General features: G+C 68.7%; 203 protein-coding genes and 3 tRNA genes (1 of these 206 running past the window's edge). 76 read left to right on the top strand and 130 right to left on the bottom strand.

The window, feature by feature from the left end; genetic code table 11:
• Positions 1–589, bottom strand: the beginning of a protein-coding gene (locus G6N58_RS29370) for a sulfotransferase family protein (protein WP_115280408.1). Its footprint begins 659 nt before the window's first position; 589 of the gene's 1,248 nt are visible here — the first part of the coding sequence; it begins with the start codon at positions 587–589; its stop codon lies beyond the left edge, outside the window.
• A gap of 61 nt (positions 590–650) precedes the next feature.
• On the opposite strand from G6N58_RS29370, the gene G6N58_RS29375 reads away from it, so the two are divergent.
• Entirely contained in the window at positions 651–1,760 is a 1,110-nt protein-coding gene (locus G6N58_RS29375) for a DUF1214 domain-containing protein (protein ID WP_115280407.1), read from the top strand.
• 259 nt (positions 1,761–2,019) lie between these two features.
• Here G6N58_RS29375 and G6N58_RS29380 read toward each other — a convergent pair whose 3' ends face one another.
• Genes G6N58_RS29380 through G6N58_RS29420 form a run of 9 tightly spaced genes read right to left on the bottom strand, consistent with a single transcriptional unit; the run spans position 2,020 to position 22,026 of the window.
• Positions 2,020–2,508 carry an AAA family ATPase gene (locus tag G6N58_RS29380; protein ID WP_115280406.1) on the bottom strand — a complete coding sequence of 163 codons (489 nt, stop codon included), beginning with the start codon at positions 2,506–2,508 and terminating at the stop codon, positions 2,020–2,022.
• A gap of 11 nt (positions 2,509–2,519) precedes the next feature.
• Complete coding sequence (locus G6N58_RS29385) at positions 2,520–2,732, bottom strand: MbtH family protein (protein WP_115280405.1); 213 nt, start codon at positions 2,730–2,732, stop codon at positions 2,520–2,522.
• Positions 2,710–4,014 (bottom strand): NADPH-dependent L-lysine N(6)-monooxygenase MbtG, encoded by a 1,305-nt coding sequence (mbtG, locus tag G6N58_RS29390; RefSeq protein ID WP_115280404.1) that lies wholly within the window; start codon positions 4,012–4,014, stop codon positions 2,710–2,712. The genes G6N58_RS29385 and mbtG overlap by 23 nt, the downstream gene beginning before the upstream one ends.
• On the bottom strand, positions 4,011–8,435 hold the full coding sequence (locus tag G6N58_RS29395; protein ID WP_115281959.1) for a non-ribosomal peptide synthetase: 4,425 nt from the start codon (positions 8,433–8,435) through the stop codon (positions 4,011–4,013). Before G6N58_RS29395 ends, mbtG begins: the two co-directional genes overlap by 4 nt.
• 26 nt (positions 8,436–8,461) lie before the next feature.
• The gene (locus tag G6N58_RS29400) at positions 8,462–13,645 is read right to left on the bottom strand and encodes a non-ribosomal peptide synthetase (protein ID WP_163908532.1); all 5,184 of its coding nucleotides are present in this window, start codon (positions 13,643–13,645) and stop codon (positions 8,462–8,464) included.
• Complete coding sequence (gene mbtD, locus G6N58_RS29405) at positions 13,642–16,542, bottom strand: mycobactin polyketide synthase MbtD (protein ID WP_115280402.1); 2,901 nt, start codon at positions 16,540–16,542, stop codon at positions 13,642–13,644. The genes G6N58_RS29400 and mbtD overlap by 4 nt, the downstream gene beginning before the upstream one ends.
• Positions 16,539–17,825 carry a beta-ketoacyl [acyl carrier protein] synthase domain-containing protein gene (locus G6N58_RS29410; protein ID WP_115280401.1) on the bottom strand — a complete coding sequence of 429 codons (1,287 nt, stop codon included), beginning with the start codon at positions 17,823–17,825 and terminating at the stop codon, positions 16,539–16,541. Before G6N58_RS29410 ends, mbtD begins: the two co-directional genes overlap by 4 nt.
• Complete coding sequence (locus G6N58_RS29415; RefSeq protein WP_115280400.1) at positions 17,822–18,550, bottom strand: thioesterase II family protein; 729 nt, start codon at positions 18,548–18,550, stop codon at positions 17,822–17,824. The genes G6N58_RS29410 and G6N58_RS29415 overlap by 4 nt, the downstream gene beginning before the upstream one ends.
• Positions 18,550–22,026, bottom strand: coding sequence for a non-ribosomal peptide synthetase (locus tag G6N58_RS29420; RefSeq protein WP_115280399.1), 3,477 nt, complete (start codon positions 22,024–22,026; stop codon positions 18,550–18,552). The genes G6N58_RS29415 and G6N58_RS29420 overlap by 1 nt, the downstream gene beginning before the upstream one ends.
• A 100-nt stretch (positions 22,027–22,126) precedes the next feature.
• On the opposite strand from G6N58_RS29420, the gene G6N58_RS29425 reads away from it, so the two are divergent.
• Positions 22,127–23,803 (top strand): (2,3-dihydroxybenzoyl)adenylate synthase, encoded by a 1,677-nt coding sequence (locus G6N58_RS29425; protein ID WP_115280398.1) that lies wholly within the window; start codon positions 22,127–22,129, stop codon positions 23,801–23,803.
• A 28-nt stretch (positions 23,804–23,831) separates the two neighbouring features.
• Here the strand turns inward: G6N58_RS29425 and G6N58_RS29430 are convergent, their stop codons facing one another.
• Positions 23,832–28,910 (bottom strand): type I polyketide synthase, encoded by a 5,079-nt coding sequence (locus G6N58_RS29430; RefSeq protein ID WP_115280397.1) that lies wholly within the window; start codon positions 28,908–28,910, stop codon positions 23,832–23,834.
• Positions 28,911–28,949: 39 nt separating this feature from the next.
• A complete protein-coding gene (locus G6N58_RS29435) occupies positions 28,950–29,771 on the bottom strand; it encodes a helix-turn-helix transcriptional regulator (protein ID WP_115280396.1) in 822 nt (273 codons plus the stop codon).
• 131 nt (positions 29,772–29,902) lie between these two features.
• Between G6N58_RS29435 and G6N58_RS29440 the strand changes: the two genes are divergently transcribed.
• Positions 29,903–30,616 carry an SDR family oxidoreductase gene (locus tag G6N58_RS29440; protein WP_115280395.1) on the top strand — a complete coding sequence of 238 codons (714 nt, stop codon included), beginning with the start codon at positions 29,903–29,905 and terminating at the stop codon, positions 30,614–30,616.
• Positions 30,617–30,661: 45 nt separating this feature from the next.
• On the opposite strand, the gene hemW is transcribed toward G6N58_RS29440, so the two are convergent.
• Positions 30,662–31,834: a radical SAM family heme chaperone HemW gene (gene hemW, locus G6N58_RS29445; protein ID WP_115281958.1), complete on the bottom strand. Its 1,173-nt coding sequence runs from the start codon at positions 31,832–31,834 to the stop codon at positions 30,662–30,664.
• 84 nt (positions 31,835–31,918) lie between these two features.
• On the opposite strand from hemW, the gene G6N58_RS31275 reads away from it, so the two are divergent.
• From G6N58_RS31275 to G6N58_RS29470, 6 genes are all read left to right on the top strand, one after another.
• A complete protein-coding gene (locus G6N58_RS31275; RefSeq protein ID WP_353961418.1) occupies positions 31,919–32,029 on the top strand; it encodes an Ms4527A family Cys-rich leader peptide in 111 nt (36 codons plus the stop codon).
• Positions 32,030–32,146: 117 nt separating this feature from the next.
• Complete coding sequence (locus G6N58_RS29450) at positions 32,147–33,838, top strand: nitrite/sulfite reductase (RefSeq protein ID WP_115280394.1); 1,692 nt, start codon at positions 32,147–32,149, stop codon at positions 33,836–33,838.
• A 4-nt stretch (positions 33,839–33,842) separates the two neighbouring features.
• Entirely contained in the window at positions 33,843–34,556 is a 714-nt protein-coding gene (locus tag G6N58_RS29455; RefSeq protein WP_115280393.1) for a phosphoadenylyl-sulfate reductase, read from the top strand.
• Complete coding sequence (locus tag G6N58_RS29460) at positions 34,553–35,269, top strand: sirohydrochlorin chelatase (protein WP_115280392.1); 717 nt, start codon at positions 34,553–34,555, stop codon at positions 35,267–35,269. The genes G6N58_RS29455 and G6N58_RS29460 overlap by 4 nt, the downstream gene beginning before the upstream one ends.
• Positions 35,270–35,354: 85 nt before the next feature.
• On the top strand, positions 35,355–35,987 hold the full coding sequence (locus tag G6N58_RS29465; protein WP_115280391.1) for a TetR/AcrR family transcriptional regulator: 633 nt from the start codon (positions 35,355–35,357) through the stop codon (positions 35,985–35,987).
• Positions 35,988–35,990: 3 nt separating this feature from the next.
• Positions 35,991–36,908, top strand: coding sequence for a sterol desaturase family protein (locus G6N58_RS29470; protein ID WP_115280390.1), 918 nt, complete (start codon positions 35,991–35,993; stop codon positions 36,906–36,908).
• Here G6N58_RS29470 and G6N58_RS29475 read toward each other — a convergent pair.
• The 6 genes from G6N58_RS29475 to G6N58_RS29495 form a co-directional block, all read right to left on the bottom strand.
• Positions 36,895–37,938, bottom strand: a complete 1,044-nt coding sequence (locus G6N58_RS29475) for a sulfate/molybdate ABC transporter ATP-binding protein (protein ID WP_115280389.1) — start codon at positions 37,936–37,938, stop codon at positions 36,895–36,897. The two genes, G6N58_RS29470 and G6N58_RS29475, sit on opposite strands and share 14 nt — an antisense overlap.
• An 11-nt stretch (positions 37,939–37,949) precedes the next feature.
• The gene (gene cysW / locus G6N58_RS29480; protein WP_163908534.1) at positions 37,950–38,762 is read right to left on the bottom strand and encodes a sulfate ABC transporter permease subunit CysW; all 813 of its coding nucleotides are present in this window, start codon (positions 38,760–38,762) and stop codon (positions 37,950–37,952) included.
• The gene (gene cysT, locus G6N58_RS29485) at positions 38,759–39,610 is read right to left on the bottom strand and encodes a sulfate ABC transporter permease subunit CysT (protein ID WP_115280388.1); all 852 of its coding nucleotides are present in this window, start codon (positions 39,608–39,610) and stop codon (positions 38,759–38,761) included. Before cysT ends, cysW begins: the two co-directional genes overlap by 4 nt.
• Positions 39,607–40,641 carry a sulfate ABC transporter substrate-binding protein gene (locus G6N58_RS29490; protein WP_115280387.1) on the bottom strand — a complete coding sequence of 345 codons (1,035 nt, stop codon included), beginning with the start codon at positions 40,639–40,641 and terminating at the stop codon, positions 39,607–39,609. Before G6N58_RS29490 ends, cysT begins: the two co-directional genes overlap by 4 nt.
• 133 nt (positions 40,642–40,774) lie before the next feature.
• The gene (locus tag G6N58_RS31280) at positions 40,775–40,867 is read right to left on the bottom strand and encodes an Ms4533A family Cys-rich leader peptide (protein WP_353961419.1); all 93 of its coding nucleotides are present in this window, start codon (positions 40,865–40,867) and stop codon (positions 40,775–40,777) included.
• A 125-nt stretch (positions 40,868–40,992) separates the two neighbouring features.
• Positions 40,993–41,187 carry a hypothetical protein gene (locus G6N58_RS29495; protein ID WP_115280386.1) on the bottom strand — a complete coding sequence of 65 codons (195 nt, stop codon included), beginning with the start codon at positions 41,185–41,187 and terminating at the stop codon, positions 40,993–40,995.
• A 43-nt stretch (positions 41,188–41,230) separates the two neighbouring features.
• Here G6N58_RS29495 and G6N58_RS29500 point away from each other — a divergent pair, with 43 nt between their 5' ends.
• Positions 41,231–42,472 carry an FAD-dependent oxidoreductase gene (locus tag G6N58_RS29500; protein WP_264038299.1) on the top strand — a complete coding sequence of 414 codons (1,242 nt, stop codon included), beginning with the start codon at positions 41,231–41,233 and terminating at the stop codon, positions 42,470–42,472.
• Here G6N58_RS29500 and G6N58_RS29505 read toward each other — a convergent pair.
• From G6N58_RS29505 to G6N58_RS29525, 5 genes are all read right to left on the bottom strand, one after another.
• Positions 42,469–43,062, bottom strand: a complete 594-nt coding sequence (locus tag G6N58_RS29505; protein WP_115280384.1) for a TetR/AcrR family transcriptional regulator — start codon at positions 43,060–43,062, stop codon at positions 42,469–42,471. The genes G6N58_RS29500 and G6N58_RS29505 overlap by 4 nt on opposite strands.
• Positions 43,063–43,137: 75 nt before the next feature.
• Entirely contained in the window at positions 43,138–44,301 is a 1,164-nt protein-coding gene (locus G6N58_RS29510) for an acyl-CoA dehydrogenase family protein (protein WP_163908536.1), read from the bottom strand.
• A 39-nt stretch (positions 44,302–44,340) separates the two neighbouring features.
• The gene (locus G6N58_RS29515; protein ID WP_115280383.1) at positions 44,341–45,144 is read right to left on the bottom strand and encodes an SDR family oxidoreductase; all 804 of its coding nucleotides are present in this window, start codon (positions 45,142–45,144) and stop codon (positions 44,341–44,343) included.
• The gene (locus G6N58_RS29520; protein WP_163908538.1) at positions 45,141–47,183 is read right to left on the bottom strand and encodes an acetate--CoA ligase family protein; all 2,043 of its coding nucleotides are present in this window, start codon (positions 47,181–47,183) and stop codon (positions 45,141–45,143) included. Before G6N58_RS29520 ends, G6N58_RS29515 begins: the two co-directional genes overlap by 4 nt.
• On the bottom strand, positions 47,180–48,577 hold the full coding sequence (locus G6N58_RS29525) for a flavin monoamine oxidase family protein (RefSeq protein WP_115280382.1): 1,398 nt from the start codon (positions 48,575–48,577) through the stop codon (positions 47,180–47,182). Before G6N58_RS29525 ends, G6N58_RS29520 begins: the two co-directional genes overlap by 4 nt.
• A 125-nt stretch (positions 48,578–48,702) precedes the next feature.
• Here G6N58_RS29525 and G6N58_RS29530 point away from each other — a divergent pair, with 125 nt between their 5' ends.
• The 4 genes from G6N58_RS29530 to G6N58_RS29545 are packed head-to-tail and all read left to right on the top strand — an operon-like array spanning position 48,703 to position 52,923.
• Positions 48,703–48,867, top strand: a complete 165-nt coding sequence (locus G6N58_RS29530; RefSeq protein ID WP_163908541.1) for a hypothetical protein — start codon at positions 48,703–48,705, stop codon at positions 48,865–48,867.
• Positions 48,867–50,333, top strand: coding sequence for a cytosine permease (locus G6N58_RS29535; protein WP_115281957.1), 1,467 nt, complete (start codon positions 48,867–48,869; stop codon positions 50,331–50,333). The genes G6N58_RS29530 and G6N58_RS29535 overlap by 1 nt, the downstream gene beginning before the upstream one ends.
• 34 nt (positions 50,334–50,367) lie before the next feature.
• A complete protein-coding gene (locus tag G6N58_RS29540) occupies positions 50,368–52,380 on the top strand; it encodes a glycoside hydrolase family 15 protein (RefSeq protein ID WP_232068053.1) in 2,013 nt (670 codons plus the stop codon).
• Between the two features lie 45 nt (positions 52,381–52,425).
• The gene (locus G6N58_RS29545; RefSeq protein ID WP_115280381.1) at positions 52,426–52,923 is read left to right on the top strand and encodes a GAF domain-containing protein; all 498 of its coding nucleotides are present in this window, start codon (positions 52,426–52,428) and stop codon (positions 52,921–52,923) included.
• A 2-nt stretch (positions 52,924–52,925) separates the two neighbouring features.
• On the opposite strand, the gene G6N58_RS29550 is transcribed toward G6N58_RS29545, so the two are convergent.
• The gene (locus tag G6N58_RS29550) at positions 52,926–53,600 is read right to left on the bottom strand and encodes a sensor domain-containing protein (protein WP_115280380.1); all 675 of its coding nucleotides are present in this window, start codon (positions 53,598–53,600) and stop codon (positions 52,926–52,928) included.
• Positions 53,600–55,525, bottom strand: coding sequence for a translation elongation factor 4 (lepA, locus tag G6N58_RS29555; RefSeq protein ID WP_115281956.1), 1,926 nt, complete (start codon positions 55,523–55,525; stop codon positions 53,600–53,602). The genes G6N58_RS29550 and lepA overlap by 1 nt, the downstream gene beginning before the upstream one ends.
• Before the next feature lie 57 nt (positions 55,526–55,582).
• Between lepA and G6N58_RS29560 the strand changes: the two genes are divergently transcribed.
• On the top strand, positions 55,583–56,221 hold the full coding sequence (locus G6N58_RS29560; protein WP_115280379.1) for a type II toxin-antitoxin system PemK/MazF family toxin: 639 nt from the start codon (positions 55,583–55,585) through the stop codon (positions 56,219–56,221).
• Between the two features lie 4 nt (positions 56,222–56,225).
• On the opposite strand, the gene G6N58_RS29565 is transcribed toward G6N58_RS29560, so the two are convergent.
• On the bottom strand, positions 56,226–56,891 hold the full coding sequence (locus G6N58_RS29565) for a TetR/AcrR family transcriptional regulator (protein ID WP_115280378.1): 666 nt from the start codon (positions 56,889–56,891) through the stop codon (positions 56,226–56,228).
• A gap of 71 nt (positions 56,892–56,962) precedes the next feature.
• Here G6N58_RS29565 and G6N58_RS29570 point away from each other — a divergent pair, with 71 nt between their 5' ends.
• A complete protein-coding gene (locus tag G6N58_RS29570; protein ID WP_115280377.1) occupies positions 56,963–58,114 on the top strand; it encodes an acyl-CoA dehydrogenase in 1,152 nt (383 codons plus the stop codon).
• A 22-nt stretch (positions 58,115–58,136) separates the two neighbouring features.
• Here the strand turns inward: G6N58_RS29570 and G6N58_RS29575 are convergent, their stop codons facing one another.
• Positions 58,137–58,745 carry a GNAT family N-acetyltransferase gene (locus tag G6N58_RS29575; RefSeq protein WP_232068054.1) on the bottom strand — a complete coding sequence of 203 codons (609 nt, stop codon included), beginning with the start codon at positions 58,743–58,745 and terminating at the stop codon, positions 58,137–58,139.
• A gap of 8 nt (positions 58,746–58,753) precedes the next feature.
• Positions 58,754–59,182: a CBS domain-containing protein gene (locus G6N58_RS29580; protein WP_115280376.1), complete on the bottom strand. Its 429-nt coding sequence runs from the start codon at positions 59,180–59,182 to the stop codon at positions 58,754–58,756.
• A gap of 135 nt (positions 59,183–59,317) precedes the next feature.
• Here G6N58_RS29580 and G6N58_RS29585 point away from each other — a divergent pair, with 135 nt between their 5' ends.
• The 3 genes from G6N58_RS29585 to G6N58_RS29595 all read left to right on the top strand — a co-directional run bounded on the left by G6N58_RS29585 (position 59,318) and on the right by G6N58_RS29595 (position 61,975).
• Positions 59,318–60,301: an aldo/keto reductase gene (locus G6N58_RS29585; RefSeq protein WP_115280375.1), complete on the top strand. Its 984-nt coding sequence runs from the start codon at positions 59,318–59,320 to the stop codon at positions 60,299–60,301.
• 37 nt (positions 60,302–60,338) lie between these two features.
• Positions 60,339–61,172 (top strand): ribonuclease Z, encoded by an 834-nt coding sequence (locus tag G6N58_RS29590; RefSeq protein WP_115280374.1) that lies wholly within the window; start codon positions 60,339–60,341, stop codon positions 61,170–61,172.
• Between the two features lie 326 nt (positions 61,173–61,498).
• Entirely contained in the window at positions 61,499–61,975 is a 477-nt protein-coding gene (locus G6N58_RS29595; RefSeq protein ID WP_272953901.1) for a DUF5994 family protein, read from the top strand.
• Positions 61,976–62,004: 29 nt separating this feature from the next.
• Here G6N58_RS29595 and G6N58_RS29600 read toward each other — a convergent pair whose 3' ends face one another.
• The 4 genes from G6N58_RS29600 to G6N58_RS29615 all read right to left on the bottom strand — a co-directional run bounded on the left by G6N58_RS29600 (position 62,005) and on the right by G6N58_RS29615 (position 65,839).
• The gene (locus G6N58_RS29600) at positions 62,005–62,208 is read right to left on the bottom strand and encodes a cold-shock protein (RefSeq protein ID WP_068917908.1); all 204 of its coding nucleotides are present in this window, start codon (positions 62,206–62,208) and stop codon (positions 62,005–62,007) included.
• 107 nt (positions 62,209–62,315) lie between these two features.
• Positions 62,316–63,155, bottom strand: coding sequence for a transglutaminase family protein (locus G6N58_RS29605; RefSeq protein ID WP_115280373.1), 840 nt, complete (start codon positions 63,153–63,155; stop codon positions 62,316–62,318).
• Positions 63,156–64,133 carry an alpha-E domain-containing protein gene (locus G6N58_RS29610; RefSeq protein ID WP_115280372.1) on the bottom strand — a complete coding sequence of 326 codons (978 nt, stop codon included), beginning with the start codon at positions 64,131–64,133 and terminating at the stop codon, positions 63,156–63,158. It abuts the gene before it with no gap.
• A complete protein-coding gene (locus G6N58_RS29615; RefSeq protein WP_179968236.1) occupies positions 64,133–65,839 on the bottom strand; it encodes a circularly permuted type 2 ATP-grasp protein in 1,707 nt (568 codons plus the stop codon). The genes G6N58_RS29610 and G6N58_RS29615 overlap by 1 nt, the downstream gene beginning before the upstream one ends.
• 188 nt (positions 65,840–66,027) lie before the next feature.
• Here G6N58_RS29615 and rpsT point away from each other — a divergent pair, with 188 nt between their 5' ends.
• Complete coding sequence (gene rpsT / locus G6N58_RS29620) at positions 66,028–66,288, top strand: 30S ribosomal protein S20 (protein ID WP_068917911.1); 261 nt, start codon at positions 66,028–66,030, stop codon at positions 66,286–66,288.
• Between the two features lie 73 nt (positions 66,289–66,361).
• On the opposite strand, the gene holA is transcribed toward rpsT, so the two are convergent.
• Genes holA through G6N58_RS29635 form a run of 3 tightly spaced genes read right to left on the bottom strand, consistent with a single transcriptional unit; the run spans position 66,362 to position 69,669 of the window.
• Complete coding sequence (holA, locus tag G6N58_RS29625; protein ID WP_115281954.1) at positions 66,362–67,348, bottom strand: DNA polymerase III subunit delta; 987 nt, start codon at positions 67,346–67,348, stop codon at positions 66,362–66,364.
• Positions 67,349–67,360: 12 nt separating this feature from the next.
• Positions 67,361–68,857 carry a ComEC/Rec2 family competence protein gene (locus G6N58_RS29630; protein ID WP_115281953.1) on the bottom strand — a complete coding sequence of 499 codons (1,497 nt, stop codon included), beginning with the start codon at positions 68,855–68,857 and terminating at the stop codon, positions 67,361–67,363.
• A gap of 26 nt (positions 68,858–68,883) precedes the next feature.
• The gene (locus tag G6N58_RS29635) at positions 68,884–69,669 is read right to left on the bottom strand and encodes a ComEA family DNA-binding protein (RefSeq protein ID WP_115280371.1); all 786 of its coding nucleotides are present in this window, start codon (positions 69,667–69,669) and stop codon (positions 68,884–68,886) included.
• Between the two features lie 147 nt (positions 69,670–69,816).
• On the opposite strand from G6N58_RS29635, the gene G6N58_RS29640 reads away from it, so the two are divergent.
• Positions 69,817–70,860 (top strand): NAD(P)H-dependent amine dehydrogenase family protein, encoded by a 1,044-nt coding sequence (locus G6N58_RS29640; RefSeq protein ID WP_115281952.1) that lies wholly within the window; start codon positions 69,817–69,819, stop codon positions 70,858–70,860.
• Here the strand turns inward: G6N58_RS29640 and G6N58_RS29645 are convergent.
• The 8 genes from G6N58_RS29645 to G6N58_RS29680 all read right to left on the bottom strand — a co-directional run bounded on the left by G6N58_RS29645 (position 70,850) and on the right by G6N58_RS29680 (position 77,808).
• A complete protein-coding gene (locus G6N58_RS29645; RefSeq protein ID WP_115280370.1) occupies positions 70,850–71,689 on the bottom strand; it encodes a DegV family protein in 840 nt (279 codons plus the stop codon). The two genes, G6N58_RS29640 and G6N58_RS29645, sit on opposite strands and share 11 nt — an antisense overlap.
• Positions 71,690–71,691: 2 nt before the next feature.
• A complete protein-coding gene (octT, locus tag G6N58_RS29650) occupies positions 71,692–72,414 on the bottom strand; it encodes a diglucosylglycerate octanoyltransferase (protein ID WP_115280369.1) in 723 nt (240 codons plus the stop codon).
• Complete coding sequence (gpgP, locus tag G6N58_RS29655) at positions 72,404–73,060, bottom strand: glucosyl-3-phosphoglycerate phosphatase (RefSeq protein WP_115280368.1); 657 nt, start codon at positions 73,058–73,060, stop codon at positions 72,404–72,406. The genes octT and gpgP overlap by 11 nt, the downstream gene beginning before the upstream one ends.
• Positions 73,061–73,086: 26 nt before the next feature.
• On the bottom strand, positions 73,087–73,473 hold the full coding sequence (rsfS, locus tag G6N58_RS29660) for a ribosome silencing factor (protein ID WP_115280367.1): 387 nt from the start codon (positions 73,471–73,473) through the stop codon (positions 73,087–73,089).
• Positions 73,470–74,135, bottom strand: a complete 666-nt coding sequence (nadD, locus tag G6N58_RS29665) for a nicotinate-nucleotide adenylyltransferase (RefSeq protein WP_264038283.1) — start codon at positions 74,133–74,135, stop codon at positions 73,470–73,472. Before nadD ends, rsfS begins: the two co-directional genes overlap by 4 nt.
• A gap of 95 nt (positions 74,136–74,230) precedes the next feature.
• Complete coding sequence (locus tag G6N58_RS29670) at positions 74,231–75,676, bottom strand: vWA domain-containing protein (RefSeq protein ID WP_115280365.1); 1,446 nt, start codon at positions 75,674–75,676, stop codon at positions 74,231–74,233.
• Positions 75,676–76,542, bottom strand: a complete 867-nt coding sequence (locus G6N58_RS29675) for an AAA family ATPase (RefSeq protein ID WP_115280364.1) — start codon at positions 76,540–76,542, stop codon at positions 75,676–75,678. The genes G6N58_RS29670 and G6N58_RS29675 overlap by 1 nt, the downstream gene beginning before the upstream one ends.
• A gap of 18 nt (positions 76,543–76,560) precedes the next feature.
• Positions 76,561–77,808 (bottom strand): glutamate-5-semialdehyde dehydrogenase, encoded by a 1,248-nt coding sequence (locus G6N58_RS29680; protein ID WP_115280363.1) that lies wholly within the window; start codon positions 77,806–77,808, stop codon positions 76,561–76,563.
• A gap of 77 nt (positions 77,809–77,885) precedes the next feature.
• Between G6N58_RS29680 and G6N58_RS29685 the strand changes: the two genes are divergently transcribed.
• Entirely contained in the window at positions 77,886–78,500 is a 615-nt protein-coding gene (locus G6N58_RS29685; protein ID WP_115280362.1) for a maleylpyruvate isomerase N-terminal domain-containing protein, read from the top strand.
• Complete coding sequence (locus G6N58_RS29690) at positions 78,497–79,351, top strand: ribokinase (RefSeq protein ID WP_115280361.1); 855 nt, start codon at positions 78,497–78,499, stop codon at positions 79,349–79,351. Before G6N58_RS29685 ends, G6N58_RS29690 begins: the two co-directional genes overlap by 4 nt.
• Here G6N58_RS29690 and G6N58_RS29695 read toward each other — a convergent pair.
• Both G6N58_RS29695 and G6N58_RS29700 read right to left on the bottom strand, forming a co-directional pair.
• Positions 79,348–80,688: a TrpB-like pyridoxal phosphate-dependent enzyme gene (locus tag G6N58_RS29695; RefSeq protein WP_115280360.1), complete on the bottom strand. Its 1,341-nt coding sequence runs from the start codon at positions 80,686–80,688 to the stop codon at positions 79,348–79,350. The two genes, G6N58_RS29690 and G6N58_RS29695, sit on opposite strands and share 4 nt — an antisense overlap.
• A gap of 27 nt (positions 80,689–80,715) precedes the next feature.
• Positions 80,716–82,758, bottom strand: a complete 2,043-nt coding sequence (locus G6N58_RS29700) for an NAD(+) synthase (protein ID WP_115280359.1) — start codon at positions 82,756–82,758, stop codon at positions 80,716–80,718.
• Between the two features lie 119 nt (positions 82,759–82,877).
• Between G6N58_RS29700 and G6N58_RS29705 the strand changes: the two genes are divergently transcribed.
• From G6N58_RS29705 to G6N58_RS29720, 4 genes are read left to right on the top strand one after another with little or no spacing between them, the layout of a single operon-like run.
• Positions 82,878–84,014, top strand: a complete 1,137-nt coding sequence (locus G6N58_RS29705; protein WP_115280358.1) for a BTAD domain-containing putative transcriptional regulator — start codon at positions 82,878–82,880, stop codon at positions 84,012–84,014.
• Positions 84,007–85,470 (top strand): serine/threonine-protein kinase, encoded by a 1,464-nt coding sequence (locus tag G6N58_RS29710; RefSeq protein ID WP_115280357.1) that lies wholly within the window; start codon positions 84,007–84,009, stop codon positions 85,468–85,470. Before G6N58_RS29705 ends, G6N58_RS29710 begins: the two co-directional genes overlap by 8 nt.
• 17 nt (positions 85,471–85,487) lie before the next feature.
• Positions 85,488–86,027, top strand: coding sequence for a cysteine hydrolase family protein (locus G6N58_RS29715; RefSeq protein WP_115280356.1), 540 nt, complete (start codon positions 85,488–85,490; stop codon positions 86,025–86,027).
• A gap of 26 nt (positions 86,028–86,053) precedes the next feature.
• Positions 86,054–86,890: an NAD-dependent protein deacetylase gene (locus G6N58_RS29720; RefSeq protein ID WP_115280355.1), complete on the top strand. Its 837-nt coding sequence runs from the start codon at positions 86,054–86,056 to the stop codon at positions 86,888–86,890.
• Here G6N58_RS29720 and G6N58_RS29725 read toward each other — a convergent pair.
• A complete protein-coding gene (locus G6N58_RS29725; RefSeq protein WP_115280354.1) occupies positions 86,853–88,148 on the bottom strand; it encodes a cytochrome P450 in 1,296 nt (431 codons plus the stop codon). The two genes, G6N58_RS29720 and G6N58_RS29725, sit on opposite strands and share 38 nt — an antisense overlap.
• A gap of 58 nt (positions 88,149–88,206) precedes the next feature.
• Between G6N58_RS29725 and G6N58_RS29730 the strand changes: the two genes are divergently transcribed.
• Entirely contained in the window at positions 88,207–88,836 is a 630-nt protein-coding gene (locus tag G6N58_RS29730; RefSeq protein ID WP_163908549.1) for a TetR/AcrR family transcriptional regulator, read from the top strand.
• On the opposite strand, the gene proB is transcribed toward G6N58_RS29730, so the two are convergent.
• From proB to G6N58_RS29810, 16 genes are all read right to left on the bottom strand, one after another.
• Positions 88,833–89,933 (bottom strand): glutamate 5-kinase, encoded by a 1,101-nt coding sequence (gene proB / locus G6N58_RS29735; protein ID WP_115280353.1) that lies wholly within the window; start codon positions 89,931–89,933, stop codon positions 88,833–88,835. The two genes, G6N58_RS29730 and proB, sit on opposite strands and share 4 nt — an antisense overlap.
• Complete coding sequence (gene obgE, locus G6N58_RS29740) at positions 89,930–91,375, bottom strand: GTPase ObgE (RefSeq protein ID WP_115280352.1); 1,446 nt, start codon at positions 91,373–91,375, stop codon at positions 89,930–89,932. Before obgE ends, proB begins: the two co-directional genes overlap by 4 nt.
• A 90-nt stretch (positions 91,376–91,465) precedes the next feature.
• Entirely contained in the window at positions 91,466–91,723 is a 258-nt protein-coding gene (gene rpmA, locus G6N58_RS29745; protein ID WP_115280351.1) for a 50S ribosomal protein L27, read from the bottom strand.
• A 14-nt stretch (positions 91,724–91,737) separates the two neighbouring features.
• Positions 91,738–92,049 carry a 50S ribosomal protein L21 gene (rplU, locus tag G6N58_RS29750; RefSeq protein ID WP_115280350.1) on the bottom strand — a complete coding sequence of 104 codons (312 nt, stop codon included), beginning with the start codon at positions 92,047–92,049 and terminating at the stop codon, positions 91,738–91,740.
• A 182-nt stretch (positions 92,050–92,231) separates the two neighbouring features.
• Positions 92,232–95,219: a ribonuclease E gene (rne, locus tag G6N58_RS29755; protein ID WP_163908704.1), complete on the bottom strand. Its 2,988-nt coding sequence runs from the start codon at positions 95,217–95,219 to the stop codon at positions 92,232–92,234.
• Positions 95,220–95,568: 349 nt separating this feature from the next.
• A complete protein-coding gene (ndk, locus tag G6N58_RS29760) occupies positions 95,569–95,979 on the bottom strand; it encodes a nucleoside-diphosphate kinase (RefSeq protein ID WP_068920037.1) in 411 nt (136 codons plus the stop codon).
• A 45-nt stretch (positions 95,980–96,024) separates the two neighbouring features.
• Entirely contained in the window at positions 96,025–96,360 is a 336-nt protein-coding gene (locus tag G6N58_RS29765; RefSeq protein WP_115281951.1) for a DUF4233 domain-containing protein, read from the bottom strand.
• Positions 96,361–96,413: 53 nt separating this feature from the next.
• Positions 96,414–97,901, bottom strand: coding sequence for a bifunctional tetrahydrofolate synthase/dihydrofolate synthase (folC, locus tag G6N58_RS29770; RefSeq protein ID WP_115280349.1), 1,488 nt, complete (start codon positions 97,899–97,901; stop codon positions 96,414–96,416).
• Positions 97,898–100,549: a valine--tRNA ligase gene (locus G6N58_RS29775; protein ID WP_115280348.1), complete on the bottom strand. Its 2,652-nt coding sequence runs from the start codon at positions 100,547–100,549 to the stop codon at positions 97,898–97,900. The genes folC and G6N58_RS29775 overlap by 4 nt, the downstream gene beginning before the upstream one ends.
• A 50-nt stretch (positions 100,550–100,599) precedes the next feature.
• Positions 100,600–101,160 carry a hypothetical protein gene (locus tag G6N58_RS29780; RefSeq protein ID WP_115280347.1) on the bottom strand — a complete coding sequence of 187 codons (561 nt, stop codon included), beginning with the start codon at positions 101,158–101,160 and terminating at the stop codon, positions 100,600–100,602.
• A gap of 9 nt (positions 101,161–101,169) precedes the next feature.
• Positions 101,170–102,429 (bottom strand): saccharopine dehydrogenase family protein, encoded by a 1,260-nt coding sequence (locus G6N58_RS29785; RefSeq protein WP_115280346.1) that lies wholly within the window; start codon positions 102,427–102,429, stop codon positions 101,170–101,172.
• Positions 102,430–102,449: 20 nt separating this feature from the next.
• Positions 102,450–104,420 carry a S9 family peptidase gene (locus G6N58_RS29790; protein ID WP_115281950.1) on the bottom strand — a complete coding sequence of 657 codons (1,971 nt, stop codon included), beginning with the start codon at positions 104,418–104,420 and terminating at the stop codon, positions 102,450–102,452.
• Between the two features lie 19 nt (positions 104,421–104,439).
• Positions 104,440–105,195 (bottom strand): ethanolamine ammonia-lyase subunit EutC, encoded by a 756-nt coding sequence (gene eutC / locus G6N58_RS29795; RefSeq protein ID WP_115280345.1) that lies wholly within the window; start codon positions 105,193–105,195, stop codon positions 104,440–104,442.
• Positions 105,192–106,604, bottom strand: coding sequence for an ethanolamine ammonia-lyase subunit EutB (locus G6N58_RS29800; protein WP_115280344.1), 1,413 nt, complete (start codon positions 106,602–106,604; stop codon positions 105,192–105,194). The genes eutC and G6N58_RS29800 overlap by 4 nt, the downstream gene beginning before the upstream one ends.
• A gap of 50 nt (positions 106,605–106,654) precedes the next feature.
• A complete protein-coding gene (locus tag G6N58_RS29805; RefSeq protein WP_068917942.1) occupies positions 106,655–107,302 on the bottom strand; it encodes a helix-turn-helix domain-containing protein in 648 nt (215 codons plus the stop codon).
• A gap of 37 nt (positions 107,303–107,339) precedes the next feature.
• Complete coding sequence (locus G6N58_RS29810) at positions 107,340–108,383, bottom strand: LLM class flavin-dependent oxidoreductase (protein ID WP_068917943.1); 1,044 nt, start codon at positions 108,381–108,383, stop codon at positions 107,340–107,342.
• Positions 108,384–108,459: 76 nt separating this feature from the next.
• Between G6N58_RS29810 and G6N58_RS29815 the strand changes: the two genes are divergently transcribed.
• A complete protein-coding gene (locus G6N58_RS29815; RefSeq protein ID WP_068917944.1) occupies positions 108,460–108,924 on the top strand; it encodes a MarR family winged helix-turn-helix transcriptional regulator in 465 nt (154 codons plus the stop codon).
• Here the strand turns inward: G6N58_RS29815 and G6N58_RS29820 are convergent.
• From G6N58_RS29820 to glnT, 5 genes are read right to left on the bottom strand one after another with little or no spacing between them, the layout of a single operon-like run.
• A complete protein-coding gene (locus G6N58_RS29820; protein WP_163908551.1) occupies positions 108,921–110,108 on the bottom strand; it encodes an NAD(P)/FAD-dependent oxidoreductase in 1,188 nt (395 codons plus the stop codon). The two genes, G6N58_RS29815 and G6N58_RS29820, sit on opposite strands and share 4 nt — an antisense overlap.
• A complete protein-coding gene (locus G6N58_RS29825) occupies positions 110,101–111,426 on the bottom strand; it encodes an FMN-binding glutamate synthase family protein (protein WP_163908553.1) in 1,326 nt (441 codons plus the stop codon). Before G6N58_RS29825 ends, G6N58_RS29820 begins: the two co-directional genes overlap by 8 nt.
• A gap of 18 nt (positions 111,427–111,444) precedes the next feature.
• On the bottom strand, positions 111,445–112,122 hold the full coding sequence (locus G6N58_RS29830) for a GltB/FmdC/FwdC-like GXGXG domain-containing protein (protein ID WP_115280343.1): 678 nt from the start codon (positions 112,120–112,122) through the stop codon (positions 111,445–111,447).
• Complete coding sequence (locus tag G6N58_RS29835) at positions 112,110–113,009, bottom strand: class II glutamine amidotransferase domain-containing protein (RefSeq protein WP_115280342.1); 900 nt, start codon at positions 113,007–113,009, stop codon at positions 112,110–112,112. Before G6N58_RS29835 ends, G6N58_RS29830 begins: the two co-directional genes overlap by 13 nt.
• A 16-nt stretch (positions 113,010–113,025) precedes the next feature.
• Positions 113,026–114,348, bottom strand: coding sequence for a type III glutamate--ammonia ligase (gene glnT / locus G6N58_RS29840; protein ID WP_115280341.1), 1,323 nt, complete (start codon positions 114,346–114,348; stop codon positions 113,026–113,028).
• Between the two features lie 388 nt (positions 114,349–114,736).
• On the opposite strand from glnT, the gene G6N58_RS29845 reads away from it, so the two are divergent.
• Complete coding sequence (locus G6N58_RS29845; RefSeq protein WP_115280340.1) at positions 114,737–116,074, top strand: ammonium transporter; 1,338 nt, start codon at positions 114,737–114,739, stop codon at positions 116,072–116,074.
• Complete coding sequence (locus G6N58_RS29850; protein WP_115280339.1) at positions 116,075–116,293, top strand: hypothetical protein; 219 nt, start codon at positions 116,075–116,077, stop codon at positions 116,291–116,293.
• A gap of 73 nt (positions 116,294–116,366) precedes the next feature.
• On the opposite strand, the gene G6N58_RS29855 is transcribed toward G6N58_RS29850, so the two are convergent.
• Genes G6N58_RS29855 through G6N58_RS29865 form a run of 3 tightly spaced genes read right to left on the bottom strand, consistent with a single transcriptional unit; the run spans position 116,367 to position 118,845 of the window.
• Positions 116,367–117,350, bottom strand: coding sequence for a heme-dependent oxidative N-demethylase family protein (locus G6N58_RS29855; RefSeq protein ID WP_115281949.1), 984 nt, complete (start codon positions 117,348–117,350; stop codon positions 116,367–116,369).
• Between the two features lie 23 nt (positions 117,351–117,373).
• Positions 117,374–118,309 carry a PDR/VanB family oxidoreductase gene (locus G6N58_RS29860; protein WP_115280338.1) on the bottom strand — a complete coding sequence of 312 codons (936 nt, stop codon included), beginning with the start codon at positions 118,307–118,309 and terminating at the stop codon, positions 117,374–117,376.
• Complete coding sequence (locus G6N58_RS29865; protein ID WP_115281948.1) at positions 118,306–118,845, bottom strand: dimethylamine monooxygenase subunit DmmA family protein; 540 nt, start codon at positions 118,843–118,845, stop codon at positions 118,306–118,308. The genes G6N58_RS29860 and G6N58_RS29865 overlap by 4 nt, the downstream gene beginning before the upstream one ends.
• A 98-nt stretch (positions 118,846–118,943) precedes the next feature.
• Between G6N58_RS29865 and G6N58_RS29870 the strand changes: the two genes are divergently transcribed.
• A complete protein-coding gene (locus G6N58_RS29870) occupies positions 118,944–120,092 on the top strand; it encodes an FAD-dependent monooxygenase (RefSeq protein WP_115281947.1) in 1,149 nt (382 codons plus the stop codon).
• Positions 120,093–120,153: 61 nt separating this feature from the next.
• Here the strand turns inward: G6N58_RS29870 and G6N58_RS29875 are convergent, their stop codons facing one another.
• The 5 genes from G6N58_RS29875 to G6N58_RS29895 all read right to left on the bottom strand — a co-directional run bounded on the left by G6N58_RS29875 (position 120,154) and on the right by G6N58_RS29895 (position 126,428).
• Positions 120,154–120,480, bottom strand: coding sequence for a transglycosylase family protein (locus tag G6N58_RS29875; protein ID WP_197746502.1), 327 nt, complete (start codon positions 120,478–120,480; stop codon positions 120,154–120,156).
• A 1,021-nt stretch (positions 120,481–121,501) separates the two neighbouring features.
• Positions 121,502–122,065: a molybdenum cofactor guanylyltransferase gene (gene mobA, locus G6N58_RS29880; protein ID WP_115280336.1), complete on the bottom strand. Its 564-nt coding sequence runs from the start codon at positions 122,063–122,065 to the stop codon at positions 121,502–121,504.
• Positions 122,066–122,075: 10 nt separating this feature from the next.
• Entirely contained in the window at positions 122,076–123,167 is a 1,092-nt protein-coding gene (locus tag G6N58_RS29885; protein ID WP_115280335.1) for a 2-oxoacid:ferredoxin oxidoreductase subunit beta, read from the bottom strand.
• Entirely contained in the window at positions 123,164–125,104 is a 1,941-nt protein-coding gene (locus G6N58_RS29890; RefSeq protein ID WP_115280334.1) for a 2-oxoacid:acceptor oxidoreductase subunit alpha, read from the bottom strand. Before G6N58_RS29890 ends, G6N58_RS29885 begins: the two co-directional genes overlap by 4 nt.
• 322 nt (positions 125,105–125,426) lie before the next feature.
• Positions 125,427–126,428 carry a LacI family DNA-binding transcriptional regulator gene (locus G6N58_RS29895; protein WP_115280333.1) on the bottom strand — a complete coding sequence of 334 codons (1,002 nt, stop codon included), beginning with the start codon at positions 126,426–126,428 and terminating at the stop codon, positions 125,427–125,429.
• A 74-nt stretch (positions 126,429–126,502) separates the two neighbouring features.
• Here G6N58_RS29895 and G6N58_RS29900 point away from each other — a divergent pair, with 74 nt between their 5' ends.
• From G6N58_RS29900 to G6N58_RS29920, 5 genes are read left to right on the top strand one after another with little or no spacing between them, the layout of a single operon-like run.
• Positions 126,503–127,645, top strand: coding sequence for a phytanoyl-CoA dioxygenase family protein (locus tag G6N58_RS29900; protein ID WP_115280332.1), 1,143 nt, complete (start codon positions 126,503–126,505; stop codon positions 127,643–127,645).
• A complete protein-coding gene (locus G6N58_RS29905; RefSeq protein ID WP_115280331.1) occupies positions 127,642–128,646 on the top strand; it encodes a Gfo/Idh/MocA family protein in 1,005 nt (334 codons plus the stop codon). Before G6N58_RS29900 ends, G6N58_RS29905 begins: the two co-directional genes overlap by 4 nt.
• On the top strand, positions 128,643–129,500 hold the full coding sequence (locus G6N58_RS29910) for a sugar phosphate isomerase/epimerase family protein (RefSeq protein ID WP_115280330.1): 858 nt from the start codon (positions 128,643–128,645) through the stop codon (positions 129,498–129,500). Before G6N58_RS29905 ends, G6N58_RS29910 begins: the two co-directional genes overlap by 4 nt.
• The gene (locus G6N58_RS29915) at positions 129,497–130,474 is read left to right on the top strand and encodes a Gfo/Idh/MocA family protein (protein WP_115280329.1); all 978 of its coding nucleotides are present in this window, start codon (positions 129,497–129,499) and stop codon (positions 130,472–130,474) included. The genes G6N58_RS29910 and G6N58_RS29915 overlap by 4 nt, the downstream gene beginning before the upstream one ends.
• Positions 130,471–131,247, top strand: coding sequence for a TIM barrel protein (locus G6N58_RS29920; protein ID WP_115280328.1), 777 nt, complete (start codon positions 130,471–130,473; stop codon positions 131,245–131,247). The genes G6N58_RS29915 and G6N58_RS29920 overlap by 4 nt, the downstream gene beginning before the upstream one ends.
• A gap of 7 nt (positions 131,248–131,254) precedes the next feature.
• Here G6N58_RS29920 and G6N58_RS29925 read toward each other — a convergent pair whose 3' ends face one another.
• The 5 genes from G6N58_RS29925 to G6N58_RS29945 all read right to left on the bottom strand — a co-directional run bounded on the left by G6N58_RS29925 (position 131,255) and on the right by G6N58_RS29945 (position 135,871).
• Entirely contained in the window at positions 131,255–131,782 is a 528-nt protein-coding gene (locus G6N58_RS29925; RefSeq protein WP_115280327.1) for an SRPBCC family protein, read from the bottom strand.
• Positions 131,783–131,980: 198 nt separating this feature from the next.
• Positions 131,981–132,799: an ATP-binding cassette domain-containing protein gene (locus G6N58_RS29930; protein WP_115280326.1), complete on the bottom strand. Its 819-nt coding sequence runs from the start codon at positions 132,797–132,799 to the stop codon at positions 131,981–131,983.
• 12 nt (positions 132,800–132,811) lie between these two features.
• Positions 132,812–133,870 (bottom strand): ABC transporter permease, encoded by a 1,059-nt coding sequence (locus tag G6N58_RS29935; protein ID WP_115280325.1) that lies wholly within the window; start codon positions 133,868–133,870, stop codon positions 132,812–132,814.
• A gap of 28 nt (positions 133,871–133,898) precedes the next feature.
• Positions 133,899–134,906, bottom strand: a complete 1,008-nt coding sequence (locus G6N58_RS29940) for a substrate-binding domain-containing protein (RefSeq protein ID WP_115280324.1) — start codon at positions 134,904–134,906, stop codon at positions 133,899–133,901.
• Between the two features lie 227 nt (positions 134,907–135,133).
• On the bottom strand, positions 135,134–135,871 hold the full coding sequence (locus G6N58_RS29945; RefSeq protein WP_115280323.1) for a GntR family transcriptional regulator: 738 nt from the start codon (positions 135,869–135,871) through the stop codon (positions 135,134–135,136).
• 229 nt (positions 135,872–136,100) lie between these two features.
• Here G6N58_RS29945 and iolC point away from each other — a divergent pair, with 229 nt between their 5' ends.
• The 7 genes from iolC to G6N58_RS29980 are packed head-to-tail and all read left to right on the top strand — an operon-like array spanning position 136,101 to position 143,527.
• Positions 136,101–137,072, top strand: coding sequence for a 5-dehydro-2-deoxygluconokinase (gene iolC / locus G6N58_RS29950; protein ID WP_115280322.1), 972 nt, complete (start codon positions 136,101–136,103; stop codon positions 137,070–137,072).
• A complete protein-coding gene (locus G6N58_RS29955; RefSeq protein WP_115280321.1) occupies positions 137,065–137,946 on the top strand; it encodes a Cgl0159 family (beta/alpha)8-fold protein in 882 nt (293 codons plus the stop codon). The genes iolC and G6N58_RS29955 overlap by 8 nt, the downstream gene beginning before the upstream one ends.
• Positions 137,947–138,810 carry a 5-deoxy-glucuronate isomerase gene (gene iolB / locus G6N58_RS29960; RefSeq protein WP_115280320.1) on the top strand — a complete coding sequence of 288 codons (864 nt, stop codon included), beginning with the start codon at positions 137,947–137,949 and terminating at the stop codon, positions 138,808–138,810. It abuts the gene before it with no gap.
• A gap of 3 nt (positions 138,811–138,813) precedes the next feature.
• Complete coding sequence (gene iolD / locus G6N58_RS29965) at positions 138,814–140,763, top strand: 3D-(3,5/4)-trihydroxycyclohexane-1,2-dione acylhydrolase (decyclizing) (protein ID WP_115280319.1); 1,950 nt, start codon at positions 138,814–138,816, stop codon at positions 140,761–140,763.
• 7 nt (positions 140,764–140,770) lie between these two features.
• Positions 140,771–141,676, top strand: coding sequence for a sugar phosphate isomerase/epimerase family protein (locus G6N58_RS29970; RefSeq protein WP_115280318.1), 906 nt, complete (start codon positions 140,771–140,773; stop codon positions 141,674–141,676).
• A 9-nt stretch (positions 141,677–141,685) separates the two neighbouring features.
• Entirely contained in the window at positions 141,686–142,693 is a 1,008-nt protein-coding gene (locus G6N58_RS29975; protein ID WP_115280317.1) for a Gfo/Idh/MocA family protein, read from the top strand.
• A 3-nt stretch (positions 142,694–142,696) separates the two neighbouring features.
• Positions 142,697–143,527 (top strand): sugar phosphate isomerase/epimerase family protein, encoded by an 831-nt coding sequence (locus tag G6N58_RS29980; protein WP_115280316.1) that lies wholly within the window; start codon positions 142,697–142,699, stop codon positions 143,525–143,527.
• Here the strand turns inward: G6N58_RS29980 and G6N58_RS29985 are convergent, their stop codons facing one another.
• Both G6N58_RS29985 and G6N58_RS29990 read right to left on the bottom strand, forming a co-directional pair.
• Positions 143,528–143,986, bottom strand: coding sequence for a hypothetical protein (locus G6N58_RS29985; protein WP_115280315.1), 459 nt, complete (start codon positions 143,984–143,986; stop codon positions 143,528–143,530).
• 99 nt (positions 143,987–144,085) lie between these two features.
• Entirely contained in the window at positions 144,086–146,260 is a 2,175-nt protein-coding gene (locus G6N58_RS29990) for a glutamine synthetase III family protein (RefSeq protein ID WP_115280314.1), read from the bottom strand.
• A gap of 231 nt (positions 146,261–146,491) precedes the next feature.
• Here G6N58_RS29990 and G6N58_RS29995 point away from each other — a divergent pair, with 231 nt between their 5' ends.
• The 6 genes from G6N58_RS29995 (at position 146,492) to G6N58_RS30020 (ending at position 153,315) form a co-directional block, all read left to right on the top strand.
• Positions 146,492–146,749 carry a hypothetical protein gene (locus G6N58_RS29995; RefSeq protein ID WP_115280313.1) on the top strand — a complete coding sequence of 86 codons (258 nt, stop codon included), beginning with the start codon at positions 146,492–146,494 and terminating at the stop codon, positions 146,747–146,749.
• Positions 146,750–146,829: 80 nt separating this feature from the next.
• Positions 146,830–147,906: a YncE family protein gene (locus G6N58_RS30000; RefSeq protein WP_163908555.1), complete on the top strand. Its 1,077-nt coding sequence runs from the start codon at positions 146,830–146,832 to the stop codon at positions 147,904–147,906.
• A 9-nt stretch (positions 147,907–147,915) separates the two neighbouring features.
• Positions 147,916–150,240 (top strand): FdhF/YdeP family oxidoreductase, encoded by a 2,325-nt coding sequence (locus G6N58_RS30005; RefSeq protein WP_115280312.1) that lies wholly within the window; start codon positions 147,916–147,918, stop codon positions 150,238–150,240.
• Positions 150,233–151,054: a formate dehydrogenase accessory sulfurtransferase FdhD gene (fdhD, locus tag G6N58_RS30010; protein WP_115280311.1), complete on the top strand. Its 822-nt coding sequence runs from the start codon at positions 150,233–150,235 to the stop codon at positions 151,052–151,054. The genes G6N58_RS30005 and fdhD overlap by 8 nt, the downstream gene beginning before the upstream one ends.
• A gap of 173 nt (positions 151,055–151,227) precedes the next feature.
• Positions 151,228–151,887, top strand: coding sequence for a porin MspA (gene mspA / locus G6N58_RS30015; RefSeq protein ID WP_115280310.1), 660 nt, complete (start codon positions 151,228–151,230; stop codon positions 151,885–151,887).
• Positions 151,888–152,004: 117 nt separating this feature from the next.
• Complete coding sequence (locus G6N58_RS30020; protein ID WP_115280309.1) at positions 152,005–153,315, top strand: nucleotide disphospho-sugar-binding domain-containing protein; 1,311 nt, start codon at positions 152,005–152,007, stop codon at positions 153,313–153,315.
• Between the two features lie 56 nt (positions 153,316–153,371).
• On the opposite strand, the gene clpX is transcribed toward G6N58_RS30020, so the two are convergent.
• The 5 genes from clpX to G6N58_RS30045 all read right to left on the bottom strand — a co-directional run bounded on the left by clpX (position 153,372) and on the right by G6N58_RS30045 (position 157,787).
• Positions 153,372–154,658, bottom strand: coding sequence for an ATP-dependent Clp protease ATP-binding subunit ClpX (clpX, locus tag G6N58_RS30025; RefSeq protein ID WP_115280308.1), 1,287 nt, complete (start codon positions 154,656–154,658; stop codon positions 153,372–153,374).
• A 230-nt stretch (positions 154,659–154,888) separates the two neighbouring features.
• Positions 154,889–155,527, bottom strand: coding sequence for an ATP-dependent Clp protease proteolytic subunit (locus G6N58_RS30030; RefSeq protein WP_115280307.1), 639 nt, complete (start codon positions 155,525–155,527; stop codon positions 154,889–154,891).
• On the bottom strand, positions 155,524–156,108 hold the full coding sequence (locus G6N58_RS30035) for an ATP-dependent Clp protease proteolytic subunit (RefSeq protein WP_068917986.1): 585 nt from the start codon (positions 156,106–156,108) through the stop codon (positions 155,524–155,526). Before G6N58_RS30035 ends, G6N58_RS30030 begins: the two co-directional genes overlap by 4 nt.
• A gap of 133 nt (positions 156,109–156,241) precedes the next feature.
• Complete coding sequence (tig, locus tag G6N58_RS30040; protein ID WP_115280306.1) at positions 156,242–157,642, bottom strand: trigger factor; 1,401 nt, start codon at positions 157,640–157,642, stop codon at positions 156,242–156,244.
• A gap of 68 nt (positions 157,643–157,710) precedes the next feature.
• Positions 157,711–157,787, bottom strand: a tRNA-Pro gene (locus tag G6N58_RS30045).
• Between the two features lie 132 nt (positions 157,788–157,919).
• Here G6N58_RS30045 and G6N58_RS30050 point away from each other — a divergent pair.
• The 6 genes from G6N58_RS30050 to G6N58_RS30075 all read left to right on the top strand — a co-directional run bounded on the left by G6N58_RS30050 (position 157,920) and on the right by G6N58_RS30075 (position 164,885).
• Positions 157,920–157,993 (top strand) — tRNA-Gly (locus G6N58_RS30050).
• A gap of 256 nt (positions 157,994–158,249) precedes the next feature.
• Entirely contained in the window at positions 158,250–159,659 is a 1,410-nt protein-coding gene (locus G6N58_RS31145) for a hypothetical protein (protein ID WP_163908557.1), read from the top strand.
• Between the two features lie 180 nt (positions 159,660–159,839).
• Positions 159,840–160,511 (top strand): VldE C-terminal domain-containing protein, encoded by a 672-nt coding sequence (locus G6N58_RS30060; RefSeq protein ID WP_172545024.1) that lies wholly within the window; start codon positions 159,840–159,842, stop codon positions 160,509–160,511.
• Between the two features lie 109 nt (positions 160,512–160,620).
• A complete protein-coding gene (locus tag G6N58_RS30065) occupies positions 160,621–163,083 on the top strand; it encodes a S15 peptidase family protein (protein WP_115280304.1) in 2,463 nt (820 codons plus the stop codon).
• 15 nt (positions 163,084–163,098) lie between these two features.
• Positions 163,099–164,067 carry a bile salt hydrolase gene (locus G6N58_RS30070; RefSeq protein WP_115280303.1) on the top strand — a complete coding sequence of 323 codons (969 nt, stop codon included), beginning with the start codon at positions 163,099–163,101 and terminating at the stop codon, positions 164,065–164,067.
• Positions 164,068–164,108: 41 nt separating this feature from the next.
• Positions 164,109–164,885 carry a DUF1542 domain-containing protein gene (locus G6N58_RS30075; protein ID WP_163908559.1) on the top strand — a complete coding sequence of 259 codons (777 nt, stop codon included), beginning with the start codon at positions 164,109–164,111 and terminating at the stop codon, positions 164,883–164,885.
• An 11-nt stretch (positions 164,886–164,896) separates the two neighbouring features.
• Here the strand turns inward: G6N58_RS30075 and G6N58_RS30080 are convergent, their stop codons facing one another.
• From G6N58_RS30080 to G6N58_RS30090, 3 genes are read right to left on the bottom strand one after another with little or no spacing between them, the layout of a single operon-like run.
• Entirely contained in the window at positions 164,897–166,585 is a 1,689-nt protein-coding gene (locus tag G6N58_RS30080) for a cation:proton antiporter (protein ID WP_115280302.1), read from the bottom strand.
• A gap of 44 nt (positions 166,586–166,629) precedes the next feature.
• The gene (locus G6N58_RS30085; protein ID WP_115280301.1) at positions 166,630–167,436 is read right to left on the bottom strand and encodes an Fpg/Nei family DNA glycosylase; all 807 of its coding nucleotides are present in this window, start codon (positions 167,434–167,436) and stop codon (positions 166,630–166,632) included.
• Positions 167,437–167,439: 3 nt separating this feature from the next.
• A complete protein-coding gene (locus tag G6N58_RS30090) occupies positions 167,440–167,919 on the bottom strand; it encodes a ribose-5-phosphate isomerase (RefSeq protein WP_115280300.1) in 480 nt (159 codons plus the stop codon).
• 432 nt (positions 167,920–168,351) lie between these two features.
• Here G6N58_RS30090 and G6N58_RS31150 point away from each other — a divergent pair, with 432 nt between their 5' ends.
• Positions 168,352–169,758 (top strand): hypothetical protein, encoded by a 1,407-nt coding sequence (locus tag G6N58_RS31150; RefSeq protein WP_163908561.1) that lies wholly within the window; start codon positions 168,352–168,354, stop codon positions 169,756–169,758.
• Positions 169,759–169,834: 76 nt separating this feature from the next.
• On the opposite strand, the gene G6N58_RS30100 is transcribed toward G6N58_RS31150, so the two are convergent.
• Complete coding sequence (locus G6N58_RS30100; protein ID WP_115281946.1) at positions 169,835–170,278, bottom strand: nucleoside deaminase; 444 nt, start codon at positions 170,276–170,278, stop codon at positions 169,835–169,837.
• A 76-nt stretch (positions 170,279–170,354) separates the two neighbouring features.
• Between G6N58_RS30100 and G6N58_RS30105 the strand changes: the two genes are divergently transcribed.
• Entirely contained in the window at positions 170,355–170,996 is a 642-nt protein-coding gene (locus G6N58_RS30105) for a flavodoxin family protein (RefSeq protein ID WP_115280299.1), read from the top strand.
• A 19-nt stretch (positions 170,997–171,015) separates the two neighbouring features.
• Here G6N58_RS30105 and G6N58_RS30110 read toward each other — a convergent pair whose 3' ends face one another.
• The gene (locus G6N58_RS30110; protein ID WP_115280298.1) at positions 171,016–171,624 is read right to left on the bottom strand and encodes a mycothiol-dependent nitroreductase Rv2466c family protein; all 609 of its coding nucleotides are present in this window, start codon (positions 171,622–171,624) and stop codon (positions 171,016–171,018) included.
• Positions 171,625–171,838: 214 nt separating this feature from the next.
• On the opposite strand from G6N58_RS30110, the gene G6N58_RS30115 reads away from it, so the two are divergent.
• Positions 171,839–172,255, top strand: coding sequence for a DUF732 domain-containing protein (locus tag G6N58_RS30115; RefSeq protein WP_115280297.1), 417 nt, complete (start codon positions 171,839–171,841; stop codon positions 172,253–172,255).
• Positions 172,256–172,378: 123 nt separating this feature from the next.
• Positions 172,379–174,961: an aminopeptidase N gene (pepN, locus tag G6N58_RS30120; RefSeq protein WP_115281945.1), complete on the top strand. Its 2,583-nt coding sequence runs from the start codon at positions 172,379–172,381 to the stop codon at positions 174,959–174,961.
• 4 nt (positions 174,962–174,965) lie between these two features.
• On the opposite strand, the gene G6N58_RS30125 is transcribed toward pepN, so the two are convergent.
• From G6N58_RS30125 to G6N58_RS30145, 5 genes are all read right to left on the bottom strand, one after another.
• Positions 174,966–175,892, bottom strand: coding sequence for an SDR family oxidoreductase (locus G6N58_RS30125; protein ID WP_115280296.1), 927 nt, complete (start codon positions 175,890–175,892; stop codon positions 174,966–174,968).
• A gap of 69 nt (positions 175,893–175,961) precedes the next feature.
• Complete coding sequence (locus G6N58_RS30130) at positions 175,962–176,846, bottom strand: helix-turn-helix transcriptional regulator (RefSeq protein ID WP_163908563.1); 885 nt, start codon at positions 176,844–176,846, stop codon at positions 175,962–175,964.
• A gap of 58 nt (positions 176,847–176,904) precedes the next feature.
• The gene (locus tag G6N58_RS30135; protein WP_115280295.1) at positions 176,905–177,387 is read right to left on the bottom strand and encodes a DUF5130 domain-containing protein; all 483 of its coding nucleotides are present in this window, start codon (positions 177,385–177,387) and stop codon (positions 176,905–176,907) included.
• Positions 177,374–177,580 (bottom strand): aa3-type cytochrome oxidase subunit CtaJ, encoded by a 207-nt coding sequence (gene ctaJ / locus G6N58_RS30140; RefSeq protein WP_115281944.1) that lies wholly within the window; start codon positions 177,578–177,580, stop codon positions 177,374–177,376. The genes G6N58_RS30135 and ctaJ overlap by 14 nt, the downstream gene beginning before the upstream one ends.
• Before the next feature lie 82 nt (positions 177,581–177,662).
• On the bottom strand, positions 177,663–178,313 hold the full coding sequence (locus G6N58_RS30145; RefSeq protein ID WP_115280294.1) for an HNH endonuclease: 651 nt from the start codon (positions 178,311–178,313) through the stop codon (positions 177,663–177,665).
• A 116-nt stretch (positions 178,314–178,429) separates the two neighbouring features.
• Between G6N58_RS30145 and G6N58_RS30150 the strand changes: the two genes are divergently transcribed.
• On the top strand, positions 178,430–178,825 hold the full coding sequence (locus G6N58_RS30150) for a globin (RefSeq protein ID WP_115280293.1): 396 nt from the start codon (positions 178,430–178,432) through the stop codon (positions 178,823–178,825).
• A gap of 4 nt (positions 178,826–178,829) precedes the next feature.
• Here the strand turns inward: G6N58_RS30150 and G6N58_RS30155 are convergent, their stop codons facing one another.
• The 9 genes from G6N58_RS30155 to G6N58_RS30195 form a co-directional block, all read right to left on the bottom strand.
• Entirely contained in the window at positions 178,830–179,516 is a 687-nt protein-coding gene (locus G6N58_RS30155; RefSeq protein WP_115280292.1) for a DUF8010 domain-containing protein, read from the bottom strand.
• Positions 179,504–179,929, bottom strand: coding sequence for an acyl-CoA thioesterase (locus G6N58_RS30160; protein ID WP_115280291.1), 426 nt, complete (start codon positions 179,927–179,929; stop codon positions 179,504–179,506). The genes G6N58_RS30155 and G6N58_RS30160 overlap by 13 nt, the downstream gene beginning before the upstream one ends.
• Positions 179,926–184,734, bottom strand: a complete 4,809-nt coding sequence (locus tag G6N58_RS30165; RefSeq protein WP_163908565.1) for an NAD-glutamate dehydrogenase — start codon at positions 184,732–184,734, stop codon at positions 179,926–179,928. Before G6N58_RS30165 ends, G6N58_RS30160 begins: the two co-directional genes overlap by 4 nt.
• Before the next feature lie 53 nt (positions 184,735–184,787).
• Complete coding sequence (gene ettA, locus G6N58_RS30170; RefSeq protein ID WP_115280290.1) at positions 184,788–186,461, bottom strand: energy-dependent translational throttle protein EttA; 1,674 nt, start codon at positions 186,459–186,461, stop codon at positions 184,788–184,790.
• Between the two features lie 85 nt (positions 186,462–186,546).
• Positions 186,547–187,674 carry a zinc-binding dehydrogenase gene (locus tag G6N58_RS30175; protein ID WP_232068055.1) on the bottom strand — a complete coding sequence of 376 codons (1,128 nt, stop codon included), beginning with the start codon at positions 187,672–187,674 and terminating at the stop codon, positions 186,547–186,549.
• A 29-nt stretch (positions 187,675–187,703) separates the two neighbouring features.
• Entirely contained in the window at positions 187,704–188,990 is a 1,287-nt protein-coding gene (locus G6N58_RS30180) for an MFS transporter (protein WP_115280289.1), read from the bottom strand.
• On the bottom strand, positions 188,987–189,868 hold the full coding sequence (locus G6N58_RS30185; RefSeq protein ID WP_115280288.1) for a fumarylacetoacetate hydrolase family protein: 882 nt from the start codon (positions 189,866–189,868) through the stop codon (positions 188,987–188,989). Before G6N58_RS30185 ends, G6N58_RS30180 begins: the two co-directional genes overlap by 4 nt.
• Complete coding sequence (locus G6N58_RS30190) at positions 189,859–190,602, bottom strand: DUF4286 family protein (RefSeq protein WP_115280287.1); 744 nt, start codon at positions 190,600–190,602, stop codon at positions 189,859–189,861. Before G6N58_RS30190 ends, G6N58_RS30185 begins: the two co-directional genes overlap by 10 nt.
• Positions 190,602–191,618 carry an NAD-dependent epimerase/dehydratase family protein gene (locus tag G6N58_RS30195; protein ID WP_115281942.1) on the bottom strand — a complete coding sequence of 339 codons (1,017 nt, stop codon included), beginning with the start codon at positions 191,616–191,618 and terminating at the stop codon, positions 190,602–190,604. Before G6N58_RS30195 ends, G6N58_RS30190 begins: the two co-directional genes overlap by 1 nt.
• Positions 191,619–191,726: 108 nt before the next feature.
• On the opposite strand from G6N58_RS30195, the gene G6N58_RS30200 reads away from it, so the two are divergent.
• Positions 191,727–192,938: a PucR family transcriptional regulator gene (locus tag G6N58_RS30200; RefSeq protein WP_147289408.1), complete on the top strand. Its 1,212-nt coding sequence runs from the start codon at positions 191,727–191,729 to the stop codon at positions 192,936–192,938.
• A 7-nt stretch (positions 192,939–192,945) separates the two neighbouring features.
• Here G6N58_RS30200 and G6N58_RS30205 read toward each other — a convergent pair whose 3' ends face one another.
• Positions 192,946–193,386 carry a single-stranded DNA-binding protein gene (locus G6N58_RS30205; RefSeq protein WP_115280285.1) on the bottom strand — a complete coding sequence of 147 codons (441 nt, stop codon included), beginning with the start codon at positions 193,384–193,386 and terminating at the stop codon, positions 192,946–192,948.
• 173 nt (positions 193,387–193,559) lie between these two features.
• Here G6N58_RS30205 and atzF point away from each other — a divergent pair, with 173 nt between their 5' ends.
• The gene (gene atzF / locus G6N58_RS30210) at positions 193,560–195,200 is read left to right on the top strand and encodes an allophanate hydrolase (protein WP_115280284.1); all 1,641 of its coding nucleotides are present in this window, start codon (positions 193,560–193,562) and stop codon (positions 195,198–195,200) included.
• Here atzF and G6N58_RS30215 read toward each other — a convergent pair.
• The 3 genes from G6N58_RS30215 to G6N58_RS30225 all read right to left on the bottom strand — a co-directional run bounded on the left by G6N58_RS30215 (position 195,197) and on the right by G6N58_RS30225 (position 197,756).
• Positions 195,197–195,436: a hypothetical protein gene (locus tag G6N58_RS30215; RefSeq protein ID WP_115280283.1), complete on the bottom strand. Its 240-nt coding sequence runs from the start codon at positions 195,434–195,436 to the stop codon at positions 195,197–195,199. The genes atzF and G6N58_RS30215 overlap by 4 nt on opposite strands.
• Before the next feature lie 218 nt (positions 195,437–195,654).
• Positions 195,655–196,728 (bottom strand): NAD(P)H-dependent amine dehydrogenase family protein, encoded by a 1,074-nt coding sequence (locus G6N58_RS30220; protein ID WP_115280282.1) that lies wholly within the window; start codon positions 196,726–196,728, stop codon positions 195,655–195,657.
• Entirely contained in the window at positions 196,725–197,756 is a 1,032-nt protein-coding gene (locus G6N58_RS30225) for an aromatic ring-hydroxylating dioxygenase subunit alpha (RefSeq protein WP_115280281.1), read from the bottom strand. The genes G6N58_RS30220 and G6N58_RS30225 overlap by 4 nt, the downstream gene beginning before the upstream one ends.
• 142 nt (positions 197,757–197,898) lie before the next feature.
• Between G6N58_RS30225 and G6N58_RS30230 the strand changes: the two genes are divergently transcribed.
• A complete protein-coding gene (locus tag G6N58_RS30230; protein ID WP_232068178.1) occupies positions 197,899–198,456 on the top strand; it encodes a TetR/AcrR family transcriptional regulator in 558 nt (185 codons plus the stop codon).
• Here G6N58_RS30230 and G6N58_RS30235 read toward each other — a convergent pair.
• The 5 genes from G6N58_RS30235 to G6N58_RS30255 all read right to left on the bottom strand — a co-directional run bounded on the left by G6N58_RS30235 (position 198,438) and on the right by G6N58_RS30255 (position 207,146).
• Positions 198,438–200,465, bottom strand: coding sequence for a bifunctional copper resistance protein CopD/cytochrome c oxidase assembly protein (locus G6N58_RS30235; protein WP_115280280.1), 2,028 nt, complete (start codon positions 200,463–200,465; stop codon positions 198,438–198,440). The two genes, G6N58_RS30230 and G6N58_RS30235, sit on opposite strands and share 19 nt — an antisense overlap.
• A gap of 20 nt (positions 200,466–200,485) precedes the next feature.
• A complete protein-coding gene (locus tag G6N58_RS30240; RefSeq protein WP_115280279.1) occupies positions 200,486–202,837 on the bottom strand; it encodes a glycerol-3-phosphate 1-O-acyltransferase in 2,352 nt (783 codons plus the stop codon).
• Positions 202,834–204,393 (bottom strand): HAD-IB family hydrolase/lysophospholipid acyltransferase family protein, encoded by a 1,560-nt coding sequence (locus G6N58_RS30245; RefSeq protein WP_232068056.1) that lies wholly within the window; start codon positions 204,391–204,393, stop codon positions 202,834–202,836. The genes G6N58_RS30240 and G6N58_RS30245 overlap by 4 nt, the downstream gene beginning before the upstream one ends.
• Positions 204,390–205,841 carry a wax ester/triacylglycerol synthase family O-acyltransferase gene (locus G6N58_RS30250; RefSeq protein ID WP_115280277.1) on the bottom strand — a complete coding sequence of 484 codons (1,452 nt, stop codon included), beginning with the start codon at positions 205,839–205,841 and terminating at the stop codon, positions 204,390–204,392. The genes G6N58_RS30245 and G6N58_RS30250 overlap by 4 nt, the downstream gene beginning before the upstream one ends.
• Positions 205,842–205,913: 72 nt before the next feature.
• A complete protein-coding gene (locus G6N58_RS30255) occupies positions 205,914–207,146 on the bottom strand; it encodes an alpha/beta hydrolase (protein WP_115280276.1) in 1,233 nt (410 codons plus the stop codon).
• 432 nt (positions 207,147–207,578) lie between these two features.
• On the opposite strand from G6N58_RS30255, the gene G6N58_RS30260 reads away from it, so the two are divergent.
• From G6N58_RS30260 to G6N58_RS30275, 4 genes are all read left to right on the top strand, one after another.
• Positions 207,579–207,654 (top strand) — tRNA-Arg (locus G6N58_RS30260).
• Between the two features lie 92 nt (positions 207,655–207,746).
• Positions 207,747–208,376, top strand: a complete 630-nt coding sequence (locus tag G6N58_RS30265; protein WP_163908567.1) for a C39 family peptidase — start codon at positions 207,747–207,749, stop codon at positions 208,374–208,376.
• A 44-nt stretch (positions 208,377–208,420) separates the two neighbouring features.
• Positions 208,421–208,744 (top strand): ArsR/SmtB family transcription factor, encoded by a 324-nt coding sequence (locus G6N58_RS30270; protein WP_115281940.1) that lies wholly within the window; start codon positions 208,421–208,423, stop codon positions 208,742–208,744.
• Between the two features lie 2 nt (positions 208,745–208,746).
• Positions 208,747–209,235 carry an SRPBCC family protein gene (locus G6N58_RS30275; RefSeq protein WP_115280274.1) on the top strand — a complete coding sequence of 163 codons (489 nt, stop codon included), beginning with the start codon at positions 208,747–208,749 and terminating at the stop codon, positions 209,233–209,235.
• Between the two features lies 1 nt (position 209,236).
• On the opposite strand, the gene G6N58_RS30280 is transcribed toward G6N58_RS30275, so the two are convergent.
• A complete protein-coding gene (locus G6N58_RS30280; protein WP_115280273.1) occupies positions 209,237–209,788 on the bottom strand; it encodes a TetR/AcrR family transcriptional regulator in 552 nt (183 codons plus the stop codon).
• 78 nt (positions 209,789–209,866) lie between these two features.
• On the opposite strand from G6N58_RS30280, the gene G6N58_RS30285 reads away from it, so the two are divergent.
• From G6N58_RS30285 to G6N58_RS30295, 3 genes are all read left to right on the top strand, one after another.
• On the top strand, positions 209,867–210,766 hold the full coding sequence (locus G6N58_RS30285; protein ID WP_232068058.1) for an aldo/keto reductase: 900 nt from the start codon (positions 209,867–209,869) through the stop codon (positions 210,764–210,766).
• A gap of 83 nt (positions 210,767–210,849) precedes the next feature.
• A complete protein-coding gene (locus G6N58_RS30290) occupies positions 210,850–211,200 on the top strand; it encodes a hypothetical protein (protein ID WP_115280271.1) in 351 nt (116 codons plus the stop codon).
• 56 nt (positions 211,201–211,256) lie between these two features.
• On the top strand, positions 211,257–211,463 hold the full coding sequence (locus G6N58_RS30295) for a hypothetical protein (protein ID WP_115280270.1): 207 nt from the start codon (positions 211,257–211,259) through the stop codon (positions 211,461–211,463).
• Here the strand turns inward: G6N58_RS30295 and G6N58_RS30300 are convergent, their stop codons facing one another.
• Both G6N58_RS30300 and G6N58_RS30305 read right to left on the bottom strand, forming a co-directional pair.
• Positions 211,464–211,703 (bottom strand): anti-sigma factor family protein, encoded by a 240-nt coding sequence (locus tag G6N58_RS30300; protein ID WP_172545022.1) that lies wholly within the window; start codon positions 211,701–211,703, stop codon positions 211,464–211,466.
• Positions 211,700–212,335, bottom strand: a complete 636-nt coding sequence (locus tag G6N58_RS30305; RefSeq protein WP_115281938.1) for an RNA polymerase sigma factor — start codon at positions 212,333–212,335, stop codon at positions 211,700–211,702. Before G6N58_RS30305 ends, G6N58_RS30300 begins: the two co-directional genes overlap by 4 nt.
• Positions 212,336–212,439: 104 nt before the next feature.
• Here G6N58_RS30305 and G6N58_RS30310 point away from each other — a divergent pair, with 104 nt between their 5' ends.
• A complete protein-coding gene (locus tag G6N58_RS30310; protein WP_115280269.1) occupies positions 212,440–213,198 on the top strand; it encodes an enoyl-CoA hydratase in 759 nt (252 codons plus the stop codon).
• Positions 213,199–213,427: 229 nt separating this feature from the next.
• Complete coding sequence (locus tag G6N58_RS30315; RefSeq protein WP_115280268.1) at positions 213,428–214,723, top strand: sensor domain-containing phosphodiesterase; 1,296 nt, start codon at positions 213,428–213,430, stop codon at positions 214,721–214,723.
• A gap of 4 nt (positions 214,724–214,727) precedes the next feature.
• Here G6N58_RS30315 and G6N58_RS30320 read toward each other — a convergent pair whose 3' ends face one another.
• From G6N58_RS30320 to G6N58_RS30340, 5 genes are read right to left on the bottom strand one after another with little or no spacing between them, the layout of a single operon-like run.
• Positions 214,728–215,549 carry an HpcH/HpaI aldolase/citrate lyase family protein gene (locus G6N58_RS30320; RefSeq protein WP_115280267.1) on the bottom strand — a complete coding sequence of 274 codons (822 nt, stop codon included), beginning with the start codon at positions 215,547–215,549 and terminating at the stop codon, positions 214,728–214,730.
• Positions 215,536–215,988 carry a MaoC family dehydratase gene (locus G6N58_RS30325; RefSeq protein ID WP_115280266.1) on the bottom strand — a complete coding sequence of 151 codons (453 nt, stop codon included), beginning with the start codon at positions 215,986–215,988 and terminating at the stop codon, positions 215,536–215,538. Before G6N58_RS30325 ends, G6N58_RS30320 begins: the two co-directional genes overlap by 14 nt.
• A 48-nt stretch (positions 215,989–216,036) precedes the next feature.
• Entirely contained in the window at positions 216,037–217,185 is a 1,149-nt protein-coding gene (locus G6N58_RS30330; RefSeq protein ID WP_115280265.1) for an acyl-CoA dehydrogenase family protein, read from the bottom strand.
• Positions 217,182–219,167: an acetyl-CoA carboxylase biotin carboxylase subunit gene (locus tag G6N58_RS30335; RefSeq protein WP_115280264.1), complete on the bottom strand. Its 1,986-nt coding sequence runs from the start codon at positions 219,165–219,167 to the stop codon at positions 217,182–217,184. Before G6N58_RS30335 ends, G6N58_RS30330 begins: the two co-directional genes overlap by 4 nt.
• A gap of 5 nt (positions 219,168–219,172) precedes the next feature.
• Positions 219,173–220,741, bottom strand: coding sequence for a carboxyl transferase domain-containing protein (locus tag G6N58_RS30340; RefSeq protein WP_115280263.1), 1,569 nt, complete (start codon positions 220,739–220,741; stop codon positions 219,173–219,175).
• 95 nt (positions 220,742–220,836) lie between these two features.
• Between G6N58_RS30340 and G6N58_RS30345 the strand changes: the two genes are divergently transcribed.
• Complete coding sequence (locus tag G6N58_RS30345; RefSeq protein ID WP_115280262.1) at positions 220,837–221,457, top strand: SACE_7040 family transcriptional regulator; 621 nt, start codon at positions 220,837–220,839, stop codon at positions 221,455–221,457.
• A 9-nt stretch (positions 221,458–221,466) separates the two neighbouring features.
• Here the strand turns inward: G6N58_RS30345 and G6N58_RS30350 are convergent, their stop codons facing one another.
• The 3 genes from G6N58_RS30350 to G6N58_RS30360 all read right to left on the bottom strand — a co-directional run bounded on the left by G6N58_RS30350 (position 221,467) and on the right by G6N58_RS30360 (position 223,862).
• Entirely contained in the window at positions 221,467–221,622 is a 156-nt protein-coding gene (locus G6N58_RS30350) for a zinc metallopeptidase (protein ID WP_147289407.1), read from the bottom strand.
• Between the two features lie 40 nt (positions 221,623–221,662).
• Positions 221,663–221,872: a hypothetical protein gene (locus G6N58_RS31010; protein WP_068918038.1), complete on the bottom strand. Its 210-nt coding sequence runs from the start codon at positions 221,870–221,872 to the stop codon at positions 221,663–221,665.
• A gap of 118 nt (positions 221,873–221,990) precedes the next feature.
• Complete coding sequence (locus G6N58_RS30360; RefSeq protein WP_115280261.1) at positions 221,991–223,862, bottom strand: alpha/beta hydrolase family protein; 1,872 nt, start codon at positions 223,860–223,862, stop codon at positions 221,991–221,993.
• 106 nt (positions 223,863–223,968) lie between these two features.
• On the opposite strand from G6N58_RS30360, the gene G6N58_RS30365 reads away from it, so the two are divergent.
• Complete coding sequence (locus G6N58_RS30365) at positions 223,969–224,736, top strand: MmpS family transport accessory protein (protein WP_115280260.1); 768 nt, start codon at positions 223,969–223,971, stop codon at positions 224,734–224,736.
• A 143-nt stretch (positions 224,737–224,879) separates the two neighbouring features.
• Here G6N58_RS30365 and G6N58_RS30370 read toward each other — a convergent pair whose 3' ends face one another.
• The gene (locus G6N58_RS30370; protein ID WP_115280259.1) at positions 224,880–226,166 is read right to left on the bottom strand and encodes an MFS transporter; all 1,287 of its coding nucleotides are present in this window, start codon (positions 226,164–226,166) and stop codon (positions 224,880–224,882) included.
• Positions 226,167–226,237: 71 nt separating this feature from the next.
• Here G6N58_RS30370 and cmrA point away from each other — a divergent pair, with 71 nt between their 5' ends.
• Complete coding sequence (gene cmrA, locus G6N58_RS30375; protein ID WP_115281937.1) at positions 226,238–227,044, top strand: mycolate reductase; 807 nt, start codon at positions 226,238–226,240, stop codon at positions 227,042–227,044.
• 5 nt (positions 227,045–227,049) lie between these two features.
• Here the strand turns inward: cmrA and G6N58_RS30380 are convergent, their stop codons facing one another.
• Positions 227,050–228,540, bottom strand: a complete 1,491-nt coding sequence (locus G6N58_RS30380) for a DUF7782 domain-containing protein (protein ID WP_163908569.1) — start codon at positions 228,538–228,540, stop codon at positions 227,050–227,052.
• On the bottom strand, positions 228,540–230,087 hold the full coding sequence (locus tag G6N58_RS30385; protein WP_276017126.1) for a helicase HerA-like domain-containing protein: 1,548 nt from the start codon (positions 230,085–230,087) through the stop codon (positions 228,540–228,542). Before G6N58_RS30385 ends, G6N58_RS30380 begins: the two co-directional genes overlap by 1 nt.
• Positions 230,088–230,117 lie beyond the last annotated feature (30 nt).

Genomic DNA, 230,117 nt, shown 5'->3' on the forward strand with positions numbered 1-230,117 from the left:
CGTGATCGAACGTCATCTCGTGCATCAGCGGGAAGTGCGGCATCAGCAGATCCACCACCGCCGTGGTGGCACGCATCCGGGCCTGCCGCGGATCGGGCGACAGCCCGGCTTCCGCTGCTGCCAGCACCGGCTCGTTGCTCTCCCAGTACGGCAGTGTCCGGAATGCTCCCGAGGCTGCCAGCAGGTTGTGCAGATGGGTTGTGCCCGAGCGCGGCAGGCCCGCGATCACCACCGGCGGCGCCAGGGTGATGTCGTGGATCTCCGGATGCCGCGCCAGCAGATCGGTCAGCAACAGCCGGTTCTTCAGCCACTGCACGATCTGGGTGTGGAAGTTCACGATGCCCGCGTCGTCCAGGCCGTCGATCTCACGGATAGCAGCCAGGAACACCGTCAGCCGTTCCCGGTAGCCCTCGGCGCCGAAGTCCGTCAGACCCGTCTCAGCCACCGCCCTGGCATGCAGCCGGTCGGCGTCCAGCGGGCATTCGGGCGCCAGCGCGGCCATCGCGTCCCGGATGGCCCGGGCGTCCGGCCCCCACACGGGGCGGGCCAGGTCGTCGAGACGAATCGGCGCCGGAGTGACGTCTGCCATGCCCAATTACGTTACAGTCCGACACGTAATCGGTGAGCGTTATCGCGGAAGGATTCCCGACATGACATCCGAGCACCAGTCCACCGCCGCGTGGCGCGACCTCGTGACCACACTCGGCGAGTTGGACCGCTCCTTCCTCACCGGTGACCGCGCGGTCTCCGATGACCGGCACATCGCCGACGGCTACCGGATGCTGGCCACCACCCTGGGCGTCGCCTTCGACACCTACCTGTTCGCCGATCCGAGCCGGCCGGCCTTCGCCGAGATCAACACCCCGTACCGGCGCGACCGGCGGTGGGGCGGCGACAACACCGACGCCTACTACCTGATGTGCCCGGTGGACGAGCAACGCAGGTACCGCATCACCGGCAATGCCGGTGACAGCGTGTACTTCTCACTGACTGCGTACAACGAACCGGCACCGGGGTCCTGGTCGGACCGCATCGTCGGAGCCTGGCGCGACGACGACCTGGACACCAACCCCAACGGAGACTTCACCCTCGAGATCGGCCCCCTGCCCGGGGCTGCGGTGCTGGTGACCCGCGACTACCAGGCCGACCCCGACACCGGGCGTCCGGTGACCTGGCACATCGAGGCCCTGGACGAGCCTGATCCCATCCGCCACGGTGATGTCGAGACCGCGGCCCGGCTGCGGGCGGCCACCGCGTGGATGCGCACCATGTTCGCGATCATGCCGCTGGCGGTCGGAGCCCGGGTGGACGATCAGCATGCCCTCGGTCATCAGGTCAACAACGCTGCCAACGCCTTTGCCGAGCCCTACCAGGTGTTGGACGCCAACTTCGGCTGGTCGGCACGCGACGCCTGCTACTCCTACGGCAGCTTCGTACTCGAGGACGGCGAGGCGTTGGTGATCACCCACCGGCCGCCGACGTGCCGGTTCTGGAACCTGGTGGTGTGGAACCAGTTCATGGCCACCCACAACGCCGGCGACGCGCGTAGCTCGGTGAATTGCCATGGCGCCGTCCCCAACTCAGACGGCACCGTCACCATCGTGGTGTCCCGCGGTATGACGGCGCACCCGAACTCGGTCACCACACTGGACTACCCCCGCGGCAACCTGGCATTCCGGTGGTTCCTGGTGGACGCGGTGCCGCAGCGCCCGGTGGTGGAGTTGGTTCCGGTCTCTGAGGCGCCTACCCAGGTGAGCTAGCCGCGGTGAAGCGTCACACCTGCTGCGCCACGCTGGTATGGCGTCACAACATTACGGCGTGGCTGCCGGACCTCGCCGAGGCCTTGGCATAGCGGGCGCGGTTGAGATCGACACCAGACGAGGATCTCGCGCGTTTCTGTTGTCTGATGTCATTCTCGATGATCGCCGAACACCCTGTGCCACTTGAGTATCTGCCGTCACATCACGGCGACAGCTGACGTTCCCATGCCTTGAAACTCGATCGCGAGGCGATGCTGCTTCACCACCCGGCAGTGGCGGCGATCAGGCCGACCACGTCCTGCGGAGTGTGCTCGCTGCCGATGACCCGCTCGTCGCACTCCGGCAGCGCGTCGTCGCCGCGCCACCACCGCCGAAGCTCCGGTTCACCGAAGTCGGTGCCGTCTTTGGTCCGATGACGACGAACGGTTTCGTCAAAGGACAGGTCGAAGCGGAAGAAGTGGGTGTGACCGCGGTGCTCAGCAGCCAGCGCGGCCAGCATCGGCGCGTAGATGTCACTGCGCAGGATTCCCTCGACGACCACACTGAACCCGCGGTCGAGCGCAAAGCGGGCTGTCTGGGCGATGAGGTCCACCGCGGGGCTGCCGAGGCCGTCGCTGACACCCAGCACCTCGCGCCGCAGTACATCCTGGCTGACCACCACCAGCCCGAAACGGTCCTGCAGCAGCCGGGCCACCGTCGTCTTTCCGGAACCGCTGTTGCCGCGCAGGACCACCAACGTTGCCGGCATCGACTCAGCCGCTACGAGCTCAGCGACTTCCGCAGGCTCAGCGGCCGGATGTCGGTCCAGTTCCGCTCCACGTAGTCCAGGCACTCGCTGCGGCCGGCGGCGCCGAACACCACGGTCCACCCCGCCGGCACGGCGGCGAACTCCGGCCACAGGCTGTGCTGCTCCTCGTCGTTGATCAGCACGTAGAAGGCGCCGGCTTCGTCATCGAATGGGTTGCTGCTCATCGGTTCTCCTCGTTGACGGGTAGGAATCGGCGCTCAGGTCTGCGCCCAGTATCCGATCGGACAGCAGGCCGAGGCAACTCAGATTCGGGAAGCCCGGACCCTGGGTGATGCCGGACAGGTTGGGCAGGAACAACTTCGGCTCCACATCGGCGACGGCAAGGTCATGGCCGATGGCTTCCTGCAACCGGTCCCCGGTCAGCGGGCCGCCCAACCCGAGCTCCAACAGATCCAGGGCGTCTTGACTGAACAGCTCGGTGAACCACAGCGCATCAGCACCCGAACCGTCGACCACCAGGTCGAAACCGTGCACGGTCTCGATGTGCTCACCGCCGCGATTCGTCGAGAGGGTGAGCCGGATCTGACCGTCCCGGCCGACGGCATGGGCCACCCTGCCCCGCAGGTGACGGATGCGGTCATCGGCCAGCAAGGCGTCCTGTACGCGGGCCGAGAAGACGCCGCGGTCGGTGCGGGCCATGGCATCGCGTCGTTCGGCGACGGTGAGTTGGGTCCACCCGGTGGGATCGGAGAACAGCGCGTTCTCGAAGTAGCCCTCACCTCGGGTGAACAGCGTGACCTGCGGCGAGATCACGGTTATGGACGAAACACGGTGCCGGAAGAGCTCATTGAGCATCGAGGCCGCCGTCTCACCGCCCCCGATCACGGCTACCCGTTCGGCGTTGATCCGATCGTGCTCGGCCACCCGGTGCCAGAACTGAGCGATGGACAGCACCCGCGGATTCCCGGGCAGGAGCGAGCGTTCTGCCTGGCCGGGGCCGGTCACCATCACCGCATCGGCGTGCACCGTGGTCTCCCGGGTGTGCAGTGCCCAGCGCCTGCCGGCGGGGCTGTCCTGCACGGCGAGGCTCTCCACCTGCCCGTGCACCACCGTCATCCCCACGGCATCGGCCACCCACTGCAGGTACTGCGCCCAGCGGCGGTGCGGCGGGGCCGGCCTGCCCCGATCGATCCACTCGGCGAACTGCCCGGTGCTGATCAGGTAGGACTGCCAGCTGTGCCGGGTCATCCGCTCGTCCAGTTCGGCATTGCGACCGGGGGCCACCGCCGAGCGGTACGGAAAGCCGATGTCCTTCTCCGGACTGGTACCCAGCCGGTGCTCGCCATCGGTCCAGCCCCCACTGGCCTGCCAGTTGGCCGCGACCGCGGTGCGTTCGACGGCCACCACCTCCGGTGCGGAAATGCCCATGTCGCGCAGCGCGGCGGCCTTGGCCGCGACGGCCACCGCCTTGGCGCCGGCACCGATGATCGCGAGTGTGCTGCTCACAGTGCCCCTTTCAGTGTTGTGATGGCCCCCCGCCAGAGCGCGGACAGGTGGTCGATGTCGTCCTGAGTGGACAACAGTTCGCTCCAGCGCCAGCTGGTCAGCAGTTGCGGGCCGTTGTCGGTCGGCGTCACCACGGCGATGACGTCGAAGGTATAGCGCAGGCCGAGATGGGGCTCCGAGGAGATCGGCAGCTGCTGGTTGAGCACCGGATCAGTGACCAGCGACCACGGCGCGCCCTGTACACCGGCCCCGTCGGACCCCAAGTCGAAGCGGCCCATGTAGTTGAACTCGATCTGCGGCTGCGGTGCGGCCAGCAGCTCGGGATCACGACCGCGGTAACGCAACAGTCCGTAATCCAGCCCCCGATTGGGCACGGCCGCAATCTGATCGGTGACCGACCGCACCAGCGCGCGGGCCAGGGCCGGCTCGCGGCCGGCCAGGTCGACGTCCACCGGGCAGTCCGAAGCGCCAAACCGCACCGGATACACCGACGTGAACCAGCCGAGCGTGGCGGAGGTGTCGACGCCGTCGCCCACCAGGGTGTCCTCGCGCCCGTGGCCCTCGACCGCCACCAGTGCGCCACCGCGGGCATCCTCACCGCGTGCGATCCGCCACGACGCCACCGTCACGGTGAGCGCAGCCAGGAGGAAGTCCCGCATCTCCACCCCGGCCGCGTCGAGGGCCTCCAGCAGGGACTGCGTCTGCGTGGCGTCGACGACGATGTTCTGCTGACGCAGCGATGCCCAGGTATCAGTGGCCGGGTCCGGGAGCCGCCGACCGAGCAGCGGATCTGCACCGCTGAGCACCTTCTGCCAGTACGGCCGCTGCTCGGTCACCTCGGCGGAGGCGCTGCGCTCGGCGAGCAGACGACCGAACTCCCGATAGGTGGTGTACTCGGCCTCCTGCAACGGGGTTCGGCCCGCCGCCAGCTCGTCGGCGATGTGCGCAAGGTCGGCCAGGACGGCGTACCACGACACCACGTCGGTGGCCAGGTGGTGCACGCACGCCAATAGGACCGGCCGTGGGCCGCCGAAGCGCACCAGCGCAAGCATGGCCCCGGTGGTCGGATCGATGCGCTCGAGCGCAGCAACGGCTTCGACGCCCAGCAGCGCCTCGGCCGGGCCGTTCACCACACGCAGGATGTCGCGGGCGGGCACGGCGCCCGGCGGTCTGGTCACCAGCACCGATCCGGACAGCACCGAGCGCAGCATGTCGTGGCGGTCCAGTAGCGCCTGCACCACCGCCTCGAGGCGGGCATCGGTGATGTTGGACGGCAACGCGATCAGCAGGTTCTGGGTGAAGCGGCGGAAGCCGCCGGTCTCCAGCATCCAGTCCACGATCGGGGCCGGTGCCACCTCGCCGAACCGCTCTGGCTCGACGGCTGCCGGTGCCACCGCGTGGCGGCCCTCGTCGATGGCGGCGGCGAGCTCGCGGATATTGGCGCACTCGAGCATCAGACGCGCCCGCAACACCACGCCACGCCGGCGGGCCGCCTGCACGAACGACAGTGCCGCGATGCTGTCCAGACCCAGGTCCAGGAAGTCGGTGGTGACGTCCACCCGGGCGGAGTCCAGCACCTCGCACAGCAGCGCGGCGAGCACCGATTCGGTTTCGGTGTCAGGCTCGTCGGCGGTGTCCTCGTTGGGATCAACTGTCGGTAGGGCGGATTCGTCGATCTTGCCGTTGCTGTTCAGGGGCAGTGCATCGACGGCGATGATGTGCTGCGGCACCATGTACCGGGGCAGGCGACGCAGCAGCAGGGCGCGCACGTCAGCGATGTCGTCACGACCGGCCACCACGTAGGCACTCAGCCGGTGCCCGCCGCCGTGTCGGCGCACCAAGACATGTGCCGCGCGAACGCTGTTGTGCTGCAACAGCGCCGCGACGATCTCGCCCGGTTCGACTCGGAACCCGCGGATCTTGACCTGATCATCGGAGCGGCCCAGGAACTGCAGCCCGCCGTCTGTACCCCGGCGCACGACGTCGCCGGTGCGGTACATCCGGCGGCCGGGCAGAACCGGATCGGCGACGAACCGGGCGGCGGTCTCCCCTGCCCGCCCGAGATACCCGCGGGTCAACTGGTCACCGGACAGGTACAGCTCGCCGGCCACCCCGTCCGGAACCGGACGCAACCAGGAGTCCAGGATGTGGGCGACGGTGGGCGCGGTGGGCCGGCCGATTGCCGGCGAGCGATGGTGATCGACGGCCGCCACCACGGCTTCCACCGTGGTCTCGGTGGGGCCGTAACAGTTGAAGGCTGCCATCCCGGTGCGGGCGCATTCAGCGGAGATCCGGGCCCAGTCGGTGACGCCGACGGCCTCCCCGCCCAGCGCCAGCACGGCCAGTGGGACATCGGAGAGCAGCCCAAAACCCCTCAGCTGCCCGAACATCGAGGGGGTGGTGTCGATCATGTCCAGACCGAAGCGCCGGATGACGCCCACCAGCGCTTCGGCGTCACGTTGGGCGGCGTCGTCGACGATGTGCACGCTGTGCCCGTCCAGCAGGGCGGCCAGGGGTTGCCAGGCCGCGTCGAAGGTGAACGACCAGGCATGCGCGACGCGCACGGGACGGCCCAGCCGGGTTGCCGCGGGCGCCAGGACGTGCCGTGCGTGGTCGGCGGCGTAGGCCCGGACCGCGCGGTGGGTGCCTATCACGCCTTTCGGGCGTCCGGTGGTGCCGGAGGTGAACACGACGTAGCAGGCCTGGTCGGGCGCAACGGCGGCCGGGCGGAACTGCGTGGGGTCCGTGTCGATGACATCCGGATAGGCGGCGGCGTCGAGCACCACCGAGGTCCCGGTCTGGGTGAGGATGTCGTCGATGCGGTCGGCGGGCATGCCGGGGTCCAACGGCACGATGACACCGCCGGCTTTCAGGACGCCGAACATGGCGACGACGTACTCCGGTCCGCGGGGCAGGGTGATCGCGACCGGCGTCTCGGCCGACACCCCCCGCAGCACCAGCCCGGCCGCCACCCGGTTGGCAGCGTCGTCCAGCTCGGCATAGGTGAGCGAGCCAGAGGACCAACTCACCGACGCCGAATCACGATGTAGCGCAGCAACATCGGCGAACGCGGCGTGTACGCCGCCGGACGGGCTGACGGCCGGGGTGGCGGCCATCCGGGCTGTTTCCGCGGGCAGACGTACGTCGATGGCGCGCAGCGGCCGGTCCCAGTCGGCCACGATCCTGGTGACGGTGCCCAGCAGCCGCTCCCCCAGCTGATCGGCCGGCATGGATCCCAGTGCGCCGTCGAGGGTCTCGACGAACATCACAAGTTCCCCGTCGCCCAGGTGCGCGGCGATGGTGACCGGGAAGTGGGACAGGCTCTCCAACGCCGCCGGGTGGAACACGGCATCGCCTGCGGGGAACTCGGTTTCACCCACGATGCCGCCGGGGGGAAAGTTCTCGTAGACCAGCAGCGTGTCGAACAGCTCCCCCACTCCGGCCAGGGCGCGCAGCTCGCCGTGCCCGAGGTAGCTGTGATCACGCAGCGCGGCAGCTTCGCGCTGCAAGGCCAGCGTCTGCTGCCCGACTGTGGCCGCGGGGTCCAGCCGCACCCGCAGCGGCACGGTGTTGATGAACAGGCCCACCATGGATTCCACCCCGGTGAGCTCGGCAGGGCGCCCGGACACCGTGACGCCGAAGGTCACGTCGCCGCGGTCGGTCATCGCGGACAGCATTGTGGCCCAGGCCATCTGAACGACGGTGTTGACGGTGACACCGCGACGGCGCGCGGCCTCGGTCAGCGCCGCGGTGGCGGCCCGTCCCATCCGCACCTCGGTGTGCGCGGGCCGGCCCGCGCGGGGCGGCGCCGACGTCAAGGCCGGACTGAGCAGGGTCGGGGCGTCGATGCCTTTGAGGTGGTCCCGCCACAACGCCCGGCTGGCTTCCGGGTCACGGCCGGCCAACCAGCCGATGTAGTCGCGGTACGGCCGCGGCGCATCGGGCAGCGCGGCGGTGTCACCGCCGCTGCGGTACAACGTGATCAGTTCGCCGATGAACAGCGGCAGCGACCAGCCGTCGATCACGATGTGGTGCGCGGTGACCACCAGGCGCCAGTGGGACTGCGGCACCTCGACGAGCAGGAACCGGATCAACGGCCCGTTCTCGAGCACGAACGGGCGGGCCCGCTCAGTGGCTTCCAGGGCGGCGACGTCGGCGGCCGGGGCGGTGACGTGCTGCCACGGCAGGTCCACCCGGGAGGGCACCACCTGCACCGGACGGCTCAGGTTGCCCCGGAAGAAGCCGGCCCGCAGGTTGGGGTGGCGCACCAGCATGGCGGTGAGGCACCGGCGCAGCAGCGTCACATCCAGTGTTCCGGTGATGTCGGCGGCCATCGCGATGACGTACGGGTCGTCGCCGGCTTCTCCGGCGTTGAGCGAGGCCAACGAGTAGAGCCCCTGTTGTAAGGGGCTCAGCGCCATCACGTCCTCGATGGCAGGTGTGTTGCTCACGGTCGCCCGTCGGCGTCGGCACCCACCCAGGACGCGGTGAGTTCGGCGAGTTCGTCGGTGGACAGCCCCGATGCGGTCATGGGGGCGTGGTGGACATCGGAGGCCTCCTCGGCGCCGGCCCGGTGGTCCACCGCCACCGCCAGGTCGGCCAGCACCGGGTTCTCGAAGATCATCCGGGCGGTGATCGCCAGGCCGGATTCCTTTCCGCGGGAAGCCATCTGCACCGCCAGGATGCTGTCCCCGCCCAGGGTGAAGAAATCGTCGTGCCGGTTCACCACATCCACGTCGAGCAACCCGGTCAACAGGTCGGCCAGCGCCCGTTCGGTGTCGGTGACCGGCGGCTGGGCCGGGACGGCGGCGGGCGTGCTCCGGGTGGGGCCGGGGCTGCCGAGGATCTCCAGGCGTCCGTCGGACAGCCAGCGGGCGCGGTCACCGCTGCGGTAGCACAACGAATCCGGGTTGCCGGCAGAGGGATCGGGCACCAGTCGCGACGGCCCGGGTGAGGTGGCAGCCCACTGTGCCGTGGCCAGCGGGCCGCCGGTCAGGTAGAGATCACCCACCGCACCCACGGGCACGAGGTGCAGGTCGTCGTCGAGCACGAGAGCCGTTCCCCCGCCGAACTCGTCGACGATGCGGCGCCGTTCCTCGGCGTCGGTGAGCTCCAGCTCCCCCAGCCGGGAATCCGGCTCGCCGGCGAACCAGGCCAGCACCCGGTCCAGCCAACCCGCCAGCCGCTGCACCGTCTCGCGGCGGTACAGCTCGGGGCGGAAGATGATGTGCCCGCTGTAGCCCTCGGTGGTCGACCCCGGGGTGGCGTAGAAGTTCAAGGAGAGGTCGGCCTGGGTGAGGTCGAACGGAGGTTCCAGGGCGGTGAACGTGGTGTCGCCCTCGGGCCCGGTGTCGATGACCCGGCCGGCGGGCAGCTGTTCGCGCACATGGACGACGACCTGGAACACCGGGTTGCGCGCCAGCGACCGGGACGGACGCAGAGCGTCGACCACCTGGTCGAACGGCAGATCCTGGTTCGCGTAGGCGCCGAGCGCCATGTCCCGGGCGCGCGCCAGGATCTCCCGCGCGGACGGGTTGCCGCTCAGATCGTTGCGCAGCACCACGAAATTCACGAAGAACCCGATCAGCTGGTCCAGTTCGGCTTCCGTACGCCCCGCCACCGGGGTGCCGATCGCGACGTCGCGCCCGCCGCCGGCCTTGTGCAGCACCACTGCCACCGCGGCCTGCAGCAGCATGAACTCGGTGACGCCCAGTTCACGGCACAGCTCGGCCAGTATGCCCCGGGTGGCCGCTGAAACGTGCAGCGGCACCGAGTCCCCGGCCCCGGACGGCACCGGTGGGCGCGGAAAGTCGTGCGGCAGGCCGGTTTCCTCTCCCAGGCCGGCCAACGTCCGGGTCCAGTAGTCGCGCTGCGCTGCGACGATGCCGGCGTCGTCGCCGAACAACTGCCCCTGCCAGGCGCCGAAGTCCGCGTACTGCACCGGCAGCGGCGCCCAGCTGGGCTGGTCCCCGGCCCGACGCGCGCGGTAGGCGGTCAGCAGATCACTGAACAGCACGGTGGCCGACCAGTGGTCACCGGCGATGTGGTGGATCACCAGCGACAGCACGTGCCGGTCCGGGGCCGCCAGGACCGCGGCTCGGAAGGGCAGATCCTGTTCGAGGTGGAAGACGTGGGTGCGCAGCCGGTCCAGCTCTGCTGTCAGCCAGTGTTCGTCGCCGGTGCCGGTGTGGACCTCGACGGGCGCGTGCGGGCTGATCATCTGGTAGGGCACACCGTCGATCTCGCGGTAAGTGGTCCGCAGGATCTCGTGCCGGTTCACCACGTCGTTGATCGCCGCGGCCAGCGCCGCGGTGTCCACCGGTCCGCGCAGTTCCGCCGCGAACGGGATGTTGCCGACCGCGCTGGGCCCATCCACCTGGTAGGCGAACCAGCTGCGCAGCTGCGAGGCCGACAGCGGCATCGGTGTGTCGTGCGGCAGAGGCAGGAGTTTGGGCCTACCGGGGGCGCCATTGCCCGCGGCGGCAGCATCAATGTACTCGGCGAGCGCCGAGACGGTGGCAAGTTCGAAGATCTCACGCACCCCGACTTCCACGCCGAACCTGTCCCGGATGGTGGCCACCAGCTTGGTCGCCACCAAGGAGTGCCCGCCGAGGTCGAAGAAAGAGTCGTCGGCGCCCACCTGTTCGCGGCCCAGCAGGTCCGAGAACACCTGCGCGAGCATGTGTTCGGTGTCGGTGCCGGGGGCGCGGAACTCGGTGACGGCACCGATCTCCGGGTCCGGCAGGGCGCGGCGGTCGATCTTGCCGTGCGCGGTGATCGGGATCTCGTCGAGCACGACGTAACCGGCGGGCACCATGTACTCCGGCAATGCTGCCGCGACCCGGGCCCGGATGCTCGCCACATCAACGGTTTCCGCGCTGTGGCCGCTGACCGGGGTGAGGTAGCCGACCAGGCTGCGGCCCAGCTGCGGCAGGTCGCTGACCACCACCACCGCCTGACCCACGGTGGGCTCCACCGAGATGGCGGCTGCGACGTCCCCGAGTTCGATCCGGAAACCGCGGATCTTGACCTGCTCGTCGGCGCGGCCGACGAACTCGATGTCGCCGTCGGCATTGCGCCGGGCCAGGTCCCCGGAGCGGTAGAGCCGGGCGCCCGGGGTGAACGGATCGGCGACAAAGCGCTCGGCGGTCAGGCCGGGCCTGCGGTGGTAGCCGTGGGCGACGTGGGTGCCGCCGATGTAGATCTCGCCGATCACGCCCACCGGCACGGGCTGCAGCGCGTCGTCGAGGAGGTGCAGGGAAGTGTTGATCTTCGGTGTGCCGATGGGCACGATCCGCGTGCCCTGTTTGCCCTCGACCTTGAAGCGGCTGGCGTTGATCACGGTCTCGGTGGGGCCGTAGAAGTTGTGCAGCAGCGCGTCGAAGGTGGCGTGGAACTTGTCGGCGACCTCGCCGGGCAGCGGCTCGCCGCCGATCGGGACCCGCCGCAGCGTGCGCCACTCGTTGACGCCGGGCAGCGACAGGAACAGGCCCAGCAGCGAGGGCACGAAGTGCATCGCGGTGATGCCCTCGGTGCGGAGCAAATCGGTGAGATAGCCGATGTCGCGCAAGCCGTCGGACTTGTGGATCACCAGCCGTGAGCCCATCGCCAGGGTGCCGAACACCTCCGCGATGGACACGTCGAAACTGGGTGAGGCCACCTGCAGCAGGCGGTCGCTCTCGCCGGCGTGGTACTCGTCTTTGAACCAGACGAAGTACTCCGCGACCGGGCGGTGCGGGACCGGCACGCCCTTGGGCAGACCGGTGGAACCCGAGGTGTAGATCAGGTAGGCGGTGTTGTCCGGTCCGACCGGGCGTACCCGGTCGGCATCGGTGGGATTGTCGGTGCGGTAGTCCTCGACACCGGAAACCGGCTCGCGCAGCACCAGTTCGGCGTCGCAGTCGGCCAGGATGAAGGACAGCCGGTCCTCGGGGTAGGTCGGGTCGATAGGCAGGTAGACAGCGCCGGCCTTGGCCACCCCCAGCGCGGTGACCACCAGCTCGGGCGACTTGTCGAGCAGCACGGCCACCCGGTCCTCGGCCCCGACACCCCGATCGATCAGCCAGTGTGCCACCTGGTTGGCGGCGGCGTTGAGCTCCCGGTAGCTGATGTGGCGGCCCTCGTACACCACGGCCACGGCATCCGGCGTCCGGTCGACCTGCTCTTCCACCAGGTCGGCAAGTGTCGTGGGGGTGGTGGAGAACTCTTGGCCGTAGGTGGCGTCCCGCAACCAGGCCGCCTCCCCCGCGCTCAGGTAATCCAACCGTGACAGCGGCGAATCCGGTTGCGTCAGAGCAGCTTCCAGCAGCTTGGTGAAGTGGTCGAGCAACTGGCGAGCCAGTGCGGGGTCGATGATCTCGACCAGGTGCTCGATCTCGATCATCAGGCCGCTGGTGTCGAATTCCACCATGAGGCCCAGCGGGAGTTGGGTCAGGTTGCCGCGCAGCTCGGCGCGTTCGCAGTGCACGCCGGGCGGGGTGAACCCGAACCGGTCCGGGCCGCGGAAACCGAAGCTGACCCGTGCCATCCGCTCGGCACCGTGCCTGCGGTCCGGGTTGAGTTCGCGCACCATCCGGTCCAGGCCGACGCGCTGGTGGGCGAACGCCCCCAGCGCGGTGTCGCCGGTGGTGGTCAGGAATTCGCGGAACGTCATGTCCGAGCGGAGGCGCAGCCGCATCGCGACCGTGTTGCCGTGATAGCCGATGACGCCCCCGGTGGTGGCGTCGCGGTTGAGCACCGGGGTCACGGTGAGGAAGTCGTCGGTGTGGGTGTAACGGTGCATCAACGCGCCGAACACCGACAGCAGAACAACGTAGGGCGTGGTGCCACTCTCGCGGGCCAGGGCGGTGATGCGCTCCGCGCTGTCCGCGGTGAGCCGCACAGCGCTGCGCGCGGATCGCCAGCTGGTGGGCACCGCCGAGCCGTGGGGTCCCGGGAGCTCCAGCGGCTCGGGCGGATCGGCCATCACCTCACGCCAGTACCGGGCGTCGGCCTCGACTGCGGCGGTGTCGTCACGGACCACCCGGGAGGGCTCGGGCCCCAGCTGCGTACCGCAGTACGCCGCGGTGAGGTCGGTGAAGAACACCTCCCAGGAGCCGTCGTCCCACGCGATGTGATGGGCCACCAGCAGCATCACCAACTCGTCAGGCCCGGTGCGGATGACGGTGATCCGCAGCGGGGCGTCGGCGGCGAGGTCGAACGGCGCGGCGAACTCCCGCTGCGCCAGCACCTCGAGTCGCAGTTTCCGCGACGACGCGGGCAGCGCCGACAGGTCGTGCTCGGCCCACCCGGGTCGCAGATCGGCCTGCACCGACGCGTGCGGAACCCCGAGCTCGTCGGCACGGTAGGTGGTGCGTAACACGCTGTGCCGGAACGTCACCGCATCCAGTGCGTCGTGCAGCCGGGCGGTGTCGACCTCGCCGGTGATCCGGTAGGACAGGCAGACGTTCAGTAGGGCGCCGCTGGGGTCGGCGGCATGCACGAAGTACATCCGCAACTGTCCCTCCGACAGCGCATCCGAGGGCGCCGTCGCGGCGGACTCGACCGACGCAGCCCGCAGGCCACGTTCGGCCAGTTTGCGGCGCAGCAGTTCCAGCCGCTGCGCATCGGTGGTGGTGTCGATGTCAGTCACGTGGGGGAATCGCTTTCTTCGAAGGTGGCGACGAGCTCGCGGACGGTGATGCCGCCCAGCAAGGTCGCCAGCGCCACCGAGCGGCCGGTGACCCGCGTGATGCGCTTGCGCAGATCGAGGGCCAACAGTGAGTCCATGCCGAGGTCGAACAGAGTCGCCGCGGGGTCCAGCGGACGGTCGGCGAGGTTCAACACGCTGACCAGCTCCGCGCGCACCGCGTCGGCCGCGTGTGCTGGGCTGTCGACGGCGATGGCGCCGGCCTCGGGTTCCGCGGTGTCGAGGAAGGTACGCAGCCGATCCGGGTCGGCGCTGAGTATCAGCGGGTCGCCTGCGTGGTCACGCAGCCCGGCTTCGACGGCGGGACGGGCGGCCATCTGCTGCAGGCCGGAGCGCTCCACCCGGTTGATCTCGGCGGCGTCGATGATGTTGCTGCCCTGCCACAGTCCCCACCGCACGGAGGCACAGCGGTACCCCTGGGTGCGCAGCTGCGCGGCCAGCACGTCCAGCAGGCGGTTGGCTGCGGCATACCCGGTGGCACTTTTGCCACCCCACACGCCGATCACCGAGGAGCACAACAGCATTCGGGCATCCGGGTGCAGCGGCCAGAGGTCGACCAGGTTTGTCAGCCCGGTGAGTTTGGCGGCGCACATCTGCTGCAGGTGTTCACCACTGACCAGCAGCCGCGGTGCGAAAGCCGCGGTACCGGCGGCGTGGATCACCAGCGACGCACCACCGTCGGCGTACGCCTCGGCCGCGGCGGCCACCGATTGCCGGTCGGTGATGTCGCACGCGGGCGCGTGCACCTCGACGCCGGCCGGGCAGGTGCGCAGGAACTCCCGGACCGCGGGTGCGTCGGCGCCGCGGCGGCTGAGCAGGACGACGCGCCGGGCACCCCGCTCGACCAGCCGGCGCGCGAAATGCAGGGCGATGGTGCCGGATCCACCGGTGATCACCACGTTGTCGAGCTGGTCGGCGGGCAGCGGGGGTGCGGCGTCAGGCGGGTTCTGCGTGACGTCGCGGCGCAGCAGCCCGCCGTCGCGCAGCGCCACCTCGCCGTGCGCCGAGCGTACGGCGTCCAGCAGGGTGGTGGCGTCGGTATCCCATCCCGGGAGGTCGAGATGGTGGAACGTGTGGTCGGCGGCCTCGTGACCCAGGCTGCGGTGCATGACCGCCAACGCGGCCGGCACGGGTGCGGGGGTCGGGTCCCCTTCTCTGGCGCAGACTCCGCCCGCCGTCACCAGCCACACGTCGCGGCAGCCGGCACCCAGTGCTTCGACGTAGTCCAGCAGACCGGCGTCCACTCGGGCGGCGAGGTCGGCAGCCGCGCGGGTGACGTCGGCGCCGGTGTCGCGCGGGGCGAGCACCAGCACCAGGTCGGCGTCGGCGACCGGCACCGCGTCGGCGGCAGCCGCGCGGATGCTCTCGGCGATCGTGTCGCCCCCACCCAGGTCGAGCACACCGATGCGTCGGTCGCCGGCACGCGCGGGCGGTGCGGGTGCCCAGGTCTCCGTGAGCACCGAGACCGTGGGTACCGGTGACATGGGTTGGGGTGCGGCCCAGAAGAACCCGGCCCGCATGGGGGCGGGGGGAAAGTCACGTAGCGCCGGAGAATGCGCCGGCGGCAGCAGGTCGATCCAGCGGTAGCCGGGATCGACGGTGGCCGCGGCGGCGATGTTGGCCGACAGCTCGTCGACCAGTGGGCGGTCCCGGTGGCCGGAGCCCACCAGCACCGCGGGCCCCTCGGGCAGTTCAGGGGCGCTGTCAACGAGGTCGCTGAGGGCGAACAACAGCGCCGGGTGTGCGGAGAGTTCGACGAAGGCGGTCGCCCCGCATCGCAGGGCCGTGTGCAGTGCCCGGTCGAAGCGCACCGTGTTGCGCAAGTTGGTGTACCAGTAGTCGGCGAAGTCGGTGCCGGGCAGCACCACGGCGCCCGTGGCCGAGCCGATGAACTGCACGGCGCTGTCGGTGAACTCGGCCCGCGGCAGGCGTGCCTGCAGTGTGCCGCGCAGCGGCTCCAAGGCGCTGGTGTGGGCGGGGAAGTCGACGTCGATGTGCCGGGCGAAGCGGCCGCTGCGCTCGGCGTCGCGGACCAGTTCGGCGACGGCGCTGCGCTCGCCGGAAACCACCACCGAGGAGTCCGCGTTGACCACCGAGAGCTCCAGCCACCCCGGGTTGCCGTCGATCAGTGCGCGGGCAGTGTCGGCGTCGACGCCCAGCACCGCCATCCCGTACTCGCCGGGCAGTTCGCCGACCACTGCTGCCCGCGCTGCCACCACACCCACCGCGGCGTCGGCGGTGAGGGCGCCGGCGAGGTAGGCAGCCGCCACCTCACCGAGGCTGTGGCCCACCGTCAGGTCCGGCGTCACCCCGCAGCCCCGCCACACCGCCGCCAGGGCCACAGCGTGCACGAATTGGGCTGCCTGGATCTGGATCTGGGTGAACTCCCGGGCATCGCCGCGCAGGTAGGGCCCCGGGGTGTCGTGCCCGGCCGCGGCGAACGCGGCCTCGAACACCTCGGCCGTCGCGCGGTAGTCCGACAACAACCGGTAGGCGTCGGCTCCCATACCCGGCCACTGGTTGCCCTGCCCGGGCAGCACGAAGGCCAGCCGCGGCGCGGCGGCCACACCGGAGTGCGTCACCAGCGGGTGGTCCTCCCCCGCGGCCACCGCGGTCAGTCCCGCGATCAGCTCGGCCCGGTCGGCTGCCCGGATGACGGCGCGGTACCGGCGGATTCGCCTGGTACGTAGCAGGTGTGCGGCCACCGCAGCGACGTCGACGTCGGGTCGGTCACCCAGATGACCGAGCACGGCGGCGGCGTCGGCGCGTACCAGGTCGGCGGCGTGAGCGGACAGCACCACCGGCACGCGGCCGTCCGGGAAGGACACGGCGCGGCTCACTCGGGCACCGCCACGATGAGGTGGGAGTTGGTACCGCTCATCCCGAAGGCGGTCACCGCACCCACGCGGTACCCGCCGGCGGCGACCCAGGGGGTGAGTTTGTCGGCCAGGCGCAGACCTTGTGCCTCCCAGTCGATTTCGCGGCTCGGCTCGTCGACGTGAAGGGTCGGGGGGACCGCGGCATGCTGGGCGCTCACCAGTACCTTGGCCAGGCCGAGTGCGCCCGCGGCGGCCTGGGAGTGGCCGACATTGGACTTCACCGAACCCAGCAGCGGACCCCGGCGCGGGGTGGTGGCTCCGTAGGTCCGGCTCAGCGAGTGCAGTTCGGTGCGGTCCCCGAGCACCGTGCCGGTGCCGTGTCCTTCCACCATGCCCACCTGGTCGGGGGTCAGCCCGGCCCGGTCGAGCGCCCGCCGGAACAGTCGTACCTGTGCCGTCTCACTGGGGGCGGTCAACCCGGTGGTGCGGCCGTCCTGGTTGACGGCGCCGGCGCGGATCTCGCCCAGGATGGTGCGGCCGTCCCGCAGCGCGGCGGAGCGCCGCTGCAGCAGGAACATGCCCGCGCCCTCGGCCCAGACCGTGCCGCTGGCGTGTGCGCTGTACGGGCGACACCGCCCGTCGTCGGAGAGTGCGTGCTGCTTGGCGAACTCGACGAAGAACCCGGGTGAGTTCATCACACACACCCCGCCGGCCAGCGCCAGATCGCACTCGCCCGCCACGATCGCTGTGACCGCTGTGTTGAGCGCCACCAGGGCCGACGCACAGGACGCGTCGATGGTCAGCGCCGGTCCGGCCAGGTCCAGCGTGTAGGCGATCCGTCCGGAGATCACGCCCAGCGCCGTCCCGGTGATGAGGTGGCCGGTCTGATCGGTGTAGTCGCTCAGATCGGGACCGAACCGGGTGACCGACGCCCCGACATAACACCCGACATCGTGGCCGGCCAGCTCGTCGGGATTGATGCCCGCGTTCTCCACGGCGCGCCAGGCGACCCGCAGCGCCACCCGCTGCTGAGGGTCCATGGCGACGGCCTCACGCGGAGAGATGCCGAAGAACTCGGGATCGAACGAAGCTGCGTCGGTGAGGAACCCACCGAGATCATGGACCGGCTTGAAGCCGTCACGGCGGGAGCCGTCGATGATGTCGCGGACCGGCCAGCCCCGGTCGGTGGGAAACGGGCCCAGTGCCTCGCGCTGTTCGGCCAGCAGTGACCAGAAACCCGGAGCTGAGTCCACCCCGCCGGGGGCTTCGACGGCCATGCCCACGATCACCACGGGGTCGGTCATGCGGCCACCCGTGCTGCGAGGGCGTCGAGGTGCTGGTGCAGGTAGAAGTGCTCGCCGTCGAACAGCTCGAAGGTGAACGCGCCGTCGGTGTGTGACGCCCAGGTGCGCAAGGAGTTCTCGGCCACCCGGGTGTCGGCGGTGCCGCCGACTGCGTGGATGTCGGCGGGCACTCGCACGTCGGCATCACGGGCATAGGTGTTCCAGGCCCGGTAGTCGGCGCGGATGGACGGCAGCAGCATGTCGATGAAGTCGGCGTCGGCGAGCAACCGCGGGTCCGTGCCACCGAGGGCCACCACGTCGCGCAGCAGCTCCCGGTCGGTGGTGGGCACCCGCGGCGCCGCGGCCGCGGTGGACGGTGCGTCGCTGGCCGAGGCCCACAGCTGCTGCACCGGGACCCCCTGGGAATGAGCGGTTCTGGCGAACTCGAACGCCACCAGGGCGCCCATACAGTGTCCGAACAGGCGCAATGGGGCGAGCGCGGACCAGTCCGCGGCGCCGAACAGATCGGCGGCCAGGTGTTCCAGCGTCGGCGCGGGCGGCTGTGTGAGGCGTTCTGCGCGCTGCGGATACTGCACGATGTAGGCGTCGGCCCCGGCGTGCGCCAGCGCCGTCGCAAAATCCCGGTACGTCGCGGCGGCTCCCCCGGCGTGCGGGAACACCACCACCGACACGGTGCCGCCGCCGGGGAATCGTTTGATCCACGGCTGGAATTCGAGCCGGCCCATCACGACGTCTCGAGCGCCGCAATCACGTCGGCGCCACCCATCTCGGTGACCTCGAGGTACAGCTCGGCCACCGCGTCGAGCCGCTGGTTCGTCCCTTCGTGGCCGGTCAGAACGGCCGCGAGCGCCGAGACGGTACGCGCGGCGAAGATGTCCGACACGGAGACCTGCGGGGCGTCCAGCCATTCCCGGATACGCGCCACCGCCTGGGTCGCGAGCACGGAATCACCCCCGAGAGCGAAGAAGTCGTCATTGGTGCACACGCTGTCGCGGCCCAGCAGATCGGCCACGATCCGGGCCAGCGCACGTTCCAGGGTGGTCGACGGCGCGCTGACGCGGACGCGGTCACCGACTGCCGGTTGGGCGGCCCGCTCGGCCAGCAGGGCGGCCACCGCGCGGCGGTCGATCTTGCCTCCGACGGTGAACGGGATGGCGTCCACGATCTCGATTCGGCTCGGAATCATGTGTGGCGGAAGATGTTCGGCCAGGGCCTGCGTCAACGTCTGCGCCGTCAGGGCCGGATCGCTGACCCGGGCGATGGCCGCCAGCTGCTGGCGTCCGGGCACGTCGAGCACCGTTGCAACGGCGCCGTCGACGCCGCCGACCTTGCTGAATGCGCCCTCCACCTCGCCGAGTTCGATGCGGTAGCCGCTCACCTTCACCCGGTGATCGACCCGGCCGACGAAGTCCAGCACCCCACCCGGGGTGTAGCGGACGAGGTCACCGGTGCGGTACCAGGTGCGATCGTCATACGTGACGAAGCGCTCGGCGGTGAGGTCGGGGCGGCCGCGGTACCCGTTGGCCACACCGCGTCCGGTGACCCAGAACTCCCCCGGTACCCAGTCCGGGCAGTCGGTGCCGTCGGCGGCCACCACGCGGCAGGAGTTGTTCGGAAACGGTGCTCCCAGCGGGATGGCCGACCACTGCGGCTCGAGCGGGCCAGGCTCGAAAATGGTGCAATGCGTGGCAGTTTCGGTGGCGCCGGCCAGTCCGGCCACCCGCACCGTTGGCGCCTCGGCGCGCAGGGCTCGGACCATCTCCGGGCGCACCCAGTCGCCGCCGGTGGGGACCACCCGCAGCGACTGAAGCCGGCCGTGCCCGACTTCGAGCAGCATCTCCAGCCAGCCGGGCAGGAAGTTCAGCACGGTGACACCGTGTTGGTGGATGAGCCGGGCCCACTCGTCGGGATTGCGGCGATCCTGCTCATCGACCACCACCACCGACCCGCCGGCGCGCAACATGCCGAACACGTCGAGCACGGACATGTCGCATTCCAGGGTGGACAGGAACAGCACCCGGTCGCGGGCACCGATCTCGAAGTACCCATTGAGGAACTCGATGGTGTTCATGGCGCCGTCGTGGCTCATCTCGACGCCCTTGGGTTCGCCGGTGGAACCCGAGGTGAACAGGATATAGGCGGTATCACGCGGGTCGACGCGGGCTGGTTCGGTGTCGGCGATCGAGCCGGCTCCCTGCTCGATGGCCTGGGCGACGGTCAGTGCCGGTATGGGCATGGGCTCGATGGTGCTGCCACACACCAGGATCGAGTGCGCACCGGCAGTCTCGAGGATACGGCGGGCACGGTCGGCCGGCTGGTCCACTCCGACGGGCAGGTAGGTGGCCCCGGCCGCGGAGATCCCGAGCAGTGCCGGGATCTGCTCGGCGGTCTTGGGTCCCATGACGGCCACCACGTCACCCGGGCGTACCCCCCGGTGGCGCAGCGTGGCCGTGACAGCCAGCACCTGATCGCGCAACTGCGCATAACTGAGGTCGCCGAGGCTGCTGAACACCGCCGGGGCGTCGGGAGTGGCTGCCGCGGCGTGGAAGAACCCGTCGTGCAACGCGTCACCGCTGGGCGCGGCCCGAACGCCGTTGAGCTGGTCGCGGATCTGCTGCTGGTCCGCCGGTACCGGCGATGGATCCGGGGCATCCCAGGCGGCGTCGTCGGAAGCCAGGCGGTGGAGTTCGGCCAGGTGGTAGGCGAACATCGCGTCGATCACGCCGGGGCGGAAGGCATCCTCGCGGACATCCCAGTTGAGCAGCAGGCCGCCGTCGAAGGGCGTGATCTGGGCGTCCAGCAGCACCTGCGGTCCTTGCGAGATGTGCCACACCGGGGTGCCGAACTGCTCGGTGACGTCGCCGGCGAACAGATCACCCAGGCCCAGTGCGCTGGTGAACACGAACGGCGCCAGTACCTGGGTTCCGCGGTGGCGGGTGAGGTCGCGCAGCACCGAGAGCCCGGAGTAACTGGAGTGGGCGACCGTGCTGTGCAGCGTGTCCTGCACCACCTGCGCGCGTTCGGCGGCGGTGGTGGTGTCGGTGAGGTCGATGTCGAGCATCAGCGACGACGTGAAGTCGCCGACCAGTTTGTCGACGTCGGCGTGGTAGGGCTCGCGGCCGAACATCGGCAGGTTGAGCAGGAAGCGTGAGTTGGTGGACCACCGGCGCAGCACACCGGAGTACGACGCTACGACCGCCATGGCAGGGGTGATCCCGCGGCGCTGGGCGGCGGCGAACAGCGCCTCCTTGGCGGTGGCGTCGAAGAAGTGGTGCCTGCGGGTGTTGCGGCGCGGATCGGCCTGTTCGGAGCGGGGCACCAGCGGCGGGGCCGGCGGTTCAGGCAGCTCGGGGATGCGGGCGGCCCACCAGGCTCGGTCCGCCTCGGTGGGCGCGGGGTACTGCGCGATGTACGCCGACCGGTACTGCCGGTAGGTGTAGCGCAGTGGCGGCAGGTCGTCGCCCTTGTAGAGGGCCGCGAGGTCGGCCATGAAGTTGCGGTAGCTCACCGCGTCGGCGGCCTGCATGTCGAGGTCGACGTGGACGCGGGTGGCGCCGTCGGGCAGCAGGGTCAGCGCGATCTCGAGCACTTCACCGTCGAGGATCTGATGGCTCTTGCGGTCCCGGATGATCTCCAGCTGCTCGCGGGCGGCCGCGTCGTCGAGGTGACGCAGGTCGGTGATCTTGGGCAGCAGTGTGCGGTCGCCGATGCGTTGGGTGCCGTCGGGCAGAATGTCGACCCGCAGCATCGGGTGCCGGTCTGACAGGGCCGCGGCGGCCGCCCGCAGGCGCTCGGGATCGACTCCGCGGCCGTCGAATTCGACGTAGAGATGTGCGGCGACACCACCGAGGGCCTGATCGGAGTTGCGGCCCACCCAGAGCGCGTGCTGGATGGGAGCCAGGGGGAACGGTGCTGCGGGGTCGTCGCCGTCCGTCTGCTCGGGCGGGGTGGCCGGCGTCTGCGGCGCCGCGCGACGCGAGACCAGGTCAGTCCAGGCCGAGACGGTGGGCTGCTCGGCCAGGGCGGCGAAGCCGACATCGATACCCTGCTTACGCCAGCGCCCCGACAGCGCCATCATGCGGATGGAATCCAGCCCGGCGGCGATCAGGTCGGCGTGCGGGTCGAGGTCGTGGGGGCTGACACCGAGGAGTTCGGCCACCTCGGTGTGGACGGTGTCAGCGGTGGTCGCGACGACACCCACGTGGTTTACCTCCGAATTAGTACAGGCTGCCCTAACTGAGGGGACGCTACCTTATATTCGGGTGACCTGACACTCCTACCCGAAGGGGCCACACCGAGCGATGAGCGCGGGATTCGACGGTCGGCACGCCGATGACCTGGACCATTACCCGGATCTGGCCCGCGGCTTCGTGCCGTTCGCGCCCGAGCGCGTGACCGCGTACCGCGAGAAGGGGTTCTGGACCGGCGATCCGCTGGATTCGATCCTGCGCGACGCCGCCGCGGCCTGGCCGGACCGCACCGCGGTCGTCGACACCGAGCACCGATACACCTTCGCCGAACTCGACGCGCTGGCTGACCGGGTGGCGGGCCGGATCGCAGCCCTGGGCGTGCTGCCGGGTGACCGCATGCTGCTGCAGTTCCCCAACACGTGCCAGTTCGCCGTCGCATTGTTCGGGCTGCTACGCGCCGGGGTGGTGCCCGTGCTGTGCCTGCCAGGGCACCGCGCCGCCGAGATGGGGCACTTCGCCGCGGTGAGCGGCGCCGTGGGCCTGGTTGTGCCCGAGCCCACCGCCACCTTCGACTCCCGCGCCATGGCCGCACAGCTGGCCGCTGAGCATGCCGCGCTGCGGCACATCATCATCGACGGGCCCGCCGCGGGTGCGCAGGTGTCGTGGTCGACGCTGACCGCCCCCGGCGGACCGGACGCGCCACCTCGTCTGAGCGTGGACACCACGCTGCCGGCCGTGCTCCTGGTCTCCGGCGGCACCACCGGCCTGCCCAAGCTGATCGCTCGCACCCACGACGATTACGTCTACAACGCCCGGACCTGCGCGCAGGCCTGCGGAATGACTTCTCGCGACACGTATCTGGTGGTGCTGCCTGCGGGTCACAACTTCCCGCTGGCCTGTCCGGGACTGCTGGGTTCGATGACGGTGGGCGCCACCACCGTGTTCACCACCGACCCCAGCCCGGAGGCCTGCTTCGCGCTGATCGACCAGCACCGGGTGACGGTGACCGGTCTGGTCAACGCGCTGGCCAAGGTCTGGACCCAGGCCTGCGAGTGGGAGCCGGTGCTGCCGACATCGCTGCGCTGGGTGCAGGTGGGCGGGTCGCGGATGTCGCCACAGGAGGCCGAGTACATCCTCGACGGCCTGTCCCCCGGGCTGTCTCAGATCTTCGGAATGGCCGAGGGCATGCTGAATTTCACCTACGTCGGCGACCCGCGGGAGGTGGTGGTACACACCCAGGGCCGCCCGATGTCACCCGCCGACGAGATGCGGGTGGTCGATGAGACGGGCGCCGAGGTGGCACCCGGCGCCGAAGGTGAGCTGCTGGTGCGCGGCCCCTACACGATCAACGGCTACTACCGCGCCGAGGAGGCCAACTCCCGCTCCTTCACCCCCGACGGCTTCTACCGGTCCGGCGACCGGGTTCGTCTGTTCGCCGAGGGACCCCGTGCGGGTTACGTCGAGGTGGTGGGCCGGATCAAAGACGTCATCCACCGCGGCGGTGAGACCGTCTCGGCGACCGATCTCGAAGACCACCTGCACACCCATCCGGGCATCGTGTTCGCCGCGGCGGTGCCGTTGCCCGACGAATTCCTCAGCGAGAAGATCTGTGCTGCCGTGGTTTTCGGCGGGCCACCGATCACCCTCACCGAGCTCAACGCCTATCTCGACGAGCGCGGCGCGTCCACACACGCCCGCCCCGACGTGCTGGTGCCGCTTCCTTCACTGCCCACGACGGCGGTGGGCAAGGTGGACAAGCCGGCTCTGATCGCCCAGCTCCTGGGGTGACCCCATCCGGCTGCCGCGCAACGGTGCGTCAGCAGGCCTCGACCGATTCGCGGCCCGCGGTGAGCAACTCGACGAGGTGGCTGGTGACGGCCGCCGCGGTGGGGTGTTCCCACAGCAGGGTCGGCGGTAGCGCCAAACCCGTCTGCTTCTCCAGCGCCCGCCGCACCGCCACCGTCATGATGGAATCCACCCCGATCTCCACCAGTGGCATGGCGAGGTCCACGTCGTCGGCCGCCAGTCCCAGCTCGGCGCCCACCGCGGCCAGCACCTGCTGCTGTGCCCACTCGGCCGGATCGGTGTCACCGGGCCCGGCGGGGGTGCCCTCGTGTTCTGTTGCGGCGTGGTGTGATTCGGCTTCCGGCGCCACCGCGGCCAGCATCGGCACCGCCGCGGCCGCGGGGAGCACCGGCAGCACCGCCAAGTGCGCGCGGTCGGCGCGCAGGGCGTTGTCGAGTGCGGCCAGAGCGTCGTCGGCGGCTACGGTGCCCATGCCGAGCGCCTCCAGCTGCGCGGCGATGAAGCCGGAGGTGGACCCCATGCCCAGGCCGCGCCACGCCGTCCACGCCACGCTGGTGGTCCGGTCACCGAGGTTGCGGCGGTGCTGGGCGAACACGTCCAGGAACGCGTTGGCAGCGGCGTAGGCGCCCTGCCCCGGGAATCCGGGCAGGTAGCCGCAGGACGAGAACAGCACCAGCCAGTCCAGCTCCCCCGGCGCGAAGACCTGATGCAGTGCCAGCGCACCGTCGACCTTGGGGCGCATCGTCGCGGCCAGGTGAGCGCCAGTGGTGTCCAGCAGAAGCGCTCCCGCTTCGACTCCGGCCGCGTGGATCACCCCACGCACCCGGGGCAGGTCGGCCAGCGCCGCCCGCAGTGTCTCCGCGGCGTCGGGCGCGCCGATGTCGACCGCGGCCACCTGCACGCTGACACCTCGCTCCTCGAGCGCGGCCACCACCCGCGTCGCCTCGGAATCGATGCCGCCCCACTGCGATCGCGGCGGCACACCGGACCGCGACAGCAGAACCAGCCGCCGCGCTCCCCGATCGGCGAGGTGCTGCGCCATCCGCAGCCCCAGCGCTCCGGTGCCGCCGGTGATGACATACGTTCCTGCCGGCGAACAGGTCAGCGGGGCACCGGGCCCGGGTGCGACGGGCTCCAGGTGGGCCACCCGGGCCACCCCGCCACGCACCATCACCACGCCGTTGCCCGCCAGGGAAGCCAGGGCGCCCAACGGTATCCGCGCATCGGCGAGGTCCAGCACGCCACCCCACACCCGGGGGTGCTCGGCGGCGGCCACCCGGGCCACCCCCCACAGCGGCGCGTGGGTCACGTTGTCGCCCTCGTGCACCCGCTGGGTGAGCACCCAGAGCCGGGCGCGGCCGGTGTGCATCACGGCGAGGGCGTCGAGCACCTGCCGCACCGATTCCGCAGCAGGGTCCTGCTCGCTCGGCAGCATCAGCACCACGGCACCCGGGCCCAGATCGCCCGGTAACCCTTCAGGATCGGGGCACAGCCGGAACGGGACGCCGGCCGCGGTGAGGACTGCCTGCACCACCGCCAGCGTGTCCGGATCGCCACCGACGAGCACCACCTCGTCGGGCCGGGCGTCGGCGGGGTACGGCGTCGACGACCACACCAACTCGTGCAAGATCTGTCCGGAGGGGCCCGCGTTCTCGAGTTCCTCAAAGCCCATGCCATGCAGGTACACCAGCACTGCACCCGCGGTGTCCCGGATGGTGACGTCGGTGATCGTCGTCCCGGGACGACGCACCACGTGGATGACGCCCACGGCCGGCGCGGCGCCGTACACGCGCACCCGGTCCACCCGGGCAGGCATGCGCAGCCGGGGTGGCCCGTCGAACACCGTCGAGGCGGCGGAGGTGGCGGCGTCGAGCAGGCTCGCCCAGCTGGCCGGCACCGAGCCGTCAGCCTCCGCGGACACCCGCGCGAGCAGTTGGCCGGCGCCGCGGCGCAGATCCAGGATGTCCCAGCCGAATCCCATGGCAGCCACGCCGAGTCCGGCCAGCGTGGACACGACGTGGCCCGGTGCGAGCACCTCCGGGCAGTCCGGTTGTGCGGGTGTGGGTTCCACGCTGTCGACGGCTACCGCCGCGGTGCTGTGGGTGAGCCACCCGCCCTGTTCGTCATCGATCAACCGGGTGGACAGGGTCAACGCGCCGTCGCGGCGAACCAGCTGGACATCGCGGGTGCGTCCGGGTGCCACCGGGGTCCGTAGTCGCACGTCTGACAGATCGGCGCCGGCCGCGGCGAGGAAGGTGTTCAGCAGCACGGCCGCGGGCACGATCTCGGTGCCCTGCACCGGGTGGTCCCCCGGGTAGGGGCGGGTGTCCAGGTCGAGGCGCGTCTGCCACACCACCGTCGAGGTGGTGGCGACATCCAGTCGTCCGCCGAGCAGAGTGTGCGTGGCGACGTCGTGGACGCCATGTCCACCGGGCGGCGGGGTCGGGGTGCGCCAGAAGTGCCGGTGCTGCCATTGCGTGCCGGGCAGATCACAGGCCCAGGGGCCGCGGCGAGATCGCACCACGACACCGTGGCAGTGCAGCGCCGCCACCGCCGCGTGGACCGCTCGCGTCTGCGGCTGGTCACGCCGCAGTACCGGGATCACCACCGGGTCGGGCTTCCCCAGGTGCGTCACCGTTTCGATCACGGAGTGCGCCACCACCGGATGCGCGGAGACCTCCACGAACACGCGGTGGCCGTCCTGTACGGCGGCGCTCACCGCTTCGGCGAACCGGACCCGGCCCCGCAGGTTGATCACCCAGTAGTCGGGATCGCGGGGCGCCGCCGACCTCGGGTCAGCCAGGGCCGTCGAGTACAACGGGACACATGCGGGCGCGGACGGCCCCAATTGTGCCGTGAGACGGGCCAAGTCACCGGTCAGAGCGTCCATTGCGGGGCTGTGGAACGCCACGTCGGTGGCCACCCGACGCACCGACACACCCTCATCGGCCCACTCGGCGCACACCGCCTCGACAGCGCCGATCGCACCGGAGATGACGCAGGCCACCGGCGAGGAACTGATGGCCGCCACCACGTCGGTGCGGCCCTGTAACCGGGCGTCGGCCTCGTCGTACGGCAGACCCACCAGCGCCATGGCGCCGTAGCCCTGCACGGTGCGGAACCCGCGTGCCCGGTAGCACGCGACGTGAGCGCCCTGTTGCAAGCTCAGCACACCGGAGACCACGCAGGCGGCCACCTCGCCGACCGAATGGCCGATCACCGCGGACGGTTCGACGCCGCGCTCCCGGAGCACGGCTGCCAGCCCGACCTGGATGGCGAATGTCAGCGCCTGGACCCGATCCGTGCCACCGAGTTCACCGGTCCGCAGCGCCTCCCGTGGCGAGAATCCCAGCTCGTCGGCGAACACCGGCGCCACCGCATCGATCACCTCGGCGAACCGCGTTTCAGTGTCCAGCAGCTCGGAACCCATTCCCGCCCAATGCGATCCGTGCCCGGAGAACACCCAGACCGCACCGGTGTCCGGCACAGCGGTGCCTGTCACCACCCGGGGGTCGCGCTCGCCCGCCGCAATGGCCCGCAGCGCCGCCGCGGCGTCGTCCCGGCTCTCGGCGACCACGGCGGCCCGGACGGGCTCGTGTGAGCGCCGGGTCCACAAGGTGGTGGCCACCTGCTCGAGTGGTTGCCCGTCGAGCGCGTCCGCCAGCGCTGCGGCCTGGATGGTCAGCCGGGCCTGTGATCGGGCCGAGATCGGAAGTACCACGGGGAGAGGTTCTTCGGACGTCTCGGCAGCCGACTCAGGTGCCTCTTCGAGCAGCACGTGCGCGATAGTGCCGCCGTATCCGTAGCTGCAGACCGCCGCACGCCGTGGGCCCTGCGCCTCTCGCCACGGCTCGGGCTCGGTGGGCACCCGCAGTCCGCTGGCGGGCCAGTCGAGTGCGCGGGTCATCTTCCGGATACCGGCGGTGGCCGGAATGACTTTGTGGTGCAGCGCCAATGCGGCCTTCATCAGGCCGACCACCCCGGCGGCGCCTTCGAGATGGCCGGTGTTCGGTTTCACCGAGCCGACGGCGCAGGGCGCGTCACGACCCGCTCCGTACACCTGCGCCAGCGCAGTGAGTTCGACGGGATCGCCGGTGGGCGTTCCGGTTCCGTGCGCCTCGATGAAGCCCACGGAGTCCGGTGGCACCTGCGCGACGGCGCACGCCCGGCGGAACAGCTGGGCCTGGGCGTCACCGTTGGGCGACATGATGCCGACGGTGCGGCCGTCCTGGGCCACCGCGCCGCCGCGGATCACCGCCAGTACCCGGTCGCCGTCGCGGCGGGCGTCGGACACCCGTTTGAGCACCACCACCGCAGCGCCCTCCCCGCGGCCGTAACCGTCGGCGGATGCGTCGAATGACTTGCAGCGCCCGTCGGGCGCGGTGGCCCCCGCGACGTCGAGGACGCGGGTGAGGCCGGGCCCGATCAGCGCGCTCACCCCACCGGCGAGGGCCAGCGTCGTCTCGCCGTCGCGTAGCAGCTGGCAGGCCTGGTGCACCGCGACCAGGGAGGCCGCGCAGGCGGCGTCCAGCGCGACGCTGGGCCCGCGCAGGTCGAGCAGATGCGACACCCGGTTGGCGACGCCGCACAACGAGGTTCCGATACCGGTCCACGCTTCGATGCCCGGCAGGTCTTCCATCAGCAGCTTGCCGTAGTCGTCGGAGTTCACGCCCATCAGCACCGCGGTGTCACTGCCGGCCACCGAACGCGGTGCGATGCCCGCGTGCTCGAGGGCTTCCCAGCACACCTCGACCGCCAGCCGCTGCTGCGGGTCCATCAGCTCGGCCTCGCGCGGTGACACTCCGAAGAACTCGGCATCGAAGCCGGCGAGGTCGTCGAGGAAGGAGCCAAATGGGTTGGTCTCTGTGAGCACGGCTGCGTTGCGGGGATCGCGGCGCAGGTAGGGCTCCCACCGCTCGGCGGGGATCTCGCGGACCGCGCTGCCGCCGTCGAGCAGGAACTGCCAGAACTGCGCGGGGGTGGTGACGTCGCCGGCAAGGCGGCATCCGATGCCGACGATCGCGATCGGTTCCGGGGCGGGTTGGGGCTCTACCGTGGTCTGGGTAGGCTTGCCTAACAACTCGTCCATGCGGCCAATAGTGGCACAGACCGCCCGACCGCTGGACTGCTACCCGAGGGTGATCTCGGCAGCCAGGGTGCCGAGCACCTTGAGCGCATCGGCGCTGGGTGAGTCCGGTTCGGCGTGGTAGACCACCAACTCCTGGCCGGGACTCGAGCGCACGTCGAAGGTCTGCATGGTCAGCGTCATCGCCCCCACCGCGGCGTGGCAGAACCGCTTCGACGTCCACGTCTTGCCGCGCGCATCGTGCTCGGCCCACAGCTCGGCGAACTCCGGACTGGCGTCCAGGAGGTGGGCCAGCACGGCGCGGATGCGCGGGTCGTCGGGAGCCAGCCCGTGCCCGTGGCGGAAGCCCGCCACCGAATCCCGCGCCACCACCGACCAGTCGGTATAAAAGCTACGGGCGCCCGGCTCGGTGAACACCACGTGCAACAAGTTGGTCGAGTGCGCCCAGCCGCCGAACAGTGCGTCGGCCATCGCATTGGTGGCCAGGACGTCGTAGGCACGGTTGTAGACCAGCGCCGGGTTGTCCGGCCACATATCCATCAGCTGCAGCAGGGCCGGATCCACGGCGGTGCTGCCCGCGCCGATCTCCCGCGGGCTCAGCCCGGCGAGCCGGAAGAGGTGGCCTCGGCCGTCGTCGGGCAGTTGCAACGCCTGCGCCAGCGAGTCCACGACCGCCGGTGACGGCCGGGTTTCACGGCCCTGCTCCAGGCGCGTGTAGTAGTCGACCGACAGGCCCGCCAGCGCGGCCACCTCTTCGCGGCGCAGACCGCTGACCCGGCGCTGCCCGTAACTGGTCAACCCGATGTCGGCGGGCGAGACCGCGCTGCGCCGCGCACGCAGAAAATCCCCGAGTTCTCCTGCCATGACATCGATGTTAGGTCGTGCCGACCGGTCACGACCCGTTCCTGGGTGCGCTGCACCCAGGAACACCGCATCCTTTTTCGACCGCGGGTTCCGGCGCAGAGTGACTGGTGACACCGGACCGAAGGAGAATCATGAGCAAGTCCGTAGCGCTGGTCACCGGGGCCAGCAGTGGAATCGGCCGCGCCATCGCCCGCCGGCTGGCGAACGACGGCATGACGGTGATCGCCGGCGCCCGCCGCCTCGATCTGCTGCACGAGCTGGCCGGCGAGGTCGACGGGATAGAACCCCGCGAGCTGGACGTCACCGATCGCGGCTCCGTGCAGGCGGCGGTGGACGACATCGTGGCCCGGCACGGACATCTCGATGTGCTGGTGGCCAACGCCGGGGTGATGCCGTTGTCGCGGCTGGACGCCGGCCTGGTCGACCAGTGGGACCAGATGATCGACGTCAACGTCCGTGGGCTGCTGCACGGGCTGGCGGCGGCGCTGCCGGTGTTCGGCCGTCAGGAAAGCGGCCATGTGGTGACCATCGCGTCTGTCGGCGCGCACGAGGTCGGCCCCACCTATGCGGTGTACAGCGGCACGAAGTTCGCCGCGTGGGCCATCACCGAAGGGCTGCGGCAGGAGTCGCCGCCGTGGCTGCGGGTGACCACCATCTGCCCCGGCGTGGTGACCAGCGAACTCGCCGAGACCATCACCGACCCGGTGGCCCGCGACGCGATGGCCGAGTACCGGCGCAACGCCATCTCCCCCGAGGCCATCGCCGATGCGCTGGCCTACGCCGTCGGCACCCCGCCGGAGGTCGACGTCAACGAGATCATCATCCGCCCGGCCGCCCAGCGGTGATTTCGGCGCGCGCGTGACCGCGCAGCGGTTACCAGCGCGCCGAAGTCACTCGAGCAGGGAGCGGACCACGCCGTCGGCGAGCAGTCGCCCGCGGTCGGTGAGCACCAGGCGGTCACCGTGGACGGCGGCCAGTCCCTCGGCCACCACGGCGGGCACCCGCTCCCGCTCGACGGGGCGCAGCAACTCCAGCGGCAGTCCTGCGCGCAGGCGGACGTTGAGCAGGACGTCCTCGACGTGCCGGTCGCCGTCGGAGAGTTCCTCGAAGTCGGCGATGGGCAGCTCCCCCGCTTCGAGCTGTGCGGCATAGGCATTGGGGTGCTTGGCATTCCAGAACCGGGTTGCCCCGATGAAGCCGTGGGCGCCGGGGCCTGCGCCCCACCACTGGCCGCCGCCCCAGTAGCCGAGATTGTGTCGGCACTCGCCACCGGGGCGGCTCCAGTTCGACACCTCATACCAGTCGAACCCGGCGGCGCGGACCATACCGTCGAGCAATTCGTAGCGCGCCGCCAGCACGTCGTCGTCCACCGCCGCCATCTCGCCGCGGCGGACCCGCCGGGCCAGCGCGGTGCCGTCCTCGACCACCAGGGCGTAGGCCGACAGGTGGTCGACGCCGGCACCGATGACCGCGTCCACCGAGCGGCGCAGATCGTCGTCCGTCTCACCCGGCGTGCCGTAGATGAGGTCCAGGTTGACGTGGTCGAAGCCGGCCGCCGACGCCTCGCCCGCTGCGGCGACAGCCCGGCCCGGGGAGTGGGTGCGGTCCAGCAGGCGCAGCACGTGCGCCGCCGCGGACTGCATGCCCAGCGACACCCGGGTGTAGCCGGCCCCCCGGATCTGGTCGAAGAACTCCGGTGATGTCGATTCGGGGTTGGCCTCGGTGGTCACCTCGGCGTCCGGCGCCAGCTCGAAGGCGTCCCGCACCGCGTCCAGCACGGCGGCCAGCCCGGAGCCACCCAGCAACGACGGTGTGCCGCCGCCGACGAACACGGTGTCGACCACCGGGGCGGGCAGCTGCGCGGCGCCGAGCTGCAGTTCCCGGCGGACCGCCGCGAGCCAGCCGTCGGGATTGGCGCCACCCAGCTCACCCGGGGTGTAGGTGTTGAAGTCGCAGTATCCGCAGCGGGTGGCGCAGAACGGGACGTGCACGTAGATCCCGAACGCACCACCGCGGGTCATGGCGAAGCGGGGCGCTTCGCGCGCTGCGGGTGGAGCGGTCATGCACTCCAGTCTCCCCCAACCAGCGGATCGGTCCCGGCGCGGGTTTCGCTCAGGGTGAGCCCAAGTCTGGCCTGATTGGGTGCCATGAGGGCGGCGTGGCAGAATGGCCGGGTGATCGCCGCACGTAAGCCAGCTCTCGTGTCGCGGCGGCATGTCGATTTCAAGCGTGTCTGTAGCTGTTGCTGTCTGCCTTGACGGCTTGATCTCGCCCAGCCTGCCCATAACCTCAGCTGGCCGCCGGATCTGCGTCGACCGGTCAGCCCCCGGTAGCAGCGCGCTCCGAACGCCGGCTCCTGTCCAGGAGCACATCACATGACATCTTCTGAGAAGAACCCGGCCAAGGCCCGTCCCGTCAAGCGTCCTCGGGGTGAGGGCCAGTGGGCCCTCGGCTACCGGGAACCGCTGAACCCCAACGAGCAGGCCAAGAAGGACGACAACCCACTCAACGTGCGGGCGCGCATCGAGAACATCTACGCCAAGGGCGGCTTCGAGAGCATCGACAAGGGTGACCTGCGCGGCCGGTTCCGCTGGTGGGGTCTCTACACCCAGCGCAAGCCCGGCTACGACGGCACCTGGACCGGTGACGACAACACCGACATGCTCGAGGACGAGTACTTCATGCTGCGGGTGCGCAGCGACGGTGGCGCGCTGACCACCGCGGCCCTGCGCACGCTCGGTGGAATCTCCACTGAGTTCGCCCGCGACACCGCCGACCTCTCCGATCGGGAGAACGTCCAGTACCACTGGATCCGGGTCGAGGACATGCCGGAGATCTGGCGCCGCCTCGACGAGGTCGGTCTACAGACCACCGAGGCGTGCGGCGACTGCCCACGTGTCGTCCTGGGTTCACCGCTGGCCGGGGAACACCCCGACGAGGTGCTCGACGGCACCCCGGCGGTCGACGAGATCGTCAAGCGCTACATCGGCAAGCCGGAGTACTCGAACCTGCCGCGCAAGTTCAAGACCGCGATCTCCGGCCTGCAGGACGTGGTGCACGAGGTCAACGACGTGGCCTTCGTGGGAGTCCACCACCCCGAACACGGCCCCGGGTTCGACCTGTGGGTCGGCGGCGGGCTGTCCACCAACCCGATGCTGGGCCAGCGGGTCGGCGCCTGGGTGCCGCTGGACGAGGTGCCCGACGTCTGGGAAGGCGTGGTCAGTGTCTTCCGTGACTACGGTTACCGCCGGCTGCGGGCCAAGGCCCGGCTCAAGTTCCTCATCAAGGACTGGGGCGTGGAGAAGTTCAGGGAAGTTCTCGAAACCGAGTACCTGAAGCGGCCGCTGATCGACGGCCCTGCGCCCGATCCGCTCACCCGGCCGATGGACCACGTGGGCGTGACCAAGCTCAAGAACGGGCTCAACGCCGTCGGAGTGGCGCCGATCGCGGGGCGCGTGTCGGGCACCATCCTCACCAAGGTCGCCGACCTGGCCGAGGCGGCCGGGTCCAACCGGGTGCGCTTCACGCCCTACCAGAAGCTGATCGTGCTCGACGTGCCTGATGACGAGGTGGCCAACCTCCAAGCTGCGCTCGAAGAACTGGGCCTGCCGTCACAGCCGTCGAACTGGCGGCGCAACCTGATGGCCTGCACCGGCATCGAGTTCTGCAAACTGAGCTTCGCGGAAACCCGCAAGCGGTCGCAGTCGCTGGTGCCCGAACTGGAGCAGCGGCTCGAGGACATCAATGCCCAACTGGACGTGCCGGTGACGGTCAACGTCAACGGGTGCCCCAACTCGTGCGCGCGGATCCAGATCGCCGACATCGGCTTCAAGGGCCAGATGGTCGACGACGGCGACGGCGGACAGGTCGAGGGTTTCCAGGTGCATCTGGGTGGCAGCCTGGGCCTGGACAGCGGTTTCGGCCGCAAGCTGCGCCAGCACAAGGTCACCTCCGAGGAGCTCGGACCCTACATCGACCGGGTTACTCGCAACTTCGTGAAACAACGAGAGGCCGGAGAGCGTTTCGCCCAGTGGGCTGTGCGAGCCGACGAAGCGGACCTGAGGTGAATCGATGACTGTTGAGGTGAGTGGTGTGACGGAGACCGACCTGCGGGAGATCGCTGCGCGCGGCGCGGCCGAGCTCGACGGGGCCTCTGCCGAGGAGCTGCTGCGCTGGACCGACGAGAACTTCGGCGGCGCATATGTGGTGGCCTCCAACATGCAGGACGCCGTGCTGGTGGAAATGGCGGCCAAGGTCCGGCCCGGCGTGGACATCCTGTTCCTGGACACCGGTTACCACTTCGCCGAGACCATCGGCACGCGCGACGCCGTGGAGTCCGTCTACGACGTGCACGTGGTGAACGTCGCACCGGAAAACTCCGTGCCCGAACAGGATTCGATCTACGGCAAAGACCTGTTCGCCCGGGACCCGGCGGCCTGCTGCCGGATGCGCAAGGTCGAACCGCTGTCCAAGGCGCTCAAGGGCTACACCGCGTGGGTGACCGGCATCCGGCGGGTGGAGGCGCCGACCCGCGCCAACGCGCCCCTGATCTCGTTCGACGAGGCGTTCGGGCTGGTGAAGATCAACCCGATCGCCGCCTGGTCCGACGAGGACATGCAGCGCTACATCGACACCCACGGCATCCTGGTGAACCCGCTGGTGGACGAGGGTTACCCGTCCATCGGCTGCTTCCCCTGCACCGCCAAGCCCGCCCCGGGTTCCGATCCGCGCAGCGGCCGGTGGGCCGGTCAGGCCAAGACCGAGTGCGGCCTGCACGCGTCATGACGGGGTTCGCCCCGGCGCTGGTGCTGACCGCCCACGGCAGCGCCGACCCGCGGTCCGCTGCGGTGACGCACGCCGTGGCCGGGCGGATCCGGCGCCTGCGGCCGTGGCTGGATGTACGCGCCGCCTTCCTGGAGCAGACGTCTCCCTCGCTGGCCGAGGTGCTGACCGCCACCGAGGACGCGGTGGTGACACCGTTCCTACTGGCCTCGGCGTACCACGCGCGGGTGGACATTCCGGCGGTGATCGCGGAGTCCGGACGGTGTGCGCGACGGGCCGACGCCCTGGGTGAGGATCCCGCTCTGCTCGCTGTGCTGCGGCACCGGTTGGCCGAAGCCGGGGTGTCCGCCGACGAGACCGGCCTGGGCGTGGTGGTGGTGGCCGTGGGTTCGTCGAATTCCGAGGCCAATGCCCGCACTGCCTCGGTGGCCACGACGCTGGCCACCGGAACCCGTTGGGCCGCAACACAGACGGCTTTCGCCACCGGTCCGTATGCCAATCTGGCGGAGTCCCTTGACGCCGTCCGCGCTGCCGGCGCCCGGCGTGTGGTGATCGCGCCGTGGTTCCTGGCGCCCGGCCGGATCACCGACCGCGTGGCCGCCTTCGCCGCCCAGCACAACGTCGCCATGTCCGAGCCACTGGGCTCCCACAACCTGGTGGCGGCCACGGCGCTGGACCGCTACGACGTGGTGTCGTCCGCCCGCGTGGCCGCCTGAGCTCTTCCCTCCCATACGTCCCGCGATGACGCACGTCTGAATTTCAAGTAGTGACTGTTATTCGAATAGCGGTTACTATCCAAGTATGGCTCGTGATCAATCACCCCGGCGCCTCACCCGCGCCGAGAGCAAGGAACTGACCCGGCGCAAGCTGCTCGATGCAGCAGCCCAGGTGTTCGCCCGCAAGGGCTACGCCGCCGCCTCCGTGGACCAGGTCGCCGAGGCGGCCGGATTCTCCGTCGGCGCGGTGTACTCCAACTTCGCCAACAAGGACGAACTGTTCTCGGCACTGATGAGCGACCGCGCCGTCAACCAGATCGGCGAAGTGGCACACATCGTCGACTCCTCCCGCGAACAATCGGCCGACCCGCTGCAGGCACTGGGCGAGATGCTGATCGCCATCGCCGACAAGGACACCGACGCTGCCGTCCTGCGCACCGAATTCTGGCTGCATGCCGTCCGCAACCCCGAACTCATGCAGATCGAGGCCGACTCGTCGGCGAGGACAGTCGAGGCGGTGCGCGGGATCCTCGCAGAGATGTTGGCGCGCAACAACGTCGACGACTCCGTCTCGGTCGACGAGTTCGCGATCACCACCATCGCGCTCTTCAGTGGCCTCATCCGGCAGCGGCGCATCGATCCTGATCGTGTCCACGGCGAGATGTTCGGCCGTGCCCTGCGCTGGCAGCTGGCCGGCATGCCCAAGAAGGAGAATTGACACATGGACTGGGTCGGCAACATCGCGCTGTACGCGATACCAGCATTCGTCCTGCTGCTCAGCATCGAGTTCCTGGGCGACCACCTGGAACGGCGCCGAGACCGTCGCCAGGGGCGCGCCGCGGAACCCCGCACCAAAGCCGGTTTTTCCGGCAAGGACACCTTCGCCAGCCTGGGGGTCTACGGCCTGGGCCGGGTGGGCAACCTGGTCGAGACATTCATCGAACTACCCCTCCTGCTGCTGGCGGCGGCATTCGCACCGCTGGCGCTGTCCGCCTCGGACTGGTGGGTCTGGCTGCTGGCGATCGTCGGCGCGGACCTGGCGTACTACGCCGAACACCGCATGCAGCACCGGGTCCGGCTGTTCTGGGCCGCACACAGCGTGCACCACTCCAGCCAGCACTTCAACATGTCCACTGCGCTACGGCTGCCCACCCTGATCCCCCTGCGCTTCCTGACGAACGTGGTCTACATCCCGCTGGTGCTGGTCGGAATCCCGGTCTGGATGGTCTTCCTGAGTCAGTCCGTGGTGCTGCTCTTCCAGTTCCCGTTACACACCGAACGCATCGGAAAGCTGCACCCGGCAATCGAATACGTGTTCAACACCCCGTCACACCACCGGGTGCACCACGGCGCCAACAACCCGTATCTGGACAAGAACTACGGCGGCATCTTCATCGTGTGGGACCGGATGTTCGGGAGCTACGTCGAGGAGTCGGAGCGCATCCGCTACGGGCTGACCCACAACATCGACACCTACAACCCGATCAAGGTCAACTTCGCCGAGTTCGCCATCATGATGCGCGACGTATGGCATGCCAAGACCTGGCGTGGCCGGATCGGCTACCTGCTGCGGCCGCCCGGTTGGGCGGAGACCGCGCCGTATGTCGAGACGCCCGCGCCGGAGCTCACGACACGCTGAGTTCGCGGTCGGCCGCGCCGTGCTGCCGGCCGGCTGCGATCTGCGGCACCCGGGTGGCCCGGACGTACACCGTGTCACCGGCTTTGAGGCCCAGCGCCTCGGCATCACCGCGGGTGATCTGCGCGGTGAACGAACCGCCGGTGGTGGCGCTGGTCAGTTCCACCCGGACCTCGAAGCCCAGAACGACCACCCGATCGACGACCGCCTTGGTCACCCCGGTGGACTCCGCGGTGCCGTCCCCGGCCGCGATCGCCATCTCGGGATTGCGGCCCACCCGAATGTCATGCGGCCGCACCAGGATTCCGTTGAGGGAGGACACGGTACCCAGGAACGACATCACGAACTCGTTGGCGGGCTCGTCATAGACCTGGGTGGGAGTGCCCACCTGCTCGATGCGGCCCTTGTTCAGCACGGCGATGCGGTCGGCGACGTCGAGTGCCTCGGCCTGGTCGTGGGTCACCAGCACGGTGGTGACATGCACCTCGTCGTGCAGGCGGCGCAGCCAGGTCCGCAGATCCTCGCGGACCTTGGCGTCCAAGGCGCCGAAGGGCTCGTCGAGCAGCAACACCTGCGGATCGACGGCCAGCGCGCGGGCCAGCGCCATCCGCTGCCGCTGGCCGCCGGAGAGCTGGTTGGGGTACCGGTTCTGGAAGCCGGCCAGCCCCACGACCTCGAGCAGGTTGTCGACCTTGTCCTTGATCTCCGGCTTGGGTCGTTTGCGGATCTTGAGCCCGAAAGCCACGTTGTCGCGCACGCTGAGGTGCTTGAACGCCGCATAGTGCTGAAAGACGAAACCGATGCCGCGCTTCTGCGGTGGCACCCGCGTGACGTCTCGGCCGTTGATCGAGATGGTGCCGGTGTCGGGCTGGTCCAGTCCGGCGATGGCCCGCAGCAGCGTCGACTTGCCGGATCCGCTGGGGCCCAGCAGCGCCGTCAGCGACCCGGCCGGGACCGCGAAGTCGACGTTGTCGAGCGCGGCGAAGTCGCCGTAGTGCTTGTTGGCGCCGCTGACGGTGATCGCGTCGGTCATTGTCGGTCTCCCTATTTCTCGGTCCGGGAACGCCGGGCATCGAGGACCACCTGTACGACCAGCACCAGAACCGCGACCGCCATCAACACCGTCGCGATGGCGTAGGCCCCGTACTCATTGGCGCGGTTGTACCGGTCGGCCACCAGCAGCGTCAAGGTCTGCGACTGCCCGGGCAGATTGGACGACACCATGATGACGGCGCCGAACTCCCCCAGGGTGCGGGCGATGGTCAGCACGATGCCGTAGGTCAGGCCCCAGCGGATGGACGGCAGGGTGATCCGCCAGAAGGTCTGCCACCACTGCGCCCCCAGCGTTGCCGAGGCCTCTTCCTGATCGGTGCCCAGCTCGTGCAGCACCGGCTCGACTTCGCGGATCACGAAGGGCACGGTGACGAAGATGCTCGCCAGCACGATGCCCGGGAAGCTGAAGATGATCTTGAGCCCGAAGTCGTTCTCGACGAAGCCGAACAGCCCGGCCGAGCCCCACAGCAGGATCAGCGCCACACCGACCACCACCGGGGAGACCGCGAACGGCAGGTCGATGATCGCCTGCAACGCGCTCTTGCCACGGAACTTGTTGCGCGCGAGCACCAGCGCAGTGGGCACCCCGAAGAGCACGTTGAGCGGCACCACGATGGCGACCACCAACAGCGAGAGCTGCAGGGCGGAAATGGCCGCCGGGGTGGTGATGGAACCGACGAAATCCCCGATGCCCGGTTCCAGCGTGCGCCACAGGATCAGGCCCACCGGCACGATCACCAGAATGCCGATGTAGGCGATGGCGATGAAACGCAGCAGATAGCGGACTGCCGGTGAGAGAGTCATCGCGCCTGCTCCTCCCGGCGTGCGGCCCGCGAGCCGACGGCGCGCAACACGAACAGCACCACGAACGAGATGGCCAGCAGCACAATCGAGATCGCGGCCGCGCCGGTGCGGTCGTCGTTCTCGATCAGGGTGCGGATCCACTGCGAGGACACCTCGGTCTCGCCGGGCACCGCGCCGCCGATCAAGACCACCGATCCGAATTCGCCGATGGCGCGCGAAAACGCCAGGCCCGCACCAGACAGCAGCGAGGGCAGCAGGGCAGGCAGGATCACCTTGTTCAGGATGGTGATGTTCTTCGCGCCCAGCGAGGCTGCGGCCTCTTCGACCTCCCGATCGAGTTCGAGCAGCACCGGCTGCACCGAACGCACCACGAACGGCAAGGTCACGAACAGCAGCGCGATGCCGATGCCCCACTTGGTGTGCTGCAGGTGCAGATCCACCGGGCTGTTGGGGCCGTAGAGCGCCAGCATCACCAGACTCGCGACGATGGTGGGCAGCGCGAACGGCAGATCGATCACCGCGTCGACCAGTCGTTTACCCGGGAAGTCGTCACGGGTGAGCACCCAGGCCACCAGCAGACCGAAGACCCCGTTGATGACGGTCACGCCGATGGAGACCGTCAGCGTCACCTCGAAGGACCGCAGTGCCGACGGCGAGGTGACCGCCGCCCAGAACGCCGCCGCGCCGCCCTTGGCCGACTGCCACAGGATCGCGGCCAACGGCAGCAACACGATCACCGACAGCCACAACGTCGCAGCACCCACCCGCAGTGAGGTACTGCCGTGACGACCGAACGCCCGGCCCGAATCGAGTTCGGGCCGGGCGTCGGTCGCAGCAGTCTGCGTCATCCAGTGGCCTGCTTGTAGATCTTGGTGATGGTGCCGTTGTCCTTGTCGAAGAGCGCGGGATCCACCTCACCCCATCCGCCGAGATCGGAGATGGTCCACAGCTTCTCCGGCTCCGGGAAATCGGCGGCGAACTGCTCGGCAACGGCCGGGTCGACGGGGCGGAAGCCGGCTTCGGCCCAGATCTTCTGGCCCTCGGGGGTGTAGAGGAAGTTCTTCAGGGCGGTGGCCTGCTCCAGGTGCGCGCTGGCGGAGACCACGGCCACCGGGTTCTCGATCTTGAACGTCTGCGGCGGGTTCACGTGCTCGACGGGCTTGCCCTGGCGCTCCACGTAGATGGCCTCGTTCTCGTAGCTGAGCAGCACGTCGCCGGTGCCCTGCAGGAACACGTCGGTGGCCTCGCGGCCCGAGCCCGGGCGGGTCTTGACATGCTCGGTGACCAGCTTGTTGACGAAATCGATACCCGCCTCGGGGTTTTGGCCCCCGTTGCTCTTGGCGGCATACGGCGCGAGCAGGTTCCACTTGGCCGACCCGGAACTGAGCGGGCTGGGGGTGACCACCTCGACGCCGGGCTGCAGCAGATCGTCCCAGTCGCGGATGTTCTTCGGGTTGCCCTCTCGGACCACCAGCGACACCACCGACCCGAACGGCAGACCCTTGGTGGCGTCGGCGTTCCAGTCCGCCGCCACCTTGTCCGCCTTGACCAGACGGGTGACGTCGGGCTCCACCGAGAAGTTCACGATGTCGGCGGGCTTACCGTCGACGACGGCCCGGGACTGGTCGCCCGAGGCGCCGTAGGAGGTGGTGACGGCGACGCCCTTGCCCGCGTCGGTGGCCGCGAAGGCCGGGATGATCTTGCTCCACCCCGGTTCCGGGACGGCGTAGGCCACCAGCGTCAGGGTGGTCTCGGCGTCCGAGGCGCCGCCGTCCTCACCCACCACGTCGCTGGCGCCGCCACCACCACACGCCGCCACCACGGAGGCGGTCAGGGCCAGTGCGGCGGCGGTCTGCCATGTTCGGAGAGTTCTGCGCATTTCGAGGTGCCTTTCGTGGGAACGGGAGCCGGGGATCGGAGGCCCGTCGCAACGGAAAGCGTGTGTTCAGATTCTGGCTACAGCGCACACAACGAGAGCCATCACCGACACCCAACCGCGCACGGGCGTGGGGTCAGCGACAACAACACACATCAGCGACGGCACAAAAACCCACGGCAATGAGGGCCAGGACATGGCCACCCTTGTTGCCGGACGCCGTACGCATGGGCGGAAGAGTAGCAGAGTTACGCGCCGTCACCAGAGCGGGTCAGCGTGTGACCAGCCACATGACGACCACCAGCACCACCAGCAGCACCAAAATCAAGGTCACGCGTGAGCGTGGCAGGCCGTTCACCGGTCACCTCCTTGATCGCTGCGCAGCCGGTGCAGCAACCGAACCCCGTTGCCCAGCAGCGCGTCCAGCACCACCGCGACGATGTAGGCCAACAACAACACCACCGGCATCACCACCATGGTCTGCAACACGAAGCCGAGGCCGGTCAGCCACAATTCGACGCCGTCCCACCAGCTCAGCAGTCCGTCCATCAAAGCGATCGTCCACCCACGCCCACCACCCTACGATCTAGGGGTGGGCACGACCGACAGTGCTACCGAATCCACCACCTGTCTGGTCGCCGGCGGAGGCCCGGCAGGGGTGATGCTCGGCCTGCTGCTGGCCCGCGCCGGCGTCGAGGTCACGGTGATGGAGAAACACGCCGACTTCCTGCGCGACTTCCGCGGCGACACCGTGCACGCCAGCACCCTGCGCCTGCTCGACGAACTGGGGCTGGCCTCCGCCTTCGCGACCGTGCCGCACCGCCTCATCGACGAGATCGCCCTGGATGTCCGCGGCAACGCCCTGACGATGGACCTGCGCAGGCTGCCCGGTGATCACCAGCACATCGCGCTGGTGCCCCAGTGGGATTTCCTGGAGATGCTGGCCCGCGCCGCCGAGCGGGAACCGACCTTCCGGCTGATGCGCAGCGCGGAAGTCCTCGGCCCGCTCTCCGCCGACGGCCGCGTGAGGGGGGTGCGGTTCCGGGACGCCGACGGCCGCGAGCGCCAGATGGCGGCCACGCTGACGGTGGCCTGCGACGGCCGGGCCTCGACGTTGCGCTCGGCCTGCGGCCTGCGGCCCCGCAGCTTCGGAGCACCGATGGATGTGTGGTGGTTCCGGCTGCCGCGCATCGAGGGCGACCCGCACGGGCTCAACGGCCGCTTCGAGAACGGTCAGGCGGTGGCACTGATCGATCGCGGCGACTACTTCCAGGTGGCCTACCTCATCAAGAAGGGCTCGGATGCGGCGATGCGCGCCGAGGGCATCGAGTCGCTGCGCTCGCGGGTCGGCGCCCTCGTGCCCTGGCTGGCGGACCGCACCGATCAGCTCCGGTCCTTCGACGACGTGAAATTGCTTGACGTGCAACTGAATCGCCTGCGCAGATGGTATGCCGACGGCATCCTGTTCCTCGGCGACGCGGCGCACGCGATGTCCCCGGTGGGTGGTGTCGGCATCAACCTGGCCGTGGCGGACGCGGTGGCAGCGGCGCGCATCCTGGCCGGGCCGCTGCGCGCGGGCACGGTGTCCCGCCGGCACCTGGCGCTGGTCCAGGCCCGGCGCTGGCTACCCGCCGCCCTGATCCAGCGGGTGCAGCGGTTCGTGCACGACAACGTGATCGCCCGAGCGTTCAGCGGGCCCATCACCGACGAGCCGGCAGCGCCACCACGGGCACTGCGCCTGGCCCGGCGCTTCCCGATCCTGCCCCGCATCGGCGCCTACGGCGTGGCCATCGGGCCCTTGCCCGAGCACGCACCGGACTTCGCGCGACGCTAGGCGGCGATGACCTCGCTGATGAAGGTCGTGCACGTCGTTCGCATCAACTCCAAGGACATGTTCGGCGATTCCAGGACCACCTGCACCGCCAGCCCGTCGAGCATGCCGATCAACATGTTGGCCTGCACGCGCGCATCGCCGGGCCGCGCCGTTCCAGCGGCCTGCGCGTCGCCGATCACCCCGGCGACCACGTCCCGCCACTGGCCGTAGAGGCGGTCGTTGATCTCCTGCAATACCGCATCGCGACTGCCCTCGGCCCACAGCGCCAGCCACACCTTCCACGCCCGCACCGACAACTCGTCGTTGGGCAGGTAGGACTCCACCAGGTCATGCAGGATCGCCAGGCTGTCTTTGCCCGAGGTGAGCAGCTCCTGGCGCCGCGCCAAGGAATCGGAGAGGTTGAACTCGAACGCCGCGGTGATGACTTCCTTCTTGGTCTCGAAGTAGTAGTGCACCGTGCCGGAACTGACTCCCGCTTCGCGGGCGACGTCGGAGAGGCGCAGGGCCGGGATCCCCGCCGTGGCGATGACTTCACACGCCGCGGCGAGGATCTGTGGCCGGCGCTCGGCTTCCACACTGGGGCGCGGCATCGGTTCCTCCGAGTCGGGCGGACAGCTCAAACCCTTCGATGGTACAAGTGAGATAACTGGCCGCCCGATCAAACCTCAGCCCAGATTGCGGGAGATCACCAGACGCATGATGTCGGAGGTGCCTTCCTCGATCTCCTCCAACTTGGCGTCGCGCATCCACTGCTCCACGGGATACTCCCTCGAGTAGCCCCACCCGCCGAGGGTCTGCACCGCGGCATGCGTGACGAACATGGCGGTCTCGGAGGCGGTCAGTTTGGCCATCGCGGCGATACCGCGTGCCTGCACCCCACTGTCGATCAGGCGCGCCGCGTGCAACACCAGCAGGCGGGCGGCTTCGATCCTGGTGGCCATCTCGGCCAGCCGGAAGGCCACCGCCTGATGATCGATGATCGGCACGCCGAACTGCTTGCGGGTCTTGGCGTACTCGTGGGCGTACTCGTAAGCGGCGCGGGCGGCACCCACCGCGGCCGCGCCGAGCACCACCCGGGAGATGTCGAAGGTGCCCATCAGCCCGTAGAAACCCTGCCCCTCGTCGCCCAGCCGGTCCTCCTCGGGCACGAACACGCTGTCGAGGAAGATCTCGCGGCACACGATGGCCCGCTGTCCCATCTTCTTCATGGGCTCGCCGAAGCTCAGTCCGTCGGTGTCCCTGTCCACCAGGAAGGCCGAGATACCCGCGGACCGCTTGGAGGGATCGGTCTTGGCGAAGACCACATAGGACTGGGCGGCGCCGGCATTGGAGATCCACGCCTTCTGGCCGTTGAGGCGGTAGCCACCCTCGACGCGGGTGGCGGTGGTGGCGATGGACGCGGCGTCCGAACCGGATTCGGGTTCGGTGGTGGCCAGCGAGGTCATGATGGCGCCCGGCCCGGTCAACGGGGTCAGCCACCGCTTCTTCTGCTCCTCGGTGCCCAGCACCATGATCGGGTCGGAGAAGAACCCGTTGGAGCACACCAGGTTTCCGATGCCCGGGTCCCCCCAGCACAATTCCTCCTGAACGAGGCACTGGGTGAAGACGTCGGTGAAACCGCCGCCGCCGTACTCCTCGGGGATCATGAAGTCGGTGATGCCGACCGCGGCGGCCTTGGCGAAGATGTCCACCGGGGTCACGGTGTCGGCCTCGTCCACCTCACGGCCTCGGGGGCGGATCTCCTTGGTGGCGAAGTCGCGGCACAGTTCGACGATCTGCTTCTGCTCGTCGGACAGCGGCCAGGCCGGGATGTTGGTGGTGACAGTCATCGGGATGCTCCTTCGAACGCGGTTGTGCGCCTGCTGGTTTCAGCGGCGTGAATAGACGGGTTTGCCGAGCCACTGGCCGCCGTCAGCCACCAGTACTTCGCCGGTGACGTAACCGGCGCGGTCGCCGAGCAGGTACGCCGCCGACTCCGCGATCTCTGCGGGTTCGGCGAATCGGTTGGCCGGCACACTGGCCAGCACCTCGCGGCGGGCCTCGGCATCGCCCCACAGGGCCGCGCCGGCACCGGCGGTCTCGGTGGGTCCCGGCGCCAGGCAGTTCACCCGCACACCGCGTGCGCCCCACTCGACGGCCAGGGTCCGGGTCATCGCGACCACTCCGCCCTTGGCCGCAGCGCTGTGCACGGTGCCGGGATGACCGTGCCAGGCGTAACTGGCGATGATGTTGAGGATGGTCCCGCTTCCCGCCGCGAGCATGTGTTGGGCCGCGGCGTGGGTGCAGTAGTAGGTGCCGTTGAGCACGATGTCGGTCACCGCTTTCCAACCGCCCGGCGACAGCTCCTCCGACGGCACCACGAAGTTGCCCGCGGCATTGTTGACCAGAGCATCCAGGCGCCCGTGCCGGGCGGCCAGGCCGTCCACCGCGGCGGACACAGCCTCGTGGTCGCGGACGTCGCAGACCAGCGCCTCGGCCTGTCCGCCGGCGTCGGCGATCAGTGCCACGGTCTCATCGAGGGCCTCCTGGCGCCGGCCGAGCACCGCGACCACGCCACCGGCCAGGGCCCAGCGTTGCGCGATGGCACGGCCGATGCCCGAGCCGCCGCCGGTGACCAGTGCGACGCGGCCGGCGAACTCCGCGGCGAGATCGGGCAGGGTGGGGGTCGTCATGAGAGAACCTTTCCGGTTGGGCTGCACCGGGTTACGACCAGCGCATCGACGGCGAGCGCCCCGGTGGCGGTGGCGCGGACGGGGTTGAGCTCGATCTCGTCGACGCCCGCGTGGGAGGCAACAAGACGCGACACGGTGACGATCACGTCGGCGAGGGCGGCCACGTCCACCGGAGCACGCCCGCGCCAGCCCCGCAGCAGGGGTGCGATGCGCAGGGCTTCGAGCATGGCGGTGGCGGTGGCGGCGGTGACCGGGGCGCATTCCATCCTGATGTCGCGGTGCACCTCGGTCTCGGTGCCGCCGGCGCCGACCACCACCACGGGCCCCAGGTCGGGGTCGCGCCGGGCGGCCACCAGCACTTCGACGGCATCGGGTCTGCGGTCCAGTTCCTCGAGCACGTAGTCGCCGTCGCCGAGTCGGGCGCGCATGTCGGCGAGCGCCTCGCGGGCCTGCAGACCGGTGAGGTGGGTGTGCACACCGCCGGCCTCGCTCTTGTGTTCCAGCCACCCGGCCTTGAGCACCAGCGGTTCCCGCAGGCCGGCTGCGAGGTCGGCGTCGTCGTGCACCAGGACGCCCGGGGGAAATTCGATGCCGGCCTCCCCCAGCCAGGTCCGGGCCGCCCAGTATCCGGCCCCGATGGTGGTGGTGTCGTCACACGGTGGCACCTCGGCCGGCGGGGTTGCGGTGGCGGCGGCCAGGTGGGCCAGCACCCGCATTGCCGCTTCGATACTGCCGTAGACCGGCACCCCACTGCGCCAGAGCACCTGTGCGGTGTCCGAATCCGGCGCCATGGAGTGCACGATCACAGGAATGCCTGCCACGCCCAGCTTCTCGGCGACAGCCGCTTCGGCCCCCGCCAGGGCAGGGGTGTCCTGGCCATAGCAGCCGAAGTATCCGGTGAGCACCACGGCGTCCACGCCGCCGGTGGCGCCCACCTGTTCGACCACCCGGGCGTAGTTGCGTAGATCCTGCTCGCCGGCACCGGCCAGATCCACCGGGTTGCTGCACGCCGCACCCGAGGGAAGTTGCGCGGCAAGTGTTTCCGCGAGGGCCTCGGGAAGCTGCGGCACCGTCAGCCCGGCCGCGGCGGCCACGTCGGCCGCGATCCCGCTCTGTCCACCGCTGTCACCCACGATGGCGATGCGCCGGCCGCGCGGCAGGGACGCGGCGAGCAAACCCCGCGCGACGTCGATGAGTTCGGTGGGGGTGGACACCCGTACCACTCCGGCGGCGCGGCAGGCGGCGTCAACGACATCCACTGGTGCGGTGAGTGATCCGGTGTGGGTACGGGCCAGTCGGACGCTGGCGTTGCTGGCCCCGACGGTCAGCAGTACCGTCGGCTTGCCCGATGCGCGCAGTGCGGCCAGGGTTTCGAACAGGGCCTGCCCGCCGGCGAAGCTCTCCAGGTACAGCGCGATGACGGCGGTGTCGTCACGGTCGGCCAGGTCAGCGAGCAGTTCGGTGGCGGTGACGTCGGACTGGTTGCCGATGGACAAAAATCGTGAGATGCCGATCCCGGCCCGGCGGCCGATCGCCACCAGCTCCGAACCCAGTTGACCGCTCTGGGAGACGATCGCCAGCGGCCCGGGGGTCGGGGCGCCCCACATCAGCCGCAGTTCGTGGGTGGCGTCGTAGATGCCCAGGCTGTTGCTGCCGATCAGGCGCGCACCGGCGGCGGTGATGCGGGCGGCCAGTGCGGTGTCGTCGGCAATGCCGGCGGTGATGCCCAGGAAGCCGCGGGTGCCGCGCGCCAGGGCGGCGTCCACCACGTCGTCGACGTGGTGGGCGGGTACGCACAGCGCGACCAGTTCGGGAGTCTCGGGGAGCTCGGAAATGCTTGCTGCGCAGCCCCTGCCGAGGACGGTGGCCGAGCGGCTGTTGACCAGGTGCACAGCGCGGCGATGCGCGCCGGCCAGCGCACCGGAGGCCAGCCAGTACCCCCACTTGGCAGGGTCGTCCGAGGCTCCGACCACGGCCACCGATGCCGGATCGGTGAACACGCGCAGATCGGGTCGCGACGGGCTTGCCACGGCGGTCATCGCAGGGCCGCCAGGATCTCCGCGGCAGCGCGCCGGCCCGAGGCGATGGCACCGTCGATGTAGCCGTTCCACACCGGCGAGGTCTCGGTGCCGGCCCAGTGCAGGGGTCCGCAGGCGGTCCGCCAGCCTGTTTCGGCGTGCTCCAGCCACACTCCGGGTGCGGGGTTGGCGGCGTATCCGCCGTGCGCCCACGGGTCGTCGGGCCAGTTCTTCTCCGTGTAGTGCAGCGGCGCACCGGCCTGGTCACCGAACAGGGCGGTGAGCGTGGCCAGTACATCGGCTCGGCGTTGAGCGTCCGGCAGGCGCGCCCAGCGCTGCTGGCGATCGGCGTAGACAAAGGACACCAGCACACCGAGGCGGCCGTCCTCGGGCGAATTGTCGAACACCACGCCCACCGAGTGATCGCCGTAGACCGTGGCCTCGCCGGAGAGGCCGACGGACCGCCAGAACGGGGTGTCGTACACGGTGTGGATCTTGGCCACGTCTCCCATGGGGCTGCGTTCCATCCAGCGGTTGCGGGCCTGGGGCAGCGGCGGGGTGAACTGGATGCGCACCGCTGCGCCGGGCGCCGCGGCCACGACGACACGGCGGGCCCGGACCTGTCCGCGGGCGGTGTCGACGAGCACCCCACCGTCGTCGAGCACGGTGATGCGGTGCACGGCGGCATCGGTGTGCACACGGTCACCGAGGTACGCGGCCATCGCCTGCGGTATCGCCTGGGCGCCCGCGTTGAAGCGGCGTTCCTGCGCGCAACCCTCGGTCTCCATCAGCTGGTCGAATCCGCCGGCGGAGGCAACGTAGAAGAGGAAGTGAAACAGCGAGATGTCGCGCGGCTCGACTGTCCACACGCCCTGCACCGCCAGGGCCAGCCGGGTCCGGGCGTCCCCGTCGGATACTTCGCGATCCAGGTAGGTCTGCACGGTCTGGCTGTCCCAGTCGGCGATGGACGCTGTGGCGCCGGGATGGTCGGGGTCGATCGTCGCCGCCAGCGCATCGATCTGCTCGGTGGCGGCCTCGTAGGCGGCGACACCGGGGCCGTCGGCCGGTCCGGCATTGCGGAAGGGCCGGCAGACGCCGTCGGTCCACAGCTCCAGGTGATCCCCGGTGTTGTACGTCGGGAAAGTGCTGACGCCGAATCGCTGCGCGGCGGCGAGGAGTCGGGTCTGGGTGGGCCCCACCCACTGGCCACCATGATCGATGACAAGGCCGGACACGTGGTCGAGGCGTTCGGAGAGAACCCGTCCACCCACCCGGTCCGCTGCCTCCAGCACCACCACGTCGACGCCGTCATCGTGCAGGTCGACAGCGGTCGTCAGGCCGGCGTAACCGGCGCCGACCACCACTGTCGTCGCGGTCGCCGGCAAGGGCGCGCGGCCGGCAGATTCGTCTGTCATGGGCCCAGTCTGTAGTTAATTGGCCCGCCAGTCAAGAATAAACGTGAAGCGGATCCAGGGCTTGACACGCTGTGGCGTCAGCCACACACTTTCTAAACTGGCCCGCCAATCAGAAATGAGCCGCTGTGGAGAACCCGTCGTACGAGCAGCAATTGAAGGACCGACTGACGCTGATCGAGAGCGCCGACGCAGGCGCCGTGACCGTCGCCGACCTGCCCCTCCGCGACCTCATCTTGACCGTCGCGACCCTGGCCGTGACCATCGTCGCGCTCCTGTGGTGGGCGTACTGATGACCGAGAGCATCCGCGAAAGCACCCCGACCACCGCCCGCGACGGCAGCCCGGACGCCACCCTCACCGATCTGCCCCTGCTCCCCCACGAACGCATCTGGGGCTTCTGGCAGCACTCCTCGGTGAACATCGGCCTCGCCATCGCCACCTGGGCGTTCCTGCAGGGAGCGGCCGTCGCCTACTACGTGGGCTTCGTGCAGGCGATCGCCACCATCGTCATCGGCTACGGCCTCAGCGTGCTGGCGGTGGCGCTGGCCCCCTGCATGCCGTCGGTGAAGTACGGCATCGAACAGTTCGTCGGCCTGCGGTGCACCTTCGGTGAGACCGGGGCCCGGCTGGTCATGATCGTCATGTCGACGCTGCTGGCGGCGGCGTGGTCGGCCATCCTGGCGATCATGTTCGGCCACGGCCTGGTGGTGGTGGCCAATCAGCTCTTCGGGCTCGAACTCTCGCAGGCCGGAGCTGCGGCCAGCCTGTTGGCGCTGACCGCCATCACGGTGTCAGCGCTGATCCTGGCCCGCGGGCCGGTCTCGGTGGAGGCGGTGTGCCGGGTGCTGGCACCGATGCTGCTGGTGATCCTCGTCGGCATCATCATCATCGTCTTCACCCAGCACAGCTGGTCCGAACTGGCCGCGCTTGCCCCGCTGGGCGGCGTCACCGACGACCCCCACCTCAGCTTCGTCCTGGCCGTCGAACTGAGCATTGCCGGCGGCTTCGCCTGGTGGCCCAACCTCGGGAACCTCGCGCGGCTGACCCGCAGCTCGCGCGCCGCGTTCTGGCCGAACTGGCTGGGCGTGTTCGGCGCCTCGGTGGTGGCCGCCGCGGTGGGCGCCATGGCGGCGCTGTCGCTGCAGGTGGAAGAACCCACCCAATGGTTCATCCCCTTGGCCGGCGTCGGGATCGGAGTGGTGGCCCTGGTGATCGTCTGCCTGGCCAACATCGCCGCCATCCTGTCGCAGGGATACGCCTCGATGGTCGCCCTCAAGGGTGGCGGAGGCCGGGTGTTTCGGGCCGCGGCCTGGCCCTGGCTGGTCGCCACCATCCTGGTGCCCGCGGCCGTCCTGGTGTTCTTCCCTGCCGCCGTCTACGACAACTACGGCCGCTTCCTGTCCTGGGGCGCAATCGTGCTGGCCCCACTGTGTGCGGTGCAGATCGTCGACTACTTCATCCTGCGGCGCCGCCAACTCAGCGTCCGGGACCTCTTCCTGCCCGCGTACCTTTCCGCCTACGGTTACTGGAAGGGCGTCAACCCGGCCGCCTTCGCGGCAGTAGGTGCCGGCGCAGTGACGTATTCGCTTGTGCTAAACCCGGTTTCGTACGAACCGAGCGAGGTGTTCCGCTACACCACTGCGTCGCTGCCCGCGTTCGCGGTTGCCGGCGTGACGTTCTACGTCCTGACCAAGCTGGTGGTGCAGCGCCTGGGGTTGGGCGGATACCCGAACACGACGCACCGTCGGTACAACTAGACGCCGACGGCGTGGGCACACGATGATGGGCGGCATGACCCTCGACATCGAGACCGGAGACAACGCCGCGGACGATGTGCGCCCGTACGTCGACCCCCCGCTCACGGTGACGGCGCCGGTGCCGTACGCACCGGTGGGCGGGTTGCGCAATCCGTTTCCGCCCATCGCCGACTACGGCTTCCTGTCCGACTGCGAGAACACCTGCCTGGTGTCCTCGGCCGGCTCGATCGAATGGCTCTGTGTGCCGCGGCCGGACTCCCCCAGCGTGTTCGGCGCGATCCTGGACCGCGGTGCCGGGCATTTCCGGCTGGCCCCCTACGGCGTCGCGGTGCCCTCGGCACGCCGCTACCTGCCCGGCAGCCTGATCCTGGAGACCACCTGGCAGACCCACACCGGCTGGCTCATCGTCCGCGAGGCGCTGGTGCAGGGCCCCTGGCACGACCTGGAGCGGCGCTCACGCACGCACCGGCGTACCCCGATGGACTGGGACGCCGAACACATCCTGCTGCGCACGGTCCGCTGCGTCAGCGGCACGGTCGAACTGGTGATGAGCTGCGAGCCGTCGTTCGACTACCACCGCATCCCGTCCAAGTGGGAGTACTCCGGTCCGGCCTACGGCGAGGCGATCGCGCGGGCCAGCCGCAACCCCGACGCACACCCGACGCTGCGGCTGACCACCAATCTGCGATTGGGTCTCGAGGGCCACGAGGCCCGCGCACGCACCCGGCTCACCGAGGGCGACAACGTCTTCGTGGCACTGTCGTGGTCCGGGCATCCCGCCCCGCAGACGTACGAGGAAGCTGCCAACAAGATGTGGCAGACCAGCGAGATGTGGCGGCAGTGGATCAACATCGGCGATTTCCCCGACCACCCGTGGCGCTCCTATCTGCAGCGCAGCGCGCTGACCCTGAAGGGGCTGACGTACTCCCCCACCGGTGCCCTGCTGGCGGCCAGCACGACGTCGCTGCCCGAGACCCCGCAGGGTGAGCGCAACTGGGACTACCGCTACGCCTGGGTGCGCGATTCGACGTTCGCGCTGTGGGGCCTCTACACCCTGGGCCTGGACCGCGAGGCCGACGACTTCTTCGCCTTCATCGCCGACGTGTCCGGCGCCAACAACGGCGAGCGCCACCCTTTGCAGGTGATGTACGGGGTGGGCGGCGAACGCAGCCTCGAAGAGGCCGAGCTGAACCACCTGTCGGGCTACGACAACGCGCGACCCGTGCGGATCGGCAACGGCGCGTACAGCCAGATGCAGCACGACATCTGGGGCACGATGCTCGATTCGGTGTACCTGCACACCAAGTCCCGCGAGCAGATCCCCGAGAGCCTGTGGCCGGTGCTCAAGAACCAGGTGGAAGAGGCCATCAAGCACTGGAAGGAACCCGACCGCGGCATCTGGGAGGTGCGTGGCGAACCCCAGCACTTCACCTCCAGCAAGATCATGTGCTGGGTGGCGCTGGACCGCGGCTCCAAACTCGCCGAACTCGAGGGTGAGCGCAGCTACGCCCAGCAGTGGCGCGTCATCGCCGAGGAGATCAAGGCCGACATCCTGGCCCGCGGCGTGGACTCGCGCGGCGTGCTGACCCAGCGCTACGGCGACGACGCGCTGGACGCCTCACTGCTGTTGGCGGTGCTGACCCGTTTCCTGCCACCGGACGACCCGCGGATCCGCGCGACGGTGCTGGCGATCGCCGACGAGCTCACCGAGGACGGCCTGGTGCTGCGCTACCGCGTCGAGGAGACCGACGACGGCCTGTCCGGCGAGGAGGGGGCGTTCACCATCTGCTCGTTCTGGCTGGTGTCCGCGCTGGTGGAGATCGGTGAGATCCACCGGGCCCGGCATCTGTGTGAGCGGCTGCTGAGCTTCGCCAGCCCGCTGCACCTCTACGCCGAGGAGATCGAACCCCGGACCGGCCGGCACCTGGGCAACTTCCCGCAGGCGTTCACCCACCTCGCGCTGATCAACGCCGTGGTGCACGTGATCCGCGCCGAGGAGGAGGCCGACGCCTCGGGCACGTTCCAGCCCGCCAACGCCCCCATGTGAATTCATCACTTGCGTGACTGCCCGGCGGGCAGCACGATCGAGGGCATGACCGATGAGCAGACGCCCGCCACCGACACCACCGCCGGACTGCGCGGCCTGTCCGCAGACCTGGACGCCATCGCCGCGAAACTCGGGGTGAAGTCCGTTCTGGTGATGCGGTCGGAACCCGACTCGATGGTGGTGGCCGCCACCGCGGGTGAGGCCTCCAAGCACTACACCGTGGGCGCCGCGGGCAAGAAGGCCGGCGACACCGATCGTGTCCCGCTGTACTGCGAGCGCGTGGTGAACACCGATGCACCGTTGTTCGTCGAGGACTCCCGCGCGGACGCCACCTTCGCCGGCAACGAGGACGAGGTGGAGTTCGGCCTGCACAACTACCTGGGGCTCGCCGTGCACGGTCCCGGCGGCGACGTGGTCGGCACGGTCTGCGTCCTCGACGATTCGGCCCGCACCTACGGCGACGACGAGGTGGCGGCGCTGGAGGATCTGCGCGACAACGTCGAACGCGCGCTGCGCGAAGATGATTCAGCGCTGGGCGGCTGAGTTCAGCCGACGTTCTTGACCAGCGCCTCGACGATGGCCTGGGCCTCGTCGTCGGGCGACATGCTGCATGCCGAGGCCTCGACGATGACGCTCGACACCGCCGACATCGCGTGCTGGCAGGTCCAGCCGTCGGCATCGAGTTGCAGGGCGTTCTGGCTGATCATGGTGTCGGACACGGTCATCTCCTCGAACACCCAGGTGAAGACGTAGTCCCCGTCGAACATCGACAGCTCGTTGTCGACACACTCCTGCCACTGCGTCTTGGAGGCCTCGTAGAACGCCGACGCCTGCTCGGCCGACTCGAAGCGCACCGCGGTCTGCTCCACCCAGTGCGCCGGGTCGTCGCTGGGCTGCGTCAGCACCTCGTCGGCCACCTCGGTCCATCCGCTGCCCGAGTAGATGATCTCCTCGGCGTTGTAGAGCGCACCCAGACAGGCCGGATCCGAGACGTCGCCGCTGTGGTCGACCATCTCGTCGATGGACTCCACCAACTCGATGTCGTCGGCACCCATGATCGCGTTGATCTCCTCGACGCTGATCAACGTCGAGGCCAGGTCACCGGAGCGGGGCCCGTCGGCGCCGCCGGCGTCGGCCGGCTTCGCCGCTCCCGCAACCACATTCGTGCACCCGGCGAGCGCCACCGCCGCCAGCGACACCAGCGTGGCGCGGCCGAGCACTACTTCTTTCCCTTGTCGGCCGACGAATCGGTGGACAGGGCGGCCACGAAGGCTTCCTGCGGCACGTCGACCCGACCGATGGTCTTCATCCGCTTCTTGCCTTCCTTCTGCTTCTCGAGCAGCTTGCGCTTACGGGTGATGTCACCGCCGTAGCACTTGGACAGCACGTCTTTGCGGATGGCCCGGATGTTCTCGCGCGCAATGATCTTCGCGCCGATGGCGGCCTGGATGGGCACCTCGAACTGCTGGCGCGGGATGAGTTCTTTGAGCTTGGTGGTCATCTTGTTGCCGTACTCGCCGGCCGAGTCCTTGTGCACGATGGCACTGAACGCGTCGACGGCCTCACCCTGCAACAGGATGTCGACCTTGACCAGATCGGCCTCCTGCTCGCCGGACTCTTCGTAGTCCAGGCTGGCGTAGCCGCGGGTGCGTGACTTCAGCGAGTCGAAGAAGTCGAAGATGATCTCGCCCAGCGGCATGGTGTAGCGCAGCTCGACCCGCTCCGGCGACAGGTAGTCCATCCCGCCGAGCTCGCCGCGGCGCGACTGGCACAGCTCCATGATGGTGCCGATGAACTCACTCGGCGCGATGATGGTCACCTTGACCACCGGCTCGTACACCGCGCGGATCTTGCCCTCCGGCCAGTCCGACGGGTTGGTCACCACCAGCGCCTGGTCCGGGGTGTTCTTGCCCTCGGTGACCACCCGGTAGACGACGTTGGGTGAGGTGGAGATGAGATCGAGGTCGAATTCGCGCTCGAGGCGCTCGCGGGTGATCTCCATGTGCAGCAGGCCCAGGAAGCCGCAACGGAAGCCGAAGCCCAGCGCCACCGAGGTCTCCGGCTCGTAGGTCAGCGCCGCATCGTTGAGCTGCAGCTTGTCCAGCGCCTCACGCAGGTTCGGGTAGTCCGAGCCGTCCACCGGATACAGCCCGGAGTAGACCATCGGCTTGGGCTCGCGGTAGCCGGTCAGCGCCTCGGTGGCGCCGTTGCGGGCGGTGGTCACGGTGTCGCCGACCTTGGACTGGCGGACATCCTTCACGCCGGTGATGAGGTAGCCGACCTCACCGACACCCAACCCGGTGGTGGCCTTGGGCTCCGGGGAGACGATGCCCACCTCGAGCAGCTCGTGGGTGGCGCCGGTGGACATCATCTTGATCTTCTCGCGCGGGTTGAGCTTGCCGTCGACCACACGGACGTAGGTGACCACCCCGCGGTAGATGTCGTACACCGAGTCGAAGATCATGGCGCGGGCCGGCGCGTCGGCCTCGCCCTGCGGAGCCGGGATCTGGCGTACCACCGCGTCCAGGAGTTCGGGAACCCCGGCACCGGTTTTTCCGGACACCCGCAGCACGTCGTCGGGCTCGCACCCGATGATGTGCGCAATCTCGCCGGCGTAGCGTTCCGGATCCGCCGCGGGCAGATCGATCTTGTTGAGCACCGGGATGATCGTCAGGTCCCGGTCCAGCGCCAGGTACAGGTTGGCCAGCGTCTGCGCCTCGATGCCCTGGGCCGCGTCCACCAGCAGCACGGCACCCTCACAGGCCTCCAGCGCGCGGGACACCTCGTAGGTGAAGTCGACGTGGCCCGGAGTGTCGATCAGGTGCAGCACGTACTGCTCGACGGAGCCATCCTCGCTGGTGACCGACCACGGCAACCGGACGTTCTGCGCTTTGATCGTGATGCCGCGCTCGCGTTCGATGTCCATCCGGTCGAGGTACTGCGCGCGCATGTCACGGTCGGCGACCACACCCGTGATCCCCAGCATCCGGTCCGCCAGCGTCGATTTCCCGTGGTCGATGTGGGCGATGATGCTGAAGTTGCGGATCTGCGCCGGGGGCGTGAAGGTCTTGTCGGCGAAACTGCTGATGGGAATCTCCTGAGTACTGGTGCCCTCAAAACGCCCGGTTAGGCGCCTCCAGAGTATCGAGCGGCAGGCGTCACGACCCAATCGTGCCCACGATCCTCACCTATGCTGCTAGTCATGGCGACGCAGTGGAAGTCGTTCCAGCAGGTTCTCAAAGCCGCCGAGCACGTGGTCTTCACCGAGGCCCCGAAGATCATCAAGGGCCTGCAGAACCCGCAGGCGGTACAGCGCAACATCAGCAACGGTCTGCAGCGGGGTCTGGCGCAGGGCATCAAGATGGGCATCGACGTCCTGGCCGCCAACGCCCTCGAGCAGCAGGCCGCGCAGAAGCGCGCCGCGATCCCGGCCGGGCGCCCGGTGACCAGCAACGCCGTGCCCTCGGCGCACCGCGCCCGCAAGATCGTCTACGCCCCCGACCTCGACGGCCGCGCCGACCCGGGCGAGATCGTATGGACCTGGGTGGTCTTCGAAGACGATCCGAGCCGGGGCAAGGACCGACCGGTGCTGGTGGTGGGCCGTGACCACAAGACCCTGCTGGGGCTGATGCTGTCCAGCCAGGACCACCACGCGCAGGACCCGGAGTGGATCGGTATCGGCGCCGGCCCGTGGGATCACGACGGCAGGCCAAGCTGGGTGCGGCTGGACCGGGTACTCGACGTCCCGGAGGAGGGCATCCGCCGCGAGGGTGCGATCCTCGAGCGCACCACCTTCGACCTGGTGGCCGCCCGCCTGCGGGCCGAGTACTCCTGGTCCTGACGCCCTACCTCGGCGGTTGCGCCAGTACCTGCCGCAGCCGCGGTAGGACGGACTCCAGGGGCTCGTCGGTCTCGAATGCCAACACGGCCGTGCGATTCTCGGGCAGCCGACCGAACAGCGCCGACACCGTGGCCATCGCGTCGGAGAGCTCCGGCTCCGGGGACACGATGTCGCCCCGCAACCACCGGCGCAGGACGTGGTTGTGCGCGGTCACCACCGCCGTCGCGATCAGATCCGCGCGCAACGCGGCGTCGGTGCCGTCGCCGGACTGCGCCATCAAATACTGCCGGAACAGCTGGATGTAGCGTCCGACGCTGGCGATCTCACGGTCGCGCAGCGCCGACACCGTATTGGTCAGGCGGTATCTGGCCCGGGCCAGTTCGCCTTCACGCAGGTAGTACGCGAACACCTCGTTGGACGCCGCGATCACCGCCGACAGCGCCGCAGCGCCACCCGGCGCCGCCGCCAACCGCTGCTCGAGCTGCTGCAGCAGCGCGTCGTGATCAGGAAAGATCAGCCCTTCCTTCGACCCGAAGAGCCGGAACAGGGTGGTCCTGCCCACCCCGGCGCGCGCGGCGATCGCGTCCATGGTGACCGCGTCGTAGCCGTGCTCCTCGAACAGCGACATGGCGGCGCTGACCAGCCGATCCCGGGCGCCGGTGTCAGACATCCGCGTCTCCTGTCTGTGAATTCGGACCAGGTACTTGTACTGAGTACCAAAAACAGGGTACTAAGTACCACATGGATAGTTCGTTCGATCTGTTTCAGCTGCCTCCCGAGCACGAGGAACTGCGCGCCGCCATCCGTGGGCTGGCGGAGAAAGAAATAGCCCCCCACGCCGCCGACGTCGACGAGCAGTCGCGATTCCCCGACGAGGCCCTGGCCGCGCTGAACGCGTCGGGATTCAACGCCGTGCACATCCCCGAGGAGTACGGCGGCCAAGGCGCCGATTCGGTGGCCGCCTGCATCGTCATCGAAGAGGTGGCCCGCGTGGACGCCTCGGCGTCGCTGATCCCCGCCGTCAACAAACTCGGCACCATGGGTCTGATCCTGCGCGGCTCCGACGACCTGAAGAAGAAGGTGCTGCCCGACCTGGTGGACGGCGGCATGGCCTCCTACGCGCTGAGCGAGCGGGAGGCGGGCTCCGATGCCGCCGGGATGAAGACCCGCGCCAAGGCCGACGGTGACGGCTGGATCCTCAACGGCACCAAGGCGTGGATCACCAACGGCGGCAAGTCGACCTGGTACACCGTGATGGCCGTGACCGATCCCGACAAGGGCGCCAACGGCATCTCGGCGTTTGTGGTGCACCTCGATGACGAGGGCTTCACCGTCGGCCCCAAGGAACGCAAGCTCGGGATCAAGGGCTCCCCGACCACCGAGCTGTACTTCGAGAACTGCCGGATCCCCGGGGATCGGATGATCGGCGATCCCGGCACCGGGTTCAAGACCGCACTGGCCACGCTGGACCACACCCGCCCGACCATCGGCGCTCAGGCTGTCGGCATCGCCCAGGGCGCCCTGGACGCGGCGATCGCCTACACCAGGGACCGCAAGCAGTTCGGCAAATCCATCAGCCAGTTCCAGGGTGTGCAGTTCATGCTCGCCGACATGGCGATGAAGGTGGAGGCGGCGCGGTTGATGGTCTACAGCGCCGCCGCCCGCGCCGAGCGCGGGGAAGGCGAGTTGGGCTTCATCTCGGCGGCCAGCAAATGCTTCGCCTCGGACATCGCCATGGAGGTCACCACCGACGCGGTCCAGTTGTTCGGCGGGGCCGGCTACACCGTGGACTTCCCGGTGGAGCGGATGATGCGCGACGCCAAGATCACCCAGATCTACGAGGGCACCAACCAGATCCAGCGGGTCGTGATGAGCCGCGCCCTGCTCAAGTAGCCGTCGGTGCGCCGGGCCCGGGTCACCGGGGCCGGCGCCACATGGCCCACATCGTGGGCCCACCTCGCGGCAGCGCGATCTCACGGGTGACCTCGAACCCGAAGCGCTGGTAGTACGGCACGTTGTCGGCCTTCGTCGACTCCAGGTAGGCCGGTGCGTGCTCGGCATCCACCCGGTCCAGCCGCGACGCCATGAGCGCCTGACCGAAACCCGCTCCCCGGTGCGCGGGGTCGCTACCAATCACCGACAGATACCAGTGCGGTTCCTCGGGATGGTGTTGCTTCATCAGGTCGGACACCTCCTGCCCCACCGATATCCGCGATCCGAACGCGCGCAGGAACCCGGGCATCATCAGCAGGCCCTCCAGCCGGGACTCCTGCCAGCAGTCGGGTGGATCCCACAGCGCCGCAGCGACGATGCCACTGCCGTCGAGCGCGATCTCGGCGCCGGTCTGCGACAGGAAGTGATGACGCGTCATGGTGGCGAACATGCGGGGCAGACCGGCCGAGCGCCGAGCCGGATCGGGCAGCATCCACGTCATCACCGGATCGTCGAAGAACGCCCGGCCCAGGGTCTGCGCGAGCGCCCGGGTGTCGGCCTTGCGGGCCGGGCGAACAGCGGGAGTTGTCACACGCCGATTCAACCCTGGGTGATGTAGGCCTGCAGCTGCGCCTGCTCGGCCTGCAGCTCCTCCATCCGGGTCTTGACCACATCGCCGATGCTGACGATGCCGGCCAACCTCCCGCCGTCCATCACGGGAACGTGACGCACCCGGTTCGTTGTCATCAGGGCGCTGAGACTGTCCACGGAATCGGTCGGCGCGCACGTCGCCACCGTCGTGGTCATGATGTCCGCCACCGGTCGTCGCAGCAGATCCGCGCCCAACTCGTGCAATTTGCGCACCACATCCCGCTCGGACACGATGCCGATCACACCGTCCGGCGACACCACGACCATCGCGCCGATGTTGTGCAGTACCAACTCGTTCAGCAATGCCCCGACCGAGGTGTGCGCGGTGATGGTGGCCACCGCGTCACCCTTGGCCCGAAGCACGTCAGCGATCCTCATCGACCCCTCCCGCCTCAGTGATCTACCTCACATCAGGCTAGGCCCGCGCGGCGCAACTGTGAAGACGCTGTCGGCCGGAATACCGCCCCCGCGAGCGCTCTTGCACGAGAGGCCTCGACCGCAGAAGGGAAACGCATGTCCGTGACACTCGGAGATCAGCTGACCGTGAGTGATCTGGGGTTCGGCGCGATGGCGCTGACGCCGGTCTACGGCCAGGTCGACGACGCGGAGTCACTGGCCACCCTCAACCACTGCCTGGACGTCGGAGTGACCTTCATCGACACCGCCGACGTCTACGGCGGCGGAGACAACGAACGGCTGATCGCCGCGCTGCTCGCCGACCGCCGGGACGAGGTGGTGCTGGCGACCAAATTCGGCATCACCGGCAACCCGTCGGCCGGCGACCGCAGCACCCGGGGCGACGCTGCCTACGTGCACCAGGCCGTCGACGCGAGCCTGAAACGGCTCGGCACCGACGTGATCGACCTCTACTACATGCACCGCCGCGACCTGGCGGTCCCCATCGAAGAGACGGTGGGGGCGATGGCCGAGCTGGTGAGGGCGGGCAAGGTGCGCCATCTCGGCCTCTCGGAGGTGACCGCCGACGAGCTGCGAGCGGCCGTGGCCGTGCACCCCATCGCCGCGGTGCAGAGCGAATGGTCGATCTGGAGCCGTGACGTGGAAGCCAACGTGGTGCCCGCCGCAGCGGAGCTGGGCGTCGGGTTCGTCCCCTACTCTCCACTGGGCCGCGGATTCCTCACGGGCACGGTCCGCTCGACCGCCGACCTGGGCCAGTTCCGCGGCGCCCTGCCCCGTTTCTCGGACTCAGCCCTGCAGTCGAATCTTGCTGTGGTGGAGGTGATCTCGGCGGTGGCGCAGCAGGTGGACGCCACCGCGGCACAGGTGGCGCTGGCCTGGTTGCGCTACCGTGCCCACGCCCTCGGGGTGGCATCGGTGCCCATTCCCGGCACCCGGCGCGCGGCCAGGGTCGACGAAAACCTGGCATCGCTGAACGTGACCCTGACCGGCGAGCACCTCGACGCACTCGATGCCGCCGGTGCGCAGGTGTCCGGCCAGCGTTTCGCCGACCCGACTTGGATCTCGGCCGGACGCGAATAAGCCGACATTTCGACCGCCCATCCGGTTAGCTGTGGGCATGATCGAGGTGATGCTGCTCGGCACGGGTTCACCGTTGCCGGACGCCCGGCGGGCGGGACCGTCGACACTGGTACGGGCCGCAGGCCAGACCTTCCTGGTGGACTGCGGGCGCGGGGTGCTGATGCGACTCACCGCCGCGGGCGTGGGCGCAAACGGCCTGTCCGCGCTGCTGCTGACCCACCTGCACAGCGATCACATCGCCGAGCTGGGCGATGTCATCATCACCCGCTGGATCAGCACGTTCACTCCGGATCCGCCGCCGCTGCAGATCATCGGCCCGCCCGGTACGGCCGCGGTGGTGGATGCCGTGCTCGCCGCGTTCGGCTTCGACATCGGCTACCGGATCGCCCACCACGCCGACCTGACCGCTCCCCCGCCGCTGCAGGTGCACGAGTACACCGGCGGCGTCGTCTGGAATGCCGACGGCGTGCGCATCACCGCCGGTGCCACCGACCACCGGCCGGTGGAACCCACCATCGGGTTCCGGGTCGAAGCCGACGGCCACTCGGTGGTGCTCGCCGGCGACACCGTGCCGTGCGCCGGGTTGGATGAGCTCACGTCCGGAGCGGATGCGTTGGTGCACACAGTGATTCGCAAGGACCTGGTGGCGCAGATGCCGATGCAGCGGATCAAGGACATCCTCGATTACCATTCCTCGGTGGAACAGGCGGCCGCCACCGCGGCCCGTGCCGGGGTCGGCACGCTGATCCTCACCCACTACGTGCCTGCTCTGGTACCCGGCCAGGAGGACCAGTGGCGGGCATTGGCGGCCACCGAGTTCGGGGGCCGTGTCGAACTGGGCGACGACATGCACACCGTGCAGGTCGGGTGATGTGCTCGGTTCTTGTCGGAACGGAGTAAGGTGGAGTCGAGCGGTCCCACTGTGAACCAGCGGCCCTTCGGGCCCGGAGATGGTCGATCAACGTTCGGCAGCAGTGACCCTTCCACCGCTTCGAAGGAATTTCACCTCATGGAATCAACCGAGATCTTCTCGCACGCCAAGAAACAGCACGACACGGCACCCAGTTCGGCCTTCCACGAGCCAGTTCAGATGCCGACGTTCTCTGATGACGACAGGAACCACCCCGCGACTGATTCGCGGTCGTTCTGAACGGTCTGACCGGCTCGCGCCGCACGGCGCGGCCGGTCAGACTTTCCCTGAACAATGGCGACGTGGCCGCCATCGACGGTGCCTGGTGGCCCCACACCGCGTCCGTGTCCAACGAACTGCCGGAACTGATCGAACGTCTGCAGCCCCGCCTCGGGGTCGTCGAGAACATCCGGATCAACTGGTCGGCCACCGAGGGTCCGCTGGGTTTCACCGACATGTGGTCCCGGGCGGCCAAATCGGCGCATCCCTGCCAAGCGCCACGCCTGATGGCTGTCAGTGGGCGCGACGCCGCGATCAGACTGCTGGTGATCCCATATCTGACCTCGCCTGAGCTCGGGCAGTTGGTCCTCGCTCTCGCCGCGGCACGGCCGGTGGCCATGGCGCCCGCCGACCCCAAGCTGTCGAAGATCGGCGATTACATCCTGAGCATCGCGACCGCTGAGAGTCGACGGTGGTGCGGTGAGCCGGAAACCGCGGCGCTCCAACACAATACGTTGAAAAACAACAACGGGCCGGTGCGGTAGACCACACCAGCCCGTTGCGCGCCGCAGCGTCAGATCGTGGTGACTCCCACGGCCTGGGGACCCTTGGCTCCCTGCTCGACCTCGAACTGGACGCGCGCATTCTCCTCCAGCGTCCGGAATCCGCTTCCGCTGATTTCGGAGTAGTGGACGAAGACATCAGCAGCGCCACCATCGGGAGCGATGAAGCCGAAGCCCTTTTCGCCGTTGAACCATTTCACAGTTCCCTGTGCCATAACTTACTTCTCTCATCAAAAGCCGCGAACCTATAACGTCGGCTCGTCAATCGTAGCACACCGGAGAGGCATGTCAAACGTGTTGCCGCAGCTGACTTTTCACGCTCTCACGCCAGGCGGGTGATCTCCACGATCACGTCCAGGTCGGTGGATCCCTCACCTGAGTAGATGCCCTTGAGCGGCGTCACGTCGGCGTAGTCACGGCCCACGCCGACGCTGATGTACTGCTCGTTGATCTCGGCGTCGTTGGTGGGGTCGTAGTTCCACCAGCTGCCGGTCCAGGCCTGCAGCCAGGCGTGGCTCTGCCCGTCGATGGTGTCACCGACCTTCGCCTTGGGTTTGGGATGCAGATACCCCGAGACGTACCGCGCCGGGATTCCCATGCCTCGCAACAGGATCAGCGTCAGATGCGCGAAGTCCTGACACACGCCTTTCCCCTCGCGCAGCGCATCGAGGCCGGACGAGTGCACGCCGGTGGTGCCCGGGACGTATTTCAACTCGCCCTGCACCCAGCGGGCGGCCTCGATCACCGCCTCCTCCGGTTCGTGGTACTTGGCGATGCGCCGGCCCACCCGCTCGATCCGCTTGCTCGCCGGGGTGTAGTGCGTCGGCGTCAGGTATTCGTCGAACCGGTCGATCACGGCCTCGGACGCGAGGTCATCCCAACTCACCTTGACCTCGGGCCGTTCCTGCCGATCGGTCTCCACCACCGACGATGCGGTGACCTCGAGCTCGGCGTGAGGAGCGTGCAGATCAAAGGCAGTGACCGCCGTGCCGAAGTAGTCGACGTAGCGGTAGGACCGCGTGGCGGGCACCGTCTCCACCCGGTTGAGGATGACGTTCTGCCGGGAATCCGACCGCGGGGTCAGACGCGCTTCGTTGAACGACGCGGTGACCGGCGACTTGTAGGCATACCCCGTGGAGTGCACCACCCGCATCCGCCACATCTAGACCTCACCCTCCTCGATCACCAACGACCCGTTGCGCCCGGCGTCTGTCCACGCCACCCACGGCGCTGAGTGGAAGTACTGCAGCGCCAGGGCTTCTCCGACGTCGAAACACATCCTCTGCAATCCGGCCAGCCGCTGCTCCAGTTCTTCGAGAAGCAGACCGGGCCGCAGGAACTCCAGCTCGCTGCGCGCGCGGCCCAACAGCCGCTGCGCCTCGGCGGTGGCGCCCAGACGGTTGTGCGGCCGGTTGAGCAACTCGTCGAGGCTGTGCTCGGCCACCCGCAGCGAGTAGAACACCGACCGCGGGAACAACCGGTCCAACAGCATGAACTCCACCACCCGGCCCGCGTCGAGCACGCCGCGGTAGGTACGCAGATACGTGTCGTGGGCGCCCGCCGAACGCAACACCGTCACCCAGGCCGGCGACGATGCGCTGTCGCCCACGCGGGCCAGCAGCATGCGGACGGTCATGTCCACCCGCTCGATGGCCCGACCGAGCACCATGAACCGGTACCCGTCGTCGCGCGACAGGGTGGAATCAGCCAGCCCGGCGAACATCGCGGCCCGGTTCTCCACGTACCCGAGAAACTCGTGCGGACCCAGGCGTTTGGCGGCGCGTTCGCGCTCACCCAGCGCGTTGTACGTGGCGTTCAGACATTCCCACATCTCGGTGGAGGTGACTTCGCGTGCACCGCGGGCATTTTCGCGTGCCGCGGAGATGGCCTCGACGATGGAACATCCACCATCGGTGTCGCGACTGAAGGCCACCAGGTCGGTGAGCGACCAGACGTCCAGCGCCTCCTGCGGCGGCCTCATCCCGAGCACCCGCAACAACACCCGCGACGCGTGGTCCGGATCGACGCTGGAGTCCTCCAGCAGCTGGTGCACGGTCACGTCCAGGATGCGCGCCAGGTCGTCGGCCCGCTCGACGTAGCGACCGATCCAGAACAGCGATTCGGCGTTGCGCGCGAGCATCAGTGCATCACCGCCTGCTGTTGTTGCTGCTGTTGCTGGCTCTGCGGTCCCTGCTGCTGACTCAGCACACCGGCCTGCTGTTGTTGCTGCTGAGACGAGCTCGCACCGTCGCCGTTGCGGTCCGCCGCTGACTTGGGCGCCTTGGGCAGCGCCCGGACCACCTCGGCCGCGCCGAGTTCGCGATCGGCGACCGAGGTGCGCGATGCCAGCACCCAGGTGTCCTTCGACCCGCCGCCCTGGCTGGAGTTCACCACCAGGGAGCCCTCCGGCAGCGCCACGCGGGTCAGCCCACCCGGCAGCACCCACACATCGTCGCCGTCGTTGACCGCAAACGGGCGCAGGTCGACGTGCCGCGGCGAGAGCCGGTCGTCGATCTGGGTGGGCACGGTCGACAACTGGACCACCGGCTGGGCGATCCAGCCGCGCGGATCGGCGCGCACCTTCTTCGAGATGGCGGCCAGCTCCTTCTCGGAAGCATCCGGGCCGAAGACGATGCCGTACCCGCCGGAGCCCTCTACCGGTTTGATCACCAGTTCGTCGATGCGGTCGAGCACTTCCTCCCGCTCGTCGTCGAGCCAGCACCGGAAGGTGTCCACGTTGGCCAACGCCGGCTTCTCGCCCAGGTAGTACTCGACCATGGTCGGCACATAGGTGTAGACCAGCTTGTCGTCGCCCACGCCGTTGCCGACGGCGCTGGAGATCACCACGTTGCCCGCCCGCGCGGCGTTGAGCACCCCGGCGACGCCGAGCACGGAGTCCGGTTTGAAGTGCATCGGGTCCAGGAACTCGTCGTCGATGCGGCGGTAGATCACGTCCACCTGACGCTCGCCCTCGGTGGTGCGCATGTAGACGGTGTTGTCGCGGCAGAACAGGTCGCGGCCCTCCACCAGCTCCACACCCATCTGGCGGGCCAGCAGGGAGTGCTCGAAGTACGCCGAGTTGTAGACCCCGGGGGTCAGCACCACCACCGTCGGGTCGGCCTCGTTGGTGGCCGCGGACTTGCGCAGCGCCCGCAGCAGGTGCGAGGAGTAATCACCGACGGCACGTACCCGGTGCGAGGCGAACAGGTTGGGGAACACCCGCGCCATGGTCCGGCGGTTCTCCATCACATAGGAGACGCCCGACGGTGAGCGCAGGTTGTCCTCGAGCACCCGGAAGGTGCCCTGACCGTCGCGCACCAGATCGATACCCGCGACGTGGATGCGCACCCCGTTCGGTGGGACGATTCCCACCGCCTCCCGGTGGAAGTGCTCACACGAGGTCACCAGCCGGCGTGGGATGACGCCGTCCCGCAGGATCTCCTGGTCGCCGTAGATGTCGTCGAGGTACATCTCCAGCGCCTTGACCCGCTGGGTGATGCCCCGCTCCAGCCGCGACCATTCGGCGGCGGAGATGACCCGCGGAACCAGATCCAGGGGAAACGGCCGCTCCTGACCGGACAGGGAGAAGGTGATGCCCTGGTCGATGAACGCACGGCCCAGCGCCTCGGAGCGCGCGGCCAGCTCCGACGCATCCGAGGGCGCGAGCTCGGCGTAGATGCCCTTGTACGGTCCTCGGACATTGCCCTGGGCGTCGAACATCTCGTCGAACGCTTGGTCGTAGGCCCCGCGGGTGTTGTAGCCGTCGAAGATCTGCTCGTGTTTTCGACCGTCTCTACGCGTTCCGGCCGAAGAACTGCGTGACTGTCGTCCGTTCTCACTGGGCAGGGTTCGAAGACTCACCTGTCACATGCTGCACTACGATCGCCGTTTCGGCAGGTTAGTACGCTCGACTTTGGGATATCGGGGGCCCTGCTGGTAACCTGAGCAGTCGCTGCCCGCCTCCGGGCGCGCTGGCCCCTGACGATCGGGTGCCCAGATACCAAGCTTGACAGAAAGTACGAAGGAACTCACGCGTGGCCAACATCAAGTCGCAGCAGAAGCGCATCCTCACCAACGAGCGCGCCCGACTGCGCAACCAGTCGGTGAAGTCCGCGCTTCGCACGGCTGTCCGCGGATTCCGGGAAGCCGTCGAGGCCGGTGACAAGGAGAAGGCCGGCGAGCTGCTGGTGAGCACCAGCCGCAAGCTCGACAAGGCCGCCAGCAAGGGCGTCATCCACAAGAACCAGGCCGCCAACAAGAAGTCGGCCCTCGCCCTGGCGCTCAACAAGATCTGACCCAGTTCTCGAACGAGAAAGCAGCCCGCCGTCTGGTGGGCTGCTTTGTCGTATCTGGACAGGTCGTTTCTGCTCAGCCCCGCCCGGCGGCCGCGATCTCGGCGACCCGGCGCACCGCGGACTCCAGCGCATAGTCCGCGTCCGCAGCCGCACCCTTGACGTCGGCGTTGAGCGCCGCCACCAGTCGGATGGCGTCGGCCACGCCGTCACGAGACCACCGGCGGGACTGCTTCTGCGCCTTCTGGATCCGCCACGGCGGCATACCCAGCTCCGAGGCCAAGCGGTACGGATCACCTGACAACGGCCCGACCCGGGCGATGGTGTGCACCGCCTCGGCCAGCGCGTCGGCCAGCACCACCCGCGGCTCACCACTGAGCATGGCCCAGCGCAGCGCCTCGGCCGCACCTTCGACGTCGCCGAGCACCGCCTTGTCGGCGATGTCGAACCCTTTCACCTCGGCCTTGCCGCTGTGATAGCGGCGCACCGAGGCCACGTCAACTCGGCCGTCGGTGTCGGCGACGAGTTGTGAACAGGCCGAGGCCAATTCGCGGATGTCGGACCCCACGGCGTCGATCAGGGCCGTCACCGTCTCCTCGTCCACCTTGACCCGCAGCGCCCGGAATTCCGCCCGCACGAAGTCGATACGCTCACCGGCCTTGGTGATCTTGGCGCACGGATGCACCTGGGCACCCAGCTCTTTGAGCTGCCCCGCCAGGGCCTTGGCCCGGCCGCCGCCACTGTGCACCACCACCAGCATGGTGCCCTCGGGCAGTTCGCCGGCCACGGAGGCGATGAGCGCCGCGGCGTCTTTGCCCGCCTCGGCAGCGGCCTCCAGGACCACCACGCGCTCGTCGGCGAACAGCGACGGGCTCAGCAGCTCGGCCAGCTCACTGGTGCTGACCTCACCGGCACGCAGGCGGTCCACCGGAACGTCGTTGGTGGCCGAAGCGTGGGTGCCGGCGAGCTTGCGCGCCTGTGCGAGCACGGCGGTGACGGCGCGCTCGACCAGCAGCTCTTCCTCACCCAGGATCAGATGCAGTCCGTTGACCTGTGGGCTCACCACACGATCGTTTCACGTCCCGCCGACACCGAGCCCTGCGGACACCGCCCACGCCAGTAGGCACACCGCGGCGGCGGCCATCACCAGCCGGAACGGGCGCCTGCGCCACAGCACCACTGACGCCATCACCGCCGCGGCCATCATCAGCGCACCTCCTGGCCCCGACGGCACCGGGACCGCGGCATGCGGCACCGCAGCGCCGCCGTGTGCGACCTGCAACAACCACCACAGCTCCGGGCCGGTGAACCGGATCAGCAGACCGCCGGCCGCCGGCAGCACCGGCGCCACCGCGGCCGCGGCGGTACCCAGCACGGTGATGGGGGCGATCACCGGCGCCACCAGCACGTTGGCCACCACGGCGACCAGGCTCAGGCTGCCGGACAGGCCGGCGATCAGCGGCGCGGTGACCAGCTGTGCCGCCAGTGCCACACAGATCGCGTCCGCGAGCGGTTTGGGCCAGCCCCGAGCCACCAGCCGCCGCGACCACAGCGGTGCCAGCACCACCAACGCCGCGGTGGCCGAGACCGACAGCGCGAACCCGATGTCGACGGCCAGTTGCGGGGCCAGTGCCAGCAGTCCGATGACGGTGGCAGCCAGGGCGGGGATGGCCTGCCTGCGCCGCGCCGACACCACCGCCAACAACGTGATGGCCCCCATCACCGCGGCCCGCAGCACACTCGCGGTGGGCTGCACCACCACCACGAACGCCACCAGCACCACCGCGGCGAGCAGCACCGCCACCCGCAGTCCGACGACGGCAGCCGACAGCAGCACCGCCCCGCAGACGATGGTCACGTTGGCTCCCGAGACCGCGGTCAGGTGGGTGAGGCCGGCGGTCCGGAAATCGGTGACGAGCTCCGGCGGCAGCATCGACGTGTCCCCCAGCACCAGGGCAGGCAGCAGCGCCGCCGCCTCCGCGGGCAGCACGGTGCGTCCCGCCTCGGCCAGCCTGGAGCGCAGCCGCTGCGCGCCGCGCTGCACCGGGGTGGCCGCGCCGACGGTGGGGCGCCCGGAGGCGGTGAGCACCGCCACCGTCAGATCCCGTCGGGTCGGTGGCGCGATGCGGGTCCGGAACCGCACCGACTGTCCGGCGCTGACTGCGCCGAACGCGTCCGCGGACGCGAAAACCACCACCCTGCCCCGCATCTCGGCCCCGCCCACCAGCCGCAGGTCGGCCCGCATCAGCAGCCGTCCGCTGCCCAGCACCCGCGGGGTCTCGGTGACCAACACCGTGACCTCCGCCTGGCGGCCCACGCTGGCCAGGATCGGGTGTTGCCGAACATCGTTGTCCCGCAGCGTGATCGCGGCGCCGAAACCCAGGCCGACCAACGCCGCTGCCAGCACCGCGGTCAGTACCGCCCGACGGGGACCGGCCGGGGTGCGGCGTCGCAGCAGAGCCGCCACGCCGGCCCCCACCGCGCCCGTCACCGTCGCCGCCACACCGGCCTGCCACACGATGCCTGCGGCGGTCACCGCCCAACAGGTCAGCGCCGCGGGAACCAGCCGCAGGTCGTATCCCGGGGCGTCCTGCGGCGTCACACCCGCACACGGTCGCGCAGCTTGTCCAGCCGGGCGGGTCCGATGCCGTCGACCTCACCGAGCTGCTCCACATCGGTGAATCGTCCGTTGGCATCCCGCCAGGCGATGATGGCCGCGGCGGTGACGGGACCGACACCGGGCAGGGCGTCCAGCTGCTCGGCGGTCGCGGTGTTCAGATCCACCGGACCGGCGGCATCGGTGGCGCCGGCCGGCCCGGGGGTTTCGGCCGGGGTGCCCGGATCAGCGGCCACCGAACTGCCCAACGCGGGTGGCTGCCCGGGTAGCGGGGCGATGCCGACCACCACCTGCTCACCGTCGGCGACGCGGCGGGCCATGTTGAGGCCGAGGGTGTCCGCGCCCTCGGTCACTCCCCCGGCGGCGGCCAGCGCATCGGCCACCCGCGCGCCGGCGGTCAGGGTGACCAGGCCGGGTTTGTGCACCAGCCCGACGACACTGACGACCACCGAGCTGTCCTGGGGTCGCGGGGCGGCCGACGACACCATCTCCACCGCAGGCAGATTGGCCGCCGTGACCGGCGGGGGTTCGTCGCGGATCAAGGTGAAGACCGTGATGAGCACTGCGATGGCCGCCACCGCGCCCAGCGCCAGCGCCCCGGTACGGCCGGGGTCGGCCCGCGCGGTCTCCCACCAGCTGCGCGGCTGCGCATCGGGCAGCCACCGGGGCAGTAGCTCGTTCGGATCGTCGGCGGCCGGTTCGGCCGTCTCGTCGGACGGCTCGGCGAGGCGGCGGCGCAGCCGTTGGGTGGGCAGTTCGGTCGGCATGTGCCGACCGTAGGTGCAGGCCAGGACAGTGCGCCTGCGTCAGACCGGAGGCTGTGGATGATCGCCGGACTGTGGATGACCGGTTCCGGCCCGTGCCGGCACGCCAGCAGACATAATCTGCAGACTGTCTACTACCGGGGAGTGCCGATGACCGCCACCATCAAGGTCCTGCAGTGGACCACCGGCAACATCGGCCGGCGGTCGCTGCACGCGATCATCGGCCGCCCCGACCTGGAATTGGTCGGGGTGTACGCACACGGTGCGGACAAGGTGGGCCGCGACGCCGCGGAACTGGCCGGCTGGCCCGAGCCGACGGGCGTGCTGGCCACCAACGACATCGATGCGCTGTTGAGTCTGGGCGCCGACGCCTGTTGTTACAACCCGCTGTGGCCCAGCGTCGACGAGCTGGTGGCGCTGCTGTCCAACGGCGTCAACGTGTGCACCAGCGCCGCCTGGATCACCGGGGGCAAGCAGTCACCCGCTGATCGTGAACGCATCCTGATCGCCTGCGAAGCAGGCAAGTCCACCATCTTCGGCAATGGCGCCCACCCGGGCATGACCAACATGGTGGGCATGGTGCTCTCGGGTTCCTGCGAGCGGGTCGACGAGATCCGGATCACCGAATCCGTGGACTGCTCCACCTACGAGTCGGCGGGCACCCAGTCGGCGATGGGATTCGGGCAAGACCCCGAGACCCCAGATCTGGCCGAGAGCGTGCGCCGCGAGAGCGAGGTGTTCGCCGAGTCGGCCGCCATGATGGCTGACGCGATCGGCGCCCAGCTGGATCGGATGACGTTCGACGTGCAGTTCACCGCCGCCACCGGTGACACCGACCTGGGTTTCATGACGATCCCGGCCGGCACGGTGGGTTCGGTGTACGGCTATCACCGGGGCTGGGTCGGTGAGCGCAACGTCGTCAGCGTCGGATTCAACTGGACCATGGGCGATCACGTGGTACCGCCCAAGCCGCTGGAACACGGTCACGTCATCCAGGTGTTCGGCCTGCCCAACATGCGCACCGTGCTGCACTGCCTGCCGCCCCGGGACTGGACCGAGCCCGGCTTCATGGGCCTGGGCATGATCTACACCGCGATGCCGGTGACCAATGCGGTGCCCGCCGTCGTGGCCGCCGCACCGGGCATCGCCACCCTCAAGGACCTGCCACCGGTCACGGGGCGCTTCATGCCGTGATCTCGGGCAACGAGACGACGACGGCCAGTGCGCCGGCGCCGACGTGCAGCGCCAGCACCGGCCCGAGGTCGGTGACGACGGGCGTCGCGCACTGCGGCAGGCGGGAACTCAACGCGGACGCCAATTCGTCGGCGGCAGCCGGATCGGCCACGTGGTGCACGGCCAGCTCGGCGGGGCCGTCACCGATCAGCTCGCACACCTTGTCCTGCATCGCCATCACGGCTTTGGACGCAGTCCGGACACGTTGGGCCAGCACCAGTTTGCCGTCCTCGATGCGCAGCAGCGGTTTCAACGACAACGCAGTGCCCAGCCACGCGGCGGCACCACCGATGCGCCCGCTGCGGCGCAGGTTGTCCAACCGGTGCACCACGATGAAACCGTGGCTGTTGCGCACCCCGGCTTCGGCGGCCGCCCCCACCTCGTCCAGGCCCTTCCCCTCGGCCGCTGCGCGCGCGGCGGCCAGTGCGACGAACCCGGTTCCCATTGCGGTGGAACGGGAGTCGATCACCCGAACCTTGCCGCCGAACTGCTGCGCAGCCTGCTGGGCGGCGCCGAAGGTACTCGACAGCGCCGAGGACAGGTGCACCGCCAACACCCCGTCGCCGCCGCTGTCCGCCAGGGCGTGGCTGTAGGCGGCACCGAGTTCGACCAGCGTGGCACCCGCGGTGGAAGCGGTGCGCTCATGGATGTCGTCGGGGATCTCGTCGACGCCGTCGCGCAGGTCTTCCTCGTCGACCAGGATGTGCAACGGCACCACCCGGATGCCGTGCGCCTGCGCCAGTTCCGCGGGCAGTCGAGCCGAGGAGTCGGTGACGACGATGACCGCCACGATCAGACACCGGGCCGCACGCCGGCCTTGGCCAGCGCCTCGAGCATCAGGTCGGCAACAGCACGGTGCCCCTCGAAGTTCCAGTGGATGCCGTCGGGGTTCCCGCGGCCGGCGTAGATGTGTTCGGCCACCGCTTCTTTGAGATCCACCAACGGAATGTCGTGTTCGGCAGCCCAGGCCGTCAGCGCCGCGACCGTGCCCGGCCGTCCGTGATGAGCCTTGCCGTAGGTCGCCGCGACGTGCACACTCGGCAGCGACGCCACCATGGGAATGCCCGGTCGGTTGAAATCGATGGCACCGCGCGTCATTTCCAGGTATTCCACCGACAGCGCCGGCGGCAGCGCCGCGCGCGCGTACGGCGACAGCCGTGGCTGCACCCAGCCGTAGCCGTCCCGCACCCATCGGCGCAGCCGTGGCGGCCGGACGTAGCGGATCATCTCGCGCAGCGCGGTCGGCAGGGGTGACGGCAGCGAATCCATGCCGCCGGTCGCGAAGACCACCGCACCCGCATGGGGCAGGGCGGCCCACGACCGCGGGTCCTGGGTGGCCGCCCACCAGACGTCACGGCACGTCCACCCGATCCGGCCGATCAGTTCCAGGCGCCAACCCAGTTCGTCGGCAACCAGTTTCGGCCAGATGCGGGGGTCGTCGGCCGGCAGGCCGCCGGTGGGGCCGTAGTACGCCAGCGAGTCGGCGAAGACCAGCAGGGTCCGCTCAGAGGACATCGTTGGCGACCTGCGCCGAAGCATTCCAGACGTCGAGCCGCCACTTGATGTCCTGGGGTTGGGCGTCGGCGGCAGAATGTCCGGACAGCTGCACCCAGCTGGCGTTGCCCATGCCACCCAGGACCGGCCAGGTGTCCACCGGGAGATCCAGCACCCCCGCCGTCAGCGCCGCGATCAGACCGCCGTGCGCCACCAGCACCACCGGACGGTCGGCGTCGCCGTCACCGTCGCTGCCCCACTCGGGCTGCCCCGCAACCAGTTCGGTCACCACAGGCAGGCTGCGCGCGGCGACGTCGACGCGGCTCTCGCCACCATGCGGAGCCCAGCGCGCGTCATCCCGCCAGGCCAGTCGGGCGCCGGGAGCCATCTCGTCGACCTGCAGGTGGTTGAGCCCCTGCCAGTCGCCCAGGTGCGTCTCCCGCAACCTCTCGTCCACAGCCACGGTCAGACCGGTGCGCTCGCCCAGCGCCATCGCGGTGTCGAAGGCCCGCCGCAGATCCGACGACACGATGCGCAGGGGCTGCCGTTTGGCCAGCACCTCGGCCGCGGCGACGGCCTGGGCGCGGCCCAGCTCGGTCAGGTCGGTGTCGATCTGACCCTGCATCCGGCTGCCGGCGTTCCACTCGGTCTGGCCGTGACGCAACATGACCAGCCGGCGAACCCGTCGGGCACTCACTCGTCGGCCTCGGTGTCGACCTCGACGTCGAGATCCACCGGGATCACCGGGCAGTCCTTCCAGAGCCGGTCGAGTGCGTAGAAATCCCGCTCGTCGCGGTGCTGCACGTGCACCACGATGTCGATGTAATCCAACAGCACCCAGCGGCCCTCCCGGGTGCCCTCGCGGCGGGCCGGCTTGTGCCCGGCCAGCCGCATCTTCTCCTCGACCTCGTCGACGATGGCGTTGACCTGGCGGTCATTGGCCCCGGACGCGAGCACGAAACAGTCGGTGATCACCAGCTGCCCGGAGACGTCGATGACCACCACGTCCTCGGCGATCTTGGCCGCGGCGGCGCGGGCGGCGACTTCTGCCATCGTGATGGCTTCGTCGGAGGCGGTCACACGATCTCCTGATTCGTCGTTTCGGCCAGGCGGGGGCCGGAAGCGGTGTCGGACTCGTGTTGATAGAGCCCGCGTTTGGACACGTACTGGACCACGCCGTCGGGAACCAGATACCAGATGGGCCGCGCCGCCTCGGCGCGGCGGCGGCAATCGGTGGACGAGATGGCCAGGGCGGGGATCTCCACCAGGGACAGCGCCTCCGACGGCAGCTCGGCCTGCGCCGCCTCGATGTGTTTGCCGTTGAGCTCAAAACCCGGGCGGCTGACGCCGACGAAGCGCGCCATCGAGAAGAGGTCCTCCCAGTTCTGCCAGGACAGGATGGAGGCCAGCGCGTCGGCGCCGGTGATGAAATACAGGTCGGCGTCGGGGTTGAGTGCCTGCAGGTCGCGCAGCGTGTCTGTGGTGTAGGTCTTACCGCCGCGCTCGATGTCGACCCGGCTCACGGAGAAGCGCGGATTCGACGCCGTGGCGATCACCGTCATCAGGTAGCGATCCTCGGCTGCGGTGACGCGGCGGCCCGCCTTCTGCCACGGCTGGCCGGTGGGCACGAATACTACCTCGTCCAGCTCGAACAGATCGGCCACTTCACTGGCGGCCACCAGGTGCCCGTGATGGATGGGGTCGAATGTCCCACCCATCACCCCCAGCCTGCGTCGACTCACGAATAGGCAGCTTACGGCAGGCGCCTCGACGCCGAGACCGACGTTTTGCCGTCGCGCACTCGCACGAAGGGGCCCGTGCGTCGGTTTCGGCGGGTTCAGACGGGGAGGAGTTGGTCGATCACCGATGCCAGCTGTTTGGCCGAGCGGCACTCGTGCATGGTGATGATGTCGGCATAACGCGGGACCGCGGAGTCGCCGCTGCCCCACAGGTGCTTGGGCTCGGGATTGAGCCAGTGCGCGTGCCGCGCCGCCGACACCATGTGCGCCAGCAGATCGGTCTGTGGGTTGCGGTAGTTGGTGCGGCCGTCCCCGAGCACCAGCAGCGAGCTGCGCGGGGAGAGCACGTTCGGGAACGCCGACAGGAAGGAACTGAAGGCGTGGCCGTAGTCGCTGTGCCCGTCGCGGGTGTAGACCCCGGCCTCGCGGCTGATGCGTTGCACCGCGATCGCCAGGTCGGCCTCGGGGCCGAACAGGTGGGTGACCTCGTCGGTGGTGTCGATGAAGGCGAACACCCGCACCCGGGAGAACTGCTGGCGCAGGGCGTGCACCAGCAACAGCGTGAAATGGCTGAAGCCGGCCACCGAGCCGGACATGTCGCACAGCACCACCAGCTCGGGGCGGGCCGGCCGGGGCTTGCGCAGCACCACGTCGATCGGAACCCCGCCGGTGGACATCGACTTGCGCAGCGTCTTGCGCAGGTCGATCTGACCTGCGCGGTGCCGGCGCCGTTTGGCGGCCAGCCGGGTGGCCAGGGTGCGCGCCAGCGGTGCCACCACCCGGCGCATCTGACGCAGTTGGTCCCCCGAGGCGCGCAGGAACTCCACGTTCTCGGCCAGCTGCGGGATGCCGTACATCTGCACGTGGTCGCGGCCCAACTGCTCGGCGGTGCGGCGCTTGGTCTCCGCCTCGACCAGCTTGCGGATCTGGCTGATCTTCTGTGCGGCAAGAGATTTGGCGATCTCCTCCTGCGACGGTGAGGGCTGTTCGCCGTACCCGGCCAGCAGGCCGGCCAACAGCTTGCCCTCCAGCTCGTCCAGGGCCATGGCACGCAGGGTCTGATAAGACGAGTAAGACGGGCCGCGGCTGGAGTTGTAACGGCCGTAGGCCTCGACGATCTGGGCGATCATGGCGGCCAGCCGCTGGTCCGGGTCGGCCACATCCTGGTTCTGCGACAGCAGGTCGAGCAGCATGCCGCGCATGGCCTCGACGTCCTCGGGCGGCAGCTGCGGCGGGGCGTCGGCCGCATCGTCGTCGGGGTCGAGCACTGTGCGGTCCCCCAAAGCGGCGGGCCACCAGAGATCGAACATCGCGTCGTAGGTCTCGCGGTGGTCCGAGCGGCGCAGCAGCGCACACGCCAGGCCCTCCCGCAGCACGGCGCGGTCACCCAGGCCCAGGGTGGCGAGCACCTGCCCGGCGTCGACGGTCTCCGACGGGCCGACGGCGATCCCCGAGCGTCGCAACGCCTCGACGAACTCGACGAGATGACCCGGCAGGCCGTGCGGCGCCAGGGGTTGCGGGGGGCGGGTGCGGGCGGCGGCCATCAGTTCAGCCGCAGTTCCCCGGCGGCCTTCTGCTGATCGGACTGGTGCTTGAGCACCACGCCGAGGGTGGCCGCAATGGTGGCGTCGTCGATGGTGTCCATCCCCAGCGCCAGCACGGTGCGGCCCCAGTCGATGGTCTCGGCCACCGACGGCACTTTCTTGAGCTGCATCCCGCGCAGCACCCCGATGATGCGCACCAGTTCCTCGGCCATCCGGTCCGGCAACTCGGGCACCCGCGACAGCAGGATGCGCCGTTCCAGCTCGGCGTCGGGGAAGTCGATGTGCAGGAACAGGCAGCGCCGCTTGAGCGCCTCGGACAGCTCGCGGGTGGCGTTGGAGGTCAGCACCACCAACGGTTTGCGCTCGGCGCGGATGGTGCCCAGCTCCGGGACGGTGACGGCGAAGTCGGACAACACCTCGAGCAGCAGGCCCTCGATCTCGATGTCGGCCTTGTCGGTCTCGTCGATCAGCAGCACGGTCGGCTCGGTGCGCCGGATCGCGGTCAGCAGCGGTCGCGACAGCAGGAACTCCTCGCTGAAGACGTCGTCACGGGTCTGATCCCAGTCCCCCGTACCGCTCTGGATCCGCAAGATCTGCTTGGCGTGGTTCCACTCGTAGAGCGCCCTGGCCTCGTCGACGCCTTCATAACACTGCAGGCGCACCAGCTCGGAACCGGTGGATTGCGCGATCGCCCTGGCCAATTCGGTCTTGCCGACGCCGGCCGGGCCCTCGACCAACAGGGGTTTGCCCAGCCTGTCAGCCAGGAACACCGCGGTGGCGGTGGCGGTGTCGGGCAGGTAGCCGGTCTCGGCCAGCCGGCGCGCCACATCGTCGATGTCGGCGAACAGGGGGGTCGCTGTGGTCACGGGAGAACTCCTGTGCTGTCAGGCAGGTCGGGTCTGGCCGTCGCCCCAGACGATCCATTTGGTCGATGTCAGTTCGGTCAGCCCCATGGGTCCGCGGGCGTGCAGTTTCTGGGTGGAGATGCCGATCTCGGCGCCGAAGCCGAACTGCTCGCCGTCGGTGAACGAGGTGGAGGCGTTCACCATCACCGCGGCCGCATCCACCTGCTCGGTGAAGCGTTGTGCGGCAGCCAGATCCGTCGTGACAATCGCCTCGGTGTGCCCGGTGCCGAACTCGTTGATGTGGGCGATGGCCCCGTCCACCCCATCGACCGCGGCCACGGCGATGTCCATCGACAGGAACTCGGCGCGCAGTTCCTCCTCCGACGGGTCCAGATGGGTGGTGACGCCGGCGGCCTGCAGCGCCTCGACCATCCTGGGCAGTGTGTGCTCGGCGATCGCGGAGTCCACCAGCAGGGTCTCGGCGGCGTTGCAGACGCTGGGGCGGCGGGTCTTGGCGTTGAGCAGGATGCGCTCTGCGACATCGAGATCGGCGGCGGCATGGATGAAGACGTGGCAGTTGCCGACCCCGGTCTCGATGGTGGGCACCAGCGCATCGCGGACCACCGCGTTGATCAGGCCGGCGCCGCCCCGCGGTATCACCACATCCACCAGCCCGCGGGCCTGAATCAGGTGGGTCACCGACGCGCGGTCCTCGCTGGGCAGCAGTTGCACGGCGTCCGCGGGCAGCCCTTCGGCGACCAGCGCGTCGCGCAGCACCGCCACCAGCGCGGCGTTCGAGTGGGCGGCCGAGGAACTGCCGCGCAGCAGCACGGCATTGCCGCTCTTGAGGGTGAGACCGAAGGCGTCGACGGTGACGTTGGGCCTGCCCTCGTAGACGATGCCGACCACACCGAGGGGAACCCGCTGCTGGCGCAGCCTCAACCCGTTGGGCAGGGTGCGTCCGCGCAACACCTCACCGATCGGGTCGGGCAGCCCGGCCACCTGTCGCAGGCCGGCGGCGATGCCGTCGATGCGCTGGGGGTTGAGCGCCAAGCGGTCGAGCATGGCGTCGCTGGTCCCGGCCGCGCGGGCGGTCTCCAGATCCGCGCCGTTGGCGGTGATGATCTGCTCGGCGTGGGCGAGCACCGCATCCGCGGCGGCGTGCAGGGCACGGTCCTTGATCACGGTCGACAGCGTGGCCAGTGTGCGGCCGGCCACCCGGGCCCGCTTGGCGGCGTCGTGCACGGTCTCGCGCAGTCCTGTGAGCGTCGGCGCTTCCAGACTCATTAGCCCAGCTTATCGGGCATACCACGGATCGGCCGACCGCACCCCGGCACCGCGGACCGCAGCGGTAGGTTCACGGCATGGATGTGGTGACCACCTACGCGCACGCGGCGCGCGCTTTCACCGACCTGGTGGGACGTATCCCGGCCGGCCGGCTCGACGGACCAGGGCTGGGCGACTGGGATTTGCGGGCGCTGATCGGCCACACCTCCAGGTCGCTGACCACCGTCATCACCTACCTGGACACCCCCGCCGCGAGCGTCGACATCGACGGCCCGGTGCAGTACTACCGGATGGTTGCCGAGGTCGCCTCTGCCGAGGGAACCGCCGCCGTATTGGAGCGGGGCCGCGTCGCCGGCGCCCGGTTGGGGGACGACCCCGCACACGCGGTGGCGCTGCTGACCCAGGACGCGCTGGACAAGCTGGCCGGCCGCGACGATGAGGTGATCGCCGTCCTGGGCGGGGCGGGCATGCGAATCTCCGGATACCTGCCGACGCGGGTGTTCGAGCTGACCGTGCACGGCTTCGACATCGCCGCAGCGGCGGGAGTGCCGTTCACCCCGGCACCCGACGCGGTGCGGGAGTCCACCCTGCTCGCCGCGGAGATCGCGGTGGCCCTCGCCCACGGGCCCGCGGTGCTGCTGGCCCTGACCGGGCGGGTGGCGCTGCCGGACGGGTTCTCGGTGACGGCATGAAGGTGACCGTGGTGGGCAGCGTCAACATGGACGTGGTCTTCGAGGTGACGGCCCTGCCGAAGCCCGGGGAGACGGTGCTGGGGTCGGGTGCACGCTCGGTGCCGGGCGGCAAGGGCGGCAACCAGGCCATCGCCGCCGCACGGGCGGGCGCCGAGGTGACCTTGGTGGCCGCCGTCGGCACGGACGCCAACGCAGGTCAGCTGCGAGACCATCTGGCCGACAACAGGATCAGGCTCGACGGTGTGCTCACCGTGCCCGGCCCCAGCGGGACCGCCGCCATCGTGGTGGACGCCGACGGCGAGAACACCATCGTCGTGGCCCCCGGTGCCAACGGCCACCTGACGCTGGATTCCCAGCCCCTGCGCGACCTCGTCGCCGACGCCGACGTGGTGTTGCTGCAGTTGGAGATCCCGCTGGACACGGCACTGGTGGCGGCCCGGGCCGCCCGCGCGGCCGGGGTGACGGTGATGGTGAACGCCTCCCCCGCCGGTGGGGACCCTGCTCTGCTCGGCGAACTGGCCGCGGCCACCGACGTGGTCATCGTCAACGAGTCCGAGGCGCGGCACTGGACGTGGCCCGTCCCGCATCTGGTGACCACCCGCGGCGCGCAGGGCGCGACTCACGTTGGTGACGGTCGCGACGTGCAGGTACCGGCGCCGGCGGTCGAGGCGCTGGACACCACCGGCGCCGGCGACGTGTTCGCCGGCGTGCTGGCCGCCGGGTGGGCCGGCGACCGCGACCACGCCCTGCGCCGTGCCTGCGCGGCCGGTGCCCTGGCGACGCTGGTGCCCGGCGCCGGTGACTGCGCCCCCTATGACGAGGCCATCGAGGACGCCGTGGTGCGCGACTAGAGGGTGACGACTCCCGCCAGCGCGGTCGCGAGCGCCTCGTCGGACAGGGGGTCGTCCGACAGCCCACCGGTCAGGTAGGAGTGGTAGGCGCCCAGCTCCAGCAGTCCGTGCCCGGACAGCCCCACCACGATCACCTGCTCACCCCCGGCGTCGGCTTCGCGCCGCGCCTGGGCCAGCGCGTGGGCCGACTCCGGCGCCGGCACGATGCCCTCGGTGCGCGCGAATTGCAGTGCGGCGTCGAAGCATTCGCTCTGCGCCAGCGCGGTGGCCTCCAGCAGCCCCTCGGCCACCACGTGCGACACCAGCGGCGCCATGGCGTGGTAGCGCAGCCCACCGGCGTGGATGGGCGACGGGACAAAATCGTGACCCAGGGTGTACATCTTCATCAACGGGGTCATCCCGCCGGTGTCCCCGAAGTCGTACCGGTATTCACCGCGCGTCAGCGACGGACACGACGCCGGCTCGACGGCCAGCAATCGCGGCGAGCTGGTGCCCGCCAGCTTCTCCCGCAGGAACGGGAACGTCAGACCGGCCAGGTTGGAACCGCCGCCCGCACAACCGATCACCAGATCGGCCCCGTCCTCACCGGCCAGCGCCAACTGCTTGAGCGCCTCCTCACCGATGACGGTCTGGTGCAGCAGCACATGGTTGAGCACCGAGCCCAGGGCATATTTGGTGGCGGGATCACCGGCGGCGACCTCGACGGCCTCGGAGATCGCGATTCCCAGCGAACCGGGATGATCCTGCGCGAGTGTTCGGCCGAACTCGGTGAGGGTGCTCGGCGAGCGGTGCACCGTACCGCCGAAGACCTCGATCAGCGTGCGGCGCTGCGGCTTGCCGTCGAAGGAGGCGCCCACCTGCCATACCTCACACTCCAGGCCGAACAGCGAGCACGCGTAGGCCAGGGCGGTGCCCCACTGCCCGGCCCCCGTCTCGGTGGTGAGCCGGGTGGTGCCGTGCAGGCTGTTGTAATACACCTGCGGCACCGAGGTGTTGGTCTTGTGCGACCCGGCCGGCGACACACCCTCGTACTTGTAGTAGATCCGCGCCCGCGTGCCCAGCGCCCGCTCCCAGCGACGAGCCCGGACCAGGGGCGACGGGCGGTACTGGCGGTACACCTCGCGCACCGGTTCGGGGATCTCGATGTAGCGCTGCGCGCTGACCTCCTGGGCGATCAGCTCGGGCGGGAAAAGCGCCGCGAGGTCATCGGGGCCCACCGGTTGATGGGTGCCCGGGTGCAGCGGCGGCGGAGGCGGGGTGGGCAGATCCGCGACGATGTTGTACCAATGTGTCGGCAGCTCAGACTCATCCAGCAGAAAACGGACCTGCTCACTCATGCCCGCCAGCCTAGTGCGCAGGCCGATTCACTCGGCCGGCACCTCCCGCTCGATCTCGTCGAGCCAGATGCGCGCCGACATGTCCGACGGGGCCCGCCAGTCGCCGCGCGGCGAGAGTGCACCACCGGCAGACACTTTCGGCCCGTTGGGCAGTGCCGAGCGCTTGAACTGGCTGAACGAGTAGAACCGCTGGACGAACACCTGCAGCCAGTGCCGGATCTCGGCCAGGTCGTAGGCGGGCCGCTTGTCGTCGGGGTATCCCTGCGGCCAGTCCCCCGCAGCGACGTCGTGCCAGGCGTGCCAGGCCAGGAACGCCACCTTCGACGGCCGAAAGCCGTAGCGCAACACCTGGAACAGTGAGAAGTCCTGCAGGACGTACGGTCCCACCTTGCTCTCGCTGCTCTGGATCTCCTCGTCCTCACCGGCCGGCACCAGCTCCGGGCTGATCTCGGTGTCGAGCACCGACTGCAGCACGGCGTGCACGTCGTCGTCGAACTGCTCAGATGCGATCACCCAGCGGATCAGGTGCTGGATCAACGTCTTCGGCACTCCGCCGTTGACGTTGTAATGCGACATCTGGTCGCCCACCCCGTAGGTGGACCAGCCCAGCGCGAGTTCGGAGAGGTCACCGGTGCCCAGCACGATCCCGCCGCGCTGATTGGCCATCCGGAACAGGTAATCGGTGCGCAGACCGGCCTGCACGTTCTCGAACGTGACATCGTAGACCTTCTCGCCCCGGCCGAACGGGTGCCCCATCTCGGTGAGCATCAGCGTCGCGGTGTCGCGGATGTCGATCTCTTCGAACGTCACGCCCAGGGCCTTGCTCAAGGCAATCGCGTTGCTCTTGGTGCGGTCCCCGGTGGCGAAGCCCGGCAGCGTGAAGGCCAGGATGTCGCTGCGGGGGCGGCCTTCGCGGTCCATGGCCCGGGCCGCCACGATCAGCGCGTGGGTGGAGTCCAGGCCGCCGGAGACACCGATGACCACCTTGGGATAGCTCAGCGCCCGCAGCCGTTGCTCGAGGCCGGCGACCTGGATGTTATAGGCCTCGTAACAATCCTGTTGCAGCCGTGCGGGATCCGACGGCACGAATGGGAACCGCTCGACGTCCCGTCGCAGACCGAGGTCACCGGTGGGCGGGTCCAGGGCGAATTCGACGCGCCGGAAGCCGTCCACCGCGGCGGCGTGGTGGCGCCGGTTGTCGTCGAAAGTGCCCATCCGCAGGCGCTCGGCCACCAGCAGGTCCACGTCGACGTCGGCGACACTGCGCTGCGCGCCTTTGGGGAAGCGCTGCGACTCGGCCAGCATCACCCCGTTCTCGTAGATCATCGTCTGGCCGTCCCACGCCAGGTCGGTGGTGGATTCCCCCTCCCCCGCGGCGGCGTAGACGTAGGCGGCCAGGCAGCGCGAGGACGCCGACCGGGCCAGCAGATGCCGGTCCTCGGCGCGGCCGATGGTGATCGGGCTGCCGGACAGATTGGCCAGCACGGTGGCGCCGGCGAGGGCGGCCGTGGCACTCGGCGGGATCGGCACCCACATGTCTTCGCAGACCTCCACGTGCAGCACGAAGCCGGGCACGTCGGTGGCGTCGAACAGCAGATCCGGCCCGAACGGTGCCGTCACGCCGGAGAACCGGATCTCAGAGGAGATGTCGTCGCCGGGCGCGGTCTGGCGGCGCTCGTAGAACTCCCGGTAGGTGGGCAGGTAGGACTTGGGCGCGACGCCGAGCACGGTGCCGCGGTGGATCACCACCGCGCAGTTGTAGATCCGGTGCCGGTGGCGCAGCGGCGCCCCCACCACCAGCACCGGCAGCAGATCGGTCGAGCCGTCGATGACGGTGCGCAGCGCGGCCTCGACCGAGTCCAGCAGGGTGTCTTGCAGCAGGATGTCCTCGATCGAGTATCCCGACAGTGTGAGCTCGGGGTACACCGCGACGCCCACCCCGTCGTCGTGGCATTCCCGGGCGATCCGGAGCACGGCGTCGGCATTGGCGCCGGGATCGGCGAGGGTGGTGTGCAGGGTGCAGGCGGAGACCCGCACGAACCCGTGGTGGTAGGCGGAGTAGAAGTCCATCACCGTGTCATTGTTCCCGTCTGTCGCCGGACTATTGCCCTCAACCCGGCGATTCGGCGCTCAGGCGGCACAATCTAAGCTGCCACCACAGGCCGAGACGAGGGGCACGGACACGCGCGATGACGGGGCGACCAGTGCAGTTCGGTGTGCTCGGGCCGCTGCAGATCACCGTCGACGGCACCCCGGTGACGCTGGGCACCCCGAAGCAGCGGGCGGTGCTGGCGGTGCTGCTGGTCAACCGCAACCGGCCGGTGGCGGTGGACTCACTACTGACCGCCGCTTGGGGCGATGACCCGCCTGCCGGTGCACGGGCCGGCCTGCACTCCTACATCTCCAACCTGCGCAAGCTGCTGTCCAGGGCCGGCGCCGGCCCGGACGCGCTGGTGAACGCGCCGCCGGGATATCGGCTCACAGTCGCCGAGGCCGACCTGGACCTCGGGCGCTTCGCCGCCGAGAAGGCCGCCGGGGTGCGGGCCGCCGCAGCCGGTCAGTTCTCCCTGGCCAGCCGGCACCTGGCGGTGGCGTTGCACCAATGGCGCGGGCCGGTGCTCGAGGATCTGGTGGACTTCGCGTTCGTCGACCCGTTGGCCACCGCGCTGACCGAGGACCGGTTGGTGGCCGTCACCGCACATGCCGAGGCCGAGATCGCCTGCGGGCGCGCAGCGACAGTTCTTCCCGAGTTGGAGACACTGACCGCCGAGCACCCGTTCCGCGAGCCGCTGTGGGCCCAACTCATCACCGCCTACTACCTGGGTGAACGCCAGCACGACGCGCTGGCGGCCTACAGCAGGCTCAAGCGCGCCCTGGCCGACGAGCTGGGCATCGATCCCGGGCCGACGTTGCGCGCCCTACACGAACAGATCCTGCGGCAGGAACCGGTGGATGCCGCGCTGTCCGCGCGCACCGCAGCCGTCGGCGACGTGACCCAGCTGGACCGGCGCACCGCGACGGCCGCCGCGGGCACCGGTGCCTACCTGGAGGATCCGGCCGGCCGCCGGCACCCGCTGCTGGCGGTGGCCACGCGCATCGGGCGTCTCGAGGACAACGACATCGTGCTCCCGAGCGCCTCGGTGAGCCGCCACCACGCCGCGTTGATCGACACCGGAACCAGCCACGTGATCAGCGACCTGCGCTCCGCCAACGGCATCGAGGTCGGGCACGTTCCGGTGCGCGGCAGCACCGCCCTGGCCGACGGCGACACGATCCGAATCTGCGACCACACCTTCGTCTTTCGCCTCGGCGACGCGCATGGATGACCGGGTGGGCACCCGGGTCGGTCCCTACGAGCTGACCCGGCTGATCGGACGCGGCGGGATGGGCGAGGTGTACGAGGCCCGCGACACCGTCAAGGACCGCACGGTGGCGCTGAAGCTGCTGCCGCGCGAGCTGTCCCACAACCCCACCTTCCGCGCCCGGCTCGAACGCGAAGCCCGCTCGGCGGGCAAACTCCAAGAGCCGCATGTGGTTCCGATCCACGATTTCGGCGAGGTGGACGGCCAGCTCTTCGTCGACATGCGCCTGATCGATGGGGTGGACCTGCGCTCGCTGCTGAGCCGGGGCGGTCCCCTGCCACCGGCGCGCGCGGTGTCCATCGTGCGTCAGATCGCCTCGGCGCTGGACGCCGCCCACGCGGCCGGGGTCACCCACCGCGACGTCAAACCCGAGAACATCCTGGTGAATGCGGAGGACTTCGCCTATCTGGTGGACTTCGGCATCGCCAACGCGGCCACCGACGAGACACTGACCGAACAGGGCAGCGCCATCGGCACATTCGCCTACATGGCGCCGGAACGCTTCACCCATGACCACGTGGACCACCGCGCCGATGTCTACGCGCTGGCGTGCGTCCTCTACGAATGCCTGACCGGTGCCAAACCGTTTCGCAGCGACAGCGTGAGTGTGCTGATCACCGCACACCTGATGGAACCGGCGCCGCGTCCCAGCCAGGTGCTGGCCGGGCTGCCGCCGGCTCTCGACGCGGTGGTGGCCCAGGGCATGGCCAAAAAACCCGAGGACCGCTTCCGCACCGCCGGCGAGCTGGCGCGGGCGGCCGAGGCCACCCTGACCTTTGCACCGCCACCGCCACCGCCACCGGCGCCGGGTCCCGCCCCGGCTCCGGCGTCACGGCGCGGCCGGACGGTGGCTCTGGCGCTGGCGGGGGTGGCGGTGTTGGCGGCCGCGGTGGCAGCCACCTGGACCCTGCGTGCGCCCGAGGCAGCCGTGACCTCGACGCTGACGATCACGCGCACGGTCATCTCGACCCCGAAGACGGCGGTCAGTGTGCCCGCACACGAAACGGTGACCCCGGTGCTGCGGCGACTGCTGGAGGCCGTGCCGTCGGGATACCGGTCGTGCGAGCCGGTTCGGCCGCCCGTCGCCGATGCGCTGGCGACGGTGGACTGCGGTCAGAACTCCAACCCCGGCGGCCCGGAGACGGCCCGCTACTCCCTGTTTCCCACCGTCGAGGCCCTCGACGGTGGGTTCGCCTCGGCTCTCGACGAGGACGCCGTGGTGGACTGCCCCGGCGGCCGGCCGTCGCCGAGCACCTGGGACTACGACTCCACCCCAGGCCAAACCGAGGGGTCGGTGGCGTGCGGGAATTTCGAGGGCAGCCCCGAGGTGGTGTGGACCAAGAGCTCCGATCTGATGCTCGGGCTGGCCCAGGGCAGCGATCTGGACACCGTGCACCAGTGGTGGGTGGACTTCGTTTAACCGGGTACGCCGCCCCTATGACCGCAACCGCCGTCCTCGTCATCGACATGCTGAACACCTACGAACACCCCGACGCCGACAAGCTGGTCCCCAACGTCGAGCCCACCGTGGAGCCGTTGGCGGACCTGATTGCGCGGACCCGCAAGCGCGATGACGCCGACCTGATCTACGTCAACGACAACTACGGCGACTTCACCGCCGACCACTCCGGACTGGTGGCCTCGGCCCTGGACGGGGCGCGTCCGGACCTCGTCAAACCCATCGTCCCCGACGAGAACTGCCGATTCCTGATGAAGGTCCGCCACAGTGCGTTCTACGCCACGTCGCTGGGATATCTGCTCAACCAGCTCGACGCCCAACGGGTGATCCTCACCGGCCAGGTCACCGAGCAGTGCATCCTCTACAGCGCACTCGACGCCTACGTCCGGCACTTCGAGGTGGTGGTGGCCCGCGACTGCGTGGCCGCCATCGACAACGAGCTGGGCCGGGCGGCATTGACGATGATGGAGAGCAACATGCGGGCGTCGATCGTGGATGCGGCGGACTGCCTGGACTGACCCGGGTGAGCGCTATTCTCGATGGAGTGGAAGCACCAGAACTCGTCGCGCTGCTGGCCGAGCGGCGGGTGGCTGTGCTGACCGGCGCGGGCATGTCGACCGACTCCGGCATCCCGGACTATCGCGGCCCGGACTCACCGCCGAGCAACCCGATGACCATCCGGCAGTTCACCTCTGACCCGGAGTTCCGGCAACGCTACTGGGCCCGCAACCACGTGGGCTGGCGGCACATGGCCGAGACCCTGCCCAACGCCGGCCACCGCGCCCTGGCCGCGCTGGAACGCGCCGGCGTGGTGAGCGGCCTGATCACCCAGAACGTGGACCTGCTGCACACCAAGGCCGGTAGCGCCAACGTCGTGAACCTGCACGGCACCTACGCCCAGGTGATCTGCCTGGCCTGCGATTTCACCATGACCCGCGCGCAGCTGGCCGAGGAGTTGGAGGCGCTGAACCCGGGCTTCATCGAGCGCGCCGAGGCGCTCGGCGGGATCGCGGTGGCTCCCGACGCCGACGCCACGGTCACCGACACCTCGAGCTTCCGCTACCTGGACTGCCCGCGGTGCTCGGGCATGCTCAAACCCGACATCGTCTACTTCGGCGAGAGTGTTCCGAAAGAGCGCGTCGCACAGGCATATTCGATGGTGGACGCCGCCGACGTGCTGCTGGTCGCCGGCTCGTCACTGACGGTGTTCTCTGGCTATCGCTTCGTCCGCCACGCCGCGGCCGCCGGCATGCCGGTGGCCATCATCAACCGGGGCCCCACCCGCGGTGATGAGCAGGCAGCGGTCAAGATCAACAGCGGCTGCTCGGAGATGCTGGTGCTGCTCACCGACGAGCTGGGTGCGGTTCCGGCGCGCTCGTGACCTCCAGCGCCCTGACGGCGTGGACGAAGTTGCCCGGGACATAGGCGGGCTCGCCGACCTCGATGCCGGGCAGGGTGGTCAGCAGTTCGGTGAACAGCGCCCGCAGCTGAGCCCGCGCCACGTGTGCGCCGAGGCAGAAGTGCCGGCCGCCGCCACCGAAGCCCAGGTGCGGGTTGGGATGCCGGGCGACGTCGAAGCGCTCCGGTGATTCGAACACCTCGGTGTCCCAGTTGCCCGAGGAGTAGAACATCACCACCTTCTCCCCCGCCCGCACCGTCTGCCCAGCGAGCTCGACGTCCGTGGCTGCGGTGCGGCGGAAGGTCATCACCGGCGAGGCCCAGCGGATGAACTCTTCGACCGCGGGCCCGATGCGCGTCTCGAGATCGTCCAGCAGCCAGGCGCGCTGGTCGGCGTTGTCGGTCAGGGCCTTGACGGCATGGCTGGTGGTCTGGCGGGTGGTGTCGTTACCGGCCACCGCCAAAAGCACGAAGAACGCCGACACCTCGGCATCGGTGAGCCGGTCGCCGTCGACCTCGGCGTGCACCAGGCTGCTGATCAGGTCGTCACCGGGCTCGGCCCGGCGGTGGGCGGCCAGCGCACCCGCGACCTGGTGCAGATACATCTGGTTCTCCAGCAGCACCTCCAGCGGGTTGCGGCCGGCCAGGTACACCGGGTCGGCCCAGGACACCAGCGCGTCGGCGGCACGGGCCACCTGCTGGCGTTCGGAGGTGGGGATGCCCACCATGTCCGAGAGGGTGCGGATGGGCAGCTCCTTGGCGCAGTGCTCGACGAAATCGGCCCCCTTGCCTGCCGCGGCGAGCTCGGCCACGATGTCGGCGGCGTTGGCCTTGATGGAGTCTTCGATGCGGCGGACCTGGCGCGGGGTGAAGGCCGCGTGCACCACCTTGCGAATCATGGTGTGCCGCGGCGGATCCATCGCCAGGAACGACTGCGAGGCTTCCAGCAGCTCCTCGGGGATGTTCTCGAAGAGCACCCCCTTGCCCGACAGGAACACCTCGCTGTTGCGGCTGACGGCAACGATGTCGGCGTGCCGGGTCACGGCCCAGTAGCCACGATCGGCCGGGTCGTGCATCAGGGCGTCCTCGACGGGCGGGTGCCAACTGACCGGACACCGGGCCCGCAGTTCGGCGAACGACCGTTCCCGATCCGCTGCGGTGGTGGACCAGAACGCCCGCGACGACAGGTCGATCGGGTCGTATGCGCGGGCGGGATCAGATGTGATCGACGGCACAGTCATGCCGGTGACGATAAGTCTAGACACTGTGTCTAGTCAACCTGGTGCGTATCCTTCACTGATGCCGTCGGTCACCCGTAAGCCGCAGGCCAAACGCCAGCAGCGGCGCGAGCAGATCGAGCGGGACCTGCTGGCCGCCACCGAGCGATTGGTCAACGAGGGCGCCAGCTTCACCGAGCTGAGCGTCGATCGACTGGCCGGCGAAGCCGGGATCTCGCGGGCCAGCTTCTACATCTACTTCGAGGACAAAGGTCATCTGCTGCGCCGGCTGGCCGGACAGGTGTTCGGTGACCTCGCTGCGGGCGCCTCGAGATGGTGGTCGGTGGCCGCCCGCCGTGATCCCGCCGATGTGCGCGCCGCCATGACGGCCGTGGTGTCCCAGTACCGCCGGCATCAGCCGCTGCTGGTCGCGCTGAGCGAGATGGCCGGTTACGACCCGCAGGTGTCGGCCACCTACCGCGAACTCCTGACCGAGATCGCCGGACAGGTCATCAGGGTGATCGAGGAGGGGCAGGCCGCAGGCACCATCCGCCCCGAGCTCCCCCCGGAGGCCACCGCCACCTCGTTGACCTGGATGGTGGAACGCTCGTGTCAGCAGAACCTGCCGGGACGGCCCCCGGAGTACGACGCGGAGCTGGCCGAAGCGCTGACGCAGATCGTCTGGGCCGCACTGTATCTCACGCCCGCTTAGCAGGCCACCAGGTCGTCGGCATGCACAGCGGGGCGGCGCATGTCGGCCGGGAGATCCGAGGTGGAGCGGCCCATCATGGTCGCCAGTTCGGCCGCGTCGTAGGCCACGACTCCGCGGGCCACCACGCCGCCGTCCGGGCCTTTGAGTTCGATGACGTCGCCGCCGACGAAACGTCCTGCCAGCGAAGTGATCCCGGCCGGCAGCAGCGAGCGCCTGCGTTCGGTCACCGCGCGCACCGCGCCGTCGTCGAGGGTGACACTGCCTGCAGCCTCGGCGGCGTAGCGCACCCAGAACCGCCGCGAAGACATCCGGGTGGGCCGCGGCGCGAACACCGTGCCCACCGACCCTTCACCCAGTGCATCGGCGGCATCGCCGGCGGCGGCCAATAGCACCGGCACCCCGGCGTCCGCGGCCAGCAGCGCCGAGGACAATTTCGACGCCATGCCGCCGGTGCCGAGATGGCTTCCGCGACCGGCGATCACGCCGTCCAGGTCGTCGGGACCCGACACCTCGGGGATGAAGCGCGCATCAGATTTGCGGGGATCGGAATCGTAGAGACCGTTGATGTCGGACAACAACACCAGGGCGTCGGCGCCGATCAGATGGGCCACCAGGGCCGAAAGCCGGTCGTTGTCGCCGAAACGGATCTCGTTGGTGGCCACCGTGTCGTTCTCGTTGACGATGGCCACCGCGTGCAGGGAACGCAGCCGGTCCAGGGTGCGCTGGGCGTTGGTGTGCTGCACGCGCATCGAGATGTCATGGGCGGTCAGCAGCACCTGGCCGACGGTGCGCTGGTACTTGCCGAACGCCGCGCTCCAGGAGTTCACCAACGCCACCTGCCCCACGCTGGCGGCCGCCTGCTTGGTGGCCAGATCCGTGGGGCGCCTGGACAATCCGAGTGGTTCGATGCCTGCGGCGATGGCGCCGGAGGACACGATCACCACATCGGAGCCGGCCTTCATCCGCCGCTCGATGGCATCGACGAGATATTGCAGCCGGCTGGCATCGAACACCCCGGTAGGCGTGGTCAACGCAGTGGTGCCGATCTTGACGACGATGCTGCGTGCGGTACGGATGGCGTCGCGGTGGACGCTCACTCCGGCTCACCGGTTTGTCTGCGCGCCTTGCGGGCCGCCTTGCGCTCGTCGGCACCCACCCGGTCACTGCGCTCGAGCCGGACGTCGGTGCCGCGGCCGGTCGGGACCACGTCGACGCCGGCGGGTGTCTGGGGCTCCCAGTCGAAGGTCATGTCGCCGATGGTGACAGCACAACCCGGGCGTGCGCCCAGCTTGAACAGTTCGTCTTCGACGCCGAGGCGCGCCAACCGGTCACCGAGGTAGCCGACGGCTTCGTCGTTGTCGAAGTTGGTCTGGGCGATCCAGCGCTCGGGGCGCACACCACGCACCACAAAGCCGCCGTCACCGTCTGGGTGTACCGAGAATGCCTTCTCGTTGACGGGGATGGGCCGGATGACCGGCCGCCGCGGAGCCAGCACCGGCTGCGCAGCACGGTAGGCCGACACCAGATCCCAGAGAGCGAAGGTCAAGGGCCGCAACCCGATCCGCGCCACGGTCGATACCTCGAAGACCGGCCAACCGCGGGCGGCGATGTCGTCTCGGACGAAGTCGGCGAGTTCCAAGGCATCGGGGACATCGATCTTGTTGAGCACCACCGCCCGGGGCCGCTCGGTCAGATCGCCCAGCGTCGAATCGCCTTGCAGCGTCGGCTGGTATGCGGCCAGCTCGGCTTCGAGGGCGTCGATGTCCGAGATCGGGTCGCGGCCGGGTTCCATGGTGGCGCAGTCGATCACGTGGACCAGGACCGCGCAGCGCTCGATGTGGCGCAGGAAATCGAGGCCGAGCCCACGGCCTTCGGAGGCACCGGGGATCAACCCGGGCACGTCGGCGACAGTGAACGTGTGGTCCCCGGCGGAGACCACACCGAGGTTCGGCGCCAAGGTCGTGAACGGGTAGTCGGCGATCTTGGGCTTGGCCGCCGAGATGGCGGAGACCAGCGACGACTTGCCGGCAGACGGGAACCCGACCAGGCCGACGTCGGCAACGGTCTTGAGCTCCAAGGTGAGTTCACGCTCGTCGCCCTTTTCGCCCAACAGGGCGAAGCCGGGTGCCTTGCGGGCGCGGGAGGCCAGTGCGGCGTTGCCGAGGCCGCCACGGCCGCCGACGGCCGCCTCGAAGCGGGTGCCCGCACCGGTCAGGTCAGCCAGCAGCCGACCCTGCTCATCGAGAACCACGGTGCCGTCGGGCACCTTGACCTCGAGATCGTCGCCGTGGGCGCCGTCGCGGTTACTGCCCGCACCCTGCTTGCCCGAGGGCGCGACGATGTGCGGATGGAAGTGGAAGTCCAGCAGGGTGTGCACCTGGGGGTCGACCACCAGGACGACACTGCCGCCGCGACCGCCGTTGCCGCCGTCGGGTCCGCCGAGGGGTTTGAACTTCTCGCGGTGCACCGAGGCACACCCGTGACCACCGGCTCCGGCGCGGGCGTGGATGACTACGCGGTCGACGAAGCGGGGTGCCATCGGACGACCTTCCTGTGCAATGTGAAGCTAGTGCAAATTCTGTCGAGAACTCGCAGCAGCTTCACATTCGCAGGCGTGGTCCTCGGAACGTCAGGCGTTAGCCGGAACGATGTTGACAGTCTTGCGACCGCGCTTGCTGCCGAACTCGACAGCGCCGGCCGACAACGCGAACAGCGTGTCGTCGCCACCACGGCCGACGTTCACGCCGGGGTGGAAGTGAGTGCCGCGCTGGCGGACGATGATCTCGCCTGCCTTGACGACCTGGCCGCCGAAGCGCTTGACGCCGAGCCGCTGGGCGGCTGAGTCGCGACCGTTGCGTGAGCTGGAAGCGCCCTTTTTGTGTGCCATGTTTCGCTCCCTCGCTACTTGATGCCGGTGACCTTGAGGACCGTCAGCTGCTGACGGTGCCCCTGGCGCTTGTGGTAGCCGGTCTTGTTCTTGAACTTGTGGATGCGGATCTTGGGGCCCTTGGTGTGCTCGAGCACCTCACCGGTGACGGCAACCTTCTCCAGCGCCGCGGCGTCGGTGGTGACATCGGCACCGTCGACAACCAGAGCCACGGGCAGCGACACCGAGCCGCCGGCCTCGATCTCCAGCTTCTCGACCTTGACTATGTCACCGACGGCGACCTTGTACTGCTTGCCGCCGGTCTTGACGATTGCGTACGTCGCCATCGTGGTCCTAACTCATCGCTTTCGGGCGCGCAGCACCCGGGGGCGCGTGCGCAGGTCTTGGGTTCGTGGGCTGATCCGGCTCGCGGTTCACCCACGGTCACGGGCGTGAGCCTCGTGACAACTGCTCAAGGTTACGTGACCAGCATGTTGGGAAGCAAACCGCCTGCGGGTGACGGTCGACATCATCCTGCCGGCGGGCCGGCAGGACGTGCCGCGGCGCGCCTGCGCCGTGGCCGCGCAGCGATCACCTCGACAACAGGTTCGGGCTCGGGTTCGTCCTCGTCTTCGTCGTCATCGGAGTCGTCGTCGTCCTCGCCGTCAACGAGCTCGACATCGTCGTCGTCGTCCTCGTCGTCGTCGTCATCGAGGTCGATGTCCTCGTCCTCGTCGGTCTCGTCGTCGTCGGTGTCGTCGTCCTCCGACTCCTCGAAGTCGTCGTCGGTGTCGAGGCCCACCCGCTCCTCGGACTGCTCCTCACCCACCGCGTCGTGCACGGTTTCCTCGGTCAGGGCCTCGTCCTCGTCCTCGGCGTCGTCCCCGTGCTTGCCGTTGGCTGCAGCCATGGCCTTGAACATCGGATGTTCGACACTGTGCGCCGGCACCCGGGCCACTTCCGGTGTCGGCTCTTCGGCCTTGCCGCGCTTGCCGGAACGCTTGCTGCGCCGGCTCCCGCCGGAGGCCTCTGCCTTGCGCGCCGGCGCCTGAGGTGCCGAATCCACCGGATCGGCGTGCAGCACGATGCCGCGACCCGCGCAGTGTGTGCACGTGGTGGAGAACGCCTCGACCAGGCCCGTGCCCAGCTTCTTGCGGGTCAGCTGGACCAGGCCCAGTGACGTCACCTCGGAGACCTGGTGGCGCGTACGGTCCCGCGCCAGAGCTTCGGTGAGTCTGCGCAGGACCAGATCCCGGTTGGACTCCAGCACCATGTCGATGAAATCGATCACCACGATGCCGCCGATGTCGCGCAGCCGCAGCTGGCGCACGATCTCCTCGGCGGCTTCCAGGTTGTTCTTGGTGACGGTCTGCTCGAGGTTGCCGCCGGCGCCGGTGAACTTGCCGGTGTTGACGTCCACCACGGTCATGGCCTCGGTGCGATCGATCACCAAGGTGCCGCCCGAGGGCAGCCACACCTTGCGGTCCATCGCCTTGGTGAGTTGCTCGTCGATGCGGTGCACCGCGAACACGTCCGGGCCACCGTTCTCGGCGGCCTCGTACTTCGTCAGCTTGCCCATCAGCTCGGGTGCCACCGACTGGACGTAATCGTTGATGGTCTTCCAGGCCTCGTCACCGGAGACGATCAGCCCGGAGAAGTCCTCGTTGAACAGGTCGCGGATCACCTTCACCAGCACGTCGGGCTCTTCGTAGAGCGCGACCGCAGCGCCGGCCTTCTTCGCGGTGACCTCGGCGGCCTTGGCGTCGATCTCGGCCCAGCGCTTCTGCAGCCGCTCGACGTCGCCGCGGATGTCCTCTTCCTTGACCCCCTCGGAGGCGGTCCGGATGATCACCCCGGCATCGGCGGGGACGACTTCGCGCAGGATCTCCTTGAGCCGCTGCCGTTCGGTGTCGGGAAGCTTGCGGCTGATTCCGGTCGACGAGGCACCGGGGACGTACACCAGGTAGCGGCCGGCCAGCGACACCTGTGTGGTGAGCCGCGCCCCCTTGTGCCCCACCGGGTCCTTGCTGACCTGGACCACCACATAGTCACCGGGCTTGAGTGCCTGTTCGATCTTGCGCTGCGCCCCGCCGAGGCCGGCGGCCTCCCAGTTCACCTCACCGGCGTACAGCACACCGTTGCGGCCGCGGCCGATGTCGACGAACGCGGCCTCCATCGAAGGCAGGACGTTCTGCACGATGCCGAGGTAGATGTTGCCCACCAGAGAGGCGGAAGCAGCCGAGGTCACAAAATGTTCGACCACCACGCCGTCTTCGAGGACCGCGATCTGGGTGTAGCGGGCGCCGGCGTGCGGCGGCTCCACGCGCGATTTGTCGCGCACGATCATGGTGCGCTCGACGGCCTCGCGGCGGGCCAGGAACTCGGCCTCGGACAGGATGGGCGGCCGACGGCGACCCGCGTCGCGGCCGTCGCGGCGGCGCTGGCGTTTGGCCTCCAGGCGGGTCGACCCGCTGATGCCCTGGATCTCGTTGGAGGCCTTGGCCGCCTTCTCGGCTTTGCTGCGCGGGGCGCGTTCGTGGACGACAGTGTTCGGCGGATCATCGGGTGAGGCGGATTCCCCGTCCTCCCCGCCGCCGGACTTGCGGCGCCGCCGACGGCGCCGGCGGCGGCTGGAACCGTCGCCGCTACCGCTGTCGTCGTCCTCGCCGTCGTCGTCCCCGGCCTCGTCGTCCCCGCCGTCGTCATCGCCGTCGGACTTGTCCTTGTCCTCGGTGTCGACGGGTTTGTCGGTCTGCTCGTCGTCGGACTCGTCGCCGTCGGCGGCGTCACCACCCCGGCCCCGACCGCGGCCGCGGCGACCACGCCTGCGCCTGCGGTTGGCCGGCTTCTCGGCCTGCTCGTCGTCGGAGTCGTCTCCGTCATCGGAGTCGTCGTCATCGTCGGTATCGGCGTCGGTCTCGTCGACGCGCACCTGAGCGGGGCGTTCGGTGACCGGTTGCGGGGCCACGAACAGCGGAAGGTAGTCGGCCACCACCGCTTCGGCCTCCCGCGATTCGGGCTCCGACGATTCGGGCTCCGGCGGCAGTTCCATCAGCAGGCGGGATTCGGGTTCACCCTCCGGGACCTCGCCGGGCGCGGTCTCGGCCACCGGTTCGGTCTCGACCACCGGCTCCGGCTCGGGTGCCGGCTCCGGCTCGGGTGCCGGCTCCGGCTCGGGTGCCGGCTCCGGCTCGGGTGCCGGCTCCGGCTCGGGTGTGGATACCGGCTCCGGCTCGGGTGCCGGTGCCGGTCCAGCCTGGGCCTGTTCGGCCGCGGCCAGCACGTCACGCACCTTCACGGCATCACTGCGGTCGACGCTGGAGTGCGCACTGCGTGAACGACCGTCGAGATCGGCCAGCGCCTCGAGTACCCGCCGACTGGTGGTGCCGAGCACCCTGGCCAGCGAATGGACTCTCAGTCGCTCGGGAATGTCCGGGTGAGCGCTGCTGTCAGGGGAAACGCCGCCGGCTGCGGGCGCGCTGTCCTGCGCGGCGCTGCTGTCGGTGTGGTCTTGGATTTTTGCATCGTCGTCCACGTACTCTCCTTCAAGCCCCCGGGCGCGTTGTACAACGCGGCCGCGCGAGGACTTCGGTTATGGGCTCGGCTGGCTGCACCGAACTTGTTGTGGTCTCGCCCCGGGCGGCTCGTTGATGACAAGCTCTGTGAACCCACCCGGTGCCTGGGTTGAATGATGGCTGGGACGGTCGGCGCCGCATCGCGGGTAGCGGTGGTCGCGCACGTCAAAGTCTTCATCCGGGTGTCCGCCGCCGGTCTGACGCCGTACACCCGGACCCAGTATCCCATACCGAAGTGGTGTATCCGACCACACTCGGGTTAGCCAGCCGCGCGGGCCGGAGAACCCGCGGTCAGGACTGGGGGAACCAGAGCGCGATCTCGCGCTCTGCAGACTCCGGCGAGTCCGACCCATGCACCAGATTGAACTGGGTCTCCAGGCCGAGATCGCCCCGGATGGTGCCGGGCGTGGCCTTCTCCACCGGATCGGTGCCGCCGGCCAGCTGACGGAAGGCGGCGATGGCGCGGGGGCCCTCCAGGACCGCCGCCACCACCGGGCCGCCGGTGATGAACTCCAGCAGCGAGCCGAAGAAGGGCTTGCCTTCGTGTTCGGCGTAATGGGCGCGCGCCAGCTCATCGCTGACGTGCTTGAGCTCCAACGCCGCGATCGTGAGTCCTTTTCGTTCGATCCGGCTGATGATCTCTCCGATCAGCTGCCGCTCGACGCCATCGGGCTTGATCAGGGCCAAAGTCCGCTCAGTCACGGCGCACAGCGTACCCAACGCAGGCGAAATCCTTGTATTGCCTGGTCAGTCGGGATGCTGCTGCCCCGGGAGCAGGCCCCGGCGCTGCCGGCGCAGCACCTCGGCCCGCAGGTAGACGATCAAACCCCAGACCACGGCGAAGACCAGACCCACGAACCCGACACCCGGATAGATCACCCACCCGGCGATCAGCACCAACTGCGCACCGCAGTTCACCCACAGTGCCCACGGTCGCCCCTGCATGCCGGACAGCAGGACCAAGAACACTGCGAAACCGATCAGGTACGCCATCGAGAAGGCGGTCAGTCCACCGCCGACCGCACCGACCACCGGCAGGGCCAGCAGCACCACGATGGCCTCCAGGATCAGAGTCCCGGCCATCACGCCGCGGAAACTCTTCCACGGGTCCGGCGGGGCCGGTGGCGGGGTCTCGGTCACTGCGGGTCCTTGCCGAACAGAGTGCGCGCCGCCCCGGCGGTGACCACCGACCCGGTGATGACGATGCCCGTACCCGACACCCCGCCGTCCTCGGCAGCCTCCTCGACCAGTGCGGTGGCGGTCTCCACGGCGTCGGTGAGGGTGGCGGCGGTGATCACCCGCTCCTGCCCGAACCGCTCTTCGGCCAACAGCGCCAGGGCGTCGGTCTCCAGCGCCCGCGGAGAGCCGTTGTGCGTGACCACCAGCTGATCGAACACCGGTTCCAGGGCATCCAGGATGCCGGCGACGTCCTTGTCCGCCATCACCGAGACGACGCCCACCAGGAACCGGAAATCGAACTCCTCGGCCAGGGTGGCCGCGAGCGCCGCCGCACCGGCGGGGTTGTGGGCGGCGTCGATGAAGACCGTCGGCGCGGTGCGCAGCCGCTCCAGGCGGCCCGGGCTGGCCACCGCGGCGAACCCGGCCCGCACCGCGTCGATGTCGAGCTGGCGTGAGGCCCCCGCGCCGAAGAACGCCTCGACGGCGGCCAGCGCGACAGCGGCGTTGTGGGCCTGGTGTTCACCATGCAGCGGCAGGAACACTTCCGAGTACACCCCGCCGAGGCCCTGCAGTTCCAGCAGCTGGCCACCGATGGCGATCTGCCGCGCCAGCACAGCGAACTCCGACCCCTCGCGGGCCACGGCGGCCTCCGCCGAAACCGCTTGCGCCATGATGACTTCCATGGCCTCGGGGGCCTGCTGCGCCACGATCGCGACCATGCTGGGATCCACCCCCTCGGGCAATACCTCGTCGGCGTCGACCTTGCGGATGATGCCGGCCTTCTCCCCCGCGATGGTGGCGATGTCGTTGCCCAGGTACTCCATATGGTCCATCCCCACCGGGGTGATGACGGCCACCGGGGCGTCGACGACGTTGGTGGCGTCCCACCGGCCGCCGAGTCCCACCTCGACGATCGCGACGTCCACCGGGGCGTCGGCGAACGCCGCGAACGCCATGGCCGTCACGACCTCGAACTTGCTCATCGACGGCCCGCCCGAGGCATGGGACTGCTGGTCGACGAGTTCGACGAAAGGCTCGATCTCCCGGTAGGTCTCGACGTACTTGGCCGGACTGATCGGCTTGTTGTCGATCGAGATGCGTTCGGTGGCCGATTGCAGATGCGGGCTGGTGGTTCGCCCGGTGCGCTGGTGCAGCGCACTGATCAGCGCGTCGACCATCCGGGCCACCGAGGTCTTGCCGTTGGTCCCCGCGATGTGGATGCTCGGGTAGTTGCGCTGCGGCGAGCCGAGCAGCTCCATGAGCGCCGAGATCCGCGCGGTGCTCGGTTCGATCTTGGTTTCCGGCCAGCGCTGGTCCAGCAGGTGCTCGACCTGCAGCAGGGCGGCCACCTCGTCGGGGCTGGGCTCGATGATCGCCTCGGGTGTGATGGCCCCGGGGTCGTCGAACCCGTCGGCGAACTCGTCGGGAAAGTCGGAGTCCGTCATGCCAATCCGGCCAGGCGCGCGCTGATCCGGTCCACTTCTTCGCCGGCGAGCTGCTGTCGGTCCCGGATCTTGGCGACGACGGCCTCGGGCGCCTTGGCCAGGAACGCCTCGTTGCCCAGTTTTGCGGTGGTGCCCGCCAGTTCCTTCTGTGCGGCGGCCAGATCCTTCTCCAGGCGGCGACGTTCGGCGGCGACGTCGACGGTGCCCGAGGTGTCGAGCTCCACCTGCACCGTGCCCCCGGCCAGGCGCACCTCGATGGATGCCGACGGGGTGAAGCCGTCGGCCGGTTCGGTCAGCCAGGACAGCGACGTGGTGGCACCGAGGTGCTCGGCCAGCCCGGCGGCGTCGATGCCTGTGAGCCGGGCCGGCACCCGCTGGCGGTCGGCCAGACCCTGGTCGCTGCGGAAGCGGCGCACCTCGGTGACCAGTTTCTGCAGATCCGCGACCCGCTGCGCCGCCGCGTGGTCGGAGACGATCCCGGAGGGCTCCGGCCAGTCGGCGATCACCAGCGACTCACCGCCGGTGAGCGCCTTCCACAGGGTTTCGGTGACGAACGGCATCACCGGGTGCAGCAGTTTGAGCAGGGTGTCGAGCACCGCGGCCAGCACTGCGGTGGTGTGCGTCAAACCTTGGCCCAGTTGCACTTTCGCCAATTCGACGTACCAGTCGCAGAACTCGTCCCAGGCGAAGTGGTAGAGCGCCTCGCAGGCCCGGCTGAACTCGTAGTTCTCGAATGCCGCATCGGCGTCGACCCGGACCTCCTCGAGCCGGCCCAGGATCCACCGGTCGGCATCGGTGAGTTCGATGAGTTCCGGCAGCGCAGCAGGTTCGGCGCCGTTCATCAAGGCGAAGCGGGTGGCGTTGAAGACCTTGGTGGCGAAGTTGCGCGACGCGCGGGCGTGGTCCTCTCCGATGGAAAGGTCACCGCCGGGGCTGGCGCCGCGGGCCAGGGTGAAGCGCAGCGCGTCGGCGCCGAACATCTCCACCCAGTCCAGCGGGTCGATGCCGTTGCCTTTGGACTTGCTCATCTTGCGGCCGAACTCGTCACGGATCAGGCCGTGCAGGAACACATTCTGGAACGGGACGGTGCCCGCGCTTATCACGTCGTCGCCCGCGACGAAGGTGCCGAACATCATCATCCGGGCCACCCAGAAGAACAGGATGTCGTATCCGGTCACCAGAACGGTGGTGGGATAGAACTTCTCGAGTTCGGGGGTGCGCTCCGGCCAGCCCATCGTGGAGAACGGCCACAGCGCCGAGGAGAACCAGGTGTCCAGGACGTCGGGGTCCTGCTCCCAGCCCTCCGGCGGGGTCTCGTCTGGGCCCAGGCACACCTGCTGACCGTCGGGGCCGTGCCAGATCGGGATGCGGTGGCCCCACCACAGCTGGCGCGAGATGCACCAGTCGTGCATGTTGTCCACCCAGGCGAACCAGCGCGGCTCGAGGCTGGCGGGGTGGATCACGGTGTCGCCGTTGCGCACCGCGTCCCCGGAGGCCTTGGCCAACGACTCCACCTTGACCCACCACTGCAGGCTCAGGCGCGGTTCGATGGGTTCACCGCTGCGCTCTGAGTGTCCGACGCTGTGCAGGTAGGGGCGCTTCTCGGCGACGATGCGGCCTTGGGCGGCCAGCGCCTCGCGCACCGCCACGCGGGCTTCGAAGCGGTCCATGCCGTCGAACTGGGTGCCGGTGTCGGCGATGCGGCCGGTTTTGTCCATCATCGTCGGCATGGCGAGGTTGTGCCGCATGCCGATCTCGAAGTCGTTCGGATCGTGGGCGGGAGTGACCTTGACTGCGCCGGTGCCGAATTCGGGGTCGACGTGCTCGTCGGCGACGATGGTGATGTCGCGGTCCTGGAACGGGTGCGGGAGGGTCTGGCCCACCAGCGCGCGGTAGCGCTCGTCGTCGGGGTGCACGGCGATGGCCGTGTCACCCAGCATGGTCTCCATCCGGGTGGTGGCCACCACGATGTGGGGTTCGTCGTCGTTCAGCGAGCCGTACCGGAACGACACCAGCTCACCCTCGACGTCCTCGTACTTCACCTCGAGGTCGCTGATGGCGGTCTGCAGCACCGGCGACCAGTTGACCAGCCGCTCGGCCTGGTAGATCAGCCCGGCGTCATAGAGCCGTTTGAAGATGGTGCGCACGGCGCGGGACAGGCCCTCGTCCATGGTGAAACGGTCCCGGCTCCAGTCCACCCCGTCGCCGAGGCGGCGCATCTGGCCGCCGATGGTGCCCCCGGACTCACGCTTCCAGTCCCACACCTTCTCGATGAATAGGTCGCGACCGAAGTCCTCTTTGGTCTTGCCGTCGACCGTCAGCTGCTTTTCCACCACCGACTGGGTGGCGATGCCCGCATGGTCCATGCCGGGCAACCACAGCACCTCGTAACCCTGCATCCGGCGGCGCCGGGTCAGCGCATCCATGATGGTGTGGTCCAGGGCATGGCCCATGTGCAGGCTGCCGGTGACGTTCGGCGGCGGCAGCACGATCGAGTACGGCGGCTTGTCGCTGGCCGGATCGGCAGTGAAGTACCCGGCGGCGACCCAGCCCTCGTACAGCTCGCTCTCTACCGCCGACGGGTCCCAGGACTTGGGTAGGTCTTGTGCCCGGGAGGCGGCGGCGTCGGTGTGGGAGCTGGCAGTCACCGGTCAATTCTAGGGAGCCGCGCGAGCGCCGGGGACTGCGGGTTGTGCGCTCACCAGGTGGAGCTGAAGACGTACCAGTCCCCGGTGAGGGCGGTCACGGTCACCGACTCTCCGATCGGGTCGTCGACCGCGGGCGGCCCCGAGGGCAGGTGCGCGAATCCGCTCTCGTCCAGGAAACCGCCGCCGGCGACGGTGAAGTACACCCGGTCCCGGTACACGGCCACGGCGCTGACGGGGTAGCTGCCGATGTCGCCGGCGAGGATGTCGGCGGCCTGCGGGTCGGCGACCGCCGCGTCCGCCGCCCGGGTGAAGGCGTCCTCGGCCAGCACGAACCGCACCCGCAGCGGTACCTGCGCCGCGCTCAGGCTCAGGCACAGCACCACCACGGTGGGGACGACCAGCAGCCACCAGGAGAACCGCTTGGCCGTGATCAGGAAGCACAGTGTCCGCACCAGCCACGCGGCGCACAGGACGGCGCCGGCCAGCACCGCGTACATCGCCAGGCCGAAGTTTGAGCCCGGCAGGCTGGCGGCCCACAGCAGGGCCGCACCGGCGATCAGCGTCGCCCCGGCCAGCACCGGGCCCGGCGGGCGGCGCACCCACGTCGGCATGTCGGTCGGTCAGTTCAGCCGGGTGGTCTCCAGGGTGACACCGTCCGCGGCGGGCAGCAGATCCAGCAGGGCGTCGCCCATGGCGGCGGCGGGAGTGAGCACACCGCGCAGATCGGAGAGGGTGTCGCGGTGCAGCGCCAAGGCCAGCCCGCACTCGCCGAGCAGGACTGCGGTGGACTTGTAGCCCGGGTCGCCCACCTGGGCCATGGTGGTGCGGTAGCGCGCCCCGGTGGTTGTGGTGGTGTAGGTCTCGACGGTGTAGTGCCCGCGCTCACGGGTCGCTTCGCTGGGGCCGGTGCCCGGCTTCGGGACGATGCGTTGCACCAGCCGGTCGGGCAGCTTGTCGAAGTACCGGCTACCCAGTGCGAGCACGGCGGCATTGGTGGCGGTGCCCACGGCCGCGGCGATGGGCGCCATCGGCGACGAGCCCATGCTCATCACCTCGCTGTAGGCGAACCGGCGGCCGTAGCTCCAGTTCAGCAGCGCATTGCTGCGCCGCACGATCCGGGAGTTGGTGGCAGCCATCACGAACGCCCCGGTCCAGACGCCGGCCAGCTCGGGGGCGATCTGGACCCCCTTGCGCCAGGCGATGTCGGGCTGGGCGCCGAGTTCGGGCTCGGCCCCACGGTCGGTGCTCAGGGTGTAGGGATCGAGCATCGCAGCCCGCGCGGCCGGGTCCTTCGACGCCGTCTTCATCACCTCGAGCATGGAGGCGACGGTGCCGCCGGAGACCCCGCCGGCGAACCGACGCACCACCATCGTGGTGTCCAGCAGGTCCCCGGCGCCGTCGGCCTGCGCCTGTTTGTGCAGGGCGTAGACGGTGAGATCAGAAGGGACGGAATCGAATCCACAGGAGTGCACGATGCGGGCCCCGGTGTCGGCGGCTTCCTTGTGGTAGGTGTCGATGCTGTCGCGGATGAACATCGTCTCGCCGGTGAGGTCGGCGTAGTCGGTGCCCGCGGCCGCGCACGCCGCGACCAGCGGTAGCCCGTACTTGGTGTAGGGCCCCACCGTGGTGATCACCACCCGGGTGCGCGCGGCCATGGCGTTGAGGGTGGAGGGCTGCGAGGCGTCGGCGGTGATCAGCGGCCAGGACTGCGCGGCGGGGCCCAGGGAGTCGCGCACCTTGATCAGCTTGTCCGCCGAGCGGCCCGCCAGGGCGATGCGCGCATCCCCACCTGCGGTGGCCAGGTAGAGCGCGGTGAGTCTGCCGGCGAAGCCCGTCGCCCCGTACACCACGATGTCGAATTCACGGTCCGCTGCGGTCATGATCTCAACCTACCGGTCGGTCAGCCCAGCGTCTCCGGCAATGCGACGGTCTCCCCCAGCACGTGCTCTGCGAGGAATGCCGTCACCACCTGATACCAGAGCTTCGCGTGCGCGGGGTGCAGCACCCAGTGATTCTCCGACGGGAAGTACAGGAAGCGGTGCGGTGAGTTGCCGTCGTCGTCGGCGGGCAGCCCGGAGGCGGTCAGCAGTTCGAACCACAGCCGCAGCGCCTCCCCGATCGGCACGCGATAGTCCTTGTCGCCGTGGATCACCAGCATCGGGGTGGCGATGCTGTGGACGTGGCGGTGCGGCGAATTCTCGACCGCCATCTCCGGGGTCATCTCCCGCATCCAGTAGTAGGACGAGTCGGTGGTGGCGCCGAACTGGTCGAGCGCCCACAGGCTGGCGTGGGTGACGATGGCGGCGAACCGGTCGGTGTGGCCGGCCACCCAGTTGGCCATGTACCCGCCGAAGGAGCCGCCCATGGCGGCGGTGCGGGTCGCGTCGATCCGCGGGTGCGCGCACGCGGCGTCGGTGGCGGCCATCAGGTCGGTGAACGGTGGGCCACCCCAGGCGCCCCAGCCGACCTGGATGAAGTCCTGGCCGTACCCGGTGGACAGCGCCGGATCGGGCAGCAGCACCGCGTACCCCCCGGCGGCCAGCAGCCACGGATTCCACCGCCACGACCAGGCGTTCCAGCTGCCGAGTGGCCCGCCGTGGATCCAGAGGAGCAGCGGAGCAGGCTCCTGGTCCACCGGCAGCACCAGCCACGAGCGCACCGTGCGGCCGTCGGTCGCGGTGGCCTCGATCTCGGTGAGCTCGCCGGGCAGGGCCGGCAGTTCGACACCGGGCAGCACCGTGACGGTGCCGTCGGTATCCAGACGCACCGGGTGCGGTGGGGCGGCGTAGCTGCTGCGCAGGGCGAAATCACCGGCGTCGGTGGCGATCACGTTGGTGTAGGCGAAGTCATCGTCGGTCAGCCGAGTGACGTGGCCGTCGAGGCCCACCCGAAACACCGGGCTGCGGCCACCGTCGTCGGCCACCACCAGCAGCGCCGCGCCGTCGGCGGACCAGGTGGCCGACACGGGCCACCGGTCCCAGTTCGGCGCCACGGTCTCGATCTCTACTGATCCCAGACTCATGCGGCACAGCGTGATCCGCGGAGCCTGCTGCGGCGTGGACACCGACTCCCGCAGGAACGCCACCTGGGTGCAGTCCGGGGAGATCACCGGAGACTCCAGGTCGGCGCCGGGGTCCTCGGCGATGACCTCGCGGTTGCCGGAGGCGACGTCGATGCGCACCAGCACACTGCGCAGTGACGCCGCCGGCCCGGGCACCCGCCAGGCAGCCACGATGAACGTGCCGTCGGCGCTGACGTCGAAACTGGCCTCCCGCAGCGCATTCCCGGGATCGGGGGTCAGATCGCGGCGGTCGGCGGCATCCAGCAGGTGGGGTTGCCCCGGGCCCAGGTCGGCGTCCCAGTACCGGACCGGGTAGCCGGTGTGCAGGATGGCGTCGATCTTCGTGTCCTTGCGCAGCGCGCGCAGGCGGCGTTCGTCGTCCAGGTCGGCGGACGACGGCAGCAGAGCCGCGGTCACCACGGTGCGCTCTGCTGCGCGGGCGGTGCGGACACCGTCGACCCCGCCGGGCAGGGCCAGGATCTGCTCGGCCTCCCCGCCTGCCGCGGGCAGCCGCCACAGCGCGGTCGGCGGGGTGTCATCGTCGCCGTCGGGACGCACCGCCAGGAACAGCAGGTCACCTGCGGCGGTGAATGCCGGCGCCGACTCCCCCTTCACGCCGCGCGTCAGCCGCCGGGGTGGCGCCGCCGCGTCGGGGTCGAGTTCCCAGAGCGCGGTGCGGAATTCGGTTTTCTTGTCGTTCAGCTCGGCCAGCGCCATCACCACGCGGCGGCCGTCGGCACTGGCCGCCAGTCCGGTGACCCGCGGCAGGTTCAGATAGTCGTCGAGCTCGGCGAACGCGGTGGTGGACATGGGCCAGTGGTAGCACACCTCAGCCCAGCGCGGCAGCCTGCTGCGCCTCGGTCAACACATCCTCAGAGGTGTCCTTGAGATCCACCCCTGATCGGCCCAGCTGCTTGGCGCCGGCCAGCAGTGCGGCCACCACCGCCGCAGCGCGCGGGTACGCCACGCCGTGGCTGTGGATGTTGGACACGCAGTTGCGTTCCGAGTCCGCCATGCCCGGCCGCGGCCGGTACGACAGGTAGGCACCCAGACTGTCGGCGACCGACAGGCCGGGGCGCTCCCCGATCAGCACCACCACGGCGTCGGCGCCGAGCGCGGCGGCCACGTGGTCACCGAGGGCCACCCGCGCCTGGGTGGCGACGACGACGGACACCGCGGCCCCGCCGAGAGCTTCCACCAGCGCCCTGACCATCGGCACGGCGTGGTCGGTGACCGCCCGGGCCGACAACCCGTCGCAGACCACGATCGCGACATCCGGCTCCGTCCGGCAGAGCGCGGACAGGTCGGCGGGCTGCCGGCCGAGATCCGGACGGCGCAGATAGGTGGAGCGATCAGGGGCGCGGCTGGTGATCACCGGGACCGGTCCCACGCCCAGCTCGCTCAGGGACGCGGCCAGTGCGTCGGCGTCGACCGCGGAGTGCACGGCGTCGCGGGCGGCGGCGTGCGCGGCCGAGAGGTCCAGTACCGCAGCGATGTCCAGGGCGTCGCCCGCACGGCCGAGGCCGATCCTGGACCGGGTGTGCGCCCGCAGCCGGTCCCACAGGGCGCGTTCGGTGTCACTCACGCGCTGGCTGCCAATGCCCGCAGCGACGAGGCGCTGGCTTCCAGCGGCCGGATCAGGCCGTCCGCTCCGATCATGTCCTGGGCCGCCAGCCACTGCTCGAACTCCGGAGCGGGCCCCAGCCCCAGCGTGCGGCGCGCGTAGAGCACGTCGTGGAAGGACAGGCTCTGGTAGCCCAGCATCACGTCGTCGGCGCCGGGCACCGCGATCACGAAGGCCGTTCCCGCCGCGGCCAGCAGCGTCAGCAGCACGTCCATGTCGTCGCCGTCGGCCTCGGCGTGGTTGGTGTAGCAGACGTCCACGCCCATGGGCAGGCCCAGCAGCCGGCCGCAGAAGTTGTCCTCCAGCCCCGCGCGGATGATCTGCTTGCCGTCGTAGAGATACTCCGGACCGATGAACCCCACCACGGTGTTCACCAACAGGGGCTCGACCTCGCGGGCCACCGCGTAGGCACGGGCTTCCAGGGTTTGCTGATCGACGGGTTGATCGCCAACACCGAGGTGGCCGCCGGCCGACAGGGCCGAGCCCTGACCGGTTTCGAGGTACATGACGTTGGTGCCGACCGTACCGCGGTGCAGGGACCGGCCCGCCTCCATGCCCTCGCGCAGCAGATCCACGGTGACGCCGAAACCCTTGTTGGTGGCTTCGGTGCCGGCGATCGACTGGAACACCAGATCCACCGGGGCACCTTTGCCGATCAGGTCGATGGTGGTGGTGACGTGGGTCAGCACGCACGACTGGGTGGGAATGTCGTAGCGGGAGCGGATCTCGTCGAGCAGCCGCAGCAGGTCGGCGACCGCGCGCGGTGAATCGGTGGCGGGATTGATACCGATCACGGCATCCCCGCTGCCCATCAGCAGGCCGTCCAGGGTTGCCGCGGCGACCCCCAGCGGATTGTCGGTGGGGTGGTTGGGCTGCAGGCGGCTGGCGAGGCGGCCGGGCAGGCCGATGGTGGAACGGAAGGCCGACGTCACCAGCGGCAACCGGGCCACCGCCACCAGGTCCTGGTTGCGCATCAGCTTGCTCACCGCGGCCACCATCTCCGGGGTGAGCCCGGGCGCCAGCGCACTCACCTGCTGCGGCCCAGTGGGGTCGACGACCATGCGCAGCAACCAGTTTCGCAACTCCCCGACGGTCATCGAGGACACCGGGGCGAAGGCCTGCGCGTCGTGGCTGTCGATGATCAGCCGGGTGACCTCGTCGGTCTCGTAGGGCACCACCACCTCGGTGAGGAAGTCGGTCAGCGGGATCTCGGCCAGGGCGTAGCGGGCGGCAGCGCGCTCGGCATCGGTCTCGGCGGCGCAGCCGGCCAGTTGATCCCCCGACCGGGCGGGTGAGGCCTTGGCCAGCACCTGCACCAGGTGATCGAAGGTGTACGTCTGACCGGCGAGCGTGTGGCGGCGGACTGTCACCGTCCCATCCTCCTCTGCCGTCGTTACCGAGCGATGTCGGCGTGATTTCGTCAGGGGGTGGTGTCGGGGAAGGCGATCACGGACAGGAAGCGGATGGGCAGGGAGATCAGCGCGGTCGGGCCGTGCGCGCCCTCGCCGTCGAATTGCAGCGAATCGCCAGGCTCCAGCCGGTACACCGACGCGCCGTGGCCGTACTCCATCACCCCTTCGAGCTGGTAGATGAACTCGGTCCCCGGATGCTGGAACAGCGGATAGGTCTCGCTCTCGGTGGTCAACGTCACCAGCAGCGACTCCAACCGCTTGTGCTGGCCGCGCAACGCGCCCAGCAACTCGTAATGGTGCCCCACCTGGGTGCCGTTGCGGGCGATCTGCGGCCCGGTGCCCTTGGCGGTGAACACCGCCGCCCGTTCGGCGTCCACGCCGCGGAACAACGACGTCACCGGGACATCGAGCCCGGCCGCCAGCCGCGCGAGAGTGGCTAGGCTGCAGGAGGTTTGCGCGTTCTCGATCTTCGACATCATCGCCTTCGAGATGCCCACCCGATCGGCCATCTCCGACACCGACAGTCCACTCTGCGTGCGCAGGGCGCGCACGTTGCGGGCGATCGCACCTTCGAGTCCGGCGCCCAGCAGCGGCTCCGCCGGTGTGCGCTCCCCCGCGCTACCAGCGCGGTTTCGCAGCAGTGGATCGTCGGTCATGCCGTGAGACGCTACCTGGCCGACCGCCGCCCGGCGCTCACGACTCGGCCAGCAGCTCGCGGACCCGGGGAATGACCTGGGTCCCGTACAGCTCCACCGACCGCAGCCGGGCACTGGCAGAGACGGTTCCGGCGGACGAATAGATCATGTCGAACCGGCCCACGCCGAGCACCCCGATAGCGCGGGCGATCTTCCTGGCGACCGTCTCGACGGAACCGACGTACAGCGAACCCCCGGCCACCTCGGAGTCGAATTCCGCGCGCCGCAGCGGCGGCCAGCCCCGCAGCGCGCCGATGCGGTCGCGGATCTCCCGGTACCCCGGGTAGTACAGCTCCTTGGCCTCCTCGTCGGTGGCGGCGACGAAGCCTGGCGAGTGCATGCCGACCGGTCGGGCGATGGTGCCGAATTCCTGCGCGGCGTGCCGGTACAGCTCCAGGTAGGGCGCGAAGCGCTCGGGCGCGCCGCCGATGATGGCCAGCATCAGACCGAACCCGTAGCGGGCGGTCCGCACCACCGATTCCGGCGATCCGCCCACGCCGACCCAGGTGTTGAGTCGGCCGGAGTCGGTCTTGGGGAACACGTCCGCGTCCTGCAGGGCAGCACGGGTAGTGCCCGTCCAGGTGACCGGCTTCTCGTCCAGCAGCCGGTGGAACAGCTCGATCTTCTCCTCGAACAGCACCTCGTAGTCAGCGAGGTCGTACCCGAACAGCGGGAACGACTCCGTGAACGATCCGCGCCCGAGGATCACCTCGGCGCGGCCGCGGGACAACGCGTCGACGGTGGCGAACCGCTGATAGACCCGCACCGGGTCGTCCGAAGACAGCACGGTGACCCCGGAGGCGAGCCGGATGCGCGTGGTCGCCGTCGCGATGCCGGCCAGTACCGTCTCCGGGCTCGAGATGGCGTATTCGGGCCGGTGGTGTTCGCCCAGCGCCACCACGTCGATGCCGACCTGGTCGGCGAGCACCGCTTCCCGCACCGCGGCGCGGATGGCCTCGGCATGCGAGACCACCTCTCCGCGGTCGTCGCGGGGCCGGTCGCCGAAGCTGTCGATACCGAACTCGATCTGCGAGACATCCATACGCGGTTCATCCTCCAAGTGATTGACACGTCAATCATGCCGGAGATTGTTCACACGTCAACTACCCTGGGTGGCGATGACCACGCGCCGGCTGCCCGACAAGGACGAACTCGCGATCTGGCGGGCCCACATCGAGACCTTCGAGATCGTCCGGGCGCGCATCGACGCACGCCTGCACCAGGATTCACAACTCTCCAGCGGCGACTACCGCATCCTGTTGGCGCTCAGCGAGGCCGACGGCACCGCGTTGCGGTCCTCGGAGCTCGCCGCCCACATCGAGTGGGAGCGCAGCCGACTGTCCGGACACCTGGGCCGCATGGAGAAACGCGGGCTGGTGCGTCGCGAACCGTGTCCCGAGGATGCCCGGGGCGCGCGCGTGGTGCTCACCGACGACGGGGCCCGCGCGTTCCGCGCCAGCACGGTCCCGCACCTGCGCGCCGTCAAAGAGGTGTTCGTCGACGCGCTGTCCCCCGCCCAGCTGGCCGCACTGGGCGAGGCGGCGGCGGCCATGCGCCGCCACCTCGGGCTCGACGTCGGCTAGCGCAGCTGGCCCGCGGCCGCATAGGGATGCGGGCTGCTGAGCTTCTGCCCCTCCGCGAAGCGGGAAAGCCGGAAATCCGACTCGGGAATGCGGGGGTCGCTACTGCGGCCGTCGACCACCAGGTCGGCCACCAGCCGGCCCACCGCAGGCGCGATCTTGAAGCCGTGCCCGCTGAACCCCACGGCGAGCACCAGACCCTCGATGTCGGTGCGCGACATCACCGGGTTGAAATCCGGTGTGACGTCGTAACACCCGGCGTAGGTGGAGGCGACGGCACCGTCGGCCAGCCCCGGGAAGCGGTGGGCCAGCTTCTCCACCGTGGCCTCCAGGAAGTCGCTGTCCGCGCGGTTGCTGTAGGCGTCCGGATCCGCGGTCTCGATGGTCGCCAGGTCGCTGTTGCCGAACAGGATCTCCCCGCCCACGTCAGGACGCACGTACTGCAGCGACACCAGATCGGAGAACACCGGCAACGAATTCACCTCGCCGGCGTCGGCGGGGGGCTTGAGCATGACGATCTGCTCGCGCACCACGGTCACCGACAGGTCGATCCCCAATGCCGCCAGGAATGGCGGCGCCCAGGCCCCAGTGGCCAGCACCACGGTGCCGCAGGCGATGAATTCCCCGTCGCGCAACCGGACGCCCGTCACCCGGTCACCGTCGACCACGATCTCGGACACCGGCGTGCTCTGGCGGATCGTCACCCCGGCCGCGCGTGCGGTGACAGCCATCGCCTGCGCGGTCATGTAGGCGTCGCCGTAACCACCGCGCGGCTCGTAGGCGAACCCGGCGAAATCATCGAGATATGCCGTGGGCCAGAGCTTCGCGACATCGCTGCGATCGATGCGCTCGGTCTGCACCCCGACAGCCTGCTGCGCGGCCAGGTTGGCGTCCAGCGCCTCGACGTCCCCCTCGCCGACGCCCACCACATACCCGGTGCCGTGGAATCCGATGGGCTGGCCGAAGTGTTCCTGCGCCGCTTCGAACACCTCCAGGCCGTACTGGCTCATGGCAGCCAGCGAGCTGACGCCATAGTGGCAGCGCACGATGCCGCTGGACTTCCCGGTCATCCCGGATCCGACCGTGGAGCGCTCCAGGACCAGGACGTCGGTGACGCCGCGCTGGGACAGCGCCCAGGCGGTGGCGGCGCCCTCGAGTCCACCGCCGACGATGACCACCTCAGGCATGGCCGGGGATCCAGGACGTGCCGGCCAGCGGGATGCGGGCCATGGCAGCGGCTTCGATGGTCAACGCCACCAGGTCCTCGGGTTCCAGGTGCTGCACATGGGCTTTGCCGCACGCCCGCGCGATGGTCTGGGCCTCCATGGTCATCACCCGCAGGTAATTGGCCAGACGCCGGCCGGCCTCCACCGGGTCCAGCCGCGCGGACAGCTGCGGGTCCTGGGTGGTGATGCCGGCGGGGTCCCGGCCGTCCTGGAAGTCATCGTAGAAACCTGCTGCGCTGCCGATCTTGTCGTATTCGTCGGCGTAGCGCGGATCGTTGTCGCCCAGAGCGATCAGAGCGGCGGTACCGATCGACACCGCGTCGGCGCCCAGCGCCAGCGCCTTGGCGACGTCGGCGCCGTTGCGGATGCCACCGGAGACCACCAACTGGACCTGACGATGAACGCCCAACTCCTGCAACGCCTGCACCGCCTGCGGGATGGCGGCCAGCGTCGGGATCCCGACGTGTTCGATGAACACGTCCTGGGTGGCCGCGGTGCCGCCCTGCATGCCGTCGACCACCACCACATCGGCGCCGGCGTGGACTGCCAGCTTGACGTCGTAATAGGTACGCGACGCACCCATCTTGACGAAGATGGGCTTCTCCCAGTCGGTCAGCTCACGCAGTTCGTTGATCTTGATGGTCAGGTCGTCGGGTCCGGTCCAGTCGGGATGCCGGCACGCGCTGCGCTGGTCGATGCCCTCGGGCAGGTTCCGCATCCGCGCCACCCGCTCGGTGATCTTCTGCCCCAGCAGCATTCCGCCACCGCCCGGCTTGGCGCCCTGGCCGAGCACGATCTCGATGGCGTCGGCCTTGCGCAGGTCGTCGGGGTTCATCCCGTACCGGCTGGGCAGGTACTGATACACCAGGTACTTGCTCTGGCCCCGCTCCTCGGGGGTCATGCCGCCGTCGCCGGTGGTGGTCGAGGTGCCCACTTCGCTGGCCCCGCGGCCCAGCGCCTCCTTGGCGTTGGCCGACAGCGAGCCGAAGCTCATTCCCGCGATCGTCACCGGAATGCTGAGGTGCAGAGGATGTTTGGCGTACCTGCTGCCGAGCACCACATCGGTGTCGCACCGCTCGCGGTAGCCCTCCAGCGGGTAGCGGGACATGCTGGCACCCAGGAACGCCAGATCGTCGAGGTGCGGCAGCTTGCGCTTGGCCCCCCAGCCCCGGATGTCGTACACCCCGGTGGCGGCGGCGCGCTGGATGTCGGCGATGGTGGCGCGGTCGAAGGTGGCGGACTCACGCAGGCCGCGCTGAACGCGGGCGTCATCATTCATATCGGGATCCTCGAAAGCTCAGTACGTGTTGTCGGAGTGGAAGTGATACAGCGACCGCCCCGACCCGTATCTGGTGTAGGTGCTGGTCTCGTCGTCGAATCCGGCCTCTTTGAGCAGCGCGGCCAATTCGGCGTGGTGATTGTCGTCCATGGACTTGGGCACACAGTCGGCACCGAGGGAGGCCACCTCGCCGCGGACGTAGATGCGGGCTTCGTAGATCGAATCCCCCAGTGCATCACCGACATCACCTCGGATCACCAGGGTGCCGCTCTGGGCCATGAAGGCGCTCATGTGCCCGGCGTTGCCGCCGACGACGATGTTGACCCCTTTCATCGAGATGCCACAGCGGGCCGCGGCGTCACCCTCGATGACGAGCAGCCCCCCGTGTGCGGTGGCCCCCGCCGACTGGGAGGCGTTGCCCTTGACCAGCACGGTCCCGCTCATCATGTTCTCGGCGAGCCCCACCCCGGCATTGCCCTCGATGGTCACCTCGGCATGCTGGTTCATCCCGGCGGCGTAGTAGCCGACGTGCCCGGCGATCCGCAGCCGCACCGCGGCGTCCAACCCCACGGCCAGATTGTGCGCACCGGCCGGATTCTCGATCACGAAGTCGCCGTCGATGTCGCGAGCATGCAAGGCGGCGTTGATTTCTCGCACGCTGCTGTGCTGCAGGTCGAAGGTTGTCACCGGCTCCATGCGTACACCACCTCGGGTTCGGGTTCGAACAGGTGCGCGGTCTCGATACCGGGCAGGCCCACCAGGGCGCGGTATTCGGAGGCCATGGCCACCCAGTCGTCGGTCTCGGCCACCACGGCCGGCTTACAGGCGATGGCATCGCGCACCACCGCGAAGGAGTCGGAGTTGGACACCAGCAGCGTGTAGAAGCCGTCGAACTCGGCGCACAGGCGCTTGAGCGCCAGTTCCACATCTGCTCCGGAGGCCAGCTGGTGGGCGACGAAGCGGGCGCCCACCTCGGTGTCGTTCTCGCTGTCGAAATGCACACCTGCGGCGCGCAGTTCGCGCCGGATGGTGGCATGGTTGGCGAAGGATCCGTTGTGCACCAGGCACTGGTCGGACCCCACCGCGTACGGATGGCAGCCTGCGGCGTTGACTGCCGACTCGGTGGCCATCCGGGTGTGCCCGACGCCCTGCCAGCCCTGCGCCTGCGCCAGTCCGTAGCGCGCAGCGAGGTCGCGCGGGTGGCCGACGCCCTTGAGCACCGCGACATCCTGACCGAAGCCGGCCACCAGCGCGGTGGGCACCGCGGCCCGCGCCGCGCCCAGCAGCACCTCGGTGTCCACCGGGGCATGCACCACCAGGGTGTCGGCCAGCGGCAGCACCGTCACCTCGGCTCCCAGCGCCTCACCCAGCACAGCACCCAGGGAATCCGCCTGCGCAGCAGGTACTTCCAGTAGCGACACGGTGCTGTGCCCGGGCGGCGACCAGGTGGGGTCGCCGTAGACGGCCACCCCCGCCGAATCCGAGCCGCGCTCCCCCATCTCACAGAGCATCCCGGTGAGCAACTCACCGAGCCGGGGGTAGAGCTCAGGGTTGCGCAGATGCAACCCCACGATTCCGCACATCAGTTGGACTCCTTACTCAGAACGCCTGCAGGTAGCGGTCGATCTCCCATGGCGTCACCTCGCGGTGCCAGGTGAAGAACTCTTCGCGCTTGAGGTTGGCGAAGTAGGTGGCGACGCCCTCGCCCGCGCCGTCCAGCGCACTGGACACCACGTCGTCGGCCTCCAGCGCCTCCACCGCGTGCAGCAGTGTCAACGGAAGCGGTTGCAGCCGTTGCTCGGTGGGCGCGGCAGGCTCGCCGGGATCGATGTTGCGCTTGATACCGTCCAGGCCGGCGCCCAGAGCCGCCGCAATGGCGAGGTACGGGTTGGCCGAACCGTCCGGGCCACGCAGTTCGATCCGTTGGTCGTCGGGGATGCGCACGTAGTGTGTGCGGTCGTTACCGCCGTAGGTCGGGGTGCGCGGCGCCCAGCTGGCGCCGGAGGTGGTGGAGACCGCACCGGTGCGCTTGTAGGCGTTCACGGTGGGAGCCACCACGGCCTGCAGCGCACAGCTGTGCTCGAGGATGCCGCCCACGAAGTTGTAGGCCAGGGGCGAGAGCCCCAGCCCCCGGGGATCGTCGCCATCGGGAAACACGGCTTCGCCGTCTTTTCCGCGCAACGACAGATGCAGGTGCATGCCGCTGCCGGTGCGGTCACTGAACGGCTTGCCCATGAAGGTGGCGATCATGCCGCGCTGTTCGGCCAGCATGGTCAGCAGGTAGCGCAGGGTGATCACCCGGTCGGCGGTGGTGAGGGCGTCGGAGTAGGTGAAGTTCTGCTCGAACTGCCCGTTGCCGTCTTCGTGGTCGTTGGCGTAGTTGCCCCAGCCCAGGCTGTTCATCGCCGTCGAGATGCCGGCCAGATGGTCGAACATCCGCGTCACGCCGCGGGCGTCGTAGCACGGTTGGTCGGCGTGGTCCCCGGGATCGGCGGTGGCCAAGGTGCCGTCGGCCTCGCGGCGAAGGAGGAAGTACTCCACCTCGGCGCCCACGTAGGCCGTCAGGTCACTGTCGGCGGCGCGGGTGAGCATGGACTTGAGGATCACCCGGGGAGCGAACGGCCACGGCTTGCCCTCCACGTGGGGATCGCAGTGCACGATGCCCAGCCCCTCCTTGATGAAGGGGATGGGGGTGAACGACGCCGCGTCCGGCATGGCCATCAGGTCGGGATCCTTGGGCTCCTGCCCGATGGCTCCGACGGCATACCCCGCGAATCCCACGCCCTCGTCCACCAGCATGTCGACGGCCTCGACCGGCACCAGCTTGGCGCACGGTTTACCGCGCAGATCGACGAACAGCGCGAGGATGAACCGGGTGTTCGAATCCTTCGCCGCCTGAGCCAGATCCGTGGGAGCTGCCATCTCGGATGCCTTCCTTGATCACGAGTGTTTCCTCGCAGTGGTCAATGTACACCAAAGGTAAACACGGTTGTGTTTCGCCCGTGTGACGGCGCCATGAGATTCAGATCTCGGGATCACAGCGCCACGGGCGCGCGAGACCCCAGACAGGCGATATCGGCCAATCCAGGCCGCCACGGATTCACGATCACGTGGGCCGCGAACACCTTTGCGCCGACCATGATCCGGAACGTGCACGGTCGCGCGCGTCTCACAGAAGGACTTCACAGCAAATTAACGCGCGGTGACAGGCGGGACACACGCCCACAGCTAGCGTCAAGCCTCGTATCCCGGCAGTACCCCCCGAACACTGTGGAGAAACCACAGAAGTTCCGAACCGTGGAGGTTTCCCTTGACACCTGAAGTCGAGGACGCATTGACGACCATGGCTGCGGTCAACAATGAGTTCTTCTACTGGATGTCCATCGCGGTGATGATGCTCATCCACGCCGGCTTCCTCGCCTACGAAATGGGCGCGTCGCGTTCCAAGAACGTGCTGGCGACGGCCATGAAGAACTTGCTGGCCCTGGCCACCATCATCGCGTCGTTCTTTTTTGTCGGCTGGTTCCTCTACAACGCCATGCCGAGCGGCTTCATCGAGATGACCGACGCGGCCAAGGCCGCGCTGCCGTGGAGCGACAACATGGGCCCCAACACCGCTGACTCCGCCAGCGGCATCTTCTGGGGCGCCTTCGCGCTCTTCGCCGCCACCACCGGCTCGATCATGTCCGGCGCCGTGCTGGAGCGGATCCGCACCAGCGCCTTCCTGATCCTGACCGTCCTCGTCGGCTCGGTGGTCTGGATCATCGGCGCGGCGTGGGGCTGGCACGGTGCCGGCTGGATGCTGACCCAGCTCGGTTTCCACGACGTCGGCGCTGCCGGCTGTGTGCACATGATCGCGGGCTTCGCGACCCTGGGCATCCTGATCAACCTCGGACCGCGCATCGGGCGCTTTGCCCCCGACGGCACGCCGATCACCATCCGGCCACACAACCTGCCGCTCACCATGCTCGGCCTGATGCTCATCTTCGCCGGCTTCTTCGGCTTCCTGATGGGCTGCGTCATCTACTCGCCAGAGGGCTATGCCACCATCTACGGCAGCCCGACCACGTTGTCCGCCTTCGCGTTCAACGCCCTGATGGGTCTGGCCGGCGGCATCATCGGCACCTACATCACGTCGCGCGGTGAGCCCTTCTGGACCATTTCAGGCGGCCTGGCCGGCATCATCGGCGTCGCAGCCGGCATGGACCTCTACCACCCGGCGCTTGCGTTCGTCATCGCCCTGGTGGCCGGTGCGCTGATTCCGTTCATCGGCAAGCTGATCGAGAAGTTCAAGATCGACGACGTGGTGGGTGCGGTGACCGTGCACGGCGGTGTCGGGCTGTACTCCGTGCTGGTCGCCGGGATCTTCCTGGCCGGTTACCCCAATACCGATGGCAATCCGTCCATCTCGTTCTGGGGTCAGGCCGTGGGCGCGCTGGTCTTCGCCGCTCTGGGCTTCCTCCCCGCCTACCTGGTGTCGCTGGCGCTGAAGAAGGCCGGGCTGCTGCGCATCCCGTCGCAGGTGGAAGAGCAGGGCCTCGACCTTGCCGAGGTTCCGGCCACGCCGTACCCCGAGGGCATTCCGATGACGACCATGAAGTCCTCCAGTGGCACTGCGGTGCTCGGCGCCGGCGAGGGGGTGAAATAAATGTTCAGTCCCATCGACAGTTACGACGAACTGGGCCCGGTCTTCACCTTCGGCGGCAACTCCGTCGGCGTGTGGATCGCCGTCATCCTCGCCGTGGTGCTGTTCGTCGGGTTCTTCGCCCGGATGATCCAGCACGAGAACCACGCGTACAAGGCGATCATCGAGCACCAGCCGATCGAGGCGGGTCCCGCTGCGGAAGGCGAACCGCCCGTCTACTGATCCCTTTGCCGAGCAGACGTGAACTCGGGTGATCTCTTCGGAGATCACCCGAGTTCGCGTCCGCTCGGCAATTTCAGTGGGGGGCGTGGGATCGCAGCCAGGCCACCGCCCGATCGCGGTAGGAGATGATTCCCTTGTAGTCGGCCATGTCATCGGGCAGTTCCGCCAGCACCATCTCGGCGCGGGCGCGCCACGGCTCGACAGTCACCAGGTCAGCCAGCGGCAGCATGTAGGTGCGGATGAGGAAACAGATGGCGCCCGACTCGGGCAACCGGATCAGATGCTGCACCTCCACCCGCAGATGCACCAGCCGGCCGAAGGTCTCGTCGTCGACGGTCCCCACCATGGGCCGGTCGGGTCCCCACTCGTGATAGAGCTCGGTGGAGACATCCAGGCGCCGCCCGACGGTCATCGACCAGTTGGTGCGACGGTAGGTCTCGTTCGGCTGCAACCGCATCAGGAATTCGCGGGCCCGGGTGATCACGCCGCTCTCCCGCAGCCGCGGCACCGGCCCGTGGATCTCGAGGAAGGTCATGCCGACGTCGAAGCCGAAGGACCAATCGGCGGCGAAGGTCACCACCCCGGCGTCACCGAACAGGTCGCCGTCGCGCTGGTCGAGCAGCACGATGTCCTCCTGCACCTGTGCGGCGATGAACGCCAACGGTTCGGCGGGCAGTGTCGACTCATCGCCGACCACAAAATCCGCGTCCAGGCCCAGCTTGTTGTTGCGCCAGTGCCACACGTCGCCGTCACGAGTCAACGACATGGTGTCCGGATAAGCCGTGGCCAGCTCCGTCATCAGGCTCAGCATCACGTCCCAACAGGCGGCGCGCATGTGCGGCAGCACCGCGCAGCGCGACGGGTCCTGTGCCAGGATGCGGCTGCGCTCGGCCAGCTCGGTCTCGTACTCGCTGTCGATGTCGATGACGCGCTCGCCCCAGCGGCCCACTGGAGTCTGCACCGCGGTGCCCGCGGGCTCCACGTTGGTGCTGTACCGGTAGTTCTCGGTCGGGAAGGGAAAAGGAAAGGTGCGCAGCAGATCCGGTGCGGAGATCAACGAGGTCACGGTGGGGCTTCCTTTCACAGGGACAGTTCGATGCGGCCGCCGACGGCCCGCGAGACGCAGCTCATCATGGCGTTGCAGGCCTGCTTGTCGGCGTCGCTGAGGTACAGGTCGCGGTGCAGGATCTCCCCCGCCGCCACCGGAACCCGGCACTCGCCACACACGCCCTGCCGACACAGGTTGGGAATGTCGTGACCGCGGGCCTGGAGTGCCTCCAACAGGGAGACACCGGAGTCGACGACAAAACTCTCCCCGCGTGCGGTCAGCGTCACCTCGAAGGGCTCCCCCGGGTCCAGCGCGTCGATACCGAAGCGCTCCAGGTGGATCCGACTTCCGGGCCACCCCAGCTGGACCGCGGAGGCGATCACGTCATCCATGAACGACGCGGGCCCGCACACATAGAGGTGCGTACCGAAGGGCTGGTTCGCCAGGGCAGGCAGCAGATCGGCCAGGAACGTGGCGCGCTCGGTGTAGGTGCGCGCCTCATCGGTCAGGGACTTGACCTCGTCGAGGTAGGCGCCCCTGCCGTCGCGGTGCAGATAGAGCACCTGGGTCTGCCGTCCCCACCGGGCCGCGCTACGCAGATGGGACACCATCGGGGTGATGCCGATACCGGCGGCCACCAACAGGTGTCGGCGGGCGCGCAGCACGGGAGCAAACGCGCTGCGCGGCGGGCGGGTGAGCACCCGGTCCCCGACCGCCAGCTCCTGGTGGATCCAGCGTGACCCCCCGGCGCCGTCGAGGCATTCCAATACCGACACGGTGTACTCGCAGGGGGCAACGCTGTCCGAGGTGAGCGAGTAGGCGTTGGCCTTGCCACCGCATTCGATGACCAGATGGCTGCCCGGGGTGAAGGAGGGCAGCGTCGCTCCGTCGGCCCGGGCCAGTGTGAGGGTGCGGACACCGGGCACGCCATCGTCGATGGCTTTCACCACCAATTCGACGGCGGTCACGAGGCCACCTCCTCGGCGTCGACCATGAAACCGAGATGAGCGCCACGCAGCCGTGAAACATGGTAGTACACAAGCAGTTTGCGATTGCAGTTGACGCAGGGCACCACCTCCTCGAGGCCCACGTCCGCGCGGGTGCGCGCACCGCAGTGGGCGCAGTCCACGTCGCGGGTCCCCACGGCGGTGCTCGCCACCACGATCTCGTCGTCGGCGACACCGCCGCGCAGCGCGTGCGCGCGCAGCCGCAGGCATGCGTCGGCCGGGCCCGCGAGCAGCAGCCGCCATCCGACCAGCGCCGCACCCAAATCGGCCGAGACCGCCTCGGCCGCAGCGTCATCGGCTCCGGATTCCACGAGGTGCACCGACAGGGACGGGTCCGGGTGCGCCCCGCGGATCTGGGTGATCCAGCGATCGACGATCGATTCCGCAGCAGCGCCGAAGCCCACCACCGTCCAGAACCGGCCGGTCAGGTCGGCATCGGGTTCCTGCGGTGCCACAGCCCAGGCCGGCACACTGGTCACGTCGAGGTCGGGTTTCATGGCACCTTCCACCAGTGGTAGACATTGTTGCCTCACAGGAAATCATCGCCGCGTTTCCGCTGTGTGAATCCGATGTCTCCACCGGTTACCGTTCACCCGTGGGCCAGGGCTTTGTCATCGTCGGCGCCGGGATCGCCGGGCTGACCGGTGCCGTCGCTCTGCAACGCGACGGCCACCGGGTGGTGGCCCTGGAGGCGCGTTCGGACACCTCGCCGGGTGCGGGCATCAGTATCTGGCCGAACGCCCTGGCAGCGCTCGATGAGATCGGGCTGGGCGCGGCGGTGCGGGCGGCAGGTGGCCGGGTCACCGCCGGCGCGATGCGCTGGCACGACGGGTCCCGACTGCGCGCTCCGGCACCACAACGATTGGTGAAGGCCTTGGGCGAGCCGTTGGTGGTGGTGCAGCGCGCCGCCCTGCGCGACGTCTTGGCCGGGGCACTGACCCCGGGGACCCTGAGCTACGGCGCGAACGTCAGCGCGCTGGTCGCCACGGCCGGGGGTGTGCGGTTGACCCTCGGCGACCACAGTGTGCTCGAGGCCGATGCCGTGATCGGCGCCGACGGCACCCATTCAGTGGTGGCCACGCACCTCAACGGCTCACTGCCGCACCGGTACGCGGGCTACACCGCGTGGCGCGGGGTGGCGCGGTATGCGCTGGATCCCGACCTGGCGGGTGAGACGGTGGCCGCCGGAGCAGTGGTGGGGCACGTCCCGCTCGGTGATCACCTGACCTACTGGTTCGCCACCGAGCAGACCCCGGAGGGTGGCCGCCGGGCGCAGGGCGAGCTGAACTATGTACGGCAGAAATTCGCGCACTGGGCACAGCCCGTCCCCGACATCCTGGCCGCGACGGACCCCGCGGAGGTGCTCCGCAACGACCTCTACGATCGCGCACCGGCGCGGCAGTGGGCCAGAGGGCCGATCGTGGTGATCGGCGATGCCGCGCATCCGATGCGTCCACACCTGGGACAGGGTGGCTGTCAGGCCATCGAGGATGCGGTGGTGCTGGCCCATCTGGTGCGCCGTGCGGCGGATCCGGCTGCTGCATTCGCCGACTTCGCCGCCGCGCGCCGGCGCCGGACCACCGCGCTGGTTCGGGAAGCCGCGCTGGTCGGCACGGTCCTCAATCTGCGGCCCCCGGCCGTCAGCGCCGCGCTGACACGGGCGTCCGTCCTGATTCCCGACGCGGTGCTGCTCAGGCATCTGGCGTCGATGGCCGCCGGCACGGCCTTCCGGTTGCCCGACTGAAAAATGTCGACGGCGCCGGGCACATCGCCCGGCGCCGCCGACTGATCGTTTTCGGGTGCGGCTATCCGCGGCCGCCGCACGACGGCCACGCACCGATGCCCTGGCTTTGCAGCACGTTCTCCGCGACGCGGATCTGCTCTTCGCGGGACGCGTGGTGGGGCGAGCCGGAGCCGCCGTTGGCCTGCCAGGTGCCCATGGTGAACTGCAGGCCGCCGTAATAACCGTTTCCGGTGTTGATGGCCCAGTTGCCGCCAGACTCACAGGCTGCGACGGCATCCCAGTTCACGCTGTCCGCGTTGGCGGTGCCAGCACCGAGAGCCATCGGGGCCGCGACGAGGGCGCCGCCAACCACAGCCATGGTGAGTTTCTTGCGGAGGTTCTGCAACATAGTTCCTTTCGGCATGCGCGCGCCGTCAAACACGCCCATCAAGGTGGGCGCATCTGGGTTCTCAGGGGAGGACCGCGGTTCATCGGGTCATGCCGTCTCGGTCAGACATGACAGGGGAGGCAGCATCTGCCCGCCGAAGCTCGGCGGCGGGGAGCCCGGCCCGGGCCCGCCACTCCCACTCACACGCAAGTGTCGTTGGTTCTTGTGAAGTTGTTTGCTCCCTGTGGGGACAAATGGACCGTACGTGCCGAATCTGGACGAGTCACATCAGCGGCCTGCCAATCTCGGTTTGATAACAGTCCGATCACGGCACAATCTGAGAGGAATCTGAGCAGGTCACCGCCGTGATTTCGGCGATACCCGGACGGCTGGAATTCAATTCAAGTAGTGATGCAACTCACGCTGTATTTGTGAACTGGGACACGCCAACCGCCCGGAGCGCCGAGAGGCGGTGCGGGCCGTGATGGCGTCGATGTTAATGATGTGACACAAGTGTTTTGACGCACTAGGCACCTGGAGATGTTCATCCTCAAGGGTTTTGCTGCCGAGCTGCGCCGAAGTTTTCACACCGGCTCTGCCTACTGCGTCCAAAACTACTGATGTACATGGCTTTTCGACCTATCAGCTCACGCGACCGACACGCTGACAGCCGCTGCGAACCACATCCACAATTCTCCGACTGTACAACGGGTTTGATGGATGCGCTGCAGAAGGTATCCAAAAGCTCTGTGCGTCAACATTTTTGATGAAGCTATCCGATGTGTGGGTAACGGTGCGGCCAAACGCCGGAGGTCACATGTCGACGGTATCGGCGGCCGCTGTACAACCGCGTCGACGGATCCCTGTTCGGCAAAAGCCGACCACCCGCGACAACGGTAGGCGGAAACCGCCAGAGACACCCACGCACAGAAGCTTTCGTCACCGGCAGGCGCGTAAGCGATATGGTTCGACGCGCCGAGCAAAACCTATCAGCGGATAAGCAATTCCTCTGCACTTCGCAGAAGCGTTTGCCGACGCGATGTCAGGCCAGGTCGGCCGCGGTGTTGACGTTGACCAACGCGGGAGTCTCCGGCATCACGATGCGCTGGGTGTTCACCGTGTCGACCAGGGCGCGCATGCTGCGCTCCCCCGCCGCGATGAGCTGGTCGATCCTGGCGGCCAGGTCGGTGCGGTACACCCCGGCCAGGTAGTGATCGCGGCCGTCCCACGGCAGGATCACGTCGGCACCGGTGTGCTGATCGAGTTCGTCGATGAGCGCGGGCGTCATCTGGGGCATGTCCACCGCACAGACGAAGGCTCGCTCGGCACCCGCCTCCGCGGCGGCGCGCAGACCTCGCCCGGTGGCCAATAGCGGTCCCACTCCCCGCACGTCATCGCGCAGAACGGTGGCCGACAGCGCAGGCAACGCCTGGCCGGGTGCCGCGATCACGAACACCGGAGTGCAGCGCGCACTCACTGCGGCCACCACGTACTCCACCATGGTCCTGGGCCCGTCCGGACCGTCGAACTCCATGGTGGCTTTGTCGCGGCCCATGCGGCGCGACGCACCCCCCGCCAGCACCACACCGGCGAGCTCTGAGGACATGCGCCTCAGGCTAGTCGACAGTCCAGGTGTCGCGGCCCCGAAGCAGCGACTGCAATGCAGCCGTGTCGTGCGGAATGGTCTCCATGGCGGTGGCCACCTGGTGGCGGGCCGCATCGTTGTAGGTCGGGCGCTGGATCTGGCGGAAGATGCCCATCACGGTGTGCTCGAGGTTCTGATCCGAGAGTCGCGACAGCGCGAACGAGTACGACGGATCGTTCAGCGACGGATCGTGCACCACGATCTCGTCGGCGGAGACGTCGGCGGTCTTGGCCACATCGAGTCCGAACCCGTTGCGCACCACGGCGTATTCGGCATTGGCGCCGAAGGTGATGGGTTCGCCCGGCTTGACCCGGATGACGCGCTCCTCGGCACCTTCCTTGCGCAGCAGGTCGAATGAGCCGTCGTTGAAGATCGGGCAGTCCTGCAGAATCTCCACCAGCGCCGCCCCGCGGTGGGCAGCAGCCGCGCGCAGCACCTCGGTCAGCCCCGCGCGGTCGGAGTCCAGTGCCCGCCCAACGAACGTCGCCTCGGCGCCCAGCGCCAGCGACACCGGGTTGAACGGGTGGTCCAGCGAGCCCATCGGGGTGGACTTGGTGACCTTCCCGACCTCCGAGGTCGGCGAGTACTGGCCCTTGGTCAGGCCGTAGATGCGGTTGTTGAACAGCAGGATGGTGATGTTCATGTTGCGGCGCAGCGCATGGATCAGGTGGTTGCCGCCGATGGAGAGGGCATCGCCGTCACCGGTGACCACCCAGACCGACAGATCATCGCGCGCGAGCGACAGCCCGGTGGCAATCGACGGGGCACGGCCGTGGATGGAGTGCAGACCGTAGGTCTCGAGGTAGTACGGGAACCGGCTGGAGCAGCCGATGCCGCTGACGAACACCATGTTCTCGCGCTTGAGACCGAGCTCCGGCAGGAAATTGCGGATGGTGTTGAGGATGACGTAGTCACCGCACCCCGGGCACCAGCGCACTTCCTGGTCGCTGGTGAAGTCCTTGCCCTTCATCGGCTGATCGGTGGTGGGCACACCCGCGGTCTTGGACAGACCCGGCGTCAGCCCCAGATCGAGGCCGTTGATGCTTCCCATCAGATCCGTCATGCGTCCACTCCTACCCCGCTGGCATCGATGGTGACAGCGCCCAACCGCGCGAGTTTGGCTTTGTCACTTTCTTTTTCGGCCAACGTTCCGTCCAGCGCGGAATCGATGACACCTTCGATCTCGTCGGCCAGGAACGCCATGCCCTGCACCTTGGTGACCGACTGCACGTCCACCAGGAACCGGCCGCGCAGCAGCAGCGCGAGCTGGCCCAGGTTCATTTCCGGCGCCACCACCGTCGGGTAGCGCTTGAGAACCTCTTCGAGGTTGCCCGGAAACGGGTTCAGATATTGCAGGTGGGCATGGGCCACCTTGATTCCCTTGCGGCGGGCCCGCCGGCACGCTTCACCGATGGGGCCATACGAGCTACCCCAGCCCAGCAACAGCAGTTCGGCGTCCCCGGTCGGGTCGTCGACCTGCAGGTCGGGTACCTCGATACCGGCGATCTTCTCTTGGCGCAGTCGGACCATCAGGTCGTGGTTGGCCGGGTCGTAGGAGATGTTGCCCGAGCCGTTGGCCGACTCCAACCCACCGATGCGGTGCTCCATGCCCGGCGTTCCCGGGATGGCGAACTGGCGGGCGAGGGTCTGCGGATCGCGGGCGTAGGGCTGGAAAGGCTGTCCCTGCTCGACGAAGGCGTGCTCGATGGCCGGATAGCTGGTGATGTCCGGAATGCGCCACGGTTCGCTGCCGTTGGCGATGGCTCCGTCGGAGAGCACGATCACCGGGGTGTGGTACTTGATCGCGATTCGCACCGCCTCCACGGCGATGTCGAAGCAGTCGGACGGCGAGCGCGGAGCCAGCACCGCCACCGGGGATTCGCCGTTGCGGCCGAACATGGCCTGCAGCAGGTCGGCCTGCTCGGTCTTGGTGGGCAGCCCGGTCGACGGCCCGCCACGCTGCACGTCGATGACCACCAGTGGGAGCTCGGTCATTACGGCCAGGCCGATAGCTTCGGACTTCAGCGAGATGCCGGGGCCCGAGGTGGTGGTGACACCCAGCGCGCCGCCGTAGGACGCACCGATCGCCGACCCGATGCCGGCGATCTCGTCCTCGGCCTGGAAGGTCAGGACGTTGAAGTTCTTGTGCTTGGACAATTCGTGCAGGATGTCCGACGCCGGGGTGATCGGGTAACTGCCCAGCATCACCTGCAGGTCGGCCAGGTGTCCGGCGGCCACCAGCCCGTAGGCCAATGCGGTGTTGCCGGAGATCTGCCGGTACTCGCCGGACTTGAGCTTGGCCGGGGCCACCTCGTAGGTGGTGGCGAAGGCCTCGGTGGTCTCGCCGTAGTTCCACCCGGCCTTGAGCGCGAGCACGTTGGCGTCCGCGACATCGGGCTTGCGGGCGAATTTCTCGCGGATGAAGGTCTCGGAGGTCTCGATGGGCCGCCCGTACATCCACGACAGCAGCCCGAGGGCGAACATGTTCTTGGCGCGCTGCCCGTCCTTCTTGGAGGCGCCGATCTCCTCGACGGCGCCCAGGGTCAGCGACGTCATCGCGACCGCCTGGACGTTGTAGTCGGCCAGCTCGTCGTTCTCCAGCGGGTTGGACTCGTAGCCGACCTTGGCCAGATTGCGCTTGGTGAACTCGTCGGAGTTCGCGATCACCAGACCGCCGCGCGGGAGGTCCCCGATGTTGGCCTTGAGCGCGGCGGGGTTCATCGCCACCAGGACGTCGGGGCGGTCACCGGCGGTGAGGATGTCGTAATCGGCGATCTGGATCTGGAAGGACGACACGCCAGGCAGGGTGCCCTGTGGTGCGCGGATCTCGGCCGGGTAGTTGGGCTGGGTGGCCAGGTCGTTGCCGAACAGCGCGGCCTCGGAGGTGAACCGGTCACCGGTGAGCTGCATACCGTCGCCCGAGTCACCCGCAAAGCGGATGACCACCTTTTCCAGCTTCTCCCGAGGTTGCGACTTGGTTCCGTTGTCGGTCGGACCCACGTCCCCGCCTTTCGCCCGTGTGTTTGTGGTGCTCCAGATACGGCGTACCCCGGCGCGGTTCCGATGAACGCTCCGTCGGGCACCAGCCACATCAGAAGTTGATGTCACTCGTAGTACCGATTAAAGCACTTTCCTTAGGCAACGCTGCACGCCGGACCCGTCCGACACGCCGCGCCGCCGCCACTGTCAGCGCTGCTCAGCGATCCGGCGCCGCCGCAGATGAGACAGAATTGTGGTTTTCGTCACTGCGAGTGACGCCAAAAATATAAGGAGCCGTGCGTACGCATCAGTAACTTGTTCATTCCCGCTCGGCGTTACAGCTTCAGCCCGGAATGTTGTAGGGCGTGACCACCTGGATGGGCACCGGCCGGACCGGTTCGGCGGGCAAGGCGCCACGCTGCTGCAGCAGGACCCGCAAAGCCATCCGGGCGTCGGCGCGCAGATCGTTGTGCAGCACCACAGACAGCCGGCCCTCGCGCAGCAGCCGCCGGTTGTCGGCGTCGAGGTCGTGGGCCACGAACACCCGGCACGGCCGGCCGAGTTTCTCGAACGCCGCGACGGTTGCGGTGTTACCGCCGCCCACCGAGTACACCGCCTCGATGTCGGGACGGCGCTGCAGTGCCGCGAGCACCAGCGCCTCGTTGGCGGCGTCGATCCCGTCGCTGTCGGTGACGTCGACGACGTCCAGCCCGGATCCGCGCAGGCCGGCCCGGAAGCCTACCTCGCGCTCTCCCTCACCTCGGAACACCGTGCGTGACAGGGTGATCAGCACTGCTGCCCGGTCCGTCCCCAGCCACTGCCGGATCAGGTAGGCCGCCGTCACCCCGGCCGCGTGATTATCGATCCCGACGTAGCCGCACCGGCCGCTGGCCGGGATGTCGGTGGTGTAGGTGACCACGGGGGTGCCTGCGGCCACCAGCCGGTCCACCGCCTCGGCGACCTCCGGCTCGTCGGGCGCCTTGAGGATCACACCGTGGCTGCCCCGTAGGCCCTCCAGGGTGTCGACGGTGGCCGAGGTGGTACCGCTCTCCCACAAATGGAATCGAGCCCGCAACATCGCCGGGGCAAACGATGGCAGCTCGGCTTCCACGGCCGCCCGGAAGGCGTCGGAGAAGCGGGTGGGGGTCTGCATCACCACGTCGATCAGGTAGCGCCGGCCGTTGAGTCGCAACTGTGCGCGCTGCTTGTCCAGATCGGCGATGGCCTGCATCACCTCGGCGCGGGTGTTCTCCCGCACCCCACTGCGGTTGTTGAGCACGCGGTCCACCGTCGCCTCACTGAGCCCGCACTGTTGTGCGATCTCCCGGACCTTGTAGCGGTGCATCCCTGCCCTCGTGATGGCTTTTTGATGGATTTCTGGTGTTGATTGTGTTCCATCACACAGCAAGACTTCTCGGTATGTCCACCCCCGTCCGTCCCGGCGCCTTCATCGAGGACGCCGATTGTTGCCTCGACGACTTCAGCGCCCTGGTACTGCGCGACACCGATGTCGCCGATTACCCCCACGCCCACGACGTCCGCGGCGGCGTGCTGATCTACCGCGCCCTGGCCGGCGTCGATCGCCGCGCTGTGCAGGCCGAGTTGATCCGCGCGCTGCGCGACGGTCCCGGTGTCGTGGTGATCGAGAGCGCCTTCGACGACGACGTGGTGGACCGAGCGAGCGCGGCCTTCGACCAGCTGATCGCCGCCCAGCGCGCCGCCGGCGCCTCGGCCGGCGATCATTTCGGCAAGCCCGGAGCCAACGACCGGGTGTGGAACGCGGCGCAGAAGCTGGCCCTGCATGCCCCCGAGGTGTTCGCCGAGTACTACGCCAACGACGCGCTGGCCCTCATCTGCCAGGCCTGGCTGGGTCCGCGCTATCAGGTGACCTCTCAGGTGAACGTCGTCAACCCCGGTGGTGCCGCCCAGGTCCCGCACCGGGACTACCACCTGGGCTTCGTCGACCCCGACCAGTTGGCGGCCTACCCCGCGCACCTGCATCACCTCTCGCCGGCGCTGACCCTGCAGGGCGCCGTGGCGCACTGCGACATGCCGGTGGAGAGCGGCCCCACCATGTTGTTGCCGCATTCGCAGAAGTTCGCCGCCGGGTACATCGCCTTCAACCGGCCCGAGTTCATCGACTTCTTCGCCGCGCACCAGGTGCAGACGCCGCTGCGCAAGGGCGACGCGGTGTTCTTCAATCCGGCGCTGTATCACGGTGCGGGACAAAATGTCTCGCCCGACATCAAGCGGATGGCCAACCTGCTGCAGATCTCGTCGCCGTTCGGCCGGGCCATGGAGTCGCTGGACCGCACCGCCATGGTGCGCGCGGTCTACCCGGCCCTGCTGCGGATGCAGGAACACGGCCGCGACGTGCTCAACACCGTGGTCGCCACCGCCGAGGGCTACGCCTTCCCCACCAACCTCGACCGCGACCAGCCCATCGGCAGCCTGGCCCCACCCAGCCAGGTCGACGTGGTCCTCGCGGCTCTGCGTGACCGCCTCACCCCCGAACAACTCGACACCGCACTGCGCGACCAGAACGAACGGAGAATCCCATGACCACCCTCGGACTCATCGGCCTCGGCCGCATCGGGGCCTTCCACACCGAGACACTGAGCGGCCTGCCGGAGCTCGACCGCCTCGTCATCACCGACGAGCGCACCGAGCTGGTCCGTCAGGTGGCCGACAAGTACGGCGCCACGCCAGTGGATTCGGTTGCCGCACTCCTGGATTCAGGAATCGACGGCGTTGTGGTGGCAGCAGCCACCCCCGCGCACGCCGAGCTGACACTGGCCGCGGTGCAGCGCGGGCTGCCCACCTTCTGCGAGAAACCGGTGGCCTCCACCGCCGCCGAGAGCGCACGGGTGGCCGCCGCCATCGCAGCATCCGGTGTGCCGGTGCAGATCGGTTACCAGCGCCGCTTCGATGCCGCATTCGCCGCCGCCAAGGCCGTGGTGGACAGTGGCTCGCTGGGCCATCTGCACACCGTCCGCAGCACCACCATGGACCCCGCTCCCCCGCCGCTGGACTACATCAAGGGCTCCGGCGGCATCTTTCGCGATTGCGCCGTCCACGATTTCGACGCCTTGCGCTGGATCACCGGGCAGGAGGCCGTCGAGGTGTACGCCACCGGCAGCGTGCAGGGTGACCCGTTGTTCACCGAGTACGGCGACGTCGACACCGCCGCGGTGATCGTGCGCTTCGACGGTGGCGCTCTCGGCGTGGTCTCCAACGCCCGCTACAACGGCCGCGGGTACGACTGCCGGCTCGAGGTGCACGGTTTCAACGACACCGTGGTCGCCGGGTGGGATCAGGGAGTGCCCGTGGGCAATGCCGACCCCGTGAACGATTTCCCCACCGGCACGCCACATCACTTCTTCATGGACCGGTTCACCGAGGCCTTCCGCACCGAGCTCAGCGGCTTCGTACAGGTGGTCAAGGGCGGGCCGATCCTGGGCGCGACGGTGGCCGACGCGGTGGAGGTGGCCTGGATCGCCGAGGCGGCCGCCGAGTCCCTGCGCCGCGGCACCCCGGTGCGCATCGAGGAGGTTCGCCAGTGAAGATCGCCGGAGCTCCCATCTCCTGGGGCGTATGTGAGGTCCCCGGCTGGGGCCACCAGCTGGACCGTGACCGGGTGATGGCCGAGATGCGCCAGGCCGGGCTGACGGCCACCGAACTGGGGCCGGACGGCTTCCTGCCCACGGACACAGGCGAACTCACGGCCTTCCTCGACGGATTCGGGCTCTCCTGCGTCGGTGGGTTCGTACCGGTACTGCTGCACGACGACGGCCATGACCCCGCCGACGACCTCGCCGGTCCGCTGGACTCCCTGGTGGCCGCACGCGCGGAGGTGGTGGTGCTGGCCGCCGCCACCGGCGCCGACGGGTACGACGACCGCCCCGAACTCGACGACGCCCAGTGGAAAACTCTGCTGGATAACCTGGATCGGCTCGCAGGCATCGTGGCCGAACGCGGGCTCACGGCGGTATTGCACCCACACGTCGGCACGATGGTCGAGACCCGTGCCGACGTGGACCGGGTGCTGGCCGGGTCCGGCATCGCACTGTGTCTGGACACTGGCCACCTGCTGATCGGTGGCACCGACCCGCTGGCGCTGACCCACGACGTGCCGGAACGCATCGCGCACACCCACCTCAAGGACGTCGACGCTGCCCTGGCCCAGAAGGTGCAGGCCGGTGAGATGACCTACACCCAGGCGGTGGCGGCGGGCATGTACGTCCCGCTGGGCGCCGGCGACGTCGACATCGCCGGCATCGTCACCACGCTGGAGCGCGGCGGCTACACCGGCTGGTATGTCATGGAGCAGGACAACATCCTGACCGCGGCCCCCGAGGGCGACGGACCGCTGGCCGACGTGCTGGCCAGTGTCCGCTTCCTGCAGGGCCTTTCATGACCTTGCGCATCGGTGTGCTCGGCGCCTCGCGCATCGCGGAGAACGCGATCGTGGCACCGGCCGCCGAACTGGGCCACCGGCTGGTGGCGGTGGCCGCCCGTGATCCCGAGCGGGCAGGTGTGTTCGCCGACAAATATGGCGTCGAGCGGGTGCTGGGCAGCTATCAGGAGGTGATCGACGACGCCGAGGTCGACGTTGTCTACAACCCGCTGGCCAACGGTCTGCACGCACCGTGGAACCTGGCGGCGATCCGGGCGGGCAAGCCGGTGCTCACCGAGAAGCCGTTCGCCGACAACCGCGAACAGGCCGCCGACGTGGCCGCTGCCGCCCGGGACGCGGGAGTGGCTGTGCTGGAGGGGTTTCACTACTTCTTCCACCCGGCGTCGCAGCGGGCCTTGGAGCTGGCCCGCGACGGGTCGGTGGGCACCCTGCGCCGGGTCGAGGTGTTGATGACCATGCCCGCACCGCCCGACACCGATCCACGCTGGTCACTGGAGTTGGCCGGTGGCGCCCTGATGGATCTGGGCTGTTACGGACTGCACATCATGCGGGTGTTCAGTGCGGCCGCCGGTGGTGCGCCGCAGATCACCGCCGCCACCGCCGTGCAGCGCTTCCCCGGGGTGGATGCCAGCTGTGACGTCGAGCTGGCCCTGCCGGGCGGTGTGGTGGGCACGTCGAGCCACACCATGGTCTCGGATGCGTACCGGTTCACGTTGCGGGTCATCGGGTCTCACGGTGAGGCACTGGTACACAACTTCATCAAGCCGCACGACGACGACCGGATCACCATCACGACCGACGACGGAACCCGGGTGGAGCACCTGGGGAGGCGAGCGTCGTACACCTATCAGCTGGAGGCGTTCGCCGCGCACGTCGAGCAGGGCGCACCTCTGCCCCTCGGACCGGACGACGCCGTCGCCAACATGGCGTTGATCGACGACGCCTACCGGGCCGCCGGGATGCAGCCACGATGAGCACCGTCGACCTGGCCGTCTGCGCCGAGATGGTGTTCACCGACCTGCCGATCGTCGAACGGGTCCGCCGTATCCACGACCTGGGGTTCGCCGTGGAGATCTGGAGCTTTCACGACAAGGACCTCGACGCCCTGGCCGCCACCGGCGCGCGGTTCTCGTCGATGACGGGCTATCTGCACGGCGACCTGTACCACCCCGACGGGGCGGCCGAGGTGGTCCGCACCGCGCAGGCCGCCGTGAAAGCCGCTGCGGTGCTCGGTGTTCCGCGGCTGGTGGTGCACCCCGGCGAGCTGGTGGACGGACACGCGGCGCGCCCGGTCCATCGGGCCACCGGGCCGATGTGGTTCGCTGCGTTACGCGGTTTGGCGGCGCTGGGCGATCTGGGCGCCGAGGCCGGCGTCACCTTCTGCCTGGAAAATCTCAACACTGTCGTCGACCACCCGGGCGTGCCGTTGGCCCGGGCCAAAGACACGCTGGCGTTGGTGGAGGCGGTGGACCATCCCCACGTGAAGATGATGCTGGACCTCTATCACGCCCAGATCGGCGAAGGGAACCTGATCGAACTGGTGCGGCGCGCCGGGGCGGCCATCGGCGAGATCCAGGTGGCCGACGTCCCGGGGCGATGCGAACCGGGTACCGGCGAGATCAACTACCGAGCGGTGGCCGCCGCACTGCGCGAGACGCAGTACCGCGGAACGATCGGCCTGGAGGCCTTTGCCGCCGCCGACAGCGAGGCCGCCCTGGAAGCGTTCCGGGCGGCCTTCGCAGGGTGAACCGTGGCTAGCTGGCTGCCCGCAGATTCGGGCTGACCCAGCGCGCGTGGCAAACAGCCGGACGGCCCGGATTCTGGGCGAAGCGCTCAGCGAGCTTCTGCAGGGTCTCGGTGATGGTCGACGCGTGCTGATCGGTGTCGCCGGAGAGCTGGTCGAACAGCGGGGTCAGCGCTGTGCCGAACTCCATGGACTCGGTGACCTCGGTGGTGCCGGCCTCGGTCTCGCTGAGCTCCCAGCGCCACCGGCGCCCGTAGCCGTCCTGCCACTCGATGGTCTTGCCGTCTTCCAGCGCAGTGACGGTGGACGTGGCCTGGTAGGGCACACCAGCTTGTTCCATCGCGACGGTGAAGCTGTCTCCGACGGACAACCGCTCCGGGCCCAGCACCGGAAGATCACGCATGCGCCCGGAGCCATCGAGTTCGCGATGCTGCCGGGGATCGGCGATCAAGGCAAACACTTCAGCTGCGGGAGCCGCGACCTCCACCCGCCTCGCAACGGCAGTTGGGCCCGCGTCCACGTCGACGACAGTCACCATGCCACGGACCATACCCGCAAATCAGAGGCGATAACCATGAGGAATATGCCAGGTAGGACATGAATTTCCTGAGAAAAGAGACAGCGCATCCCAAGAGTGGGAAACCCACTGCGGCGCCGGGAGTGCTGGCCCGCAAACGCTGCGGAACCTGTGCACCTCCGACGCCGCAGGTGAGCAGATGCTCGTTGAGGTAGGCAATCACCGACGCCCGAGCTCGTGGCTCAACGCCTCCAGTTCGTTGCCGCCGGCCATCTCCTGGGTGAGGTGTTCGAGCGTGATCTCGTCATAGCTGCAGTCCAGCTTCTGCCTGCCCCGGTTCAGCAGGACGAAGTGGTCACCCACCATGTGCGCGTGGTGCGGGTTGTGCGTGATGAAGATGACCCCGAAGCCCTGTTCCTTGGCTGCCGTGATGTAGCGCAGCACCATCCCCGACTGCTTGACGCCCAGCGCGGCCGTCGGCTCGTCGAGGATCAGGACGCGGGCGCCGAAGAAGATGGCGCGCGCGATCGCCACACACTGGCGCTGGCCGCCGGACAGCGAGCCGATGGGCGCGTCGACGTCCGGGAGGTCGATGCCCATCTTGTGCAACTCGGCGATGGTGGTGGCACGCATGGCGTTGATGTCGAGCGACTTCAGCAGCCCCTTCTTCCGCAACTCCTGCCCCAGAAAGAAGTTGCGCCACACCGGCATCAGTGACACCACGGCCAGGTCCTGATACACCGTGGCGATGCCCTTGTTCAGCGCGTCCTTGGGCGAGTCGAAGGTGGCGGCCTCGCCGTCGACGAGCAATTCCCCTTCGGTGGGCTTGTGCAGGCCGGCGATGATCTTGATCAACGTGGACTTGCCCGCGCCGTTGTCACCCAGGACACCGGTGACCTGACCTGCGCCCACCCGCAGGTTGATGCCCTTGAGCGCGATGATGTTTCCGTAGCTCTTACCGACATTCCTCAACTCGACCAGGGGCGTGACGCCCCCCGCCGGCGCGGATTCGATCGGTGCATGTGCAGCAGTGCTCATGTGCTCTTTCTCCTACCGCTTGGCCGCGTAGTTGCGGAAGGCGTTGTTGGCGATCACCGCGAACAGCAGCATGGCGCCGAGGAAGAACTTGAACCAGTCCGGGTTCCAGCCCGCATAGACGATGCCCTGGTTGGTCATACCGAAGATGAAGGCGCCGATGAGCGTGCCGATGGCGGTGCCGTAACCGCCGGTCAACAGGCAGCCACCGATCACCGCGGCGATGATGTAGAAGAACTCGTTGCCCACGCCCTGTCCGGACTGCACGGTGTTGAACGAGAACAGCAGGTGCATGCCGACGAACCAGGCGCAGAACCCGACGAGCATGAACAGGCCGATCTTGACCTTCAGCACCGGTACACCCACTGCCCTGGCGCTGTCCTGATTGCCACCGACGGCGAAGATCCAGTTGCCGACGCGGGTCTTGAACAACACGTAGGTGGCGATGACGGCGAACAAGATCCACCACACCACGGTGACGCGCACCGACACCCCGAAGACGGTGAAGGACGACGCGAACACCGCGCGTCCCGAGTCGAATCCCGCCATGTCGGAGACGCTGGGGGTGGCAACCTGGCCCGAAAGGAGCTTGGTGACAGCGAGATTGATACCGGCGAGCATGAAGAACGTGCCCAAGGTGATCAGGAAGGACGGGATCTTGGTGCGCATCACCAGGTAGCCGTTGAAGAAGCCCACGCCCAGCGCCAGCCCCAGCGACAGCGCGGCACCGATCCAGAGATTCAGGTGCAGGTTGTAGGAGAGCATGGAGGCGGCCAGCGAGGTGGTGGTGACGGCAACGCCGGCGGACAGGTCGAACTCGCCGCCGATCATCAGCATTCCCACCCCGACCGCCATGATCCCGATGGTGGAACTGGCGTAGAGCACCGTGGCCAGCGCCTCCGGAGAACGGAATGGCGGCGCGACCACGAGGAAGAAGACAAAGATCCCGACGGCTCCGACGAGGGCGCCCATCTCGGGCCGAATCAGGATGCGCTGCAGCCGATTCTGCTCTTTGACGCGCTCGTCGTGGACGACCTTGTGGGTGCCGAGGTCGAGGTCTGCCTGGGTGGTCATGCGTGCACTCCGTTCTCCGCGGCGCTCATCAGCGCGTGCCGGCCTTCGCGTACTCGGCGACGGCCTCGATGTTGGACTTGTCGATGAACGACGGCCCGGTCAAGGTGGCCTGGTTACCACCGATGACGTTGCCGTTGGTCAGGTACAGCCACAGCGAGTCGACAGCCAGGTAACCCTGCAGGTAGGGCTGCTGGTCCACTGCCCACTGCACGTCGCCGTTGGTGATGGCGTCCACCAGTGCGGCATTGGTGTCGAAGGTGCCCACCTTGGCCGTGCTGCCCGCGGTCTTGGCCGACTGGACCGCCGTCAGCGCGAACGGTGCGCCCAGGGCCACGATGTAGTCGAGGGACGGGTCCTGCTGCAGTTTGGCGGTGATGGTGGCTTCCACCGACGGCATGTCCTTGCCGTTGACGTTGAGCACCTCCGACGCCGGGAAGGTGTTCTTCAGGCCCGCACACCGGGCCTCGAGGTCCACGTGTCCCTGCTCCTGGATGATGCAGACCGCCTTGGTGGCGCCCTCAGAGGTCAGACGCTTGCCGGCTTCCTGGCCGGCGATGTAGCCGTCCTGCCCGAAGTACTCCTTGACGCCCATGGCCGCCCAGTCCTCGAGGCCGGCGTTGAAGGCCACCACCGGAATGCCCGCTGCCACAGCGGCGTCCACTCCGGGCTTCATGGCGTCCGGCTTGGCCAGCGTGACCGCGATGCCGTTGACATTGCTGTCGATGGCGGTCTGCACCAGGTTGGCCTGATTGGGCCCCTCGGGGTCGCTGGAGTACCGCAGCTCGATGTTGTCCTTCTGGGCCGCGGTCTCGGCGCCCTTGCGCACCAGATCCCAGAACGAGTCGCCCGGCGCCTCGTGGGTGATCATCGCAACGGTGAAGCGCGGGGTGTCCACCGAGCCGCCGCCGGAACCGTCGCCGCCGCCGGCCTCCTCGGGCTTGCCGCCGGTGCTCGAGCACGCGGCCAGCAGGGTCACAGCGGCCGCGACACCTGCGATCTTGACCCAGCGACGCTGCGGGCCTTCCTGCACCTTCATGGATTCTCCTCGGGGGATGACGCTCGGCGCGGCGCGGGTCGGCCGGGCCGTAGATAGGCACTCCTGATGATATAATACGCATCACAGGCAGAAGTCAAGACTTTGTTCTGACATTAGGACTGCAAGTCAAACATCGGTCCCGCACACCCGCGCGGACAACGCCCGCAACGGGCTGAACACGTTGCACGGCAACACCATCGGCACCCACTACCAGGGGTGCGGGCGGCTCAACGGTCGACGAGCGTGGTGTCGAAGTAGTAGCGAGAAGCGCGGTAGACATGGCTGCCGTACTCGACGATGCGCCCGGAATCGTCGAAGGCAGTCCGCGCCATCACCAGCAACGGCGCCTTCGGTTTCTCGTCGAGCAGCCGCGCCTCGTCCCGATCGGCCGCCTTGGCGCCGATGCGCTGGCGCGCCAGTCGGATGTGCACCCCGCGGGACCGCAGCGCCTGGTAGAGGCCGGCGCGTTCGAGTTCGTCCTGATCGGGCGCCAGCGCCGCAGGCAGATGATTCGTCATCACCGCCAGGGGCTGCCCACCGGAGCTGCGCAGTCGGCGCATGGTCACCACCTCGGCATCCGGTGCCAGATTCAGGTGCACGGCAATGTCTTCCGACACCGGCCCCAGCCGGTACTCCAGCACGCGGGTGGCCGGCTCCTGACCCGCCCGGGCCAGATCGTCGAACAAGCTGGTCAACTCCACCGGACGGTGCACCGGAGTCTGGACAACCTGGGTGCCGACCCCGCGCTTGCGCACCAGCAGGCCTTTGTCCACCAGTTCCTGGATGGCGCGCCGCGTGGTGGGCCGGGACAGATTGAGCCGCGACGCCAACGCCAGCTCGTTCTCGAAGCGGTCGCCGGGCTTGAGCTGACCGTCCAGAATCGCCTTCTCGAACACCTGCGCCACCTGGAAGTACAACGGCACCGGGCTGGAACGGTCCAGTTCGACGGACAACGTGGTGGTCACCCTGGGACTCCGATCGTCTTCTGGCGTGGCGGCACTGTGGCACACACTACAGCGCCATGACGGAAAGTAAGAATGTCCGAACAAACTCTTGACAGCGGCCTGGCACCCGGAGCACAGTCATCATGACACCGGGGCGCTGGCGAATCCGCTGACCGGATGTCCGTCCGGGCCGCCCCGGCGCACACACATGGCGCAACCATGAAGACGCACTACCGATTCGGAGCTGAACGTGAGCCCTGCAGAACCCTTCGACGTTCTCGCCATCGGCCGCAGCGGAGTCGATGTCTACCCCCTTCAGGTCGGCGTCGGCCTCGAGGACGTGGAGTCTTTCGGGAAGTTCCTGGGCGGCAGCGCCGCCAACGTCACGGTCGCGGCGGCCCGCCTGGGCAATCGCGCCGCCCTCATCTCCGGAGCCGGTGACGACCCGTTCGGCAACTACGTCCGTACCGAACTCGCCCGACTGGGGGTGGACAACCGCTACGTCACGGTGCACGCCGAATACCCCACGCCGGTGACGTTCTGCGAGATCTTTCCACCTGATCACTTCCCGCTGTACTTCTACCGCAAGCCCTCGGCGCCGGATCTGCAGATCACCGCCGAGGAGCTGGACCTCGAGGCCGTGCGCACGGCGCGGCTGTACTGGTCGACGGTCACCGGGTTGTCCGAAGAACCCAGTCGCAGTGCCCATTTCGCCGCATGGGAAGCCCGCGGCCGAGCACCGCTGACCGTACTCGACCTGGATTACCGACCCATGTTCTGGGAATCGCCCGCCGCGGCCACCGAGCAGGTACAGCGGGCCCTGGCGCACGTCACGGTCGCCGTGGGCAACCGCGAGGAGTGCGAGATCGCCGTCGGCGAGACGAACCCGAACAAAGCGGCCGACGCCCTCCTGGATCTCGGCGTCGAGTTGGCGATCGTCAAGCAGGGCCCACGCGGCGTGCTCGGCAAGACCCGCCGCAGTTCGGTCACCGTCGCCCCCAACGAGGTCGACGTCGTCAACGGCCTCGGTGCCGGAGATGCGTTCGGCGGCAGCCTGATACACGGACTGCTCCACGGCTGGCCGATGGAGAAGACCCTGCGCTACGCCAATGCCGCCGGAGCCATCGTCGCCTCCCGCCTGGAGTGCTCGACCGCCATGCCCACTGCCGCCGAGGTGGCAGAACTCGCCGAACAATCCGCCGTGGAGGCCGTCAATGTCTAGCCCGCCAGCCACCAGCTACGCCGACGTCACCGACCTGCGCGCCGCGGATCCCGCTGCGGTCGCCCGCGCCTGGGCCGGCCGGGTCACCCGCCCCACCGTGCGCGGCAACGGCAACCTGATGATCGTGGCCGCCGACCACCCCGCCCGCGGCGCGCTGGCGGTCGGGAAGCGACCGACCGCCATGAACAGCCGCACCGACCTGCTGGACCGGTTACGCGCTGCACTCGCCGACCCCGGCGTGGACGGCGTGCTGGCCACCTCCGACATCCTCGACGACCTGGTGCTCCTCGGGGCCCTGGAGGACAAGGTGGTGTTCTCGTCCTTCAACCGCGGTGGGCTGGCCGGCTCGGCGTTCGAGCTCGACGACCGGATGACGGGCGCCACGGCAGCGTCCACCGCCGCCGCGAGGATGAACGGCGGAAAGATGCTGTGCCGCATCGACCTCGATGACCCCGGCACCGTTGCCACCATGGCCGCCTGCGCGCAGGCGGTGGACCAGCTGGCGGCCAGCGGTCTGATCGCGATGCTCGAGCCCTTCATGTCCAGCCGCGTCGACGGCAAGGTCCGCAACGACCTGTCGCCCGACGCGGTGATCAAATCCATCCACATCTGCCAGGGCCTGGGCTCCACCTCCGCCTACACCTGGATGAAGCTGCCGGTGGTCGAGGAGATGGATCGCGTGATGGAGGCCACCACCCTGCCGACACTGTTGCTCGGTGGTGATCCCGCCGATCCTGACGAAGCGTTCGCCAGCTGGGAGAAGGCGCTGGCGCTGCCGTCGGTGCGCGGTCTGATCGTCGGTCGCACCCTGCTGTATCCCCCGGACGACGATGTGAGCTCGGCGGTGGCCACCGCGGTTGCGATGGTGCGGTAGATGCACAGCTCGCTCTACATCCCGGCCGGCAGCGCGGCACAGCCCTACACCGTCCACGTCACGCCCGAGTCGGCGGGCTGGAGCGAATCCTCGCTGCAGGTCTTGCAATTGGACGGCACCAGTGTTGATCTGCACACCGGGGTCACCGAGGTGATGATCCTGCCGCTGGCCGGCGGCGGCTCGGTCACCTGTGCCGGCGAGACCTTCGAGCTGTCACCTCGTGCGTCGGTGTTCGACGGTCCGGCTGACATGGTGTACCTGGGCATCGACCAGGCGTACACACTGTCGGGCCGGGGCCGGATCGCGATCTGCGGTGCCCGCGCCACCCGCTCCCTGCCCAACCGCCGGGTGGCCGCGGCCGACGTGTCGCTGGAACTGCGGGGCGCGGGCAACTGCAGCCGGCAGGTGCACAACTTCGGCACCGCCGACACCTTCGAGGCGGATTCACTGATCGCCTGCGAGGTCATCACCCCCGGCGGCAACTGGTCGAGCTACCCGGCCCACAAGCACGACGAGTTGACCCCGACGCAGAGCGAGCTGGAGGAGATCTACTACTTCGAGTTCACCGCCGGACCCGATTCGTCCCGCGGGTTCGGCTACCACCGGGTCTACGGCACCCCGGAGCGACCCATCGAAGTGCTCGAGGAGGTACGCACCGGCGACGTCGTCCTGGTGCCACACGGTTACCACGGACCGTCAGTCGCCGCCCCCGGCTACCACATGTACTACCTCAACGTGATGGCCGGCCCCGACGCCGAACGCGCCTGGAAGATCGTCGACGACCCCGAACACACCTGGCTGCGCGGCACCTGGGACGGCCAGGACGTCGATCCCCGCCTGCCCCTGCACGCTCCGAGAGGCTGACCCATGGTTTCCACCGCACCCAAGTCGACCGAGAAGCTGGCCGACACCGAAGGCACCGTCCGCCTGACCGTCGCTCAGGCCACCGTCCGGTTCCTGGCCAACCAGTACGTCGAACGCGACGGACAGCGGGCTAAGTTCTTCGCCGGCTGCTTGGGCATCTTCGGCCACGGCAACGTCGCCGGGCTGGGCCAGGCGCTGCTCGAGGACGAGGTCGCCGCGTTCGAGGCGGGCCGCGAACCCGGCCTGCGTTACGTGTTGGGCCGCAACGAGCAGGCCATGGTGCACACCGCCGTCGCCTACGCCCGGCAGAAGGACCGCCTGCAGGCCTGGGCCGTGACCGCCAGTGTGGGACCGGGTTCCACCAACATGCTGACCGGCGCTGCGCTGGCCACCATCAACAGGCTGCCGGTGCTGCTGCTGCCGGCCGATACCTTCGCCACCCGGGTCAGCGCGCCGGTGCTCCAGGAGCTCGAACTGCCGTCGTCCGGTGATGTCACGGTCAACGATGCCTTCAAGCCCCTGTCCCGGTACTTCGACCGGGTGTGGCGCCCCGAACAGCTGCCCGCGGCACTGCTGGGCGCCATGCGGGTGCTCACCGATCCGGTCGAGACCGGCTGCGCCACCGTGGCCATCCCCCAGGACGTGCAGGCAGAGGCGCACGACTGGCCGGAATCGCTGTTCGCCGAACGCACCTGGCACGTCGCGCGCCCGCTGCCGGAGCGCTCTGTGCTCGCGCGGGCCGCCGAGATCATCCGCGGGGCTCGGACACCGCTGATCGTGGCCGGCGGCGGTGTCATCTACTCCGACGCCACCGACGCCCTCGCCGCGTTCTGCCACCAAACCGGCATCCCGGTCAGCGAGACCCAGGCGGGCAAGGGTTCGCTGCGCCATGACCACCCCCAGGCGGTCGGCGCGGTCGGTTCCACCGGCACCACTGCCGCCAATGCGTTGGCCGCCGAGGCCGATGTGGTGATCGGGATCGGCACGCGCTACAGCGATTTCACCTCCGCCTCCCGGACGGCGTTCAACAACCCCGACGTGCGCTTCGTCAACATCAATGTCGCGTCGCTGGACGCGGTGAAGCAGGGCGGCCTCAGCGTGGTCTCCGATGCGCGCGAAGCCCTCGAGGCGCTCGCGACGTCAGTGGGCGACTACCGGGTACCGGCGGAATACGGCGCCCGCGCCACCGAACTCGCCGCCGAATGGGACGCCACCGTGTCCGCGGTCTACGCCACCGACGACGGCGCGCAACTGAACCAGAACCAGGTGATCGGACTGGTGAATACGCTGTCGGATCCACACGACGTGGTGGTGTGTGCCGCCGGCTCGATGCCCGGTGATCTGCACAAGCTCTGGCGCACCCGTGACCGCAAGGGCTATCACGTCGAATACGGCTTCTCCTGCATGGGTTACGAGATCGCCGGCGGCATCGGGGTACGGATGGGCGCGCCCGAGCGTGACGTGTTCGTCATGGTGGGCGACGGCTCCTATCTCATGATGTCCTCCGAGCTGGTGACCGCCGTGCAGGAGGGCATCAAGGTGATACCGGTGCTGGTGCAGAACCACGGGTTCGCCTCCATCGGAGGCCTGTCCGAGTCCGTGGGTTCGCAGCGCTTCGGCACCTCGTACCAGTACCGCGGTGCCGACGGCCGCCTCGACGGCGGACGGCTGCCGGTCGACCTGGCGGCGAATGCCGCCAGCCTGGGGGCCGACGTCATCAAGGCCGGTACCGCAGCGGAGTTCGCCGATGCGATCAAGGTCGCCAAGGCCGCCGAGCGCACCACGGTGATCTACGTCGAGACCGATCCGCTGGTCTTCGCCCCCGACAGCCAGTCGTGGTGGGACGTGCCCGTCAGCGAGGTGTCGGCCCTGGAGTCCACCCGGTCGGCCTACCAGCGCTACGCGGACTGGAAGAAAGTTCAACGCCCGCTGATCAATCCGTCCGATCGCTAGGACCGCCATGAGCAGCATTCTGGTCGGGTCAGCACCCGATTCCTGGGGTGTGTGGTTCCCCGACGATCCGCAGCAGACTCCCTACACCCGCTTCCTCGACGAGGTGGCCGAATCCGGGTATCGGTGGATCGAGCTGGGTCCGTACGGCTATCTGCCCACCGACCCCGTACGTCTGGCAGACGAACTGGCTGCCCGCTCGCTGAAGCTTTCTGCAGGAACGGTTTTCGAACACCTACACCAGGATGATTCCTGGTCGGCGGTGTGGAAGCAGATCGAGGACGTCGCCAAGCTGACCGCCGCCGTGGGCGGCAAGCACGTCGTCGTGATTCCCGAGATGTGGCGCGACCCGTCCACCGGCGCCGTGCTCGAAGAGCGCACCCTCACTCCGGAACAGTGGCGCAAGAAGACCCAGGGCATGAACGACCTCGGTCGGGCGATGTACGAGAAGTACGGCGTGCGGGCCCAATACCACCCGCACGCCGACAGCCACGTGGACACCGAGGAGAACGTCTACCGATTCCTGGACGGCACCGACGCCGAGCACGTCAACCTCTGCCTGGACACCGGTCACATCTCCTACTGCGGCGGCGACAACATCGCCATCATCCGCCGTGCCCCCGAACGTATCGGCTACCTGCATCTCAAGCAGGTGGATCCAGAGGTACGCGCCAAGGTGGAGGCCGAGGACCTGCCGTTCGGTGAGGCCGTCAAGTTGGGCGCCATGACCGAGCCGCCGCACGGCGTCCCCGAGATGCCGCCGCTGCTCGCCGAGATCGACACACTCGGCATCGATGTCTTCGCCATCGTGGAGCAGGACATGTACCCCTGCCACGTCGACACCCCCCTTCCCATTGCCACCCGCACCCGGAATTACTTGGGGGCCTGCGGAATCCCCTCGGTACGTTTCAGCTAGGAGTCCTCGATGTCCGACCTGCGTATCGCCGTCCTGGGTGTCGGTGTGATGGGTGCCGACCACGTCGCCCGCATCACCTCGAGGATCAGCGGCGCACGGGTGTCGGTGGTCAACGACTACCTGCCCGAGAAGGCCGAGCAGATCGCGGCTGCGGTCCCCGGCTGCCGCGCGGTGGCCGACCCCCTGGATGCGATCGCCGATGCGCAGGTGGACGCGGTCCTGCTGGCCACGCCGGGCCCGACCCACGAGAAGCAACTACTGACGTGCCTGGAGCACCGCAAGCCGGTGCTGTGCGAGAAGCCGCTGACCACCGATGTGACCAGTTCACTCGAGATCGTGCGCCGCGAGGCAGATCTGGGCGTGCCATTGATCCAGGTCGGGTTCATGCGGCGCTTCGACCACGAATACACCGCACTGAAGACGCTGCTCGACGGCGGCGAGCTCGGCACCCCGCTGCTGATGCACTGTGTGCACCGAAATGCCTCGGTCCCGCCCTATTTCGACAGCTCGATGATCGTCCGGGATTCCCTGGTGCACGAGGTGGACGTGACCCGCTTCCTCTTCGGTGAGGAGATCACCTCGATCCAGGTCATCACCCCCTCGGCCAGCCCCGGCGCGCCCCAGGGTCTGCAGGATCCGCAGGTCGCCGTGTTCACCACCGAGAGCGGCAAGCACATCGACGTCGAGGTGTTCGTGACCACCGGTGTGGCCTACGAGGTCCGCACCGAAGTGGTCGGCGAACGGGGCAGCGCCATGATCGGCCTGGGCGTCGGGCTGGTGCGCAAGAGCGCCCCGGGCCGCTGGGGCGGCACCATCACCCCCGGATTCCGCGAGCGCTTCGGGCAGGCCTACGACACCGAGGTCCAGCGGTGGGTGGACGCGGTTGTCAGTGGAGTGAATGTCGACGGGCCGGGCGCCTGGGACGGGTACGCGTCCACCGCCGTGTGCGAAGCCGGCGTGAAGTCGCTGCAATCCGGCCGGCCCGAACCGGTGGAGCTGGACGAGCGCAGGGCGTAACCGGTGACCCCTCTGGTGGCCACAGCATGGACCAGCGCAGGCAACACCTCACCGAAACACCCGCTGCCCATCAGCCCGGTCCCGATCACCGAGCGGGTCGCGGCCGTGGCCGCCGCCGGCTTCACCGGCATGGGGCTGATCGCCGACGATCTCCGAGCGATCCGGGACACCCTGGGGTTCCCGGCCCTACGCGACCTGATCGCCGACCACGGCCTGCGCCACATCGAGATCGAACTGCTCGAACACTGGTGGATTCCCGGGGCGTCCGACGACGTGCGGTCGCTGCTGTTCGACGCCGCCGACATCCTGGCGCCGGCTTTCATCAAGATCGGCTCGGCTCCGGGACCGAGAATTGACGACATCACCGCGCTGGTGCAGCCGTTGCGTGAGCTGGCGCGCCAGGCAACTGACCACGGCACCCGGGTGGCGATCGAGACCATGCCGTTCTCGGCCATCAACACGGTGCCGTTGGGCGCCGAAATCGTGACTGCGGCAGCTCATCCCGCAGCCGGCCTGCTGGTGGATGCCTGGCACGTGTTCCGCGCCGGCACCACGCTCGATGAACTCCGCGACGCCTTGGCCCCGGAGATGATCTTCGGGGTGGAACTCGACGACGCCGCGGCCGACGTGGTGGGGTCGCTGTTCGACGACACCGTCGACAACCGACTGCTCTGCGGTGCAGGCACGTTCGACCTGAGTGGGCTGATCGGCGTCCTGCGTGAACTCGGCTTCAGCGGGCCCTGGGGCGTGGAGATCCTGTCCTCGGAGTTCCGCGCACTGCCGGTGGACGAGGCACTGCGGCAGGCAGCCGGGTCGGCGCTTGCGGTGCTCTGATCAGTGCCGCGGGTCGGCCGGATGCCGGTAGGCCTCGATGCGCTCCAGGTCGTCGAGCAGTTCCTCCCGGCTGCCGTACTCCGCGTGCTCGTCGCGCATCAGCGATTCGAAGTCGGCGAACTGCACCAGGTAGCCGTCCTCCAGCACCGTCACCGCGGTGGGCACCCAGGAATCCCCCGTTGGCGCTGACGCCGGCCAGGTCCACATGTCCGAGCTCTCCTCGTCGAGGTGCACGTGCACGGCATCCCAGCCGCGCCGGACCAGCACCCGCCCCAGCAGCTCATCACTGTAGAACTGCTCTTCGTCATCAGCCAGCGCAAGCGACAGCGCCTCGACCATGTCTGACAGCCCGGCGTCGGGCCCCGGCTCGGTGAGGCTCTCCTCGTACTCCGAGCCGGCCCGCCCCGTACGCCAGGCCTTGCCCTTGGACTTCTTCGCGCGGCTCCTGCTCTTCGGCATGACCGCGAGGGTATCGCCTCCCCAACCGGTCGAGCGTCCGCGTTTGTACGGAATCAACGGCGTGTCGCTGTGCAAACACGGGCGCTCGCCGGGGTGGGGTCAGAGGATGTAGAGCATCTCCTGATAGGTGGGCAGCGGCCACAGGTCGTCGGCGACAACACTTTCCAGCGTGTCGGCGGCCTCCCGGACTGCGGCCATGGCAGGCAGCAGCGCTGACTGCGCGTGGGTGGCCTCCTCCAGTGAACCCTCCACGTGCTCACCCAGGGCCGCCTTCAGCGTCGCCAGCGCCTCCGTCAGCTCCGCGATGGGTCCCGAAACCGCCTCCAGCAGAGCCAGACTGGGCTCCAGGCCGGCGCTCTTGAGCGCGCCGGCGTTCTGCGCCAGCTCGGTCTGATACCGCATCGCCGCCGGCAGGATCACCGTGGTGCCCAGCTCCAGCACCAGTTTGGCCTCGACGCCGATGGTCAGCGCATACTGCTCCAGACGCACCTCGTAGCGGCTGTGCAACTCGCGTTCGCTGAACACCCCGTACTTCTCGAACAGCGCCACGGCCTCGGGCTTGATCAACTCGGGGATGGCGTCCAGCGTGGTCTTGAGGTTGGGCAGACCGCGCTCGGCGGCTTCGATCTGCCAGTTGTCGGAGTAGCCGTCGCCGTTGAAGACCACCGCGCCGTGCTCGGTGATGATCTCGGTGAGCAGTTGCTGCACCGCCGAATCGAACTCGGCACCGTCGGCCAGCGACTTCTCCAGCGCGGTGGCCATGTAGTCGAACGAGTCGGCCATGATGGTGTTCAGGACGATCATCGGCACGGCCACGGTCTGTCCCGAGCCGGGCGCACGGAACTCGAAGCGGTTGCCGGTGAACGCGAACGGGCTGGTGCGGTTGCGGTCACCCGGGTCGGTGGGCAGCTGCGGCAGGGTGTCCACCCCGATGTGCATGACGCCCTTGCCCTTCGACGACGTGGCCGCGCCCTTGGCGATCTGCTCGAAGACATCGGCCAGCTGCGCACCGAGGAAGATCGAGATGATGGCCGGCGGTGCTTCGTTGGCGCCGAGGCGGTGATCGTTGGTGGCCGAGGCCACCGATACCCGCAGCAGCCCACCGAACTTGTGCACGGCGCGGATCACGGCCGCGCAGAACACCAGGAACTGGGCGTTCTCGTGCGGGGTGTCCCCGGGCACCAGCAGGGATCCGAGCTCGGCGTTGCCCACCGAGAAGTTCACGTGCTTGCCGGAGCCGTTGACACCGGCGAACGGCTTCTCGTGGAACAGGCACTCCATGCCGTGCTTCTTGGCGATGGTCTTGAACACCGTCATCAGCAGCTGCTGGTGATCGGAGGCGATGTTGGCGCGCTCGAACATCGGCGCCACCTCGAACTGCGCGGGGGCCACCTCGTTGTGCCGGGTCTTGGCGGGGATGCCGAGCTTGAACAGCTCGCGCTCGGTGTCCATCATGAAGCCCAGCACCCGCTCGGGCACGGCCCCGAAGTAGTGGTCGTCGAATTCCTGCCCCTTGGGCGGCTTGGCGCCGAAGAGGGTGCGCCCGGCGTTCACCAGGTCCGGACGGGCCAGGAAGAAGTGCCGGTCCACCAGGAAGTACTCCTGCTCGGGGCCGCAGAACGAGACCACCTTCTCCGCGGTGTCGTGGCCGAAGAGGCTCAGGATGCGCTCGGCGTGGGTGCCCATCGCCTGCTGGCTGCGCAACAGCGGGGTCTTGTAGTCCAGCGCCTCCCCCGTCATCGACACGAAGACGGTGGGAATGCACAAGGTGTTGCCGTTGGGGTTCTCCAGGATGTAGGCCGGGCTGGTGACGTCCCAGCCGGTGTAGCCGCGCGCCTCGAAGGTGCTGCGCAGGCCGCCCGACGGGAAGCTGGAAGCGTCCGGCTCGCCCTGGATCAGGGTCTTGCCGGCGAATTCGGCCAGCGTCTGACCGTCGGAGACCGGCTCGAGGAAGCTGTCGTGCTTCTCGGCGGTGAGCCCGGTCATGGGGTAGAACACGTGGGCGTAGTGGGTGGCGCCTTTGCTCAGCGCCCAGTCCTTCATGGCCGAGGCCACCGAGTCCGCGACCGCCGGATCCAGCGTCGCACCCTTTTCGATGGTGGCGACCACGGACTTGAACACCGACTTCGGCAGGCGCAGCTGCATCTCGGCCTTGGTGAACACGTTGGCGCCGAAGATCTCTCCCGGCGCCTCGGCGGGATCGAAGCTGATGGCCGGAGGCACAAAAGCCTCCACGCTGTTGATCGCCTGCAGACGGACGGCATTTCCGCTCATGGACTTCCTCACTGCTCGCGTCCGCATCTGGTCGACGGACGTGTGACCGACCCAACCTAAGAACCTTCGATGGCAAATCTGTTACGGCGACGTCAACGGCAGAATGCGGCGCCGCCCGCACAGATCGCCCGGCTCGGCAAACACGCATTTGCGCATTGAGAATCCATCCAGAATCCGCCAAGACCGCCGACACATCCTGTGTGCACCCAATCGAGAACACAGGAGGAACCAATGTCCGCACTGCGCACCGCCATCCGCTCCACCATCGCCGCCGTCGCCATCGGGGTGGCCGGTCTCGGACTGGCCGGCACGGCCGGCGCCGCTCCCGCGCCCAGCCCGCAGATCACCCACATCGCCGCGGAGAATCCGGCTGCGCCGGACCTGACCGCCCCGTCCGATCTGACCGCCGCCGCGTGTGCCGCCGCCCCCGCTCCGGGCGCCCACTGCCCGGTTGCGGACGCCGCGCACAAGCCCGCGCGCCGGCGCTGACACTGCCCGACTCCCGGACCGTCACATGCCCGTCACCCGGATGGGCACATCGACGGTCCGGGGGCGGGTACCGCTTCACCATGCGCGCACTCACCGCGGCAGCAGCCGTCTGCATCCTGCTGGCCGCCGGCTGCAGCGACGCACCCCCGCCACCGGCCGAGGCTCCGCCGGCCACCACCACCGGTCTGCTGCCATCGGACGTGCCCACCGAAGGGACCCGGCCCGACGCGGCCGCGCTGCCGCCGCCCGCCGAGCCGCAACAGGCCCCGCCCCCGCAGACCGGACTGCCCGGGCGTCAGGTCCCGGTCGGACGCTCCCCCGAAGGCGTCGTCGTCGACGCGGTGACCCGGCGCGTCGCCGTCGCCGTCCGCGACCCCGATGAACTGGTCCTGCTCGACGCGGACACCGGCACCGTCACCGGCCGCACCCCCCTGACCGGATTCGTCCGTCACCTGCAACTCGCCGCACCCGGCGGCCCCGTGCTGGTCCCCGTGGAGAGCGCCGACGCGCTGGTGCGGGTGGATCTGCCCGACGGCCGCAGCCGACCCCAGATCATCACCGGCACCTTTCCCCACGACGCCGCACAGGCGCAGAACGGCACGGTGTTCGTCGCCAACGAACACGGCGGCACTGTGACCGCGCTGCGGGGCGATGACATCGTGAAGGTGTTCACCGACAGCGTGCAGCCTGCGGGCCTGGCGCCCAGCGGCGCGATGATGGGGCTGCTCGACGTCCGCAAGAACGATCTCACCATCTACGACGCCGACACCCTCACCATCGTCGGTTCGACCCCGGCCGGCGTCGGCCCCACCCATCTGGTGGCCGACCGCCGCGGCAGGCTGATCGCCGCCGATACCCGCGGCGACGCCGTCCGAGTGTTCACCGCACAGCCCGAACCCCGGGAGGTGGCCAGCATCGCCCAGCCCGGCGGCCCGTACGGGATCACCTACGACCCGCGGCGCGACCGGCTGTGGGTGGCGTCCTCGGGGCGCAACGAAGTGATCGGTTATGACATGGCCCAGGACACCCCGCGGGAGGTCATGCGCTTCCCCACCCTGCAGAACCCCTACACCCTCGGTGTCGACGCCGACACCGGTCGTCTCTTCGTCGCGGGAACCACGTCGGGCAATGTTCAGATCATCGACACCGAGGCCTAGATTGGAAGCGTGAGCACCCGCCGCCACCCCCAGCAGGACAACACCGCCGTCGTCGACGAGAACGCGATCGTCATCTCCGAGCGCAAACACGAAGCGGCCGGGGTGAAGGCCGTCATGGTGTCGTTGACCCGCGGCCTGCAGCAGATGGGTCCGGCACGCACCGCGGCGGCGTGGCTCAAGCTGAACCAGCGGCACGGGTTCGACTGCCCCGGCTGCGCATGGCCGGAAGAGCCCGGCGGCCGCAAGTTCGCGGAGTTCTGCGAGAACGGCGCCAAAGCCGTCGCCGAGGAGGCCACCAAACGGGTCGTCACGGCGGACTTCTTCGCCCGGCACTCGGTGGCCGAACTCGCCGAGCAGCCCGAATACTGGCTGTCCCAGCAGGGCCGCCTGACGCAGCCGATGGTGCTGCCCGCGGGGGCCACGCACTACCAGCCCATCTCGTGGGACGGCGCCTACCGGCTGATCGCCGACGAACTGCAGGCCCTGGCCGATCCGGACGAGGCGGTGTTCTACACCTCCGGCCGCACCAGCAACGAGGCCGCGTTCCTGTATCAGCTGCTGGTGCGCAGCTTCGGCACCAACAACCTGCCCGACTGCTCGAACATGTGCCACGAATCCTCCGGTGCGGCGCTGTCGGACGCCATCGGCATCGGAAAGGGCTCGGTGACCGTCGAGGACCTCATCGGCGCCGACCTCATCATGATCGCCGGGCAGAACCCGGGTACCAACCACCCCCGGATGTTGTCCGTCCTGGAGAAGGCCAAGGCCAACGGCGCCGTGATCGTCGCGGTGAACCCGCTGCCCGAAGCCGGGCTGATGCGGTTCAAGGATCCACAGAAGGTGCACGGCGTCGTCGGCGATGGTGTGCCGATCGCCGACGAGTTCGTCCAGATCCGCATCGGTGGAGACATGGCGTTCTTCGCCGGCCTGGGCAAGCTGCTGTTCGAGGCGGAAGATGCCGCTCCGGGAACGGTGCTGGACCGGGCGTTCATCGAGCAGCACTGCGCCGGCTTCGCCGAGTACGAGGCACAGACCCGCGCGGTGGACCTCGACACCGTGGCCGAGGCCTCCGGCATCAGCCGGGATCAGCTGGCGCGGGTCGCCCGGATGCTGATCGCCTCCGAGCGGACCATCATCTGCTGGGCGATGGGACTGACCCAGCAGCGCCACGCGGTGGCCACCATCGGAGAGGCCACCAACCTCCTGCTGATGCGCGGCATGATCGGCAAGCCCGGAGCCGGGGTGTGCCCGGTGCGCGGGCACTCCAACGTCCAGGGCGACCGCACCATGGGCATCTGGGAGAAGATGCCGGAAAGCTTTCTGGACGCCCTGGATTCGCGTTTCGGCATCGTCAGCCCCCGCAAGCACGGCATGGACACCGTGGACGCCATCCGCGCCATGCGCGACGGCCGCGGCAAGGTGTTCATCGGGATGGGGGGCAACTTCTCCTCGGCCACCCCGGACACCGAGGTCACCGAAGCGGCCCTGCGCAATTGCAGTCTGACGGTGCAGATCTCGACCAAGCTGAACCGCAGCCACGTGGTACACGGGCGCACCGCGCTGATCCTGCCCACCCTGGGCCGCACCGACCGCGACATCCAGGCCGGCGGCAAACAGATGGTGTCGGTGGAGGATTCGATGTCGATGGTGCACCTGTCGCGGGGCGGCCTGCAGCCTCCCAGCGATCAGCTGCGCAGCGAGGTCGCCATCGTATGCCAACTGGCACATACGCTGTTGGGCCCTGATCACCCCGTGCCCTGGCTGTCGTTCGTCGACGATTACGACCGCATCCGCGACGCCATCGCCGCGGTGGTGCCGGGCTGCACCGACTACAACCGGCGCGTGCGCCGGCCCGACGGGTTCCAGCTGCCCCACCCGCCGCGTGACGCCCGCGAATTCCCCACGCACACCGGCAAAGCCAACTTCTCGAGTTATCCGCTGGAATGGGTGCCGGTACCCGAGGGGCGACTGATCCTGCAGACGCTGCGCAGCCACGATCAGTACAACACCACCATCTACGGGCTCGACGACCGCTACCGCGGCGTGAAGGGCGGGCGCCGGGTGGTGTTCATGCACCCCGACGACGTGGCCGCCCTGGGCCTGCACGACGGCGCGCACGTCGACCTGATCTCGGAGTACCCCGACGGCGCCGGCGGCATCCAGGAACGTCGGGCGAAGAACTTCCGGGTGGTGCCGTACTCCACCCCGGTGGGCAACGCCGCCGCCTACTACCCGGAGACCAACCCGCTGGTGCCGCTGGACCACACGGCCACCAGGTCCAACACCCCGGTGTCCAAAGCCGTGGTGATCCGGGTCGAGCCGGTTCATGGGTAGGGTCACCGCGCGCCGGCGGGCCAGCCACATCCGCGCGGAGCACGTCAGCGAACGCCCGGAGACCCTGGTGGTCGAAGAACCCCTGGAGATCCGGCTCGGCGGCAGTGCCCTGACGGTGACCATGCGGACCCCGGGTTCGGATGTCGAACTGGCGCAGGGTTTTCTGCTCACCGAAGGCGTGGTGGGTGGTCGCGACGACATCGCGGCCGTGCGCTACTGCCGCGGCGCCGACGACGACGGCGTGAACACCTACAACGTCCTGGACGTCACCCTGGCTCCCGGTGTGCCCCTGCCGGATGTCGACATCCGTCGCAACTTCTACACCACCTCGTCCTGCGGTATCTGCGGCAAGGCCTCGCTGGACGCCGTGGCCACCATCAGCCGCCACGCACCCGGTGACGACCCGACCACCATCACCCGGGAGACCTTGACCACGTTGCCGGCCACACTGCGCGCCGGACAGAAGGTGTTCGCCAGTACCGGCGGCCTGCACGGCGCGGCGCTGTTCACCGCCGACGGCACCCTGTTGGCGCTGCGGGAAGACATCGGCAGGCACAACGCCGTCGACAAGGTGATCGGCTGGGCGCTGGAGCAGAATCGCATCCCGCTGTCGGGAACCGTGCTGTTGGTCAGCGGCCGGGCCTCCTTCGAGCTGACCCAAAAGGCGGTCATGGCAGGCATTCCCGTCATGGCGGCGGTGTCGGCGCCCTCCTCGCTGGCCGTGGATCTGGCCGCCCAGTCCGGGCTCACCCTGGTGGCGTTCCTGCGCGGAGACTCGATGAACATCTACAGCCGGCCCGATCGCATCACCTGACCGCAAGCATTGCCACAGCCGATTGGCAGATGCGCCCATCGCCGCACCTCGTGGCATCAGCCGGCCCACAGAAACCTTCGAATTCCGCCCAGCCGAGGCACTCTCGGCCACCGAAGCGTCCTGTTTGGCTATAGGTTCTGCTCGTCGTCACAGCCTGGTAGCGAGGAGCACTCATGCGGGTCATCGGTCGGATTCTCGCGGTGCTCAGCGCCTGCGTGGCTGCTGCGCTGTTCACCGGCGGCGGTATCGCAAACGCCGGGCTGGACAATCAACTCAGTCTCGTCGACGGTCAGGGCCGCACCCTGACCATCCAGCAATGGGACACCTTCCTCAACGGGGTCTTCCCGCTGGACCGAAACCGGTTGACCCGCGAGTGGTTTCACTCCGGCAAAGCGGTCTACTCCGTGACCGGTGACGGCGCCGAGGACTTCTCCGGCGTGCTCGAGCTGGGTTACCAGGTCGGCTTCCCGTGGTCGTTGGGCGTGGGCATCAACTTCAGCTACACCACACCGAACATCGCCTTCGACAGCCAGGACTTCGGGTCCTTCGGCCCCGGTGTGCCGAGCCAGTTGGACCTGATCCCCGCGGTCGTCACGCCGCCGCTGTTCCCCGGCGCGTCCATCACCGCTGATCTGGGCAACGGTCCCGGCATCCAGGAAGTCGCCACCTTCTCCGTCGACGTCAAGGGCCCGAACGGTGCCGTCGCGGTCTCCAACGCACACGGCACCGTCACCGGCGCTGCCGGCGGCGTGCTGCTGCGCCCCTACGCCCGACTCATCTCCTCGGCCGGCGACAGCGTGACCACCTACGGATCGCCCTGGAACATGAACTGATCCGCTCCCCCCGCAATCTCCAGCTGATCTCCACACAACCTCCAAGTTCACTGCCGCGCCGTCGGACAGCATCAACGCCGACGCATCAGCGACCAGTTCACGAGGAGGAGCCAGACGATGGCCGAGATCTTGATAGCTTCCATGCAGCCCGCCGGCCACGTCGGACCGCTGCTCAGCGTGGCCGAGGGGCTGGTGGCCCGCGGCGACCGGGTGACCGTCCTGACGGCGGCATGGCACGCCGACCGGATCCGGGCCGTCGGCGCCATTCCGGCGGCACTACCACCCGAGGCGGAATTCGACGAGACCGATCTGGAGGGTGAATTCCCGGGCCGCGCAGCGACATCGGGCATCACCCGGGTGAACTTCGACATCACCAATCTGTTCCTGGCGCCGATGCGCCACCAGTGCGCTGCCCTGACCGACCTGATGCTCACCACCCGGTATGACGCCGTGGTGGTCGACGCCGGATTCTTCGGCATCCTGCCGTTCCTGCTCGGGGAGCCGGCCGCCCGGCCGCCGGTGCTGATGTATTCCACCACACCGCTGATGATCAGCAGCCGCGATCACGCCCCCTTCGGCCTGGGTCTGCAACCCCGCGCCACCGCCGCGGGCCGGGTGCGCAACCGGGCGCTGAATGTGCTGTCGCAGCGGGTCATGATGCGCCCCTCGCACCAGGCCGCCAACGCCCAGTTGCGGCGCCTGAACGCCCCGCCGCTGCCCGTCTTCGTCATGGATTCCCCCGTCCTGGCCGACCGCCTCATCGCGCCGACCGTGCCGACTTTCGACTACCCGCGGAGCGATCTGCCCGCCAATGTCCGCTATGTCGGCCAGGTGCAACCGCGGCCGACGCAGGGTTTCCAGCCGCCTCGCTGGTGGGCCGAACTCGACGGCGACCGGCCGGTGGTGCACGTCACCCAGGGCACCATCGACAACGCCGACCTCGGCCGGCTCCTCGAACCCACCATCACGGCGCTGGCCGACGAGGACGTGCTGGTGGTCGCCACCACCGGCGGCCGTCCCGTCGAGCAGATCGGGGTCGAGCTGCCCGCCAACGTGCGGGTGGCGGAGTACCTTCCGCACGACGTACTGCTGCCGAAGATGAACGTGATGGTGACCAACGGCGGCTACGGGGCGGTGCAGCGCGCCCTGTCGGAAGGCGTACCGCTGGTGGTGGCCGGCGACACCGAAGACAAGCCCGAGGTCGCCGCGCGCGTGCAGTGGTCGGGCGCCGGCATCAACCTGGGCACCGGCACCCCGACAGCCGGGATGCTGCGTCGCGCCGTCCGCGACGTGCTGGACCACGACCACTTCCTGGCCCGCGCCCGGACGCTGGAAAGTGCCTACGCCCGCCGCGACGGGGTCGCCGAGATCGCCGCCCTGATCGACGAGGTGATCGCCGAACGGGCCGTGGTGCGCGCAACACGCTGAGAACACATCAGCGCCCCCTTCTCGCGAAGGGGGCGCTGATCTCTGGGGCTCGGGAGCTAGGCGCTCTTGTCGCGACGCTCCGTGCGAGAAGGCTTGCGCGGCACGATGGTCGGCAGCACGTTGTCGTCCACGGTCTCCTTGGTGACGACCACCTTGGCGACGTCATCGCGGCTGGGGATGTCGTACATCACCGGAAGCAGGACCTCTTCCATGATGGCGCGCAGGCCGCGGGCACCGGTACCGCGATGGATGGCCTGATCGGCGATGGCCTCCAGCGCGTCGGCGGTGAACTCCAGCTCCACGCCGTCCATGTCGAACAGGCGGGTGTACTGCTTGACCAACGCGTTCTTGGGCTGGGACAGGATCTGGACCAGCGATTCCTTGTCCAGGTTGGTCACCGACGCCACCACCGGCAGGCGGCCGATGAACTCCGGGATCAGCCCGAACTTGATCAGGTCCTCGGGCATGACCTCCGAGAAGTGATCCTGGGTGTCGGTCTCGGCCTTGCTGCGGACCTCGGCGCCGAAGCCGATGCCGCGCTTGCCCACGCGATCGGACACGATCTTCTCCAGGCCGGCGAACGCACCCGCGACGATGAACAGCACGTTGGTGGTGTCGATCTGGATGAATTCCTGGTGGGGGTGCTTGCGTCCACCCTGCGGCGGCACCGAGGCCTGCGTGCCTTCGAGGATCTTCAGCAGTGCCTGCTGCACGCCTTCACCGGAGACGTCGCGGGTGATCGACGGGTTCTCGCTCTTGCGGGCGATCTTGTCGACCTCGTCGATGTAGATGATGCCGGTCTCGGCCCGCTTGACGTCGTAGTCCGCGGCCTGGATCAGCTTCAGCAGGATGTTCTCGACGTCCTCGCCCACGTAGCCGGCCTCGGTGAGGGCGGTGGCATCTGCGATGGCGAACGGGACATTGAGCATCTTGGCCAGCGTCTGCGCCAGGTAGGTCTTGCCGCAGCCGGTGGGGCCGAGCATCAGGATGTTCGACTTGGCCAGCTCGACCGACTCTCCGGAACGGGAGTCGCGGCCGCTCTTCTCGCCGGCCTGGATGCGCTTGTAGTGGTTGTAGACGGCCACGGCCAGTGTCCGCTTGGCGGTGTCCTGTCCGATGACGTAGCCCTCCAGGAAATCCCGGATCTCCGAAGGCTTGGGCAGCTCGTCGAGCTTGACGTCGTCGGCGTCAGCCAGTTCCTCTTCGATGATCTCGTTGCAGAGGTCGATGCACTCGTCGCAGATGTAGACCCCGGGGCCCGCAATGAGCTTCTTGACCTGCTTTTGGCTCTTCCCGCAGAAAGAGCACTTCAGCAGGTCACCGCCATCTCCAATGCGCGCCATGGTGCAGGGGTCCCACTTCCTGTCCGCCGGTGGAGTCCACCGGAATGCCGGGCTGTCTCTGGTGCTCTTCCCGACGCTACCCGCTTGCGCGGGTACTGGGCGACCGATAAAGCGAATAGCGTCGGTGGTATTCGCCTGTCGCAAGAACATAGCGTCTGCGGCCCCGTGCGGGGCGCGCAACGCGCGGCCGTGTCGCGGTGGTTATCCGACCGCGACACCGCCGCCGCGTGTCAGGCCGACTGGGCCGAGAGCTTGCGGTACTCCAGCACCGTGTCGATGATCCCGTAGTCCTTGGCCTCCGCGGCCGTCAGGATCTTGTCGCGGTCGGTGTCCTTGCGGATGACGGCCGGGTCCTTGCCGGTGTGGCGCGCCAGCGTGGTGTCCATCAACGTGCGCATGCGCTCGATCTCGGCGGCCTGGATCTCGAGGTCGGAAACCTGACCCTGGATGGCGCCGCCGACCGCGGGCTGGTGGATGAGCACGCGGGCGTTGGGCAGCGCCAGGCGCTTGCCCGGGGTGCCCGCGGCCAGCAGCACCGCGGCGGCCGAGGCGGCCTGCCCCAGGCACACCGTCTGGATGTCGGCGCGGACGTACTGCATGGTGTCGTAGATCGCCATCAGGCTGGTGAACGAGCCACCGGGCGAGTTGATGTACATCGTGATATCGCGGTCAGGATCCAACGACTCCAGCACCAGCAGCTGGGCCATGATGTCGTTGGCCGAGGCGTCGTCCACCTGCACGCCGAGGAAGATGATGCGCTCCTCGAACAGCTTGTTGTACGGGTTGGACTCCTTGACACCGAAGCTGGAGTGCTCGATGAACGACGGCAGGATGTACCGGGCGCTCGGGTGCAGATCGGGGTTGGTCATGAGGCACTCCCGTTGAGGTGGGCGCGGGTGATGATGTGGTCGACGAAGCCGTACTCGAGGGCCTCGGGTGCGGTGAACCACCGGTCACGGTCGGCGTCGGCCTCGATGCGCTCCAGCGGCTGACCGGTGAACTCGGCGTTGAGCCGGTTCATCTCCTTCTTGGTCAGCGCGTACTGCTCGGCCTGGATCGCGATGTCGGCGGCACTACCACCGATGCCGGCCGACGGCTGGTGCATCATGATGCGCGCGTGCGGCAGGGCGAAGCGCTTGCCCCGGGTGCCTGCGGCGAGCAGGAACTCACCCATCGAGGCGGCCATGCCCATGGCGTAGGTGGCCACGTCGCACGGTGCGAGCACCATCGTGTCGTAGATGGCCATGCCGGCGCTGACGGAGCCGCCCGGCGAGTTGATGTAGAGGTTGATGTCCTTGGTGGGGTCCTCGGCCGCCAGCAGCAGAATCTGCGCGCACAGCCGGTTGGCGATGTCGTCGTCGACCTGGGTGCCCAGGAAGATGATCCGCTCGGCCAGCAACCGCTCGTAGACCGAGTCGGTGAGGTTCAGGCCCATGGACCCGGAACGCATGTCAGTCACGACGGGATACCTGCTTTCTCGTGTTCATACTCAAACGACCCTAACCAACCCGCCGACACCTGCACTCCCCCAGACCGGTGCTTTCGCTGTGAGCGTCACGGTCCGGGGGTGCCGGCGTCGTCTGCTACTTGGTGTCGCCGTCGGGCTCGACCGACGATTCCGCCTCGTCCTCGGCCTCTTCGGCCTCGGCATCGGCCTCGTCGGCGCCGGATCCGAAGAACTCCGAGGTGTCGATCACAGCACCGCTGGAATCGGTGATGGTGGCCGCCTCCACGACAGCGGCGACCGTCAGGCCGCGGCGCACGTCGGCGAACATCGCGGGCAGCTGGTTGTTCTGCTGCAGCACCTGCAGCAGCTGCTGAGGCTCGATGCCGTACTGGCGCGACATCAGCACCAGCCGCTCGGTCAGGTCGTTCTGACCCACCTGGATGTCGAGGTCGTCGGCGATGGCGTCCATCAGCAGCTGGGTCTTGACGGCCTTCTCCGCGTTGGTGCGGGCCTCGGCGTCGAATTCCTCGCGGCTGCTGCCCTGCTCGGCCAACTGCTCGGCGAAACGCTCTTCGCTGTGGTCGAGGCCGTGGATGGCCTGGTGCACGGTCTCGTCGACCTGCGCCTGCACGATCTTCTCCGGCAGCGCCACCTCGACCTGCTCCAGCAGGGTCTCCAGGGTCTTGTCCCGGATGCTCTCGGCCTGCTGGATGCGCTTGTAGCGCTCGACCTGCTCGGACAGGTTGGCCTTCAGCTCGTCGATGGTGTCGAACTCGCTGGCCAGCTGGGCGAACTCGTCGTCGGGCTCGGGCAGCTCGCGCTCCTTGACCGACCCGACGGTGACGGTGACCTCGGCCTCCTGGCCGGCGTGCTCACCGGCGGCCAGGGTGGTGGTGAAGACCTTGGTCTCGCCCGCCTTGAGACCGATGATCGCCTCGTCCAGGCCCTCGATCAGCTGGCCGGAGCCGATCTCGTGGGACAGGCCCTCGGTCTTGGCGTCGGGCACGTCCTGGCCGTCGACGGTGGCCGAGAGGTCGATGGAGACGAAGTCGCCCTCCTGGGCCGGACGGTCCACCCCCGTGAGGGTGCCGAACCGCGCGCGCAGGTTCTGCAGTTCCTTGTCGATGTCCTCGTCACTGATCTCGATGGGATCGACCTCGACCTTGAGCGCGCTCAGGTCGGGCAGCGTGATCTCGGGGCGGACGTCCACCTCGGCGGTGAACACCAGCTCCTCGCCGTCCTCGATCTTGGTGACCTCGATCTCGGGCTGCCCCAGCGGCTTGACGTCGGTGGTGGTGACGGCCTCGCTGTAGCGGGCCGGCAGTGCGTCGTTGACCACCTGCTCCAGCACGGCGCCGCGACCGATGCGGGCCTCGAGCAGCTTGGCCGGGGCCTTGCCCGGGCGGAAGCCGGGCAGGCGGACCTGCTTGGCCAGCTCCTTGTATGCGCGGTCGAAGTCCGGTTTCAGTTCTTCGAAGGGCACCTCCGTGGTGATCCGCACCCGGGTGGGGCTCAACTGCTCGACGGTGCTCTTCACTGGTACTCCTCGAATCACTTTCGATGGTCTGTCCATCGCCTGGGGCGATGTTCGGTCGGTGGTCGTGCTGGTCGGGGTGACAGGATTTGAACCTGCGGCCTTCCGCTCCCAAAGCGGATGCGCTACCAAGCTGCGCTACACCCCGGCATGCTCATCACAAGCCCACGGCATCCTACGGCGTGCGCGCGCACGATCCGAACCAGGCGGTACCCGGCTCGGGGGGATCAATTGGATTTGAGCTCCACCGGGCCGGTACAGTCTGGCTCGAGCAATGCACGCGGGCGTAGCTCAATGGTAGAGCCCTAGTCTTCCAAACTAGCTACGCGGGTTCGATTCCCGTCGCCCGCTCCACGAGACCGGCGCAGGGTCCGTCGAACGATGTTTCGGCGGACCGCGCAGTCACTCCCCAGCTCGCCACACAGCAACATCTGGCGAATTTCTGGTTTCGTTTGCCGGACACTGCGGCGACACCTTCGTCAATACTTTGCTCGTTTTCCCCGTTTCGCCCTGACCAGGCGTTAGGGTCTGCCTGAATTCATCATCGGCTGCCGTCCGGCGTGCTCACCGCGCGGGCCCGGCATGTCCACAGGCAGGGGAACTGGTCTTCATGGCAACAACACATCCGCGTCGCACCACCGCCGCAGCCACCGCGGGCCTGGCCCTGGCCGGCCTGGGCGCGCTGGCGTTCACCGCGGCACTGCAACCGGGTGCGGCCACCGTCGACGTGGCGCTGACCACCTCGGAGTCCAGCCTCAACTACCTGCTGGACGGCAACGGGCACGCACTCGGCATGGCGGCCTTCACCAGTTCCTCGTTCACCATGGGAACGGCCATCGGCGACGGCGGCTGGCTGATCGGCAACGGCATCGATGCTGCGGCCGACTGCACCGGCACCGCCTGCAACGGAGGCAACGGCGGCGTGCTGTGGGGCAACGGCGGAAACGGCGCCAACGGCGGGCACGGCGGCGATGGCGGTTTCCTGTTCGGCAACGGCGGCGACGGCGGCACTGGCATGCAGGCGGTGTACGCCGAGGACGGCACGCTGGTGTCCGCGGCCACCGCGGGCGGGCGCGGCGGGAACGGCGGCTGGGTGATCGGCAACGGCGGAGACGGCGGCAACGGCGCCGAGGCAACCTACGACGTCACCACGGACACGCGCACCTCCCAGGCCACGAGGGGCGGCAACGGCGGACGCGGCGGACTGTTGTCCGGCGACGGCGGCAACGGCGGCATCGGCGGTGATGACGACAACCTGCTCGGCGCGGACGCGCCTCCTGGGCTGGCGGACGCCTTCGGCGCGGCGGGCGGCAACGGCGGACGCGGTGGATGGGTGTTCGGCGACGGGGGTGACGGCGGCACCGGCGGCCGCGGCATCGGCAACGGCGGCAACGGCACCGGCGGTGTCGGCGGCGAAGGTGGCGACACCACGTTCGGCGAGGCCGGCAAGGGCGGCACCGGCGGCTTCGGCGCCGCCGAAGAGTCCCCGGGCACCACGGCCACCGGCGGTACCGGGGGTGCGGGAGGTTACGCCGTGGTCGGCGACGGCGGTGACGGCGGCACCGGAGGTGGCGCCAACAACTGGGACGACAGCGGAGACGAGACCTCTATCTCGATCGGCGGCACGGGCGGCAAGGGCGGCAACTCGTCGTGGGGTGGCACCGGTGGCACCGGCGGCCGGGGCGGTGACAGCGACGGCAACAGCACCACCAGCATCGGCGGCCAGGGCGGCCAGGGCGGCCGCGGCGGCGTCCTGGCCGGCAACGGGGGCGGTGGCGGCCGCGGCGGCGACGGCAGCTCCCAGAACAACGGCGACACCGTCGGCGGCAGCGGCGGCTTCGGCGGAAACGGGGGTGCCGTGGGCGGCGACGGCGGCAACGGCGGCGACGGCGGCAACGCCTCGACCGGCCCCGGCGGCGACGCCGACGGCGGCAAGGGCGGCTCCGGCGGCACCGGTGGCGTCGGCGGCAGCTCGGGTGGGCCCGGCACCGACGGCACCTCCAACGGCGGCGCCGGCTAGCCCCGAAGGGGTTGCCAGACAACAGCATTCATCGTTCGAGGGCCATCACAGCCCCGGCGGCGCGCGCCCTGACATCACCAGCGCATCCCGTGGCCGTCTCGATCACGTAACGAAACGTGTCGGGGCTGTGGTGGCACGATCCGTTGCGGTACGCTGCCCCGCTTGGTTACAGTCCTGACCGTGGGACGCCATTCTCTACCGACGACGCGGCGCAGGCCGTCCATGGTCGTCGCCGCCGTGGCCGTCCCCGCCGCCCTGCTCTTCATCGCCAGGGGCGACGTAGGCCCGGTGCCAGTCGAGGTCCAGGCGGCCCCCGTGGTGGACCAGATCGAACCGAGCCCCGACCAGACCGCCGCCCTGTGCTGCACAGAGTTCGTGGCCGTCGCCCCCATGGGCTTCGCGGGCGGCAACCTCACCTACACGGCCGACCAGAACGCGTCCGCCTCGCGAGGGTTGCGCACCGTGGAACGCACCCTGCCCGCCGGCGTCGCACCCGAGCGCGGCCTGCAGGTCCGGACCATCCTGACCGCCCGCAGCATCAGCGCAGTGTTCCCGGAGATCCAGCAGATCGGCGGCGTCAGGTCCGATGCCCTGCGCTGGCATCCCGACGGTCTGGCGCTCGACGTGATGATCGACAACCCCAACTCCGCGGCGGGCATCGAGCTGGGCAATCAGATCGTGGCGTACGTCCTCAAACATGCCGATCGGTTCGGCATCCAGGACGCCATCTGGCGCGGCGTCTACTACACCCCGAGCGGAGCCCAGCGTGGCGGCTACGGCCATTACGACCACGTGCACATCACCACCACCGGCGGGGGCTACCCCAGCGGCGGCGAGATCTACTACCGCTGAGCCGGCTGCGCCAGTCCTCTCGGCCACTCTAATTTGCGAATGCCGTCAATTGCGGCGCTGATCGGCGGTACTGTCGGCCCACATTCCGTCGACTGGCAAAGAGGTCAAGATGGGCGCTGCAAAATACGTGGGGCGAGTGGGCGGACTCGCGGTGGCCTTGGGCGTCGGAGCCGCCATCATGGTGGGCGCGGGCGCCGCGAGCGCGGACACCGAGACCGGTTCCCCCGGCACCTCTGCCTCCGAATCCCACTCCACCCCCGCGGAACGCGACTCGGATGCCAAGCAGGACAACAAGGTTGACAGCAAGCCTGCGGAACGTACCGAGGGCGACGACGCCGATACCGAGAGCGAGGACACCCCTGCGGCAGCGCCGCGCTCGAGCAGCGTCAGCTCGCGGGACGACGACGACTCCGACGAACCCACCGAGAGCGCACCCGAGGACGAGGCAACCGCGACCTCCGAGGAAGACGAAGATACGGCAAAGGACGATGAGACGCCGGAGGCCGTCGGCGCCCAGAGCGTGTCAGCCGCCGACGACAGCTCCGCACGCGACGAGCCCGAACAGTCGGCTGCCGACGCCGCGGACGACCTCGATCCCGTGGTGCCCTACGCCCCGGACGTCGCGCTCGAGGACGGTGTCCTCACCGGCACCAACACCGCCCCCGCGCCACGGCCGGTGACCTATACGGTGGTGCGCGGTCCCAGCGGGGGCGGCAAGGTCAGCCTGGATTCCTCCGACGGCGACTTCACGTTCCTGCCCTACCTGTCGCCGTCGCGTCCGGCCGGCCAGGAGCGGTTTTCGGTTCTGGTCGGTGAGCAGACCCGGTTCACCCAGGCCATCGAGAAGATCCCGGTGGTGGGGACACTCGCCCCCCGCATCATCGTGGTGCTGCAGCAGGTGCCGATCGTCAAGGACGTGCTCTCCCCGCTGATCGGTCGTGCGCAGGTGTACCGCGTCGTCGTCGACGTCGCGCCCTACGTCGGCGACGACGCGGCGCCCATCGCGTTCACCACCAAGATCACGTCCTTCGACGGCATCCCGATCAGCGTGAACTTCTTCCCGGCCGGGGGCCTGGAGTTCGGCGAGGACGCCCCGACCATCCTCAACGGACCCAGCCTCGCCACCGCCGGCTACACCAACCTGCAGCAGGCCAGCACCGTTGCCGGCCTGGTGCCCGGGGTGTCGCAGATGCGGGCCGCCGGCTACAACGTCATCACCTGGGACCCGCGCGGCGAGTTCGCCTCGGGTGGCCTGATGCACCTGGACTCTGAATTGTTCGAGGCCCGCGACGTCTCGGCCATCATCGACTGGGCCAGCACTCAGGCGGGTGTGCGCAACGAGGCCACGGGCGATCCCCTGGTCGGCATGGTCGGCGGCTCCTACGGCGGCGGCATCCAACTCACCTCGGCCGGGACCGATGACCGCATCGACGCCATCGCACCGGGCATCGCGTGGAATTCGCTCAACACCGCGCTGTATCCGGACAACACGTTCAAGACGGCGTGGGCGTCGCTGCTGGCGCTGTCGCTGGTGGTCACCGGCGCGCGCCCGGACCCCCAGATCTACGCCGGCATCCTCACCGGCCTGCTCACCGGGTTCCTGACGCCGGGTCAACAACGGTTCCTCGCCCGCAACAGCCCCGACACCGTGGTCGGGAACATCACCGCACCCACGCTGTTCCTGCAGGGCACCGTCGACGGGCTGTTCGTCCTGCAACAGGCGCTGGACAACGCCGCACAGCTCGGCGACGACGTCCCGGTGCGGATGATCTGGTACTGCGGCGGCCACGGTTACTGCCTGAACCTGGACGAGCAGCAGAGCGCCGATCAGTACGGCTACCTCACCAGTCAGACGCTGGCCTGGATGGACACCTACGTCATGAACAAGGGCCAGGACGACCCCACGCCGGGCCCGACGTTCATGTGGGTGGATCAGAACGGCGACTGGTTCGCCGCCGACGACCTCCCCCTGCCGGATTCGGGCTTCTTCGGTTCCCGGGTGATCGAGGCGTCCGGTGACGGCGGTCTGCTGCCGGTGGTGCCTCTGCTCGGCGGGTCCGGGCCGCAGAACCAGGCACCGTTCCCGCTGTCGCTGCCCTCGGCCGCCGAGTCCCGGTACGCCCTCGAGGTCGAGATCGCCAGCCAGGGCACCGCGCAGTCGCCGGTACACGTCGTCGGCGCACCCACGCTGACGATGACGTACTCCGGTCTGGGTACCAGCCGCGCCGTCTATGCCCAACTGGTGGACGACAAGACCGGCCTGGTGGTCGGCAACCTGGTCACGCCGATCCCGGTGACACTCGACGGTCGTCAGCGCACCGTGGAGATCGCGATGGAGAACATCGCCTACACCATGGCCGACCCTCAGGACCGGCTGCGGCTGCAGATCGTGGACTCCGCGGTGGCCTACGAGGACTTCACGTCTTTCGGTCTCGTGAACATCTCGGATGTCGCGATCTCCCTGCCCACGGCAGCCCAGGCGGTGCCGACCACGCTGCCGTATGTGCCGATTCCGCCGAGCAGCGCCGGGTCCGGGATCGAGGCCATGCTCACCGGTGCGTCAGCGCGCTGAGTCGAGGGCAGCGACGTGTGCACCCGGATTCTGTGGAACACCAACGATCTGGCCGTGCTGACCGCTCGGACCATGGACTGGCCGGAGTCCACCCAGCCGTTGCTGGTCGCGATGCCACGCGGCCGTGCGCGCAACGGCGGGTTACTCGGTGACCAGGTGGTCGACGAGAACCCGTTGACGTGGACCAGCCGGTACGGGAGCTTGGTCACCACCATCTACGGCATCGGCACCATCGACGGCTTCAACGAGCGGGGGCTGGCCGCCCACGGGCTCTACCTGGAGGCCACCGACTTCGGTGATCGCGACGGTGCCAAACCCGCTGTGCACAGCGGACTCTGGGTGCAGTATCTGCTGGACCAGGCCGGGACGGTTTCCGAGGCGCTGGCCCTGATGGATGCCATCGCGGTGGTGCTGGTGAACGTGCGCGGCTTCGACGCCAACATCCACGTCGCCCTCGAGGATGCCGGGGGCGACTCCGCGATCATCGAATTGGCCGACGGCGTGCCGATGGTGCACCACGGCCGCGAATTCACGCTGATGACCAACGACCCCACCTACGACGAGCAGCTCCAGCTGCTCGCCGCGCACGACTTCTCCCATCCCACCGGCGTGACGCCGTTGCCGGGCAACGTCAACGCGGTCGACCGGTTTCAGCGCGCGGCCTATTTCTCGGCCCTGCTGCCGGAACCGGCCGGCGAACGGCAGGCGGTGGCCGCGGTGATGGCCGTGGCCCGCAACGTGTCAGTGCCGTTCGGGGCGCCCTACGAGGATTTCGGGGTGTACAACACCGAATACCGGACCGTGTGCGACCTGACCAACCGCACCTACTACTTCGAGCTGACCACCAGCCCGAGTGTGCTGTGGGCGCAACTGGACGGCCTCGACATCGGCGCCGGAGTGCCACCGCACGGGGTGGATCCGTACGACGAGACCCTGGCCGGTGACGTGACCTCCCGGTTCGCGCCTGTCGACATCCGGTTCTGACGCCCAGGGCGCACTCGGTTTCTGTGAGTACCCTGGACGCCATGGACGGCTTTCTGCTGCTACTCATCCTCGTCGTTGTCGCGGCCATCGGCCTGGCCATGTGGAGCTCGGCGCGTAACAGCGGCCGGCGCAACGAGGCGTCGCTGGCCGACGCCAAGGCCGACGCCCGGCGGGTCATCGACCGTCTCGGCGGACAGGTGATCAATCTCAGCGGCACCGATGACGCCTCCAAGCAGGCCCTCGCCGATGCCTCGGAGCGTTTCACCGCGGCCGGCTCGCAGATCGAGCAGGCCACCACCGCCAAGCAGGCGCTGCTGGCCAAGGAGAGCGCCCTCGAGGGGCTGTACTACGTGCGTGCGGCCCGCGTGGCGATGGGCATGGATCCGGGTCCGGAGCTGGAGTTGCTGCAGGGGCAGCGCACCGCGGGGCAGGTCACCGAGGACCGCCGTGTGCAGTTCGAGGGCCGCGAGATCGAAGCCTCCCCCGGCCCCTCGCAGCGCACCCCGAACTACTACCCCGGTGGCAATGTGGCCGGGCGTCCGGTGCCCGCGGGTTGGTACTCCGAGCCGTGGTGGAAGCCGGCCCTGGTGGCGGGCGCCTGGGGCGTGGGCTCGATGCTGCTGTTCAGCACGCTGTTCTCCGGAATGGCCGGCACGGGATACGAAGAGGGCTTCGCCCAGGGATACGACCAGGGCTTCGGCGACGGTGGCGACGGCGGCGGCGACTTCGGTGGCGACGGCGGCGGAGATTTCGGCGGCGGCGACTGGGGTGGTGGCGATTTCGGCGGCGGCGATTTCGGCGGCGACTTCGGTTTCTGAGGCGCGTCCGGCTAGAAGCGGCTCTCCAAGCGCGCGGTGACGCCGGCCTCCTGGAGGTCCAGGCGCTCGAGCATGGCCCGCACCGCCTCGTCGTCGATGCGGCCCTCGTCGCGTTCGCCGATCAGTGCGGCGCGCTGCGCCGTCAGGACAGCGCGGTAGAGCGCAGCGAACGTCTCGGCGCGCAGCGTGTGCGCCTCCGGATCGGGCATCTCGTCAGCGTCCTGCGACTGGCGGGCGATGGTGGTTCGAATCTCGGCGAGGACCCGCGGGTCAAGTCCCTCGGGTGGGTGGGCGCGGAATTCGGCCAACACCGCGTCCGCTGCCCGGTGCACCACCTCCTCGGCTTTGGCGGTCTCGGCGTAGGCGTACCGATTCTCTTCGTCCGAGGTGAGGTCGAGCCGGCTGATCAGCGACGGTAGCGTCCACCCCTGCAGGAGCAGGGTGCCGATGGCGGTGACGAAGGCGATGGCCTGGATGGTGGCCCGTTCCGGGAACGGTTCGCCGGCCGCGGTGGTCACCGGAATGGCCGCTGCGGCAGCCAGAGTCACGACGCCGCGCATCCCGGTCCACGACACCACCACGTTCTCCTGCCACGTGAGTCTGCGGTTGTCGATCCGTGACCTCCACCGAGCGGGGGCTCGGTCGCGTTTGCGGGTGCCCAGCGCACCGCGGCCGCCCTGCTCGGGAACCGGCACGCTCAAACGCCTTTCGACGTGGCGGGACAGCACGCCCCGGCCGAACATCGCGAACACCGACAGCGGCCGGATCGCCAGTACCACCGCCAGCACGATCAGCGAGGCGATCGCCACCTCACCCAACGATTCGTGCGCCTCACGCAGGTCCTCGAGGACGAATCTCAGGTGCAGCCCGATGTAGGCGAAGACAAATGCCTCCAGCAGGACATCCACGGAGTTCCAGACGTAGCGCTCCTGCAGGCGGGTCTGGTAGCCGGCGTCGAGAGTGCCGCTGCCGACCACGAATCCGGCCACCACCACCGCCAGGACACCGGAGGCGTGGAAGTGTTCGGCGGCGATGAACGCTGCGAACGGAACCACCAGCCCCTGCACGGTCTCCAATCCGGGATTCGCCAGCCGCCGACGGATCCACAGCGTCACGTAGCCCAGGGCGGCGCCGACCACCGGACCCACCACGGCGCTGTAACCGAACAGCAGCAGCGGGTTCTCGATGAAGGTGTGGGTACCCGCCACCTGAGCCACCGCGATGGAGAACAAGGACAACGCGGCCGCATCGTTGATCAGGCTCTCCCCCGTCAAGATCGCCATCACCCGCTTGGGCAGGCCGAGTTTGCGTCCCACAGCCACCGCGGTCACCGCATCCGGTGGGGCAACGATGGCGCCGAGGATCAGCGCGGTCCCGAAGGTCAACGGCACCACCACCAACCACGATGACACTGCCGCCACTGTGAACGCGGTGACCACCACCAGGGCCACACCCAGACCCAGGATCGGTTTGATGTTGCGCAGAAAAGTCGGGAACGAGAAGTCCAGCGCCGCCGAATACAACAGCGGTGGCAGCACCACCGTCAGCAGGATGTGCGAATCGAGTTCGGGCGCTTGAAATCCCGGTATGAACGACACCGCACCGCCGATCACGACGATGATCAGGGCCGGCTCGAGGCCGCGCCGGTGCGCGACGGCGGTGACGACAATGGCGCCGACGACAACCAGGATGAGTTCCACCCGCAGATTGTCGCGTCAAACCCGGGAGTTCGCTGGCTACGCGGTCAGGCCTGACAGGTCGGGCACCAGAACAGGTTGCGCCCTTCGAGTTCCACCGTCTTGACCGGCGTCGCGCAGATGCGGCACGGCTCCAGGGCCCGGCGGTAGACGTAGGTTCGGGGCCGCCCGGTCCGGTACGACGGTGCGCCGTGATCATCCTCGAGGCGGACCACCACGATCTTGCCCCGGCGTAGACCCACTTTCATCAGCTCGACGAGATCGGCCCACATGCCCGCGAACTCGTCAGAGGTGATGTCCGTTCCCGGGCGGAAGGGGTTGACGCGGTGCCGGAAGAGCAACTCACTGCGGTAGACGTTGCCCACCCCGGCGAGCACCGATTGATCCATCAACAGCGCCGCAATGGGTCTGCGAGACTTCGTGATTCGTTGCCAGGCAGGGGCCGGGTCGGCGTTCTTGCGCAACGGATCGGGGCCGAGCTTGGCCACCACCTCGGTGACCTCGGCTTCGTCGATCACCTCACAGACCGTCGGGCCGCGCAGATCGGTGCCGTACTCGGCACCGATCATCCGCATCCGCACCTGCCCCACCGGCTCCGGGATGGCGTCGACGTCGGCAGCGGGGAATTCGTTGAACGAGCCGTAGAGGCCGAGGTGCACGTGCACCACCCGCCCGCCGTCGTAGTGGTGAAACAGATGCTTACCCCAGGCCTCGGACGTGCGCAGCACCCGACCGTCCACCACGGCTGCGCCGTCGGCGAATCGGCCCTGCGGGCTGCCGACGCGCACCGGCGCGCGACCGTATCGGCGTTGGTGCAGGCGGGCCAGCCGGTGCAGGGTGTGCCCTTCGGGCATGTGTTACTCCGCGGCGCCTGGCACGGGCGGTGCCTGGTGAGTGCGCTCGTACTCGGACAAGATGTCGATGCGGCGCTGATGACGGGGCGCCTCCGACCACGGAGTGCTCAGGAAGGCGTCGACGATGGCGAGCGCCTCGTCGGTGGTGTGCATGCGACCGCCGATGCCGACCAGTTGAGCATTGTTGTGCTGGCGGGCCAGCGAGGCGGTTTCGGTGCTCCAAGCCAGGGCACACCGTGCACCCGGCACCTTGTTCGCCGCGATCTGTTCACCGTTGCCCGATCCGCCGATCACGATTCCCAAGCTGCCCGGGTCCGCGACCGTCCGCTCGGCCGCCGCGATGCAGAACGCGGGATAGTCGTCCTCGGCGTCATAGCTGTATGCACCGCAGTCCACGGGGTCGTGGCCGGCGGCGGTCAGGTGATCGAAGATGGCCTGCTTGAGTTCGTATCCGGCGTGGTCGGCACCGAGGTAAACGCGCATGGCGGTAACCCTACTTTCCTGCGGCACGATCGCCGCCGCCACTGTCAGACGTTCATTGACAGCAAACAGATGCGCGCACTTGACGCAGCCACCTTCAGCCTTCTCGATACAGATGAATTCACAGCTCTGAGCATTTAGGACACGTCGCCGTGGCGATAAAAACAATTGACGACATCGTTGAACCGCAGCAAGAAGCGCCAATACAGCCGAACCATGCTCGCGTGTAGTTGCATACGCAACGATAGGTAAGGCTTGCCTAGGGGTAGGTCTTGACGGGTGAACCCGCAAACCCAACAATCAGGGCGGCCGTTCACAGGAATCGCCAAGAAACCACATATGCCTGCGCTCGCAGGCCGTCATCCCGATGGGGGTTGGTACATGTACGTCAAGTCCGGACGCCACAGGGCGACGCACCGTTCCGTGCACAAGCACGTGGCTACGGGTGTTGCCGGCGCGGCAATGGTGGGCCTCGGCGCCCTGGTGGCCGCCGGCGCCGCGTCGGAGGAACCGTCGGTGTCTGCAGCCGTGCACACCGAGGTGACGCTGGTCAACGACGAGACTCCGATCAACCCGTTCCTGTACACGGAGGGAGGCCCGGCCACCGCGTCGGCCAATGTCTACACCGGCGCGACGGTCATCGGTGAGGGCGGTTTCCTCATCGGCAACGGCGTCGACGCCGCCGCCAACTGCTCCGGCAGCGCCTGCAACGGCGGCAACGGCGGACTGCTGTGGGGCAACGGCGGCGCCGGCGCCAACGGTGGCAACGGCGGCAACGCCGGGTACTTCGGCGGCAGTGGCGGCGACGGCGGTGCCGGTGTCGATGCGGTCTACGACCCGACGACGGGTGCGCTGATCTCGGCCGCCTCCAACGGCGGCAACGGAGGCAGCGCCGGCCTGTTCACCGGCGACGGCGGCAATGGCGGCGCCGGCGGCGCCGACACGAACGTCAACGCGACCGGCGATGTCGACGCTGTGGGCGGTGCCGGCGGGCGCGGCGGCAACGGCGCGACCTTCAGCCCGAGCAACGCGGGTGACGGCGGCGCCGGCGGCAGCGCCAGCTCGCTGTTCGGCAATGCCACCGGCGGCAACGGCGGCATCGGTGGCGGCGCGACCATCGGCATCCCCTTCTCGCAAGACGACACCACCACCTACGGCGCGGGCGCCGGCGGTGCCGGCGGTTCGGCCAGCGTGGGCGACGCCACCACCAACACCGGTGCCGCGACCCAGACCGCCACCGGCGGCAACGGCGGCATGGCCGGCAAGGGCACCCTGTCAGGGGGCAGCACTCCGGAGGTCCTGGGACGCGGCGGCGGCAGTGGCGGTTCGGCGACCGCCGGAGGCGACGCCAAGGCTGTCGGCGGTTCCGGTGGCGACGGCGGCGAGCGCCTCATCGGCCGTGGCACCAACGGCGGCAACGGCGGCAAGGCCACCTCGCAGTCCGGCTCGGCGACCGGCGGCGCTGCGGGCAGCGGCGGCGACTCCATCGCCACCGGACTCGGCGGCCGCGGCGGTCGCGGCGGCGCTGCCGAGTCGACCGGCGGCAACACCATCGGTGGCCGTGGCGGCAACGGCGGTAACGGCGGTGCCATCCAGGGCATCGGCGGCCAGGGCATGAGCGGCGGCGCGGCCACCGGCGGCACCTCGCGCGGCGGCAACGGTGGCACGGGCGGCAGCGGCGGCCTGAACGCCAACGGCGGCAATGGCGGCAGCGGCGGCAGCGCCAACCCGGACGCAGGCAAGGCCGGCACCGGTGGCAACGGCGGCGCCGGCGGCCAGGGCGGCCTCGGCGGCAGCACCGGCAGCCAGGGCAACGACGGCAGCGACAACGCCAGCCCGTAGTCAGTCAGCTCGAGCAGCAGCCCCGGTTTCCGCGTGGAGCCAGGGCTGCTGCCTCTGCGCTTCTGACGGGTGGCGGTCAGCTGACGCCGATGTCCTCGTTCCACAGCTGCGGCTGGGCGGCGATGAAGTCGGTCATCATGGACACGCAGCGCGGGTCGTCGAGCAGGGTCACCGACACTCCGTGTTCGGCCAACCAATCGTGACCACCGGTGAAGGTGCGGCTCTCCCCGATCACCACGGCACCGATGTTGAACTGCCGCACCAGGCCGCTGCAGTACCAGCACGGCGACAGCGTGGTCACCATGATTGTCGACCGGTAGTCGCGCTGGCGTCCGGCCGCGCGGAAGGCGTCGGTCTCGGCATGCACCGACGGGTCGTCCTGCTGCACACGGCGGTTGTGACCACTGCCCAGCAGCGTCCCGTCAGCGCTGAACAGCGCCGCCCCGATCGGGATCCCGCCCTCGTCCAGACCCTTCCGGGCTTCGGCATAGGCAACGTCGAGCATCTCCGCGGGCGTCATGGCATACACCGTGGCCTGCCGGTCGCCGCGATGCAACACCAGGAACATTCCACGGTGGCCTGCAGTTGTCCGAAACGTGCGAACCCTGGTGATCAGCGCAAGCCCGCGAGATGACGGCAACTCCCACACTCTCGCCGCGGCCGCGGTGGCCGGCGCACACGGGGCCGGCCACTCGGTGGATCTGGTTCACCTCGACGACTACGTCCACAGCATGCTCGGCAACTGCCGCGAGTGCCGCCGCCCTGATGACGGCACCTGCAGCCTGGACGACCGTTACCAGGAACTCTTACTGGACCACGTGCTGCCTGCCGACGGCATCATCTATGCGATGCCGCTGTACTTCTACGGCATGCCCGCCCGGCTCAAGACCGTCTTCGACCGGCTGTTCTGCTACACCGCCAACAGCGCGCCGCAACGCGACGACGTGGTGGCCGGGATCATGGACAAACGGGTCGCGGTCCTGATCTCGTGCGAGGAGAACTATGTCGGCGCCACCCAGGGCGTCGTCGCGCAGTTCCAAGAGTTGACCCGCTACCTGCGCCAGGACCTGGTGGGTGTGGTGGTGGGCAATGGCAATAGCCGCGGTGAAATCGTCTGCGATCCAACAGATCCCGTTGACAGGGCCCGCGCCACTGCCGCGCGGCTGTACGACACCAGGGTGACGGACTACCGGTTGGACACGGTGCGCTCCAACCGCGTGTGGGAGCTACCCGCATAGGGGCAGCTCCCGTCGCGCGTCAGTCGAATTCGGGGCGCTCGGTGCGGGTGCGCTTGAGTTCCCAGAAGTGCGGATACGACGCGAACGTCACCGACGCGTCCCACAGCTTTCCGGCCTCTTCGCCGCGCGGGATACGCGAGATGACAGGACCGAAGAACGCCACGCCGTTGACGTGAATTGTGGGGGTACCGACGTCCTCGCCGACGGCATCCATCCCGGCGTGGTGGCTCTTGCGCAGCGCCTCGTCGTACTTGTCGGTGGTGGCGGCCTCGGCCAATTCGGCAGGCAGCCCGACCTGCGCCAGCGACTTGGCGATCACGTCGTCGAAATCTTTGTTGTCCTCGTTGTGGATCAGCGTGCCCATCGCGGTGTACAGCGGGGACAGCACCTCCGAGCCGTGCGCCTGCTCGGCGGCGATCGCCACCCGCACCGGGCCCCAGGCCTTCTTCATCATCTCCTGGTACTCCTCGGGCAGGTCACGCCCCTCGTTGAGCACCGCCAGGCTCATCACGTGGAATTCGACGTTGATATCGCGGACCTTCTCAACCTCGAGAATCCAACGTGAGGTGATCCAGCACCACGGGCACAGCGGATCGAACCAGAATCCAGCAGTATCTTTCCCGGCCATCTCGGCATTCCTCTCGGTGGTCAGACTTCAACTTTCAGCACAACTTGCGATGCCGCTGGTGTGTTCCCGTCCAACACGGACGCATCACATACCGCGCCCATGAAACGCATAGGGTTCGAATCTTGACCGAACCGTGTTACGGACGTTACCCGAGTAGACCACCGTTACCTGCGAGACCAGAGTGCTATCCGATCCACCTCGAGCAGGAGCTCCCATGGCTTATCGCACACCCACCGTCGTCGCACTCTCCACAGCATTGGCCACCGCCGCCGTCGTGGCCGCCGGTCCTGCCGAAGCAGATCCCAACAACGACTTCTTGAACCTACTGACCAGCGCGGGAATCGCCTATGGCAACGCAGGCGACACCACCGACCTGGGCCGCCAGGTGTGCAACATGCTGGTGCAGCCGGGCAAGGACTTCGCGTCGACGGTGGCCGAGGTGCAGAACCGGGGCGTGAACCCGGACATGGCCTCGTTCTTCGCCGGCATCGCCATCCAGGCGTACTGCCCGCAGTTCCTGGCGTCGGTGGCCGACGGCAGCGTGCTGAACCAGCTCAACGGACTCGACGGCCTGACGGGACTCAACGGACTCGTCGGCTCCAGCCTGCTGTCCGGACTCGGCGCCTTCTAGCACGAGCCCGGCCCTGCTCCCCCTCGCTGCGCTGGGGGGACCGCCACCCCGGCTCCGCCGTCGCCGCATCGGCGACCGGCCTTCTAGCGCACCCTGCCGCCACGGCCATTAGTGTTGGCGGACGTGGCACTTCCCAACCTGACTCAGGACCAGGCCGCCGAGCGCGCCGCCCTGGTGACCGTCGACAGCTACCGGATCTCGCTGGATCTCACCGACGGGAGCGCGGCTCCCGGTGAGCGCACCTTCCGGTCGGTGACGACCATCGAGTTCGACGCCCTCGCCGGCTCCGACACCTATGTCGATCTGGCCGCCGACCGCGTCCGCAGCGCCAGCCTCAACGGCCACGACATCGACGTCTCTGCCTACGACGAGTCCACCGGCATCGCGCTGAGTGGACTCGCCGAACACAACGTGGTGGTCATCGACGCCGACTGCAGCTACTCCAACACCGGGGAGGGCCTGCACCGCTTCGTCGATCCCGTCGACGGCGAGGTGTATCTCTACTCGCAGTTCGAGACCGCCGACGCCAAGCGGATGTTCGCGTGTTTCGATCAGCCCGACCTCAAGGCCGCCTTCGACATCACCGTCACCGCTCCTGCCCACTGGCAGGTGATCTCCAATGGCGCCACCACGCTGGTCGAAGACTCCGGCGAAGCGAAGGTGCACACCTTCGCCACCACGCCGCGGATGAGCACCTATCTGGTGGCGTTGATCGCCGGTCCCTACGCACGCTGGGACGACACCTACAGCGACGAGCACGGCGAGATCCCGCTGGGCATCTTCTGCCGCGCCTCGCTGGCCGAGTTCATGGACTCCGAGCGGTTGTTCACCGAGACCAAGCAGGGATTCGCGTTCTATCACCAGAACTTCGGCACCCCTTACGCATTCGGCAAGTACGACCAGCTGTTCGTACCCGAGTTCAACGCCGGCGCCATGGAGAACGCGGGCGCGGTGACCTTCCTCGAGGACTACGTGTTCCGCTCCAAGGTCACCCGCGCCTCCTACGAACGCCGCGCCGAGACGGTGCTGCACGAGATGGCGCACATGTGGTTCGGCGACCTGGTCACCATGCAGTGGTGGGATGACCTATGGCTCAACGAGTCTTTCGCCACCTTCGCCTCCGTGCTCTGCCAGGCCGAGGCCACCGAGTACACCGAGGCGTGGACCACCTTCGCCAACGTGGAGAAGTCGTGGGCCTACCGCCAGGACCAGCTGCCCTCGACGCACCCCGTGGCCGCCGACATCCCTGACCTGCACGCCGTCGAGGTCAACTTCGACGGCATCACCTACGCCAAGGGCGCCAGTGTGCTCAAGCAGCTGGTGGCCTACGTGGGACTGGAGTCGTTCCTGGCGGGACTGCGGGACTACTTCCGCGACCACGCCTTCGCCAACGCCACCTTTGGGGATCTGCTGGGGGCACTGGAGAAGTCGTCGGGCCGCGACCTGTCCGGCTGGGGTCGCCAGTGGCTCAAGACCACCGGCTTGAACACCCTGCGCGCGGACTTCGACGTCGACGCCGACGGCGCATTCACCCGCTTCGCCATCACCCAGGGCGGGGCGGCGCCGGGTGCCGGCGAGACCCGGGTGCACCGGCTGGCCGTCGGCATCTACGACGAGGACGCCTCGGGCAAGCTGGTCCGGGTGCACCGCGAAGAGCTCGACATCGAAGGATCGAGCACAGATGTCCCTGCGCTGCAGGGCATTTCACGGGGCAAGCTGATCCTGGTCAACGATGACGACCTCACCTACTGCTCGCTGCGGCTGGACGCGGAATCGCTGCAGAACGCGCTGAGCCGGATTGCCGACATCGCCGAGCCACTGCCCCGCACCCTGGTGTGGTCGGCCGCGTGGGAGATGACCCGCGAGGCCGAACTGAAGGCCCGGGACTTCGTGACGCTGGTGATGAGCGGGCTGCACGCCGAGACCGAGGTGGGGGTGGCCCAGCGGCTGGTGCTGCAGGCCCAGACCGCCCTGGGCTCGTACGCCGAGCCGGGCTGGGCACAGAGCACCGGCTGGCCGGCCTTCGCGGACAAGCTGCTTGACCTGGCCCGCGAATCCGAACCGGGCTCGGACCATCAGCTCGCGTTCGTCAACGCGCTGTGCACCTCGGTGCTCTCGCGCAACCACGTCGCGGTGCTGGCCACCCTGCTGGACAACGAGCCCGCCGCGGTGAATCTGTCCGGGCTGGTGATCGACACCGACCTGCGCTGGCGCATCGTCACTGCGCTGGCGGCCAGCGGCGACCTGGATGCCGACGGCACCGACAGTCCGTTCATCGACAACGAGGCCGCCACCGATCCCACCGCCGCGGGCCGGCGAAATGCCGCCGCCGCCAAGGCTGCCCGCCCGCAGACCGCGGTCAAGGAGGCCGCGTGGACCCAGGTGATCGAGGACGACACCTTGGCCAACATCACCGGGCGCGCCATCATCGGGGGCATCGTCCGTCCCGGTCAGGGCGAGCTGCTGCTGCCGTTCACCGAGCGGTACTTCGAGACCATCTCCGCGATCTGGGAGCGCCGTTCCAGTGAGGTGGCCCAGACCGTGGTGGTGGGCCTCTACCCGTCCTGGGACATCAGCCAGGCCGCCATCGACGCGGCCGACCGGTTCCTCGGCGGCGACGTCCCGCCCGCCTTGCGGCGGCTGGTGCTCGAGGGCCGCGCCGGGGTGGAGCGCGCCCTGCGCGCCCGCACCTTCGACGCCGGGTAGCGGCTCAGGCCGTGGCGAACTGCACGCCCACCAGTGTCTCGGAGATGTCCCACAGGCGCTTCGCCTCCGCGGCGTCGCGGGCCGGGCGGTACACCTCCTGCTCGGCGGGCGGGCCGGACAGGTGTTGGAACCTACTGGGACCGTAGAACTTCCCGCCGGAGGCGGCCGGGCTGGTGGCGGCGTACAGCGCAGGCAGCAGCCCGACGTCGACGGTGTTGAGTACGCCCAGTCGGGACATGGCCCTGATCACCCGGACACTGACGGTGTCACTGGAGCGGCCCATGCCCGGCTGGGCGGCCAGCAGGTTGGTGGGCGTGACGCCGGGATGGGAACCGTTGCTGGTGATGCCCCAGCCGGCGGCCGCGCTGCGGCGGTCCAGCTCCAGCGCGAACATGAGGTTGGCGATCTTGGACTGGCTGTAGGCCTTGCCACTCGACCAGGACTTCTCGAAGTTCAGGTCATCCCAGTTGATCGCGCCGCTGCGGGCCGAGATGCTCGACTGCGTGGTGACCCGCGCCCGCCCCTGCGTCAGCAGCGGCAACAAGCGGGCGGTCAACGCGAAATGGCCCAGATGATTGGTGCCCCACTGCAATTCGAACCCGTCGGCGGTGCTCTGCCGCTTCGGTGGATTCATCACGCCGGCATTGTTGATCAGCAGATGGATCGGCCGGCCCTCGGCGGCCAGCTCACCGGCAAGATCGGCCACCGACTGCAGCGCAGACAGGTCCAGTCGCCGGGTGCTCACCACGGCGGCGGGCACCCGGCCCCGGATGGTCTCGACGGCGGCAGCGCCCTTGTCGGGATTGCGCACCGGCAGGATCACCTCGGCGCCCGCGGCTGCGAGGCGGCCCGCCAGGCCGAGGCCGATCCCGTCACTGCCTCCGGTCACCACCGCCAGCTTGCCGCTCAGATCCGGCACGTCGAATGTCATGCAAACTCTCCTCGGTCATCGGTCGTGAAACGCTCTACGACCACGGTCCCCGATGACCGGCACCCGGATTCAGAGTCGAGCTGTCCACTGATCGGCGGTCCCTGCCTGCACCCGCTCGTCACGCAGATAGGCCTGCGGATCGGCACCCAGAGCGGCGAGTTTGGCGTAGCTGGGAGTGCCCGGCTCGGCGGTGAACACCAGCAGGGTGTGCAGCAGCGCCGGGTCGTGCAGGACCTGGCACTGCACGTCGAGCACCCCCAGGACGGGGTGGGCGATGCGCTTGTGGAGATCGTTGTGCGCAGAGACGTCGTGCAGCTTCCACAGCTCGGCGAACTCCGCGCTGCGCCGCAGCAGGTCGTCGACGATCTGCGCCGACCGCGATCCGGGCCCGTCGCGCACGTAGGCCACCCGGGTCCCCGCCACCCAGGTGCGCGAGATGTGTGGATGGTCGGCCTCCGGGTAGACCTCGCGCGCGCCCGGGTGGGTGAACCAGCGGTAGACCACACTCCGGGCGAAGCCCTCGTAGCGCGTCTCATCGCCCAGCAGTGCCCGCGCGGCCGGCGTCTGCACCAGGGTCTCCCCCAGCGCCGACATCACCTGGGCCGGGGTGTCCTGCAACCTCTCCAGGATCCGCATGGTGGCCAGGCTGACCTGTTCGGACGCCGGACGACGGGCGGGGGCGTTGTGGCCGGCCAGCCGGAACAAGTGATCGCGCTCGTCGAGGTTGAGCCGCAGCGCCCGGGCCAGCGACGCCAACACCTCGGCCGACGGCTGCGGGCCGCGCTGCTGCTCCATGCGGGTGTAGTAGTCGGTCGAGATCACCGCCAGGGCAGCCACCTCTTCGCGCCGCAGTCCCGCGGTGCGCCGCCGCGGGCCGGTGGGCAACCCGACATCGGCCGGCGTCAGCGCCTCACGGCGGGTGCGCAGGAAGTCAGCCAGTTGACCTTGGTCCATGACCACAGTGTCCCAGGCTCACAGCGGCCTGCCAGGGATCAGCAGACCCCCGATAACGTCAGGGCCTGGCGATGCCTGCCGACATCACCCGCACGGCGCTGACCAGACCGTCGATCAGGTTGCCTTCCTTGAAGGCCGAGGTGGCTGCGGCCACTCCGAGGGGCGCGGCCGACTCGGCACCGCGGCCCTGCAGACCAGACCCGTAGACGATCTCGATGACCTTCTGGTTCGGCGACACCGCGATCAGCACGGCCTCGTCCGGCGTGGGCACCTTGGCCAGGAGCGCGCGTGCCGCGGCGGCGCTGGGGGCGCCCAGGTCGCCGATGTAGACCGCAAAGCGCGCCTTGGCAGCTCGTGAGCCCCACTTCAGCGCCTCGTCGAGTTCCACCCGCTCCTTGATGGAGAACGGGTAGGTCTCCGACAACTCGCCGGGCTCGGTGACCCCGGAGAGCCGACCGCTGTAGGTCATGGCCCAGCCGTAGGGCAGCTTCTCCGATTCCCGCTTCAGGACCTCGGTGGTGGGTTCACTACCACTTGCCACTTGCGCCACCTCCCACGGTGAATTCGTGCGAGCCGTGTCCGTGTGCGTCGCCGATCACCTCGTCGGTGGCGGCCCACAGGATGGGCTCATGCGTCCATTGCTCGGACAGCTTGTAGGAGGCTGGGTGCGGCCCCGGCTTGCGCAGGAAGATCACGGCCAGCAGCAAGAACAGCAGCAGCGGCACCCCGCCCATGACGGAATGGGCAATCGCGGTCTCGGTCACAGTCCCAAACCTATCCCACCAACTACGCAGCGTCGGAGTGAGCCGCCGTTTTTCAGGCTGCGCCCTCGCCGAGGTATCTCACCCAGGCCGGATCCAGCTCCTTGACCGTGGACAACAGCCGCCAGTGCTGCCCCTTGGGCGGCGTGGGCGTCACACGCAGCGTCCAGCCCAGCTCCGAGAGCAACTTGTCGGCCTTGCGGTGATTACAGCTGGCACAGCACGCCACGCAGTTCTCCCAGGTGTGCTCGCCGCCGAGGCAGCGGGGCACCACATGGTCCACGGTGTCGGCCTTGGCTCCGCAGTAGGCGCAGCGGAAACGGTCTCGGTGCATCAGGGCTGCCCGCGTCATCGGGACCCGCGCCCGGTATGGCACCCGGACGAACGTGCGCAGCCGGATCACCGACGGCACGGCAATGGTGCGGGTCGCGGAGTGGATCACCGGCCCCGCGGGGTCGTCGTGCACCACGTCGGCCTTGCCGCACAGCAGCATGACGATGGCGCGCCGCATCGGCAGCGCCGTCAGCGGCTCGTAGGTGGAATTGAGCAGGAGCACCCGGCGGCGACCCCACACCGACGTCGCCTCGTTCGGGGGCGACATCGCGGTGTCGACGGTGTGCAGCGGCGTGGCTACACCAGACCCGGATCGGCCCACCGCCGCGCGGTGTCCAACCCTATTCAGTTGGTTTCGCTTGCGCTGGGCCATTGGTCCCTCCGCGGACAGTCCACCACGGATCAGCGGCCACCGCACGACAATTTCGGCCGTGTTCGCAGGTCAATCCGGTGAACATCGTGTGACGTGTCGAAACGCATAATGGAGCCGTGCCCTCGGACCCGAATTCCTTCTACGACGCCGTCGGCGGCGCCGACACGTTCCATCGAATCGTCTCGCGGTTCTACGAGCAGGTGGCCGACGACGAGATCCTGCGACCGCTGTATCCCGACGACGACATGGAGGGCGCCGAGACCCGGCTGCGGATGTTCCTCGAGCAGTACTGGGGCGGGCCGCGGACCTACTCCGATCAGCGTGGGCACCCCCGCCTGCGGATGCGGCACAACCCCTTCCGGATCGGGCCGCTGGAGCGCGACGCCTGGCTGCGGTGCATGCACACCGCGGTGGCCGAGATCGACGGTTCCACCCTCGACGACGAGCACCGCAAGGCGCTGCTGGACTACCTGGAGATGGCGGCGCAGTCGATGATGAACTCGCCGTTCTGAGCGCTCAGCGCAGCACCAGCGCCGGATCGCCGCGGCGGCGGTACACCGAGCCGAAGCGGGCATCGATCCGCAGCCACGCCGGCAGCACCCGCACCCGCACGATCTCGTCGGCGGTCACCGACTCCGGCGCCAACTCCCCTTCACCGCTGCTGGACTGCGGCAGGAAGCGCATGGCCGTCAGCGCGAACACACAGCGCATCGGGATCCCGACGCTCACCCCGTCGGCGCTGACGCTGATGACCTCCTGATCCAGCAGCGACACCGGCGGCCCCTGCGCGCTGCCGTGCTCGCGAGCCAGCGTGACCCCGCGCTGGGCCAGGTCCAGCATCACCCGGGCCGGCACATCGTCGAGATGGGCGAACCCGGCCTCCGGCGGCAGCACACCGCGCCACGACGAGTCCATCGCCCACCCCGGGTCCACGAAGCCGGCGGCGTCCACCGATTCCAGCCCCCGCAGCAGGGCGTCGGCACCCGCCGACACGTCGTCCGGGCGCACCGTGCCGCCGATGGCGCGGCCCGCCAGCACGTCGAAGTTGGTGGCCACCCACGCCCCCAGCAGCCCGTCGGAGCGGGCCCGGATCCGGATCACGGCGGCGTCGTCGAGGGTCTGTGCGCGCTCGACGAACCTGGTCAGATCGGCCCGGTGCACCGGGTCGGTCAGCCACAGGCCGCGCTCGCCTAGCGAACCCATCGCTCCAGGTACTCCCGGTGCGTCGGCGACATCCGCACCAGCTTCTGTTCTTTGATGTCGAAGGCCGCCAACTGGGTTTCCCCGATCACGGCAGGCCGCGAATCCGGATCGGCGCCGACCGAGCGCACCTCGTAGGCGAGGGTGAAGTCGACGGCGCGCAACCGGCTCACCCAGATCGTCACCTGCAACGGCGAATCGACCAGTCGCAGTTGGCCTTTGTAGGACACCTTGACCTCGGCGATCAGCAGGCCCACCTCGGTGATGGTGGGACCGAACGCCGGCGCCAGGAACGGCACCCGCGCCTCTTCCAGAATGGTGACCATGGTGGCGTGGTTGACGTGCTGGTACATGTCGATGTCGGACCACCGCACCCCGACGGGTGTGACGAACCGTTCCGTACTTCCTGACGTCAAGCCGAGGACCCCGATCGTGTCATGTTCCTGATCTGACGCGCGGCCACCGACAGGGTGGCCAGATCGCGCTCGTCGTCGCGGTAGATCTCATCGAGGGTGCGCCGCGCCCGCGCCAACCGCGAACCGTTGGTGTGGTGCCACTCGGCGATCTTCTCCTCACCGCTCTCGTCGGGTTCGCCGACGGCCAGCAGATCGAGGGTCAGCGTCCGCAGCGAGCTGTAGATGTCGTCGCGAATCGCCAACCGCGCCAATGCATGCCAGCGGTCATCACGGGGCAGCCCGGACACCGAGGTGAGCAGACCGTCGGTGCCGAGGTGATCCATCAGCGCGAAGTAGGTGTCGGCCACCTCGGTCTCGTCGCGGTCGACGATGTCGGCGACGTCGATGATGTCGAGCAGGCTGTACTGGTACAGACCGCTGGACACCATGTAAGCCAGGTCCTCGGGCACCCCGTGTGAGGCGAACTCGGCGGCTTCCTTGGTGACGATCGCCTTGTCGTCACCACGCAGCCAGTCCCGCATCCGCGGGGTCAGTGCAGCGACCTTGGTGGCAAAGCGGTTGATCTCGGCACCGACCGCCAGCGGCTGCGGGCGGTTGTTGAGCAGCCAGCGGCCGGCGCGGTCCACCAGTCGTCGCAGATCCAGGGTCATCCGGTCCGAGATATGCACGGGGACATCGTTTTCCAGGCTGGCTTCGCGGATCCGCCGCCAGACGTCGCCGACGCGGAAGATCGCGTCGGTGGCGACGTAGGTGCGCACCGCGTCCACCGGGGCGACGCCGACGTCCTCGGTGACGCGGTAGGCGTAGCTGATCCCGCCGGTGTCCACCAGATCGTTGACCAGCATCGTGGTCACGATCTCGCGTCGCAACTGATGATTGCGGATCTCACCGGCGAAGTTCTCCCGCAGCGGCGCCGGGAAGTACGACGGCAACCGGGAGGCGAACACGTCCTGGTCGGGCAGTTCACTGGCCAGCACATCGTCCTTGAGCGCCAGTTTGACGTGGGCCATCAGCGTTGCGAGTTCAGGCGAGGTGAGGCCCAGCCCCAGCTCGGTGCGCCGCCGGATCTCCTTGTCCGACGGCAGCGCTTCCAGTTCCCGGTTCAGCCCCCGGGTCTCCTCGAGCTCCTTGATCTGTCGGGCGTGCACGTTGAGCAGGCTGGCCGCGTTGGCCCGACTGGTGCCCATCAAGTCGTTCTGGGCGGCATTGTCGGCCAGCACCAGGGTGCCCACCTCGTCGGTCATCGACTCCAGCAGACCCGTGCGCTCCCCCTCGGGGACCTCACCGAGGGTGACCAGGGAATCCACCAGGATCTTGATGTTGACCTCGTGATCGGAGCAGTCCACCCCGGCCGAGTTGTCCAGGGCGTCGGTGTTGATCCGCCCGCCGGCCAGGTCGAACTCGATCCGTCCCAGGGAGGTGACACCGAGGTTGCCACCTTCGCCGATCACCTTGGCGCGCACCTGATTCCCGTTCACCCGCACCGGGTCGTTGGCGCGGTCGCCGACGTCGGCGTCGGACTGGCTCTCGGCCTTGATGTAGGTGCCGATGCCGCCGTTCCACAGCAGGTCCACCGGAGCCTGCAGGATCGCCTTCACCAGGGCCGGTGGGGTCAGGTCGGTCACGTCGGCGCCCAGACCCAGCACGTCGCGCACCTGCGGGGTGATCGGGATCGACTTCTGCTCGCGGCTGTAGATGCCGCCGCCTGCTGAGATGAGCGAAGTGTCGTAGTCATCCCAGGTGGACCGCGGCAGGTCGAACAACCGTCTGCGCTCGGTGAAACTGGTCGCCGCATCCGGGGTGGGGTCGAGGAAGATGTGCATGTGGTTGAAGGCCGCCACCAGCCGGATGTGTTCGGAGAGCAGCATTCCGTTGCCGAACACGTCACCGCTCATGTCGCCGATGCCGACGACAGTGAAGTCCTGGGTCTGGGTGTCGACGCCCATCTCCCGGAAGTGCCGTTTGACACTCTCCCACGCGCCCTTGGCGGTGATGCCCATGGCCTTGTGGTCGTAGCCCACCGAACCGCCGGAGGCGAAGGCGTCGCCCAGCCAGAAGCCGTAGGACTTGGCGACGTCGTTGGCGATGTCGGAGAAGGTCGCGGTGCCCTTGTCGGCGGCCACCACCAGATAGGCGTCGTCGCCGTCGCGGCGCACCACCCGCTGCGGCGGGGTGACGGCCTTCGACGCGGGGTCGACGTTGTCGGTGACATCCAGCAGCCCGGAGATGAACAAGCGGTAGCAGGCCACGCCTTCGGCGCGCACCGCCTCCCGGTCGTTGCCCAGCGGCGGGTTCTTCACCACGAAGCCGCCTTTGGCGCCCACCGGCACGATCACCGCGTTCTTCACGGCCTGCGCCTTGACCAGCCCCAGCACCTCGGTGCGGAAATCCTCACGTCGGTCCGACCACCGCAGACCTCCGCGGGCGACGGAGCCGAACCGCAGGTGCACACCTTCCACCCGTGGTGAGTACACGAAGATCTCGAACTTGGGGCGCGGCAGCGGAAGCTCGTCGATCAGCCCGGGGTTCAGTTTCACCGCCAGCACACCGTTGCTGCGCGCCGAGTTCTCGTCGGTCACGAAGTAGTTGGTACGCAGCGTGGCCTGCACCAGCGAGGCGAAGGCCCGCAGCACCCGGTCGGTGTCCAGGCTCACCAGCGCGTCGATGTCGGCCGCCACCGCAGCGGCCGCCAGCTGAGCCCGCTGCGAGCGGTCGGCTTCGGCCAGATCCGGGTCGAACACCGCCTCGAACAGCTGCACCAGGGCGCGGGTGGTCAGGGCGTTGCCGTTGACCACCGTCTCGATGTGCGACTGACTGTAGGGAAAACCGGCCTGCCGCAGGTACTTCGCGTAGGCGCGGATGATCGTGACCTGCTGCCAGGTGAGGCCGGCGCGCAACACCAACTCGTTGAACCGGTCGATCTCCACCCGTCCGTGCCAGATGGCGGTGAGGGTGTCGGCAAACCGCTGCGCCACGTCGTCGACATCCTCGGGGGCGGCCGGGGCGATGGTGGGGTGCGACGAGATGCGGAAGTGGTACATCCAGACCGCAAGTCCATCCGGCCGGGTGACGGTGAACGGCCGCTCGTCGAGCACGATGACACCCATGCTCTGCAACATCGGCAGCAGCTCACTCAGGGACGCCGAGCGCCCGCCGAGGTACCACTTCAGCCGGGCGTTGCCGCCGTCGCCGGCATCCTCGAAGACCAGCTTGACGGTGTTCTCGGCCAGCGCCTCGATGATGGCGATGTCGTCGATGGCCTCCACCGGGGTGACGGCCTGTTTGTAGACCTCGGAGAACGCCGAGGAGTAGTGCTCGGCCAGCGGGGCGACCGGTGATCCGGGAGCCACCGCCCCCAAGAGCCGGTCACCCCAGGTGCGGGCGGCCTCGGTCAGCAGCTGCTGGATGCGGCGCTCGTTGGGCTCGGAGACGTCGATGGTCTGCGGATCGGTCTGCGGCGGCATCTTGACCGTGAAATGCACCAGCGCCCAGGGTGATTCGCTGACCCGGGCCGAGTAGTCGATGCTGGTGCCGCCGAACTCGCGCACCAGGATGTCCTGCATCTCCAGCCGCACCGCCGTGGTGTAGCGGTCTCGCGGCAGGTACACCAGGCAGGACACGAAGTGGCCCAGCTGATCTCCGCGCACGAACAGCAGGCTGCGTCGCCGCGACCCCAGATCGATGACCGCCTCGGCCATGTCGCGCAGTTGTTCGGCCGACAGCGCGAACAGCTCAGAGCGCGGGACCGTCTGGATGACGTCGATCAGCAGCTGCCCGGGGTGGCCGGGATCCTGCTCGGCCAACGCGAGCGCCGCGTGAACCCGCTTGGACACCAGGGGGATCTCCAGCACGTTGGCGCTCATCGCGGCAACGGTGAACAGGCCCACGAAGCGGTGCTCGACGGCGTGTCCGGCGCCGGCATTCTCCCGCACCACGACGATGTAAGGATAGGTCCCGTAGCGCAGATAGCTCGGGATCGTGGCCTGCGCGAGCACCAGCAGATCGTCGTCACTGGTGAGCTGCGGCAGCACGTCCTCACGGAACTTCAGCACCCCGAGTCGGCTCGAGGTGTCCACCGACGCGCGGCCGTCGCTGACCGGGCATCGCTGGTAGCCGAGCACCACGAAGTGGCTGTCGGCCAGCCAGCGCAGCAGGTCGGCGACGTCGCTGCGGTCGGGTCCGGAGAAGCGACCCGAGTCGTCGGCGTCCAGCAGGGCGGCCAGGCTCAGCAGCGCCGAGCCCATCGCGACCGAGTCCAGGGACACCTGACGGGCGTCGGTGAGCACGCGGGGCAGGGCCTCGACAGCCTGGTCGAGCGCGGCGCGGTTCACCGACTCCGCCAACTGGATGTGGATCCACGTCTCAGCCGGGGCGTCGCCGGTGCCGGGCACCACGTCCTCCAGCTCGCCGGTGGCGTCGCGGCGCACCCCGAACACGGGATTCATGATCGCGGTATAGGCGACGCCGAGACGGTGCAACAACAGTGTCACCGAATCCATCTGCATGCCACCGTGATCGGCGACCACCTGCAGCGCCGGAGCGAAGTCCTCATCGCCGACGTGCACGGCAACGGCGACCTGCCCCGGCGCCCGCCGGCGCGCCAGGGCGACGTGCGCTGCCAGCAACGCGGCGGAGACCAGATGGTCCTCGGTGCCTGCCTGGCGCAGGGGACCGGTGTCAGCGGTATCGGCGCCGGGGGCGTCCCCGTGCGGCCCGCGATACGTGTCCTGGTAGGCCTGGCTGAGCTTGGCCATCAGTTCCGGGGAGAGCACCGACTTCTCTGTGGCACCCGGGTTCACCGTCATGCTGGATCACTCCTGACGTCGCTGCGTGGCCCCATTGGCACGCAGCGGCAACACTAGTCGCGTGTCAGCCGTCGGTGGGTAACCCGGTGTGGACGCGCTGCTTCGGCACCGAGTCTTTCGATCTTGTTCTCCTCGTAGCCGCCGAAGTTGCCCTCGAACCAGAACCACTTGGCCTCGTTGTCCTCGTCACCCTCCCAGGCCAGGATGTGGGTGCAGGTGCGGTCGAGGAACCAGCGATCGTGGGAGATCACCACAGCGCAGCCGGGGAAGTTCTCCAGCGCGTTCTCCAGCGAACTCAGCGTCTCGACGTCGAGGTCGTTGGTGGGCTCGTCCAGCAGGATCAGGTTGCCGCCCTCTTTGAGGGTCAGTGCCAGGTTCAGCCGGTTGCGCTCACCACCGGAGAGCACCCCGGCGGGCTTCTGCTGATCCGGGCCCTTGAAGCCGAAGGCGGACACGTAGGCCCTCGACGGCACCTCGTTCTGGCCGACCTCGATGTAGTCCAGGCCGTCGGAGACGACCTCCCAGACGTTCTTGTTGGGATCGATGCGCGAGCGACTCTGGTCGACATAGGACAGCTTGACCGTCTCGCCCACCTTGACGGTGCCGCTGTCCGGTTCCTCGAGGCCGACGATGGTCTTGAACAGCGTGGTCTTGCCGACACCGTTGGGGCCGATGACGCCGACGATGCCGTTGCGGGGCAGCGTGAACGACAGGTCCTTGATCAGGATGCGGCCGTCGAAGCCCTTGTCGAGATGGCTGACCTCGACCACCGTGTTGCCCAGCCGGGGGCCGGTGGGGATCTGGATCTCCTCGAAGTCGAGCTTCCTGGTCTTCTCGGCCTCCGTCACCATCTCTTCGTACCGGGTCAGGCGGGCCTTGTTCTTGGCCTGGCGGGCCTTGGCGCCGGAACGCACCCAGGCCAGCTCCTCCTTGAGGCGCTTCTGCAGCTTCTGGTCCTTCTTGCCCTGCACCGCGAGGCGTTCGGCCTTCTTCTCCAGGTAGGTGGAGTAGTTGCCCTCATAGGGGTAGGCCCGGCCGCGGTCGAGTTCGAGGATCCATTCGGCCACGTTGTCCAGGAAGTACCGGTCGTGGGTGACGGCCAGGATGGCGCCCGGGTAGGAGGCCAGGTGCTGCTCGAGCCACAGCACGCTCTCGGCGTCCAGGTGGTTGGTGGGCTCGTCGAGGAGCAGCAGATCCGGCTTGCTCAGCAGCAGCTTGCACAGCGCGACACGACGCTTCTCACCGCCGGAGAGGTGGGTGACGGGCTCGTCCGGCGGCGGGCAGCGCAGCGCGTCCATGGCCTGCTCCAGCTGGGAGTCGATGTCCCAGGCGTCGGCGGCGTCCAGCTCCTCCTGGAGCTGACCCATCTCTTCCATGAGCTCGTCGGTGTAGTCGGTGGCCATCAGTTCGGCCACCTCGTTGTACCGATTGAGCTTGCCCTTGATCGGCACGCCCTCTTCGACGTTCTCGCGCACCGTCTTGCTCTCGTCGAGCAGCGGTTCCTGCATCAGGATGCCGACCGTGGCGCCGGTGGCCAGGAAGGCGTCACCGTTGTTGGGCTTGTCGGTGCCCGCCATGATCTTCAGGACGCTGGACTTGCCGGCGCCGTTGGGGCCGACGACGCCGATCTTGGCGCCAGGAAGAAAGTTCAGGGTGACGTCATCGAGGATGACCTTGTCGCCGTGGGCCTTGCGGACCTTCTTCATCGTGTAGATGAACTCAGCCATGCTGACGTGGTGCCTTTCTGGTCTGCAGGTGGTGCTCGCCGAACATCCTAGGCCGCTCGATCTGCAGAGATGGACGCCCCGGATGTCAGGTGCTCATGGTCACGACGGCGCGGCCCTGGATCTCCCCTCTGGCCAGCGCGTCGAAGGCATCGCCCGCGGTCTCGAGGGAGTAGGTCCGCGTGACGGTGTCCTGGACCGAGAATACGCCGGTGGCGGCGAGCTCGATGACAGCAGGCAGGTCGTGGCGGGTGCGGCCCCCGAACGAACCCAGGATCCGGTAGCCGCGACGCACCAGCGGAGTGATCTCGATGTTGGCACTCGACTGGCCCGCCGCGATGCCGACCGCCACCATTCGACCGCCGTCGGTCAGCATCCTGACCGCCTGCTCGAAGGTCTGCTGTCGCCCCAGCACCTCGAAGGCGACGTCCACCCCGGCGCCGTCGGTGAGCTCGCGCACCGCGGCCACCGCGTCCCCCGTCGCCGAGTTGACCACGTGGTCAGCGCCCAGTTTCCGTGCCGCATCCAGCTTTTCGTCACTGACATCGACGGCGATGACGGTCTCGGCGCCGGCGGCGCGGGCCAGTTGCACGATGGCCGACCCCACTCCCCCGGTGGCGACCACGGCCACCGTCTCCCCGGCCTGCAACCCGGCGGTCTGGTGCACGGCACCGTAGGCGGTGAAGAAGGCGCAGCCCAGCACGGCGGCCTGGGCCTCCGGGACCTCGCCGCGCAGCGGTGCCAGCGCGTTCACCGGGACCACGCTGTATTCGGCCAGCCCGGCCATCGAGTACATCGCCAGCGGGGTCCCGTCGCTGCGCTGCAGGCGGGTGGTGCCGTCGTAGAGCGCACCCTTGAGCCGGTTCTCGGCGAAGAACGGCAGACACATGTCGTCGCGCCCGCGCAGGCACTGCCGGCATTCACCGCAGGGCATGATGAACGCCCCGACCACCGTCGCTCCGACCTCGACGCCGCGGGCCGGGTCGGTGCCGGGCCCCAGCGCCACCACGGTGCCGGAGATCTCGTGGCCGAGCACCGCCGGCGAGGGGAACGCCACCTCGCCTTTCATCACGTGCAGGTCGGTGTGGCAGACCCCGCACGCGGTCACCTTGACCAGGGCTTCGCCCTGCTTGGGCTGCGGTACCGGGATCTGTTCGGTCTGCAGAGTGGGGCCGTCACCGGTCCAGACCGCTGCGCGCATCGTGTCGGGCGTCATGTCGTCCGTCCCTTCGTTGGGGTGTGGCATCACTGTGCGGTGATGGTGCGGCCGGCGGTGTCGGGTACGAACAGACATCCAATCAAGCCCAGCGCCGCACCGATACCACCCAGGGCCAGTGCGAAGCGCAGATCGCCGCCGGCGAGGGTGAGGGCGAACAGCGGGTACAGGCCCGAACCGAGCCCGCGGGCGACGTAATAGGTGGCGTTGGAGCCCAGTGCACGGAAGCGGGTGGGGTAGAACTCCGAGATCCAGGTCCCCAGCACGCCGAAGCCGGCGTAGCCGATCGCGGTGCCGGCCAGTGCGATGACGCCGACGGTCACCGACCCGTTGCTGCCCAGGGCGAAGGCACCGAAGCCGGCCACGCCGACCAGGCAGGCGTACATGGTGGAGCGGCGCCGACCCACCCGGTCGGAGAGGGCGCCGAACACGATGTAGCTGCCGATCCCCAGCAGCGTGCCGATGGTCAGCACCACCGTCGACACGCCCAGCGAGAGCCCCAGGGTCTGACGCAGGAAGGTCGGCGCGAACGTGATGTAGGAGTAGCTGGCGGCGAACACGCCGGTGGTGCAGATGGTGAGGAACACCGCACCCCAGGCCAGCCGCTTGCCGCGGAGGTCATCGGTCTCCGCGGTGGGGCCCGGATCGACGCCGTGCCCGTGGGGCATCGTGCGGCTGGCCTGCCACAGCTTGGATTCCGGGAGCCAGAAGTACGCGGCGACGGCGATGGCCAGACAGCCCACGCCGATCACGGCGAACCCGATGCGCCAGCCCGCGTCGGAGCCCAGGGTGGAGATGGTGGTGAACAGGATGATCTGCGTGAGCAGCTGGCCCGCGATGAACATGGCCTGCAGCACCGAGCCCATGAAGCCACGCTTACGGGACTTCCAGCTCTCGGCGAACATGGCGAACAGCACCCCGAATGCTCCGCCCATGGCCACGCCCGCGATCACCCGGGTGACCACGAAGGTGTCGAAATCCGACAGCGTGCTGCCGATGATCGCCGCGATCGAGTAACTCGCCGTGAACAGGATGTAGGACGGTTTGCGCCCGAATCTGTCAGCGATCCAGCCGAACAGGAAGCCGCCCACGATCGACGCGAGACTCTGGGCAGTGATCGCCGCCACCACCTGCTGGTTGGTGACACCGAACGACTGGGCCAGGTCCGACATGGGGAAGCTCAGCAGGTTGAGCTCCATGCTCTCGATGAGCGCGCCCACCACCGCGAAGATCAGCACGAATCGGCGCTCGCGCGGGGTGTACGCCGTTGCCGCGGTCAGCTGTGACACTCGGCCGGCATCAACGGAATTGGTCATGAGGCACCTTTGCCAGAAAGCGAATGTGGTTGATTCAGGTGTTCCGGGACGTACATGTCGTGGCGCATCGACCCGATGCCTTCGATGGTGGTGACGATGGTGTCGCCGTCGACGAGATAGCTCGGGGGTGTGCGCCCCAGGCCCACGCCCTCCGGGGTGCCGGTGAAGATGAGGTCACCGGGCAGCAGCGTGACGATGCTCGAGAGGTAGGCGATGAGCTCCGGCACGCTGAACACCAGGTCGGAGGTGCGGGAGTCCTGGACCGTGACGCCGTTGAGGTCGGTGCTGACCCGCAGATCGTCGGGGTCGGCGAACTCCTCGATGGTGACCAGCGCGGGGCCGATGGGCGCGAACCCGGGGAAGGACTTGCCCATGCTGAATTGCGGCGGGCTGCCCGCGGTCTGCACGGTGCGGTCCGAAAGATCCTGTCCCACAGTCAGTCCCGCAACATGGTCCCATGCCTGGGTGACGTCGACCCGGTGGGCGGGGGTGCCGATGACGGCGACCAGTTCCACCTCCCAGTCCACCGTGTCACCGGTGAGGGCGATCCGCCCGGACGGACCGGTGACCGCGCTCTGGAATTTGGTGAAGACCATCGGCTGCTCGGGAATCGGCAGGTTGGATTCGTGTGCGTGGCGGACGTAGTTCAACCCGATGGCGAAGATCTGCCGAGGGCGGGGCACCGGCGCGCCGAGGTCGGCGTCGTCGAAGGGCCGTGCCTGCCCCTGTGCGCCGCGGGCCCACTGCAGAAAGGCCGGCCAGTCGTCGAACGCCGACTGCGGATCGGGGCCGAACCGGCCCCCGCTGGCGGTGTGGACATCGAGTGCGCCCCCGTCACACAACAGGACGAGACGGTCATCGAGATTGGCTATCCGCATGCGGGCTCCTGGTCGGGTGAGGTCGAACGCAGTTCGTAGATGAGGGTGAAGACGCGATGCGGCGCCACCGGCCGGATCACGACGCCGGCCTGGGCCGAGCGTGCCACCAGCTCGTCGGCCACCAGGGCTGCGTCGGCACCAGTGTGCAACTCGGCGAGGATCACGCTGGCGGCGGCCCGCTGCTGGTCCGAAGATCGCCCCTCGGCGGTGGCGTTTTTCGCATCGCTGACCGCGAGGTCCGGCTCGTACAGTGATGCCGCCACCAGGTGGTGCTCGGTGATCAGCGATCCGAAGACGTCGCCGCCGAGCTTATCGCGCAGACGGTCGGGATCGACGTCGGACTCGATCTCCAGCGCGACCACCCGACCGGCGGAACCGTGCCCGCGGGCCACGGTGACCCGGCAGGCCGCCCGGCGGAATTCCGCGAACAGCGGCACCACCTCGAGCGTGAGGTCGGTCGGATTGTCCAGGCGCCGCAGATATTCCGGGGAGGCCAGGACACTGACGTCGGTGGTTTCGTACAGGGTGAGGAAGTCGCAGCTCTTGTTGTCGGCCTGGTCGGTGGCACTGAAGCGGCGGGCGCGCAGGAACCCCGGGGTGGACACCCGCTCCGGCAGGTGCTGGTAGTTGTACCAGTCCTCGTAGATCGGCAGGTTCTCCCGGGCCACCGTGATCCAGTTGATCATGGCGCCGGCACCGACCACCGATTCGAAGACCGGCCTGGTCAGTGTCATCAGAACGCGCCCTGACGCTGCTGGAACTTGGTGGGTTTGCCGATCAGCGGCTTGGCCGCGTCCACCCATTCGGCCACGGTGTCGATCATCTGCGGGACTGTGGTTGTGGGGTAACCGAATTCGGACTGCAGCGCCGATCCGTCCATGACGTAGGCGGTTCCGCTCTCCTGGCCGTCGAAGATGGGGGCACGTCCGAACCGCTCGCCGAATCGTTCGGCCAGCCAGCGGATGGAGACGATCTCCGGGCCGGTGATGTTCAGCGCCCGCGGCGGGCTGGTCGCCAAAGTGACCGAGCGCAGGGCGTATTCGGCGACATCGCGCTGCCAGATGACGCTGGCGTGTCCCATCTCCAGGGGGATGGGGGTGCCGTCGTGGACCGCCTGCGCAATCTCCTGCAGCACGCCGTAGCGGGTCTCGATGGAGTATCCGAGCCGGAACAGCAGCACCGGCGTGCCGTGCTTGCGGGAGAAGTGCTCGAACATCCGCTCCCTGCCGACGCAGGAGGCGGCGTACTCGCCGACGGGGCCGGACGGGTCGGATTCGCGGGAGCCGCCGGTGGCGACGTCGGCCAGCGGATAGGTGACCAGGGTGGAGAACACCACGATGCGTGACGCGCGGAACCGCTGCGCCACCCGCCCCGGCAGGTAGGAGTTCATCATCCAGGTGAAGTGCTCGTTGCCGACGGTGCCGAACTTGTTGCCGGCCATGTAGATGACGTTCGCGGCGTCGGGGATGGCGTCGAGTTCGAGGTCGTCGGTCAGGTCGGCCGTGACGGCGGTGACGCCCGCACGCTCCAGCGAGGCCTTGGCCGCCGGGTCGGAGAAGCGGGCCACGCCGTAGACCAACTTGTCGACGCCGGCGGCCTCGACGGCGCGCTGCGCCATGATCGCCACGCTCGGACCGACCTTGCCGCCGACCCCCAGCACCGTGATGTCACCATCCAGGGTCGCGATCTCCTCGATCAGCGCCTGCGACGGTGTGGTGAGTTCGCGTTCGATCTCGTCGATGACCGTCATCGTCACGGTTCCTCCTGAAGTTCGCGTGGTCGTGTCCCCCATCACAGTGCTCTGTGAGAACTACTAAGTCGACCCGGATTTTCCCAACGTTTTTTGTAGTCTGTTGTGATGGTTTCACAGCATCTCCCGGATTATGCGCCCGACTTGGTGGAGCTGACGCAGCGGGCGGCGGAGCTGATGTGGCACATCTACCCCGGGTACTCCGAGGACCGCTTCGGCCACGACGAATTGATGCCCTCGGTGCGAGCGAACCTCGACCTCGCGGTGGCAGTGGTGCGCCGCAACCGCGAGCCCACCGCCGCCGAATTGGCCCCGGCGCGGGCGCTGGGCACCCGGCGCGCCAGCCAGTCGGTGCCCCTGGAGTCGGTGATCCAGGCCTACCGTTCGACCGAACGGGTGATCCTGCTCGACCTGGTGGCCGACTCCCGGGCCTGGCCGCAGCAGCAGGCCAACCGCCGGGCCGACCTGGTGATCACCACCTTCGATCTGCTCACCGACGAGATGATCAACGCCTACCGCGATACGTCGTCGGCCATCGAGGCCACCCGCAGGCGAACCGAGAACGAGCTGGTCAATGCACTGGCGAGCGGGCACCCGGTGACTTCGGCCGAGCTGCAGCAGTGGGCGCACACCCTGCAGATCGACGCAGCCGTGAATTGGTTCGCCTTTGCCCTGTTGGGCGGCAGCCAGGCCGATCCGCTGGATCTGCAGCGTCTGCGACGCCGACTGGCCGCCCAACTGCAGCCGCACACCACCCACATCGTCTTCGGCGACGTCGGCGAGGCGACCGTCGCTCTGGCCGCCCTGCGTTCAGCGGGCACCGAACCGCGCGCCATCCTCTCCCAGGCCTTGCCGAACCTCAGCAGCACCACTGTGATCTATTGCGGCATCGGACAATTCAGCGACAACCTGGCCGCTGCGGGGGAATCCTGCCGCCAGTCCTTGGAGGCGGTACGCGCTGCAGCTGCCGGCACCGCCGCATCCGGCGCCACCATCGTCGACTACCGGGAGGCACTGCTGGAGATCCTGCTCAGCAGTCGCCCCGCGGTCGCCGACACCCTGGTGACGACCCGTCTGCGGCCACTGTCGGACCACCCGCACCTGGCGCAGACGATGGAAGCGCTGTTGGCCAACGACCTGTCGCAGTCCCGGGTGGCACGTGAGCTGTTCGTGCACGTGAACACCGTCAATCACCGCGTCAAACGCATCCGTGAGATCACCGGCCTGGACCTGACCCGGTTCCCCGATGCGATGGAGGCGGCGTTGGCGCTGCGGTGGCACAGGCTCACCGAGCAGGGCCGCACGGCCACCGCCCGGTGAGCATCCGTCAGGCCGACAGCGGCAGCGGCGCTTCCTCGCCGTCGTCGTCCGCTTCCTCCGCCGCAACCTCCTGGGCCGGCGTTCCCTGCGGCTGATTGATGCGCTCGAGCTTCACCAGATACCAGGCCAGGTCCGGCCCCACTGCGGTGGCGCGCAGCTCGGCCGAGGAGCGCTTGTTGCCGTCGCGGTCCTCGTACTCACTGGTGTAGACGTACCCGGAGGCGATCACCGCGTCGCCCTTGGCCAGGCTGCCGCTGACACCGGCAGCCAACCTGCCCCAGCAGTTGACGGTGAGATAGAGCGAGTTGCCCGGCTCCCACACACCGTCAGCGGTGCGACGGCGCGAGTTGCTTGCCAGCCGAAATTTGACCAACTCCTGATCGCCCACGCGGCGGCGAACCGGGTCGGTGACGATCCTGCCGGTCACGGTCAGAGGTGTCTCGAACATCGTGGTGTCCCTTCATTCGGTGCATCGATGCGCCCCGAGCGGTGGCGCTGACCTCACCGTCGACCCCCATACCGACACCGCAACGACGCCACGGGCGGTTGCCCGTGTTACCTGTGGATGAAGTCCTGACTGTGGAGTCGCACAAATACCTGTCGAGCGCTAGGTTTACCGGCATGTCATCCCACAGCGCTGTATGGATCACGCGTCGGGACCCCGCCGAGGTCGAATCCGCCCTGCTCACCAGCCGTGCCGAGGGCGGCGCGCTGGCCGGACTCCGGGTGGCGGTCAAGGACAACGTCGACGTCGCCGGGCTGCCCACCACCGCGGGATGTCCCGAATTCGCCTACCAGCCGTGCGCTGACGCCCCGGTGGTGGCAGGCCTGCGCTCCGCCGGCGCGGTGGTGGTCGGCAAGACCAACCTGGATCAGTTCGCCACCGGCCTGGTCGGCACCCGCTCCCCCTACGGCGCCGTGCCCGACAGCCGCAGGCCCGAGTACGTCAGTGGCGGTTCGAGTTCGGGCTCTGCGGTGGCGGTGGCCCTCGGCGAGGCCGACATTGCCATCGGCACCGATACCGCGGGGTCCGGGCGCATCCCGGCGGCATTCCAGGGGCTGGTGGGCATCAAGCCCACCTACGGCGTGCTCAGCACCCAGGGCATCGTGCCGGCTTGCGAGTCCTACGACTGCCCGACGATCTTCGCCCGCGACCTCGACACCGCCAACCGGGCGATGGCCGCCATGGCCGGCGGAGCTCCCCATCGCAGCTGGCCCGCCGATGTGCGGCTGGCCGCGCCCGAACATCCGGTGGTTGCCGTCCCCGATGAGCTGCCCGAGCTGGACGCCTCCTGGCGCAGCGCCTTCCAGGACGCAGTGCAGCATCTGGAGGCCGCGGGCGCACAGATCGTCACCGTCCAGATCGCTCCGTTCCTGGCTGCGGCCAAGCTGCTCTACGATGGCGCGCTGGTCAGCGAAAGATACGCCGCGGTGGGCGAGTTCATCGATGCGCATCCGGATGCCGCGGTGGATCCGACTGTCGGTGGCATCATCACCGCTGCGCGCGACATCCCGGCGCACCGCCTGATCCGCGACCGGGGCGAGCTCGAACGGTTGCGCGCGGTGGCCATGGCGCAACTCGACGGTGCGGACGCCCTGCTGGTGCCCACCGCGCCCAACCATCCCCGCATCGACGAGGTGGCCGCCGACCCGGTGGGCGTCAACTCCCGGCTGGGCACCTACACCAACTTCTGCAACCTCTTCGACATGTGCGCTGTGGCAGTGCCTTTCGGCATGGCCGGCGACGCGCAGTTCGGGGTGTCGGTGCTGGCGCGCACCTTCGAGGACGCCGTGGCCTTCGACATCGCCGCCATGATCACCGGAGACGATGTGCCGCAGGACATCTGGCCCACCGGCCCGGCCGGCAGCCTGGAGCTGGTGGTGTTCGGGGCGCACCTGCGCGGCGGGGTCCTGGTGCATCAGCTGACCGATCTCGGCGCCCGGTGGGCCGGTGAGCTGACCACCGCGCCGCGCTACCGGATGACCGCCATGCAGACCACGCCGCCCAAGCCGGCCATCGTGCGGGTTCCCGACGACGTCGCCGGGACGGCGATCCTGGGACACCGGTGGTTGCTCTCCCCCGCGGCGCTGGGCACCTTCCTGACCGCCCTGCCCGCGCCGATGCAGCTGGGCAAGGTCGAGTTCGACGACGGCACGTGGCGGACCGCGTTCGGGTGCGACGGATACGCTGCCGCCGCAGGCAAGGACATCAGCTCGTTCGGGAGTTGGCCCGCCGCCATCGCCGCGGGCGCATTGAGTTAAAAGCCGGGCGGTCGGTTGCGTTCGGCGACCCGGGCGTCGCCCCGCGCGCGCTCTGCTGCGATGCGGTAGGCGCGGTCCGACGCCAAGAAGGTGACGGCGAACTCCGCGATCGCCGACAGACGTTGCGCCTCCGCGGCCGCGCACACGCGACCCCAGCCCACGGCGGCGTCGACGCAGGCGGCCGCGTCACCGCTACCGCGTAACCGTGTGATCTGCGTCGGCAGGACATCGAACATGCCACCGACACTACAAGCGGCCACCGACAAAAAACATTGCCCGACAACCACTTCGATTGTCGCTCGAATGTCGCTCCAAGGCGGGCACTTCCGCATATGGGTACGAACCTGGATGTACTCGGCCGTGACGTTGGTAGCGGGCGTGTTGGCGTGATCTTCAGGAGAACCTCCGGGTGGCGGGTGGCGTGCCCACGGGCGTAGCGAGGACGTCCGTGAACCTAGATCTTGAACCGCCCCGCGAACCCCCGCAACGGCAGGTCGGCGCTGGTGAGCAGGCCCGGCGGCGCCGCCACCACGGAGCTGATGGCGTGCAGCGCGGGCATGCCGGTGACCGTCATGCCGATGGAGGCAAAGTTGGCCGGCTCGGAGAGATCGACGCCCGGCTTCGGGAAGATCATGTGCTTGTTGTAAATGCAGGGGTCACCCTTGATCTGGGTGATGTAGCAGCCCTTGATGTCCCAGCTGGGATCGGTGTGCGGTGTCATCTGCCACTCCAGGTGCGTCTCCACCCGCGCCACCCCGTCGACCATGCCCTGGTATTTGATGTAGTTGCCGCCCAGTGAGCCCTTGGGCAGGACGTACCAGCCCAAGTCGACGTCCTTGGTGCACGCGCCCAGTTCGTAGGAGAACGTCACCTCGTCGAGCTCCAGCCCGAAACAATCGGCCATCATCAGCACGCTGTCGGCGAATACCCGGGTGTACTTCTCCAGCTTGTCCGGAATCGACGGATCATCAACGGGAAGACCGTATCCCACCTCGATCCAGGTCTCCTTGGAATGGTGGCACGACACGTCCACAGACTCGATGGTGGTGACGTTCTCGATCTCGGCGACGTCAGCCGAGCACACCACGCCCAGGATCTGGTTCACCCCGGGGTTCATCCCGGTGCCGTAGAACGTCGACCCGCCCTTCGCACACGCCTCCGCGAGCAACTCCGACACCAGCTTGCCCGAGGGGTGGGGGTGGTTGTGATCACGATGCCAGCCGGTGATCCAGTCGGCGGTGGTGACGATGTTGATACCGGCTTCGAGAACCTTCACGTAGAGGTCCTCGTCCGGGAACACGCCGTGGAAGGTCAGGACGTCCGGCCGCGCGGCGATGATGTCCTCGACGGTGCCGGTGGCGATCACGCCGTTAGGAGCGATACCCGCCAGCTCACCGGCGTCGCGTCCGATCTTCTCTGGTGAATAACAGTGCACGCCAACCAGTTCCAGGTCGGGCTCGAGGGCGATCCGCTTGATCATCTCCGAGCCGACGTTGCCGGTCGCCACCTGGAACACTCGTATTGTCATCGCAACGCCTCCCTGGTCTTCGCGTGTAGGTCGGCAGCGGAACCACCGAGTCCGTCGGGGTAGAACTGCATCGCCCAGGTGCGGATGGCGGTGAAGCCCCGTAACTCCGAGCTCGACAGCGCGGGCGGATCGGAGTACCGCTGGTGCGACCAGATGTGAACGTCCTGGGCGAACTGCCGGATCACCTCGTCGCCGAATTCCCGCGCCTTCGCCTCGTGCCGCGGCTGGTCCTTGCCGGGGGTGCGGCCGATGTAGACGGTAAAGCGTACGTCGGAGGTGGTGTCGTCAACGGGTGTCACCGCCGATATGGTGCGGTTGTCCACCATCCCCCAGCTCTTGGTGACCGCCACCCCCAGCCCGCCGTTGATGGCCTCGACCCCGCTGCGGACGTCGTCGATGGACTGAAACTCATCACCTTCGAAGGTGATTGTGAAATCCACGTAGGACACCGGTCCGGCGAAATCGTGCCGGGTGAACACAGGCACGATGGGCGTCTGGTGCACGTACTTGAAGTGGGCGAAGTCCACACCGTTCTCCAGGACGTACTGCGGATGCAGCTCCAGCGCTTGGCGATACAGCCGCTGCTGCGGGTAGTAGTCGGCCGCGGTGGCACCGTCACCGAAGTCGGCGAAGATGTCCGGCGCATCGAAGAACGGGACACGCCCCTCGGTGTCATGCCACATGTAGATCGAGCCGTTGCGTTCGGCCACCGGGTACGTGGCCATCCGCCGGCCGCGATTGGGCCTGTCCTCGTAGGGAATACAGACGTTGCGGCCCTCGGCGTTCCATTGCCACCCGTGGAACGGGCACTGGATGACCTCGCCCTCGACGTGCCCGCCGAAACCCAGGTGCGCGCCAAGGTGTTCACAGTAGGCGGCCATGACGGTCACGCGTCCGGACTGTGCGCGCCAGGCGATGAGTTCCTCACCGAAGTACTTCATGGGCAGGACGTCACCGACGGCCAGCTCGTCGGACCAGGCGACCTGGAACCACCCGGTGGGCTTCATCGACAGCGGCGGTTTCGCCATGCTCCGGAATAGTAGTGTCCACTGCCATAGATTGATAGAGGGCACTGTGAAAAGTTCGGTGTCCAGTACCATCAACCGGGTGGCGGCAGCGGGCACGCAGGGCAGACGGAGCAACCGGCGTGGCCAGGCGACCCGAGAGAACATGCTGGACGCCGCAATTCGCTCACTGGCCTCCGGCGACCCGGGGTCGGTGTCGGCCGCCCGGATCGCCAAGGAAATCGGCGCCACCTGGGGTGCGGTGAAGTACCAGTTCGGCGATGTCGACGGTTTCTGGGCCGCGGTACTGCACCACACGGCGCAACGGCGCGGCGAGCTGCCCGCGCCCTCGGATGACGTCACTGCACTGCACCAGCGGGTGGCCGCGATCATCGACCTGCTCTTCGACGGGCTGCTGTCAGCACATTCGCGGGCCATCGAGAACCTGCGGGCCGCGTTGCCCAGCGACCCCACGGAACTCGAGCGGCTCTACCCACAGACCGCCGCGGAGTTCGTCTCCTGGGGGCACGCGTGGAATGCCGCCTGCCAGAAGGCTTTCGCCGACCTGGGGGTTGACCCGCAGCGGATCCGCGAGGTGGCCGCGTTCATTCCCGGCGCCATGAGGGGGCTGGCCTCGGAACGTCAGCTCGGCAGCTTCAACGACCACGACCTGGCGCGGCGCGGTCTGACCAACGCCATCGTGGCCTACCTGGATCCGTCCTGACGCTGCGCGTTCTGTTCCTGGCGGGCGAGCACCGCGAGCATGTTGTTGTAGGCCGCCAGGTCGGCGTCGTCGTCGCGATCGGCCGCGCGGTCCACCCGTTTGGCGGTGCGACGGTCGCTGCGGGTCCACTGGATGAGCAGCGCCAGCATCACCACCACCAGCGGCACTTCACCCGCCGACCAGGCGATGCCGCCGCCCAGCTTCTGATCGGCCAGCAGATCGGCATTCCAGGGCAACCCCAGGGACCGGTAGAACGGCTCGGCGATCACAGAGTTCATCCCCATCAGCACCACACCGAAGAAGGCATGCAGGGGCAATGAGCCGAACACCATGGCCAGCTTGCCCAGGTGCGGCATGGGCCGCGGTGTCGGGTCGATCCCGATGACCACCCAGTAGAAGACGTAGCCGGACAACAGGAAATGCACGTTCATCGCGACGTGCCCGGCGTGGCTGCCCGCTGCGGCGTCAAAGATCCCACCGAAATACAGTCCGTAGAAGCCGCCGACGAACAGTGCGGTGGCCACGAACGGGTTGGTGATCAATCGGGAGAACCGGCTGTGCAGGGCGGCCAGCAGCCACTCGCGCGGCCCCGGCGGCTGCCCCTTGCCCGCCGTCGGCAACGCCCGCAGCGCCAGGGTCACCGGCGCGCCGAGCACCAGGAGGATCGGCACCAGCATCGACAGCAGCATGTGTGCGGACATGTGCACGCTGAACATCGCCGGCATGTAGCGACCCACGCCCGAGGAGGTGGCGATCAGCAGCGTCAGACAGCCCAGCAGGAACCCGACTGTGCGGCCCACCGGCCAGGCGTCGCCGCGGCGGCGCAGCCGGCGCACCCCGGCCAGATACACCAGGGCCAACACGATCGCGGCCGTACCGAGCAGCAGATCGAAGCGCCAGTCGAACAGCAACCGCGCCACCGTCGGCGGGCCGGCGAGGTTGTAGCCCAGCTCCACCTCGGTGGTCGTCGGGTTCAGCACGCGCGGTGGCGGAGGCGGGGTGCGCCCCAGCGCCACGGCCACCCCGAAGGTGAGCCCGAAGATGGCCGCCTCGGTCAGGGCCAGGCGGATCAACGGTTGCCGCGCCGTCGGGTCGGCTGCCAGGGCAGCCACCCCGGTCCGGCGCTGCCGCCAGCCCAGCACCCCCAGGGCCACCAGCGCCGCCAGCTTGACCAGGATCAGCAGCCCGTACCGGGTGTCGAAGAGGTCACCGGGGAACATCCGCACCAGTGCGTTGATGACACCCGAGATGCCCATGGCCACGAAGCACCACAGCGCCACCGCCGAGAACCGCCGGGCCGCCACATCGGCGTGGCCGCCGCCGCGCAGCGCGTGCGCCAACAGCGCCAGCAGGCCCCCGGCCCACAGCGACGCGGCCACCAGGTGGATCAACAAGCTGTTGGTGGCCACGTCGTGGGAGCCACCGGAGGAAGAGTGCCCGGTCAGCCCGAGCGGAATCAGGGTGGCCAGCGCGGCCGCAGTCAACACCGGCGTCCAGGACCAGCGCAGCACCGGGATGCTGGCCAACGTCACCGCCGCCGCCAGGATGGCCGTCCAGCGCCAGGCCCCGGCCGTCTCCACCAGGTCGGCCAGCCCCCACATGGTGACCGGGTTGAGGTGGTCACGCAGCGGCTGCCCCGACACGTCGGAGATGGTCAGTGGGACCAGCAGCGCCGCGCACACCGTCCACACCCCGGCGGCCACGCTGCCGGTCCGCAGCGCGCGATAGCCGGAGGCGTCGAGCACCCCGGACGTCTGGGGCGGCACGAAGAACGCGGCGAACAGGAAGGAGCCGATGGCGATGACGGCGGCGACCTCACCGACCGCCCGCACGAACGGCAGCCCCAGCGTGGTGACGGGCCCGGGGTCGGGCAGGCCGGTGGCGGTCAGGGCTTCGGTCAGCGACAGCGCTGCCAGTCCGGCCGCTGTAGCGCCCGCGAGCAGCGCCACCCCGACCAGGATCGGCCACACCGACGACCGGGTGGCTGTGCTGGAAACAGGTGCGCTCACCTGTCCAGGGTAGCGACCTACTACAGCGGGTCGGACTTCGTCCGTGATCGCCGTTCCCGCTCGACGAACTGCTCGCGGGAGATGGCGTCGATGCTGTCCATGTCGGTCAGCACCCCGCGCAGCTCCGTGAGGAATGCCGACCGTCGCTCGGCCAGGTCGGGCGCGGCGGCCAGCAGCCCCTGGTCGGCGGCCACCTGCCGCGCGGTGGCGAACAGCAGCGCCGACACCGACTCGGTGGTGCGCACCCGGTGTTGGGCGGCGTGCTGAGCACCTACCCCCAGCGCCAGATCCGTGAGTTCCTTGGCATCGATGTCCGGGGAGGCGCCGCGCAGCACATCGGCGACGATCTCGTAGGCCTCGAAGTAGGGCCGCAGCATCGCGTGTGCCATCAGTGGCCGCTTGTCGTACAGCAGGGTGGTGATCTCGTCACCACCGACGGCCACATGACCCTCCCAATCCTGATGCCAGGCCATCTCCTCGGCGATGTTGGCCCGGAAGGCCGCGGTGTCGGCGAAATAGAAGTCGAACTTCAGCAGATCCCGCAGCCGCATCGCCTGGGTCCAGAACGCCGCCAGCCGGTCACCGTCGGCGCGGGCGGCGTAGGCCAGCGCCAGTTCGACGATCGAGGTCTCCAGGAACGCGTGGATCAGGGTGTTGCGGTAGAACGCCCCCTCGTGCTGGTGCTCGGGGGCGATGCGCCAGACCGGTTCGCGCCCGCCGTCCACGCGGGTGATCGGATGACCCCCGGAGAGCGCGTCCAGCGCGGCGCGCACCCCCTCCGGTGTCCGGAGCCGACGCGCACTGTCGGTGACGGGGGTCTGCTTACGCTCCAGGTAGTCCAGCGAGTCCTGCATGGTGTGGTGGACCTGGTTGAGCGTCAGGGCAATACCGTTGGTGGTCAACAACAGTGCGGCCACCAAGCCGCTGGCATTGATGGGTGTCACCCGCAGAATCCGCCAGGCGACTTCGAAGGCCATCTTCTGCATCGCCAGCCGCGTTGCCTGCGAATCGATCTCGGCGCCGTCCTCGCCCGGGATGCCGAGGTACTGACGCATGGACACCGCTTCCGGGAAGCGGACGTAGATCTTGCCGTAGTTGCGTTCCTTCTGTGCCTTGATGAAGTTGTAGAGCCAGCCCACCCCTTCGGGCGCCTTCTCGCCGCCGCGAGCGTACGCGGCGTACTCGGCAATCTCGTGCAACTGGTCGAAGCTGATCGAGACCGGCTGCAGCAGGATGTCCTCGCTGCGCCCCTCCAGGTAGGCGTCGGCGACGTAGGCCAGCAGGCCGAGCTTGGGCGGCAACATCTTTCCGGTGCGCGAGCGCGTCCCCTCGATGGACCAGCTGAGATTGAACCGCTTCTCGACGATGTAGCCGACGAACTCGCGCAGCACGTACTTGTAGAGGGGATCGTCGAGGCGGCGCCGGATGAAGATCACCCCGGAGCGGCGCAGCAACGGACCCATGGGCCAGAACGACATGTTGATGCCCGCGAACAGATTGACCCGGGGCAGGCGGTTCTCCTGCAGGGCCACGGTCAGAACGGCGCTGTCGAGGTTGGAACGGTGCGACCACAACATCACCGCGGGATGGGTCTCCAGGGCGTGCCGCATGGCCTCGACCTGCTCGGCGTCGTAGTCGATGTGAGGGTCGAAACCGCGGCTGTAGAGGAACTTCGAGAAGTTGGGAATGAGGTCCACCGAGAACCGGCTCCACCCGGTGGCGAGTTCGTCGAGGATCTCGCCGGCCGAGTCGACGTCGGCGCCGGGGATCTTGTCCAGGCCGGACCGGAAGCGGGCCGAGGCCAGCATCTCGGGCTTGACCAGCCGCGGGGACTTGTATTCCGGTCCCAGCAGCCGGTATTCGATGCGTTCGATGGCCAGGCTGGCCCGGCGGAGCACGAAGCGGGCGAAGTCACGGGGACTGTCGCCGACGGTGGTGTCCTGGAACTGCTGACGCAGCTCGGAGACCTTTGCCGGTTCACCGGCCACCACCGTTGCCCGCGACTGGTCACGACGAAGGATGCGGCGCTGCAACAACTCCGGTGGCCGGTAGGTGTCCCGGCCCGACAGCAGACCGACCACCTTCACCCGGGTGGGCAGTCCGCCGGGAGCCCAGAAGACTCGGACCGGCACAACCGAGCGGTCCTCCCCCTCGGAGAGTTCGTTCACCAGCTCGGCGATCACTCCCGCCGGGGGTTCCTCGTCTTCACCCGGCAGTTGCAGCACCGCCAGTTTGAGGTCGGGGTGGCGGGTGCGCTGGCGGTGGATCCAGCCGTCGAGCAGATCGTGTTCGGCCGGGGACGAGACCGACGCCAGGATCAATGAATCATCGGTGATCTCGACGACCGGCACGTCGTAAGGTTCCGGGCTCATGGCCGGGCCTTCTTCGGCGCTGCCTTCTTGGCGGCCTTCTTGGCGGCTTTCCTCGCCGGCTTCTTGGTGGGCGCATCATGGAGATACGGTGCGGCTTCCGGTAATTCATCCTCGGGCCAGTTGACCAGGGTGTCGAGGTAGAGCTGGCGGACTTCGGCGATGCGCTCGTCGATGTTGTCCACCGTCCAGTCCGCCATCGAGATCGGCGGGAAGACCGCGACGTCGACGGTGCCCGGGTTCATCACCGATGAGTCCCGGGCAGCGATCACCTCGGCGTTGCGGATCACCACCGGGATCACCGGGACACCAGCTGCCATGGCGATGCGGAACGGGCCCTTCTTGAAAGGGCCCACTTCATGGGTGTCCAACCGGGTGCCCTCCGGTGCGATCACGATGGACAGCCCGTTGCGAGCAGCATCCTCCACCTTGCGCAGCGACTCGACCGCTGACTTGGGGTCGTCGCGGTCGATGAACACCGCGTCGATGAGCCGGCCCAGATTACCCACCAGCGGGTCGTTCTCGAGTTCCTTCTTCGCCACGCTCGTGAAGTTGTCGCGTACCAGGGAACAGGTGATCACCGGGTCGAAGTTGTTGCGGTGGTTGAAGATGAACACCGCAGGCCGCTGCGCGGTGAGGTTTTCCCGGCCCAGGACGTTGAGCTGCACCCCGCTGGCCGCCAGCAGGGTCTGCGGCCAGTTGGCGGTGAAGAAGTTGACCCCTCGGCGCCGGCTGCGGGTGAGCAGACCCCAGCCGAGCGCCCCGTAGCCCACCGGCACCATCGATCCCACCCCGGCCAAGGTGCGTACCACACCGCTCAGGCTGCTGCCACCGCGGCTGGAGAAGCGCAGGATGGGCCAACCACGTTGGCGCGCAACAGCAGCCATCTTGCCCTCGGGGTTGGTGGGCCGCGGATTGCCCACCAGGTACATCAGCGCCACATCCTCGTCACCGTCGGCGTAGAAGTAGCTGTCCTGCAGGTCGATGTCGTGCTCGGCGGCGAACTTCTGCACGGCATTGGCCTTGCCCGGCCCCCACAGGATCGGTTCGACGATGGTGCCGGCGACCACGCCGTCGTCATCGACGACGAACTTGTTGGTCAGGGTGTTGGGGATCCCGAGGAAGCGCGCCACCGGCTCGACCTGGATGGTCAGCGCCGAGGAACTCAGGCAGACGGTGTGGCCACGTTCGAGGTGGGCGCGCACCAGCTCCCGCATCTCGGGGTAGATCCGCGACTCGATCTTCTGCCGGAACAGCCGCTCCCCCAGCTGGTCCAGATCTGACAGCGGACGCCCCCGCATGACCTTCGAGGCCGCCGTGATGAGGTTCTCGAACTCGCGCCGCCCCAGTTTGTGATTCAACCCGGCCTGGATCATGCCGAAGAAGTCGGCGACGCCGAGCTGACGGGACAGGAACTGCTCCTGGGTCAGGATGACGCCGGTGAAGCCGGCCACCAGCGTGCCGTCCAGGTCGAAGAAGGCGCCGATGTGCGGTCCGCGCGGACTGGCTCTGACCTCGGCCACCGAACCGGGAAGGCGCATGTCTCTGGGACCCGTCATGACTGCTCCTGCAGCTCGAACGACGCCGGAACGGCCTCCGGCGCGGGATCACCCGCCAGTGCCAGCACTTCGTCGAAGCCCTCTTTCAGGCACCGGGCGAACAGTGCCTCGTCGGTGATGGACGCGCGGTCGTACCGGGCCGCCACCGTGCACCAACCGCTGCGCGAGACCAGCACCACCATCATCGCCACCCCCGGCAGCGGCCCAAGACCGTACTGGCGCAACACCTGCGCGCCGGCGATGAAGGTGTCGCCCTGGTAGACGGGCACATTGCTGGCCTGCACATCGGCGCCGATCACGGTGCCGGTGATCGACTCCAGCACCGCGTCGGGCAGCAGCGAGAGCACCGGTGCCAGTGAACCGATCACGTCGATGGCCGCTTCCTCCTTGCGGTGGGCCATCTGGCTGCGGATCTTGCGGATGCGTTCACCCGGATCGGTGGTGCCCACCGGTGCCGCCAGGTTGACGCCGGTGAAGCGGTTGCCGCCGGCCGGGTCGGACTCGGCACGCAGATTCACCGGGATGGCCATCGGGAGGGAGACGACCGGGACACCCAGTGCCTGGTGATAGCGCCGCAGCGCCGCGCACAACCCCGCCAGGTAGGCGTCGTTGATGGAACCCTCGGCGGCTTTGGCGGCTCGGTGCAGGTCGCTGAGCTTGATGTCGATGGCCTCGGTGCGGCTGGCCAGACTGCGCCGGCGCAGCAGCGGGGACGGCGCGGCGGCCTGCCGGGTGGCGCGCCGGCTCGCCGAGGCGAACTCCATCACGCCGGTGACCGCCGAGCCCGGATCGTTGATCACCTTCCCGACCGCGCCCACTGCTCCGGCCACGGCGCCGCGCACTCCACCGACGAGGGTGAACGGCAACGCGTTGAGGCCCTGACGCATCAGGTCGTTGGACGACAGATCCTGCGGAATCGGCAGCGGCGGGGCCGGCTGGGGCTCGGGATCACGTTCCAGGTCGTAGATCTGTGCGAACATCTCCACCCCACCCACACCGTCGGTGACCGCATGGCTCAGGTGCAGCAGCTGGGCGGCGCGACCGTCGGGCAGACCTTCGATCAGCGTGGCACTCCACAGCGGGCGGGAGATGTCCAGCGGCGACTGCTGGATGATCTCGGCCAGGTCGAACACCTGGCGCAGCGTCCCCGGCTCGGGGATGCGCACCCGGCGTACGTGGAAGTCCAGGTTGAAGTCGGGGTCCACCACCCAGCGCGGCGCGGCCGTTGGCAACGTCGGCATCACCACCTTCTGACGCAGCCGCAGGATGGTGCGCGAGGCGTACTCGAAGTTGCGGCGGTAGCGCTCCCACTCCGGTGTGGTGTCCAGCAGCTCCAGGGCCATGATCCCCGAGCGGGTCCGCGGGTTGGCCTCACCGCGATGCAGTAACTGGTCCACCGCCCCGAGTTCATCGGACAATCCGCTCGTCACACAGTCCTCCTGTCGCACCGCCTGTTGTTGCCGGCATTACGCTAGTCGGCCCGCCGTCTACCGCGACGATGAATTGGCGACTCGTACAGCTCAGCTGGTGGCCCGCATCGGCGCGGCACTCTCGACGCGCTGCAGGTGCCTCCCGTAGGCGATGCCCAGGAACTGCGCGACGGCATCAGCGGCGAGCTGTGAACGCACGGTGGCCAGGTGATCAAAAGCGTGGTGGGCGTTGGGCAACTCCGCATAGGTCACCACCTCGGCCCCGGCCCCACGTAGCGCGGCCACGAAATCACGCGCCTGGGCCTGCGGGATCACCGCGTCGTCCCGCCCGTGCAGGACGAAGAACGGCGGTGCGTCGGCGCGCACGTGGTGGGTCGGCGACGCCGCCTCGTAGCGGCGCCGATCTTCGGCCAGGCTGGCCCGCATCACGAAGTGTTCGAGAAACGGCACCATCAACGGCGTCATGGTGGCGACGTTGGTCAGGTCATAGGCCCCGTAGAAAGGCACCGCGGCCTGCACGCTGGTGTCGGCACGCTCGAATCCGGGTTGCAGGGCGGGATCGCCAGGGGTCAAGGCCGCCAGCGCGGCGAGGTGGCCGCCGGCCGATCCGCCGGTGACGGCGATGTAGTCGGGGTCGCCGCCGTAGTCGGCGATGTGTTCGCGCACCCAGGCGATGGCACGTTTGACGTCGATGATGTGTGACGGGAAGGCCCGGCCCGGGCTGCGGCTGTAGTTGATCGACACGCAGACCCACCCCAGCGACACCAGGCGGCTCATCAATGGGTACGCCTGGCCGCGCTTCTCGCTCAGTGCCCATGCCCCGCCGGGGATCTGGAGCAGGACCGGGGCGGGCCGGCCGGCGGGCAGTTCCGGCAGCCGCCAGACGTCGAGCAGATGGTCACGCCCGTTGGGTCCGTAGGAGATGTTGGTGGTGGCCCGGGCGTAGCGGCGCCGATGCTGGGTGGCGTGCCAGAACGCCGACAACCCAGGCCGGTGGGCCTGGAACTGCAAGGGATGCACCACCTGGTCGTGGCGCTCGCCGAAGGACTCGGTCAGGGCCGCTTCCAGCACGGAGTCGGCGCGCTGCGCAGCCAGACTGCAGCTCACCCGGTCCCACGGTGTGCCCCGCACCGCGGACAGGGCGTGCCCGGCGACGGCGCCGGCGGTGAACTCGGCACTGAACCAACCGGCCAACCACGACGCCAGCGACGGACAGCCGCGCGCCACCAGCAGGCCGGCGCGATAGGCCCGCGGGTCGATTGCAAGCCGGAGCGCCTGGGCCCCGGCCGCCGAGGCGCGGTTCAAGTCCATCGTCATGCTCATCGCGCGTGCACCTTCGCAGTCTCGTGCGGACACGGTGGCCCGCCGCGACCTGGGACCTGCGAGCCCCGACTGTGCCGCGGGTCACAACGGTAACCAATTTTGACGGCGCGGACGGGCGTTTCCTGGGCGAGTTGTTAGCCGATCTGCATAGTCGCAGGTCGAGGGCCCGCATCCGTGCCGGTAAACCAACCTGTGAATTCATCAGTTCACGTCGGGGGTGCCGAGGTCACACCGCGACACACCAGGACGCCGGCGACGCGACACGCCGGTCGACGGCATTGGCCGCACCCAGCCGCACCGTCTGCCCACCTCGGCGTTCCCGCCCCGGCGGCCAACGTCCGCTGGAGTTTGCTGCGCTGGCGCAACCGCGCAGTGCATCCCGGGCTCCACCGATCGATTCGCGGCCCGCAGTTGGGCTAGGGTATGTGCGCTGCCTCCGTAGCTCAGCGGATAGAGCAGCCGCCTTCTAAGCGGTTGGTCGCAGGTTCGATCCCTGCCGGGGGCGCCACAGCCACACCCCGGCGCCGCCGCAAGGATCCACCAAGGATCCCCCAAGACCTGCCGGCGAATCTCCTCTCACCAGCTACCGAGAGGGATGAGATGACCGCCTCCATGTTCCGCACCGTTCTTGCCGCCGGCCTGATCGGCTTGGCCACACTCGGCACCTCCGGAGTGGCGCACGCCGAACTGTTCGGCGATCCCGACGGGATGGCCGGTTGGACGGTCGAGCAGGCCTACAACGACTGCGCACTGATGGCCGCCTCCGACGTGATCGGGCAGATGACGGGGGTGGCCCCCGACGAGGAGGCCATCGTCGAGTTCGCCAAGCACACCCCCAGCGTCGCCGAGCCCGGTGACATGATCTACGACCAGACCGACGACGACGATGACCCCAACGGCGGAACCATCTTCGACGATCTCCCGATTGTGTTGTCCCACTTTGGGGTTGAGGCCCGGCACGTCGAAGGCGCCTCCGTGCATTCGATCGAACAGGTGCTGGGCCGCGGCGGGGCGGTGATCGTCGACCTGAACTCGGAGAGCATCTGGGACGTCGACGGCGACCGCACCATCGCCGACCACGCCGTCGTGGTCACCGGCATCGACACCACCGCCGGCGTCGTGCACCTCAACGACAGCGGGACTGCCGACGGCGCCGACGAACAGGTGACCATGGAGGTCTTCGAAGCCGCATGGAGCACCAGCGGCAACCAGATGGTGGCCACTCGCTGACATATTCCTTGACAGGAATATGTCGTGGGTTCTACCGTGTGACCATGCAGCCCACGGTCTTCGCGGCGCTGAGCGAGCCGAGTCGCCTCAGGATCGTCGAGCTGCTGAAAACAGGGCCGAAGTCGGTCAACGAGATCGCCGAGCACCTCGGAATCCGCCAACCACAGGTGAGCAAACACCTTCGGACACTGGGCGATTCGGGGATCGTCACCGCCGAAGCCCTGGCTCGGCAACGGATCTATCACCTGGAACCGGAGCCGTTCGAGGAGATCGGGCACTGGCTCGGCTCCTTCGAGCAGCTCTGGGAGACCCGACTGGACTCCCTGGGCCGGCTGCTCGGCTCGATCACCGACCGCGACAAGGACTGACCATGCTGCTGCAACTGCTCAAGCCGAAGAACCTGAACTTCGAACGCTCGTACCCCGCGCCCATCGACGCGGTGTGGCGGGCCTGGACGGACGCCGAGATGCTGCGCCTGTGGTGGGGACCGGAAAAGACGACCGTGCCGGACTGCCGGGTGCAGGCGCAGGTCGGCGGTGAGATCCACATCGTCATGGAAGCCGGCCCCGAGATGGGTAAGTACCAGGGCACCCGCTGGCCGATGGCCGGTACTTTCACCCGCGTCGACCCGACCACGGACCTGGCCTACGAGGCGCGCTCGTGGACCGAGGGCGAAGAGGAGGCCACCACCATCCACCACACCAACGTCGTCACCCTGAGCGAAGAGGCGGGGACGACGACGGTGCGCCTGCAGGTCACGATCACCAAGATCGGGCCCAAGGCCAAGCTGGCGGCGTTCGGCATGAAATGGGGCTACAAGGCACAGCTCGACAAGCTGGATACGTTGCTGCGCAAGTGATCTAGCGCGACGCCACCAAGCCGTCGATCAGCAGATCCACCAGGCGGGCGGACTGCTCGGCGTCACCGCTGGCCAGGAAGATGCCCAACAGGCTCGACACCACGTCGTCCGGGCGGACGTCGGCACGCAGGCTGCCCTCGGCGACACCGGCTTCCAGCAGGATCCCGACCGCATCCACGATGGCCGCCCTGGTGTCACTGCGCTCGACGATCCCGGCGTCGAAGATGGCCAGCAGCGACTCCGCCATCCCCTGTTTGGCCGCGACGAAGTCGGCGTACCGGCGCATCCACAGCCGCAGCGCCTCGACCGGCGGGTGACTGGCCACCAAGGCGGGTGCGCACGCCGACACCTCGGCCAGCTCGGCCCGGTACACCGCTTCGACCAGGGCATCCCGCGTCGGGAAATGGCGGTAGAGCGTGCCGATCCCGACGCCGGCGGCGCGGGCGATGCCCTCCAGGGACACCGGCCCGTCGTGGGCCGCGAACGCCGCGGCGGCCGCTGCCACCAACCGCTCGCGATTGCGCCGCGCGTCAGCCCGTTCCCGCTCGGCCATAGCGGAGGCTCCTCCGTTTCTGTAGGGTGAAAACGGAGGTACCTCCGAATCAGCACGAGTATGCCAGCGAGAGAAGACATGGCGGCACAGATCGGCACCCACTCCGTTCACCGCGTCGGGTACGGCGCGATGCAGCTCGACCAACAGGTCGGCGACGACGACGCCGCCACAGTCCTGCGGCGTGCGGTCGAACTGGGCGTCAACCACATCGACACCGCATCGTTCTACGGCGCCGGAGAGGTGAACCGCCGGATCAGGCGGGCGTTGGCGCCCTACCCCGACGACCTGCTGATCGTCAGCAAGGTCGGAGCCACCCCGGCAGCCGGTCCGAGGCCGCTCCAGCCCGCACAGAAGCCGGAACAACTGCGAGCCGAGGTCGAGGCCAATCTGACCGAACTGGGTCTCGAGTGCATTCCCGTGATGAACTTGCGCCGCCTCGACCTGGGTCCGGGCCTCGCCGCCGAGGGCGACCAGGTGGTCAGCCTCGACGATCAACTCGCGGAGATGATCGCCTTACGCGACGAAGGCAAGATCGGCGGCATCGGGCTCAGCGCGGTGGACACCGACGGCGTGCGCGCCGCTCTGGGTGCGGGCATCGTCTGCGTGCAGAACGCCTACAGCGTGCTCGATCGCGCCCAGGAAGCCACCCTCGACCTGTGCGCTGCCCAGGACATCGCCTGGGTGCCGTTCTTCCCCCTCGGCTCGGCCTTCGCCGGCTTTCCCAGTGTCACCGACAATCCGGACGTGCAGGCCGTGGCCGCCGAGCTCGATGCCACCCCGGCTCAGGTGGGCTTGGCCTGGCTGCTGGCGCACTCATCGCACACCCTGCTCATACCGGGCACGCGCTCGGTGCGCCACCTCGAAGAGAACGTCGCCGCAGCCCAGGTCACTCTGCCGCCCGGCGCGCTGGAGCGGCTGGACGCCGTGGGCAGCACCGATGCCCAACCTCTGGACGCCGGGCGTTTCACCGCGCGCTGAGCCGGTATTGACACAAACGTCAAGCCTTACCGCACATTTCGCGGCGTCACGCGTGGCGCTTCGATGGCCTACGATTTCCACCCATGGCGCGCAGGAGTTCATGGGCAGGGGCACTACTCACCGGTCTCGCGGCCGCGGGCATCGCGCTGGCCCCCGGCGCAGCCGCCGAGCAACCCAATGTCTACGGGGTGATCACACCCGACGAGTCTCGCGAGATCGCGTCCGGCGCCGCCAGCACGTGCGCCGCGCTGGCTCGTTCGGCATCCACCGCGGCGTTGACCCCCGATGACGTCGGCCTGCTCATCGACGGCTACCTCGCGGACGGCTGGGATGTCGAATCCACCGCCGACATCCTCACCGCATCGGTGGACCGCGGCTGCGGGCAGTACCTGCCGCAGGTGTCGCAGGCGCTCACCGCCTACCAGCCGGGCTGACCGGCCGCCGAGAACTCGACAAGGATCCGCCAAGGCACCTCGGCGATGCTGCGGACATGTTCGCAGCCAGCCGCCTCGTCATCCCTGCCCTGGTCGTCGGAGCCATCCTGCTACCAGCGCCCACCGCCGTGGCCGCCGGGTGCAGCCCCGAGCCGCCGCGGGTCGACCCACTGGTGGTGACGGTGGCCTCTTGCGGCGCACTCGGCGCCGCATCAGCTGTCGTCTACGTGGTGGCGACCCTGCGTGAGGAGGACCAGGAATGATCACCGCAGGCCATGGAACACATCCATGAGGCGCGCCCGGAATGCCGGATCCATGGCGTCGGCGGGGATGCGGCCCACGGTGCACACGGTCACGCGGAACTGTTGCAGATAGTTCACGCAACCGTCGCACTCGCGCAGATGAGCATCGAAGCGGGCACGGTCATCGGAGCCCAGCGAACCGTCGAGGTAGGCAGTCACCAGCTCGACAAGTTCGTTGCAGTCCAATGGTTCTGGGTTCACGGCGCCTCCTCCAGATAGTTCTCGAGAGCCTGCCGTACCGCGGCGCGCCCCCGGTGCAGCAGCACCCGTTGATTGGCGACGGAGATGTCCAACAGCTCGCACACCTCTGCCGAATCCATCCCCAACATGTCGCGCAGCGTCACCACTGTCCGCTGCCGCTCCGGCAGCAGGTCCAGCTCACGTCGGGCAACCGCAACCATCTCGTCGCCGAGCACCGAACCCTCCGGGGTGTCCGGGAACGCGGCGGGCACCTCGGTCGGCAGCCAGTGCCCGGGATAGGGGTCACCGGAGTCACGAAACCGAGCGGGATCGACGGTGCCACCGGTGAACGCCAGCACCTCGAGATCGCTGTTACGCCGGTCGCGCACCCCCCGACTTTTCGCCGTGTTGATCAGGATGGTGAAAAGCCAGGTCCGCAGTGACGATCGACCCTCGAACGAACCGATGCCCCGCAGCAGTGCCACCCACGTTTCCTGCACCACCTCTTCGGCGATCTCCGTGCTGGCCACATACCCGCGGGCGACGCGGAGCATCGCACCGGTGTGCTGTTCCACGAGTCGGGCGAACGCCGATTCATCACCTGCCCTCAGGGCAGCGATGAGCCCACGCTCGCCGCCGTCCGTCTGCGTCATGGCAGTCACGATGTCATCGCCGTCCTTTCCCATTGCCAATATGGACGTGAGTGTCGGGCGGGGCCGCAGGCGTTACACGCCCGATCGGCCGGTAACGTGCCTGCATGGCCAGCGCAGACCCCGTGCTCTACCAGGTCGACGATCGTGTCGCCCTGATCACCGTCAACGATCCGGACCGTCGCAATGCCGTCACCGACGCGATGTCGGCGCAACTGCGCCAGGCCATCGAGACCGCCGAGGCAGACACGGGGGTCCACGCGGTGGTGATCACCGGTGCCGGAAGAGCGTTCTGCGCCGGCGCTGACCTCAGCGCCCTCGGAGTCGCCGCCGAGGAGGGCCTGCTGCGGATCTACGACGGGTTCATGGCGCTGGCCAGTTGCACGTTGCCCACAGTCGCCGCCGTCAACGGTCCTGCCGTCGGCGCCGGCCTGAACCTGGCCCTGGCCGCCGACGTGCGGATCGCCGGGCCGACAGCGGTGTTCGATCCGCGCTTCCAGAAATTGGGCATCCACCCCGGTGGCGGAGCCACCTGGATGCTGCAACGCGCGGTCGGCCCACAGGTGGCCCGGGCCGCTCTGCTCTTCGGAATGCGATTCGACGCCGAAACCGCGGTCACGCACGGGTTGGCGCTGCACGTCGCCGATGACCCGGTGGCAGCGGCCCTCGATCTGGCCCGCGGACCCGCGTCCGCTCCGCGCGAGGTGGTGCTGGCCACCAAAGCGACCATGCGGGCTACCGCGTCGCCCGGCACCGTCGACACCGACACCCACCACAGCGCGATGCGCACCGAGCTCGGCCCGCAGGCGTCCTCCATCCAATCCCCGGAATTTGCAGCACGATTGGCCGCGGCTCAGCGCCGGTGACCTGAACACGCTGGCGGACAGCAACTTTCACAATCCTCAATCGCCGCGACAATCGGGCAGACTCTGCCATTCGAGTCGCAGTATCAAGTGCGCCGGCACCGTGTAGTCCGCGTCACCTCATCTCTGGCAAATCGGTTCAAGGCCAGCGGAATGCGATACAGTGAGATTCGACTGCGCCGTTGCCTGCGCACGCGGCTCGGTTCACGCCGGTCAGCAAGAAAGTGCCCTCATGCAGCGACTTGTCGAGGCGCTCACCGCCTCCATCGATCCGGTCCTGCTGACCCGCCGGATCGCCGAGCAGACCTGCCTGTTCATCCCCAAAGCCAGTGGCGCGGGCGTCTGCTTCTGCACCCCCGATGACCACCTGGCCACCGTCTCGGCACACGGTGCCCTCGCGCCGCACCTCGGCCGGGTGGAGCCCCTGTCAGAATCGTTCCAAGCCAGCGCGCTGCAGTCCCGCCGACCCGAGGTCGTCGACGACGCGTGGGTCGACCCCCGGCTGGTGCCCAGCGTTCAGGCCCGCGCTGCGGAACTCGATTTCCGGTCCTGGGTGGTCATCCCGCTCTACCACGACGACACCGCCCTGGGCGTGCTCTCCGTGGTCGCTCCGGAGGCCTTCGCCTTCGACGAGGTGGACGTGGATGCCATCACCTCGCTGAGTCGTCTGGTCTCGGCTCTGATCGGCTCCCACTCGCAGCTCTCCCGGCTGCTGCACGATCTGTATGACGACTTCGAGTCCACGTCCGACCGGCAGGCCACCACCCGCTTCCTCGCCGCGCTGCTGATCCCGGAGCGCGCCGACCAGGACGATCTGCACGACGGGCTGGACACCATGCTCGCCGCCGGCAGCCTGCGACCGGTGTTCCAGCCGATCGTGGATCTGCGTTCTACCGAACTGGTCGCCGTCGAGGGGCTGTGCCGCTTCCCCGGCGCCGGCGAGCAGGATGCCGGCCAGTGGTTCTCCCGCGCTCGACGGCTCGGTCGCGGTGTGGACCTCGAATTGCGGGCACTGCAGGCTGTTCTCGAAGCCAGTGTGGCTTTCCCCGCCAACACGCCGATCGCGGTGAACCTCAGCCCCGCGGCGGCGCTCGATGCCGAGATCCAACAGATTCTGTTGACTTGTGAACGCCACCTCGTGGTCGAGATCACCGAACACGAACCCTTTCCCCACGATCTGCGCCACGGCCTGAAACCGTTGCGTGACAATGGAATACAGGTTGCAGTGGACGATGCAGGGGCCGGCTACTCGAACCTCAACCAGATCCTGCGGCTACAACCGGACATCGTGAAGATCGACGGTGAACTCACCAGGGGCATCGAGGACGATCCGGTGCGGCGGGCGCTCACCTTCTCGATCGTCCAACTGGCCCAGGAATTGGGTGCCCGCACCGTCGCCGAGTCCATCGAGGGGGACGCTCAGCAGTACGTACTCCGTGGCCTGGGCATCCACTACGGACAGGGCTTCCACCTGGGCCGCCCGGCACCGGCGCAGCAGATCGTCTCGCGGCTGGGGCTTTCGGCCTGACCCGTCAGGAGGTGCCGGGACGGGGCGCCAGGGCGACGATGCGCTCCGCTCGTCGCAGTACCGGGGCATCCACCATGACACCCTCGAACTGGAAGACGCCCCTCTGATCGGCCACTTCGGCCAGCACCCTTCGAGCCCAGTGCACCTGGTCTTCGGTCGGGGTGTACGCCTCACGGATCACCGGCACCTGGCTGGGATGGATGGCGACCTTGGCGTCGAACCCCACCGCCACGGCGTCGTCGCACTCTGCGCGCAACCCCTCGATGTCCTTGATGTCGATGTAGACGGAGTCCAGCGCGAGCCGGCCGTAGGCCTTGGCAGCCAGCAGCGACGACGAACGGACGTGCCGCGCCACATCGCGGTAGGTGCCGTCGGGCCACCGGTTGGCCGTGCCGCCGGTGACCGCGAACAGATCTTCGGCCCCCCACATCACGGCGTAGGCGTTGTCGGCTCCCGCGGAGTCCGCGACAGTCAACGCCCCCAGCGGAGTCTCCACCAGCACGATGACATCCAGCGGGGCGAGCGCGCCGACCTGTTGTGCCGATTCGGTTTTGGCGAGCATGACGGTGGTGTACGGCGTCTGACGCAGCGCCTGTAGATCGAGGGCGTGTTCGGGGCTGCCGCCGGGGTTCAGGCGTACCACGGTGCGGCCGGGGTCCAGGGGGGCGTCGATCAACGCCTGGCGGGCAGCGGGCCGGTGCTCGGCGGACACCCCGTCCTCGAGGTCGAGGATGACGACATCGGCTGCCGCGGCTGCCTTCTGGAACCGCTCCGGGCGGTCGGCCGGGCAGAACAGCCAGGCCGGGCCCGGGTTATCCAACGCCATCTGCGTCGTCCTCCGGAGTTCTGCGCACGAGGGTCTGCCGCGTTGCGGTGGCCACGATGTCGCCGTGCTGGTTACGGCCGGTGTGGGCGAAGGTGACGATGCCTTCCCCCGGGCGGCTCTTGGATTCGCGTTTCTCGGCGATCACGGTCTCGGCGTACAGGGTGTCGCCGTGGAACAGCGGCTTGGGGAACGCGATGTCGGAGAAGCCGAGGTTACCGACGATGGTGCCCTGGGTCAGCTGCGCCACCGAGAGCCCCACCAACGTGGACAGGGTGAACATCGAGTTCACCAGGCGCTGGTTGAACGGCGGCAGCGCATCGGAGAACGCCGCATCGAGGTGCAGCGCCTGGGTGTTCATGGTCAGTGTGGTGAACAGGACGTTGTCGGCCTCGGTGATGGTGCGTCCCGGCCGGTGCAGGTAGGTGACGCCGAGCTCCATCTCCTCGAACCAGAGCCCACGCTGGACAATGACTTTTGACTCCACGTGCTACAGCCCCATCGTGCGGGCGATCACCATGTACTGCACCTCGGTGGTGCCCTCGCCGATCTCGAGGATCTTGGAGTCGCGGTAGTGCCGGGCGACCGGGTACTCGTTCATGAAGCCATAGCCGCCGTGGATCTGGGTGGCGTCGCGGGCATTGTCCATCGCGGCCTCGCTGGACACCAGCTTGGCGATGGCGGCCTCCTTCTTGAACGGCTTGCCGGCCAGCATGAGCGCGGCGGCGTCGTAGTAGGCAGCGCGTGCGGCCTGGGCGCGGGCCTCCATCCGGGCGATCTTGAACTCGATGGCCTGGTACTTGCCGATCGGCTGCCCGAACGCCGAGCGTTCCTTGGCGTACTTCACACTCTCGTCCACGCACCCCTGTGCGGCACCCACCGACAGGGCGGCAATGGCGATGCGGCCCTCGTCGAGGATGCGCAGGAAGTTGGCGTAGCCGCGGCCGCGGGTACCGAGCAGATTCTCCTCGGGCACCCGGACATCCTGGAAGGTCAACGGGTGGGTGTCGGAGGCATTCCAGCCGACCTTGTTGTACGCAGGCTCGGCGGTGAACCCCTCGGTGGGCACGGGCACCAGAATGGACGAGATCTCCCCCTCGCCCGTCAACGCGGTGACGGTCACGAGTCTGGTGATGTCGGTGCCGGAGTTGGTGATGAACTGCTTGGTGCCGTTGATGATCCAGTGGCCGTCATCGAGCGTGGCGGTGGTCTTGGTGGCCCCGGCATCACTGCCGCCACCGGCTTCGGTGAGACCGAACGCCCCCAGCGCCGCTCCGCTGGCCAGCAGCGGCAGCCACTGCTGCTTCTGCTCCTCGTTGCCGAACCGGTACACCGGCATCGCCCCCAGCGACACCCCGGCTTCCAGCGTGATGGCCACACTCTGGTCGATCTTGCCGAGTTCCTCGAGCGCCAGGCACAGCGCGAAGTAGTCGCCGCCCATGCCGCCGTACTCTTCGGGGAACGGCAGCCCGAACAGTCCCATGTCGGCCATCCCGGCGACCACTTCGTAGGGAAACGAGTGTTCCTCATCGTGTTTGGCGGCCACGGGTGCGACGACGCTGCGGGCGAAATCCCGGACCGTCTTGGCCAGCTGGGCGTAGTCGTCGGGCAGGTTGCCGGTGGACAGATAATCGGTCATGTTGTTTCACCTTCTGTTGCGATGACTGTGGCCAGCGGCTGACCGACTTTGACCTGGTCGCCGACGGCGACCAGCAAGTGCACGGTGCCGTCGACGGGGGCGGTCAGGGAATGCTCCATCTTCATGGCCTCGACAGCGACGACGACAGTGCCGGCAGTCACCGTCGCACCGTTCTCGACGTTGACCGCGACGACTGCGCCGGGCATCGGGCTGGTCAGCTCCGCGTCGCCGGCATGGGCGTCGTCGGCACGTACCGGCGCTTCACGCATCTCGGTCAGTGTGGTGACGGCACCGCCGCCCGCCAGCCAGATCTGGTGGTCGGTTTCGGCGACGAGGTATTCGGCGCGCAGCCCGTCGACCGTCACGGTGAGAACCTCCCCCTGCAGGCTCGTCGCGAGCGAAACCGGTTGTCCGCCCTCCACTGTCGCCGTCGCGGCATCGGGGTGTCCGATGATGCCGACGTGCACGGTCTTCTCGCCGGCGGCCAGCCGGATGAGTGTGGGTGCGGGTGCTCCCATCCGCCAGCCCGTCGGCGCCGACCACAGGTCGTCACTCGCGGCGGCCCAGCGCTGCAGCCACCGGTAGGCAGCGGCAGCAATGAACTCGGTGTCGCCCGCTTCCGCCGGCGCGAAGTCCGGCATGCGGCGATCCAGCAGCCCGGTGTCCAGCCGGCCGGCTTGCACGTCGTCATCGGCCAGCAGGAAGCGCAGGAAGTCGATGTTGGTGACCACGCCGAGCACGGCGGTGCCCGTCAGCGCCCGGTCCAGCCCACGCAACGCCGCGGACCGGTCCGCGCCGTGCGCGATGACTTTCGCGAGCATCGGGTCGTAGTCACTGCCGACAGTGGTTCCGGCGCGCAACCCGGAGTCGACGCGCACCCCTGGCCCGTTCGGTTCGACCACCTGTAGGACATCACCACCGGTGGGAAGGAACCCGCGGCCGGCGTCCTCGGCGTACACCCGGGCTTCGACGGCATGGCCGCGCATCTCGATGTCGTCCTGCGCCGCGGTCAGCTTCTCCCCTGCCGCGATGCGCACCTGCCATTCGACGAGATCCCAACCGGTGACCATCTCGGTGACCGGGTGTTCGACCTGCAGCCGGGTGTTCATTTCCATGAAGAAGAACTCGTCGGGCCGGTCGGCGGACACGATGAACTCCACCGTGCCCGCACCTGAGTAGTCCACGCTGCGGGCGGTGGCGCAGGCCGCGGCGCCGATACGGGCGCGGGTGGCAGCATCCAGCAGCGGCGAGGGCGCTTCCTCGATCACCTTCTGGTGGCGACGCTGCAGGCTGCACTCCCGCTCCCCCAGGTGGATGATGTTGCCGTGGTTGTCGGCGAGCACCTGCACCTCGATGTGGCGGGGCCGCAACACGAATCGTTCGATGAACAAGGTGTCGTCACCAAAGGCCGAGGCCGACTCGCGACGTGCGCCGGCCAGCGCGGCCGGCAGGTCCTGTGCGCGTTCCACCATGCGCATGCCCTTGCCGCCGCCGCCGGCCGACGGCTTGACCAACACCGGGTAGCCTATGCCCTCGGCGGCCGCGATCAATTGTTCATCGGTCAGTCCGGGTTCGGCGATGCCGGGCACCACCGGCACGTCGAACTGCGCCACCGTCTGCTTGGCGGTGATCTTGTCGCCCATCGTGGCGATCGCCGACGCCGGCGGGCCGATGAACACGATCCCTGCCGCATCCAGTGCGGCAGCGAATTCCGCGTTCTCCGAGAGGAATCCATACCCAGGATGCACCGCCTGCGCCCCCGTGCGCCGCGCGGCGTCGACGATGGCAGGGATGTTCAGATAGCTCTGCCGCGCCGGCGCGGGGCCGATGAGCACCGCGGTATCAGCCTCGGCGACGTGCCGCGCCCCGGCGTCGGCGTCGCTGTACACCGCCACCGAGCGGATACCCAGCTGCCGCAGCGTGCGGATGACGCGCACCGCGATCTCGCCGCGGTTGGCCACCAGAATCGTATGAAATGTCATTTCACTCACATCCGGAAGACGCCGTAGGACACCGGCTCCAGCGGCGCATTGCCTGCCACCGAGAGAGCCAGACCCAGAACGGTTCTGGTGTCGGCAGGGTCGATCACCCCGTCGTCCCACAGCCGGGCCGTCGAGTAGTAGGGGTTGCCCTGGCTCTCGTACTGCTCGCGGATGGGGGCCTTGAAGGCCGCCTCCTGCTCCGGGGTCATGTCACCGCGCACCGTCGCCAGCACCGAGGCCGCCTGCTCGCCACCCATCACCGAGATCCGGGCGTTGGGCCACATCCACAGGAACCGTGGCGAGTACGCGCGCCCGCACATCGAGTAGTTCCCCGCGCCGTAGGAGCCCCCGATCACCACCGTGAACTTGGGCACCCGCGCGCACGCCACCGCGGTCACCATCTTGGCCCCGTGTTTGGCGATGCCGCCGGCCTCGTAGTCGCGGCCCACCATGAACCCGGAGATGTTCTGCAGGAACACCAGCGGGATGGTGCGCTTGTCACACAGTTCGATGAAATGCGCTCCCTTCATCGCGGATTCACCGAACAGCACACCGTTGTTGGCGATGAGGCCGACCGGGTGGCCGTGAATGTGCGCGAAGCCCGTCACCAGCGTCGAGCCGTACTCGGCCTTGAACTCCGAGAATTCCCCGCCGTCGACGATGCGGGTGATCACCTCGTGCACGTCGTACGGCACCCGCGCGTCCGTGGGTACGACGTCGTAGAGTTCGGTCTGGTCGGCGATGGCGGCCATCGCCGGGCGGGTCTGCCACGGCTGCGGTTGGCGCGGGCCCAGGGTCGCCACGATGGCGCGCACCCTCTGTAGAGCGTCGCGATCGTCGTGGGCCAAGTGGTCGGTGACACCGGAAGTCTTCGAATGCAGATCGCCACCACCGAGTTCCTCGGCGGTGACCACCTCCCCGGTGGCGGCCTTCACCAACGGCGGGCCGCCCAGGAAGATGGTGCCCTGATTGCGCACGATCACGGCCTCGTCGCTCATCGCCGGCACGTACGCACCACCTGCGGTACACGACCCGAGCACCGCAGCAATTTGCGGAATTCCCTTCGCGCTCAACGTCGCCTGGTTGTAGAAGATCCGGCCGAAGTGGTCGCGGTCCGGGAACACCTCATCCTGGCGCGGCAGGAATGCGCCCCCGGAATCCACCAGGTAGATACACGGGAGGCCGTTCTGCGCGGCGATCTCCTGCGCCCGCAGGTGCTTCTTCACCGTCATCGGGTAATAAGTGCCGCCTTTGACCGTCGCGTCGTTGGCGACGATCATGCACTCACGCCCCGAGACCCGGCCGATCCCCGCGATCATGCCCGCCCCGGGACATTCGTTGTCGTACATTCCGTCGGCGGCCAGCGGCGCAATCTCGAGCAACGGGCTACCGGGATCCAGCAGACCGTCCACCCGGTCGCGTGGCAGCAGTTTCCCGCGCGCGACGTGCCGTTCGCGGGACTTCTCCGGACCGCCCCGCGCAGCGGCGACCAGCTTCCCCCGCAGCTGAGCCACCAGCTCCAGATGCTGTTCGCGGTCGGACTGCTGTTGGCGATCGGACAGCACCGGGGTCATACCCACCTCATCACCATTTCAGTTAATGACGAATAACTGATGGTATGTTAATCGGAACTAACTGAATCTGTCCAGCGACGACCCAGGAGGATGCGGTGGCGACCCCGAACACCACCCGCCGAAGCCAGGCGAAGTCCGACCGGCGCTCATTGCTGCTGAAGGCGGCGGAGCGGCAGTTCGCCGAACGCGGCTTCCTCAGCGTGCGACTGGAGGACATCGGCGCCGCGGCGGACGTCAGCGGACCCGCAATCTATCGGCACTTCCCCAACAAGGAGGCCATGCTGGTCGAATTGCTGGTGGGCATCAGCGCGCGACTGCACGAGGGGGGTCGAGCGGTGGTGGCGGCCGCGCCCGATCCTGACGCGGCATTGGCGGGACTGATCGACTTCCATCTGGATTTTGCCTTGGCCGAACCGGACCTGATCCGGATCCAGGACCGCGACCTGAGTCAACTGCCGCAGGCCGCCTTACGCCAGGTGCGCCGCAGCCAGCGCGAATATGTCGAGGTGTGGGTCGGGGCCTTGCGCCGGGTGCACGCCGGCCTGCCCGAAGCGGATGCGCGGCTGATGGCTCACGCGACCTTCGGACTGATCAACTCGACCCCATACAGCACGAAGCCGGCCGGGTCAGACCCGGCCGGCTCCAAACCGCACGCACGTGCGGTGCTTCGCGCTATGAGCGTCGCCGCACTCCGATGGGCGGACGACTCCCGCTAGACGCGGTGGTTAATACCAGGCTTTCCGCCCGGCGACGGGACGGCCCACGGCTCCCAGGATCCAGAAGACGGCGCCGATCACCAGCAGAATGATGCCGATGGTCCACAGGATGCTGATGTTGAGCACGAAGCCCAGAATGAGCAGGATTGCTCCGAGGACGATCATGTTTCCTACCTTTCAATGAACTGATTCTCCGAGCAGGGGTCTAAGCGCTGGGTTGCGGCAAATTGCAGCTCTCCACCGCCGGGTTGACACCTGCGTAATTCAGCGGACCCACGACAACCGTGAGCGCAATGGAACCCGCTGTCGCGCAGTTGGTTTCAGTGCTTTCGAAGTACCCCCGCTGGAACGCGGCGAACACTCCGATCAGGAGCCAAACCAGAACAATCACGCCGAGCAGACCGCCGCGTCGCATCCGAGCCTCCGTTCGACATCCTCACTACCTGGCGGAGGAAGGTTTACCCATGCGCAAAATCCCCAAACATGACGTTTTGGTGGCGTTTTGGCAGAGGGCTGTGATCTCTGCGCGTGGGCTAGTAAGAACCGGTGAAGGCGCTGTGCAGCCACTCGCACACGGCATTGGCCAGGGCGGCCCGGTTCTCCCGTTTGGCGATCTCATGTCCGTCGTCCTCGAACACCAGGTAGCGCACCGTGCGGCCCCGCTCCCGCAACGCCTGGGCCATCTGATCCGACTCCCCCACCGGCACATTGGTGTCGTTGCCGCCGTGCACCAGCAGCAGCGGGGCGGTCAGCGCATCCACCCGCAGCAGCGGTGACAGCCGGTCCAGCAGGTCCCGGTCACTGATCGGATGGCCGTACTTCGGGTAGGCCGCAGCGGCGATCCAGGCCTCGGTATTACGGTAAAACGTGCTCAGGTCACTCATCCCGCAGATACTGACACCGGCGGCGAACAGCTCCGGGTGGAAGGTCAGTGCCGCCAGGGTCAGGTAACCCCCGTAGGACCATCCGCCCACCGCGATGCAGGAGGGCTCGGCGTGCCCGCCGGACACCAGATGGTGTGCACAGTCGGCCACATCATCGATGGCAGCGAACCGTCGTTCCCGGTCGTCGGCGTGCATGAACGACCGGCCGAAGCCGCCGGAGCCCCGAACGTTGGGCGTCAGCACCGTGATACCGGCGTTGAGCAGCTGCGGGAAGACCTCGCTGTACCCGGGGCGGGACTGGCCTTCCGGCCCGCCGTGCAGGTAGATCAGCGCACCGACACTGTCGACCCCCGGCGGCGGTGTGTAACGCCACGCGGTGAAGGTCATCCCGTCCCGAGCGGTGATGGTGTCCAGGGTCGGCGCTGAGGCCACCGGCCCGGACATGGGCACCCGGTCCACCGGCTCCCACTCCAGCGTCCTGGTGTCCACGAGCTCGACAGTGCTTGGTTGCCAGGGACTCTCGACCGTCATGGCGACCATGGAACCGCCCGCACTGATCGACAGCTCACTGGCCACCAGGCCGGGCAGCGGGATGGGCGGCGAGAGCGTGTAGTCGCTGTAACGCAGGATCTGCAACTCGCTGCAGCCGTTGATGTTCCACAGGATCGCCACGGTGGAGAGGTCATCGCTGACCACGAACTCGTCGAGCTCGAAACCGGGTTTCTCGGCGACCACGTGGTAGGTCACGCCACCCTCGGTGACGGTGACCTCGAGCAGGCGAGCGTGGTCGGTGCCGTTGTCGGACCGGATGAGTGCGCGGACGAACCCTTCGGTGCTGTTGAGCCCGTAGGCCGAGGCCGGTTGGTACAGCTCGGAGAGCTCACCTTCGGCGCCCGCACGCAGCCGGCGGGGGCTGTGGTCGTCGAGAATCACGCCCATGTCCGTCACCGAGCCGGGATCGTATGGCAGCAGGGAGATCTCGGTGAGACCGCGCAACATCAGCAGCTCGCGGTACCCGCGCGGGCCCACCCGCACCAGGGCGGCGCCGGCCCACGAGTCGACCAGGCGGCCCGCCGACCGCCGGTCCAAGACGATGCGGTTGCCGGTGGCCGGGTCGATCAGACAGGATTCACCCACGCCGTCCTGGCCGGTGAGGATGGCGGCCACCTGGGTGCCGTCCCAGCCGATCAGCTCCGCGGTGGCGTCGTCGGTGTCCGAACCGAGGCCGTCGATGCGCCGCGCGTCGCGGTCGTCGGGGTCGGTGGTGACCACCCAGATCTGGGTGCGCGACGCTCCTTCGGGAGCCACCTCGCAGGCCAACCAGTGACCATCTGCAGAGTGCATGACCCGGGTGACGGGTCCGTCGACGGGCAGCTCCACGTCGCGGGAGGAACTGGCACGCCAGCCGCGCAGAAACCTCTGGACCGCCCGCGGGTAACCGCCGTCGTCGACGATGTGCGCGAACGCCGTGCCATCAGGCGACAGTGACGCCCCGTAGATCGCGCGCACCCGCGGTCCCACCGAACGCCTCCCTTATTCGTAGCCCGTCGACACCGTATCGGGTTGGACCCGCCCACGTTGCCCGGGATGGGTACCTGCGCGGGTAGCCTGCAGGCATGAGGTGGGCATGAGCGATCCACGCCGACCCGACGGGTCTGATCCTTATCGCCGTGGCTGGTCCCAGCCGACGGAACCGATGGGCGATCACAATGCCCGCTACCCCGACGCCCCCTATCCGGACCCCGCGTACGCCGGGCCGTACAGCTATCCGAGCTACACCCCGACCCAGCACACCGAGCAGCTGCCGCCCTACTGGACACAAACCCAGCAGCCGATGCAGCCGCCGCCCGAACCGCCGGAGCCACGCTCGGCGCGCTGGCTGTGGCTGGCTGCAGGCACAGCCGTGCTGGTCGTGGTCGGCTTGGTGATCGCCCTGGTGATCAACGAGACCAGCTCCAAGGAAGACACCTTCGTGGCTCCGCTGCCGCCGGTTGCCCAGGAACCGACCACACCCACCACGGTGCCTCCCACCACCACCCGCGCGCCCAGCACCACTGCCCCCTCGCCGACGCTGCCCACGCCGTCCACCTCGGTGCCGCTGCTGCCGCCGACCACCGCCGTGCCCGGAGTCAGCGAGCCGGTGGAGTACACCGTCAGCGGGGAGGGGCGGGCCATCAGCATCACCTACGTCGACGCCGGCGGGGTCCTGCAGATGGAGTTCAATGTGGTGCTGCCGTGGTCGAAGCAGGTGAACCTGTCCTCGCCCGCGCTGAGCGCCGCGTCGGTGACCGTGCTCAACGTCGGTCGCGAGGTGACGTGCACGGTGGAAGTGGACGGTGAGCAGGTGCGGGAGCGGACCGGGACGGGCCTGACCATCTGTGCGTCCGTGGGGTGACCGATGCGGGACGGCCGGCGAAGCCGCGTCCCGAGGAGGAACCCCACCATCAGACACCGTGGGGTGACCGATGCGGGACGCCCGGCGAAGCCGCGTCCCGAGGAGGAACCCCACCATCAGACACCGTGGGGTGACGTACCGCGTCAGCGCACGTGTGCGGGCACCTTGACGAACACCATCCCCAGCAGCCCGACGCCCAGCACCACACACAGCCCCGCGGTCCCCGCACGATCGGTGCCAAAGGCGTCGATGAACATGAAGAACATCCACGGCGCCAGGAACGACACCGCCCGACCCGTCATCGTGTAGAGCCCGAACGCCACCCCCTCGCGGCCCTCCGTCGTCATCCGCAGCAGCTGGGTGCGCGCCGAGGACTGGGTGGGTCCGATGAACAGGCACAGCAACAACCCGCACACCCAGAAGACCAGAGTCCCGGACAGGCTCAACAGCGTCAGCCCGGTGAGAATCAGGCAGACCAGTGATGTGACGATCACCGGTTTGGAACCCACCCGGTCGTCGACGAGGCCGCCGACGACCGCGCCGATGGCCGCCACCACACATGCTGCAATTCCGAAGATGAGGACGTCGCCCTCGCTGAGCCCGTATACCGACACCCCGAGCACAGCGCCGAAGGCGAACACGCCGGCCAGTCCGTCGCGGAAGACGGCGCTGGACACCAGGTAGTAGACCAGGTTGTGGTCTCGCTGCCATTCGGCCCTGACATCGGTCCACACCTTGCGGTAGGCCCCGATCAGGCCGATCCGATCCTGCCGCGGTTCCACCGGGCGGGGCCAGCGGTGCACGGTGAGCAGCAGCGGCAGCGCGAACACCGCGAACCAGGCCGCCGCCAGCAACATCGCCATCCGGATGTTCTCGCCGCCGCCAGTCGACAGCGACAGGAACCCCCGCTCGGGTCCGTCGCCTGCGATGAACCCGAAGTAGACCAGCACCAGCAGCAAGACACTGCCGAAATAGCCTGCAGCCCAGCCCATCCCCGATATCCGGCCGGAGGTCTGCGAGGTGGAGAGCTGTCGCAACAAGGCGTTGTAGGGCACGCTGGCCAGATCACCGCAGGCCGCGGCCACCGCCAACAGGGCCAGGCCGGCGAACAGATAGGCCGGGTCGTCGCGGATCAGGCTCATCGAGGCGGTGACTGCCACCGCGAGGCCGGTGAGCACCGCGAGCACTTCGCGCCGCAGCCGCGACGCCTGCACCCACACCCCGGTGACCGGTGCCAGCAGCGCGACTGTCAGACCCGCGATGGCCTCGGCCCGGCCCAACCAGCTCACCGGCGACGCACCACCGGGAGTGCCCTCACCGACAGCCCCGGTCAGGTACACCGAGAACACGAATGTGACGACGATCGCGTTCATCCCGGTAGAGCCGCAGTCCCACAATGCCCACGCGGCGATCCGGGAACGGGCTCTCATGGCGGTCACCCTAGCGACCCGGGACAGCTCTGCAGGCCACGCGCTGCGCGGCGATGTCTAGGATGACCCTCGTGCCAGTACCCCAGCCACACCCCGATGCGCGCGCCGTCGTCACCGGCGCCTCCCAGAACATCGGCGAAGCCCTGGCCCTCGAACTCGCCGCGCGCGGGCATCACCTGATCATCACCGCCCGCCGGGCCGAGGTGCTGACCGCGCTGGCTGACCGGATCACCGCGCAATACGGGGTGACCGTCGAGGTCCGCCCGGTCGACCTCGCCGATCCGGCGGCGCGCGGGGTGCTGTGCGACGAGCTGGCCGAGCGCAACATCTCGATCCTGTGCCTCAACGCGGGCACCGCGACATTCGGCCCGATCGCGAAACTCGATCCCGCCGGGGAGAAGCAGCAGGTGCAGCTGAATGTCCTTGGGGTGCACGATCTTGCCCTCGCGGTGGTGCCGGGCATGGTGGCCCGCGGCAGTGGCGGCATCCTGATTTCCGGTTCGGCGGCGGGCAATTCGCCGATCCCGAACAATGCCACCTATGCGGCCAGCAAGGCCTTCGCCAACACCTTCAGCGAGTCTCTGCGCGGTGAGCTCAAGTCAGCCGGCGTGCATGTGACGCTGCTGGCACCCGGCCCGGTGCGCGAGACGCTGCCCGCCGAGACAGAGCAGTCGCTGGTGGAACGGTTGATCCCGGACTTCCTGTGGATCTCCACCGAGTACACCGCGAAGCTGTCGCTGGATGGCTTGGAGCACAACAAGATGCGCGTGGTACCCGGGGTGACGTCCAAGGCGATGTCAGTGGCCAGCGGCTACACCCCGCGCGCCATCGTCACACCGATCGTCGGCGCGGTGTACAAGAAGCTCGGCGGCGGCTAGAGCCGCTAGTCGGCCTCGTACAGAATCCCGCGCCCGATCGCCTCCCGGATCACCGGTAGGGCAGCCTCGGCCAGCGCGTCACCGTCGACGCCGTGGTGTGCGGCCAGCAGATCGAGCAACATCCCCAGCGGCACTTCGCCGCGGCAGCCGGCGAGCAACGCCCGCGACACCTCGTCGACGCCCAGAACGGCACCGGGCCCACCGGGTCGCCGGACCGCCGCGCCCACCGTCTGCCAGCCGTCGGGACCGGGCAGGGACTGCTCCTCGAGGAACACCGGTGCCGTGGACAACCGGGCACCGAGCAGTTGGGCATCGGTGGTGTCGTGCAGATACTCGCGGCGCGCGAAGAACGCCGCGACCTCCGGTCCGGTCAACTGCTCATCGGCGCCGGTGATCTCCTCGAGAACCAGGTCCGGTGGCCGTCGCTCACCCGAGCGCGGCGCCTGCACGGTGACCATGCCCATACCGACACCGGCGATGCCCTCGGCGTCGAACCAATCCAGCCACAGCCCACCGCGCCGGGCGGCCTCCTCGGGCAACTCCCCGGCATCGGAGGTCCACAGCGATACGTAGCTCACCGGGTCGGCGAACTCGCGCTGCACCACCCACGCATGTAAACCCGTGCCGGACAACCAAGCCGACACGCGGTCGCGCCAGTCGTCACCGTCGCGGATGATCCAGTTGGCCATGATCTGCGCGGTACCACCGGGCTCCAGATGGTCACCCAGCTGGCTGATCAGGCCGGCGCACAGGGCATCTCCGGCCATCCCCGAATCGCGGTATTCGAAGTCGAGTGCGCCGGTGCCCACCACGAACGGCGGGTTGGACACGATGAGGTCGAAGCGTTCACCGGCGACAGGCTCGAACAGGCTGCCGCGCCGCAGATCCCAGGTCATGTCGTTGAGGCCGGCTGTCGCCGCCGCCAGCGTGAGGGCACGCTGATTGGTGTCGGTGGCCACGATCTGCTCACAGTGCGCGGCCAGATGCAGCGCCTGGATGCCGCAGCCGGTCCCGAGATCGAGGGCACGTCGCACCGGGTTGCGGACCACGGCGTGCGCCAGCGACACCGACGCCCCGCCGATGCCGAGCACGTGGTCGGGCCGTACCGGGCCCGGCCGCAGCGCCGCGTCCTGATCGGAGACCACCAGAAAGTCGCGGACACCGTCCCCGTGGGGGCGGATGTCGAGGGTGGCCCTGATGTTTCCGGCCACCACCTCGACGACGGCGTTGTCCACCAGCGCATCCAGGCCGGCGGTGGGCATGGCCTGCTGCACGCGTTCTGCGGTCTCGTCGGCGCCGAGCAGGAACAGCCGCACCAGGACCGCGAGGCGCCGCTGATCGGTACCGGCGCGGTCGGTGGCACGCAACGCCGACCACCACAGGCCCCTGCTGAAGGCGGCACCGGCGTCTGCACCCAGGAGCTCTGCCACCCCGTCGGTGGTGTAGCCCGCCGACCGCAGATCAGCCCCGAGGGCGGCGATGAGTTCGGAGTTCATCAGCGTCTCCGTCGGCGCCCGGTGCCGAAGATGCTGCGGGTGATCTCGCGGCCGATCACCGTGCCTGCCGATCGCATCGCACTCTTGAAGGCCGGACTGTCCATCACCTGTTCCAGCAGACCCGGCTCAGCGGGGGCGGGCATCGGCGGGACACCGGTGTCGGTCGGCACCGGTGGCAGATCGGGCGGCGGCGCCAGCGTGGCCGCCAGCCGCTCATAGGCCGAGTCCCGGTCGATGGTGATCCCGTACTCCCGTTGCAGCGGGCTGGCTTTCGCGGCGGCAGTGAGGGCGTCCGGGCCGATGCTGTTCATCAGTGACCGCGGCGCCCGGATCCGGGTCCAGGCCACCGGGGTGGGTGCCCCGCGCTCGGAGAGCACGGTCACCACCGCCTCGCCGGTGCCCAGGGACGTCAGCGCCGACTGCAGATCGTAGACGCTGGATTTCGGAAAGGTGCGCACAGTTTTCTTCAGTGCCTTGTCGTCGTCGGGAGTGAAGGCACGCAGCGAGTGCTGGATGCGGGCACCCAGTTGGGAGAGCACGCCACCAGGGATGTCGGTGGGCAACTGGGTGCAGAAGAACACGCCGACGCCCTTGGAGCGGATGAGTTTGACGGTCTGCTCCACCTGGGCCAGGAAGGCCTTGGACGCACCGTCGAACAACAGGTGCGCCTCGTCGAACACGAACACGAGTTTGGGCTTGTCGAGGTCACCGACTTCCGGCAACTCGGTGAACAGGTCGGCGAGCACCCACATCAGGAACGTGGAGAACAGCACCGGGCGGGCGGCGTCCTTGCCGAGTTCCAGCAGCGTGATCACGCCACGGCTCTGGGCGTCGAGGCGCATGAGGTCCGCCGGGTGCAGCTCGGGCTCACCGAAGAACGTCTCGGCGCCTTCGGCCTCCAGGTTGACCAGTGCGCGCAGGATCACCCCGGCTGTTGTCTTCGACACCGCACCAAGGCTTTTCAGCTCGGCCTTGCCCCCGTCGCCGGTGAGGAACGTGATGACCGATCGCAGATCCTTGAGGTCCAACAGCGGCAGGCCGCGCTGATCGGCCCAGTGGAAGATGAGACCCAGGGTGGACTCCTGAGTCTGGTTGAGTCCGAGCACCTTCGACAACAGAATCGGCCCGAAGCTGCTGATCGTCGCACGCACAGGGACGCCGAGACCCTCGGTGCCCAGGGACAGGAATTCGACCGGAAACCCTGCCGGCGTCCAGTCGTCACCGGTATCGGCGGTGCGGCTGCCGATCGCATCGCCGGACTCCCCCGGTACGGACAGCCCGGACAGGTCGCCTTTGACGTCGGCCATCACCACCGGCACGCCGGCCGCGCTGAGTTGCTCGGCGATCAGCTGCAGCGTTTTCGTCTTACCGGTGCCGGTGGCCCCGGCGACCAACCCGTGGCGGTTCATGGTGGCCAGCGGGATCCGCACCTGTGCTGCCGGGTGGGCGGTGCCGTCGACCACCACCGAGCCCAGGGTCAGGGCGGCTCCGTCGGCCGGGTACCCGGACGCGATGTCGCCGGCGGCGTCGGTGCTCACGATCTGCAGAGCCTACTGGGCGACGGCGGCGCAGAACGG

Origin of the sequence: Mycolicibacterium tokaiense (assembly GCF_010725885.1) — a bacterium.
Lineage (GTDB): Bacteria > Actinomycetota > Actinomycetes > Mycobacteriales > Mycobacteriaceae > Mycobacterium > Mycobacterium tokaiense.

Excerpts from the sequence above, each read along its gene's own strand:
- clpX (WP_115280308.1), bottom strand. The coding sequence starts at position 154,658 with ATGGCGCGCATTGGAGATGGCGGTGACCTGCTGAAGTGCTCTTTCTGC.
- G6N58_RS30245 (WP_232068056.1), bottom strand. The coding sequence starts at position 204,393 with ATGACGGGTCCCAGAGACATGCGCCTTCCCGGTTCGGTGGCCGAGGTC.
- fdhD (WP_115280311.1), top strand. The coding sequence starts at position 150,233 with ATGGGTAGGGTCACCGCGCGCCGGCGGGCCAGCCACATCCGCGCGGAG.
- G6N58_RS29975 (WP_115280317.1), top strand. The coding sequence starts at position 141,686 with ATGTCCGACCTGCGTATCGCCGTCCTGGGTGTCGGTGTGATGGGTGCC.
- G6N58_RS29680 (WP_115280363.1), bottom strand. The coding sequence starts at position 77,808 with ATGAGTCTGGAAGCGCCGACGCTCACAGGACTGCGCGAGACCGTGCAC.
- G6N58_RS29865 (WP_115281948.1), bottom strand. The coding sequence starts at position 118,845 with ATGAAACCCGACCTCGACGTGACCAGTGTGCCGGCCTGGGCTGTGGCA.
- G6N58_RS29895 (WP_115280333.1), bottom strand. The coding sequence starts at position 126,428 with ATGCACCGCTACAAGGTCCGGGAGATCGCACAACAGTGCGGGCTCAGT.
- G6N58_RS31145 (WP_163908557.1), top strand. The coding sequence starts at position 158,250 with ATGGCAACAACACATCCGCGTCGCACCACCGCCGCAGCCACCGCGGGC.
- cysW (WP_163908534.1), bottom strand. The coding sequence starts at position 38,762 with ATGACTCTCTCACCGGCAGTCCGCTATCTGCTGCGTTTCATCGCCATC.
- G6N58_RS29505 (WP_115280384.1), bottom strand. The coding sequence starts at position 43,062 with ATGCCGCGCCCCAGTGTGGAAGCCGAGCGCCGGCCACAGATCCTCGCC.
- G6N58_RS30225 (WP_115280281.1), bottom strand. The coding sequence starts at position 197,756 with ATGGCGAAACCGCCGCTGTCGATGAAGCCCACCGGGTGGTTCCAGGTC.
- G6N58_RS29695 (WP_115280360.1), bottom strand. The coding sequence starts at position 80,688 with ATGAGTGAGCAGGTCCGTTTTCTGCTGGATGAGTCTGAGCTGCCGACA.
- G6N58_RS29460 (WP_115280392.1), top strand. The coding sequence starts at position 34,553 with ATGACGGGGTTCGCCCCGGCGCTGGTGCTGACCGCCCACGGCAGCGCC.
- G6N58_RS30285 (WP_232068058.1), top strand. The coding sequence starts at position 209,867 with ATGGCGGCACAGATCGGCACCCACTCCGTTCACCGCGTCGGGTACGGC.
- G6N58_RS29525 (WP_115280382.1), bottom strand. The coding sequence starts at position 48,577 with ATGACAGACGAATCTGCCGGCCGCGCGCCCTTGCCGGCGACCGCGACG.
- G6N58_RS29995 (WP_115280313.1), top strand. The coding sequence starts at position 146,492 with ATGTCCGCACTGCGCACCGCCATCCGCTCCACCATCGCCGCCGTCGCC.
- folC (WP_115280349.1), bottom strand. The coding sequence starts at position 97,901 with ATGACGGACTCCGACTTTCCCGACGAGTTCGCCGACGGGTTCGACGAC.
- G6N58_RS29780 (WP_115280347.1), bottom strand. The coding sequence starts at position 101,160 with ATGCCGACGTGGGTGCGCCGCCCGCCGGGCCCGGTGCTGGCCGGGGCG.
- G6N58_RS31275 (WP_353961418.1), top strand. The coding sequence starts at position 31,919 with ATGAGGGCGGCGTGGCAGAATGGCCGGGTGATCGCCGCACGTAAGCCA.
- G6N58_RS29785 (WP_115280346.1), bottom strand. The coding sequence starts at position 102,429 with ATGACCGCAGCGGACCGTGAATTCGACATCGTGGTGTACGGGGCGACG.
- G6N58_RS29825 (WP_163908553.1), bottom strand. The coding sequence starts at position 111,426 with ATGAATGATGACGCCCGCGTTCAGCGCGGCCTGCGTGAGTCCGCCACC.
- G6N58_RS30180 (WP_115280289.1), bottom strand. The coding sequence starts at position 188,990 with ATGACCAATTCCGTTGATGCCGGCCGAGTGTCACAGCTGACCGCGGCA.
- G6N58_RS29380 (WP_115280406.1), bottom strand. The coding sequence starts at position 2,508 with ATGCCGGCAACGTTGGTGGTCCTGCGCGGCAACAGCGGTTCCGGAAAG.
- G6N58_RS29940 (WP_115280324.1), bottom strand. The coding sequence starts at position 134,906 with ATGAAGGTGCAGGAAGGCCCGCAGCGTCGCTGGGTCAAGATCGCAGGT.
- G6N58_RS30130 (WP_163908563.1), bottom strand. The coding sequence starts at position 176,846 with ATGGACCAAGGTCAACTGGCTGACTTCCTGCGCACCCGCCGTGAGGCG.
- G6N58_RS29510 (WP_163908536.1), bottom strand. The coding sequence starts at position 44,301 with ATGACTGTCACCACCAACATCCCGGCCTGGCCGCTGTCCGACGAGCAG.
- G6N58_RS29610 (WP_115280372.1), bottom strand. The coding sequence starts at position 64,133 with ATGCTCGCGCGCAACGCCGAATCGCTGTTCTGGATCGGTCGCTACGTC.
- G6N58_RS29765 (WP_115281951.1), bottom strand. The coding sequence starts at position 96,360 with ATGGCCGGGACTCTGATCCTGGAGGCCATCGTGGTGCTGCTGGCCCTG.
- G6N58_RS29925 (WP_115280327.1), bottom strand. The coding sequence starts at position 131,782 with ATGGTGACTGTCGTCGACGTGGACGCGGGCCCAACTGCCGTTGCGAGG.
- G6N58_RS30090 (WP_115280300.1), bottom strand. The coding sequence starts at position 167,919 with ATGCGCGTTTACCTCGGTGCCGACCACGCCGGATACGAACTCAAGCAG.
- G6N58_RS30310 (WP_115280269.1), top strand. The coding sequence starts at position 212,440 with ATGGCCAGCGCAGACCCCGTGCTCTACCAGGTCGACGATCGTGTCGCC.
- G6N58_RS29435 (WP_115280396.1), bottom strand. The coding sequence starts at position 29,771 with ATGGCAGGAGAACTCGGGGATTTTCTGCGTGCGCGGCGCAGCGCGGTC.
- G6N58_RS30165 (WP_163908565.1), bottom strand. The coding sequence starts at position 184,734 with ATGACGGTGAACCCGGGTGCCACAGAGAAGTCGGTGCTCTCCCCGGAA.
- G6N58_RS30205 (WP_115280285.1), bottom strand. The coding sequence starts at position 193,386 with ATGTTCGAGACACCTCTGACCGTGACCGGCAGGATCGTCACCGACCCG.
- G6N58_RS30190 (WP_115280287.1), bottom strand. The coding sequence starts at position 190,602 with ATGACACTGACCAGGCCGGTCTTCGAATCGGTGGTCGGTGCCGGCGCC.
- G6N58_RS30290 (WP_115280271.1), top strand. The coding sequence starts at position 210,850 with ATGGCGCGCAGGAGTTCATGGGCAGGGGCACTACTCACCGGTCTCGCG.
- G6N58_RS29920 (WP_115280328.1), top strand. The coding sequence starts at position 130,471 with ATGAGCACCGTCGACCTGGCCGTCTGCGCCGAGATGGTGTTCACCGAC.
- G6N58_RS29395 (WP_115281959.1), bottom strand. The coding sequence starts at position 8,435 with ATGGCGCTGAGCCCCTTACAACAGGGGCTCTACTCGTTGGCCTCGCTC.
- G6N58_RS29600 (WP_068917908.1), bottom strand. The coding sequence starts at position 62,208 with ATGGCACAGGGAACTGTGAAATGGTTCAACGGCGAAAAGGGCTTCGGC.
- G6N58_RS30145 (WP_115280294.1), bottom strand. The coding sequence starts at position 178,313 with ATGGCCCAGCGCAAGCGAAACCAACTGAATAGGGTTGGACACCGCGCG.
- G6N58_RS29515 (WP_115280383.1), bottom strand. The coding sequence starts at position 45,144 with ATGACGACCCCCACCCTGCCCGATCTCGCCGCGGAGTTCGCCGGCCGC.
- G6N58_RS29490 (WP_115280387.1), bottom strand. The coding sequence starts at position 40,641 with ATGCGCAGAACTCTCCGAACATGGCAGACCGCCGCCGCACTGGCCCTG.
- G6N58_RS29545 (WP_115280381.1), top strand. The coding sequence starts at position 52,426 with ATGACCGATGAGCAGACGCCCGCCACCGACACCACCGCCGGACTGCGC.
- G6N58_RS29430 (WP_115280397.1), bottom strand. The coding sequence starts at position 28,910 with ATGGACGAGTTGTTAGGCAAGCCTACCCAGACCACGGTAGAGCCCCAA.
- G6N58_RS30215 (WP_115280283.1), bottom strand. The coding sequence starts at position 195,436 with ATGTTCGATGTCCTGCCGACGCAGATCACACGGTTACGCGGTAGCGGT.
- G6N58_RS30370 (WP_115280259.1), bottom strand. The coding sequence starts at position 226,166 with ATGAGAGCCCGTTCCCGGATCGCCGCGTGGGCATTGTGGGACTGCGGC.
- G6N58_RS29640 (WP_115281952.1), top strand. The coding sequence starts at position 69,817 with ATGACCGCCACCATCAAGGTCCTGCAGTGGACCACCGGCAACATCGGC.
- G6N58_RS29410 (WP_115280401.1), bottom strand. The coding sequence starts at position 17,825 with ATGACCGACCCCGTGGTGATCGTGGGCATGGCCGTCGAAGCCCCCGGC.
- G6N58_RS30275 (WP_115280274.1), top strand. The coding sequence starts at position 208,747 with ATGCTGCTGCAACTGCTCAAGCCGAAGAACCTGAACTTCGAACGCTCG.
- G6N58_RS30265 (WP_163908567.1), top strand. The coding sequence starts at position 207,747 with ATGACCGCCTCCATGTTCCGCACCGTTCTTGCCGCCGGCCTGATCGGC.
- rpmA (WP_115280351.1), bottom strand. The coding sequence starts at position 91,723 with ATGGCACACAAAAAGGGCGCTTCCAGCTCACGCAACGGTCGCGACTCA.
- G6N58_RS29810 (WP_068917943.1), bottom strand. The coding sequence starts at position 108,383 with ATGGATGTCTCGCAGATCGAGTTCGGTATCGACAGCTTCGGCGACCGG.
- G6N58_RS30330 (WP_115280265.1), bottom strand. The coding sequence starts at position 217,185 with ATGACCGATTATCTGTCCACCGGCAACCTGCCCGACGACTACGCCCAG.
- G6N58_RS29560 (WP_115280379.1), top strand. The coding sequence starts at position 55,583 with ATGGCGACGCAGTGGAAGTCGTTCCAGCAGGTTCTCAAAGCCGCCGAG.
- G6N58_RS29955 (WP_115280321.1), top strand. The coding sequence starts at position 137,065 with ATGTCTAGCCCGCCAGCCACCAGCTACGCCGACGTCACCGACCTGCGC.
- G6N58_RS29570 (WP_115280377.1), top strand. The coding sequence starts at position 56,963 with ATGGATAGTTCGTTCGATCTGTTTCAGCTGCCTCCCGAGCACGAGGAA.
- atzF (WP_115280284.1), top strand. The coding sequence starts at position 193,560 with ATGTCATCCCACAGCGCTGTATGGATCACGCGTCGGGACCCCGCCGAG.
- G6N58_RS30100 (WP_115281946.1), bottom strand. The coding sequence starts at position 170,278 with ATGACGCCCGCGGAGATGCTCGACGTTGCCTATGCCGAAGCCCGGAAG.
- G6N58_RS30110 (WP_115280298.1), bottom strand. The coding sequence starts at position 171,624 with ATGGCCGGGAAAGATACTGCTGGATTCTGGTTCGATCCGCTGTGCCCG.
- G6N58_RS30325 (WP_115280266.1), bottom strand. The coding sequence starts at position 215,988 with ATGGAGCTCGGCGTCACCTACCTGCACCGGCCGGGACGCACCATCACC.
- G6N58_RS29705 (WP_115280358.1), top strand. The coding sequence starts at position 82,878 with ATGACGGGGCGACCAGTGCAGTTCGGTGTGCTCGGGCCGCTGCAGATC.
- G6N58_RS29905 (WP_115280331.1), top strand. The coding sequence starts at position 127,642 with ATGACCACCCTCGGACTCATCGGCCTCGGCCGCATCGGGGCCTTCCAC.
- G6N58_RS29830 (WP_115280343.1), bottom strand. The coding sequence starts at position 112,122 with ATGGAGCCGGTGACAACCTTCGACCTGCAGCACAGCAGCGTGCGAGAA.
- iolD (WP_115280319.1), top strand. The coding sequence starts at position 138,814 with ATGGTTTCCACCGCACCCAAGTCGACCGAGAAGCTGGCCGACACCGAA.
- iolB (WP_115280320.1), top strand. The coding sequence starts at position 137,947 with ATGCACAGCTCGCTCTACATCCCGGCCGGCAGCGCGGCACAGCCCTAC.
- G6N58_RS29835 (WP_115280342.1), bottom strand. The coding sequence starts at position 113,009 with ATGTGCGGAATCGTGGGGTTGCATCTGCGCAACCCTGAGCTCTACCCC.
- G6N58_RS29585 (WP_115280375.1), top strand. The coding sequence starts at position 59,318 with ATGTCCGTGACACTCGGAGATCAGCTGACCGTGAGTGATCTGGGGTTC.
- G6N58_RS29700 (WP_115280359.1), bottom strand. The coding sequence starts at position 82,758 with ATGGACTTCTACTCCGCCTACCACCACGGGTTCGTGCGGGTCTCCGCC.
- G6N58_RS29710 (WP_115280357.1), top strand. The coding sequence starts at position 84,007 with ATGGATGACCGGGTGGGCACCCGGGTCGGTCCCTACGAGCTGACCCGG.
- glnT (WP_115280341.1), bottom strand. The coding sequence starts at position 114,348 with ATGGCAGCTCCCACGGATCTGGCTCAGGCGGCGAAGGATTCGAACACC.
- G6N58_RS30240 (WP_115280279.1), bottom strand. The coding sequence starts at position 202,837 with ATGAGCCCGGAACCTTACGACGTGCCGGTCGTCGAGATCACCGATGAT.
- G6N58_RS29685 (WP_115280362.1), top strand. The coding sequence starts at position 77,886 with ATGGATGTGGTGACCACCTACGCGCACGCGGCGCGCGCTTTCACCGAC.
- G6N58_RS29470 (WP_115280390.1), top strand. The coding sequence starts at position 35,991 with ATGGACTGGGTCGGCAACATCGCGCTGTACGCGATACCAGCATTCGTC.
- G6N58_RS29850 (WP_115280339.1), top strand. The coding sequence starts at position 116,075 with ATGTTCAGTCCCATCGACAGTTACGACGAACTGGGCCCGGTCTTCACC.
- G6N58_RS29450 (WP_115280394.1), top strand. The coding sequence starts at position 32,147 with ATGACATCTTCTGAGAAGAACCCGGCCAAGGCCCGTCCCGTCAAGCGT.
- G6N58_RS29375 (WP_115280407.1), top strand. The coding sequence starts at position 651 with ATGACATCCGAGCACCAGTCCACCGCCGCGTGGCGCGACCTCGTGACC.
- G6N58_RS29725 (WP_115280354.1), bottom strand. The coding sequence starts at position 88,148 with ATGACTGTGCCGTCGATCACATCTGATCCCGCCCGCGCATACGACCCG.
- G6N58_RS29535 (WP_115281957.1), top strand. The coding sequence starts at position 48,867 with ATGACCGAGAGCATCCGCGAAAGCACCCCGACCACCGCCCGCGACGGC.
- G6N58_RS29915 (WP_115280329.1), top strand. The coding sequence starts at position 129,497 with ATGACCTTGCGCATCGGTGTGCTCGGCGCCTCGCGCATCGCGGAGAAC.
- octT (WP_115280369.1), bottom strand. The coding sequence starts at position 72,414 with ATGTCCTCTGAGCGGACCCTGCTGGTCTTCGCCGACTCGCTGGCGTAC.
- G6N58_RS30000 (WP_163908555.1), top strand. The coding sequence starts at position 146,830 with ATGCGCGCACTCACCGCGGCAGCAGCCGTCTGCATCCTGCTGGCCGCC.
- G6N58_RS30315 (WP_115280268.1), top strand. The coding sequence starts at position 213,428 with ATGCAGCGACTTGTCGAGGCGCTCACCGCCTCCATCGATCCGGTCCTG.
- gpgP (WP_115280368.1), bottom strand. The coding sequence starts at position 73,060 with ATGTTGCGTCACGGCCAGACCGAGTGGAACGCCGGCAGCCGGATGCAG.
- G6N58_RS29670 (WP_115280365.1), bottom strand. The coding sequence starts at position 75,676 with ATGGCCGCCGCCCGCACCCGCCCCCCGCAACCCCTGGCGCCGCACGGC.
- hemW (WP_115281958.1), bottom strand. The coding sequence starts at position 31,834 with ATGACCGCTCCACCCGCAGCGCGCGAAGCGCCCCGCTTCGCCATGACC.
- G6N58_RS30200 (WP_147289408.1), top strand. The coding sequence starts at position 191,727 with ATGGTTTCACAGCATCTCCCGGATTATGCGCCCGACTTGGTGGAGCTG.
- G6N58_RS29605 (WP_115280373.1), bottom strand. The coding sequence starts at position 63,155 with ATGTGGCGGATGCGGGTGGTGCACTCCACGGGGTATGCCTACAAGTCG.
- G6N58_RS29520 (WP_163908538.1), bottom strand. The coding sequence starts at position 47,183 with ATGACCGCCGTGGCAAGCCCGTCGCGACCCGATCTGCGCGTGTTCACC.
- G6N58_RS30280 (WP_115280273.1), bottom strand. The coding sequence starts at position 209,788 with ATGGCCGAGCGGGAACGGGCTGACGCGCGGCGCAATCGCGAGCGGTTG.
- G6N58_RS29475 (WP_115280389.1), bottom strand. The coding sequence starts at position 37,938 with ATGACCGACGCGATCACCGTCAGCGGCGCCAACAAGCACTACGGCGAC.
- G6N58_RS30365 (WP_115280260.1), top strand. The coding sequence starts at position 223,969 with ATGAGCGATCCACGCCGACCCGACGGGTCTGATCCTTATCGCCGTGGC.
- G6N58_RS29875 (WP_197746502.1), bottom strand. The coding sequence starts at position 120,480 with ATGTTGCAGAACCTCCGCAAGAAACTCACCATGGCTGTGGTTGGCGGC.
- G6N58_RS30155 (WP_115280292.1), bottom strand. The coding sequence starts at position 179,516 with ATGGGTTCGCTAGGCGAGCGCGGCCTGTGGCTGACCGACCCGGTGCAC.
- mspA (WP_115280310.1), top strand. The coding sequence starts at position 151,228 with ATGCGGGTCATCGGTCGGATTCTCGCGGTGCTCAGCGCCTGCGTGGCT.
- G6N58_RS30065 (WP_115280304.1), top strand. The coding sequence starts at position 160,621 with ATGGGCGCTGCAAAATACGTGGGGCGAGTGGGCGGACTCGCGGTGGCC.
- ctaJ (WP_115281944.1), bottom strand. The coding sequence starts at position 177,580 with ATGGGCGGGGTGCCGCTGCTGCTGTTCTTGCTGCTGGCCGTGATCTTC.
- G6N58_RS29970 (WP_115280318.1), top strand. The coding sequence starts at position 140,771 with ATGAGCAGCATTCTGGTCGGGTCAGCACCCGATTCCTGGGGTGTGTGG.
- G6N58_RS30255 (WP_115280276.1), bottom strand. The coding sequence starts at position 207,146 with ATGAGCATGACGATGGACTTGAACCGCGCCTCGGCGGCCGGGGCCCAG.
- cysT (WP_115280388.1), bottom strand. The coding sequence starts at position 39,610 with ATGACGCAGACTGCTGCGACCGACGCCCGGCCCGAACTCGATTCGGGC.
- G6N58_RS29900 (WP_115280332.1), top strand. The coding sequence starts at position 126,503 with ATGTCCACCCCCGTCCGTCCCGGCGCCTTCATCGAGGACGCCGATTGT.
- G6N58_RS29815 (WP_068917944.1), top strand. The coding sequence starts at position 108,460 with ATGACCACGCGCCGGCTGCCCGACAAGGACGAACTCGCGATCTGGCGG.
- G6N58_RS30320 (WP_115280267.1), bottom strand. The coding sequence starts at position 215,549 with ATGGCGTTGGATAACCCGGGCCCGGCCTGGCTGTTCTGCCCGGCCGAC.
- G6N58_RS29690 (WP_115280361.1), top strand. The coding sequence starts at position 78,497 with ATGAAGGTGACCGTGGTGGGCAGCGTCAACATGGACGTGGTCTTCGAG.
- G6N58_RS29385 (WP_115280405.1), bottom strand. The coding sequence starts at position 2,732 with ATGAGCAGCAACCCATTCGATGACGAAGCCGGCGCCTTCTACGTGCTG.
- G6N58_RS29495 (WP_115280386.1), bottom strand. The coding sequence starts at position 41,187 with ATGGACGGACTGCTGAGCTGGTGGGACGGCGTCGAATTGTGGCTGACC.
- G6N58_RS31280 (WP_353961419.1), bottom strand. The coding sequence starts at position 40,867 with ATGCGTACGGCGTCCGGCAACAAGGGTGGCCATGTCCTGGCCCTCATT.
- obgE (WP_115280352.1), bottom strand. The coding sequence starts at position 91,375 with ATGGCACCCCGCTTCGTCGACCGCGTAGTCATCCACGCCCGCGCCGGA.
- G6N58_RS30115 (WP_115280297.1), top strand. The coding sequence starts at position 171,839 with ATGGCTTATCGCACACCCACCGTCGTCGCACTCTCCACAGCATTGGCC.
- G6N58_RS29885 (WP_115280335.1), bottom strand. The coding sequence starts at position 123,167 with ATGACGGATCTGATGGGAAGCATCAACGGCCTCGATCTGGGGCTGACG.
- G6N58_RS30185 (WP_115280288.1), bottom strand. The coding sequence starts at position 189,868 with ATGCGGATAGCCAATCTCGATGACCGTCTCGTCCTGTTGTGTGACGGG.
- ettA (WP_115280290.1), bottom strand. The coding sequence starts at position 186,461 with ATGGCTGAGTTCATCTACACGATGAAGAAGGTCCGCAAGGCCCACGGC.
- G6N58_RS30270 (WP_115281940.1), top strand. The coding sequence starts at position 208,421 with ATGCAGCCCACGGTCTTCGCGGCGCTGAGCGAGCCGAGTCGCCTCAGG.
- G6N58_RS29985 (WP_115280315.1), bottom strand. The coding sequence starts at position 143,986 with ATGCCGAAGAGCAGGAGCCGCGCGAAGAAGTCCAAGGGCAAGGCCTGG.
- G6N58_RS30075 (WP_163908559.1), top strand. The coding sequence starts at position 164,109 with ATGGACGGCTTTCTGCTGCTACTCATCCTCGTCGTTGTCGCGGCCATC.
- G6N58_RS30175 (WP_232068055.1), bottom strand. The coding sequence starts at position 187,674 with ATGACGCCCGACACGATGCGCGCAGCGGTCTGGACCGGTGACGGCCCC.
- G6N58_RS30230 (WP_232068178.1), top strand. The coding sequence starts at position 197,899 with ATGCTGGACGCCGCAATTCGCTCACTGGCCTCCGGCGACCCGGGGTCG.
- G6N58_RS30295 (WP_115280270.1), top strand. The coding sequence starts at position 211,257 with ATGTTCGCAGCCAGCCGCCTCGTCATCCCTGCCCTGGTCGTCGGAGCC.
- G6N58_RS30305 (WP_115281938.1), bottom strand. The coding sequence starts at position 212,335 with ATGACGCAGACGGACGGCGGCGAGCGTGGGCTCATCGCTGCCCTGAGG.
- mobA (WP_115280336.1), bottom strand. The coding sequence starts at position 122,065 with ATGTCCTCAGAGCTCGCCGGTGTGGTGCTGGCGGGGGGTGCGTCGCGC.
- G6N58_RS29590 (WP_115280374.1), top strand. The coding sequence starts at position 60,339 with ATGATCGAGGTGATGCTGCTCGGCACGGGTTCACCGTTGCCGGACGCC.
- rplU (WP_115280350.1), bottom strand. The coding sequence starts at position 92,049 with ATGGCGACGTACGCAATCGTCAAGACCGGCGGCAAGCAGTACAAGGTC.
- G6N58_RS30030 (WP_115280307.1), bottom strand. The coding sequence starts at position 155,527 with ATGACCAACCCCGATCTGCACCCGAGCGCCCGGTACATCCTGCCGTCG.
- G6N58_RS29580 (WP_115280376.1), bottom strand. The coding sequence starts at position 59,182 with ATGAGGATCGCTGACGTGCTTCGGGCCAAGGGTGACGCGGTGGCCACC.
- G6N58_RS29990 (WP_115280314.1), bottom strand. The coding sequence starts at position 146,260 with ATGAGCGGAAATGCCGTCCGTCTGCAGGCGATCAACAGCGTGGAGGCT.
- G6N58_RS29565 (WP_115280378.1), bottom strand. The coding sequence starts at position 56,891 with ATGTCTGACACCGGCGCCCGGGATCGGCTGGTCAGCGCCGCCATGTCG.
- G6N58_RS29425 (WP_115280398.1), top strand. The coding sequence starts at position 22,127 with ATGAGCGCGGGATTCGACGGTCGGCACGCCGATGACCTGGACCATTAC.
- G6N58_RS29455 (WP_115280393.1), top strand. The coding sequence starts at position 33,843 with ATGACTGTTGAGGTGAGTGGTGTGACGGAGACCGACCTGCGGGAGATC.
- G6N58_RS29790 (WP_115281950.1), bottom strand. The coding sequence starts at position 104,420 with ATGTCCACCACCGCGTTCGCCGAGCTCGACGACTATCTGAACCTGCCG.
- G6N58_RS29540 (WP_232068053.1), top strand. The coding sequence starts at position 50,368 with ATGACCCTCGACATCGAGACCGGAGACAACGCCGCGGACGATGTGCGC.
- G6N58_RS30125 (WP_115280296.1), bottom strand. The coding sequence starts at position 175,892 with ATGACATTCGACGTGCCGGATCTGAGCGGCAAGCTGGCGGTGGTGACC.
- G6N58_RS31010 (WP_068918038.1), bottom strand. The coding sequence starts at position 221,872 with ATGCGACGCGGCGGTCTGCTCGGCGTGATTGTTCTGGTTTGGCTCCTG.
- G6N58_RS29935 (WP_115280325.1), bottom strand. The coding sequence starts at position 133,870 with ATGACCACCCAGGCAGACCTCGACCTCGGCACCCACAAGGTCGTCCAC.
- G6N58_RS30020 (WP_115280309.1), top strand. The coding sequence starts at position 152,005 with ATGGCCGAGATCTTGATAGCTTCCATGCAGCCCGCCGGCCACGTCGGA.
- G6N58_RS30380 (WP_163908569.1), bottom strand. The coding sequence starts at position 228,540 with ATGAACTCCGAACTCATCGCCGCCCTCGGGGCTGATCTGCGGTCGGCG.
- G6N58_RS29715 (WP_115280356.1), top strand. The coding sequence starts at position 85,488 with ATGACCGCAACCGCCGTCCTCGTCATCGACATGCTGAACACCTACGAA.
- G6N58_RS30350 (WP_147289407.1), bottom strand. The coding sequence starts at position 221,622 with ATGATCGTCCTCGGAGCAATCCTGCTCATTCTGGGCTTCGTGCTCAAC.
- G6N58_RS29415 (WP_115280400.1), bottom strand. The coding sequence starts at position 18,550 with ATGGGCCGGCTCGAATTCCAGCCGTGGATCAAACGATTCCCCGGCGGC.
- G6N58_RS30220 (WP_115280282.1), bottom strand. The coding sequence starts at position 196,728 with ATGACAATACGAGTGTTCCAGGTGGCGACCGGCAACGTCGGCTCGGAG.
- G6N58_RS29440 (WP_115280395.1), top strand. The coding sequence starts at position 29,903 with ATGAGCAAGTCCGTAGCGCTGGTCACCGGGGCCAGCAGTGGAATCGGC.
- G6N58_RS29820 (WP_163908551.1), bottom strand. The coding sequence starts at position 110,108 with ATGCCTGAGGTGGTCATCGTCGGCGGTGGACTCGAGGGCGCCGCCACC.
- G6N58_RS30335 (WP_115280264.1), bottom strand. The coding sequence starts at position 219,167 with ATGACATTTCATACGATTCTGGTGGCCAACCGCGGCGAGATCGCGGTG.
- G6N58_RS29805 (WP_068917942.1), bottom strand. The coding sequence starts at position 107,302 with ATGACCGACGATCCACTGCTGCGAAACCGCGCTGGTAGCGCGGGGGAG.
- G6N58_RS29465 (WP_115280391.1), top strand. The coding sequence starts at position 35,355 with ATGGCTCGTGATCAATCACCCCGGCGCCTCACCCGCGCCGAGAGCAAG.
- G6N58_RS30195 (WP_115281942.1), bottom strand. The coding sequence starts at position 191,618 with ATGACGGTCATCGACGAGATCGAACGCGAACTCACCACACCGTCGCAG.
- G6N58_RS30035 (WP_068917986.1), bottom strand. The coding sequence starts at position 156,108 with ATGCGTTCCGGGTCCATGGGCCTGAACCTCACCGACTCGGTCTACGAG.
- G6N58_RS29635 (WP_115280371.1), bottom strand. The coding sequence starts at position 69,669 with ATGCCGACCGAACTGCCCACCCAACGGCTGCGCCGCCGCCTCGCCGAG.
- G6N58_RS29930 (WP_115280326.1), bottom strand. The coding sequence starts at position 132,799 with ATGAGCACTGCTGCACATGCACCGATCGAATCCGCGCCGGCGGGGGGC.
- G6N58_RS29730 (WP_163908549.1), top strand. The coding sequence starts at position 88,207 with ATGCCGTCGGTCACCCGTAAGCCGCAGGCCAAACGCCAGCAGCGGCGC.
- G6N58_RS30085 (WP_115280301.1), bottom strand. The coding sequence starts at position 167,436 with ATGCCCGAAGGGCACACCCTGCACCGGCTGGCCCGCCTGCACCAACGC.
- G6N58_RS30340 (WP_115280263.1), bottom strand. The coding sequence starts at position 220,741 with ATGACCCCGGTGCTGTCCGATCGCCAACAGCAGTCCGACCGCGAACAG.